Here is a 230,686-nt window from a genome sequence, read left to right as displayed (position 1 = left end):
GCATGACCATTCTCGTGACCCGTCCCGAGCCAGCAGCCAGTGAACTGGTCGCACGTTTGCGAACCCAGGGGAAACTGGCGTGGATCTTACCGCTGATTGAGTTCACACCGGGTCGCGATATTGTTCACTTGCCACAACAACTTGCCGCACTGCAACCCGGTGACCTGGTGTTCTTGTTGTCACAACAGGTGGTGACCTTTGCCCACCCGGCGTTGCAAAGTCAGGGCTTCGCCTGGCCCACGCATCTTGATTACTACGCCATTGGCCGCAGCACCGCGCTGGCGTTGCATACCGTCAGTAATCTGAAAGTAGACTATCCTCATGCGCGGGAAACCAGCGAAGAACTGGTGCGTCTCAACCGTTTACAACAGGTGAACGGCAAACGTGCCTTAATTCTGCGCGGCAGTCCCGGTCGTGAGTTGCTGGCAGATACCCTGACGGAACGCGGTGCCGATGTGCGTTACTGCGAATGCTACCAACGTTGTGAAAAAACCTATGACGGTGCCGTTGAGGGGCGTCGCTGGCGCGATCGCGGAATTACCACGCTGGTGGTGACCAGCGGTGAAATGTTACAACAACTGTTTGCGCTGTTTCCGCCAATCGATCGACGGGAATGGTTATTACACTGTCGGCTGGTGGTCGTCAGTGAACGTTTGGCTACCCTGGCAGCCACACTGGGCTGGCAGGATATTGATGTAGCCGATGGTGCCGATAACGATGCGCTGCTGCGTGCGTTACGCTGAACTTAACATTGGGATGAGCCGCAATGACGGAACAAAAAGCCTCCTCCGCCGTGGTTGACGAAACCACACCAGCGGGCGACAACGCTACTCCTCCAGCTAAAAAATCACCGCGCGACAACAAACGCGATGGCAAGGTGCTGGGTGCGGTGGCGATTGTGATTGCGCTGGCGATTGGCGCGGGCCTTTACCTGAATGGGAAACACCAGGCCGACTTACAGGCTCAGACTAACCAGAATCTGAGTGAGCAACTGAGCGCACTGCAACAGCAACTGGGCAGCGATAAACAACAGCTGACGCAGCAACTGGAAAGCGCCAACAGCGCCTTGCAGGAAGCACGTAACCAACAAGACGCCAGCGCCAAAGAGCTGGAAGCCTTACGGCAAAAAGTCGCCACTATTTCGGGTAACGATACCCGCACCTGGCTGCTGGCGCAGGCTGATTATCTGGTCAAACTGGCGGGGCGTAAGCTGTGGAGCGATCAGGATGTCACCACCGCAGCCGCGTTGCTGAAAAGCGCAGACACCAGCCTCGCGGAAATGAATGATCCGAGCGTAATGAATGTACGTCGCGCCCTGACTCAGGATATCAGCTCGCTTTCAGCCGTCAGCCAGGTCGATTACGACGGCATCATCCTCAAGCTGAATCAACTGTCGAACGGCGTGGATAACCTGCGACTGGCAGATAACGACAACGACGATTCGCCGATGGATGCCGACAGCGGCGAGCTTTCCAGCTCACTGCATGAATGGCGGCAGAATCTGGTGAAAAGCTGGCACAACTTTATGGACGGCTTTATCACCATCCGCCGCCGCGATAACACCGCGCAGCCGCTGCTGGCGCCTAACCAGGATGTCTATCTGCGAGAAAATATCCGTTCGCGTCTGCTGATCGCCGCCCAGGCCGTGCCACGCCATCAGGACGAAATCTACAAACAATCGATTGATGCCGTCTCCACCTGGGTACGTGCCTGGTATGATACCAATGATGCCGCGACCAAAGCCTTCCTTGATCAGCTGGACGAGCTGAGCCAGCAAAGTATCTCGATGGATGTCCCTGATTCGTTGGAAAGCCAGCAACTGCTGGATAAGTTGATGCAAACCCGCGTGCGTAATCTGTTGGCGCAGCCATCGGTTGCGGCTGACCAGCAGGGAGGCTAAGCATGCTAAAAGTATTGGTACTTTTTCTGCTGTTGATCGCCGGTGTGGTGCTCGGCCCAATGTTGGCCGGTCACCAGGGTTATGTGCTGATCCAGACCGACAATTGGAACATTGAAACCAGCGTTACCGGCCTGGCCATCATCCTGATCCTCAGCCTGCTGGTGATTCTGTTCGTTGAGTGGGTGCTGCGCCGTCTGTTCCGTACCGGCGCACGTACCCGTGGCTGGTTTACCGGTCGTAAGCGTCGTCGCGCGCAGCGTCATACTCAAACCGCGCTGATGAAGCTGGCAGAAGGCGATTACAAGCAAGTTGAGAAACTGCTGTCGAAAGATGCCGATCACGCCGACCAGCCAGTCGCTAACTATCTGCTGGCGGCAGAAGCAGCGCAGCAGCGTGGCGACGAGCTTCGCGCTAACCAGCATCTGGAACGTGCCGCCGAGCTGTCGCAAAACGACACCATTCCGGTGGAGATTACCCGAGTTCGTCTGCAACTGGCGCGCAATGAAGACCACGCCGCCCGTCATGGCATCGACCGTTTGCTGGAAGTGGCACCACGTCACCCTGAAGTGTTACGTTTGGCTGAGCAGGCCTATATCCGTACGGGTGCCTGGGGCGCGCTGCTGGATATCCTGCCCTCGATGCAAAAAGTGCAGATCAACGATGATACCCAGCGCGCAGCGCTCCAGCAGCAAGCATGGCTGGGCCTGATGAATCAGGCGATGGCCGACCAGGGCAACGATGGCCTGAAACGCTGGTGGCAAAATCAGAGCCGTAAAACCCGTCAGGAAACTGCGTTGCAGGTGGCAATGGCGGAGCATCTGATTGAGTGCGATGACCCGGATACCGCGCAAGCTATCGTGCTGGATGGGCTGAAGCGCCAGTACGACGATCGTCTGGTGCTGCTGATGCCGCGTATCAAAAGCGGCGATCCAGAGTCGCTGGAGAAAGCGCTGCGCAATCAAATTAAACAGCACGGCGCAACACCGCTGCTGCACAGCACGCTGGGTCAGATGCTGATGCGTCACGGCGAGTGGCAGCAGGCAGCAGAAGCCTTCCAGCAGGCGCTGGCGCAGCGTCCCGATGCGTTTGATTACGCATGGCTGGCAGATGTCTACGATCGCATGCACCGGCCGGAAGAAGCGGCGAAGATGCGTCGTGAAGGACTCCTGCTGACGTTGAAGAACAACCCCAGCGCCTGATTTCTCGATTGTTATTTTTGTGCACGCCGGGCTTGCCCGGCTTTTTTTGCGCTAAATTCTATCATCAGGCGAGATAAATCACGTCACTACAGAATGTATGTGATGGTAGCGGCACGATTTATCGCGCAGATTTTGCAGATAAAAAAACACCTGCCAGAGGCAGGTGTAAGATCAGGTCGGTAAGACAACTGATGGTATCCGACTCAACGTAATGTCCGGGTTTGCAGTAAGGCTTGCGCGATGCTGCCTGGCTGGACAACGGATACCGTAAGGGGCTCTGCATCATTCCCAGGTTTATGCAGCATCAGCAGACATAAGAGGTGGAATGAGCATCTACGAAGATATTATTGCACAAGCCGTGCCAGGTTTGCAGATGACAAATTAAATCTATATTTATCAGATGGTTATTTTTATCGATGTGCTAAAGCCAAACGATGATGTCGGGATACAGCGACAAATCGGCTCCAGATTGTCTCCGCTGAGCGACAGGCAATGCAAGGATATGTAAAACACATATAAATCAACAAGTTGCATGTCTCAGAACAGAGACAATGGCATGAAATCACTTTTCTACAGACGAAAAAAAACCTGCTCTTAGCAGGTTGTTTTTCATATTAAGATGGTCGGCGAGAGAGGATTCGAACCTCCGACCCACTGGTCCCAAACCAGTTGCGCTACCAAGCTGCGCTACTCGCCGATTTTTTTTATCTTAATATTTTGCCTGGTGCGAAGAGAGGGACTTGAACCCTCACGTCCGTTAAGACACTAACACCTGAAGCTAGCGCGTCTACCAATTCCGCCACCTTCGCATGTCCCAGCAAAATCTGGGGTGGCTAATGGGACTCGAACCCACGACAACTGGAATCACAATCCAGGGCTCTACCAACTGAGCTATAGCCACCATAAATCTTTTTACTGCCTAACGCGGTATTTAAAACCACCGAAGCTCTTGCGCACAAACTTAATGGCGCGCCCGACAGGATTCGAACCTGAGACCTCTGCCTCCGGAGGGCAGCGCTCTATCCAGCTGAGCTACGGGCGCGTAGCGCCGTTGCGGATGTGCATACTACGGACCTGATACCAGACTGTCCAGTGCTTTTTTCATAAAAAAACGCGTTTGGTTACGCTTTGTGCATTCCGTCGATAAATACTGCACTTTATGCCTGCCCCAACCAGAAATTGCTGCATTAATCAGCAATATCAGAGATCGCCGCGCCAGTGATAGCCTAAATATTTCAGCAACTTTATTTGGCGTCGCCAGCGCGAAGGCTGACGAATCAAGCGATACAGCCATTCCAGCCCAAGTTTTTGCCAGCTACGGGGCGCGCGCGCCACCCGCCCGGTAAACACATCATAGGTGCCACCTACCCCCATATACAGCGCGTCGGGCCAATGGGCGCGGCAATCACGCATCAGCAACTCCTGACGTGGCGATCCCAGCGCGACAGTCACAATCTGCGCTTTGCTGGCAGCAATACGCGTAAATAACGCCTCGCGCTCATCCGGGGTAAAATAGCCATCCTGGCTGCCGACAATGTTCACCTGCCACTGACGGCGTAGTTTTTCGCAGGTTTCCTGCAACACAGCGTCACGACCGCCAATCAAAAAGACCGGGATGCCACTGCGGCCAGCACGTTCCATCAATGCCTCCCACAAATCGGCTCCGGCAATTCTGTTTACCCGTAGCTGCGGATATTTCTTGCGTAACGAATGTACAATGCTGATGCCATCGGCATATTTAAATTCGGCTTGCTCAATCAACGCACGGACTTGTGCATCGCTTTCCAGCGTCAACATCTTTTCGGCATTGATCGCCACCAGCGTACCACTGCGCGGCTTCTCGTCAGGCAGAAGAAAGTCGAGAAAGGACGCCCCATCCTGAAAAGCGTAGAGATCGATACCGCGTAGCGAATAACGCCGCTCCTCTTTTTTTATCGTATTCAACGTCAAACGTTTTCCTGTTGTCCCCGGAGGTTAAAAAGGGCTGGGTAACACCGGCTCACCGCGTTGTCGGATCAATCCGGCACGGTCCAGCAGCCAGTAAAGCAACTTCGCCACCAATAAGCAGGCGGCAAAAATAACGCAGAAAAACACCACGCGTGACCCGAAGGCATCCAGCCCCTCACGCGCCAGCACGATCATGTTAAACACCGCACCAAAACAAAAACTTTGCAAAATGGCCCCGTTATAGCGATTAGTCTCATGACGACCACGCGCGTACAGCGTATCGAAGCCTTTCATTAACAGGCCCACCGCAACGGCACCCAGCGGAATAAACCACACGCCACCCATCACCAACAGCGACCCAAGTAACGTTGGCGAGATCGCCAGCCCGGAGTGGTTATTCAGCACTTCCCAGGTAAAGTAGTTAGCGCTGTTCAGCACCATCGACGGACGTCCCGGCCACAGCCAGCTCGGAATAAATACGTAAAAATCACGCCACATTGGGGCCAAGCCCTGAAACGAGATTTTGTCGTAGTGCTGCAACAACAACGCCAGATTCTCCCACGGAGAGAAGGTATCGCGCGTCAGATAAAGGAAGGTGTAAAACGCCTCATCCCCCATCACATTGAGGTTATAACGACGCAGCGCCAGCCAGAACATGCCACCAATCGCCAGCACCCCCGCAGCAGCCAGCATCCACAGCGTGATCCAGCCGCGGGTAATACCGATAAACAGGAACAGCGCAAAGGCGATGATGATGTTCGCGCGCGTGCCCCCCACCAACGCATAGGTCAGCAGGCCAAAAGCCACGGAAACCAGCAAAAACAGCAGCCACTGACGCAGCGTCGGGTTGAGGAAGTAACGAATCAACATCGCCGGGATGAAGAAGTAGAAGAAGCGTTTTAGCGCTACACCGGAGACTTCGCTGGAGAAGATCTGGTTATAGGCCGTCAGCCGGAACAGCAGCAAGCCATTATGCAGGAAAAACACCGTTACGGTGCCGATTGCCACCAGCGCCAACAGCAGACAGGTGAGATGGGTTTCCACCCGGTTCATCTGCAACCAGGGTTTGCGCGGCACGCGAGTGGCCGGACGCAAACGGACTTTGTAGCTCACGTAATAGATGGCATAGAAACTGGTGGCAGCCAGTAGCGCCTGCAACAGAAATTCTGCGGGCACCACCGCCATATTGAAGCGGAACACCAGAATGCTGGTCAGTGGAAAGCCAAAATAAAATGTCAGTAAAAACAGAATGGTAAAGAACAGGTGGAAGTTGAAACGCACCCGTTTAAATTCCCGCCAGGTCAGAGTCAGGATAAAACCCAGCGAGAACAAATACACCACCAGCAGACCGCTGAACTGCAAGAGGGTCATAAGTTCTCCGTTTCACTCAGAGTGAGTGCCTCGCGCCACCCTGCCAGATAGCCGGGGGCAAAGAATGCGATGGAGGCAGGACCGCACTGCATCAGCTGGCGCTGTGCCTCTGCGACCCGCGCGCTGTCCAGAGCATCGTCGCTGAACAACACCGGTAATCCCTGCTCACTAAGATCGCGCCAGAACGGGTTTTTGCGGCTGAGAACAAACGGAATGCCAGCCTGAATCAGCAGGCAGAGGGTACCAATCCCCTGCTGGCGTTCAAACATAAAATAACCCAGGTGGCAACGGCTGAGCAGCGCAAGATAGGCGTCAAAATCGATCTTATCGCGCAACAGCGTAACCTGCCCATTGGGGAAAAGTAACGCGGCTTCAGTAGCGACTTCGTTAATATATGTATCATTATTAGCGGGATAGCCAAGCGGTATCACCACCTTTATTTGGTCACCAAACTGTGACTTGATAGCCTGCAAACCCGCGATATGGCGATTGCTGCGATCGCCCGAATTACCCAACAACACGGTAAAATCATGCGGTTCTGTCGCAACAGGCACGGCACATTCCGGCATCCGTGTCGGGAAATAAAGCAAAGATGTCGGCACCCGCGGATGCCGTTGCTGATAATGGTGCAGGTCGCCGCGTGTCGCGAACACGCGCGCCATACGCCCTTGCGCGAGACGCCGCAGCAGATAGAACAGCTGATACTTCAGACCGCTGCCCTCTTCATATAAATCTGCGCCCCATACATGCCAGAACGCCTGGTTGCGCCGCAGTTTGCCACTCAACAACGCCAGCCAAAGCCCGGGATTAAATTGCCCGTGGAAAAAGAAGCGCTGCTGCCGGTCTGTCGCACGGTTGATCACCGCCCGTGCCAGCGCCCGCTTGTCGGGAAAGGTTTCAATTTGCAATGCCTGATAAGCCTGTAATGCGTCTGGCGTTGGTGTGACCACCATAAATCGACGAGGCGTATCCTGCGGCAGTTGCGCGCTAATCACATCATTAAAGAAGCGCAGCACGGTGTGATTATGATGGGGGATATCCGATCCCAGCACATGAGTTAACGTCATTTTCTTTGGCAATAAAGGGTAAAAGCGCCACAGCAGAGCGCAAAGTAGCAAATGTAGGTCGCCATGTAGGCTTGTGCGGCACCGACCGTCCCATGTAGCGGAATCAACCAGTGGGAAAACGCCATCAGTAAGATGAACTGGCTGACTTCCGTCAAAATATAGAAACGCAGCGACGCTTTAGCGATAACCAGGTAACCAAAGACATAGGCACCGACTTTGAACACGTCACCACACAGTTGCCAGACAAACAGATCGCGCATCGCGGCGAACTTTGTGGAGAAAAGCAGCCAGATGGCCACATCACGCAATAACCAGACGCAGAAGCTGGCAGCCGCCACCGCGGGCAAAACAAAGCGCAGCGCGCGCAAAATTTCCCGCGCAATCTGTGGCTTATGCTCCAGCCGGGCCAGGGTTGGCAACAGCCAGACGCTAAAGGTGGCGGTGATAAATTGCAGATACGCATCAGAAATGCTGGTGACACCTTGCCACAACCCGACCTGCGCCCAGCCTTGCTGTTGCGCCAGCAGGTTTCGCATCAACACCCAGGCCACCGGCAGCGTCACCGAGGTGATCAGCGCCATTAGGGTAAACTTCGCCAGATTGCGCGCCAGTTCCGGCTCCCAGACCGGTTTTAACCAACGTAGTGGCAACACCTGCTGATGACGTCGCAACATCATCAGCGCTGGGATCACCACCAGCGCAGGCACCAGCGCTAACCCAACCAATGCTCCGGCGTAACCGCCGATCCACCAGCACAGCGCATACGCCACCACGCCAATCAGGCTACCGGCAATCAGCGCCAACGCGTTACCGCGTGCATCACGAAAACCTTTCAACAATGCCAGCGTCAGATTCGCCCAAGCGATACCAAGCTGGAGAAATGCCACGATGCGTACCACGCCCTGATAATGATCGTGGCCGAATAACGCCCGGCTAATCGGTGCCGCAGCCAGCAAAAACACCACCGCCAGTAGCGTGGAGAAGCCAAGCACCAGCGCGGATGCCGTTCCGGTGACAGCCCGTAGCGACGCGGGTTGCTGCTGAAATTGCGCCACATAGGTGGTCACGCCGTTAAATATGCCGGCACCGGCCAGCACACCAAGCACGGTAATCAGCTGACGGAAGTTTCCGGCCTGGCCGATGCCTTCCGGGCCGAAACTGACGGCCAGCAATTTGACCACCAGCAACCCAGCAACAATTTTGACCAGCGTGGACGACGCGGTCCACACCGAGGCTTTAGCGAGTGACATCAGGCAAAGAAGCTCAACAGGGAATTGATCACCGTGCGCTGATTGTTGTCCGACAGATTGTAGAACAGTGGCAAACGCAGCAAACGTTCGCTCTCACGGGTGGTGACAACATCATCGCCGTGGAAGCGGCCAAAACGCGCGCCCGCCGGTGATGAATGCAGTGGGATGTAATGAAAAACGGTGAGAATTTCGGCTTCTTTCATCCAGTTGATCAGCGCCTGACGATCGCTGCTGTCACGCAGTTTGATGTAAAACATATGCGCGTTGTGGCGGCAGTCGCCTGGCACCACCGGCAAGGTAAGGCGTCCGGCAGCCGCCAGCGGCTGAAGCGCCGCATAATAGTTATTCCACAGGCGCAGGCGCTGCTGATTGATACGCTCGGCCACTTCGAGCTGCGCCCAGAGATACGCGGCCTGTAAATCCGCCATCAGATAGCTGGAGCCGATGTCGCGCCAGGTGTATTTATCCACCTGGCCACGAAAGAACTGGCTACGATTGGTGCCTTTTTCCCGGATTATCTCAGCACGCTCGACCATTTTTGCGTCATTAATCAGCGTAGCTCCGCCTTCACCACCTGCGGTGTAGTTTTTGGTTTCATGGAAGCTAAAACAACCAATATGACCGATGGTGCCAAGCGCACGCCCTTTGTAGTTTGACATCACCCCCTGCGCTGCATCTTCAATCACGTAAAGCTGATACTTTGCCGCCAGCGCCATAATGGTGTCCATTTCGCAGGCAACACCGGCGTAATGGACTGGCACGATAGCGCGGGTTTTCTCGGTGATCGCCGCTTCAATCAGGGTTTCGTCGATGTTCAATGTATCGGGGCGCACATCCACAAACACGATTGTGGCACCACGCAGCACAAAGGCATTGGCCGTGGATACAAAGGTGTAGCTCGGCATAATCACTTCATCGCCGGGCTGGATATCAATCAGCAACGCAGCCATCTCCAGCGAGGCCGTGCAGGAAGGCGTCAGCAGAACCTTTTTGCTGCCGAAATGCTGCTCCATCCATTGCTGGCAACGCCGGGTAAAGCCGCCATCGCCGCAGAGCTTGCCGCTGGCCATCGCCGATTGCATATATTCAATTTCGCTGCCCACGATCGGGGGCGCATTAAATGGGATCATGTGCGTTCCTGTAGAACCAGTAAGCCGTGCTTTCCAGCCGTGCACCGCTGCGTAAATAGAGACGCATCGCCGTCAGATTGCTGAGTTGGGTAGCAACACGTAGCCGATTAAGCTGGCGCACCCTCCCCCAGTCAGCGGCCGACAGCAGCAAGCGCTGGCCGATACCCTTACCCTGTGCTTCCGGCAACACCGCCAGCAGCCCAATGCGCGCATCACCGTCCTGCTCGCGTATCGAGACAAAACCCTGCAATTCGCCCTGTTCATCGCAGGCAATCAAGCACTGGTTATCAAACGTGCCGCGTACTGCGTTCTCAATCCACTGTGCGTAGAAACGGCTGCTGTCATCCGCCTTAAACCACGGGGTACGAAAGCGGCTCAGACGAAACGCCACTCCGGCGGCGGCACGCAATGCCGGGATCTGCGCTTCACGCGCGATGCGCACGCCAGTTTGCCGCTCGGTACGTTTGATATTGATGGCGAGATCGGCTTCCCCTTCCACCAACTGAAAACCGTGCTGGCTGATGGCATCGATCACATCGTTGCGTTCAGCCGCGACCTTGATTTGCCACAAGCCACAGGGCTGCTGCAATGCGTGCGCCAGCGGTGTGTCGCCATCGATATCGAGGCGCGCGGTATTCAGGCTAAAGAAGCCACTCTCCCACGGCAGTGGGTTAATGCTGACACGGATGGACATGGTTGTTGACCAGAAAGTGTTTCATCGCCAAACCCCTTTAGTATCGACAATCCACGCCTGCGTGACCTGCGCAGCATCAATGTCACGGAACGGCATGTGATCAACCAGCATCACCAAAATATCAGCCTGTTGAAGTGCCTCGTTGGTCGTTACCAGCGTAGCTTTACCCGCCAGGCGGTTAGGGATCGTGTTGATATGCGGTTCAACTACCCAGGTGGCGCCGCTGTGCCAATCGGCAATCAGTTCTGCCACGGTCATGGCCGGGCTTTCACGCAGGTCATCAATATTGGGTTTAAACGCCAGGCCAAAGCAGGCGATACTCACTTCGCTGGCGCGTTTGCCACTGGCGGTCAGGCATTCGGCTAACGCCTGCTTCACCTGATCCAAAACCCAGAACGGTTTGGCATCGTTAACTTCTCGCGCGGTGCGGATCAGACGCGCCTGCTGCGGGTTTTGCGCCACGATAAACCAGGGATCGACAGCAATGCAGTGACCGCCCACACCAGGGCCGGGTTGCAGAATGTTGACGCGTGGGTGGCGATTCGCCAGCGCAATCAGTTCCCAGACGTTAATTCCCTGTTCAGCGCAGATCAGTGACAGTTCATTGGCAAACGCGATATTAACGTCACGGAAGCTGTTTTCTGTCAGCTTGCACATCTCCGCCGTGCGCGCGTGGGTTTCTACACACTCGCCACGCAGGAAGATGCGGTACAGCTCGCTGGCACGCGCGGAGCAAGCGGGTGTCATGCCACCGATCACGCGATCGTTTTCAATCAACTCCACCATCACTTTGCCAGGCAACACGCGCTCCGGGCAGTAGGCAATGGCGATATCGGGTGCCTCACCATGCTGCGGAAAACGCAGGTCAGGACGCGCAGTCGCCAGCCAGGCGGCCAACTGTTCCGTCGTCCCAACCGGGGAAGTGGATTCGAGAATCACTAAATCGCCCGCTTTTAATACCGGAGCGATAGAAGACGCTGCCGCCTGGACATAGCTGAGATCCGGCTGGTGATCACCGATAAAAGGCGTGGGAACCGCAATCAGAAAGGCATCGGCTGCTTCCACCTGGGTCGTGGCGCGCAGAAAACCGCGCCGCACGGCCTCGTGGACCACCTTGTCGAGTTCCGGTTCAACAATGTGAATTTCACCACGATTGATGGTTTCGACTGCGTGGGCATTGATATCAACGCCCACCACTTTAATTTCCCGAGAGGCAAAAACGGCTGCGGTCGGCAGCCCAATGTAACCCAGTCCAATAACGGAAATGGTTTGAAAACTCATGGTTAAACTCTATGATTTTTAAGAACCTGCAAAATGCGCGCGCAGGCCTGGCCGTCGCCATAAGGATTGTGCGCATGGCTCATCGCCTGCCAGACTTCATCGTTGTCCAGCAACAGGCTGACTTCTGCCACAATTTTATCAATATCCGTACCCACCAACCTGACCGTGCCAGCAGCAACCGCCTCCGGGCGCTCGGTGGTGTCTCGCATTACCAACACCGGTTTGCCAAGTGACGGTGCCTCTTCCTGAATACCACCAGAATCCGTGAGGATCAGCCATGCGCGGTTCATCAACCAGACAAATGGCAGATACTCCTGCGGCTCGATCAGAACGATATTTTCGATCCCGCTCAGAATACGATTGACCGGCTCGCTGACATTCGGATTGAGGTGCACCGGGTAGACGATCTGCGCCTGCGGGTGCCGACGGGCAATCTGCGCCAGCGCGCTGCAAATGCGTTCAAAACCGTCGCCAAAACTCTCCCGTCGATGCCCGGTGACCAGAATCAGCTTTTTCTCCGAGTCGAGGAACGGATAATGCGCCGTCAGCCGGGCGTTCAGATCGGCGTCGTCCAGTACGCGATCACGCACCCACAACAAGGCATCAATCACCGTATTGCCGGTGACGAAAATCCGCTGTTCCGGCAGATTTTCGCGCAGCAAATTCTCTCGTGAGTTTTGTGTAGGCGTGAAGTGATAACTTGCCAGGTGCCCGGTCAGGGTACGGTTAGCCTCTTCCGGCCAGGGCGACATCAGATTCCCGGTTCGCAGACCGGCTTCCACATGCCCTACCGGGATTTGGTGATAAAACGCCGCCAGGCTGGCAGCCAGCGTCGTGGTGGTATCGCCATGTACCAGCACCACATCGGGACGGAAATCGGCCAATACGGTTTTCATGCCCTGCAAAATACGACAGGTGATTTCCGTCAGTCCCTGCTCCGGTCGCATGATATTGAGGTCATAGTCGGGTTGCAGATTGAACAAACGAAGCACCTGATCAAGCATTTCACGATGCTGGGCGGTGACGCACAGGCGCGATTCAAACGCCGAATCCTGGGCCAGCGCTTGCACCAGCGGTGCCATTTTGATCGCCTCAGGACGAGTACCAAATACGGTCAGAACTTTCACGCGGCTTCTCTCAATGACTCGTTGGTGACATCGGGCGCGGACGGCGCACCAATGCAACCCCCGCTCCCACCAGCGCGCCGATGACGCCCCACATGATCATCATAAACAGCCGACGTGGGCTATCACGCTTAACCGGTTCTTCTGGTGTACGCAGATAGCGGTAGGTCTGAAACTGTTTATCCACACGCGGCCCGGCCTGCAATGTACTCAACATCGCTCTGTTTTGATCATAGCTTAAATCGTACGCCGGACCGCTGGCCTGCAAGGTATCGAGCTGCGCCTGCAACATTTGCTGCCCCAGCAGGAAGCGGTCGCTGTCCGGTAGCGTTTCACCCGTCACCGGCGCGCGGTTTTCTTTGATACCTTGCTGGCTGGCGATTTTCAGCGCCTGCTCAATACGCTGACGCTGCCGGGCAAATACCGCCTGTGCCACATCTTCCTGACGCTTCAACTGCGCCTGCAACTGTTCGGCTCGCGCCTGCCAGGCACCTTTCAGCTCCGCATTCAAATGGCGCGCGGCCCGTTCGCTGGCGTAAGCAATGTACTGTCGCAGCAGGTTATTGGCATCACTGGCGCTTTCGGCCACCAGCCTGACGCTGTTCAACGTATTGTGAGCCGGATCGGCAGGTGTGAACTGAATATTGTTGATCTGATCATCAAGTAACGCCGCATCGTTGTGGGCGTTACCGCTTTTGCGGCTTTTATAGTAGTCGGTCTGCAACCAGAAATCCCGCCGAGTGTCCCATGAGGCCAGTTGCATGATGAATTCCTGGTAGACATCATCCATGACCGTTGGCCCAGGCGAGCTGAGATTTAGCGTGTTGTTACGCACATCAAGGTTTTTGAGCAGTTGCTGCTGGACGAAGTAATCCCCCAGCATGTTGACGGTGGGTCGATCGGTGATCGCCGTGGTGCTCCATGTCTGTTTCATCAGCATAGACACCAGCCATGCCAGCAACGCGAACAGCAACGCCAGACCAACGATCCAGCGTTTACCACGCCATAGCGTACAGCACAGGCCGCGAATATCCAGTTCGTTCTCCACAACTCCAGAGGTCATAACAAGGGATCCTTTTCTGGGTACTGATTTATTTCTTATCATCGCCAACGCTTTGCCAGCGACGTTTGATTCGGCGAACTTTGCGTGCCACACGCCAGGCGTGCTTCAGGCAATAGCCATAGAAGAAAAATGCCAACAAAAACAATACCAACATTACCCATTCCGGGATGAAGGCCAAATACTCACCGAGGACACCAATACCCGCCAGAATCGCCGCCGCCACGGTAATCAACAGGAACGCCTGTCGTGACGTAAAACCCGCACGCATGATCAGATGATGGATATGCTGGCGATCGGCAGAAAATGGGCTCATCCCTTTGCGCAGACGGCGATACATGATGGCAACCATATCCATCAGGGGAATGGCAATCAGCCACAGCGCGGTGACCGGGGTTATCGGATGACTTAATCCCTGGGTGGTTTCCAGCAGGATCCAGATGATGGTGAAACCAATCATGGTACTGCCTGCATCACCCATAAACACTTTATAACGCCGTCCGAGGAAACCAAGGTTAAGCAGGATATAGGGGATGGTGGCGGCAATCATGGCAAAGCACCACATTGACAGGCTGGTTTGCCCGTCAAAGTAAAGAATGATCCCCATCGCACCGAAGGTGACTGACGACAGCCCGCCCAGCAGGCCATCAATCCCATCCACCATATTGAAGGCGTTAATTGCCGCCCAAACGGCAAACAGCGTCAGTACATAGCCAAACGGCCCGACAATCAGTTCGACCGGGCCGATAATAAAACCGAGGCTAAGCAGATAGAGTTTGGCTCCGGCCATCATCACTATCGCGACTGTAGCCTGCACCGTAGCACGGATTTTCACGCTGATATCGAAGCGATCGTCCAGCGCGCCAACCAACACCAGCATCCCGGCGCAGCCGAGGTACAACAAGGAATGCGGGAGATAGTAATTCGAAATGAGAAACGCGAAGCAGATCCCCGCATAGACGGAAATCCCGCCGACGAGCGGAATCGCTCCATGATGGCGTTTTCTGGAGTTTGGCGTGTCAACCAGTCCGATTTTTTTAGCCACTTTGCGAGCAAAAAACAGGAACGCTAAGGAAAACAGAAAAACTAAACCAAGCTCAGTACTCATAGTGAGTAAATTCACATTAACGCTCTCAGCTAAAATCGTGGACAACAATAGGCGAACTTTTTGCCTTTGCCGTTCATCCTTAGTCCTAATTCTGCTCCAGAGGTGCGCGTTTGGTTAAAAAACCAGCACTTCCGCCACAGTCATTATCAATACTCCCGGCTCGCATAATCCTAATGCCCGAAAATAAAAAACGCCACGTTAAGACGTGGCGTTGGCGATAAATCCTGGCAATTTGTGCGAAAAGTCTGTCTGAGAGACTTTTCGCCACTGACACGTCAGGAACGCTTCATCATATCGAAGAATTCGTCGTTGGTTTTGGTCATTGCCAGTTTGTTGATGAGGAACTCCATCGCGTCGATTTCACCCATCGGATGGATGATTTTGCGCAGGATCCACATCTTCTGCAACTCTTCAGAGGTGGTAAGCAGTTCCTCTTTACGGGTACCGGAACGGTTGTAGTCGATCGCCGGGAACACACGTTTTTCCGCAATTTTACGGGAAAGGTGCAATTCCATGTTGCCGGTACCTTTAAATTCTTCGTAAATCACTTCGTCCATCTTCGAACCGGTATCAACCAACGCGGTAGCGATAATGGTCAGGCTGCCGCCCTCTTCCACGTTACGCGCCGCACCGAAGAAACGCTTCGGACGATGCAGGGCGTTGGCATCCACACCACCGGTCAGTACTTTACCTGAGGCCGGAACTACGGTGTTGTAGGCGCGAGCCAGACGGGTGATGGAGTCGAGCAGAATGATGACGTCTTTTTTGTGCTCGACCAGGCGTTTGGCCTTCTCGATCACCATTTCCGCAACCTGCACATGGCGGGAAGCCGGTTCGTCGAAGGTTGATGCGATAACTTCGCCTTTAACCAGACGCTGCATCTCGGTCACTTCTTCAGGACGTTCGTCAATCAGCAGCACCATCAGCACACAATCCGGGTGATTGTAGGCGATGCTCTGGGCGATGTTTTGCAGCAGCATGGTTTTACCGGCTTTCGGCGGTGCTACGATCAAGCCACGCTGACCACGACCAATCGGTGAAGCCAGATCCAGAACACGCGCTGTCAGGTCTTCAGTAGAACCATTACCACGCTCCATACGCAAACGGCTGTTAGCGTGCAGCGGCGTAAGGTTTTCGAACAGAATCTTACTACGCGCGTTTTCCGGCTTATCGTAGTTAACTTCATTCACCTTCAACAGGGCAAAGTAACGCTCACCTTCTTTCGGCGGGCGGATTTTACCGGAGATGGTGTCACCTGTGCGGAGGTTGAAGCGGCGAATTTGGCTGGGAGAAACGTAGATGTCGTCGGGACCGGCGAGGTAGGAGCTGTCTGCGGAACGGAGGAAACCAAATCCATCCTGCAATATCTCCAGCACACCATCACCGAAGATGTCTTCGCCACTCTTCGCGTGCTGCTTCAGAATGGCGAAAATAATATCCTGCTTGCGCATACGCGCCAGGTTTTCCAGCCCCATATTTTCGCCGAGAGTAATCAGCTCAGAAACCGGCGTATTCTTTAATTCGGTAAGATTCATAGTGATGGGTTCTTAAACTCGGGGTAATTCTCGAAATGTTTGTCGTGAATGGTATGGCGAATATTCCATGCCTGTTTAATGGCTCTTTTTCGACTCTGCTCGACGGATATCGTCAGGGATGGCGATAGAAAGCGAGGAGACGGTCGATAATGTTGCCAGGGGTACTAGCCGTCAGATTGCCAAACCACGAAAACGTTCAATGCGAATAGGGTCTGACAAGGGAAATCTTTTAGATGCAAACTACAAGGTAAGTGCGTAATGCAGTATTGACAACTTATCACGCTAAAAGGGAGACGTCCAGCAGTGGAGAAAAAATTCGCCACTGCGGACGAAACACCGCGCCGGGCTTAGCCCAGGTTAGCGTTCAGGAACTCTTTAAGCTGGCCTTTTGACAGCGCGCCAACTTTCGTTGCCGCCACCTCGCCGTTTTTGAACAGCAGCAGGGTTGGGATACCACGAATGCCGTACTTCGGCGCGGTGCCCGGGTTGTCGTCAATGTTCAGCTTGGCGATGGTGAGCTTACCGTCGTACTCTTCTGCGACTTCATCAAGAATCGGTGCGATCATTTTGCAAGGACCACACCATTCAGCCCAGAAATCTACCAGTGTCACACCGTCTGCTTTCAGCACATCGGTGTCGAAACTGTCATCGGTCAGGTGAACGATTTTATCGCTGCTCATGTTTTACTCCAAAGATTATGCCTGGCGAATTGGCGTAATATTTACCAACGTAGGTTGACTTTATTTCATCGGATACGCTTTCGTAAAGCGATAGTAAGCTGATATTCTACCACACTATGAGCAAAACACACTTAACAGAACAGAAGTTTTCCGACTTCGCCCTGCACCCAAAGGTAGTGGAAGCCCTTGAAAAGAAAGGCTTTCATAACTGCACGCCGATTCAGGCGCTCGCGTTGCCTCTTACGCTTTCAGGGCGTGACGTCGCGGGTCAGGCGCAAACCGGTACCGGCAAAACGATGGCGTTCCTGACGTCAACGTTTCATCATCTTCTTACACATCCTGAGGCTGAAGGCCGTCAGGTGAATCAGCCGCGCGCCTTGATCATGGCACCTACGCGCGAGCTGGCGGTACAGATCCATGCCGATGCAGAACCGCTGGCACAGGCCACCGGCCTGAAGCTGGGTTTGGCCTATGGCGGCGACGGTTACGATAAACAGCTGAAAGTGCTGGAACAAGGCGTGGATATTCTGGTGGGTACCACCGGTCGCCTGATCGATTACGCTAAACAGAACCATATCAATCTGGGTGCGATTCAGGTGGTGGTGCTGGACGAAGCTGACCGCATGTTCGATCTCGGCTTTATCAAAGACATCCGCTGGGTGTTCCGCCGTGTTCCTCCTGCGACGCAACGTCTGAGCATGTTGTTCTCCGCCACCCTTTCCTGGCGTGTGCGTGAACTGGCGTTCGAACATATGAACAACGCCGAATATGTGGAAGTGGAACCGGAGCAAAAAACCGGCCATCGCATCAAAGAAGAACTCTTCTATCCTTCAAACGAAGAGAAGATGCGTCTGCTGCAAACCCTGCTGGAAGAAGAGTGGCCAGACCGTGCCATCGTCTTCGCTAACACCAAGCACCGTTGTGAAGACATCTGGGGGCATCTCGCCGCCGATGGTCATCGCGTTGGCTTGTTGACCGGTGATGTGGCGCAGAAAAAACGTCTGCGTATTCTCGACGATTTCACCAAAGGTGATGTTGATATTCTGGTAGCAACCGATGTCGCTGCTCGTGGTCTGCACATCCCTGCGGTAACCCATGTATTTAACTACGACCTGCCCGACGATCGTGAAGATTACGTGCACCGTATTGGCCGTACCGGCCGCGCGGGTGCCAGCGGTCACTCCATCAGCCTCGCCTGTGAAGAGTACGCGCTGAATCTGCCAGCCATTGAAGAGTATATCGGCCACGGTATCCCGGTGAGCAAATACAATAGCGAAGCGCTGTTGAACGACCTGCCACCACCGAAACGTTTGACCCGTAACCGCTCAGGCAATGGCCCGCGTCGTGGTGGCAATAACACCAACCGTCGCAGTGGCGCACCGCGTAACAACAACCGTAAACGTTCGGGTTAAGCACACCATGCTAAGCGCATCGTCCCTTTATGCTGCGATTGATCTGGGTTCCAACAGTTTTCATATGTTGGTGGTGCGCGAAGTCTCTGGCAGCATTCAGACGGTCGCGCGCATAAAACGCAAGGTGCGCCTGGCTGCGGGTCTCGACAAAGAGAGCCAGCTCTCGGCAGAAGCAATGCAACGTGGCTGGCAGTGCCTGAAACTTTTTTCCGAACAACTCCAGGACATTCCTCCTGAGCAGATTCGCGTGGTTGCGACGGCCACGCTGCGCCTTGCTGCCAACGCGCAGGACTTCCTCACTACCGCAGAACAGATCCTTGGCTGCCCAGTTAACGTCATCAGTGGCGAAGAGGAAGCACGCCTGATTTATCAGGGTGTGGCGCATACCACCGGTGGCTCCGATCAGCGTCTGGTCGTCGATATCGGTGGCGGCAGTACCGAGCTGGTGACCGGTGAGGGTTCTCATGCGACAACGCTGTTTAGTCTGTCGATGGGCTGCGTCACCTGGCTGGAGCGTTACTTCAGCGATCGCCATCTGGCAAAGGAGAACTTTGCTCAGGCCGAGCAGGCAGCGCGTGAGATGATCCGCCCGGTAGCGACGGCACTGCGCGAAAAAGGCTGGCAGATTTGTGTGGGTGCCTCGGGCACCGTGCAGGCGCTACAGGAAATTATGGTGGCGCAGGGGATGGATGAACGTATTACCCTGAGCAAACTGCAACAGTTGAAACAGCGTGCCATTCAATGTGGCAAGCTCGAGGAACTGGAGATTGAAGGGCTGACCCTGGAGCGCGCGCTGGTGTTCCCCAGCGGCTTGTCGATCCTGATCGCCATCTTTCAGGAACTGAATATCGAAAGTATGACGCTGGCCGGTGGCGCACTGCGCGAAGGGCTGGTGTATGGCATGCTGCATCAACCCATTGATCGCGATATTCGCAGCCGTACCCTGCAAAACGTCCAGCGCCGTTTTACCATTGATGTGGATCAGGCCGAACGCGTGCGCCAGTTGGCTGAAAGCTTTTTCCGTCAGGTAAGCGCCGCATGGAAGCTGGATCATCGATGTCGCGATCTGCTGCTTAGCGCCTGTTCGATTCACGAAATTGGCCTGAGTGTTGATTTCCGCCAGGCTTCCCAGCACGCTGCTTACCTGATTCGCCATCTCGATCTTCCCGGCTTTACCCCCGCCCAGAAAAAACTGCTGGCCTGCCTGTTACAGAACCAGAGCGGCAGCATCGATCTGGCGCTACTGACGCAGCAGAATGCGGTGCCACCGCGTCTGGCGGAGCGTCTGTGCCGTTTATTGCGTCTGGCGATTATCTTCTCCAGCCGTCGTCGCGACGACACCTTACCGGCGGTACGTTTGCAGGCGGATGATGATGCGCTGCATCTGACGTTGCCTCCGGGCTGGTTGCAGGCGCATCCGTTAAGGGCGGAGCTGCTGGAACAGGAGAGTCATTTCCAGTCTTATGTGCACTGGTTATTAACCCTGTCCTGATGTACCCCGTAGCGGCGCGATTTATCGCGCTCTTTTAAAACCTGCGCGATAAATCGCGCCGCTACGCGCCTTTTTTTGCATTCTCCAGCATCGCACGTAAACCGGCGACGCGAGTCTGCCTCGTTTTCATTTGTTCCTCAGCGCTCACCACTTTCTTCTCGCGCTCCCATTCCATATCATCCTGCGGCAGTTCCAGCAGAAAGCGGCTTGGCTCCGGTCGCACCAACTCGCCATACTGACGGCGCTCGCGACACAACGTGAAGGTTAGCTCCTTCTGCGCACGGGTAATCCCGACGTACGCCAGACGGCGCTCCTCCTCGATGTTGTTTTCATCAATGCTGCTCTGGTGCGGCAGAAGCCCCTCTTCCATTCCCACCAGATAAACATACGGAAACTCCAACCCTTTTGAAGCATGCAACGTCATCAACTGAACCTGATCGACATCTTCGTCGCTCTCACCACGCTCCATCATATCGCGCAGCGTGAAACGGGTGACCACCTGCGCCAGCGTCATCGGCTCATCCAGCTCACTGCCTTCCAGCATTTCCGTCATCCACTGGAACAACATATTGACGTTTTTCATGCGCATTTCAGCGGCTTTCGGGCTGGGGGAGGTTTCGAACAGCCAGCTTTCGTAATCAATACCGCGAATCAGATCGCGTACCGCATTGATTGGCTCACGTTCAGCCAGTTGAATGATCTCATTCAGCCAGGCGGTAAAACGTTGCAGATGCTCCAGTCCACGCCCGGTCAGGGTCTGCCCCAACCCCATATCAAAACTGGCGTTGAACAAACTCTTGTTGCGCAGCGTGGCCCATTCACCCAATTTTTGCAGCGTGGCAGGGCCAATCTCACGCCGCGGCGTATTCACAATACGCAGAAACGCGCTGTCATCTTCCGGGTTGGTGAGCACACGCAGGTAGGCCAGCAAATCTTTAATCTCCGGGCGGGAGAAAAATGAAGTCCCCCCCGAGATACGATACGGAATACGGTTCTGCATCAGCAGCTTCTCAAACACGCGCGACTGATGGTTGCCGCGATAGAGAATGGCGTAGTCCTTGTACTGCGTCTTGTTGATAAAGTGATGCGCAATCAATTCGCCAGCCACGCGTTCCGCCTCGTGGTCCTCATTGTTTGCCATCAGCACCTTCAGCTCGCTACCGATCCCCAGCTCAGAAAACAGTCGCTTTTCAAATACATGCGGATTGTTGGCAATCAGGATGTTGGCAGCCTTCAGGATGCGCTGAGACGACCGATAGTTCTGTTCCAGCTTGACCACTTCCAGTGCCGGAAAATCCTCTTTCAGCAGCACCAGGTTTTGTGGCCGTGCGCCGCGCCAGGAATAAATCGACTGGTCATCATCGCCCACTACGGTAAAACGCGCCCGTGCGCCGACCAGCAGTTTCACCAGCTCGTACTGGCTGGTATTGGTGTCCTGATATTCATCCACCAACAGGTAGCGGATGCGCTGCTGCCAGCGTTCCCGGACTTCCTGATTGCGTTTCAGCAGCAGCGTCGGCAACAGAATCAAATCGTCAAAATCCAGCACATTGCAGGCTTTCAGGTGTTGATCGTACAACTGGTAGCAATGGGCAAAAATCTGGTCACGCTGAGATTTCGCCATCCCTGTCGCACCCTGGGGATCAACCAAATCGTTCTTCCAGTTGGAAATGGTCGAAATCAGCTGCTGCAACTGGGTCTTATCTTCTTCCAGCCACTGTTTGGTCAAATCCTTCAGCAACGCCAGCTGATCCTGATCGTCAAACAGGGAAAAGCTCGATTTCATCCCCAACGCGGCATATTCGCGTTTGATAATTTCCAGCCCCAGGGTATGGAAGGTCGAGATCATCAGACCGCGCGCCTCTTTGCGCCCCAGCGTTTGCGCTACACGCTCTTTCATCTCGCGCGAAGCTTTATTGGTGAAGGTCACGGCGGCGATATGACGCGCCTGATAGCCGCAGTCGCGGATCAGATGCGCAATTTTATTGGTGATCACACGGGTTTTACCCGAGCCAGCACCGGCCAGCACCAGACAGGGACCGGTGACAAATTCGACAGCACGTTGTTGGCCGGGGTTTAAACGCATAACGGAAATTCACTCAGTTAACATATTGCACATCTCCTTCTCCCGCTGGCGGGATAAGGTCGGGATGAGGGCATCACACAGCACCTTAACCGCGCGATAAATCGCGCCGCTTCCATTCGGTGCAGGCTATAATGCGCGACGATTATACACAACAGGACCGAATCATGGCGAAAACCGCGGCAGCTTTACACATCCTGGTGAAGGATGAAGCAAAAGCAAAAGCGTTACTGGCCCAGCTGGAAAAAGGTGCGAACTTCCAACAGCTGGCAAAGAAACACTCCACCTGCCCCTCCGGACGTAACGGCGGCGATTTAGGTGAGTTCCGAAAAGGCCAGATGGTCCCGGCCTTTGATAAAGCGGTCTTCAGCTGCCCATTGCTGCAACCCTATGGACCGGTGAAAACCGCCTTTGGCTACCACATCATCAAGGTGCTGTGGCGTAACTGATCATTTCTTCTGCTTCATCTGCTGCAACACGTTGCTGCATTGATTGCTGTCGGTATCGCTGGGTGAAACCAACGCCAGCAACGCGGCGGCCGGTGCCACCACCGCGCCTAATGCCAACGCTGCGGCACCGCGAGCAATCAACGGCCCAGCTTTCACCCCGGCATCCGGTTTTTTGAAGGTGCCGCGCACATACAACGGCGAGCGCAGCGTAATGATGCGGATACCTTTACTCTCGGGATCGATGGTCAAATCGAGGCGCTCATTAGCAAAGTTGACGCTGCCTGACACATTAATCACCGCGTTCTCGGTATCGAAGACAAACAGTTTGGGCGTCGCCAGCCCATTGCGAATGTTGAGATCGGTGGCCGCACAGTTGATACGCACCTCGTCATCGCCAAACAGTTTACCCACCACATAGTTACCGACATTTAGTCCGGCAATCTCCATCAGGCTGCGACTGATCAACCCATCGTTCATCAACAGCTTCAACTCGCCATCACTGGTGCCCAGCAAATCCGCCACTGAATTACCGGTGCCGCTTAAGGTGGCGTCACCGTTCAACTGACCAAGGCTTTTCTGCATCGCTTGCACATTGGGAAACAACTGCCGCAGCTGAAGTTTACGCACATGCACATCCGCCCGGCCACGCATGGGGCTGCGGTTCCCTTCCAGATGGATGGTGGAGTTAAGCGCTCCGCCCGCCATACCAAAGCGCAGCGGATCAAGGCGCAAATCACCGTTATTAAGCTGTAAATGGGTATAAAGATCGCTCAACGGCAGCGAATTGCTATGTTCGATGCGCTTACCGCTGAACTTCACATCGGCATCCATCACGTCCCAATTTTTGGTATCGAACTTGTCGTGCGGCAGAACACGATCGGCAGGCTGCGTCGAGGCTTCGCCACGCTGTGCTTTCGCCTGCTGCGTTTTCTCACTGCCCTTACCAGAATTAACCCCAATTAACGGCCCCAAATCGGCCATACGCAGTTGGTTCGACGAGAGATCGCCGGTCAGGCTCGGACGGGGTTTGCCCTGACGGTACACCAGCGAACCATGAATATCGCTGTCACCGATATGACCATTGAATTTTTTGTAGCGGAACACTGGGCCTTTGTCGTCATTAAAACGCGCAATCAGGTGACCATCGGTTTCATAGGGCGGCGTATCGGGTAACAGCACGCCAGTCAAACCGTACAGATTCGCCAGCGTATCGCCGGAGAAACGCAGCCGTACATCCAACCCACCCAGATTCAGGGGGTCCTGCAATGTCCCTTCGACGCGTACCCGCGTGGTGCCATTGCGTACATCAACCTGCAACGGGAACGGTGTGGTCTGGCTGCGCAGTGACAACATGCCGCCAATTTTGCCCTCGCCCTCTAAGCGCTGATTGTTATAGGTACCGCTCGCCTGCCAGCCAAAGACAAAGTCACCGGCACCCTGCTGTTTATCATCACCTCCCGCCACCTGCGCATAGGGCACCGGCTTGCCGAGGGGATTGAGGGTGACGCTGACATCCGCTTTGTTAATGGCGTCGCGATAGCGTACTTGCCCTTGATCGAACAGGATATTATCGAGACGGAACGTCCAGGCCGAAGGGGCCGCATTGGCCTCGCCGTTGTTATTGCTGGCAAGGTTGAAGGTCCAGTTGTTTTGTTTATCCGCAGTCTGTACCAGGCGTGCATCGGGTTGCTGGAGTTTGATCCACGGCAGATAAACCTGTTTATGCAGCAACGCCAGCGGCGCTAACGTCGCCTCCACGCGCTGTAAATGCACCATGGTGACATCAGGGATAGCGGGCGGATTACCCAGCATAATATCGTCGGCATGCACCTGCGGCCAGGGCACCCAGCTACGCCAGCCGGGTTCTTCACGATTGCGTACCCAGGCTACACCGAGATCGCCGCGAATGGCGAAAGGTCGATTCAATTCTGCCGAGACTTTCTGGTTGATGGTTGGTTTCAGGCGATTCCAGTCAAAGGTCGCAATCACGACCAACATCACCACAACCAGCAACAAAAAAATCCCGATGACCCAACTCAGGACTTTTCCTGTTCGTGACATGCTGCTTCCTCCTTGTCCTTCCACGTCTCATTTAAAGATAGTCGAGACGTTGAGGAACGTTATCAGGGAAGCGCCAGCGCCATGTTTTCCAGTTCGCTAAACGGAACCGGGCGGGAGAAGAAATAACCTTGTGCGGCCATTGCGGGCGAGCTACGCACCTGCTGCCACTCTTCCTCGGTTTCCACGCCTTCGACAATCACCCCGTTGCAATAACGGTTGATCAAGGCCAACAGCATGGAAAACAGGCTGCGACCTTCGTCGGTAGAGCGCAGCAGCATAAACAGCTCGCGTGACAACTTAATGTAGTCATAACGCAGCTCGGTCAGGGCGGAGAAGTTCGCCATACCGGAACCAAAATCATCCAGCCACAGCGGGCCAAGCTCCGGCATCTGCGCAATCATCTCTTCCTGCGGCAACACATGATGTTCTGTCAGTTCAAAGCGTACCCACGGCAGTTGGGTTATCAGGCTGCGGATTTGCGGATGTTGTTGGATTGCCAGCAGCGTAGGGCCATCGATATTGACCGAAGCCACCAGTTGGCGCTGATTAAAAAGGGCCGACCACTGCATCAGCAGTTCCAGCTGTTCCTGCACCACATCGAGACGCTGAGAAATCTCCAGCGCATCAAAATAGATTTCCGGCGAAAGCCTTTTTTCTGGTGCGGATGGATGTGTCACCGCAGTCAGTAATTCAATAGCCAGTAAGTGGCCCGAGACCTGGTAGATCGGCTGGAAAGTATAGAATCGTTGGCACTGCTGCCAGAAGAGACGCGTTTCCTGTTGTTGCTCCAGTTCAATTGAAGAAGGCAGTCGATGACTAAAATTCTTCATCACCATGGTTTTTTCCTGGTAGGTGGTGAGTGCCTGCAAATAGCATCATCATCCTGAGCAGCCACACGAGCTCTTGAGTGTAACAGTGCGTCTCACGCTTAATCGGTAAAACAAGCAACAATTTCGCGGCTAAATTACCCTTAAACCCCCTGTTTCACACCTTAAGTGGAATTAAAACGCCGTTTTGAAAAACATTGACGGCTGCCATACCAGACGCGAGACTAGGGGAAGAATTCACTACAGGCCGAAGACCATGACGCAGAAGAAAATCGCCATCCTTGGCGAATGCATGATTGAGCTGTCCGAAAAAGGTGAGAACATCAAACGCGGTTTTGGCGGCGATACGCTGAATACCGCGGTATATCTGGCGCGTCAGTCTGACATTGAGCAGCTGCGCGTTGATTACGTAACCGCCCTCGGCACCGACAGCTTCAGTGACCAGATGATTGCCGCCTGGCAGCAGGAGCAGGTACAAACGGGATTGATCCAGCGACTCGACAACAAAATGCCGGGTCTGTACTTCATCGAAACCGACGAACACGGCGAGCGGACCTTCTGGTACTGGCGTAGCGATGCCGCTGCGCGCTACTGGCTCGACAGCCCGCAATCTGAGGCCATTTGCCAACAACTGGCCCATTACGATTATCTCTATCTCAGCGGCATCAGCCTGGCGATTTTGCCTGCCGCCAGCCGCGAGAAGCTGATGAACCTGCTCAGCGCGTGCCGCCAGAACGGCGGCAAAGTGATTTTTGATAATAACTATCGCCCGCGCTTGTGGGCCGATAAAGCCAGTGCGCAGCAGGCGTATGCTGCGATGCTGCAGCATACCGATATCGCCTTTCTGACGCTGGATGATGAACATCTGTTATGGGGTGAACAGCCACTGGAAGCGGTGATTGCCCGCACCCGCAACGCGGGCGTGCAGGAGATTGTGATCAAACGTGGCGCTGAATCCTGTTTGGTGGCCGTTGGTGAGGCGCCGCTTTACGATGTGCCCGCCATCAAACTGGCAAAAGAGAAAGTGATCGACACTACTGCCGCCGGCGATTCCTTTAGCGCAGGCTATCTGGCGCTGCGTTTACAGGGTGCGGCACCGGATGCCGCCGCCGCCCGCGGTCATCTCACCGCCAGCACTGTGATTCAACATCGCGGCGCGATCATCCCTCTGGACGCAATGCCACAGTAATGCCTCTACGCCCTGCTCGTCAGGGCGTCTCAAACATCACGCTGGCTAACAAACAATTGCCATAAATTTACCTTAAATCAGCACTTCCTCCCGGCAGTTTCCCCTGACGCCTGCGGAGATCCATTTTCCTGCCAATCCATGCCTGACTACTTTAGCCGGGCTTAAGATCTAATTTTAAATTCAATACGTTATGGCAACAAAAAGGTGCGCCAGGCATAGTCCGATTCTGTCTGAATTACGGCTTTTCGGCTGGACGATCGCCATAAAAAAGACCATGTTTTAATCAATAACAGCAGGATGCTGTTGATCCGGCCGCGACCACAAAAACGACAACATGATTCGCTCAGGACCGATTTATGCACACAGAAATTATTAATATCTGGCCGCACGGTGATGCACCGGGCGCCAGCGACTCACGCGCACAGCCGCAGATTGTCGATCTCGCCAAAGAATATGAACCCTATGATCGTGCTGCCACCGGGGTACGCTGCCCGGAGATGGCTATCTGGCACCCCGAAAACTCCAACGGTATTACGCTATTGGTGGCCCCGGGTGGCGGTTATCAACGGGTGTTGATCGATCGCGAGGGCAGCGCACTGGCGACGTTCTTTACCTCAATGGGCTACACGCTGGCGGTCATGACCTACCGTTTACCTTACGACGGTCATCACGAAGGCCCGGATGCGCCGCTGGCCGATGCGCAGCGTGCCGTGCGGGTATTGCGCGATCGGGCGCAGCGTGCGATGAACGGCAAATATATCGTGATGATGGGTTTCTCCGCCGGTGGTCATGTTGCCGCCAGCCTCGGCACGCGGTTTTCTGAGAAAATCTACCCGGTGCAGGATCAGGCTGACAGCCTCTCGCCCCGACCTGACGCGATGGTGCTGATTTATCCGGTGATCAGCATGCGTGACGGGCTGGCCCATGAAAGTACCCGCACCCGGCTATTGGGTGCGTGGCCGGATCAAAAAACCATAGATGCCTATTCGCTGGAAACACGGGTGCATAGCCAGACGCCGCCGACGCTGCTGATCCACGCGGCTGACGATGAAACGGTATCAATCAATAACAGCATGGTGTTCTTCAGCGCGCTGCGCGAACACAGCGTACCGGCAGAAATCCACTTTTATCAGAAAGGCGGCCACGGATTTGGCATCCGTGGCGTGGCGGATTTGCCCTTAGCCAGTTGGCCGATGCTGGTGACCGAGTGGCTGCGGGCAAAAACCTGAGGCTTATGACGATGGCGGGGCCAGCTCACTGCTGCTGGCGTTGCCGTCGTTTTTGACATCATCCGGGCTGGCTGGGGTGGTCGGTGTCTCTGGTGGTGTCATCACCTTATCCCAGCTTTCCTGCAACATTTTCACATTGGTTTCCGCTTCACCTTCCGGCTGGATCAACACCATCGTCAGTTCCTGAGTCAATTGCTGACGCAGTTCCTGATTAAGCTGATCACGCGTTAACCCGCCCAGAAATGACTGGCGCAGTTTTTGATATTGCTCCGGAGCGATATCCACCACCGCATTTTGCTGTGAACGCAGACGCTGCCCCATCAAAATATCGGTGTCGGTACGTGCGTAGGTGGCGAACAACTTATTCAGCTCCAGCAGCTTTTGCGCCATCAGCGCGTCAAACTCATCCTGCGGCAACCCTTTATCACGCACCGCCGCCAGCTCTTTTGCTACCAGATTCATATTCTGGGGCAGTGAAGCGTTAGGGCTGTCCATATTGATGGCGCACTGGGCGCGTTGATACAGCACACGACAGTCGAAGCCCACCTGAACGCTCTGCGCTTTGCTGTCGGCCAGGGCACGCTGTACATGCCAGAACAAGGCTTCACGCGCCAGATCGCTCTGCCAGTAACGCTCCAGGTTCTGCGAATCACGAATCGGTTGCCACGGGCTGTCCCACACCAACGACAGACGATCCTGATTTATCGCCCCATTGACCAGGTTCACCGGTTGATGCGGCAACGGCGACAGCGTCGGCATTGCCGCTGGCGATGCCCGTTTACCTTGTAGCGGCGCAAAGGCTTTGTTGATCTGCTCCGCCAGACTGCGGCTGTCAACATTGCCGACCACATATAAGGTCATGGCATCTGGCGTGTACCACTGCTGATAAAAATTCTTCAGCTGCGCGATATCGACTGGCGCGCGTGGTTGTTCGCCAGGATCGTGCGCCAGCAGCGTTGAGCCTTTCAGGCGATAGCGCCACCAGACATCCTGGGTGTTGGGCGGCCAGGTGGCGATTGGATCGGACGCGCTCAGCGCGGTCGTCACCACCTGTTCATTCAGTGCCATCTTGCCTGCGGTCGCCGACAGCCAGTTCAGTGCTTCTTTCAGCAGCTCCGGACGGTTATTCGGCAGGCTCAGATTGTATTGGGTGAAATCATATGACGATATGGCAGGCGGCAGCGGACGATGCGGATCCATCGCCTGTTGCCATAAAGCGCGTTGCTGATTGGTATCGAGCGCGGTGTTATGCACCAACGCCAGACGCGGTAACAAATGGCTGAAGCCGGTTTGTTGTGCACTCTCCACCAGCGAACCGGTGTTAACGATCAGGCGCAGCTCTATGCGGTCACTGGGACGCTGCGGCGTTGTCAGCAATTGCCAGCTAAAACCATTGTCCAGTTTGCCTTCCTGCCAGGCGGGATCGGGCTGGAGTGTTTCGGCATGCACGCCAAAACCGGATGCTGCCAACAGCAATCCGCCAACCAAAAGCCGAATTCTGGTGCCCTGCATGTGAACCCCTATCAAACAGATCAACACTCGTTATCACGGCGCGTGCGGTCGCTCAGAGGCTGACCGATGCGGCAGTTTGCCGCCACGTTTATTCTTCAACTGACTCTTTGACCACAAGATGGCCGGGATGTCGCGCAACGAGGTGAAAAACCGGGAAAAAAATCAATGGGGTTTATTATGCAAATGCCCGCTGTGAGGGCAAGTCACAGCGGGCATTTCCCGGAAAATTAACGCAATTGTCGCTTTACAGCGAAGATTCCGGTGCGTTTTTCGCCTTTTTCGCTGAAGAAAGCGTCTCATTCAACTGGCGCTCGTCCAACTGACCGACCCACTTCGCCACCACCACGGTCGCCACACCATTACCGACCAGGTTAGTCAGGGCGCGCGCTTCGGACATAAAGCGGTCAATCCCCAGAATCAGCGCCAGTCCGGCCACCGGCAGATGTCCCACCGCCGACAAGGTTGCCGCCAGCACGATAAAGCCACTGCCGGTCACACCCGCCGCACCTTTCGACGACAGCAGCAGCACCACCAACAACGTAATCTGATGGATGACGTCCATATGCGCATTGGTTGCCTGCGCAATAAATACGGCGGCCATCGTCAGGTAAATGGAGGTACCGTCAAGGTTGAACGAGTAACCTGTCGGGATCACCAGACCTACTACCGATTTCTTACAGCCAAGCCGTTCCATCTTGTCCAGCATACGCGGCAACGCAGATTCCGAAGAGGACGTGCCCAGCACGATCAGCAGTTCTTCTTTGATATACGCCACGAATTTAAAGATGTTGAAACCTGCCACGCGGGCAATCAGGCCGAGCACCACCACCACGAACAGGATACAGGTGATATAGAAACAAATAATCAACTGACCGAGTTGTACCAGCGAACCGACACCGTATTTACCAATGGTGAACGCCATCGCACCAAATGCGCCAATCGGGGCCAGACGCATAATCATATTGATGATGCCAAAGATGACTTTCGAGAAGCTTTCAATCACGTTGAAAATCAACGTGCCTTTGTCACCCAAACGATGCAGGGCAAAACCAAACAGAATCGCGAACAGCAGCACCTGCAAGATGTTGCCGCTGGCAAAGGCACCAATCACGCTATTGGGGATCACATCCAGCAGGAAGGCAACCACGCCCTGCTGTTCCGCCTGCTGTGCATACATGGCAACCGCTTTCGCATCCAGCGTGGCGGGGTCAATGTTCATGCCCGCGCCAGGTTGAATCACGTTGACCACAATCAGGCCAATAATCAGCGCGATGGTGCTGACAATTTCGAAATAGAGCAGCGCCACTGCGCCAGTCCGCCCAACTGCTTTCATGCTCTCCATGCCGGCAATACCGGTCACCACCGTACAAAAAATCACGGGGGCGATGATCATCTTGATCAGCTTGACGAAGCCATCTCCGAGCGGCTTCATCTGCGCGCCTAACTCAGGATAAAAATGGCCTAACAGAACGCCGATGCCAATGGCAACCAGCACCTGAAAGTAGAGGCTTTTAAACAGCGAGGTTTTCATAACAGGTGTCCAGTGAAGACGGATTTATCCGTCATTTATTTAATTTAATGATGTCATGCCATGTAGCGGGTCCGGGAAAGGCCCTGCCGACGTTGAGGAAAATAACATCCGGTTAACGCGATTAATATAGGCTTACATTCCTTACAAAAGTTACAAAACTCTAACTATGAACTGAAACGCTTCAGCAAGCGAGGGTTATGTAAATTCACAAGGAAAATCAATAAATCAGGTGATTATTTGGTGGGTGATAGCTTGTCAAGCCAGCGTTGATTGAAGATGTTGAGCGGCAGTGCTTCAGCATACAGATAGCCCTGACCGATGGTAATACCGCGTGCCAACAGCCAGTCGCGCTGCTCGGCCGTTTCCACGCCTTCAGCAATAACATCCAGATGGATGATATCGGCGATGGCAGCCACGATACGCACCATAGTGTCATCATCCGGCAGCGCAGCAACAAAGCTGCGATCCATCTTTAACTTGTTGACCGGCAATGCTTTAAACTGATGCAGATAGTTCAGATTGGAGTAACCCATGCCGAAATCATCCAGTGCCACAGCGACACCCGTTTGCTGCAACATGCGCAGCAGCGCTATCGCCTGCTCGGCATCGCCAATCTTGGCGGTTTCGGTGATTTCCAGCACAAAGTTACCCGGCGTAATACGATGACGTTCCAGCAACCCCTGCAAATGCGTCACCACGCTGGCATCCCGTAGCTGAACCGCCGAGATATTCACGCTCAACGGGATGTTGATTCCCTGCTTCTGCCAGGCGGCGATAATGCGACACGCTTCTTCGAACACCCAGCGGCCAATCGAAGCAATCACGCCAATCTCTTCCGCGCTGGCAATAAACTCTTCCGACAATCCCCAACTACCATCCGGCTGACGCATGCGCAGCAAGGCTTCCGCTCCCGCCAGCTCGCCGGTGGCCATATTGATTTGTGGTTGCAGATAGAGCGCGAACTCCTCATCCTGCAACCCCTGCAAAATGTCGTGTTCCTGGGTTAAGCGCTTTTGCGCCCGCTCGGTCAGTGCCGGATCGAAAAACAGGATCTGATTTTTACCCTGATGACGTGCCGACATCATCGCTGAAGTCGCACGATCAAGCTGCTCGCTGGCGGAGATTGGGGTGTCGTCATGCAGCGCCAGCCCCATGCTGGCGTTGGGACGTAGCTGAAGTTGTTGCAGATTGACCGGCTGATTGATGCGCAACATCAGGTTGCGCGCCAGGCGCATCGCCCGGAACGGGTTGTGCGCACGCTTCAGCAGCAACGCAAAGTCACTCGGTCCGGTTTGCGCCAGCAGCGTATGATCGTCAATCGTGCTGCGAATTTTCTCCACCAACGTCAGCATCAGGGTATCGCGCTGATCGTCACTCAGTACCCCGTTGGCTTCCTGCAACGTATCAATGCGAATCACCATCACCCCCCAGGGATCAGGGCGATGCCGGTGATGGATATGTTGATCAAGCAGAGCCAGAAACAACGTACGATTTGGCAAATCAGTAACAGCAAAATGGGTGGTCAGTCGGCTCATCTCATCATGAATTGACTCCAGCACCTGCTGATTACGGTTATAGCTGCGGATCAACATGCCAATTTCATCATCGCGATGATTTTCCGGCAGCGTGAGTTTATGCGTCAGAATGGCCTGCGGTGGCAATTCCTGCAAATCACGCGAGATATTACGTAGCGGATGGACCACCAGCCGGTTAATACACCAGCTAATCGACACCGACAAAATCAGCGCCAGCAATAAATAGGTGGTAATCATGGTTGAAAGCGTACTCAGGATAAACTGATACACCCTTGATGAATCCGCCTGAAGGACCAGATAAGCAATCGGTTTTGGCAGCCCGGTACGCTCAACAGAATAAAGCGGTAAGGTAATCTGCACCGGTAGCTCAAATAAACGCGCCACCAGCACCGGCACCGGCTTCTCTACCTCAAAATCGGCATGCAATGCCTGGAATGCATTGGGTAACACCACATCCGCACGCGACAAAATACCGGCGGGTTTGAGGGTGTTAAGGATATGTTCTGCCTGAGGAATATCGGCTTTCAGGACCGCTTCAGACAGCGGCTGACGCACGGTATGCGCCACATTTTCCATTTGTTGGGCGTAGTCAATCCTGCGCTGCTGCACAAAATGAAATAACTGAATGACGATAAAAATACAGATGGTAACTAACGCCACGGTGGAGACTGTGGCCATCTGCTTTATCGTTAAGGAACGACTGACGCGCAACAAAATCTCTCCTGGCAACTCTAAGCCGTGTTATCAGACAGGAAAATGCGCAGCAAGTATATCCCAGATCACGGTTTTTTTTCGCCGGGAGAAAGTCGCAAAATCGGGGTTCGCGTGGTATCAAACGACGTTATTCGGATAAATACACATCCGTAGCGACGCGATTTATCGCGTGGGTTTTGCTTCACGCGACCAAAACATTGCGCGATAAATCGCGTCGCTACGGTGTCAGGCCATTATTTATTGCGGATACGCCACCCAATCACCGCCGTTCAGGCGAATCCACGGCTTGCCGTGATACATCATCACCACCGCGTTATCATTCTCCGACACCACTGGCGTTTGCGGCAGATTATCGGTCAACGCGGACATATTCACATTCGGCGCGTTGAACACCTGGCCATCCACCACGCGGGAAATGATCTCGGAAAGCGCCAGCATACTGGTCGGGGTATTAATTGTCAGTGGCTGGCCCTGATGCGGTGCCTTCATACCGATAAAGCTGATGCCCACCGGCACATGGGTAATCGACGGACTGGGGATATCGCGCAGACCTGACATCTGCATCTTATCGCCCTGCAATGCCGCACCATGCTCCGGCACCACCACCACCATCACGCGACGGCCCGATTTCTCCAGATTGGTCAGGAAAGTATCGAGCTGGTCAAACAGCATTTTAGCGCGCGGTTGCCAGGCGGCCGTGCGCGTACTGCCCAGTTCACGGACGCCATCATGCAACGGAATCAGGTTATAGAAAGTGGCGCTGCGTGCATCGTTACTTTTGCTGCGGTCATCCAGCCAGCGCTGCAATAGCTGACCATCGTTGTAGATGGGCGAGCTGTCAAACGAGGTCAGTTCTGGCGCGATACCCGCCTGCGACATTAACGGTGCCTGGATATTCCCGTCCTCGCGCATCTCTTTCAGATAGTTGCCGAAGACACCGTTGTGATCCATCACCAGCTCCTGCTTAAAGCCCAGCTTCGCAAGATTATCAAACAGATAGCATCGCTGATCGGCGGGTTTATACAGATCGCTGTGCGAGGTCTGCCCGCAGCTGGCACGCAACAGGCGAATCCCTGCCGGGCCACTGTAACCGGTGGCCGAATTGTAGTTATCCAGCATGATATCGAAGTGGTGCCACAACGGATGATTCCGCAGCTGCGCCACATCCAGATCCGACCAGGACAGCGAACAAATATTCAGCACCAGAATATCGAACGGCTGCGAATCGCCGGGCAGGCTATCCGGGAAATGGGTTACGCGCTGCCGCTCGCTGTCATAAAAACGGTTAAGCCACGCGGTGAGGTTGGCACTGGTGGGTGCGGCAGATTGATCGAGCGCATCGGGCGTTTTACCGGCCACAGCCGGTTGATCATTCAACACCACTTCCGGCGTCGCAGCTTTGCCCGGCAGCAAATTAAAGGATGGCCCGGCAATGGTAACGATGTTCAGCCAAATCAACAGCAGCGACACCAGCACCGTAATGCGAATCCATTGCGCGACAAACAGATACAGCACCAACAGCACAAAGGCGGCGCCGATCATCTCCCAGTTGATAAAGCGATCGAGCAGGTCCAACAGGTAAGCGGTCGAAAACCCCGCAACCTGATCGCCCTGACTGAGAATCGAGCTAAGACCAGGTAGCCAGGTGTCGTGCCAGAACAGACCAAAGCCAATCGGCAGTGACGCCCAGTTACGCAGCCGATGCCAGCGCTGCGAGGGTAGCGGGAACAGCAGCCAGGCAAGAAACACCAGATTGCTCAGGGCGTGAAAGTTCAGGTAGCCATACCACAGCAACCCAAACTTCAGCAGAAAATAGAAGTTCCAGCCGCCAAGGCCACGCCACCAGGAGCCGTGCAGCGACCAGCCGCTTGCCGAAGATTTTTTATCGCTCATTACGGTTTTCTATCCGTTTTCGTCGTATTCCGTTGCCAGACTCCCTCGGACTTCAGCGCACGAGCCGGAAGCAGGCGCATCAGCAGGCTGTTGCTACTACGCGGCAGCCAGCGCACCAACAGGGATTTGAGAAATAGCAGAATAAGTAGCAGCAGGATGATGACCTGCACCCAATCCATTAGTGTCATCAGGACTGCGCTCCATCAATATTCAGGGTAATCGGCTGAGGAAGCGGTGCCGCGCGTTCATGCGACACCGGGTCTGGCGCTGTTGCAGCCAGGGTCACCGGCTCCACCGGCAGATCCTGGTGCGTCACCGGTGTCAGCTGACTGATTTTATTCACTTCCGATACGATTTGGTTGTCTTCGAACCACACCATGCGATTGCTGAACAACTCGTCATGCGGCAGCGAGAAAATGGATTTCAACGCAATGTCCAAATCGTTAAAACGGCATGAGGAGAGGAACAGGTAGAGACGATCATCCAACTGCGTCACCAGGTCACCGAAACGGCGCGGTTTACACAACGTCAGCACCTGTTCCGGCTTCAGCTGCGGCACCGGGCGCAGCGCGACCATCAAACCTTTATCGTTTTCCGGTAACAGCGTGTTTTTCATCAGCTTCTGTACCGCGCCACAAAACGCATTCAATGGCAGAAAACCGCGCTGCTGCAACGGCTGTAAAGCCTGCATCAACGCAGGCAAGTCTGCGGGCACATGACGGGTAAACTGCTGCCCCTGAATCCCTTCCAGCGTGGTAAGGAAGCGCGACAAAGTTGCCGCCGTGGGCACAATTGCATTGATGCCGCAGGCCAGCAGCAGGCGCTCATCGCTGTATCGCAAGCTGGTATTCATCTCGCGTACGACAATCTTCAGCGCGTTACCACGCGAGCGTCGCAGGCTATGGACCATTTTTGCCAGGGCGTTGATATCATGGTTATTTGCCAGGCTAAAGATCACCGTCGCGGCGTTGGCCTGTTGCGCGCGCGAGTAAACCCCATCATTGTCGCTAAACAATTGCCACTGAGCGGAAAAAGGTGGAGCGCCTTCCAGCACGCCCTGCTCGGCAAGAAATTGATTCTCATCGTTCAGGCTGAGCGGAATATTTTGTTCCTCTTCGCTGGCAGCAATAAACTGATTTTCGATGTAATTCAGGCGAATCGCGCGATCCGCCAACAGTTGGTCAGCGGAATACCACCAGTTAATGCGATATTGCCAGCTATCCTGTTGATAATCTAAATGAGCGACACCATCAATCTGGCGAAAATAACGCTGGAGATAATTCCGCAGGTTAATTATTGATGTACCAGAAGTTATCATCAGCAGCGTCATGTTTTTTTCAATTAACTGACGACGCATGCGCTTCAGCCAAATCGCCAGTTCTTCCTGCGATAATTTAACCCAATGTGCGGCGTTGCTATAAAACAACACCAGACCGCTTCGCTTATTCATTACGCGCGCAAAATCCCCTTGCAACTGTTGCAAGGAAAGTTTATTGGCCGGCAACGAAAATAAAGGAATACGCACCGGGCCACCGGGCGGATCGGGCGTCAGCAATGCCTGCGGTTTTTCGTCTGAGCTGATCAGTGTGGCAGCCTGTTGCTGGCTTATCACCTGACGCAGAAACGATCGCGCATCCTCCTGCCGCTGGCAGGTGATCCAGTAAAGTCCGGGCGTTTGCAGTGTAATTAATTCCTGTTGAACCTGTTGCAGGCCGAGCGCATAGTGATTTTTCATATTAGATTCGCGATCTGTACAATCCAGGCTAGTTTATTATAGACGGCGACGATTGGAACTGCTGAAATAAAAAAACGTTGAACTAACTCAAAACGCATTGATCTGTGCGGGTGTTTATCGTTTTCGCCAACGTTAAACTTATATCAATAAATATAATCGTAACTCTTCGATTGTCGTTTTTAGCTGGCAAAAAAGTAATGAAAACAGAAAATGCCTTTTCGCTGGTATCGCGAACCCGTGAAGAACAGGATGACATTAATACCTTAAGTGAGGCCTTTTCATTGCAGGCGTTTCACTACATTGATATTGCCCGGGAAGAGCGCCTGAATACCCTTTTGTCGCACTGGCCGCTTTTGCAGGAATTATCCGCCACTCAGGAGTCTGAACACTAATGCCGGTGATTGCTCTTCAGGGACTGCGCGGCGGCTGTGGCGCCACTGCGCTCTGCGCGGCGCTTGGCTGGGCGCTGAACGCGCTACAGGAATCGGTGCTGGTGCTCGATCTTTCCCCTGCGAATCAACTGGCTACCCACTTCAACTTGCCAGTGAATCATGACGCCGGATGGATGCCCGCCCTGCTCAATCAGCAGCCCTGGCAACAGACTGCACAGCGCTACCGCCCGGGGTTAGATTTCTTACCTTTTGGCGCAACAACCCATCAGCAGGCATTAAGTATTCGCTGCTTCGACGAAAAATTTGCTGAACCGTTGCTTAATGCTTTCGCTACGCTCAAATCTCAGTACCGCTGGTTGTTGTTGGATTTACCGGCAGACGTGTCTCCCTGGCACCTGCCGTTCCTGCACAGCGCAGACCAGGTGCTTCAGATACTCACCCCTGATGCCAACTGTCAGCTGCGTCTGCATCACCCGCGTTTTCTGCCGCACACGTTGTTTTTGATCAACCAGTTCAATGCCAACAGCAAGCTACAGCAGGATTTGCATCAACTGTGGATTAGCTCACTGCGCAACCTGATTCCGCAGGTCATTCATCGCGATGAAGCGCTGGCGGAAGCGCTGATGATGAAACAACCACTGGCTGAATATCGCCCGCACGCGCTTGCCAGTGAAGAGGTCAACACCCTGGCAAACTGGCTGTTGCTCAATGTGGCCGGGGCAGGCAAATGAATCCGCTACGCTGGCTGCTCATCCCGCAGGCGTGGCAGGCGTTGCAACAACGCGCCCGCCAGGCGCGTCGCCATGGCACACCCTGGCCGACCATCATCCTGCATTTGATGTGGTGCATCCTTGCCTGGTCACTGCTGCGACTGGAGACGCCGGGTTGGCAGCGCATCCTGCAACAACGTCATCGCTACTTCCCGCAAATCTCCCTGCAACGCCCGCGTCCGCTCGATGTGCTGCGCTATGCACTGCAAAGCCTGTGGCTGTTGCTGGTCTTGCCGCTCGACGATAGCGAACGCAGCGAGCGTAAACGCTTCAATAACGCCTTTAAGCCGCTGTTCCGCTGGCGTCGACAACTCTATCAATGGTTGGGCGCGCTGCCATTGCAGTTGAAAAAACGTGGCGTCATCCGACGCAGCGAACAGCGTCTGCAACGATTGCCACCACGCGCACGCCAGTTGTTGTTTATCACCGCCGCCATTGCTGCCAGCCTGCTGGCGTTGCTGTGTATCTCACAACCCTTCGGCATCATGACGCAGTTTGTCTTCGTGCTACTGCTGTGGGGGCTGGCGATGCTGGTTCGCCGCGTACCGGGGCGGCTCTCTACCATCATGCTGATCGTGCTGTCGCTCACCGTCTCCTGCCGCTATTTGTGGTGGCGCTACACCGAAACCCTCAACTGGGACGATCCGATTAGCCTCGCCTTCGGCTTGCTGCTGATTGGCGCGGAAACCTATTCGTGGACGGTGCTGGTGCTGGGCTATTTCCAGACGTTGTGGCCGCTCAACCGCCATCCACTGTCGATGCCAGAGGAGATCACCGTCTGGCCGAGTGTGGATATTCTGGTGCCCACTTATAACGAACCGCTCAGCGTGGTGAAACCGACCATCTACGCCGCGATGGGTATCGACTGGCCGCGCGATAAGCTGAATATCTATATTCTCGATGACGGCACACGCGACGAATTCCGCGAGTTTGCCGCCAGTGTCGGGGTGCAGTATGTGGTGCGTCCCACGCATGAACACGCCAAAGCGGGCAATATCAACCATGCGCTGAAAACCCGTTGCCAGAGCGAATATGTGGCGATTTTCGACTGCGACCATGTGCCGACGCGTTCGTTTCTGCAAATGACGATGGGCTGGTTCCTGAAGGATAAACAGCTGGCGATGTTGCAGACGCCGCATCACTTCTTCTCGCCGGATCCCTTCGAGCGCAACCTCGGCCGCTTCCGCCAGACGCCAAATGAAGGCTCACTGTTTTACGGCCTGGTGCAGGATGGCAATGACACCTGGGATGCGGCGTTTTTCTGCGGCTCCTGTGCCGTTCTGCGCCGCGATGCGCTGGATGAGATTGGCGGCATTGCAGTCGAAACCGTGACGGAAGATGCGCACACCTCATTGCGTCTGCATCGTCGCGGCTATACCTCGGCCTATATCCGCATTCCACAGGCGGCCGGCCTGGCTACTGAAAGTCTGTCGGCGCATATCGGTCAGCGCATCCGCTGGGCGCGCGGCATGGTACAGATTTTCCGACTGGATAACCCGCTGTTTGGCAAAGGCTTAAAACTGGTGCAGCGCCTGTGTTATGCCAACGCCATGCTACATTTCCTCGCGGGGATTCCACGGCTGATTTTCCTGCTGGCACCGCTGGCATTCCTGCTGTGCCACGCCTACATCATCTATGCCCCGGCACTGGCGATCGCCATTTATGTGTTACCCCATATGCTGCACACCAGCCTGACCAACTCACGCATTCAGGGCCGCTGGCGTCACTCCTTCTGGAGTGAAGTGTATGAAACGGTGCTGGCCTGGTACATCGCCCGCCCGACCACGGTAGCGTTGTTCAATCCGCACAAAGGCAAATTCAACGTGACCGCTAAGGGTGGCCTGGTCGAGAAACGCCATCTCGACTGGGTGATCACCAAACCCTACATGTTCCTGGTGCTGCTGAATCTGGCGGGAATTGTGATGGCCTTCTGGCGTATGGCTTACGGCCCATCCAATGAAATCCTGACCATCTGGGTCAGTCTGATTTGGGTGATCTACAACATGGTCATCCTCGGTGGTGCCGTGGCGGTGTCGGTAGAGGCCCGGCAGATTCGCGAAGCGCACCGTGTCGAGATCGCCATGCCTGCCGCCATTGCACGCGAAGATGGTCATATGGTGCCCTGCACGCTGCGCGACTACTCGGACGGTGGCGTTGGTGTAGAGCTGCGCGAAGCAGATGCGTTGCAAGAGGATGAGCCGGTGTGGCTGCTGCTGCGCCGTGGTCAGCAGGAGTTCAGTTTCCCCTGCCAGGTACAACGCGTCTTTGGCCGCCGCGCCGGTATCCGCCTGCATCAGCTATCCACTGAACAACACATTGAATTTATTCAGTGTACCTTTGCCCGCGCCGATACCTGGGCGCTGTGGCAGGACGGTTTCCCGGAAGACAAACCGGTACAAAGCCTCGCCGACATTATGGTACTGGGCTTTAAAGGCTACCTGCGTCTGGCGGAGTACGGCCCAACGCCGCTGCGTCGTTTATTCAGCCTGCTCACCACGCTGGTGCACTGGCTGGCCTCACTGCTGCCACAACAACCTGGCCGCGTGAAAATAGAAAACACTCATTAAGTTGATGATATGACCATGACGAAAAAACTGAGTTGGTTCACCGCCCTGCTCCTGAGCACCGCCACACTGGCTCAGGCTGCCCCGCAACCAGCTGCTCCGATTGCGCCCCAGGCGGCGGCACAAAGCCCTCTGCCGGTGGTGAGCGACCAGACACTGCCTGGTGCACCGCTGCGCGACAGCCAACTGCTGTTCAACCTGGTTGCGCCGCCACCGGGTAGCATGACGTTGCGCGGCACCGGGCCGACCGGTCAGATTGAGTTTGGCGTGCGCAGTGATGAGGTGGTGACGCGTGCGCTGCTCACTCTCAACTATCGTCCGTCACCAGCGTTAATCCCGACGCTGTCGCAACTCAAGGTGTATCTCAACGATGAACTGGTCAGCCTGATCACCATCACCGCCGATCAGCTCGGCAAAGAGAATCAGACCCAACTGGCGATTGATCCGCGCTTTATCACTGACTTCAACCGCGTGCGGCTGGAGCTGGTTGGCCATTACGCCAACGTGTGTGAAAACCCGGCCAACAGCACCATCTGGCTGGATATCGGCAAGGAGAGCAAGCTCGACCTGACGCTGCAAAAACTGCCGCTGAAAAACGATCTGTCGCACTTCCCGGAGCCTTTCTTCGACAGCCGCGACAGCCGACCGCTGCAACTGCCGATGGTGTTCAGCGCCGCACCTGACCTGCAACAACAACGTGCCGCCGCGATTCTCGCCTCGTATTTTGGCAGCAAGGCGCAGTGGCGCGGTCAGACCTTCCCGGTGCTGTATAACCAACTGCCAAAAGAACAACACGCGGTGGTATTCGCCACTAACGATCAGCGTCCTGATTTCCTGAAGGAGATGCCGCCGGTGCAAAAGCCGACGGTAATGATGGTCAGCCAGCCGGAGAATCCGTATGAGAAGATGCTGCTGATTCTCGGTCGCGACGACAAAGATTTGCTGACCGCCGTCGAAGGCATTGCCCAGGGCGAGCTGCTGCTGCGCGGTGATACCTCAACGGTGGATGACGTCAAATTACTGGCTCCGCGTAAAGCCTATGACGCGCCGAACTGGGTACGCACCGACCGCCGCACCACCTTTGCCGAGCTGACGCAGTACCAAAACCAACTGCAATCCGACGGCCTGCAACCCAACCCGATCGCGCTGACGCTCAACCTGCCGCCGGATCTGTTCCTGGTACGTGCTCGCGGCATCGATATGGACCTGATTTATCGCTACACCTCGCCGATGCAGCAGGATGGATCGCGCCTGGCGGTACACCTGAATAACCAGTTTATGCAGGACTATCCGTTGATGCCGAAGGACACCGGCGGCAAGCAACTGCTGCATATCCCGCTGATTCAGGGCTTGCAGGACAGCAGCCGCCAGCTGACCATTCCGGCGCTGCGCCTCGGCGTGGTCAACCAACTGCGTTTTGACTTTGATTACGCCAACACCTTTATTGGCGGTACTGCCGATGGCCGTTGCGAAACCGTCACCGCCGTCGGCCATCATGTGGTGATTGACGATCACTCCAGCATCGATTTCTCCGGCTATCGCCACTACATCGAAATGCCATCGCTGGCCGCGTACGCCAACGCCGGTTTCCCTTATAGCCGCTACGCCGACATGGCGCAGTCGCTGGTACTGGTACAGCCAAAACCAGGCAGCAACGAAGTGACCACCTTGCTGAATGCGCTGGGCAGCATCGGTGCGCAAACTGGCTATCCGGCGTTGCGTGTGCAAATGAGCGACGATTGGAGCAAAGCCAAAAGCAGCGACGCCGATCTGCTGATGATCGGCAGCATCCCGGCCGATCTCCAGGATGACCGCAAGATCAATGCGCTGGTTGAGGCGGCCCGTAGCTGGATCAACATGCCAGCACGCCCCATCGCCGCACCTAACGTCCCGGTTTCTGCCAGCGATCGCGCTGTCGAAAGCCAGACCACCATCAGTTCACGCGGCCCGCTGGGCGTGATTGTCGGCTTCCAGTCGCCGTTCTTTGATCAACGTAGCGTGGTCGCCCTGCTGGCCGACAGCCCGCGTGGTTGGGATCTGCTCAACAACGCGATGCAGGATAGCGGCAAACGCGCGGCGATTTTCGGTTCGGCTTCGATCATCCGCGAGTCTGGTGTCTACAGCCTGCGGGTTGGCGATACCTATTTCGTCGGTCATCTGCCGTGGTGGGAGCGTCTGTGGAATATGCTGGCAACGCATCCGGTCTGGCTGGCGCTGTGCGCTGTGGTGGTAGTGCTGCTGTTTGCCCTGATGGCATGGCGTCTGATGCGTATGGTGAGCCGCCGTCGTCTGGCAGAAGAATACGACGATGAATAAAGCGCGCGCGCTGCGATTCGGGCTGCTGCTCAGCACCACGCTGGGGATGCTGGCGGGCGCGGTCGCCGCGCCCGTCGGTCCACAGGTTTCGCCGGTCGAATGGCTACTGATGCAGATCCGCACCGGCGAATCGACCAACAAGTATGATCTGGTGCAGCAATCGCTCTACCGGCTGGAAAAAATCGATCCTGACAACCCGCAGGTGCTGGCGGCGCAAATCCGCATGGCGCTGCGTCAGGGCGATCTGGCGAAGGCACAAACGTTACTGGATGAACTGAAACGTGTGGCACCGCAATCCGCCGCCGCCCATGAATCCGAAGCCGGTATGAAACTGATGTCAGCCGAAGGCCGTCAGCAGTTGCAACAAGCCCGACTGCTGGCGGCCGCGGGTCATATAGCGGAAGCGAAAGACGCGTGGGACGCGCTGTTTCACGGCGTGTTCCCGGATGTGAACACCGAACTGGAATACTGGCAACTGGTGGCGCGTCTGCCCGGTCAGCAGCAGACGGCCTATCGCCAATTACAGGCGCTGGAACAACGCTACCCCGGTAATATCGGCGTGGAGCTACAACTGGCGCGCATGGCCTTTGATAACAATCAGCCAGCCGCAGCGCTAACGCAACTGCGCAACCTCGCCAGGCGCGATGGTGGCCGCGATGCCGCTTCAGAACTCTGGCTACAGCAGATCCAGAATCAGCCAGTCAGCGACCAGAGTGTCGCCAGCCTGCAACAATATCTCACCGTATTTACCTCTGGCGATGCACAACAACGTGGACAGGAGGAGCTGGCGCGGCAGCAAAAACTGCTGGCCGATCCAGCCTGGCGTCAGCGCATGCGCGGGCTGGCGCTGGTTGATGCCGGAGGCGGCGCGGGGGCGATTGCCTCCCTCAGCGCGGCGCTAAAAGCCACGCCTGATGATGCCGAACTGATGGGGGCGATGGGCCAGGCCCAGGCGCGTGCCAACAACCGTGCTGCGGCCATTATGTGGTTAGAAAAAGCCATCAAACACGGTCAGGCCAGCACCCAGGTGGGGAAATGGCAGTCGTTGCTGCAAACCAACCGTTACTGGCTGGCCATCAACAACGGTGATAACGCGCTGAAAAAAGGCGATCTCAATGGGGCGGAACGTCAGTATCGCAACGCCCAGGTGATTGATAACAGCGACAGCTGGGCGCTGATCGGACTCGGCGATGTGGCGCAGGCGCGCCATAACGAAGCCCAGGCCGAACGCTACTGGCAACTGGCGCTGCGCATTGATCGTGGTAACACCACGGCGGTGCGCCGCCTGGCGGGTTTATACCAGCAACAATCCCCGGCGCGGGCGATGGCGTTTATCAACGCCCTGCCCGCCGCCCAGCAACGCGGATTAGCCGATACGCTGCGTACTCTGCGTAGCGATAGCCTGCGCGCCGAAGCTGATGCGTTAGCGGAACAGGGGCAGTGGCATCAGGCGGTGGTGAAATATCGTCAGGCGGCCCAGGATACTCCCAACGATATCTGGCTGTCGTACCGGCTGGCCGGGGCGCTACGCAACAGTGGCGAAGCCGCGCAGGGGCGCACGGTGATGGAAGCGATGGTGCTCCAGCACCCGCAGGATCCGAGTGCGTTGTATGCCTGGGCGCTGTGGCTGTCTTCCGGCGATGAGGATGACGCGGCGCTGGCGGCGCTCAATCGCCTGCCGCAGGCGCGCTGGGATGACAACATGCATGAACTGGCCGATCGGCTGAATCAGCAAAAAGTCTTTGCCCGCGCCAATGCGCTACGCGATGGCGGCAATGAAGCGGCAGCGATCGCGTTGTTAAAACAACAACCCACCTCTTCACGCCGTGATATCACGCTGGCCGACTGGGCGCTGGAGCGCGGCGATGCACGCACAGCGCTGGCGGGTTACCAGCAGGTGCTGCACCAGGATGCGCATAATAACGACGCCGCCCTCGGACGTATTGAAGCGTTGATTGCGCTGAAACGTCCACAGGAAGCGCGTCAGGCGTTACAAAGCTTGCCGGATAGCGTGGCAGAAGAAAGTATCAACAGCGGGCGTCGGGTGGCGCTTGCCTGGCAAAACAGCGGCGACAACCTGCGGGCGCAGCGGCTATTTAACACGTTAAAAACCCGCGCCGCCCAGGAAGCGCCCTCGCAAAGCAAAGCGTTGGTGTATCGCGATGCCGCTCGGCTGGAAACCCAGTTACGCCAGCCCGCACAGGCGCAGCAGGATTACCGGCTGGCGATGGCTGCCAGCGGCATCAGCGCAACCGTGCCAGAGGATAACGACAGCTACACCCGGCTGACCCGTAATCAACCGCAGGATGACTGGCTGAAGCGCGGTATTCGCAGCGATGCCGCCGATCTTTATCGCCAGCAGGACACCACCGTCACGCTGGAACAGGATTACTCGCGCGACAAGGGCACCGGTGGCCGCTCAGATTTTACTGCGCACACCACCATGTTGCAGGCGGAGACGCCGCTGGCCGATGGTCGTAGTTTTGTCCGCGTCGATCATGTGCTGGTGTCGGCAGGCACCTTTGCCACCGAAAACAACAGCCACAACGATCGCTTCGGTAGTTGTAATGATGCCAATTCCGGCGGCTGTAGCCGCGATTTCACCCAGCGCGATGAAGGTACGGCGATTGGCGTAGGCTGGCATAACGACCGCTGGTCCGGCGATATCGGTACCACGCCGCTCGGCTTTGAAGTCACCAACTGGGTAGGCGGTCTGAGCTGGAAAACCGATGTGGACGATATTGGCGTCACCCTGACGGCCTCCCGTCGCCCGATCTCCAGCTCGCTGCTGGCCTATGCGGGCGCACGCGATCCCGCCACTAACGGCGGCAAAACCTGGGGCGGCGTGGTCGCCACTGGCGGTTCGCTCGGGTTGAGTTATGACCAGGGCGGCGCACATGGCGTCTGGGCAGATCTCAGCGCGCATCAACTGACCGGGGAAAATGTCGCAGACAACACCCGCGAACGTATGATGGCGGGTTACTACTACAAGTTGATTAACGAGGACAACCGCCGCGCCACCGTTGGCCTGAACAGTATGCTGTGGCACTACCAGAAGGATTTAAGCGATTACACCTTCGGTCAGGGTGGCTACTACAGCCCGCAGCAATATCTGTCGTTCTCGGTGCCGGTGACATATCGCCAGCGTACCGAGAACTGGTCATTTGATCTCGGCGGCTCGGTATCCTGGTCGCATTCCAAAACCGATGCGCAGCAGCGTTATCCGGTCAATCCGGGGTTTGAACTGGCGTCGAATCCGTACTCAGACAGCAGTTCCGGCAGCGGCGTGGGTTATACCCTACAGGCGATTGTGGAGCGGCGCGTAACCCCGCATTGGTTTGTTGGGGTGGCGATGGATATTCAGCAGGCGAAAGATTACACCCCAAGCCACGGATTGCTGTATGTGCGTTATTCGATGGCGGGCTGGAACGGTGATATGGATATGCCGCCGCAACCGTTGATTCCGTATGCGGATTTTAAATGATGGGTTCACCAGGCAGTGGTCTGGATCTGAGAAGGTTCCGCCCGCCAGGCATTAAGTAGTTTCAGCCGCAACGTGCAGGCGGACGGGCAAAAGTCCGAAGGCGCGGACCTTTGCAATCCGCGCCCTGCGGCGTCCTCGCGCAGCGCATAGCGCTGTGCCCTCGCTTATCACTCAGGCCACACGGCACGCGCGGATTCGCCATCCCTGGCTCATTCCGCTCTCTCGCCGCATCCATGCGGCTCGGCCTGGCCTTCCCTCTGCGCTCAGCGCTGCGGATGCCGCCCACCCCATCGCCTGAAAGCCAGGTGCTCTCTTAATTGCGCGATAAATCGCGCCGCTACAAATGGCAGCACGTTACCCGTAGCGGCGCGATTTATCGCGCAGACAGCAATGATTAAATCACCAAAAAAAGCACAAGTCATGCAGCGGGGATGAGCCGCATAAATGCGGCGAAAGGCAGCGTTGAGTTGTAGCGGCGCGATTTATCGCGCAAAAAAAGAAGCTGGCGCAGGGCCGGGGAGTGCAGAGGGCGCGGCCAGGCGCCCTTTGCTCGGTCGCCGCATCGGCGAACTGAAACTACATCAGCCTGTGGCGAACGAAACCGCCCCCAAACTTCAGCGCATCAGCGCCTTTCCTGATATGCCATCCAGGTCAGCAACTGCAAACTGGCAGAAAAGTAGTTCTGATCCGGTGCCAGCCGGTCACTGAGATAACCCGTCTCGCTCAGCGTCAAATCCCTAATCGCCAGCAAGCCGCCGTCGAGGTTATAAGGCGCGGGCGTGTTCGCCAGCACATCAAACCACGCCGGGGTGGTTAAGCGCCCATAGGCCTGCCAGACACGCTGGTAGGGCACCAGACGCAGGCTTTGCGGATCGTACCACCAGATATTCAGTGGGATACGAATCGCGTCATAGCTAAAGCGGTTGGAATACCCGACCGCTGGCGCAACCGAGCCATCCGCATTCAGCGCCACCCAATCGAGCGGCAAACCGCTTTTGCCGAAATGCATATCGCCCAGCAGGTCCATGCCATCATCAATCAACTGATTCCAGACGCGCAAATGGCTGTGCTCAGCAAACTCACGCCATGCCGGGAACAGGAAATAGGACGGATTGAGTACGATAAAACTGGTTTTATTGAAACCCTGCACACCCGGCAGCATCACGGTATGCCCGGCATAGGTGATCACGTTGTGCTTCACAATCGCCCGCTGGATACGATCAGACGCCTGCTGGTAACTGGCAGAGGACCACTTCTGCGCCCCACGCTGCAACGCCCAGGCAATCAGGACATCACCATCCGATGCGTTATTTTTGTCAGCGACGGGATCGGTCGCACCCGGGGTATAACGCCAGTAGAACAGATCGTTTTGCGGATTGCGCAGATGGGTCTGCGTCCACTGCCACAACTTATCAAAGGTCGGGCGATCGTCATTGGCTACCGCCAGCAACATGCCGTAGCCCTGGCCTTCGGTGTGGCTGACGTTGTTATTGGCGGTATCACTGATACGACCATCGTTGCTCATAAAGCGACTTTTAAAGGTACTCCAGCCATCTGCGGCCGCCTGGGCACTAAAAAACATCACCATGAAACAGAGTATCCATTGACGCCAGAACGGCTTAACACTCATCTCAGCTTCCTATTGATATCGGTAGTGCAGCGTACTGCCATCAAGCTTTTCAAGGGTAAGAGGAACCTTGACGCTGCCGCCCTGGTCCTGAAGCCAGCGGGCGTACACCCCGGCCAGCACGGCGCTGAATGCCAACTGCCAGCGTTCGCTATTCACCCGGTTGTCTCCCGCCGGTAACGCATGGTGCTGAATCAGAATGGCGTTCTCCATCGGCTGTAATTGGGCAAAGCCCCAGCTAAAACGCGCCAGCTGCAAATTCATTTCACGCTCCAGATCCTGAACGGTGCGCGCCTCCGCCAAAGGATAGCGCGCCGCCAGCGATTCGCCCACCTGGTTGAGGAAACCTTCGGCTTCCTCTCCGGCATTATCCAGCATGCCTTCAATCATCACGCTGACCAGATCGAACCAGCCCGGCTGATGCGGGTGATTGACGCGGGCTGCCAATTGCTCACTCATTAGTTGTCTCCGAACATGTAGCGGAAGTACAGATTCGCGGTAGTCTCGTTGTAATCACCGAAGGTGTCATAGCCTAACTGACCACCCAGGGTGAGATCTTTGTTGATCTTATAGTCAGCCCCGGCATGCAGGTTATAACCAATGCCGTTTTTGCTATCGCCTTCGTAGTAGGCGCTCTTGACGTAACCCGCATCCGCCATTGCCTGCAACTGAGATTGCAATGAAGGATCATTCGGGAAGTAAGCGCTTCTGTCCTGGCTGTAGGACTGATAACCGATCGAGCCACCGATATTCACCTTCAGGTCATCAAAGGTACGCGAGAAATCGACAGGGAACGAGATCGATGCGTAGTTCTGCGGGCTGAAATAGCCGCCCTGACCATAGCTGAAGTAGCTGAGGTTTTTCGAGAAGTCCATCCACGACAGGCTCATACCCACCTTCAGTTCGCGGTCGTCGTAATGGAACGGACGCACATAAGCACCTGCGGTGGCCTGCACGCTGTTGTTGCTGGCGACGTTCTCGCCAATATAGCTGTAGGCGCCGCCACCAACATAGAAACCGGCGTCACCGTTGTCGTAGCTCAGCAGCGCGTTGCCGCCGTTTTTCGTCACCTGGCCCCATTTCTTGCCGCTGGCGGTATCTTCTGCGCCAACATACGAAAGCAGGCTGTCCGTTACCGCACGACGCTCACCGGTCAGGATCAGCGTCAGGAAGTCAGTCAGCTTCGGCGACCACTGGATGCCACCCACCATAGTGCTGAGATCCTGGCCGAGCGGCGTACTGCCAAGGTCGATTTTGTAGCTATCGCCACGCAGCGCCATATTCAACTCAACCCCGTTGCCTTTCTGCGAATTGGTCGAAGAAGAAGGCACATCGGTGACTTCAGCATCACCCGCCGCAACCACGCCGCCCTGAATCAGCGCGTTAGTACCGAAACGACGCCAGGCATCGCCCGCGGCACTGCCCGCCGACAGGGAAATCGGCGTCATGGTAAAGTCGAAGCGCGAATCACCAAACGGCACGGTGGAGAAGGTCAGCGGTGCTTTGGCTTCGGTCAACTTACTCAGCCCCGATTCGCCATCACGTCCACGTACCTGCAACTGGCCCTGAGTCCAGGTGCCGGTTTTCTCCTGCAAATCGTCCATCATATCGTCGATCTGCTTCAGTGTACGGCTCTGCTGCACCGCCGGGGTATTGCTCGCCAGCGTTACGCCACTGGCGCTGCTGGTGACATCCGGCGAGGATTGCCACGGCATCACCGTACCGTAGCTGGAAGGCGTGCGCCCTACCGGTGAGGTGCTGCGGTTGATAAACGGGTTATCCGCCAACGCCAGACCACCCACGGTCGGTACGCTGCCGGTTTGTGCACCCTGCAAGCCAATCAACTGGCCGCGGGCGGTGCGCAGATAACTCATCGCCTGGCTGTGCTCACCGTTGGCTTCCGCCACTCGCGCCAGCAACAGCAGACGGTCCGGCGTTTGCTCATTACGCAGGCCACGCGTCAGGGTATTGGCTTTCTGCACATCGTTCTGTGCCAGCGCCACATTGATCGCCCCTTCACGCGCATCCTGGGTCGGGGTGTCCTGGGTCATCAGGTAGTCATACACCACGCCCGCTTCTTTGTTCATCTTGCCGGATTGGTACAGACGCGCCATCGCGAACATCAGATCGCGGTTCTGCGGATCGTGTTGCAGCGCCCCCACCAGTTTGTCATAAGCGGCGGCGTATTGTTTCTGCTCACGCAGGCGATCCACTTCGTTGATAACGTAGCCGTTGCGAATACCGGCCAACTGCGTCGGCGTACTGCGTGCCTGCAATTCCGGGCTGCTGAGGAAGCTCTGCGCTTCGGTGGTCAAACCGGCCTGATTGAGGACCGCCACCTGCGCAGCGTAATCGCCGGCGTTGCCCTGCACGCCGCGCTGCATATTGCTACGCACCACGGACACCGCGGTGGTGAGGTCACCCGCTTTCGCCAGTTTCTGCGCCAGATTACCCGCGTCCACCGGATTCGCTGGCGGATTCGACGCCAGCGCGCGCAGCGTATTCGCTGCTGCGGCATTCGAACCCTGTGCCAGATACTGATCGGCGGTGTTCATTTGCAGGTTAAAGTTCACGCGTTGCGCCAGTTCACGCATGTCGCTGCTTTTGCTGCTGTTGGGAATGCGCGCCAGCAGCAGGCTGGCCTGTTGCCAGGCACCGCTTTCGCTGGCATTCAACGCACCGGCGTAGAGTTCATTGGTGCTGGCACCGGTACGCATGGTCGGCTGCATAATATTCGCCGCCATCATGCTATCGCCCTGACCACGATAGATGCGCGCCAGATCGAGACGCAGCCAGCCATCGTTAGGGTTACGCGCGATGCCCTGTTGCAGGGTGGCAATCGCCGCAGCATTGTTACCTGCCGCCAGCTCACGCTTCGCCTGCTGGCGGATTGGATCGGTGCTGCTGCCGCGCGGTGCCACGCTCTGACGCACGCTGTCCGGCAGCGAGGCCAACAACGTATTGGCTTCGGCGCTACGATTCTGCTGACGCAGCACGTAAAACAACCCTTCTTTCGCGTTACGGTTATCCGGCTCGCTTTGCAGGATCGAACGGTAAGTTTGCTCCGCCTGCGGTAACTGATTGGTACGACGCAGCACATCTGCGCGGAATAATTTGGCTGAAGTGCCTTTCTCGCCTTCAGCCTGAGTCAGTGGCTCGCTCAACGCCAGCGCCTGAGCGCTGTCGCCATTCTTCAGTGCCTGCTGGGCCGTTGCCAGTTGCGCATAGAAACGGGCATCAGCCGCCTGTTTCTGGCGCTGTTCGCTCTGATCCCCGCCCAACTGCGCAGCGCGCGTCAGGTAATCAGCCGCTTCAGAATAACGTCCGGCGCGCTGCGCCACGTAACCCATACCGGCCAGCGCATCGGCATCCTGCGGGTTGGCCTGCAACACTTTCTGGAAGTTGTTCTGGGCGCTGCTGACATCGCCGCTGTTCAGGGCCGTAAAGCCAGCCCCTTTCTCCGCGCCGCCGACATTTTTACGGTAATAATCCATCACCGTGTTGTCCTGCGGATGGCGTTGCTGCCAGGTCTGATACAACGACGCATCAGAAGCCTGCGGGCCAAGCCACAGCAGCGCCTGGCGCAGCGAACGGTCAGCATCTTTGTTGCCATCGGCCATCGTCGCCAGCAGATCGATACCTTCGCGACGTGTCGATTCCTGGTACGTCATTGCCTTACCCAGCGCCAGTTTGGCCCCGGTATCCTGCGGATGTTCGGCGGAGAATTGACGCAACGCTTCGACCGCCTGCGGTAGCATCGATCGGTCACCGGCCATTGTCAGATAATATTCGGCAGCGACACTCGGCGGCGGCTCATTGCCGCTAAAGGTATTGCGCCAGGTTTGCAAAGCTGCGGCGATGTTGCCACTGCGCGCCTGCTGACGCGCCAGTGACAACTGTGACTGCGGGATACTTTGCAGCTGGCGAGCGTTATCAAGCTCCGTCAGATGCGCATCGTTGGGCGACACCTGGTTCAGGCGGGCGCGCCATTGCGCGGCGCCCACGTTATCGCCACTTTGCTGGGCATATAACGCCAGCAGGTACAGCGCCTGGGTGTTATTGGGTTCCACCATCAGCACTTTTTGCAGCGAGGCCTGGGCTAAATCGTCATGCGCTTTCTGGTGCCAGTAAGCCGCCTGATCGAACAGCGCTTGTAACGCAGGGTTGGTGCTCTCCGCCGCCAGCAGCGGCTGAGAGAGAGTCAGTGCCCCACCCAGAATCAGGGCATGGCGAATACCGGCGCTTATCAGATGTTTTTTCATTATTTTTATCCTTACTTCTTGCCGGGCTTGCTATCACCTTGCGGGTTAAGACGTCGCCATGCATGACGTCTCAGCATCACCCAGGCACCACTGCCCACCAGCGCTGAAACCAGCAATGCGGCCAGCGCCATCAGCACGGAGTGCTGGTTGGCATACCACACCACCATCATGTACCAGGGCATTTCACCGCTCGGGAACTGCGGCCCGACGCGGAAGCTGCGGATACCGTTTTCATCGGTGATGATGGCGGTATCGCCACGAATACCGGCGTTGATACGCGCCGAGTTCAAATCGTTGTGCAGACGCAGTAACTGGTCATCGCTGGTCGCCACCGTCATCACCACCAGGCGATCGGGGTTCCACGGCGAGCGATAGCTGACAAAACCGCGCCACGCCTCGTTGGAGGAGAAGTAGCGATCGGCATCCAGTTGTTGACGATACCAGTCGCCCATCAACCAGCCGCGCAGCTTGTCCCAGGTGGTGGGGTCTTTCACGCCCAGCGTATTGCCGCTGGTTTCATACGGCGTTCCCGCCAGCATCGCCTGGTTAAAGGTGGTGTTTTGCGTGGTACTGACCGCCAGCAGGTCGCTCTGCTCCAGACGCGACAGGTTAGTGCCGCCATTCGGCATTCCGAATAACACCTGGTTCTGCGCCAGCGGCACGCCTGTGGCGTTACCGGCACGCGCTGCCATATCCAGTAGCGTGGAGATCTCGGCATCGCTTGGTTTTTCCGGCAGCAACAGCGCCGTCTGCGAGAAGTCAGCCAGACGTGTGAACGGGAAGGCAGCACCGACGAAGTACGACAGATTCGGCAGCATGGTGAAGTGGCGTGTATGGCTCAGGTCGATCGACGAGTCATCCTCAATGCGGCTCTTGATGTTGTTGTTCAGCAACACGCCGCAAGGGGCATCCGCTTTCGGCTTGATGTTGAAGTAAAGCGACAGTTGGTTGTCACCGTAAATCAGATAAGGATCGAGCTTGAGCGCATAGTTTTCCTGACGCGCATCGCCACCGAGACGATGCCAGGCACTCTCCAGCAGGCCGACTTTATTGACCGTCAGGTTGCGCAGGAAGGTGCCATTCAGCATCACGTTAAGGAACGAATTGTTCTCGTCAATCCAGCTTTCGGACGGGAAACGATAGTGCAGGTTGACCGGAATGGTGTCACCATCCCACATAAACAGATCCGGCGCGGCGCGGAAGTTCACGCTCAACGCATCGTGCCAGATACCGGTGGTGGTCAGGCTTTGATCTTTACGCAGCAGCTCGCTCAAACGTACCGGACGGCTGGTATTGATCCAGCGCGGGGCGTCATACGGCTTACGCAGCGCAATCGGCTGCGGCTGCACATTCAGGTTGCTGGCATCGGTGGTCAGCGGCTGGGTCGTCAGACGATTGGCCGCCTGACGCAGTTGCGTATCATCGGCACCGCTCACCAGCAGCAGTTTGTACACCGGGTTGAGCGGGTTATCGACCATCTGTAAGGTCGGGCCGTTGGCCGCCGGGAAAGTCAGGGGACCAATTTTATCGCCAGGATGGCCGAACAGAATGCCGTTGTGCTCCGGCAAATCACCGCGTACCACCGGGAAGCGGATGCCACGGTAATCCGACTGAATGCCCATCCAGGACGCTACCAGCGCAGCGGCGCTGACGGTATCCGGCGTCACGTTTGAGGCAAAGCCAATAGTGACGCTGGCAGGCGTCATGCGCAGCGGATCGATAAACGGACGCGGGAAGTTGCGCAGGCTGGTGCCGATGTTCAACTGCTGGCCTTCCATGCTCAGCGTGGTTTTCGGCAGGATGGTCACCTGATATTGCTGCGCGCTCTCTTTCTCGCACAACAACTTGTCAGCATCGTTGATTTTGAAACTCAGGTTGTTGCTGGACACTACCATCGCCGCCGGGATATCGAGCTGATAATCGCTGGTATCGCTGTCGGTGGAACCCAGTGGCAACGTACCCAATGGCTGGCCGTTCAACATCAGTTGCAGCGAAGTATTACGCGATGCCAGTGCAGCAGAAACACGCAGCGACAGGTTGAGGCGCGCATTGGTGATCACCTCATCACCCGGCAGGGTAAACACGATGCCGGACTGCAACTGACCACCGGTTAACACGATGCCCTGCTTCTGGCCCATCTGTGCCACCGAAATCACGGTGCTGACCGGCTGATTCAGCGGCGCGGCGACGACCGGCGCTGGCACTGGGGCCGCAGCAGGTGTCGGCAGAACCATCTCGGGTGCCGGAGCCGGAGACTCGCTGACGGCGGCGGGTGCATCATTTTCTACCGCAGGCGTATTCTCGGCCGGTGCGCTGACCGCTGGCGTGGTTTCCGCCGGGGTATAAGGCGTGCTACCTGCCGCCTCTTTCAGTTGTGCATCGGCATTGTTATCAAGGCCCTGCGGTGGCGGAATTTGCCCCAGTGCAGAGCTGTCCTGCGTTACCGTGGCTGGCGTTTCCGCCCAGGCGGGCACGAGCAGCAGCGCGGTTGCCAGCGAACTCGCCAGCAACGTTTGCGTCAAATTTTTCATGCGGCGCTGTCCTCTTTGACGGCAGGCTGAGCCTCCTGCTTGCCCTTATTACGACGATCTTTCCATGTCAGCCAGAACAGCTCGAAAACGGTACGCACAATGGTGCCGAGCGACAACAACGGATTGTCCTGCTTGTACTGCGGCTGAATCCACGCATCGGCACGCGCCAGCACCACACGCACCAGTTCGCGGCGACGCGACAGCGGCATGGCTTCGAAACGCAGACGAATGGTTTCGTCATCGCCGGAGATTTTGCTCACCGGAATGGTAATGGCACCTGATTTCAGCAGCAGATCGATCTCTTCGATTTCATCGTATTCATGACGATCATCGGGCGCGTCGAGTTGTGCGCCGCCCATCGACAGGTCGCTGGTCATGGTGCGCGACGAGATACCGCTGGCGTAGTGAATAATCGCCGGGATCTGTACTTCGATACGGATGGTTTTACGCACCTGCTTGGTTTCACGCGCTACGGCAATCGCCGCCATCAGGATAATCAGGCTGAACACCGCCCAGCCGACGTTAAGGGCAATCACGTAAGGATCCACCCCGAAGTAATCATGCATGGTGGCACGCACCACACCCGCCACAATCCCTATCGTCAGCAACGCCGCCACAATCACATGCGGACGCACGATGTGGAAATCGAAGAAGCCCTGATCCAGCACCCCGCCTTTATCGGTGACGTTGAACTTACCGTGTTTCGGCGAGAACATGGTCAAAATGGTCGGGATAACCAGGTGGAAACACATCACCGTTTCGTAAATCTCACCCCAGAAGGTGTAACGAAACCGGCCATTCATACGTGAGTTGACGTACAGCGACATCACCAGGTGCGGCAGCACGTAAGCGAAAATCAACGATGCCGACGAGTGAATGATGTTGAGGTTAAACAGCAGATACGCCAGCGGTGCCGTCAGGAACGCCACGCGCGGCAGACCAAACTGGAAGTGCAACATCGCGTTGAGGTAGCACAGGCGTTGCTGCCACTTCAGACCACGCCCGAACAGCGGGTTATCGACACGGAAAATCTGCGTCATGCCACGCGCCCAGCGGGTACGCTGAATGACGTGCAGACCCAGACGTTCGGTCGCCAGTCCAGCCGCCAGTGGAATCGACAGGAAGGCAGAACCCCAGCCAAGACGCTGCATTTTCAATGCGGTGTGGGCATCTTCGGTAACGGTTTCCACCGCAAACCCGCCAATCTCCTCCAGCGCGCTACGGCGAATCACCGCACAGGAACCGCAGAAGAAGGTCGCGTTCCAGTTATCGTTGCCTTGCTGCACCGGGCCGTAGAACAGCGAACCTTCGTTCGGGATGCTGCGCGCTGCGCGCAGGTTACGTTCGAACGGATCGGGTGAGTAGAAGTAGTGTGGCGTTTGCAACAGCGCCAGCTTCGGATCTTTCAGGAACGGTCCCACCGTCGCTTGCAGGAAAGTACGGGTGGCAACGTGGTCACAGTCAAATACGCAAATCAGCTCACCTTTCGTGATTTTCATCGCATGGTTGAGGTTACCGGCTTTCGCATGGCGGTTGTCGTCACGGGTGATATAACCGACCCCGACGTCTGCCGCAAACATGGCAAATTCACTACGTTTGCCGTCATCCAGCAAATAAATTTTCAGCTTGTCGCGCGGGTAATCAATACACTGTGCCGCCAGAACGGTATCACGTACCACATCGAGGCTTTCATTATAAGAAGGCACATACACATCGACCGTTGGCCACAGGCTGGTATCTTCCGGCAGCGGTTCAATGGTGCGTTTTAATGGCCAGGTGGTTTGCAGGAAACCCAGAATTAAGATCAGCCAGACGTACAATTCGGCAAGATATAAACCGATACCGAGAATGGCTTCAATCTCGGAATTAAAGTGCAACGTCTCCGTGGTGCGCCACCAGATATAGCGGGTCGACATCAGGGCGGAGAGGATGACCATCACCACGGTTATTTTACGGCTTTTGCTTAAGCCCATTAAAAACAGCATGCCAATGCTGATTAAGCCAAAGATATATTGTTTCTGGCTATCCATCGGCGTGATGATGATTACCGCTGCGACCGGTGCAAGCACCAGCAGCAGCAGGTAAAACGCGAGTTTACTCATGATTCACCTGCGGAGCTGTGTTGTTATTATTCGCCTGACAATGCCAGGCTATTAATAATGACTGCGAATGGGTGCCTGAACTTCACCGTTGCCCACGGAGATATTCAGAATATTGGAGACACGCTTGGCAACCAGCTCAATATCAAACGCTGCCGCAGATGCAGGGCTGAAATCAAAAACAGATTGCTGTGACGCATTGGCTTCCGCGACGCTTTCATCCCGGTGCACCACACCCAATAAATTGTCACCCAGACGATGCTGCATAAAAGCGGTGACATCACGGCTTATATTGCGGCGGTTATCGCTCTGGTTGAGCACAAAATAGTGTCCACGTTTATTATTTAGTGGCTGACCAATCATGCGGTCGTTTTCAATTTGCGGCAGTAAAGACACCGAAGCGGTGTCCGCCAGCATCACCACTAAATGCATATCGGCAAGTGCCGTCATCGCCTTCAACGCCGGACCTGGCCCTGGCGGAAAATCCGCGATGATGACCAGGCCGGGATAATTAAGTACCGTATCCAGGCCGCGTTTCAGGAAATGCGGATCTTTACTCAGGTTCTCTTCAAAACGTTCGCGCTGTTGTTCCGTGACCTCGCCATATGGCATGACAAAAATATTGCCGCCGGTGGTGAGAATCGACTGACTCCAGTCGGCTTGTTCTTCGGAACGCGCCACAAAACCGCGACCATCATGCAGCGGCACACCAAAATGCAGGCGCAACGCATTTTGTACGTCAAAATCAATTGCCAAAACTTTGCTGCCTGCGCGGGCCAGACTCCAGGCCAGGTTGGCTGCCATTGTGGTCTTCCCTACTCCCCCTTTAGGCGAGCACACACAAACTAACGGCATAGCGCAATCTTCTCCAGTAACGGTTTCAGTAATGTCTCTTTCGACAGGTTCACAGGCTCAGCTGGCCGCGAACGGAATAATGCGCCAAAGCGTGACGGTGCCGCAGCGGGTTGCGCCGGTGCGACTGGGGCAGCAAAAACGGGGGTCGGTGCAACGGCCACCGGTGCCGGAACCACTGCCGGCTCCGGCACCACAGCGGGTGCCACAGGCGCTTCAACCGGTTTGGGCGGTGGGGGCGGAAACAGCGACGTTGTTGCCTGCCGCTCAACATGAGTGGCTTTCGGTGCCACAGGTGTGGCTGAAGGCGAGGGTTTAGCCGGGGCTGGCGGGAACAATGATGACACCGCTGTCGGGGCCTCCCCCGCTGCTGGCGTCGCTGCCAGGCTATCCAGAATCGAGCCCCGTACGCTACTGGCGACCGGCGCGACCTGCGGTTGTTGTGGTGGTGCATCGAATTCGTTGCCGCGAATCGGCTGTGGCTGCGGCAGATCGATACGCTGGCCGCCGCCTAACGTTTCCTGATCTTCATCAGCAGCCAGCTGACGGATAATCGCCCACTGACTCTGGTCGGCTTCCTGCGTTTGCCCGGACATATCCTTAAAAGCGATATCCAGCGTCTGCGTTTTTTCCTTAAAACGCTGCAAATCGTCGTAGTTCTTCATGACCAGGGGCCTGTAAAAGGAGGGGGGGGAATTTTTCGCGAATATATCACATACATTAAAACACAGTGAGAGAAATCTGATTATTAAAACGCCGAATTCAATAAAAGAGTTTTATCTTTGTGATTGAAAAAAGGTAGCAAAATAACTCTCCTTCTGCTTATGACCTGAAATTAATTAATATCGGTTAACTGAAATAATCACGCAGTTCATCTTTTCGTAACTCACTGAAATATCTCTAAGCCTCTGCAAGTTACGGATTTTTCACCTGTGTGATTAATCTCACACAAATTTGACAAAATTCAGAATTTGTCTTAACGCTCGAAACAATTTTTAATGCCAGCGCATGACAGATGAAATGCGGTAATGGATTTTGTTAATGTTCAGTGAACAAGACAATTGGCGTTAATTTTTCTGAAGTATAGGCGGGAATTTGGATAGGAGTGAACAATCGGCCAGAAAGGCTGGCCGATTGATAATTAGAGTTGTTGCGTCTGTGCCTGAATCACGGTTTCACGTTTTACCCGACTGGCGCAGAATATCGCCAACAGCGAAATCACCACGGTAACCGCCAGATACCAGGCCACCGGAACCCAGTCCCCGTTATATTTTGCCAACAGGCCGGTCGCGATAAGCGGTGCGGTGCCACCCGCCAGCGCTGCGCCAAGCTGGTAGCCAAGGGTAATCCCGGTATAACGAACATTGGCGCTGAAAATTTCGGAACAGAGCGTACCAAGCACTGCCGTTACTGGCGCCCAAAGCACACCAAAGGCGATGACCGTCGCCAGCACGATACCCCAGGTCGTTTTGGTATCCAGCAGCATAAACCAGGGCACGATAAACAACCCGAGCATGAAAACGCTCACCGCATACATGCGCTGACGACCGATTTTGTCGGATAGCAGCCCCATTAATGGAATCATCAGAGTGGCGACCAGCGCACCCAATGTCACCGCTTCCAGCGCTTGCGATTTTTGGTAGCTCAATGTCGTTGTGGCATAGCTCACCACAAAGGTTGAGAAAATATAGAAAGGTGCGGTTTCCACCACTTTAAGCCCGGCGGCAATCAGCACTTCACGCCAGTGATGCTTCAACGTCTCGCGTAAAGGCGCTTTGGCAACCTGGCCTGCTTGTTTGACGCGTTTGAAGTCGGGCGTTTCGTCGATATCTTTCCTGATCCACAGCCCCAGGAATACCAGGATAGAACTTAATAAAAACGGAATGCGCCATCCCCAGGAGAGAAATGCGTCTTCACTGAAAAGCGTCATCAGTGAGACGATAAAGGTCGCCATCAACATCCCGATGGTGACACCGGCCTGGGGAATGCTGCCAAAAAAGCCTTTGCGTTTCGCCGGTGCATACTCATAGGCCAGCAGCAGCGCGCCACCCCATTCACCTCCAATGCCCATACCCTGAATGATGCGCATCAGAATAAGCAACACCGGTGCCCAAATGCCGATCATGTCATAGGTGGGCAACAATCCGATCATCACGGTCGCACCGCCCATCAGCGACAACGTTAACACCAGCGTTTTTTTCCGGCCGATACGATCGCCAATATGGGCGAACAACACACCGCCAATCGGACGGATAAAGAAGGTGAGGGAAAAGGAAAGATAAGAAAGGATTAAGCCAATAACCGGATCGACCATTGGAAAAAAAATCTTGTTAAACACCAGCGCCGCCGCCGTGCCGTAGAGGAAGTAATCGAACCACTCGATTGAACTGCCTGTCAGGCTGGCGATTAACACCTTCTTGTTTTTTCGTAAAACCGCCGTGCTGCTTTCATGTTGTGTCATAACCAGTAACCCCGCCAAATGGATGATTTGCACAGGTGTCACCTGGCGCGCTTCAGGTGCAACCCGCAGGACGAAAAAGGTTGTCAAAGTGTGAAGCAAATTAGGTTGTCTGGTTACATTTGACAAGCCAGCAGGCGTTTAAACTGGTCAGATCTCGGATAAGTTTACAGCATACACATCCTTTAAATTAATAATTTAAAGCCTAAAATTCTGCAAACAAATTTAACAATAGCGGGCTATGTAGGTGCAACCCGTTTGTTTTTGGTTGTTTCTGGTTATTTCAAAATAATGACAAAATCGGCGTCGTGAAGCGCAACCCGCACACAAGAAAAAGGCCCCGTCTGGGGCCTTTGTCACTCGCTGTCACAGGTTACGCGCCAGCGATGGGCTGGTTCTCATCTTGGTCTACGGCAAAGCAGGCAATTTGCTGCTCACCGTAAGTTTTCAACTTGGGCTGCAACTGTACACAGGTGCCAAAACGGCGACGACAGCGCGCGTTGAAGGCACAACCTGGCGGCGGGTTAAGCGGGCTGGGTAGCTCGCCGGTCAGTTTGATACGTTCACGACGTTCATCCGGATTGAGGCGTGGCGTGGCCGACAACAACGCCTGAGTGTAGGGATGGCGCGGGTTGCTGAAAATCGCCTCTTTGCTCCCCTTCTCTACGCAGCGGCCAAGGTACATCACCATCACTTCATCGGCGATGTGTTCCACCACCGACAAATCATGAGAGATGAACACATAGGAAAGACCGAGATCCTGTTGCAGGTCCATCATCAGGTTCAGTACCTGCGCACGCACCGAGACGTCGAGCGCCGATACCGGTTCATCGGCGATCAGCACATCCGGGTCCAGCATCAGGCCGCGGGCAATGGCGATACGCTGACGCTGACCGCCGGAAAACATATGCGGGTAGCGATCGTAATGTTCGGTTTTCAGACCAACCTTAGCCATCATCTCCAGCGTTTTTTCCCGACGTTCCGCTTTGGTCAACGTGGTGTTGATTACCAGCGGCTCTTCCAGAATCTGGCTGATTTTTTTGCGTGGATTCAGCGAACCATAGGGGTTCTGGAACACAATCTGGATTTTCTGGCGACGCAGTTTCTGCGCCTGCGGGTCATGCTTCAGCAAATCCTGACCATGCCAGTACAACTCGCCTTCGGTTGGGGTTTCAATCATGGTCAGCAGACGGCCCAGCGTGGATTTACCACAGCCCGACTCCCCGACCACCGCCAGCGTTTTGCCGCGTTCCAGATTGAACGATACGCCATCCAATGCTTTGACCAGACGCTCCTGGCCGAACAACCCTTTCTTCACCGGGTAGTGTTTTTTCAGGTCAATCGCCTGTAGCAGGTAATCCTGCTGTGTTTTCTCATGACTCATAAGTCGGTCTCCCGGCATCATCCAGTGGGAAGTGACATTTGGACTGACGGCCCGGAATGTCGCGCAGTTCAGGCTCTTCGCTACGGCAACGATCGGTCACGTAGGGGCAGCGCGGATTCAACAGGCAGCCGGTTGGGCGGTCGTATTTACCCGGCACCACGCCCGGCAGCGAGGCCAGACGCGCTTTATCCGCCGCGAATTCCGGCAACGCACGCAGCAGCGCCTGGGTATAAGGATGACGCGGGGCTTTGAAGATATCCGCCGCTTTGCCGCTTTCCACCACTTGTCCGGCATACATAACGATGATGTGCTGCGCCGCTTCCGCCACCAGCGCCAGGTCATGGGTGATCAGGATCAGCGCCATGTTCTCCTGCTTTTGCAGCTCCAGCAGCAGTTCAATGATCTGCGCCTGGATGGTCACATCGAGCGCGGTGGTGGGTTCATCGGCGATCAGCAGCTTAGGTTTGCAGGCGATCGCCATGGCGATCATCACACGCTGGCTCATCCCGCCCGACAGCTGATGCGGATACACATCCAGACGTGAAGCCGGATCGGGAATCCCCACCTGCTCCAGCAGATCAATCGCGCGCTGACGGCGGGTGCTACGGCTACCGCCCTGATGCACCTTCAGCGCTTCCATAATCTGGAAACCCACGGTGTAACACGGGTTAAGGCTGGTCATCGGGTCCTGGAAGATCATCGCCACTTCCGCACCCACCAGCTGGCGGCGCTCTTTTTCGGAGATGCGTTGCAGGTCGCGCTGGTTGAATTCCAGCTTCTCTGCCATCACCCGACCGGGATAATCAATCAGGCCCATAATCGCCAGCGAGCTAACCGATTTACCGGAACCAGACTCACCGACAATGCCGACCACCTGGCCCTGCTCAACCTGATAGCTGATACGGTCAACCGCACGGAACGGTGTTTTTTCGTCGCCGAAATGCACCGACAGTTTTTCTACATTTAATAACGCCATCTCGGTGCCTCTTTACTGCTTGAGTTTCGGGTCGAGTGCATCACGCAAACCATCGCCCATGAGGTTGAATGCCAGAACCGTGAGCAGGATGACCACTCCAGGGAAGGTCACGACCCACCAGGCACTTTGCGCATACTGCAACACGTCGGAGAGCATGGTGCCCCACTCCGGTGTCGGCGGCTGCGCCCCCATACCGAGAAAGCCCAACGCCGCCATATCGAGGATGGCGTTGGAGAAACCTAACGACGCCTGCACAATCAACGGTGCCAGGCAGTTAGGCAGAATATTGACGAACATCTGGCGCAGCGTACCCGCACCCGCCACGCTGGAAGCGGTGACGTAATCGCGGTTCACTTCCACCAGCACCGCAGCACGCGTCAGACGGATATAGTGCGGCAATGCCACAAAGGTCAGCGCCAGCCCGGCGTTCACAATCGACGGACCAAAAATCGCCACCAGCACCAACGCCAGCAGCAGACTCGGCAGCGCCAGCATAATATCGACCAGGCGCATGATGATGGCGTCAACCACACCACCGAGGTAACCGGCCATCAGACCGAAAACCACCCCGAGGATCAGCGACAGCACCACCACCAGGCAGCCCACCAGCAGCGACAGGCGTGCGCCATACATCAGGCGCGACAGAATATCGCGGCCAACATCATCGGTACCGAGGATAAACTTCCAGGTGCCGCCTTCCTGCCACACTGGCGGATGCAGCAACGCATCGCGGAACTGTTCCGCAGGGGCATGCGGCGCCAGGAATTCAGCAAAGATGGCGATCAGCAGCATCAGGATGATGAAGACCAGGCCAATAACCGCGCCTTTATTACGTTTGAAGTAGTGCCAGAATTCCTGAATCGGGGTCATCGGCTTGGGTGCAGCGCTTACGCTTGCGGGATCAACAGCAGACATGATGCCCCCTTATTTCTTATGACGGATACGTGGGTTAACCACGCCGTACAACAGATCAACCAACAGGTTGACCAGGATGATCAGAATCGCCACCAGCAGCACGCCGCCCTGCACCACCGGATAATCGCGGCGTTGCAGCGCTTCAATCAGCCAGCGCCCAAGGCCCGGCCAGGAGAAGATGGTTTCTGTCAGGATGGCCCCGGCCAGCAGCGTACCGACCTGTAAACCGATAACCGTCACCACCGGCAGCATGGCGTTACGCAGGGCGTGCACCACGATCACCCGCATACGCGTCAGCCCTTTGGCACGCGCGGTGCGGATGTAGTCTTCGCCCAGCACTTCCAGCATGGAGGAACGAGTCATACGCACAATCACCGCCAGCGGGATAGTCCCCAGCACGATGGCAGGCAGGATCATATGCATCACCGCATCTTTGAAGTCGCCCGGCTCGCCCCAGATCAGGGTATCGATCAGCATAAAGCCGGTAAGCGGATGGCTATCATCAAGGAAGATGGTGTCACTGACACGCCCGGAGACCGGCGTCAGGTTGAGCTGCACCGACACCAGCATGATCAGCATGATGCCCCACCAGAAAATCGGCATCGAGTAGCCAGTCAGGGAGATGCCCACGGCGGTGTGATCAAAGACGGAACCGCGTTTGACCGCCGCCAGTACGCCGACCGGAATGCCGACGGCAATGGCGAAGATCATTGCGCAGATGCCCAGCTCCAGCGTGGCTTTAAAGCGCGGTACGAATTCGTCCCACACCGGAATGCGGCTTTTCAGCGAGATACCTAAATCACCGTGCAACACGCCGTTGATGTAGGTGAGATATTGTTTCCACAGGGGTTGGTCAAGACCAAACATCGCCATCAACTGAGCATGACGCTCGGGCGAAATACCACGCTCACCCGCCATGATCAGTACCGGGTCGCCGGGGATCAGGTGAACAAACGCAAAGGTCAACAGGGTAATACCGATAAACGTTGGGATGACAAGGCCCAGACGTCGGAGTATGAACTGCAGCATAAGCCGTACTCTCAGTCATTTCCCGCAGCGTTGCCGCCGGGGACTACATTGCTCAAAACATGCATCCGGCACATAGCCGAACGCGACGCCAGAAGCGCTTCAATAAAAAGAAATTAGCCGGAAAAAAAGTGCGGAGTGCGGGCGGCGAAGAAGCCGCCCGAGGGCCGACGGCGTCGGCCCTGACCGCCATAATCCGAAAGGTTATTCCTGGATATCGACGTTTTCGAAGTGATGTTTACCTAACGGGTCAACCACATAGCCGGTCACTTTCTTGCTGACTGGCTCATACACAGTCGAGTGCGCAATGATCAGCGCCGGAGCCTGGTCATGCATAATCACCTGTGCCTGTTTGTAGTACTCAATACGTTTGTTGTGATCGGCTTCAGCACGGGCTGGCTGAATCTGATCTTCAAACGGCTTGTAGCACCAACGTGAGTAGTTAGAACCGTCTTTCGCCGCTGCACAGCTGAACAGGGTGGCGAAGAAGTTGTCCGGATCCCCGTTATCACCGGTCCAGCCCATCATCACGCTCTGATGTTCACCCGCTTTGGCACGCTTCAGGTACTCGCCCCACTCGTAGGTAACGATGTTGGCTTTGACACCGATTTTCGCCCAGTCAGCCTGAACCATTTCCGCCATACGACGGGCGTTCGGGTTGTACGGACGCTGTACCGGCATCGCCCACAGGTCGATGGTGAAGCCATCTGGCAGGCCCGCTTCTTTCAGCAGCGCTTTGGCTTTAGCCGGATCATACGGGTAATCCTGCACCGCGTCGTTGTAACCCCACATGGTTGGCGGGATCAGGTTTTTCGCGGCCTGGCCAGCACCCTGATAAACCGCATCAATGATGGCTTTCTTGTTCACCGCCATCGTCAGTGCCTGACGCACTTTCACGTTATCCAGCGGTTTTTTCTCGGTGTTGAACGACAGGTAGCCGACGTTCAGACCCGGTTGTTCCATCAGATTGATGTTTTTGTCTTTCTTCATGCTGGCGATATCAGCCGGGTTCGGGTACGGCATCACCTGGCACTCGCCTTTCTGCAACTTGGCGTAACGCACGGAAGCATCTGGCGTGATGGAGAAGACTAAGCGATCGATCTTCGGTTTGGTGCCCCAGTAATCCGGGTTCGCTTTGTAGAGGATGCGCGAGTCTTTTTGGTATTGCAGCAGCTGGAACGGACCGGTACCTACCGGGTTCAGGTCCACTTTTTCCGGCGTACCGGCTTTCAGCATGTTATCCGCGTACTCTTTCGACAGGATAGAGGCGAAGTCCATCCCGAGGTCGGCCAGGAACGGAGATTCCGGACGGGTCAGCACGAAGCGAACGGTGTGATCGTCCACTTTCTCGATTTTGCTGATCAAGTTCGGCATGTCCATGCCTTCGAAGTACTCGTAGCTGCCGCCAGAAACGCCGTGGTACTTGTTGTTTTTATCGAGCTGACGCTCGAAGGAGAAAATCACGTCATCAGCGTTGAAGTTACGCGTCGGTTTGAAGTCTTTGGTGGTTTGCCACTTCACGCCTTGGCGCAGATGGAAGGTATAGGTTTTGCCGTCAGCGCTCACATCCCACTTTTCAGCCAGGCCCGGTTCTACTTCTGTGGTGCCGATTTTGAATTCAACCAGACGGTTGTAGATCGGTACGGAGCTGGCATCGTAGGTGGTACCAGAGGTGAACAGCTGAGGGTTAAAGCCTTCCGGCGAACCTTCTGAACAGTAAACGAGGGTTTTCGCCTGGACACCCGCGGCAACGGTCATAGCAATCAGGCTCAGACCGACCTTCAGCATCCTGGATTTAGCCAGGGAGTTGATCATGTTTTGCTCCATTGTGATGTGATGTTGTGTGCGTTGCGCCTGACCTCTGATTTTTTTATGCGGTTCAGGCAAGTCACTTTTGTGACCAAAATGCGAATCGTTGTTTTTGTTGCGCTGGCACCGTGGAATCTGCCAGACGCGTCGGACTCTGCATCTATTGACGCATCAATTTGTCAACAGTTGCAAAGAACGTCAATACAAGGTGGGGTTATTTACAGAGAGTGTGAGTAACCGCAAGCAACGATAAAAAACACCCTTCAACCGGTAAGCCAATATTTAAAAAGGTGATAAAGCGCGCTATGCCGAGTGATTATCTGGTAAAACCACCAAATGACAGTGATTATCACCGCTAAAAAACATACAAATATTACCGGTAAATGTTGAATATATGAACGATTCCCCGTGCGTTATGACGTTCAGGCAGAGAAATATGCTGTACTAATGGCATAAGAAATCAGCAAAAAGCAAAAAGCGGTCATAAGAAGAATGTGTCGCGAATTAAGCGGCAGGCTGAGAAGTGGCAAGGGATTGATAGCCGTGAACAGGAATAATGACGACTAATGGACGATTGCCAGACGTAAGGGGTGAAAGATTAACTTTAAATCTTTAATCATCCTCCGCAGCAGGGCGTAACGGCGCGATTTATCGCGCAATTTTGTGTACGACGCCGGAAAAAACTGCGCGATAAATCGCGCCGCTACGGTTGATACAGACGAAAAAAAACCCGCTTTTACAAGCAGGTTTCTTAAATTTGGTCGGTGAGAGAGGATTCGAACCTCCGACCCCTTCGTCCCGAACGAAGTGCGCTACCAGGCTGCGCCACTCACCGATGGGGGCGCATCTTACTGCGCCACTCCGGGAGCGTCAATCCCTTTTTGTGCAATTCCATGCGATCGCCTGGAAAGCAGGCAGCGGAGAAAAAGCCCCCGCTGCTCAATAAGTTCAGGCAAAATTACAGCGGTTTGGCCTCAGAGGTAACCGCCGGTGCCTGACACCAGTTGTTCGCCGCTTTAATACCGCCGTCCGGTGAGGTATAGCCCAGACAGCCGAGAATGGTATCAAACAACTCGACGTGACGATGCGTCTTGCCAACACGCTGCTGCGCCTGTAAACGCTCAAAATTGCTGCGATTGTTGGGGTCGGCCAAATACTTATCCGAGGCCCAGACGATCATCGGTACCCGGAACTGCTCCGGTGGTGCCATCTCACGCGGTGTACCGTGCAGATGCATATTCTCGCTGATCGACTCACCGTGGTCGGCGGCATAAAACACAATCGCCTTCTTATCACGCAGCTGATCAAACACGCTATCGAGCATCGTATCGACGTATAAAATCGAGTTGTCATAAGCGTTAATCAACTGCGCTTTACTACAGGTTTCATCCACCCCCATACACTCCGGTTGGTAGCGGGCGAAGCTGCGCGGATAACGCTGCGAATACAGGTAATGTGAACCTTTGGTATGCAGCACCACCAGATGCTTACCTTGCGGATAACGTTCCAGCGATGCCTGCAATTCCGGCACCAGCAGCATATCATCCACCGGTTTTCCCTGATTACGCTTCTCAGAACCAATTTGTTCGCGGAAAGAGAAGTTATTCACATCGGCGTTATCGTAAAACCACACTTCACTTTGCATGGCGAACAACTCGGAGGTGAAACCCAGTTCTTTCAGTACCGCGAAGATGTTCTGCTCTTTCAGGGTACGACCGGGATTATCCATCGTGCCACCTTCGCGTACGAACATGCAGCGCAGCGACAGCTTAGTGGCGGTATCACAAGACTCGCCGCGGAACGCCACCAGGTTTTTCTCTTTCGAGAGCTTCGGCGTGGTATCGCGCTGATAGCCCAACAACCCCATATGGTCCCAGCGCGTGGTTTCACCAATCACAAACACCACGTAGGTATCATCAATTCCTGCCGGGGCCACGTAAGTAAACTTTTTCGCCGGGTCCAGCAGCTCCTGACTGTCCACCTCTTCATCCAGTTTGGTCCAGGCAAACAGCCCCAGCGCGGCAATCCAGTTTGAAGGCAGATAGGAGTGCGCCACCACACCGCCGTAGCTGGGCAGATCGATATTGGTGATCTCTTCGTTGGCTTTTTGCAGCTTGTCAAAATAGCGAATCGGCAGCCACACCAGCGCCACGCTCAGCAACAGAATCAGGGTTGGTTTGATGCGCTGGCCTGGGGTTTTCAGCTGCTCAATCAGCGTCTTACTCAGGTTATTGCGCCAAATCATCAGCAGCGGCAGGGCACTCACCAGCACCATCCACAGCACGAAATGCAGTCCGATAACTTCTTTTGACAGATCCACATCGGTGGTCATTACCGAGGCGACAATGCCATAGCCAATCACCACGTTAAAAAACGCCATGTAATAGGCGGCAGCAACCGAAATCACCACCAGCAGGCTGGCAAGCACGCGGTAAGCCCATTTACCGCCGAGCGACAAGAGTCGCATCAGGAAGAAGGTCAGCAGCACGGCGGCGACCACTTCAACCAGCGCCGAAGCCCAGTTTGTCAGTGAGGATTTCGTCAGAAAGCCGTCAAATCGGCGATAAAAAATCGGCAAATTCAACAGAATGCCGATATACAGCGCGAGCATCAATGACAGCTTCTGCTGCGTTAAGGTCTTAATATAATTCATGAATTTATTTATTCCCGGCTGGTGTCGGAGCGGTAACCCTAAAGTGGGACTATGTAAAGGCAATAGAGTTCGCTTTTACCGCAGAAAAGCGTGATGCAAGGAACTGTTCGGGAGGAATCTGAACCGAGGGCATAGCAATTTTGCGAAGTGGCTCAGTAAAACATGCGTTAAGAGGTGTGACCAGACAAATCTTGTTATCGGTCCAGGTTGAGCATTTTTTGCACACATCAAAAGTGACGTATCTCGTAGCGACGCGATTTACCGCGCTGTTTTTAAAAGCGCGCGATAAATCGCGCCGCTACGTATCAACACGTTCTGCCTTAGTTGATGATATTCAGCGTCACATCGATATTGCCACGGGTGGCATTAGAGTAAGGGCAGACGATATGCGCAGCATCGACCAGTTTCTGCGCTTCAGCGGCATCCATCCCCGGCAGATGAATATTCAGTTTGGCTTCAATACCAAAACCGTTGGGGATCGGGCCGATACCGACTTCACCTTCAATCCACGCATCTTTCGCAATGGCGAATTTATCGCGCGCCGCGACAAACTTCATCGCACCGAGGAAACAGGCAGAATAACCAGCAGCAAACAGTTGCTCCGGGTTAGTCACTTCACCGCCTGCACCACCCATCTCTTTTGGCACGCCCAGTTTCACATCCAGCACGCCATCAGAAGAGGTAGCGCGGCCATCACGACCACCGGTGGCTTTGGCTTTTGCGGTATAAACAACTTTTTCTAAAGACATGATAACCTCACTAATTCGCTATTTTATCGCGCACTACTTACATAGCGCAGCCTGATATGACACGGGTGCAGCGCACCCGCACTGAATTACTTCGCGCGATTCAGATTATCGCGCAGATCATCCAACTGGTTTTTCAGCGCCAGCAGCGTCTCATCATCACAAGCCGCAGCGCATTTGATCGCTTCCGGAATGGATTCCGCTTTCTGGCGTAATGCCCTTCCCTCGTCGGTCAGGGTCACGACAACCTGACGTTCATCCTGACGCGAACGCGCGCGGCGCAACAACCCGGCGCTTTCCAGCCGTTTCAACAACGGCGTCAACGTGGCGGAGTCGAGAAACAGCTGCTCGCCGATCTCCGATACCGTCACATCATCCTGCGTCCACAGCACCAGCATCACCAGATATTGCGGATAGGTGATTTCCAGCTGTCCCAGCAGCTGACGATAGACCTTGTGCATCGCCAGGTTCGCCGAATAGAGGGCGAAACAAAGATGCTGATCCAGCTTGAGTGGCGTCTGCGACACTTTTTTGTCATCTTGATTACTGTTCATGCGATTTAATATAGATAGCGCGCTAGACAATTGCAAGCTACTTTTTACGGAGCAGACCATGATGCGGGATTCACTGGAAGATCAGGCGCGTCACTATGCCACCCAGGCTCATGCCGAAGCCGGACAGCGGCGCAAATATACCGATGAACCCTATATCGTCCACCCGGCGGCGGTGGTCGAGCTGGTGCGTAGCGTGACCGATGACGAAGCAATGTTGTCAGCGGCCTGGCTGCACGACACGGTGGAAGACACCGCCAGCACTTTGGCAGACATCACCCGCCTCTTCGGCCCACGCGTAGCTGAACTGGTGGATATGCTCACCGACAGCGCGCAGCCACAGGCGAAAAACCGCGCGGCACGCAAGCTGGCCCACTTTCGCCATACCGCGCAGGCGTCACCCGAGGCGCAAACCATCAAACTGGCTGACATCATCGATAACACCCGTGCCATTGTGCAATTCGATGCCGACTTCGCCCGGGTTTATCTGGTGGAAAAACAGATACAAATTCAGCTGTTAAATGAAGGGGATAAACATCTCTGGCAGCAGGCGGATAACATTATTCGCCAGGGGCTGACCCAGTTGGCGCACCCGCCGCACAGCGTGCCGGAGAGTTGGTTTGTGAAGCAGGCGGCCAAATATGGTGTGATGCTGACCAACCCTGACACATAACGTAGCGGCGCGATTTATCGCGCGAATTTAAATATCAAAAACAGCGCGATAAATCGCGCCGCTACAATTGCCGGTGCTCATGACAAACAAAAAAAACCCGCCATCAAGGCGGGTCAGAACCGAATAGTCGGTGTTTACTCAAGTAGTTGTCGACCCAGATAGGGATTAGCCTGCAACAGCTTCATCAATTTACGCGCCGTAGCGGAAGGGCGCGTACGTTGCGCCTCCCAGCTTTTCACTGAAGAGACGCTCACCCCCATCACGCGGGCAAATTCATCAACCTGCATGCCGGTCATCTCTCGTAAACGCTGTGGCTCGGGAACTGACGCCTTTTGAAGGGCGATTTCAGATACAGAAGGCTGTGCATCACGTGTCAAAACAATCTGCTCAAGACTACTAAGTAACTCGACCATTGGATCTTTTATTTCCATAGAGAACTCCTTAAAACTCACTATGAATCACGTGAAAGTAGAGAGGTAAAGCGTCCGTAAACGCTGAAACCGACCGGTTCAGGCTGCATCCCGCAACGGTTTAAGAAGATTTATTATGAAACCGTTACGGGACACAGCCTGTTGCACACTGCGATAAAGATGCCAGAACAATGCAACAATTGGCCGGGTTTTAAGTATGGGTCAGATCCCCGGCTTTGCTGCTTTTTTAATGATGATTTATTGATCTAAATTATGCTCAGACCGGATCGATCACCATAAGTAACTGACCCGCCTGTACTTGCTGCCCGACCTGTCGTTGCAGGCTATGGATTTTTCCGCTAACTGGCGCGACGATCGGGATTTCCATCTTCATTGACTCGAGAATACCAACGGTAGCCCCCGCTTCAATGTCACTGCCTGGTGCCACCAGCCACTGCCAGACACTGCCTGCCACCTGACTCTCCACGCCACAACAATCGGCGGGAATACGGGTCTCTTCATCGGCCGACTCCGGCAACTGGCTATCAAAGGTAAACTGCCCTTCAGCGCGCCAGCGCACCAGCTCGCTGTCGAACGCCTGCTGACGCTGCTGCTGAAAGCGGTCAATGTCCATCGCCTGCTGTGCCAGCAACGCCTGATAATCGTCGAGGCGGAATTCTCCCTCCTCCATCCGCAGTGGATAATCCCCCCACGGAAAACGCTCACGAATCTCCAGCAGCTCGTCAGCGCTCACTGGATAGAAACGGATCTGGTCGAAGAAGCGGAGCAGCCAGGGTTGGCTAAACGCTGACGTTTGGCGGTCACGGTTCCACATCTGCAAGGTGCGCCCGACAAACTGATAACCCCCTGGTCCTTCCATGCCGTATACGCACAGATAGGCACCACCGATACCCACCGAGTTCTCCGCCGTCCAGGTGCGCGCCGGATTGTATTTGGTGGTCACTAAGCGATGACGCGGATCAAGCGGAGTCGCTACCGGTGCGCCGAGATACACATCGCCCAGCCCCATCACCAGATACGCGGCGCTGAACAGAATCTCTTTCACCGCCTCAACGCTCTCCAGACCGTTGATACGACGGATAAATTCGATGTTGCTCGGACACCAGGGCGCATTGGGTCGGACAGACTGGCTATAGCGTTGGATCGCGATACGGCAGGCTTCATCATCCCAGCTGAGCGGCAGCCACACGGTGCGCGAAGGCACGGCGGCATCAGCTAAGGTTCCCAGTACATTATCTGCGTGCAAGATGTGCGCCAGAAGCTCACTTCTTGAACAAAGCTGCGCGTCGTAATGAACCTGTAAGGAACGGATGCCTGGCGTCAATTCCAGCTGACCCGGCAGCGGATGGGCCTCCAGCCACTGCATCAACGCATGGACACGAAAACGCAGCGCGATATCTAACAGAAGATCGCCATACTCCACCAACAGAAAACGGTCACCGGCGGCGCGTACACAAAGCGATGGCAACGCACCGGTTGCTGCATGTTGGTGCAGCACTGGATCAATCAGGGGCAGCGCTGCGCTTACCGTTAACGGTTGAGGTTGCAGGCTGGCGATCTCCTCACGCTGCGCTTGCGCCAGTTGATCGGCGCTTGCCAGATCGATCGGCAGAAACTGCACCCGATCCCCGGCTTTCAACTGACCGAGCTTCCACAGATCGGCCTCAACCACCGTGGCCGGACACACAAACCCGCCGAGTGACGGGCCATCCGGGCCGAGGATCACCGGCATATCGCCGGTAAAATCGACGGTGCCAAAAGCATAAGCATTGTCGTGGATATTGGAGGGATGCATCCCCGCTTCGCCACCATCACTACGCGCCCAGGTGGGTTTCGGCCCGATAAGACGGATGCCGGTGCGGCTGGAGTTGTAGTGCACCTGCCACTCAGCGGCGAAAAATTCACGGATATCGTCGTCGGTAAAGAAAGTCGGTGCGCCATGCGGCCCATAAATCACCCGCAACTGCCAGTGGCCGCTCAGCTCAGGCAACAACGCCTGCGGCAGTTGCGCCTCGGGTAATTCAGCCGGTGCCGCCAGATGCAGTACATCCCCTGCCCGTAGCGCGCGCCCGGCATGACCACCAAATTTGCCCAGCGTAAAGGTGCTGCGGCTGCCCAGATAACGCGGTGTATCCAACCCACCGGCCAGCAGCAGATAACTGCGGCTACCGTCACGCACGTCGCCCAGCGTCAGAGTTTGTCCGGCCTGCGCGCAGATAATCTGGTTCATTGCCAGCGAGTGTTGATCGAGCTGCGCCGCCAGGGGGGCACCAGTCAGGACAAAACTACAGCGTTGGTTGAAACGTAAAGTTGGTCCACGCAGGGTGATTTCCAGCCCGGCAGCCTGGGGATCATTGCCCAACAAGCGGTTACCCAACTGAAAGGCACGGCTGTCAAACGGGCCGGAGGGCGGGACGCCAACATGCCAGTAGCCGACACGGCCCGGCGCATCCTGTACCGTGGTCAGAGTACCGCCGCTGATAATATCCAGCGTCGGCGGCTGCCACTGCACAGCGCCGAGGGTGGCAGTAATGATGCGTCCCTTCTGCACCTCCGCGAGAGTCAGCAGATGGCGCAGCCATAACAGGTTGGTTTCGATGCCATACAGTTCCGTCGCGTTCAGCGCCTGCGACAGTCCGGTCAGCGCCTGATCGCGATCTGCACCCTGCACAATCACCTTTGCCAGCATCGGATCGTAGAACGGTGAAACCTCCATGCCACCCTCAACGCTGCTGTCGACGCGCAATGTGACGTTTTCCACCTCAGTAGGAAACGCCACATGGCTCAGCAGACCGGCGCTGGGCTGGAACTGCTTCGCCGGGTCTTCGGCGTACAACCGCACCTGAATGGCGTGGCCGTTTGCCACTGGCTGCAAACTGGCGAGCGGCGCTAGCGTCTGCTGTGCCAACTCAACCATCCAGCGCACCAAATCCACGCCGTACACCATCTCTGTGACGCCATGTTCCACCTGTAAACGGGTGTTCACTTCCAGGAACCAGAACTGCTGGCTGCCCTCGTCATAAACATATTCCACCGTCCCGGCGCTGCGGTAGTTCACCGCACGTCCCAGCCGGACTGCGGTAGCCTGTAACTCCGCACGTACCGCGTCACTCAGGCCCGGTGCCGGGGTTTCTTCCATCACTTTCTGATTACGGCGTTGTGCCGAGCAATCACGCTCGCCCAGCGCAATCACCTCGCCTGCGCCGTCGCCAAAGATCTGCACTTCGATATGACGCGCACGGGCGATAAATTTCTCTAAAAATACGCCATCGTCGGCGAAATTGTTGCCTGCCAGACGTTTTACGCGGGTAAAGGCATCAGCCAGTTGCTGCGCATCATCGCAACGCTGCATACCAATGCCGCCACCACCCGCGGTGCTTTTCAGCATCACCGGATAGCCGATTTCCGTTGCGGCAGCCTGTGCCTGCTCCAGCGAAGTCAGCAGTCCACTGCCCGACAGCAACGGCACATTATTTTCTTGCGCCAGTGCGCGGGCGCGATGCTTCAGACCAAAGGCCGCCATCTGCTGCGCATTCGGTCCGAGAAAATGCAGGCCCGCGGCCTCGCAGCGGTTAACAAATTCGGGGTTTTCACTCAGGAAACCGTAACCAGGGTGCAGCGCCTGCGCGCCGCTCTCGGCGGCAATCGCCAGCAGCTTGTCCTGGTTCAGATAGGTATCGCGCACCTGGCCTGCGCCCAGCGACCAGGCTTCATCGGCCAGCCGCACATGGCGCGCATGACGATCGGCTTCGGCATACACCGCAATCGCCTTAATATTCATCGCTTGTAAGGTGCGGATAATGCGCACCGCAATCGCGCCACGGTTGGCAATCAATACACGCTCAATCATGACTTCTACTCTCTTTCCGGCAGGTCGTCCTGCGCTGGCATTGACGGCAGATAACGGGTCGTCCCGTTGCGTCAGATGATCACCACACGCTGACTAAAATCGGCGTGGGGTTGTAACCGTTGCAGGGGTTGTTGAGCTGCGGGCAGTTGGAGATCAGCACCAGGATATTCATCTGCGCCACCAACTCGACATATTTACCCGGCGCGGAGATACCGTCAGCAAAGGTCAGCCCACCTTCGTGCGTCACCGGCACGTTCATGAAAAAGTTGATGTTGTGGGTGATATCGCGGCGCGTCAGGCCGTACTCCGGGTGCTCCGCTACCGCCAGCATCCAACTGTCGCGGCAGGCGTGCATATGACGCTTTTCGAGGTCATAACGCACCGTGTTGCTTTCCGTGGCACAGGCACCGCCAAGGGTGTCGTGGCGGCCACAGGTATCGGCGACGATGGTCAACATCGGGCGATCGTCATTGGAACGCAGCACGCTGCCTGCGGTAAGGAACACGTTGTGCTGGCCGCGCAGCGTGTCGCTCATGCTGTAGCGCTCGGCAGTATCGTCGGCATTGAAAAACAGCGTATCCGCCGCCTGATTGCCTTCCAGATCGGTAATACGCAACGTCTGACCTTTCTCGATGCGATGCAGCCAGTAATCCCCGGCACCAATCTGCTGCTGAACATGCGCCTCAGCCAGATTAAGTAAACTTTCTTTGATCATCACAACTCTCCCTGCAATTGATAAAGGGCGTTATTGCGCAGACCGCGCTGGTTTTCCGCGCGTTGCAGGCAAATCTCCGGCAGCGGCGCGCGCTGCGCGTCAATCTGCAATCCCAGCGGCGCGCGCGGATAGTCACCGGCTGGCGTCAATGGATGCGGGCAGGTATGCAGCAGCACCAGCGTATCCATCGCGAAACGCAGCCGTACTTCGGCACCCTGCGCGCCCTGCTGCTCACGTTGCAACGTACCGTTGTCGTCGGCGCGTACCTGGGCGAAAAAGTTGATGCAGGCCGCCATATCCCGCTTGCCAAGACCATATTTCGCCAGCTCGACGAGAAAACTGTCGTAGCCGTTCTGATGACGTTGGTTACGCGCCTGCTGATAATCGCTGGAACCAAATAACGCGGCGGTCTGCTGCGCATTCAGCGTGCCGCACACGCTCTCGTGCCAGCCAAAGCTGTCGGCTTCAATGCCACAGAAGATGCGCCCCATGTCGGAGTAGAGGCAGTGCCCGGCGGTCAGGCGAAAGGTGTGCTGGCACTTGAGGGTATCCGGCGCGTTGTAGCGCTCCAGCAAGTTTTCCGGGTTGTAAAACAACATGCCAACATTGGCTCCGCCTGCCACATCGGTGAGGGTCAGCGCGCTGCCGCTGCGCATCACAAATGACCAGTGCGAGCCAGCCGGTAATTGGGTTTGATACGATGTCGTCATCATTCTCTCCTTCAGGCAACCTGCGATTCCGGCAGCGCTGCATCGGCAGGTCGCTGCCGATCGAGCGGCAGGTCGTAGGTAATGGTTGCGCCCCAGGCTTCCGGCGCGTGCGGATCGTGGCGCAGTTTGTCGAACACCAGCAGGCGCGAGGCGAGGCTGAAACCCTCTTTCAGATCGTGGGTGATCATAAAGATGGTCAGGCCATGCTGTTGCCACAGTTGAGTGATCAACTGATGCATCTCACTACGGATGCCCGGATCGAGCGCGCCAAAGGGTTCATCCAGCAGCAAAATACGCGGCTGCTTCATCAATGCCTGCGCCAGCGCCAGACGCTGCTGCATCCCGCCGGACAGTTGGTGCGGATACTTACTTTGCGCATGTTCAAGACCCACCTGCGCCAGCATCGCTTGCGCACGCTGACGGATCGCCTGGCGCTTACGTCCCCAGACGCGCCCCAGCCAACGGGCGGTGCTGAACTCTTCCGCCAGCATCACGTTGCCCAGCACCGTCAGATGTGGGAACACCGAATAGCGTTGAAACACCACGCCGCGATGGGCATCGGGTTCATCGGGGATCGGTTCGCCATCCAGCAGCAATTGGCCTTTAGTGGGGGCTTCGGTGCCGAGCAGCATATTAAGGAAGGTGGTTTTGCCGCAGCCGGACGCCCCGACAATCGCCACAAACTCCCCCTCTTCCACGCTGATGTTCAGACGTTCCAGCACCACTTGCTGACCATAGTGCTTCTCAAGATTTTTCAGTTGTAGTAAGGGCATGTTGCGCTCCTTATTTGGCGTAGTACCACGGCCAGCAGCGACGACTAATCAGCCGCAGCAACAGGTCGAGGGCAAAGGCCAGCAGGGTGATCCAGGCGACGTAAGGCAAAATCACGTCCATCGCCAGATAGCGACGCATCAGGAAGATGCGATAACCGAGTCCTTCGGTGGCAACAATCGCTTCTGCGGCGATCAGGAACAGCCACGCCGAACTGAGCGACAGACGCACCGCATCGAACAGGCGCGGCATCAGTTGTGGCAGGATCACCCGCCACAAAATCTGTGCGCTGTGGCCGCCCAGCGTCTGTGCTTTCACCAGTTGCTCGCGCGGGATTTTCTCCACCTGGAGTTGCAAATCGCGCGCAATCAGCGGGGTGATGCCAATCACAATCAGCACCACTTTCGACACTTCGCCAAGGCCAAAGCAGATAAACAGAATCGGTAGAATCGCCAGCGGTGGCACCAGCGCGAACAGCGTCACCAGCGGGGCCAGCACCGCGCGTACCACTGGCAGCGCGCCGGTGAACAGGCCAATCGCCAGCGCCAGCATCGCGCTGATCAGTACGCCACTCAGCAAACGCATCAGGCTGGCGGCGGTGTCGGTCCACAGCAGATATTCACCGGTGCGCGGGCTGGGCTGAAACGCCATCCGGTTGATGGCGTCGCCCATCGCGTTAAAACCCGGCAGCAGCTTATCCGCCGCATTCAGGCTTAAACGCGCATCCGACGCGAACAGATAGACCAGCAGCACCGCCAGCAGCGGCAGCACACCGAGCAACAGGCGGCCCATCGGCAGCGGTTGGTAGTTGATCAGTTTACGCATCGGATTTGCCTCCGCTTACAGCTGGCCTGCGGCCGCCAGTTTGGTGAACTCACCGGTGAAACGCAGTTTGATGTTACCTGCGTTGCCCCAGTTACCTGCCGGTGTCTCCACGCCAACCACATCTGCGCTCGGCGCCGCCTCACCCAACAAACCGTGTTTGAAGGAGAACTCGGCGACCAACTGCATCGTGGCTTTCAACTGGGGACTGTCGACGAAATCGAGGGTGGTTTTGGCATCGCTGAACAGATGCGTTGCCGCCAGTTGCTGGTCAAAACCCGCAAGATCGGTGCCTGACTCCTGCGCCATAAAGGTGCGAGCTTTTTTCGCCGTCGCCCCTTCACCTGCCATCGTTTGCAGGGTTTCATACCAGGCACCGGTCAGCGCTTTGCCCAGCTGAGGGTATTTCTTCAGGGTGTTGGTGTTGACCACCAGCAGGTCAAGAATTTCGCCCGGGATCTGCGCCGAGGAGAAAACCAGATGGCTGTTCGGCACCTTCTTCGCTTCCGCCAGCAGCGGGTTCCAGGTGACGATGGAGCTGACGTCCGGCGTGCCAAACGCCGCCACCAGATCGGCATCGGCGGTGTTCACTACCTTGACGTCTTTCTCGCTCATACCGGATTTCTCCAGTGCGCGAGCCAGCAGGTAATGTGATACCGACAATTGCACCAGGTTGATCGGTTTGCCCTTCAGCGCCGCCACGCTATCCGCGCCTTTCAGCAGGATACCGTCGTTACCGTTGGAGTAGTCGCCGACAATCAGCGCGGTGCTATCAACGCCGCCGGTGGCCGGAATGGTCAGGGCATCCATGTTGGTCATGGTGCAGCCATCAAAGCCGCCTGCGGTGTATTGGTTGACCGACTCGATATAGTCGTTGACCTGTACAAACTGGATGTCGATGCCGTATTTATCGGCCCATTTTTTCACGATGCCGTTCTGTTGGGCGTAATCCCACGGCATCCAGCCTGCATAGATGGACCAGCAAATCTTGAAGGAAGGTTTCGCGGCGGCCAGCGTGTTAACGCTGAACAGCGCGATGGTGCAAAGCAACAGCAAACGAAGGCAGGCTTTGATCATGGTGGTTCCTCTGACGTTAGCGGACGAATAAAGCAGGAGGCGGCGAGTAACGATCTCGCTTTCCTCCCGGGCTTTTATCCCGCCGTGTAACCGTCAGAGGACGGTCGGTCACTCTCGGACCAGCATCTCGCGATCGGAACCCTAGTGACCCATTGCAAATTGTCTGGCGACATCGGTTACCCGCTATCGCTCCTGCATCTGCTAATAGTCAGGCAAAAAAAGTGCCAATATTATATCAAATTGAAATATATGGGTTATTTATAAAAAACCGCGCCAGGACGGCCTAAAGATGCACAGCGATGCAGCAACCACGCACCAGGATGTTGCAGGCAAACAGGCTGGAAGTTGACGCCCTTCTCACTTTTCATCTGGCACGAAAAAACTTTTTCTTAACGATCATAGGGTTATTTATTCATTACCGAACCAATTAAAAATTGGTTCACTTCTTGCCTAAGCTGATAACAGCCCCCCTCCCGTAGCGGCGCGATTTATCGCGCAGGTCTAAGCAGCCGTGAAACAGCTTAAGCGCGCGATAAATCGCGCCGCTACGATCAGGGCAGCATGACGCGTTTAATCGCATCGCAACATCTTTGATGAATAACCAGGCGAACCAATTATGAATGACACGCCAAAACCTGCCATCAACTCCAGTTCCGCACTGGAGCAATTGCGCCAGCTGATTCAACAGCAGGAGCACACGCCCGATCGCGCACTGCCGACCGAACGTGAACTGGCCGAACGCTTTGGCGTGGGTCGTCGTGAAATCCGTCGCGCGCTGGATGTGCTGGAAGAAGAAGGCCGCATCTGGCGTAAGCAGGGCAAAGGCACCTTCGTTGGCCCGGCCGCACCGGTGCAGCCACTGGCGCTGCATGATTTGCCACAGCAGTCGAATCTGCTGGAAGTGATGGAAGCGCGGCTACAGCTGGAGCCAGGTTTGGCGCGTCTTGCTGCGCTGCGCGCCAGTAAAGAACAGATCGCCCTGATGAAGCGCCTGATTGAACGCATGCAGGGCATTGTCGCGCCGGAAGATGGCGACCAGCACGAGCTGTGGGACAGCGCCTTTCACCGCGCCATTGCCGAAGCCGCCGGTAACCGCCTGATGCTGGGACTGTTCGATGCCATCGATGCGGTGCGCCGCGATCCTGGCTGGCAGCATCTGCGGGTGCAGGCGCGTACCCCGGCGCGCCTTGATAACTACGACAACCACCATCAGCGCCTGCTGAACCATATCGCCAACCGCCAACCCCATGAGGCGGCCGCAGCGATGCGTGAACACCTGCTGGCGCTGCAACAGGCGCTGATGGAAACCCTGTACACCGGCCATGAGGAGACGCCATGAGCGCCCAACCTGTGTTATCGGTCAACAACCTGCGCGTGCAGTTTCGCGGCTCGCCGGTCACGGTGCTGGACGACATCTCCCTGACGCTGCATGCCGGGGAAACGCTGGCGCTGGTCGGCGAATCCGGCTGCGGCAAAAGCATCACTTCGCTGACACTCATGGGCCTGCAACCCGGCAGCGCACAAATTTTACAGGGTGAGATGCGATTTGATGGCCGCGACCTGCGCGCACTCAGCAGCAGCGACTACGCCAGCCTGCGCGGCAATCAGTTGGCGATGATTTTTCAGGAGCCGATGACCTCGCTGAACCCGGCCTTTACGCTGGGCGACCAACTGAGCGAAGCGGTGATACGCCACCGTAACGTTGATCGTCGTACCGCGATGGCGACCGCGTTATCGATTCTGCAAAAGGTGCAGATTCCGGCGGCAGAAATGCGTCTCAAGGCTTATCCACATCAGCTTTCCGGTGGGATGCGCCAGCGCGTAATGATTGCGATGGCATTGATCAACCAGCCGAAACTGCTGATCGCCGATGAACCGACCACCGCGCTCGACGTCACCATTCAGGCGCAAATCCTCGACCTGCTCAACACCCTGAAACAGGAAACCGGCACGGCGGTGCTGATGATCACCCACGACCTCGGCGTCGTGGCGGAAGTGGCGCAGCGCGTGGCGGTGATGTACGCCGGTCAGGTGGTGGAGAGCGGCACGGTGGAAGCGATTTTCAACGATCCGCAACATCCCTACACCATCGGGCTGATGGGATCGATCCCCAGCCTCAGCGCGCGCAGTGGCGCGCTGGCGACCATTCCCGGCGCCGTACCGCTACCGGAGAACATGCCCGCAGGCTGCCGTTTCGCTACCCGCTGTCCGTTTGCAGAACAGCGCTGCCATCACAACCGTCCGACGCTGCGCGCGCTGGCAACCGATCATCAGGTGGCCTGTTTTCGCGCCCCACTGGAACAGCACGTTACGCTGGGAGAGATCGCATGAAACCGATTTTAGAATGTCGCGACTTAAGCAAAACCTTCGCCGGACCGCATCGTCTGTTTAAACGCAATCACGGCGTCACCGCAGTGGATCGCGTGTCATTACAGGTGATGCCAGGCGAAACCCTGGCGATTGTCGGTGAGTCCGGCTCCGGTAAATCGACGCTGGGACGTCTGCTGCTGCGCCTGCTCGGTGCCAGTAGCGGCGAGGTGATGTACGAGGGCGAGAGCATCACCCACGCCAGCGGGGCGCGCCTTAACCAATTGCGTCGCGAATTACAGATTATCTTCCAGGACCCGTTCGCCTCGCTCAATCCCCGCATGACGGTACAAGAGATTGTCGGTGAGCCGTTATGGTTGCACGACAAACTGAACCGTGAGGCGCGCCATGCGCGCGTGGCGGAGCTGTTGCGCACCGTCGGTCTGCCCGCAGCCTGGGCGGAGCGTTATCCGCACGAGTTTTCCGGTGGTCAGCGCCAGCGCATCGGCATTGCGCGCGCCCTCGCCTCGCGGCCGAAATTATTACTGGGCGATGAGCCGGTATCGGCGCTGGATGTCTCAGTGCAGGCCCAGGTGGTGAACCTGCTGGAGAGCCTGAAGCAGCAATTTGGACTGACGATGATCATCGTGGCGCACGGTCTGGCGGTAATTCGTCATATGAGCGACCGCGTGGCGGTGATGTACCTCGGCCAGATTGTCGAGCTGGCAACCGTCGATGAAATTTTCGATGCGCCGCTCCATCCCTATACCCAGGCGTTAATCGCTTCTGCACCGCAGATGCAGCCCGGAGCCAGCCGTTCCATCCCGATGTTGCAGGGCGATCTGCCGAATCCGGCCAATCCCCCCACCGGATGCCGTTTCCATACCCGCTGCCCGTGGGCCACCGCCGAATGTCGCCAGTTTGAACCGATCAACCAGGTACTGAGTGGTGGGCGACAGATCGCCTGCCACCGCTGGCAGGAGATTAACCGTGACCGCAGCGCGATTGTGATTGCGCCACCCTCCGCCGCCTTTTTACGTCGCCGTGCGCTGTTCGAGCAGGCGGTCAATCAGCAAGCCTAACCCTCTGGAGATAAGCCGTGAAGAAAGCGTTATTAACTGCCCTTAGTGGTCTGATGTTGCTGGGTGCCAGTGCGCACAGCCATGCTGAAAGCGTGATTCGTATCGGGTTGGGTGCTGACCCGGACATGCTCGATCCGCATCTGGCACGTACCTACTATGGACGTTTTGTGTTTGCGGCCATGTGCGACCGTCTGGTCGATGTCGATGAGAACCTGAAAGTGATTCCGGGCCTCGCCACCGATTGGGCGTGGAGCGACGACGGCAAAACCCTGACCATGAACCTGCGCGACGGTGTGACCTTCCACGATGGTGAGAAATTCGATGCCAACGCGGTGAAATTCAACATCGAACGTGCGCTGACCCTGCCGGGTTCACTGCGTAAAAGCGAAATCTCCTCGATTCAGAGCGTCGAAGTGACCGGGCCGTTGCAGGTGAAATTCCACCTGAAAACCCCGGACGCCGCGCTGCTCAGCCAGTTGACCGACCGTGCCGGTGCAATGTTAGCGCCAGAAGCCGCGAAGAAACCCGACTTCGCCACCCATCCGGTCTGCTCCGGTCCGTACCAGTTTGAAAGCCGCGTGCAGCAGGACCGCATCGTGCTGAAACGCTTTGATCATTACTGGAACAAAGGCGCGTACCACTTCGATAAAGTGATTTTCCTGCCGATTCCTGATGCCTCCGTGCGCCTCGCCAACCTGCGCGCGGGCGATCTCGACCTGACCGAAGGCGTGGCGGCCAGCGACGTGAAAACTGTCGAAGGCGACAGCAAGCTGGCGCTGGCGAAAGTTACCGGTCTTGGCTATCAGGGCATCACCTTCAACATTAACAACGGCAAAGTCGATGCCAACAGCCCGCTGAAAGATCCGCGCGTGCGTGAAGCCTTCTCGCTGGCGATTGATCGCGATGCGCTGAATCAGGTGGCATTCGAAGGTTTGTACACCCCGGCTAATCAGGCGTTTTCCCCGGTCAGCCCGTATCACGTCAACCTTCCAACTCCAGCGCGTGATGTGGAGAAAGCCAAAGCGCTGCTGAAGGCGGCGGGCGTCACCACCCCACTGAATCTGACGTTGCTGGTCACCAACAACCCGACCGCGCAGCAAGTCGGTCAGGTGCTTCAGGCGATGGTGAGCGAAGCAGGTTTCAACCTCAATCTGCAAATGAGCGAGTTCGCGACCCTGCTGGATCGTCAGCAGCGCGGTGATTATCAGCTCAGCCTGTCCGGCTGGTCTGGCCGTCCTGATCCCGATGGCAGCATCTATTCGTTTATTAACAGCAAAGGCACCCTCAACGATGGTCGCTACAGCAACCCTCAGGTGGATGAATGGCTGAACGCGGCGCGTTTAACCAACGATCAGGCACAACGCCAGGCGCTTTACACCAAGGTAGTGAACCAACTGCAAACCGATATGCCGATTGCTTACCTCTACTTTGAGCCACGTATTTTTGGCATGACGAAAAAATTGCAGGGCTTTAAAGCCTGGCCGGACGGGCTGGTGCGCCTGGCAGGCGTGAGCATGGCGCAGTAAGCCGCTAAGGAGCGATGATGCTGGAACTGATTGTTAAACGGCTGCTGCTGGCCATCCCGACCCTGCTGTTGGTGAGCATGATGGTGTTCGCGCTGCAAAAGCTGCTGCCGGGCGACCCGGTGCTGGCGATGGCCGGTGAGGAGCGCGATCCGGCGGTCATCGCTCAGCTACGCGCCGAATACCATCTCGATGACCCGATTCCCACGCAATATTTCGCGTGGATCGGCAATGCGCTGAAGGGCGACCTCGGTATGTCACTGCGCACCAAAGAGCCGGTGACCGCATTGATTGCCAGCAAGCTGCCGGTGACGCTGGAGCTGTCGCTACTGGCGATGCTGATTGCGCTGCTGATCGGCATCAGCATGGGGATTTTCGCGGCGGTACGTAAAGACAGTTGGGTGGATCACACCACCAATTTTGTCGCGCTCTCGGGCATTTCGGTGCCGCACTTCTGGCTGGGGATTCTGCTGATCCTGTTGTTCTCGGTGCATCTGCAATGGCTGCCGGCGTCCGGTTTTGTGCCGGTGAGCGAAGACATGGCGCAGAACCTGAAAACCCTGCTGCTACCCGCGCTGGTGCTCGGCACCGGCCTTGCCGCCACCCTGATGCGCCATACCCGCGCCTCCATGATTGCGGTGCTGAAAGCCGACTATATCCGTACCGCGCGCGCCAAAGGCCTGCTGGCACCGAAAGTGGTGCTGAAGCACGCCTTTCGCAACGCGTTGATGCCGATCGTCACCCTCACCACCCTGCTGTTTGGCGAGTTGTTGGGTGGCGCGGTGCTGACCGAGCAGGTTTTTACCCTGCCCGGCTTCGGCAAGATGATTGTCGATGCGGTGTTTAACCGCGATTACGCCGTGGTGCAGGGCGTGGTGTTGGTGGTTGCCATCGGCTTTCTGCTGCTCAACCTGCTGGCCGATGTGCTGTATCTGTTAATTAACCCGAAAATGCGAGGCTAACCATGAGCGAGGTCTTAACCGCTGGCGCTGTGCCTGCCGTAGCAAAGCCGAATCGCCGGGTGCTGAAGAAGTTTCTGCGTAATAAAAGCGCGCTGATCGGCGCGGTGATTGTGGTGCTGTTTGTCGCGGTGGCGTTGCTGGCCCCCTGGCTGGCCCCTGCCGATCCGATCAAAGCCAACTTTCTCGCGGTGCGCAAAGCGCCCTCGGTGCTGCACTGGTTCGGCACCGACGAACTGGGACGCGATATTTTGTCGCGGCTGATTTGGGGCGCACGTACTTCGCTGCTGGCGGGCTGCATCTCGGTGCTGATCGCCATTCTGATTGGCGTCCCGCTTGGACTGATCGCCGGATACTGGCAGGGCTGGTGTGACGGCATTATCTCGCGCTTTATCGAAGCGCTGCTCGCCTGCCCGTTTCTGATTCTGGCGATTGCGCTCGGCGCGTTCCTCGGTCCGAGCCTGTCCAACGCGATGATCGCGATTGGCCTGTCGGCGATGCCGATTTTCGCCCGCCTGACGCGCGGCCAGGTGATTGCCATTCGCCATGAAGAGTATATCGACGGCGCACGCGCCATCGGCCTGCCGGATCGCTGGATCATCCTGCGCTACGTGCTGCCGAATGTGCTGTCGCCGATTCTGGTGCAGGCCACGCTGGCGATTGCTTCGGCAATTATCACCGAAGCCAGCCTGTCGTTTCTCGGTCTGGGCCAGCAACCGCCATCGCCCTCGTGGGGCGCGATGCTGAACACCGCCAAAGGCTATCTGGAACAGGCTCCGTGGATGTCGATCTTCCCCGGTCTGGCCATTTTTCTCACCGTGCAGGGCTTCAACTTGCTGGGTGACGGACTGCGCGACGCGCTCGATCCGCGCAATGACTCACATTAAGGAAAGGTTATGAGTGAACTGGATTTTAACGTTAGCTACGCCTCACACCGTGCTCCGATGATGGGACGCAATGCGGTCGCCACCTCGCAGCCGCTGGCGGCGCAGGCCGGTATCCGTATGTTGCAATTGGGCGGTAACGCCGTAGATGCCGCGGTTGCCACCGCTATGGCGCTGACGGTGCTGGAACCTACCGGCAACGGCATTGGCAGCGATGCCTTTGCCATTATCTGGGACGGCAAAGCGCTGCACGGCCTGAATGCCTCTGGTCGCGCCCCGGCGGCATGGAACCCGGAACGCTTCGCCGGGCAAAAAACTATGCCGGAAATTGGCTGGGAAGCCGTCACCGTTCCGGGCGCAGTCTCGGCCTGGGTCGCGCTGGCGGAACGCTTCGGCACCCTGCCACTCACCACCCTCGCTCAACCGGCGATTGAATACGCGCGCGATGGCTTTCCGGTTTCGCCGCTGATTGGTCAACTGTGGCAGCGCGGCTACAACAAACTGAAAGGTCAACCCGGCTTCAGCGCCTGCTTTGCGCCGGATGGCCGCCCGCCGCGTGCCGGAGAAGTGTTCCGCAATCCGGCACAGGCTGCCACCCTGCAAAAAATTGCTGAAACCCAGGGTGAAGCCTTCTATCGCGGGGAGCTGGCGCAGCAAATGGCCGCCTTCGCTGCCGAGCATGGCGCGGCGCTGACGCTGGAAGACCTCAACCAACATCGTGCAGATTGGGTGACGCTGCTGTCGCAGCCCTTCGCCGGGGGATCGGTGCAGGAACTGCCGCCCAACGGCCAGGGCATCGCCACGCTGATCGCCCTCGGCATTCTGGAGCATTGTGATATTGGTCGTTACACGCCGGACAGCGTGCCGTGGCTGCATCTGTCAATTGAAGCGATGAAGCTGGCGCTGGCTGACCTCGAACGTTACGTCGCCGATGAGGACCATCTGGAGTTCCCGGCGGAGTTGTTGCTGAGCGACGACTACCTGAAGCAGCGTGCCGCCTTGATTGACCTGGAGCGCGCCTCTGATTTTACCTACGGCTCACCACAGCAGAGCGGCACGGTGTATCTCTCCACCGCCGATGCCAGCGGCATGATGGTGTCCTTTATTCAGTCTAACTTTATGGGCTTCGGTTCTGGCGTTGTGGTCCCCGGCACCGGCATCAGCCTGCAAAACCGTGGCGCAGGCTTCTCGCTCGATCCAGATCACCCCAATGTGGTGGCCGGGGGCAAACGTCCGTTCCATACCATCATTCCGGCATTTGCGCTGGACGGTGACGGCCAGCCGCTGATGTCGTTTGGCGTGATGGGCGGTCCGATGCAGGCGCAGGGCCATTTGCAAATGGCGCTACGCATCATGCTGCATAAACAGAACCCGCAGGCGGCAATTGATGCCCCGCGTTGGCGCGTGGTACAGGGGCGCGAAGTGGTGGTTGAAGCCGGGATGGATCGTAATGCGATTGCGGCGCTACGTGGCATGGGTCATCAGATTGTGGTGGAGGACCCGCTTCAGGGCTACAACTTCGGCGGTGCCCAGGCGATTGTACGCGACCCGCAAGGGTTCTATATCGCTGCCACTGAAAGCCGCAAAGATGGACAAGCATTGGTGTATTGACGCCAGCCAGTGATTCCCCGCGCAATAAATTGCGCCGCGACGTGCACTGAAGCGTCGCGGCGCGATTTATCGCGCAGTTTTTACCTCACCCCGCCGTTGTGCGCACCAGGCCATTGTTCTATCCTTTAGGACCTTTCCCATCGAATTGAAATCTGCCATTAGGTGACTTACAGGAGTTGAATATGGCGTCAGGAATTTCCCGCATCTGGATGCGTAGCGGCATGCTGGTCGTCACGCTGCTCGCAGTGCTGCAACTTACCGCCTGTGGCGACAAAGAGGGCGATCAGCGTAAAGCCTTTACTGATTTTCTCCAGAACACGGTCATGCGCAGCGGCGAGCATCTGCCCAGCCTGAGCGAAAACCAGAAGCAAACGTTCGGCAACTACGCGAGTGATTACGCCATTCTTTATGGTTTCTCGCAGCAGGTGAATCAGGCGGTTGAACAGGGCATGCGTCCGGTGGTCGATGAGTTGGCGGCCATTCGCGTACCGCAGGATTACCTGACGCGTCGTGACACGCTGCGCCAGGCCAGCGGCAATCTGAGCGTGCTAACACAGCAAATTCAGAGCGCCAAAATGCAGGCCGACAGCAGCCATGCTGCGCTGAAACAGCCAGATGACCTGAAAAAAGTGTATGACAGCGTCTATACCAAAGTGGTCACCCAACCGGCCAGCACCCTGATCCCGTTGCTGCCACAGTTGCAGGCGCTGAGCCAGGCGGCGGTACAGACCGGTGATTACCTGCAATCGCAGGGTACACGCGTGACTTTCAATGATGGCGGCGTGCAATTCCCGACCCAGGATCAGGCCACCCAATACAACACGCTGATGAGCACCCTCTCCAGCAATGCCCAGGCTCTGACCCAGGCGCAGAATACTGTTCAAAGCGGTTTTCAGTAATTCTTCAGGCGGGTAATCATGGATTACCCGCTTTTCAGACTTTTGTCACTTCCTTACATTCCGCTTTTCTGATTCTTCCTGCTGCGGCAGAGTGTGATCTGGCGCATTTTCGACCAAATATTGTTTGTGATCCTCATCACATTTATGAAACAAACCCCATAAGTAAAAAAGTGATAAATGTCACATTTAGCCCGCTGATTTGTCTAAATATTCAGCATCGTACTTTTCTTACACGGCATTTTTGTGATCAATATCACCTAATAGCACCCTTCTCACCCCAACTTAGCGTGATCTATATCACACTTTACCCACGCTCTACGCAGCGTCATAAACTAGTGCTAGAGTCCGCCTGCATACAGTAATGCCACGGCCCCCGCCGTAACGTCTTAACAAAAACAAACGCGCTCTCTTATTGCAGCGCGTCTCAATAAGGGGTGGGTTTATGTCCTCATCAGTGAAGGTCAAAGTTCAGAGCTTTGGTCGCTTTCTGAGTAACATGGTGATGCCTAACATCGGTGCGTTTATCGCCTGGGGTATCATCACTGCACTGTTCATTCCAACCGGATGGATTCCAAACGCGACGCTGGCGAAACTCGTTGGCCCGATGATTACCTACCTGCTGCCGCTGTTGATCGGTTTCACCGGTGGTCGTCTGGTGGGTGGCGATCGTGGTGGCGTGGTCGGCGCAATCACCACTATGGGTGTGATTGTCGGTGCGGATATGCCGATGTTCCTCGGCTCCATGATTGCCGGTCCGCTGGGCGGCTGGGCGATCAAACACTTTGACCGTGCCGTTGATGGCAAGATCAAAAGCGGCTTCGAGATGCTGGTGAACAACTTCTCCGCCGGCATCATCGGTATGCTGCTGGCGCTGCTGGCGTTTATCGGTATCGGTCCGTTGGTGGAAGGTCTGTCCCATATTCTCGCCGCAGGCGTAAACCTGATGGTGCAGAATAACCTGCTGCCGTTGACCTCCATCTTTGTTGAACCGGCGAAAATCCTGTTCCTCAACAACGCCATCAACCACGGTATCTTCTCTCCGCTGGGTATCCAGCAGGCGAGCGAAGTGGGCAAATCGATCTTCTTCCTGATCGAAGCCAACCCAGGTCCGGGTATGGGCGTACTGGTGGCGTATATGATTTTTGGTCGCGGTAGCGCCAAACAATCAGCCGGTGGTGCTGCCATCATCCACTTCCTGGGTGGTATCCACGAAATTTATTTCCCGTACGTACTGATGGCACCGCGTCTGCTGCTGGCGGTAATCCTCGGTGGTATGACTGGCGTGTTCACCCTGACCGTACTGCACGGCGGCCTGGTTTCTCCGGCTTCTCCGGGTTCCATCCTGGCAGTGCTGGCGATGACGCCAAAAGGCACTTACTTTGCTAACGTGACCGCGATTATCGCTGCGTTCGCCGTCTCCTTTGTCATCTCTTCTATCCTGCTGAAAACCAGCAAAGTAAAAGATGAAGACGACATCGAAGCCGCCACCAAACGTATGCAGGACATGAAAGCCCAGTCTAAAGGCCAGAGCGTTGCAGGTGCGCCGGTTGCCGGTGATGCGATGAGCGTTGACCTGAACCACGTACGTAAAATCATCGTGGCTTGTGATGCCGGTATGGGTTCCAGTGCAATGGGTGCAGGCGTACTGCGTAAGAAAGTGCAGGATGCCGGTCTGAGCAACATTTCGGTGACCAACAGCGCCATTAACGCCCTGCCGGGTGACGTGGACCTGGTGATTACCCACCGCGATCTGACCGAGCGTGCGATGCGTCAGGCACCGCAGGCCCAGCATATTTCGCTGAACAACTTCCTCGACAGTGCCTTGTACACCAATTTGACCGAGCGTCTGGTGGCGGCCAATCGTAGCGAAGCCCATCGCGAAACCGTGCAGACCACGCTGGCTGACAGCTTCGATGCCGGTAACGCGCATCTGTTCAAACTGGGTGCAAACAACGTGTTCCTCGGCCTGAGCGCCAGCAACAAAGAGCAGGCGATTCGCTTTGCCGGTGAGCAACTGGTAAAAGGCGGCTACGTGCAGCCGGAATACGTGGATGCGATGCTGGAGCGTGAAAAGCTGACCCCGACTTACCTCGGTGAGTCGATTGCCGTACCGCACGGCACGGTGGAAGCTAAAGATCGCGTGTTGAAAACTGGCGTGGTGTTCTGCCAGTATCCGGCGGGCGTGCAGTTCGGTGAAGAGTCTGACGAAGTGGCTCGCCTGGTGATCGGTATTGCTGCGCGCAATAACGAACACATCCAGGTCATCACCAGCCTGACTAACGCGCTGGACGACGAAAGCGTGATTGAGAAGCTGGCGAACACCACCAACGTGCAAGACGTGCTGGATTTGCTGTCTGGTAGCAAAACCACCGCCTGAACAAATCGTTAAATCCCTGGGGCGGGTATGCCCGTCCCCACTTTCCGGGGCGGACATGCCCGCCCCATCGTCATTTGATATGGGTCAAATTATGAAAGCGTTACATTTTGGAGCAGGTAACATCGGCCGTGGTTTTATCGGTAAGCTGCTGGCTGATGCCGGTATCGAACTGGTATTTGCGGATGTGAATCAGGTGGTTCTTGATGCCCTTAACGCCCGTCATGAGTATCCGGTTCATGTGGTTGGCGAGCAGGCGAAAGTTGAGATTGTTAAAGGCGTCAGCGCGGTGAACAGCACCAGCGACGCTATCGTCACGCTGATTGCTGAGGTTGATATCGTTACCACGGCGGTTGGCCCGCAGATTCTGGAGCGCATCGCCGGTGGCGTTGCCAAAGGTCTGGCCAACCGCCGCGATAACGGTAATGTCCGTCCACTGAACATTATTGCCTGTGAAAACATGGTGCGTGGCACCAGCCAGCTCAAACAACACGTCCTGAAAGCACTGCCAGAGCAATATCACGCCTGGGTTGAAGCGCACGTCGGCTTTGTTGATTCCGCAGTGGACCGTATCGTGCCGCCGTCAGAAGCAGGCAGCAACGACCCGCTGGAAGTCACCGTTGAAACCTTTAGCGAGTGGATCGTCGATAAAACCCAGTTCAAAGGCGAGTTGCCGAACATCCCAGGCATGGAACTGACCGATAACCTGATGGCGTTTGTCGAGCGTAAGCTGTTTACCCTCAACACCGGCCACGCCATCACCGCCTATCTCGGCCAACTGGCCGGTCACGCCACCATTCGCGATGCCATTCTTGACCAGAAAATCCGTACCGTGGTGCAGGGTGCGATGGAAGAGAGCGGCGCAGTGCTGATCAAACGTTACGGTTTCGAGGCAGATAAACATGCCGCCTATATTCAGAAAATCCTCAGCCGTTTTGAGAACCCATATCTGAAAGATGACGTGGAGCGCGTGGGTCGTCAGCCGCTGCGTAAGCTGAGCGCGGGCGATCGCCTGATCAAACCGACGCTGGGCACGCTGGAATATCAGTTGCCACACGCCAACCTGGTGCAGGGCATTGCCGCCGCGATGCATTATCGCAGCGCGCAGGACCCGCAAGCGCAGGAGCTGGAAGCCCTGTTGGCGGAAAAAGGCCCACAGGCCACGCTGGCGCAGATCTCCGGGCTGGATGCCAACAGCGAAGTAGTCACCTCAGTGGTGAGCGCTTACAACGCTATGGCATAATGCGCGCCACTTAGACTCATCACGCCAGACGGCGGTAGCTGAACGATGCAGGCAATAATGGAAGAGAAGCAAGCTTTTGAAAACCGGGTGCTTGAGCGCCTGAACGCCGGTCGTTCGGTGAGAAGCTTCCTGATCGCCGCCGTTGAGCTGTTGACCGAAGCGGTTAACCTGCTGGTTTTGCAGGTTTTCCGTAAGGATGATTACGCCGTCAAATACGCCGTGGAGCCGTTGCTGCTGGGCAACGGCCCGCTCGGCGAGATGTCGGTTCGGCTGAAACTGATCTACGGTCTTGGCGTGATCAATCGCCATGAATATGAAGATTGTGAGCTGTTGCTGGCACTGCGTGAAGAGTTGAACCACGACACCTTTGAGTACCGGTTCACCGACGATGAGATTCTCGGCCCTTTTAGCGAGTTGCACTGCGTCGCCGCCTGGCCGCCAAAACCCGACTTTACCCGTGACGACGACGAACTGCGCGCCATGCAACAACAGCGTTATTTGCAGATGGTACGTTCGACGATGGTACTGTCGCTCACTGAACTGATTTCCCGCATTTCTCACAAGCAGGCATTTAAAAAGCCCGCCGTCTGAGCCAAAACCTTGCGCGATAAATCGCGCACAGTCAGCGCGGTGCACAGCCGTGCTGATTTGGTGTATCCTTTCCCTGTTTTCCTTAACGAGTTTCCCCGATGAAAGAACAAGAAAAAGCTGAGATCAAACGCCTGAGCGATCAGCTGGATGCCCTGAACCGTAAAGAACCCCAGCTGCTGGAAGCCGGTGATGCCGAAAAACTCGGCGTACTGCTGAAAGAGAAAGAGGCACTGGTGGTGGAGATTGAACGTCTGCGCAATGTGCGTGACGAGAAGCTGAGTAAAGAGGCGCAACAGCTGCAAAAGCTGCCGTTCAGCCGTGAGATCACCAAAAAAGAGCAGGCGAATATGGGTGCGCTGAAGAAAAGCGTGCGCGGCCTGGTGGTGGTACACCCAATGACCGCGCTGGGACGTGAAATGGGTCTGACGGTGATGACCGGCTACGCGAAGCAGCCGTTCTGATTCCTTACGCGGCGTGCGATACGTCGCGTACCTCTGTCACACCCGCCGCCTGTAACACCTGCTGCGCCAGATTATCCAGCAATTCATAACGACGGCGATACTCCGCACGCTTCTTGCTGGCAATCTCATCCAGTGATTTACGCGCCATCTGTAACGGCAACGTAAATACGCCATCCGCCCGCGCTTCTCCGCCTAATGACTGCCAGAATTCACTGTAGCTGGCAAAGAAGTGGTCGCCTTTGCTGTGTCGGTAGCGCAGACTGCGAAATACGTGGGTGGTATCTCCCACCGCGCTAATCGCCTGCACGCCGCATTGTTGCGCCAGAATAAATACCACTTCCATCAACAGACGTTTTGGAAATAAACCCTGGGCAGATTTAGTGGCATCACGAATTACATCATTAGAAATATGTTTTCGTGGCCCCTGCAACCCGCCAATTAATAAGCTTCTTTGTTGATTCTCATTAAAAATAGAGAAAGACAATGAGGCGATTAATTTCTCTTCATAGCGTAATTCCAGCGTAATCTCGCCTTCACGGTCAAAACGGCCCGGACAGCAGTGAATCACGAATGATTCGTCATTTTTACCTTTAAAGCTGGCCAGCAAATTATCACCCGGACTTTGCAGCAACTGACGCAGGGTGGTATTTTCCAGCGCAGCCATCAGGTGGTAATGGTCAAGAATTGCCTGGGCGCGCTGCGCCACGCTAAAACCAGCCCGCAGATAAGGGCGATGCAGTTTGGCAGGCAGCAAGCCTTGTACCGTCAACATTTGCGGCAGCTGTGGCAGCGCGGCCAGTTGATTCAGGTAACGGTGAGTCGTAACAGGATAAACAAGCGATCTTAAAGCAAATTTAAACCGGAAACTTTTGCTGTGCCACAATTTATTTGGCACAAACTTTCCAGTGACTAACTGAAAAAACAGCGATGTAGACGAATCATTATTCGCCGCAGAAGTGGTTATCATGGACATAATTATTATTTCGTCGAGAAAAACTGACGCGACTATATGCCCCAAATTATCAACGACAGGTTAATAAGTTAGCGGCTGAGGGTTTAGCTGGCGGGAATAGGTGGTTTGTTTAGAAATGGTTTAAAAAAACCGGCGGAACCTGTCCACCGGTTGATGTCATTCAGAATGGCGATGACTTACTTAGCAGAGGCGAAACGCGCAGCAGCTTCGTCCCAGTTCACGACGTTCCAGAATGCTTTGATGTAATCAGGACGTTTGTTCTGATACTTCAGGTAGTAAGCGTGTTCCCACACATCCAGACCAATGATCGGGAAGCCAGAAGCGCCAGAGATCGCTTCGCCCATCAGCGGGCTGTCCTGGTTAGCGGTAGAAACCACCGCCAGTTTGTCACCTTTTTTCACCAGCCACGCCCAGCCAGAACCAAAACGGGTGGTAGCGGCTTTCTCAAACTCTTCCTGGAATTTTTCAACGCTGCCGAAATCTTTCTCAATTGCAGCTTTCAGTTCACCCTGGAGGGTGGTGCCGATTTTCAGACCTTTCCAGAACAGGCTGTGGTTCGCGTGACCACCGGCGTTGTTACGCAGCGGGCCTTTTTTGTCTGCTGGCAGTTTGTCCAGTTTAGCGATCAGCTCTTCAACCGGAATACCGTCGAATTCTGTACCTTTCAGTGATTCCAGCGCCGCATTGGCGTTGTTCACGTAGGCCTGGTGGTGTTTAGAGTGATGGATTTCCATCGTCTGCTTGTCGAAATGCGGTTCCAGTGCGTCGTAATCGTAAGGCAGGGATGGCAGTGAATAACTCATGTTCTTCCTCTCCATTAGTGTTTGAGCAGCACGACCTCGCTGGCGTGCCGCGTAAGCAGTTGGATCATTATAGTTAAATTCATGATCCGGAAAAGGGTTATCAATGCCTTAGTAATGATAAGGATTTGAGGAATTTGGCGTAGCGGCGCGATCAATCGCACCGCTACAAAGGGGAACTGTTTACCGGCCCAACTCGGTCAGCGATTTATCCAGCGCACCGACCAGCCAGTCGATATCACTTTCCTGGAACGCCAACGGCGGACGCAATTTCAATACGTTACCGTACGGGCCAGCCACCGAGGTCAGCACATGGTGATCACGCAGCTTCTCGATTAAATCCAGTGCCAGCGCTTTATCCGGCGTTTTGCTGCTGCGATCGGAGACCAGTTCAAAACCAATAAACAGACCCGCACCACGCACATCGCCAATCGCCTCGTGCCTTGCCATCAGTTTCGCCAGCTCGGCCTGCAATTTCGCCCCCACCACGCGGCTGTGTTCCTGCAAGCCCTCTTCTTTGATCACCTTGAGCACCGCCTGCGCGGCCGCCATCGCTACCGGGTTGCCACCGAAGGTGTTGAAGTAAGGGATCTCGTCGCTGAACGCTGCCAGCACATCGCTTTTTGCCAGCAGGCCAGAGACCGGAATTCCGTTACCCATCGGCTTGCCGGTGGTGACCACATCCGGTACCACCCCATGACGGGCGAAGCCCCAGAAGGCATCCCCGGTACGAGCGAAGCCCGGCTGCACTTCGTCAGCAATAAAGATACCGCCGTTGGCATGCACCACATCCACCGCTTTTTGCAGGAAGCCCGGCGGGTTCGGCAGTACGCCATCAGAGGAGAAAATTGAGTCGGCGAGGAAACCGGCGAACTTGATACCGTGCGCCTTCATGTCATCGATCTGCTTCTGGATTTCATTGGCAAACCACTCGCCCAGATCCGGCGCATTAACGCGGTAATGATCCGGTGGCGGCACCAGACGCGTCGTCGGTGCCAGCGGCTGACCGGTGCCCAATGCCGGAGAAGCGCCGGACGTCAGGTCGCTGGTGCCGTGGTAAGCCTCCTGCGACACGATAATACCGGTACCGCCGCTAAAGGCGCGCGCCACGCGAATCGCCAGGTCATTGGCCTCAGAACCGGTACACATGTACATCGCACGGTCGATGGCATCCGGTGTGGTCGCCAGCAGTTCTTCGCTGTAATCCAGGATACGTTCGTGCAGATAACGGGTATGGGTGTTCAGCATCTTCATCTGCTGATTCACCGCCTCAATCACCGCCGGATGACAATGACCGATACTCGCCACGTTGTTGTACACGTCCAGATATTTGTTACCTGCGGCATCCCACAGATACTGCCCTTCACCGCGCACCAGATGCACCGGCTTACGGTAGAACAGGCGATACGACTCGCCCAGCACTTTGCTGCGTTTATCGGTCAGTTTGCGCGTATCGGCGTCCAGACCGTCGGCGTGCTCAGCACGAAAACTGTTGGTATCCATGATGGTGGAACGTGTAGCCATGATAACTCCCGTTGCGAGGTGAAAGGGGTGCATGCGTAATAACCGTCTGCTGATATCATGCCGGTTTTTACGACAAATGCAACCAAATACACAAATACAACCAAATACACATGACGGAATGATGAAGCTCAGGTAATCTTAGGCCCACGCTGAACTCGCTACAGGGAAATGTCATGTTGCAGGAAACCCGTTTACATCGCATTCGCGCGCTGCTGACGACACATCATCAGGTCAGTACCGAACGCGTCATCAAAGAGCTGGGCATTTCGCGGGAAACGGCGCGGCGAGATATTATCGAGCTGGAAGCGCAGGGCGTGGCACGGCGTGTCCACGGTGGTTTAGTCGCGGTCGACAGCCAGCCGGAAGCGCCGCTACGCGTACGTCGCAGCGCACAGGCGAAGGAGAAACGCGCCATTGCCGTGGCTGCGGCACAACATCTGCAACCCGGCCAGACGTTATTCCTCGATTCTGGTACCACCACCACCCTGCTGGCCGAAGAGCTGCGCACCATGTCCGGGCTGACTATCATCACCAACAGCCTGCAAGCCGCGCTGGCGCTCAGCGCATCGGAAGAACATGAGCCGCTGAATAATCAGGTGATTTTGCTGGGCGGCATGATGTCTGCCGGGGCACAACAGACGCGCGGGGAAATAACGGTGGGCGAGATTTATCGCTATCGGGCCGATGTGGCGCTGTTGTCACCGGTAGGCATTGAGGCCAAACACGGAGCCACCAGCTTTCACCCGCATGAAGCCGCGATTGCGCGCGCCATGGTGCAGCAGGCCAGCCGCACCATCCTGCTGGCGGATCACAGCAAACTGGGCGTGGTGAGCCGTAGCCAATACGCCCCGATTGCCGGGATTGATCTGCTGATTTGCGATGCGGGTCAGGCAAAACCCGGTGCGCTCAGCGCGCTGCAACAGGCGCTGGCGCAGGTTCAGGTGGTTTAGCGCAACCGCTGGGGGTGGGTATAGATGGTGGCGCGGCCCGGTTTACTGAAACCGACCAGCGTCAGGTTGCTGCGTTGCGCCACCTCCACCGCCAACTGCGTTGCCGCCGACACCGCGAACAGAATTTCAACGCCGCACATCGCCGACTTCTGCACCATCTCATAACTGGCGCGACTGGAAACCAGCACCGCGCCCTGCTGCCAGTCGGCCTTGCTGCGATAACCCAGCAGCTTATCCAGCGCCACATGACGCCCCACATCTTCACAGCCGCCGCGCAGCTCACCTTGCGGCGACATCCAGGCAGCAGCGTGAGTGCAGCCGGTCAATTCACCCACCGGCTGGAAGTCGCGCAGACGCGCTAATCCGGCATCGAGATGCTCAAGGGCAAAGGTTTGGGTAAAAGGCAGCGGTGTAATCGGTTTGCCTATCTGATCCAGCTGCTCCACACCACATACGCCACAGCCGGTACGGCCTGCCATCGCCCGGCGTTGTTCCTTCAGCGCCATAAAGCGACGGTTGGAGAGTTCGATTTGCACTTCAATGCCGTTGCAGCCGGGCACCACATCAAGACCAAAAATATCCTGTGGCGTGTCGATGATGCCTTCAGAGAGCGAAAAGCCAAGGGCAAACGCCTCCAGGTCATTGGGCGTCGCCATCATCACCACATGGGAAATGCCGTTGTAGACCAACGCCACCGGAACTTCCTGCGCCAGCCAGTCCGGCTCCGCGTGAGTGATATCACGCCGCTGCCACACCTGCGCCTGACGCGCGCCTGAGATCTCACTCACATTAGCCTGATCTTTCTGTGTCACTTTGTTCGCCTCGCACAACAACCTTACAAAAGCAGTGGTAATATTTAGCCGCTATACTCGCTTTTTTAGTTGGGTCATTTTGAACCCTTAGCCAGTGCACCGCAAAAATAATAAACGTGAGTAATGTCGAACCAAGGATTATCTCCCATGAACGTCAGCAGAAGAAAATTCTTCAAAATCTGCGCGGGCGGTATGGCGGGGACCACGGCAGCCCTTCTCGGTTTTACCCCCGAGGTGGCGCTGGCGGAAACGCGACAGTACAAGCTGTTGCGCGCCCGCGAAACCCGTAATACCTGCACCTACTGCTCCGTCGGCTGTGGCCTGTTGATGTACAGCCTCGGCGATGGCGCAAAAAACGCTAAAGAAACGATCTTCCACATTGAGGGCGATCCGGATCATCCGGTCAGCCGCGGGGCGTTGTGCCCGAAAGGCGCAGGTCTGCTGGATTTTGTTCACAGCGACAGTCGCCTGCACTACCCGGAATATCGCGCGCCAGGTTCGGATAAATGGCAGCGCATCAGCTGGGACGATGCTTTTGACCGTATCGCGAAGTTGATGAAAGCCGACCGTGATGCCCACTTTGTGGCGCAAAACGCCGCCGGTGTCACCGTCAACCGCTGGCTGACCACGGGCATGCTGTGTGCCTCGGCTTCCAGCAATGAAACCGGCTATCTCACCCAGAAAATGACCCGATCGCTCGGTATGCTGGCGGTCGACAACCAGGCACGCGTCTGACACGGACCAACGGTAGCAAGTCTTGCTCCAACATTTGGTCGCGGTGCGATGACCAATCACTGGGTCGACATCCGTAATGCCAACCTGATTGTGGTAATGGGCGGTAATGCGGCTGAAGCGCATCCGGTCGGTTTCCGCTGGGCGATGGAAGCCAAAATCTTCAACAAAGCCAAACTGATTGTCATCGATCCGCGCTTTACGCGCACTGCATCGGTGGCGGATTTCTATACGCCAATTCGCTCCGGCTCCGACATCGCTTTTCTGTCGGGCGTGCTGCGCTGGCTGATGGAAAACGACAAAATTCAGCATGAATATGTGCAGGCGTACACCAACGCCAGCCTGATTGTGCGCGAAGATTTTCACTTCGAGGATGGCCTGTTCAGCGGCTATGACGCTGACAACCGTAAATACGACAAAACCAGCTGGAACTACGAGTTGGGTGAGGACGGCTTCGCCAAACGCGACGACAGCCTGAGCCATCCGCGCTGCGTGTGGAACCTGCTGAAGCAGCATGTCAGCCGCTATACGCCGGAGATGGTCGAACGCATTTGCGGCACGCCAAAAGCGGATTTCCTGCACGTCTGCGAACTGATCGGCGAAACCAGCGCGCGCGATCGCACCACCTCGTTCCTGTATGCCCTTGGCTGGACCCAGCACTCCATCGGGGCACAGAACATCCGCACCATGGCGATGATTCAGCTACTGCTTGGCAACATGGGGATGGCAGGTGGCGGCGTTAATGCGCTGCGCGGTCACTCCAATATTCAGGGGCTGACCGATCTTGGCCTGCTGTCACAAAGCCTGCCGGGCTACATGACGCTGCCGTCGGAGAAGCAGACCGATCTGCAAACCTATCTCAACGCCAACACGCCAAAACCGGCGCTGCCCGGTCAGGTCAACTACTGGGGCAACTACCCGAAATTCTTCGTGAGCCAAATGAAAGCCTTCTTTGGCGACAAAGCGCAGGCGGAGAATAGCTGGGGCTTTGACTGGCTGCCGAAGTGGGACAAAGGCTACGACGTGTTGCAGTACTTCGAGATGATGTCGCAGGGCAAAGTGAACGGCTACCTGTGCCAGGGCTTCAACCCGGTGGCGTCGTTCCCCAACAAACGCAAAGTGATTGATTCGCTGTCGAAGCTGAAATTCCTCGTCACTATCGACCCGCTCAACACCGAAACCTCGACCTTCTGGCAGCATCACGGCGAGTTTAACGATGTTGATCCGGCACAGATTCAGACCGAGGTATTCCGCCTGCCCTCCACCTGTTTTGCCGAGGAGAATGGCTCAATCGTCAATTCCGGTCGCTGGTTGCAGTGGCACTGGAAAGGTCAGGATGGACCGGGTGAAGCGCGCAACGACGGTGAAATCCTCGCGGGCATCTACCTGCGGCTGCGCGAGATGTATGCGCGCGAAGGCGGTGCCGCGCCGGAACCGGTGCTGAACATGACCTGGAACTACCTGACGCCAGAAAACCCGGCGTCGGAAGAGGTGGCGATGGAGAGCAACGGCAAGGCGCTGGCGGATATCATGGATGACAAAGGCACCCTGCTGGTGAAAAAAGGCCAGCAGCTCAGTACCTTTGCGCATCTTAAAGATGACGGCAGCACCAGCAGCGGCTGCTGGATCTTTGCCGGGAGCTGGACGCCGGAAGGCAACCAGATGGCGCGACGCGATAACGCCGACCCATCCGGTCTTGGCAACACGCTGAACTGGAGCTGGGCGTGGCCGCTCAACCGTCGCATCCTCTACAACCGCGCCTCCGCCGATCCACAAGGCAACCCGTGGGATGCCAAACGTCAGTTGCTGAAATGGGATGGCAGCAAGTGGGCCGGGATGGATATCCCGGACTACAGCACCGCCGCCCCGGGCAGCAACGTCGGGCCGTTTATCATGCAGCCCGATGGCATGGGCCGCCTGTTCGCGCTCGACAAAATGGAGGAAGGCCCGTTCCCGGAACACTATGAACCGTTTGAGACGCCGATTGGCACCAATCCGCTGCACCCCAATGTGGTGTCGAATCCAGCGGCACGCGTGTTCAAGGACGATCTGGCGGCGATGGGCAACGCCGAACAGTTCCCGTACGTCGGCACCACCTATCGCCTCACCGAGCATTTCCACTTCTGGACCAAACACGCACGGCTCAACGCCATCGCGCAACCGGAACAGTTTGTTGAGATCGGTGAAGTACTGGCGAATAAGCTCGGCATCGCCCAGGGCGACACGGTGAAAGTCAGCTCGAATCGCGGCTATATCAAGGCCAAAGCGGTGGTCACCAAACGTCTGCGTCCGTTGCAGGTAGATGGCAAAACCGTGGATACCATCGGTATCCCGATTCACTGGGGTTATCAGGGCGTGGCGAAAAAAGGCTTTATCGCCAATACCCTGACGCCGTTTGTCGGTGACGCCAACACACAAACGCCGGAGTTTAAGGCGTTTCTGGTTAACGTCGAGAAGGTGTAAGGAGAACGAAGATGGCTTATCAATCGCAAGACATTATCCGCCGCTCCGCCACCAACGGCGTGACGCCGCCACCGCAGGCGCGCAACCATCAGCAGGAGGTGGCGAAGTTAATCGACGTCACCACCTGTATCGGTTGCAAAGCCTGTCAGGTCGCCTGTTCGGAATGGAACGACATCCGCGACGAGATCGGTCATAACGTCGGGGTGTATGACAACCCGGCGGATTTGACTGCCAAGTCCTGGACGGTGATGCGTTTTTCTGAGGTTGAAGAGAACGGCAAGCTGGAGTGGTTGATCCGCAAAGATGGCTGCATGCACTGCGCCGATCCTGGCTGTCTGAAGGCCTGTCCTTCAGAAGGGGCGATCATTCAGTACGCCAACGGCATTGTTGATTTTCAGTCTGAGCAATGTATCGGCTGCGGTTACTGCATCGCCGGTTGTCCGTTCGACGTGCCGCGCCTCAATAAAGAGGACAACCGCGTGTATAAATGCACGCTGTGCGTCGATCGTGTCACCGTCGGTCAGGAACCGGCCTGCGTGAAAACCTGCCCGACCGGGGCAATTCATTTTGGCAGCAAAGTGGATATGCAGACCCTGGCCGGAGAACGGGTGGAGGAGCTGAAAACACGCGGCTACGCCCATGCCGGGCTGTACGACCCGGCAGGCGTTGGCGGTACGCATGTGATGTATGTGCTGCACCACGCCAACAAACCGCAGCTTTACCACGGCCTGCCGGAAAACCCGAGCATCAGCTCCGCCGTCACCTTCTGGAAAGGCATCTGGAAACCGCTGGCGGCGGTGGGTTTTGCTGCCACCTTTGCGGCGGCGGTGTTCCACTACGTCGGCGTCGGGCCGAACCGGGTGGATGAGGACGAGGAGGAAAAATGATGAAAAAGCGCGATCGCCTGGTACGCTACAGCGCACCGGAACGCATCAATCACTGGATTGTGGCGTTGTGCTTTGTCTTCGCTGCGCTCAGCGGTTTAGGTTTCTTTTTTCCGTCGTTTAACTGGCTGATGCATGTTTTGGGTACGCCGCAGCTGGCGCGTATTCTGCATCCTTTTGTTGGTGTGGTGATGTTTGCTGCCTTTTTAATCATGTTCTTACGTTACTGGCGGCAGAATTTGATTAACCGTGAGGACATCATATGGGCGAAAAACATCCACAAAATCGTGCGCAATGAGGAGGTCGGTGATACTGGCAAATACAACTTCGGGCAGAAGTGTGTGTTCTGGGCTGCTATCATCAGCTTAGTCATGCTGCTGGTGAGTGGAATTGTGATTTGGCGGCCATACTTCGCCGGTGCCTTCTCCATTCCGCTAATTCGCGCCGCACTGGTGGTGCATTCGGTCTCAGCCGTGGCGCTGATTATCGTGATTATGGTGCATATCTACGCTGCCTTGTGGGTTAAGGGCACCATTACCGCGATGGTTGAAGGTTGGGTCCCTGCCGCGTGGGCGAAGAAACATCACCCACGCTGGTATCGCGAGCAGCGCCAACGCCAAACACAACAGGAAAAACGCCCCTGATGAGTATTCGCATTATCCCGCAGGACCAGCTGGAGAAAAGCGATAAGAAAACGGCGGATAACATTCCGCCGTTACTTTTCCCCCGGCTGAAAAACTTGTATAGCCGACGGGCCGCCCGTTTGCGCGAGCTGGCAGCGAAAAATCCGCTCGGTGATTATCTGCGCTTTGCCGCCGTGATCGCCCAGGCACAGGAAATCGTGCTGTATGACCATCCTCTCCAGCTCGATTTGCGTGCCCGCCTGGCGCAAAGTGCCGAACAGGGCATCCCGCCGCTGGATATTCACACTTACCCGCGCGATCCCCACTGGCAACGGCTACTGCATTCGCTGATCGCCGAACTGAAGCCAGAGATGAGCGGTCAGGCGCTGGCGGTGCTGGAGAATCTGGAGAAAGCCTCGGCGACTGAACTGGAGACGCTAGCGACTGCACTGCTCGAAGGTAACTTCGCCCAGGTCAGCAACGATAAATCACCGTTTATCTGGGCGGCATTATCGATCTACTGGGCGCAGATGGCGGCATTAATTCCGGGTAAAGCCCGTGCTGAATATGGCGAGCATCGTCAGTTCTGTCCGGTGTGCGCCAGCGTACCGGTTGCCAGCGTGGTACATATGGATGTCGGTCAGCAGGGATTGCGTTATCTGCATTGCAATCTGTGCGAAAGTGAATGGTATGTGGTACGCAGCAAATGTTCTAATTGCGAGCAGACGCGTGACCTGCATTACTGGTCGCTGGATAGCGAGATGGCGGCGATAAAAGCCGAAAGCTGTGGCGATTGCGGCACCTACCTGAAGATGCTGTACCAGGAGAAAGATCCGGCGGTGGAGCCAGTGGCAGACGACCTGGCTTCACTGGTGCTGGATGCGCGGATGGAGCAGGAAGGGTTTTCCCGTAGTAGCCTGAACCCGTTTTTGTTTCCAGGCGAAGGGTAATTCTGCGTTTTACATATTTCTGCGCATCGTAGCGGCGCGATTTATCGCGCAATATCGTGAACCATGCCCGAAAAAAACCGCGCGATTAATCGCGCCGCTACACCACGGAGGCGTTCGATGAAACTGATTGGCAGCTACACCAGCCCTTTTGTGCGTAAAATTTCAGTGATCATGCTGGAAAAGGGCATCGTCTTCGAGTTTGTTAACGAATCACCGTGGAACGCTGACAGCCATGTGCCGCATTACAATCCGCTGGGTAAAGTTCCGGCGCTGGTTGATGACAACAAGCTCACCTGGTTTGACTCGGCGATCATCGCCGAAGCCATCGAGCTACGAGGTGAAGCACCTCAGCTTTTGCCTGATGACCGCTGGCGCGCGTTGCAAATCCGCCAACTGGAAAAACTGGCCGACGGCATCAGCGATGCAGCCCTGCTGATTGTACGCGAACAAATGCGCCCCGGAGATCAGCAATCCGAAGAGGTTTTGTTGCGTAACCGGGAAAAAATCCTGCGCGGTCTGGATGCACTGGAAATCGCTGCCGCTCAGGGCGATCTGCTCAACAGCGACACCCTCAATCTGGCGGATATCGCCACCGGTTGCATGATTGGCTACATTAATTTCCGCCGCGTGGTGCCGAACTGGTGCGTCAATCGTCCGGCACTGATCAAACTGGCAGAGAAGCTATTTAAGCGGGAGAGCTTTGCCCGCACTGTCCCGGCCTCCAGTTAAAAGTTCTGCTTAATGAAAAATCTGTTTAGTCAGCTGCCTGCCATTGATAGCCTGCTGCGCGACCCCGCGTTGCAGCCATTAATTGATGATGCAGGCACCGCCTTTGCCACCCGACAGCTCCGCGCGATGCAGCAAGAAGCACGCGAGTATATCCAGCAACATCAGGGACTTCCCGCCTGGCACGCTAACTGGCCGGATGAAGCGCTGCGCCGCAGTGAGCAACAGCGCCAAAGCGCGTTGCGCCCGGTGTTTAATCTGACCGGCACGGTGCTGCACACCAATTTAGGCCGCGCCTGTTTAAGCGATGCGGCAATCGCGGCTGTCACCGCCAGTCTGCGCCAGCCGGTGACGCTGGAATATGCGCTGGATGATGCCGCGCGCGGTCATCGCGATCGCGCGGTTGCCGCCCTGCTGTGCGAACTGACCGGCGCGGAAGACGCCTGTATCGTCAACAACAACGCGGCGGCGGTTTTACTGATGCTGGCGACCCTGGCACCAGGGCGTGAAGTGGTGGTTTCCCGTGGTGAGCTGGTGGAGATTGGCGGTGCGTTCCGTATTCCTGACGTGATGCGCCAGGCCGGATGCCAGCTGGTGGAGGTCGGCACCACCAATCGCACCCATTTAAAAGATTATCGCGCCGCTATCACCGATGATAGCGGCTTGTTGATGAAAGTTCACACCAGCAACTATCAGATTCAGGGCTTCACACATGCGGTGTCCGAGGCTGAACTGGTGGCGCTGGGAGAAGAACATCAGTTGCCGGTCATCACCGATCTCGGCAGCGGTTCGCTCATCGACATGACCATATACGGTCTGCCTGCTGAACCTATGCCGCAGCAGTTGATAGCGGCGGGCGTCAGCCTGGTCAGCTTTTCCGGCGACAAACTGCTGGGTGGCCCGCAGGCGGGGATCATCATCGGCAAAAAAGCGTTGATCGCCCGACTGCAACAACATCCACTAAAACGTGCGCTGCGCGTCGATAAAATGACGCTGGCGGCGCTGGAAGCGACACTGCAACTCTACCGTCACCCGGAGAATCTTGCGGTTGCGCTACCCACGCTGCACCTGCTGACGCGTCCCGCAGCGGAAATCCGGCAACTGGCGGAACGCCTGCTGCCTGCTCTGGAGAATACGTTTGGCGAGGATTTTTCGCTGACGATCGCCCCTTGTTCGTCACAAATCGGCAGCGGATCGCTACCGGTAGAACGTCTCCCCAGCGTTGCTATTACCTTCAGCCCACGCGACGGTCAGGGCGGCACGCTACACGCCCTGGCACAACGTTGGCGCGCCCTGCCGCAGCCGGTCATTGGCCGTCTCCAGGAAGGCAAGCTGTGGCTCGATTTGCGCTGCCTGACAGATGAAACCGCCTTTCTGCGGAATCTGCTGCCATGATCATCGCCACCGCCGGACATGTTGATCATGGCAAAACCGCGCTGCTACAGGCGCTGACCGGCATCAATGCTGACCGTCTGCCAGAAGAACAACGACGAGGCATGACCATCGACCTCGGATATGCTTACTGGCCGCAACCCGATGGCCGGGTGATCGGTTTTATTGATGTGCCAGGCCATGAGAAGTTTCTCGCCAATATGCTGGCGGGCATCGGCGGCATCCACCATGCGTTGCTGGTGGTGGCCTGTGACGATGGTGTGATGCCGCAAACGCGTGAACATTTGCAGCTACTGAGCCTCGCCGGGCAACCGCCACTTAGCGTGGCGTTGACCAAAGCGGATCGGGTCGACGGCGCACGCATTGACGAAGTGCAGCAGCAGGTCGCGCAGCTCACGCAACAGCTGGGCTGGCCTGATGCCGCGCAATTTGTTACCAGCAGCACCACGTTGCAAGGTATTGATGCCCTGCGCCAGCATCTGATTGGGCTGACGGAACCCCCGTTTACTCCCCGCTACCGTTTTCGCCTCGCCATCGATCGTGCTTTTACCCTCAAGGGCACCGGGCTGGTGGTGACGGGTACGGCGCTGGCCGGAGAAGTCCACATCGGCGATACCCTGTGGCTGACCGGCGTCAACCAACCGGTGCGCGTGCGCGCCCTGCATGCGCAGAACCAGGCCGTGAGTCACGCACAGGCCGGGCAACGTATCGCCTTAAATATTGTTGGCGAGGTGGAAAAAGCGCAAATCACCCGAGGTGACTGGTTGCTGAGTCAGCAGCAGGACCAGGGCACCACGCGACTCACGGTGGCGCTTAACCTGCTGCACCCCCAGAAAAATGCGTCTCAACCGGTACATATCCATCACGCCGCCAGCCATGTCACTGGCCGTTTAACCTTACTCAGCGAACAGCTGGGAGAACTGGTTCTCAGCACCCCACTGTGGCTGGCGGATAATGATCATCTGATCATTCGCGACAGCAACGCGCAGCACACGCTGGCGGGTGGACGGGTGATTCTGCTGAACAGCAAAAAACGCGGTAAACGCCAGCCCGATTACCTGACCTGGCTTGAGCAGCTGGCGCTGTCTGATGATGATGAAACCAACCTGCGCGCCCATCTCAGGCATCAACCGGCTGACGACAGTGAACTGGCCTGGGCGCGACAGCTGACCCCGACCTCGATGGATGCCCTGCTCGCCCGTATTGCCCCGGTGCGTTTACATCATGCGTTGATGGACCCGGCCCAGGCCAGCCGCTGGCAGCAGCAATTGTGTGACGCGCTGGCGCATTTTCACCAGCAGCACCAGGAACAACCGGGTATTGGTCACGATCGCCTACGGCGCATTGCGCTGCCACAGGCCCCGGCCGGGCTGGTGTTGGCGTTAATCGAGCAGATGCTGGCGCAAGGGGTGATTCAGCAACGCCACGGCTGGTTGCACCTCCCCAACTTCGAACCGCGCTTTAACCCGCAGGAAGAGATGTTATGGCAGCAGGCTGGGCCGCTGTTTGCCGACCAGCCACTTTGGGTGCGGGATATTGCCTCCGCACTCCAGCAGGATGAACTGACGGTTCGCGCCCTGCTGCTGACTGCGGCACGGCTCGGTCATATCACGGCGATCGTGCGTGATCGCTACTACCGCAGCGACCAGATCCAGATCTTCGCCGATCTGATTCGCCAACGCGCTGCGCTGGGCGGCAGCACCACCGCCGCCGATTTCCGCAACCAGCTTGGCACCGGGCGTAAAGTGGCGGTGCAGATTCTGGAATTCTTTGACCGCAGCGGTTTTACCCGCCGTCGCGGCAATGAGCACCTGCTGCGCGATGCGCGGTTGTTTAACGCCTGTTCCTCCGAACACGCAATTTCGTAGCGGCGCGATTTATCGCGCAATTAATGCACAGAACAAAAAATCGCGCGATAAATCGCGCCGCTACGGAAAAACAAAAGGGACGATTTCTCGTCCCTTTTAGTAACAACCTGGCTCGCGTTACTGCAACAGCGAAATATCCGCCACTTGCAGGAACAGCTCGCGCAGTTGGGCCAGCAGCGTCAGACGGTTAATACGTACCGCCTGGTCATCCGCGTTGACCATCACTTTGTCGAAGAAGTTATCGACCGATTCACGCAGTTGCGCCAGTTCAATCAACGCATCCTGATAGCGGCCTTCTGCGAAGTACGGTTGCAGTTTGCTGCTCAGGGCCGTCACGAAGGTTGCCAGTTGGATCTCTTCGTTCTCTTTCAGCAACGAAGCCTGCACGCTGTCGTTCAGGGTTTCGGTCGATTTCGCCAGAATGTTGGAAACACGCTTGTTGGCTGCTGCCAGCGTGGTTGCCGCTTCCAGCGTACGGAAGTGCGAAACCGCCTTCATGCGGGCATCGAAATCTGCCGGACGGGTCGGACGACGTGCCAGCACCGCCTGAATGGTGTCCACGCTGTGGCCTTCTTCCTGATACCAGGTACGGAAACGACCCAGCATAAAGTCGATCACATCATCCACAACCTTCGCATTGCTCAGCTTGCTGCCGTACAGACGCACGGCTTCCTCGGTGAGGGTTTGCAGATCGAGCGGCAGATTCTTCTCCACGATAATACGCAGCACACCCAGCGCAGCACGGCGCAGCGCGAACGGGTCTTTATCGCCTTTCGGGTGCTGACCAATCCCGAAGATGCCCGCCAGGGTATCCATTTTGTCGGCAATCGCTACGGCACAGGCAACCGGGTTGGACGGCAGTGCATCACCGGCAAAGCGCGGTTGATACTGTTCATTCAGCGCCACCGCCACATCTTCCGCTTCGCCATCATGACGCGCGTAATGCATGCCCATCACACCCTGGGTGTCGGTGAACTCGAACACCATGTTGGTCATCAGGTCGCATTTGGACAGCAGGCCAGCACGGGTCGCGTGATTCACATCAGCACCGATTTGCGCGGCAATCCAGCCAGCCAACGCCTGAATACGGTCGGTTTTATCACGCAGCGTACCCAGCTCTTTCTGGAACAGCACGGTTTCCAGACGCGGCAGATGATCTTCCAGACGCTTTTTGCGGTCGGTATTGAAGAAGAACTCAGCATCGGCCAGACGCGGGCGCACCACCTTCTCGTTACCGGAGATAATCTGCTGCGGATCGCTGGATTCAATGTTGGCAACGAAGATGAAGTTCGGCAGCAATTTGCCGTCGTTGGCGTAAACCGGGAAGTATTTCTGGTCACCTTTCATGGTGTACACCAGTGCTTCTGCCGGTACGGCGAGGAACTTCTCTTCGAACGTGGCGGTCAGTACCACTGGCCACTCCACCAGCGAAGTCACTTCTTCCAGCAGGCTGTCGCTCAGGTCAGCATTGCCGCCCAGCTTCAGCGCCGCTTGCTCGGCATCGGCTTTGATCTGTGCTTTACGGGCCGCGTAATCCGCCACGACCTTGCCGCGTTCCAGCAGCAGTTGCGGGTACTGATCGGCATGGTCGAGGGTAATTTCTGGCTCGCCCATAAAACGGTGACCACGGATCACGCGATCGGACTGAATTCCGAGAATGGTAGCCGGGATCAGCTCATCACCCAGCAGCAGCGTAACGGTGTGCACCGGACGCACAAACTGCACGTCACTGGCACCCCAGCGCATCAGTTTCGGGATCGGCAGCTTACTGAGCGCGGTCGCGATCATCGCAGGCAGCAGCGTCTGGGCGCTTTCGCCCTGCACCTGCGCACGATATACCAGCCATTCGCCTTTATCGGTGCTCAGACGCTCAGCCTGATCAACGGTGATGCCGTTACCACGCGCCCAGCCTTCAGCGGCTTTGGTGGCATTGCCATCAGCATCAAACGCAGCGGCGATAGCCGGGCCACGTTTTTCAACTTCGCGATCCGGCTGTGCAGCCGCCAGGCTTGCCACTTTCAGCGCCAGACGACGCGGAGCAGCGAACCAGCTCACCTCACCATGCGCCAGTCCGGCGGCATCCAGTTCAGCGGTAACGTGCGCAGCAAAGGCTTCCGCCAGGCTGCGTAGCGCTTTCGGAGGCAACTCTTCGGTGCCAATTTCCACCAGGAAAGTTTTATCGGTCATGGCTGCCTCTTACTTGTTGTTATTGCACATCGGGAAGCCCAGCGCCTCACGGGAGGCGTAGTAGGCTTCTGCCACGGCTTTGGTCAGGGTGCGAATGCGCAGAATGTAGCGCTGACGCTCGGTGACCGAGATCGCCTTACGCGCGTCCAGCAGGTTAAAGCTGTGCGCGGCTTTCAGGATGCGCTCATACGCCGGCAACGGCAGTGGTTTTTCCAGCGCCAGCAGGTGCTGCGCTTCTTTCTCGTACTGCTCGAAGCAGGTGAAGAGGAAGTCCACATCAGCGTATTCGAAGTTGTAAGTTGACTGCTCCACTTCGTTCTGGTGGAACACATCACCGTAGGTGGTTTTGCCCAGCGCGCCGTCGCTCCAGGTGAGATCGTAGACGCTGTCCACGCCCTGGATATACATCGCCAGACGCTCCAGACCGTAGGTGATCTCGCCAGTCACCGGCTTACACTCCAGACCGCCGACCTGCTGGAAGTAGGTGAACTGCGTCACTTCCATGCCGTTGAGCCACACTTCCCAGCCAAGACCCCAGGCACCCAGCGTCGGGTTTTCCCAGTTGTCTTCCACGAAGCGAATGTCGTGTACGGTCGGATCGATACCCAGCTCTTTCAGCGACCCAAGGTACAGCTCCTGAATGTTGTCCGGTGAAGGTTTGATGATCACCTGGAACTGGTAGTAGTGCTGTAAACGGTTCGGGTTTTCACCGTAGCGTCCATCGGTCGGACGACGTGACGGCTGCACATAAGCAGCAGCAATTGGCTCTGGCCCTAATGCGCGCAGGCAAGTCATCGGGTGAGAGGTGCCAGCGCCCACTTCCATGTCCAGCGGTTGGACGATGGTGCAGCCCTGACGCGCCCAGTAATCCTGCAAGGTCAGGATCAGGCCCTGAAAGGTCTTGGTATCAAACTTTTGCATGTTGAATTCGCACGCGATACGGGTGGATTAAAAAAGAGTGCGACAGTATACCCTTTGGTCGCGCAATGTGCAGCCGGAAATCCTGACGGTGGCATCGCGGGTAAAAACCGTTAAAACGCAACAATAAGAAAATCGTATACGATTACAGACACGCCATTACATCCCGCCCAAAAACTAATTTTAATGATTTAAAATCATACAGATAAATACATACCACATCTGCACCACTTCGTGATGCACATCACCTTTTTTACCTCATGGTCAAAAATCGCACATTGACACTTGTATAATCGTATACGAAATTGCGGTGAAACGAATTTGATGAGAATTTGACCATGAAAACCGCGATTGCCTATCCCGGCATGAATGCCAACGACCGCCCGATGGGGCCAGCACCGCTCTCTGCCGCCGTATTGCATGAGCCGATGCTGTTTATCTCCGGCCAGGTCGCGATTGATCCCTATAGCGGCCAGATCATCGGTAACGATATCGCCAGCCAGACCCGTCAGGTGTTGAAGAATGTTGGCGACCTGTTAAGCGCCGCACAGATGACTTTCGACAACGTGGTGCGCGTGACCATTTTTCTCACCGACCTCAGCACCTTTGCCGCCATGAACGAGGCGTACAGCGAATTTTTCTCGTTCCCGTTCCCGGCGCGCGCCACCGTCGGCATTCAACTCAACCATCCTGACCTGCTGGTCGAGATGGAAGTCACCGCGATGCGTTAAGGAGCGGCGATGCATATCCATATTGAAAACGATGCCAACGGCCCGGATGCACTGCAACTCCCCGTTGAACTGCTGCGTCAGCGGCTGGAGACACACCCGCAACTGTGGAGCCACTTCACGCTGACCGAAAACAGCGACGCCACGCACAGCGCCACCTTCCTCGCGAATGCCGACATTCTGTGGGCCGGGCGCAAGCTGGCGCTCGACCAGTTCGCAGCCCCTCGCCTCAGTTGGGTACAGGTGATGTCAGCGGGTGTCGAGCAGTGGCTGCCTCATTTGCCACAAGGCGTGACGCTGACCAACGCCTCGGGGGTACATGGCGACAAAGGCGCGGAATTTATTTTGATGGCGGCGCTGATGTTTAACTTCGGCATCCCTGGATTTCTTCAGGATCAGGCCCAGCGGTTATGGCGTCCGAGCTTCGGTGGCTGTGCGCGGGGCAAAACCGTGCTGCTGCTGGGTGTGGGCGGCATCGGCTCCGCAGCGGCCCGGTTGCTGACGGCGCAGGGTTATCGCGTGGTTGGCGTCACGCGCAGCGGCGAATGTAGCGCTCCGGTGGAACGCTGCATCAGCATCGATGCCATCGATGAAGTGCTGCCGCAGGTGGATGTGTTGGTATCAACGCTGCCACTGACGGCGCAAACCCGCCGGTTATTGGATCGTCGCCGTCTCGACCTGCTGCCGAAGCGGGCGGGGATTGTGATTGTTGGTCGCGCCGATGTGTTTGATTACAACGCGATGCGCGAGAAGTTAAACGCAGGCGAACTGGCAGGCGCGGTACTGGATGTCTATCCGCAGGAACCGCTCCCCACTGACGACCCGCTGTGGCACACCCCCGGTGTGGTGATGACGCCGCACTGTAGCCTCGACGATCACGCCGCTTACCTTGAGGGTTGCCTTGAGGTGTTTATCGATAACCTGGTGCGCTTCCGCAGTGGTCGGGCGCTGCGCAATCAGGTGGATATCGCACGCGGATATTAAAACCTGCGGAATTCCATCCGTAGCGGCGCGATTTATCGCGCGAATTTAAAACAGCACCAAAAAGTTCATAAATCAGAAGGTCATCGCTTAACCATTCACCATGCACCAGGGGAACCTTATTATGAAATTTGCACGCCTCGCTTTGTTATCTGGCCTGACCGGCACTTTGCTGGCTGGCCTGTCCAGCGCCCATGCGGCCACTGATCCGATCAAACCCAGCGCCAGCGACTTCGCCGCCATGACGCAGTGCAAAACGCTGCAAACCAAATATCCGTCACTGAAAGGCAAAGATCTGGTGGTTGGCCTTGGTGGCTACACCAAAGGGTTTGAAGCGCCGTCAGAGAAAGATCCCAGCATCATTGAAGGTCTTGATCCTTCGCTGTTCGAACGTATCAGCAGTTGTCTCGGCGCAAAACACAGCTACCAGAACGGTTCGTTCAACGTGCTGCTGACCTCCATCGCCAGTGGCCGGGCTGATATCGGCCCGATGCTGTACGTCACCGATGAGCGCCTGAAGCAAATCGCCTTCGTTGCGTCGGTACAGGTGCAGGATGGTTCCGTGGTCGCCAAAGGTAACCCGAAGAAAATCAACAGCGTTGATGATCTGTGTGGCAAAACCGTCGCCGCTGCCGCAGGCACCTATGAAGCCAACAAACTGGTACCAGAGCAGAGCGCCAAATGCACCGCCGCCGGGAAACCGGAAGTCAGCATGCTGATGGTGCAGAACACCGACAACAGCATCCAGGCAGTGAAAAGCGGTCGTGCCGACGTTTACCTGACCGAAGCCGGTTCAGCCCGCGCCATCGCCAAAGCTGATGGCACGCTGGACAGTGCCTTCACCGTGGATCTGCCGATTATGGTTGGCTTCCCGATTGCCAAAGATAACGCCACGCTGCGCAGCGCGGTGCTGGATGCCATGAAGGTGATTCAGGAAAGCGGCGCACAGAAAAAACTGCTCGATTACTGGGGCCAGGGCAGCAGCGCCGAACGCCCGGTGGTTGCCCGCGGTTAATTACGTTCCTGAAAGCCTGCCGGAGATAGTGTGGTGGATGATTTCTTAAAATATTTAACCCTGCCTTATCTCTGGCAGGGCGCCGTGATCGCAGTTGAACTGCTGGTCGGCGCGTTAGCGGGCGGCATTGTGATTGGTTTTTTCCTGGCGCTGGCCAGCACCTCTAAGTATCTGTTTATTCGCTTACCGGTGAAGATTTATATCTATACACTGCGCGGCACCCCGGTGCTGCTGCAACTGATCCTGCTGTACAACGTGCTGCCGGAATTTGGCTTGCGCTTCAGTCCGTTCACCAGCGCGTTGCTGGCATTGATGATTAACGAAACCGCCTTCTGCGCCGAAATCATTCGTGGCGGCATTATGGCAACCGATCGCGACCAAAGCATGGCGGCGCAGGCGTTTGGTTACTCGCGTACTAAAGAGATGATCCATGTGGTGATCCCGCAGGCATTGCGCGCCATCCTGCCGACGATGGGCAACGAAACCGTTGGCCTGCTGAAATCCACCTCGCTGGCCTCGGTGGTGGGCGTCAATGAACTGACCATGCGCGGCCAGGCAATTGTGTCGCAAAACTTCCTGTTTATCCCGGTGCTGGTCGCTTCCGGCGGTATCTATCTGATCCTCTCCACGCTGCTGGCCGGTGGTCAGTGGTGGATGGAGAAATTCTATAACCTCGACGAGCGCGCCCGTCGCGCCCGCGCCCGACTGGCATCGCTGCCGCAGGAAGCCGACATCACGCCGATGCACCTGCCGAAACGCCGTTGGGATACGCAAACCGCCGCGCCGGTACTGGAAATCGATAATCTGTGCGTCGAATACGCCGGGAAAACCGTTCTGAACGACCTGTCGCTCACCGTGCGTCGTGGCGAAGTGGTGGTACTGCTGGGCCGTTCTGGTTCCGGTAAAAGTACGCTGCTGAAATCGATTCTGGCGCTGACGCCGCGCCTGAAGGGCACCATTCAGACCGAAGGGCATTTTATGGGCACCGATGCCAACGGTAAGCCGCTGGCGCAGCGTCACCTGCCCGTTAACCGCGCCAAATCAGGCATCGGCATTGTGTTTCAGCACTTCGCCTTGTTCGATCACCTCACCGCGCTGGAAAACGTGATGAGCATTTTGCTGCGCGTCCAGGGTGCGCAGCCGGAAGTGGCACGCGCCAAAGCAATGCGCGCACTGAAAATGGTCGGCCTTGGTGATTTTGCGGCTTCGCTACCGCATGAATTGTCCGGCGGGCAGAAGCAACGTGTCGGCATTGCCCGCGCCCTCGCCGCCGAACCACAAATCCTGCTGTTTGATGAACCGACCTCGGCGCTCGACCCCGAACTGGTGCGAGAAGTGAACCAGACCATGCGCAGCCTGGCGCAAACCGGTATCACCATGATCATCAGCACCCACGATATTGCTTTTGCCGCTGGCGTCGCTGATCGCGTGGTGTTTCTGCAAAACGGCGCGCTGATTGAAGAAGGGCCACCAGCGATCCTGAAAAACCCGACCACGCCAGCCTTTGCCACTTTCCTTGAACACGAAAACGCCACGGAGGCGCAGCATGCTAACGCCTGAATTACCGTTTGAACGCGCGGCGCGCGAGCGCCTCGGTGAACCGTTGTTTCGCTATATGCAGGGGCTACCGGCGGATGCCTTTGGCGACGAAAATGATGCCAACCATCTGGCGTTGCGCCGTTTTCGCCTGCTGCCGCGCGTGTTGCAGGGCAACGAAAGCATCGACACGCACATCACCCTGTTGAACCAGACATGGGCGGCCCCCATTGGGGTTGGAGCCTTTGCCGGGGACCGTATTTTCCATGAAGAGGGTTTGCTGCCAATTGCCCGCGCCTGCAAACGTCTGCAACTGCCGCTGGTGATCTCCGAAGAGACGGTGACGCCGCTGGCGCAGATTGGTGCGGAGTATGACCGCTGCTGGCTGCAACTGCGCGCGGCAGGTGAGGTCGCGCGGATTAAAGCGTTGATTGATCAAGCGGCAGAAAGCCACTTTAAAGCGATCGTGCTGACGGTGCTGGCACCGGTCCATCCGGTCGCTGGCCTACAGCCGGGTGGGTTCTCGGTCGGCGATGCATTGAAACAACGCGGCTGGCACACCATCGGCGGCACGCAACCCGGAGTGGAACCGCTGCCGGCGTTTCCGGTATGGCGTTGGCAACAGATTGATGAAGTGGCAACGCACTGCGCCGATCGCGGTCTGCCGCTGCTGCTGAAAGGCGTGTTGCATCATGATGATGCCGCCCCGGCAGCGGCGCATGGCGTGAGTGGCCTGATCGCCTCCAACATCGGCCTGCGCCAGAGCGCGCGCTGGGTGACACCGGTCGATCAGTTACCCGATTTGCAGGCGGTGACGCGCCTGCCACTGCTGCTGGATGGCGGTATCCGCAGCGGCAGCGATGCCGTGGTCGCACGCTGCCTCGGTGCAACCTTATCACTGAGCGTACGCCCGGTTATCACCGCGCTGGTCACTGGCGGAGAGACAGCGGTGTTTGACCTGCTTTCCGGCTGGATCAACGCCATCAGCGCCATCAGCCACTGGTGCGGGGTCAGCGACATGAGCGCGCTCAACGGCAGTTTTGTCACGGAGGCGCGTGACTGATGCATCACTTAATTTTCAATCAGGGCGATGCCAGCGAATCACGGATTTATTACTGCGCCCACTATCTGGCAGAAAGTCTCGGCCTGTATGCCGCGCAGCGGCTGAAAGTCTCCTTCACCACCAGCGAATCCGGTGGACATACCATTCAGGGCGGCCAGGTGCCTGCGGTGCTGAGTCGTGAGGCTGATTTAACCCTCGGCGGCCCGATGGTGGTGATGAAGCATTACCAGCAGCACGGTGCCGAGTTGCAGTGCTTCTGCGCCTCGGTCGCCGCCAACCCGTGGTTTCTCGCGGCGGCCCGACCCCAGCCCGATTTTCAACTGCGCGATTTATGTGGCAAGCGGGTGCTGGATGTGGGTAACGTCGGCACCGCCAGCCTGACCTTTCGCTGGCTGCTGGCCCAACATGGCCTGCTGGAGGATGTCAGCATCCTGCCCGGCAGCGGCAATGCCGAAGATGACTTTGCGACCGTGGCAACGGGCGAGGTGGATTACGCGTTGCACGCCATGCATGCGCTCGCGCCTGCCATCACCCGTGGACAACTGGCGAGCGTGACCAGCCTGGCGGGCCTGTGCGGCAGGGTGCCGTGGAGCGCCTATATCGCCCGCAGCGATGTACTGCACGAGAAAGCAGAAGCCTTTGCCGCCTTTGCTACGGCAACACAACAGGCGCTGGCGTGGATCGCGCAGCATGACGCCACTCGCCTCGCTGAGCGGGTGAAACCCTGGTATCCCGATTATCGGTTTGCTGCGCTGGTCAGCGGGCTGGCGGCCTATCAGCAGGCGCAGGTGTTTGCGCCGGATAGCCGCATCCCGCGCGCCGAATTTGACCACTTCAGTCAGTTACTCGGCGCTATCGGCTGGCTCGATCCTTCTCAGCCCGTACCTTATGACGCGCTGGTGACCCAGGCAGGAGCAGAATCATGAAACAGTTAATTATCAACGGCCTGGTGGTGACAGAAAGCGGTGCCGCACCGGCAGACCTGTTAATCGAGGCGGGAAAAATCAGTGGTATTCTGACGCCAGGTGCTTACGACGGCACGGTGGATAACCTGATTGATGCCAGCGGTCTGATCGTGCTGCCGGGGGCGATTGACGTACACACCCACTTCACTGGCTCGCATGATTTCCCCGAACAGGAGCTGCGCGAAGGCACACGCGGCGCGGCGGCGCATGGCGTGACCACTATCGTCGAAATGCCCCACTCGTTACCGCCCGCCACGTCGCTCGCCAGCTTTACCGCCAAACGCAGTTGGCTGGCTGAGAATTGCTCGGTGGATTACGCCATGTGGGCCGGGCTGGATGGTCGCAACGTCCACGAACTGGCCGCGCTGGATCAGGCGGGCGCACTGGCATTCAAAGCCTTTCTCTGTAGCGGCGCGCCGAATGGTGATGCCACGGATGCGAAAGGGTTACCGCGCCTTGACGATGACGGCCTGCTGCGCGCCATGCGTGAACTGGCGACCTTCGACGGTTTGATCGGCGTTCATGCCGAGAACCACGACATTCTGATTGGCGCAGGTAGCGAACTACGCCGCGCCGGGCGTAAAGATATCCGCGCCCATGCGCTGGCCGGGCCAGAAATTGCCGAGATTGAAGCGGTAGGACGCGTGCTGGCGATTGCCGCAGAAACCGGCGCGCGCTGCCATATCGTCCATGTCAGCTCGGCACGCGCCGCCGAAACCATCATCGCCGCCAAAGAGACCGTGCGCGCCAGCTTCGAAACCTGCCCGCACTACCTGATTCTTGATGAGGAAGATCTGGTGCGCATCGGTCCCAATGCCCGCTGCGGCCCGCCGATTCGTCCACGCCCGGTCGTCGATGCGCTGTGGCAGGTGCTGCTGCGGGGCGATATCGACATGATCGCTTCCGACCATTGCCCCTACACGCCGGAGCAGAAGCTGGCCGGTGAATTCAGCATCTGGGATGCCGGTATGGGCCTGACCGGGGTGGAAACCCTCAGCCCGATGTTCTTCAGCGCGGCGCATATCGACCGTGGCCTGCCGCTGACCGAGTTTGCCCGCATGACCGCCAGCGGTCCGGCCAAAGCCTTCCGACTGTGGGGCAAAAAAGGGGCCATCGCGCCGGGCTTTGATGCCGATCTGGTGTTTTACGACGCCAGCCAGAGCTGGACGGTGAGCGGGGAAAATTTCCAGGGCCTGGGCAAATGGAGCGCATTTGAAGGCATGCGCTGTCAGGGTAAAGTGGTGCGCACGCTCATTCGTGGCGTCACCGTTTACCAGGATTCCCAGATACAGGTTGAACCTGGCTTTGGTCAGTTCGTGACCCGTCAGGCATAAACAGGATGATTACCATGGCAGGAAAGTCGACCCGAAATAAGAACAGCGCCCCACTGGCACTGGAAGAACAGACCGAAAACAGCTGGAACGCGGCGCGCCCGCGTACCCTGGTCGATCATGCAGTAGATGCCATTCTTAGCGCCGCCTCACGCGGCCTGATTCTGCCCGGCGACCGCATTGCCGAGCCGGACCTGGTGGCGAAACTTGGCATGAGCCGCGTCCCTATCCGCGAGGCGCTGCGCATTCTCGAAAGTCAGGGCATCGTGACCAGCGAACCGTACAAAGGTATTCGCCTGATGGAGATCTCCCATCAACGGCTGGAGCAGATTATCGATGTGCGAATTCCACTGGAAACGCTGGCCTGCCGCCGGGCGATTGAAGCCGGACGCAACAGCGCCGCGCAGCTCACCCAGTTGTACCAGGGCGTCGCCGCTATGCAGATGATGATGCAACGCGAGGATGTGTATGGCTTTGCCTCAGCGGATACCGATTTCCATCGCACGCTGTGCAGCTTTGCCCAGAACCCGGTGTTGAGCAATTTGTGGGAGTCGATTGCGCGCCAGCTTACGGTGATTTTCGGCCTCTCCACCATGGGCAAATCGATGAGCGACATTATCGAAGAGCATCAGCGGCTGATTAACGTGTTCGCGGAAGGCGATATCGCCAAAATGACCGACGAGATTGAAAACCATATCCGCATTCAGGCTCTGGATGTGGACTACGAAACCATTATTTCGCAGCGCCGACAGCAACGTTCCAGCGCCGGTTGACGCCTTTTTTGCTTTTACACCAGGATAACCACGATGAAGATTACCAACGTCGAGGCGTTTTACCTGCGCCTCCCGGTCATTGAACAGCGCACCGACAGTTCACAGGATGCGTTGTTGATTAAAATCACCACCGATGCCGGGATTACCGGCTGGGGCGAGGTGGATGGCAGCCCCTATGTCACCAAAGCCATCATCGAAGCCCCCTATTCCCACACCATGGTCACCGGCCTGAAATCGCTGCTGATCGGTGAAAACCCGCTGGAAACCGGACGGTTGTGGAAAAAAATGCATCGCGCCACTATCTACTATGGCCGCAGCGGTGCCGTGTTGCAGGCGATGGCGGGCATTGATATCGCGCTGTGGGATATCAAAGGCAAAGCGTTGGGTAAACCGATTGTCGAGCTGCTGGGCGGCGCGCTGCGCGACAAAATGCGCGTCTACTCCTCGAATATGTTCCAGTTCAGCGTGGCCGACACCGTGGCGCGAGCGAAGCACGCTATCGATACCGGCCATACCGGGGTGAAATTTGGCTGGGAGCCGTTTGGCACCGATGAAGCGCTGGATTTACGCTATCTGGAAGCGCTGCGCCGCGAGATGGGCGACAGCGTGGATCTGATGCTGGACGTCGGCCATGTGTGGGATGCCAAAACCACCATCCGTCGTGGTCAGCGTTATGAGCATCTGAACCTGTTCTGGATTGAAGAACCGCTGCACCCGGACAACTACGCCGGTTACGGCCAGGTCTCGACAGCCTGCCAGCAGCACATTGCGGCAGGCGAACAGGAGTGCTCAGTGGTGGGCTTCCAGCGCCTGATCGACGAAGGCGGTATCGATATTGTGCAGATTGACCTGACGCGTACCGGCTTCACCCAGGCGATGGAAATTGCCAGCTATGCGCACAGTCGCGGTCGTAAGGTGTGCAATCACAACTTCACCACCGATATCAACACCGCCGCCTCGCTGCATTTCCTGTGCGCGATTGAGAATGCGCTGGTGATGGAATATTGCGTCGAACCGGGTGAGATCAGCCGTTCGCTGGCGAAAAATCCGGTGCGCATCGCTGATGGCTACGCCTGGTTGCCTTCCGAACCCGGCCTGGGCGTGGAGCCGAACGAAGCGGTGATCGAAAAATTCCTCGTGCGTGATTAACCGTCAACGCGCCAGCAGCCAGATGGCTCTGAATTTCAGGCCCAAAGGTTGTTGGCGCGCCGGTCGCTGACTACCCTTCTCCACCAGGACGCTCTGCGCACGGGGAAGCTATGTCGCAAAAAATTTACTGGATCGACAACTTACGCGCCATCGCCTGCCTGATGGTGATCGTCATTCATACCACCACCTGGTACATCACCGGGCCGCTGGCGGTAACCGGCATCAGTTGGGACGTCGCCAACCTGCTCAATTCCGCTTCGCGCGTCTGCGTGCCGCTGTTCTTTATGATCTCAGGCTATCTGTTCTTTGGTGAGCGCAGCGCACAAGGCCGGCATTTGCTGCGCATCGTGTTGTGCCTGCTGTTCTACAGCGCGGTGGCGCTGGCGTATATCACCTGGCTGACGCCGATCAGCGAAGGGCGGTCGCTGCTGAAATTGTTGCAGAAACCGGTGTTTTATCACCTGTGGTTTTTCTTTGCGATTATCGGTATTTACCTGCTGTCACCGTTGATTCAGGTAAAAAATGTGCCACCACGCTATGTCGCGCTACTGGTGGTGGTACTGGTGGTGCTCGCCAATCCCAATACCATCAACCAGTCGGTTGGCTCGTTCCATTGGTTGCCGGTCAATTTGTATGTCAGCGGCGACAGTATTTATTACCTGTTATACGCGCTGTTGGGACGGGCGATTGGCTGTATGGACACCGAAAAACGCGGCATAACCGGGCTGGCGGCGCTGGCGTTTATTGCCTGTGTGGCGGGGATTGCGCTCGGCACCAAACAGATGCTGCGCATAAACGGAGCCTTCAATGATACCTGGTATCTCTACTGCGGGCCGCTGGTGTTTATTGCCGCCATCAGCGTGCTGATCTTGAGCAAAAATGTCCTCAATCGTCGTAGTTTGCCAATTTTAGCCACCATAGCGCGTTATTCCCTGCCCATTTACGGCTTTCACGCGCTGTTTATCCATTTCCTGCGCACCAATCATTACGACGATATGGCACAACCGTGGATTGATCTTCCCTGGGTGTTTGGCGTAACGCTAATCGGCAGCTTGTTACTGGCGGTGTTGCTTAAACGGGTAGATAAACATCATCTGGTGAGTTGATCGTCCCAGCGCTCCCTGGCACGACGCAACTGTCGTGCAGAAGAGAAACCGGCCGCCAGCGCGGCTTTTTCCGCAGCTTCGCCCTGTTGCTGGCGTTGCCGGGCAATCACCAGCCGCAGTTGCTCGTGATATTCGCGCACGCTGATGCCGAGATGCTGGCGGAACAGACGCGTCAGATGCCGCTCGCTGACGTGGGCGCGCTCGGCCAGTGCCGGTAATGACCAGTCATGTTCAGGATGGGCAATCATCACATCCTGCGCGCGATGAATCGCCGGGTGCAGGTGATTACGGTAGCGCAGCCACGGCGAGAGTTGCGGATCATCACCGGAACGGCGGAACCACACCACCATCTCGCGTGCCACCGCCAGCGCCTGACGCGCTCCGCATAGCCGGTTAATCAGATGCAGCGCGAGATCAATACCCGCGGTGATCCCGGCGCTGGTCCAGATGCCGCCATCTTCAATAAATACGCGATTCTCTTTTACCCGCGCCGCCGGGGCCGCCGCCTGCAAACGCGGCAGCACTTCATGATGGGTGGTGCACAGCACACCATCCAGCAATCCCGCCTGTGCCGCCAGCAATGAACCGGAGCAGACACAGACCAGGGTGATGCGCTGGGCTTCAATATCCGCCCGTTGCTGCCGCAGCCAGTCACGCGCCAGCGTCGCCGCCGGGGTGTCATAGCAGGTACGCGAATCATGCACACCGGGCACCACCAACAGGCTGTTAGCCGGTAACCGTTCGGGCAGTGGCGCGATATTGCTGATGGTCATGTGGGTGGAGCCGAGCACGCTGGCTTCCGGGCCGATGTAATGCAGCGAGAAGTGACCGCCAGCCAACTGGAAGGTTTCGGCCGGGCCGGTGAGATCAAGCACCATAACGCCGGGTAACGTCAGGAAAAATACGGGTTGCGGCATGGGTATACTCCGGTTGGTTCCGTTTACGTCCCGCATTAAACCCGTAGCGGCGCGATTTATCGCGCGTGTTTTCGAGCCGGGATACCCGCTGCCAAAAACTTGCGCGATAAATCGCGCCGCTACGTCAGTGCTCATCTTACCTGACTTTATGGCCAGACCCATGCCAATTCCGGCCATCATGCTGACGTATCAGGACATCAACGGCTTCAGTTGCTGATAGAGCCGGGCGAATACCTCACGTTGTGGTTGATAAGCCTGATGGCGAGCCGTATCCGGCTGATGGCGTTGCGCCAGTTCCGGTGTGGGCAGTTCGCTGTTGGCATCGACGGCCAACTGCGCCAGGCGTGCCGCCCCCAGTGCCGGGCCGACTTCACCACCATGACAATAATCCAGCGTCAACCCGCTGATATCCGATAACATTTGTCGCCAGTAAGCGCTACGTGCGCCACCGCCAATCAACATCACCGTCTTTGGCTGGACGCCACATTCGTGTACCGCATCCATGCCCTCCGCCAGGGCAAATCCCACCCCTTCCAACACCGCTCGCGCCAGTTCCGGCCGGCCATGCTGATGCGTCAGGCCAAAAAATGCCCCCTGCGCCTGTGGATTGTTGTGCGGTGTGCGCTCACCCGAGAGATAAGGCAAAAACCAGACCGGTGAGACATCGCTGCTCGCCCGTTCAGCTTCAGCCAAAAGCTGTGGTACATCTTCGCAGCCGGTGAGTTTGGCCGCCCAGTCCAGACAGGAGGCCGCACTGAGGATCACCGACATCAGATGCCAGCGCTGTGGCAACGCATGGCAAAAACTGTGTACCGCGCGCTGTGGGTTGCTGAGATAACCATCACTCACGAGGAAGTAGACGCCGGAGGTACCGAGCGACAGCATCCCCTGTCCCGGCTCGACCATGCCAACACCCACCGCCCCGGCGGCATTATCACCACCGCCAGCCACCAGTGGCACTGGCTGCATCCCCCAACGGCTGGCGATGTCGGGTCGGAGCGTACCGGTTACCTGATTGCCCTCGAACAGCGTTGGCATCTGGCTACGATGCAGGCCACAGGCATGAAGCAATTTATCGCTCCAGTCACGCTGGGCCACATCCAGCCACATCGTCCCCGCCGCATCCGACATATCCGTGGCGAAGTCGCCGCTTAAGCGCCAACGCAGATAATCCTTTGGTAGCAAAACCTTAGCGACGCGGGTGAAAATTTCCGGCTCGTGCTGCTGCACCCATAACAGCTTGGGTGCCGTGAAGCCGGGCATCATCAGGTTACCGGTGATGGTGCGTGAATCCGGCACCTGCTGCTCCAGTTGGCGGCACTGCTCACTGCTGCGTCCGTCGTTCCACAGGATCGCCGGACGTAGCACCTGCTGCTGCGCATCTAACAGCGTCGCACCGTGCATCTGGCCGCTCAGACCCATCGCCTGCACATGACCAAGGTCATGTCGCTGCGCCAGCGCCTGCATTGCCTTATCAGTTGCCAGCCACCAGCTTTCGGGATCCTGCTCGCTCCATAAAGGATGCGGGCGCGACACCTGCAACGGCGCGCTTTCCACGGCAAGCACCTGCCCTTGCGTATCCAGCAACGCGACCTTAACGCCCGAGGTGCCCAAATCGATCCCGATAACCATGCTGTTCTCCTGAAAGGTTAAAAATCAAAAAGGTAATGATTGACCAGGTTTTCCAGTTGTTCCTGACGTCCACTGCGGTGTTGCGGATTAAATTGCTGTTGCTGGGCATGCTGAGCAAGGGACGCCAGGGAGAACTCCCCTTTCAGGATCTGCTGACCAAACTCACCGTTCCAGCCGCTGTAGCGCTGCGCCACGCGTTTATCCAACTCGCCATCAGCCACCATCCGCGCCGCGACTTTCAGGGCCAGCGCCATAGTATCCATCGCGCCAATGTGACCGTAAAACAGGTCATATTTATCGGTGCTCTGACGCCGCACTTTGGCATCAAAGTTTAAGCCGCCGGTGGTGAATCCGCCCGCTTTGATGATCTCGTAGAGTACCAGCGCATTTTCTTCGACGCTGTTCGGGAACTGGTCGGTATCCCAGCCACACTGGATATCGCCACGGTTGGCATCCACCGAACCAAAAATCCCCAAGGCAATCGCGGTGGCAATTTCATGGTGGAACGAGTGACCGGCCAGCGTGGCGTGGTTGGCTTCCACGTTGACTTTGATCTCTTTCTCCAGGCCAAACTGTTTCAGGAAGCCATATACCGTTGCCACATCATAATCATATTGATGTTTGGTCGGCTCCTGCGGTTTTGGCTCAATCAGCAGCATGCCCTGGAAGCCGATTTTGTGTTTATGCTCGACCACCATCTGCATAAAGCGGCCAATTTGCTCACGCTCCTGGCGCAGGTCGGTATTCAGCAGGGTTTCATAACCTTCACGGCCTCCCCACAACACGTAGTTTTCACCGCCGAGCGTTTGTGTTGCCTGCATGGCACTGCACACCTGGCTGGCGGCCCAGGCAAAAATTTCCGGATCAGGACTGGTGGCGGCACCCGCGCCATAGCGGGGATGGGTAAAACAGTTGGCGGTGCCCCACAGCAGTTTCACCCCAGTTTCCTGCTGTTTTGCCAGCAGTTTATCGGTCATTACCGCAAAGTTATCACGGTAGGTCTTCAGCGAGTCGCCTTCCGGGGAAACATCAACATCGTGGAAGCAGTAGTAAGGTACGTTCAACTTATGGAAGAACTCAAAAGCCACATCCGCCTTCAGCAACGCCCGCTCAAGCGCATCACCATTCTTCTGCCAGGGGCGATCAAAAGCGCCGACACCAAACATATCCGCACCGTTCCAGCAGAAGGTATGCCAGTAGCAGGCGGCAAAACGCAGATGCTCAGCCATAGTTTTACCGAGAATCACTTCATCAGGATTGTAGTGACGGAACGCCAGAGGATTATGGGTGTTGGTCCCTTCATAACGAACGCGATCAAGCTGGTCGAAATAGGCGTGCATGTTTTGCTCCTTAGCATGAGGACCCGAATGGTCAGCTGTGAGCCATTATTGTGGTGATGCGTTCTGCCGCTTCTCAATTACGATATTTCACACTTAACTTAAGATAATTATTATTTGTGCGTTAGCTCGCAAAACAATGTCGTTATTTCATTGCACTCCAACCCGCAATCCCGCTGCAATTCATTTTTCCGAAAACCGCCAAATATCGATCGCGCTCAAAAAATCACAAATAAACCAAAAAACGTAATGGCCGGATAAAAATCAGTAATTGATGTTGCCGGAAACTCAGGTCAACAATTCAACCGCCCTGTTCATAGCCTTATACCCTAAACAACGACAATAGCCTCCACCTACAGGATGAACACCATGAACATGAAGAAAACGCTGTTAGCCGTCTGCGCGGCCCTGGCACTTGTCAGCCACGCTGGAGCGGCAAAAGAAGTGAAAATCGGTTTGTCGATGGATGATTTACGCCTGGAGCGCTGGCAGAAAGACCGTGATATCTTTGTAAAACAAGCGGAATCCCAGGGTGCCCAGGTGTTTGTACAATCCGCCAACGGCAACGAAGAAACGCAAATGTCGCAAATTGAAAATATGATTAACCGCGGCGTGGATGTATTGGTGATCATCCCCTATAACGGCCAGGTATTAAGTAACGTGGTGGCCGAAGCGAAGCGTGAAGGCATTAAAGTTCTGGCCTATGACCGTATGATTAATAACGCCGACATTGATTTTTATATCTCTTTTGATAATGAAAAAGTGGGTGAACTTCAGGCCGAAAGTATTGTGCAGCAGGTACCAAAAGGAAATTATTTCCTGATGGGTGGCTCGCCGGTGGATAATAACGCACGTCTGTTCCGCGCCGGTCAAATGAAAGTCTTAAAACCTTACATTGATAATGGCAGCATCAAAGTCGTGGGCGATCAGTGGGTTGATGCCTGGTTACCGGAAAATGCGCTGAAAATTATGGAAAACGCCTTAACCGCGAACGGCAACCATATTGATGCCGTGGTGGCTTCCAATGATGCCACCGCCGGTGGGGCGATTCAGGCGCTGAGCGCGCAGGGGCTGGCGGGCAAAGTGGCGATTTCCGGCCAGGATGCCGATCTTGCCGCCATCAAACGCATCGAAAATGGCACGCAGACCATGACGGTGTACAAACCCATCACGCAACTGGCGACCGAAGCGGCAAAAATCGCCGTGGAACTCGGTGACGGTCAGACACCTGCCAGCAACGGCAAACTTAACAATGGCTTAAAAGATGTGCCGTCCCGTCTGCTGACACCAATCCAGGTTAATAAAGGCAATATCGAAAGCACCGTGATTAAAGACGGCTTCCACAAGCAGAGCGAACTCTAAGCGCAGACCGCGAAGGAGAGATGTCGATGTTGCTGGAAATGAACCATATCACTAAGCGCTTCGGCGCGGTGAAAGCGGTGGATGACGTCAGCCTGCGGCTGGATGCAGGCGAAGTCATGTCGCTGTGCGGCGAAAACGGTTCGGGAAAATCGACACTGATGAAGATCCTGTGCGGGTTATACCCGCACGGTGACTTCGACGGCAGTATCCATTTTGCCGGTGACGAAATTCAGGCGCAGACCATCCGCGATACCGAGCGCAAAGGGATTGTGATTATCCATCAGGAGCTGGCGCTGGTACGGCAACTGACGGTGATGGAGAACATTTTCCTCGGTGCCGAACTGGGGCGCTACGGCATGGTGGATGACGAAACCATGACGCTACGTTGCCAACAATTACTGGAACGGGTCAAACTCAATGTGTCGCCAGACACGCGAGTGGGCGATCTCGGCCTCGGTCAGCAGCAACTGGTAGAAATCGCGCGCGCATTGAATAAACAGGTACGTCTGCTGATTCTGGATGAACCCACTTCGTCGCTGACCGAGCAGGAAACCGAGGTGCTACTCAGCATTATCAAAAACCTGCGCGAACACGGCATCGCCTGCATCTACATCTCGCACAAACTCAACGAGGTGAAAGCGATTTCCGACACCATCTGCGTGATCCGCGACGGCCAGCACATCGCCACGCGCGATGCTGCCGGGCTGAGCGAGGATGACATCATCACCATGATGGTGGGCCGCGAGCTCACCGCGCTCTATCCACATACGCCACATGAAATCGGCGAGACGATATTGCAAGTCGATAACCTCACCGCCTGGCATCCCGTTAACCGCCATATCCGCCGCGTCAACAATGTTTCCTTCAGCCTGAAACGCGGCGAGATTCTTGGCATCGCAGGTCTGGTGGGTGCTGGCCGAACCGAAACGGTGCAATGCCTGTTTGGTGTCTGGCCGGGGCGCTGGCAGGGCGACATTACGATCAACGGCAGTAAGGTGCAGATTCACGACTGCCGCGACGCCATTGGGCATGGCATTGCAATGGTGCCGGAAGATCGCAAAAAAGATGGCATCGTGCCGCTGATGGGGGTGGGCAAAAACATCACCCTGGCGGCGCTGGATCAGTTCAGTCAGCGCCTCTCCACGCTGGATGAGGCACGAGAACAGCATGCGATTAACGACGCCATTGCCCGGTTGCGGGTCAAAACGTCCTCGTCAGAACTCCCTATTGGTCGCCTGAGCGGTGGCAATCAGCAGAAGGCGATCCTCGCCAAATGCCTGCTGCTTAACCCACAAATTTTAATTCTCGATGAGCCAACGCGCGGCATCGATGTCGGCGCGCGTCAGGAGATCTATCTGCTGATCAATGCGCTGGTACAGCAAGGGATTGCGGTGATTGTCATTTCGTCCGAGCTGCCCGAAGTACTGGGCCTGAGCGATCGGGTTTTGGTGATGCATGAAGGGCAAATCAAAGCCGATCTGATTAACGATAACCTGACTCAGGAGCAGGTGATGGAAGCCGCCCTGCGGAGTGAACACTATGCTTAAGACCGAAAGTACACAACGCGGCCTGACGACGCCGGGTAAAGCGGGCGCGGGTAAATTTCCGCTCCCCAATTTGCAGGTATTGGTGATGCTCGGGGCAATTGTGTTGATTGCCCTGTTCTTCACCTGGACCACCGACGGGGCCTGGCTTAGCCCGCGTAACGTTTCCAACCTGCTGCGCCAGACCGCCATCACCGGCATCCTCGCGGTTGGCATGGTGTTTGTCATTATTTCGGCAGAGATCGATCTCTCCGTCGGCTCCATGATGGGCCTGCTCGGTGGTGCGGCGGCGATTTTCGACGTCTGGCTCGGCTGGCCGCTGCCCTTAACCATTGTGGTCACGCTGGTAATGGGATTGCTGCTCGGCACCTGGAATGGGTGGTGGGTAGCCTACCGCAAAGTGCCCTCGTTTATCGTCACGCTGGCGGGCATGCTGGCCTTTCGCGGCATTCTGGTCGGTATCACCGATGGCACCACCGTCGCACCAACCACCCCGGCGATGTCGCAGATTGGCCAAAGCTATCTGCCTGGCGGGGTCGGGTTTGGTTTCGGTTTTGCCGGTCTGGCGCTGTTTATTGTCTGGCAATGGCGCTTACGCCTGCGTCGTCAGCTGCTTGGTTTATCGCAACCCGCAGCGGGTGGTGCGGTCGCGCGTCAGGCCATCACCGCCATTCTGGTGTTGGGTGCCATCTGGCTGTTGAACGACTATCGTGGCGTGCCAACGCCGGTACTGCTGCTGGCGCTGCTGTTGTTGGGCGGGATGTTTATGGCAACGCGTACCGCCTTTGGTCGCCGTATCTACGCGATTGGCGGCAACCTGGATGCAGCACGGCTCTCCGGCATCAACGTCGCACGCACCAAGCTGGCGGTGTTTGCCATCAATGGTGTGATGGTGGCGATTGCGGGTTTAATCCTCAGCTCACGATTGGGTGCGGGTTCACCTTCGGCGGGTAACATTGCTGAACTGGATGCCATTGCCGCTTGCGTTATCGGCGGCACCAGCCTGGCAGGCGGTGTCGGTTCTGTCGCTGGCGCGGTGATGGGCGCGTTTATTATGGCTTCGCTGGATAACGGCATGAGCATGATGGATGTTCCCACCTTCTGGCAGTACATCGTCAAAGGGGCGATTCTGCTGCTGGCGGTGTGGATGGATACCGCCACCCGGCGTCGGGTGTAATCGCGTGGGCGATCACAATGTGGCGCAAATTCTTTCTGCTCCTCAGCCAGCCGTGCTATGCAATGCGCTGGGGGTTTAAGGGAGCGCGCCACTATGCATGAGAAACGATTTCGCATTACGTTACTTTTCAACGCCAATAAGGTGTATGACCGCCAGGTGGTCGAAGGCGTTGGCGAATATTTACAGGCGTCGCAAACTGACTGGGATATCTTCATCGAGGAGGATTTCCGTTGTCGTATCGACAATATTCGCGAATGGCTGGGTGATGGCGTGATCGCCGATTACGACGACAGTTCAATCGAAAAATTACTGGCGAATGTGCCGGTACCCATTGTTGGGGTGGGCGGTTCCTACCACCAACAACAGGACTACCCGCCGGTGCATTACATCGCCACCGATAACGCCGCGCTGGTTGAGAGCGCCTTTTTACATCTGAAAGAGAAAGGGATAAACCGCTTCGCCTTCTATGGCCTGCCGGCTTCCAGCGGCAAACGCTGGGCGCAGGAGCGGGAGCATGCCTTCCGCCAGTTGGTGGCACGCGAGCGCTATCAGGGGGTGGTTTATCAGGGCATGGAAACCGCGCCGGAAAACTGGCAGCACGCGCAAAACCGTCTGGCTGACTGGCTGCAAACGCTGCCGCAGCAAACCGGCATCATTGCCGTCACCGATGCCCGCGCTCGCCATCTGTTGCAGGCTTGCGAGTATTTGAAAATCCCGGTGCCGGAAAAACTCACCGTTATTGGCATCGACAACGAAGAATTGACGCGTTATCTGTCTCGCGTGGCGCTCTCGTCAGTGGCCCAGGGGACGCGTCAGATGGGATATCAGGCTGCCAAGCTGCTGCATCGGTTACTGGATAAACAGTCCCTGCCGCTGCAACGTATTCTGGTACCCCCGGTAAAAGTGATCGCCCGCCGCTCCACAGATTTCCGCTCACTGCGTGACCCGGCGGTGATTCAGGCGATGCATTACATCCGCTTTAACGCCTGCAAAGGCATCAAGGTCGAACAGGTACTGGACGCCATCGGCATCTCCCGTTCCAATCTGGAAAAACGCTTCCGCGATGAAACCGGCGATACCATTCATGCGATGATCCATCGCGAAAAACTGGAGAAAGCGCGTGAATTGCTGGCCAGTTCTTCGTTAAGTATCAATGAGATCTCTCAGATGTGCGGCTACCCTTCATTGCAATATTTCTATTCGGTCTTTAAGAAGAGTTACGCCACCACCCCGAAGGAGTATCGGCAACATTACGGCGAAAACGTGCTGTGACGCACGAGTGAGATCAACAACTTCACACCGTTTGCCGCTATAATTCTGCGGCTGCGGTAAAGGAAGATCGTCGTCTCCGGTGAGGCGGTCGGATTTCAAATCCGATTGGGGCCGCCAGCGGTCCCGGGCAGGTTCGACTCCTGTGATCTTCCGCCACCTTGTTCACGCCTGACCTTCAGGAAAACCCATGTTAATCCACCCATCCGATAACATCCCTTTTGCGGGTGACCCACGCAGAGACGAGTTGCGTCAACGGCTACTGGAACCGAATGCGCCGAAGGTGATTGCCGTATCGTTGTCCAAAGAGTTGGATCGGGAGAGCCACACACATCGTCATGCTGCCGGACAACTTTATTGCCTGAAACAGGGGTTGATGACGGTTAACACGCCATCCGGTATCTTTGCCAATCCACCACGTTTAGTCGGTTGGATCCCACCGCACTTCGAACACGCGATCGTTGGACCTGGGCAGGTGTTGGGGTGGACCGTATTGATTGACGAAGATCTCGCCGCGCCATTGCCTGATCATCCGGTATTGTTATCCTGCCCGGCAGTGCTGGAACCTCTCGCCGAACGGCTGGCGACCTTAACGCCAGAATTTTGGGGCAGTGAACGCTACAACCGGTTGGGGGAAGTTTTCCTCGATGAACTCTATGAAGCCACCGTCCAGCCTCTCACTCTGCCTTTACCTGAAGATCCGCGTCTGCTCCAGATAGCGCGTTTGCTAATCGACAACCCATCTGACATACGTACCGGACCGGAGTTGGCACGCTGGGCCGGGCTTAGCCCCAGAAGTCTGAGCCGCCACTGGGCCAGTGCCACTGGCATGAGCCTGGCAAAATATCGCCAGACCTCACGCCTGTTGAAATCGCTGGAGGGACTCGCCGCGGGCAACAGCGTGCAGCAAGTTGCCTGGCAGGTTGGATTCGAGAATGTCAGCAGCTACATCAGTGCGTTTCGTCATGCCTTCGGCTCGACACCGGGCAAATATTTTACCGCGCCGGATGACCATGCGAACGCAACATCAGCAGGCTAGCCGGGCCATCAATATGCGGCAGGCTGTGCTGATATTTGCGACGAAATGCCCCTGGCGGTAGGTTGAACATACGGCGAAAGGTGCGGCAGTAAGTCTGCTGTGAGTCAAAGCCAAACTGCAACGCAATATGCATCAGAGGGGTATTGTCGGTTAACAACGCAATCACCGACGCCGTGAGCTTCCTCTCGCGAATGTAGGTTCCCAGTGCAATACCGGTATAACTGCGGAACAAGCGTTGCAGATGCCACTGCGAATAACCCGCCCGTTGTGCAACGGTTTCCAGAATCAGTTTTTGTTCGATATTAGCCTCAATCCACAGCAGCAACTGATGTATGAAGGCCACGTTAATATCCATCATTCCTCCTGATGCGGTCAGTCAGGAGGATTATAAAAAGTCGGCAACTGGCTATGTTGATGCTTAAGGCCAATCAATATCGATAACTCGCCAAATTGTGCACACGAGTGCCAGCTCAGGGTTGCTTCACCAGACTCGCCTGCCAGTCACTAAACAGCGTCGGCCAGTTTTTTGCCGGGATATTCTGTTTTTTCACGATGCCGAAACCATGCCCGCCCTGCTGGAAAAGATGCAGTTCAACTGCCACCTTATTTTTACGCAATGCCTCAAACATACGCAGTGCGTTTTGCGGCGAGGCCGTGCCGTCATTCAGCGCCTGAACAAGAAAAGTGGGTGGCGTATGGGCAGTCACGCGGTCCTCCTGCGAGAAGCGCTGTTTGATGTCGTTGCTGATGTCTTTGCCAAACATCGCCGCACGCGTACCGTTATGAGTCACACCATCCTGTAGTGACAGCACCGGGTAGATCAACGCCGCAAAATCGGGGCGGGCGGAAACCTGATCGACATCATCCCGTGGTGGGTAATTGGTGGCATCAGGATCATTGCTGACGTTCGCCGCCAGGTATGCGCCAGCGGAAAAACCCATCACTCCAATTTGGTCTGGCGCAATACGATATTGAGCAGCACCGGCGCGAATCAGGCGCATAGCACGCTGAACATCAGCAAAAGCATTATTTCGATTAACGTCAGATCCGCCACGCGGCATACGGTAAAGCAGCACAAAAGAAGAATAGCCTTTTTTACTCAGAACCTTCGCGACATCTAACCCTTCAAGATCTTGCATAATATACGAAAATCCCCCACCCGGAATGATTAGCACAGCCGAATGATTATTTTTACCGGCAGGAGGAACATAAATTATTTCTGGAGAATCGACTTTTGTGACAGCACGATTATTATCTGCCGGGTTTTTACTAAAATTAATAAATGTATTATTTCCTGACACTTCATTTGGCCAGATCGGAATTTCCTTATTGGCAAAAGCGCAGGGAAGATAAAACAGGAAAATCAATGCAGATAAAAAAGGTGACTTCATCTCTCTGGCTCCAAATCCTGAATAAAAACAATGATAAACATTCATTCTGAGTGCCATGACGACACAACATTCTGAATCAGAATCCTGTCCCAGAAGAAAAAACTAACATTATAATAAGTCCAATTGAATCTGTAGGGAAAGATAGCAAATAATGACCGCCTTTTTCACTCAATATAATACCGGACCAGAAAAAATTAGACTTTTCTCATGTTTACGTTAACAACACCCTATGTTATAAGTAAATTTTAAACTATAAGAATCTGTGACCATGGGAATTTACTGGATCATAAGCCTGAGTTTGACTTTTATTGCAATCGTTGAAGTCATGCTGAGTAAAGATGAAAACACAGCGCGAATCCGATCATATATTTATTTTGTTGCCGTGGTCGTGCTTTTTACCTTTGGCGGGATTCGTGGTCTGGGCACGGGCCTGGATGATTTTCAGTATCGCCAGTTCTTTTCTCAGTTCATCGATCAGATTATTATCGAAGGGTTCTGGAATGCCGTTGTCAATTTCCGCTATGAACCGGCCATTTATGCCATTGCAGGCTTCACCAGAATATTTACCGCTAACCCGGATATTTTTATCTATGTCTTTACCATGATAGCGGTTTGCGTCAACGCACATTATTTCCGTAAGCTGACACCATTACCGTTAGTTGCCCTGGCTGTTTATTCTGCGCACCTGTTTATCAATAAAGACATGAACCAGATCCGCTTTGGTTTGTGTTCCGCGTTTCTGATGGGCTTTGTCTATCATTTCGCGCGCAGAAGTAGACCAGGGATGATCACCACCTTCATTCTGTCGTTTATCAGCCATGCTACGGGTATTGTGGCACTGCTGATCCCAATGGCATTAATTGTCAGAAAAAACAAATATATTCCGATACTTATCGTCGTCGCCAGTCTACCGCTGGCCTTTATGGGAAGTTCGGCGTTAATTTCTCTTATTTCCAGCCATATCGGTTCTCTGGGCGACAGGGCAATGGGCTATGCCAACCAGGATTCTGCGCAGGAACAAGGCATCATTACGCTTTCTAACCTGAAAAATATTGGCTTCGTCTTCATTTTTAGCTTTCTGCTGCTAAGTGACAAAATAAAGAATTTCGACGAAGAAAAGTTTCGCCTCTACTACATTCTGGTCATTACGTTTGCCATTGGTAGTGGTTTAAGGATGGCATTGCAGGATTATGCCTCTGGTGGCCGTTTGGCAAACTATCTGTTGCAGGTTGAGCCGGTACTTATTTCTCTGTGTATCTGGGAAACCAGGAAAGCAATGAAGGTTCTGGCCGTGGGTATTACGGTACTCATGGTTCTTTACTATCTATATTACAATACCATTTCAAGTAAGCAGTCGATTACTGGCTACGAAGTTTCACGTACCTTCCAGTTATTCCGCTAATTTCTAATGCGCTGGCATCCAATGCCAGCGCATCTTCCTCTATTTAAGAATACCCCGATGGACACATAAGGAAAATCCGAATATCTTCCCTCATCAGGGCTTCACTTGATTTTTGAACCTTTTAAAACTCTAATAGTAGTACATCTGCGTCAGCAGTGATCGGAATATTCCTAACAACTCATGTAAAATCTAATAACGATTTTACTGGCGCAACGTCACTCAATGAAAGAATGCAGATATGAACGAAAAAAATAACTTCGACATCGTCCGACTATCGCTCGCCTTTATCGTGTTACTGGTGCATTCGGCAGAAGTGACGAGAAATGCTGACATTCGTTTCCTCTCGCACTTCCTGAATAGTGATTTTGCCGTAAGAGGATTTTTCGCAATAAGTGGTTTTCTTATTGCAAAAAGTTACTTGAGAAGTAAATCGCTGACCTCCTATTTTATTAAACGTGCACAACGCATTCTCCCCGCCTATATATTCGTGGTGATTATGTGTTTCGTGATTGGGATGTGCGTCACCACGCTGCCTCTGGTCGATTTTCTGAAGAACAAAGAATCGATTAAGTATCTCATTGCGAACTTTTCGTTCCTCAACTTCATCCAGCCTTCGCTGCCCGGAGTGTTTACCAATAACCCCAACCAGCCGATGGATGGATCGCTGTGGACGATTAAGGCCGAGCTGACGCTTTACGTACTGCTGCCCTTTGTGCTGCCGCTGATGAAGAAGAGCCCGTTGAAAGTCTGGACGGCGATTTTCATCATCTCCAGCCTGTGGTTCTTCTTTTTCTCGATGGTGTATACCGGTCCGAAAGCCGATACCCTGGCGAAACAGTTTATTTCGCTCGCCTCTTTCTTCTTCTTTGGCAGTCTGCTGGCAACGCATCAACCCACTTTTGACCGCCTGAAAGAGATCACCATTGTTTCGCTGGTGCTGTTTTTGTTGTTCAAAAACACCGACTACTCCTTCCTTATTGAACCCATCGCGTTCTCTTCCGTGGTGATTCTGTTCTGCACCAACCTGTGTAGCGAGATTAAAATCAGCCAGTATGGCGACCTGTCTTACGGCATGTACCTCTACCACTGGCCGATCATTCAGGTGTTGCAACACTTTGGGGTTTTCACCGCCAACGCTTACCTGGGCTTGCTGATGACGATAGTTATCACCCTGGCGCTGGCCTACACCTCATGGAATTTGCTGGAAAGCCGCTTCCTGAAACGCGCGCACCACACGCCACCCTCCATCGCCGGCAGCACCGCACGCGATTAAAGCGATTTATCGCGCAAATGAAAACAGCGCGATAAATCGCGCTGTTACGGAGTGTGGGTATTGTGATTCAGATGGTGGCACCCATCGATAAACGATAGTGCAGGTTGACCTGTTCGATGGTCGGCAGATGGTTAATCTTTTTGATGACAATCTCTGTCGCCACTTTACCCATTTCAAAACGTGGCGTGATGACACTCGCCAGGCGGGGCGTGGTGACCTGACCAATTTCCAGCCCGTGGAAACCGGCGATTGCCATCGATTGAGGCACCGCAATGCCAGCGGCATGGCACTCCTGCAACACCCCCACCGCCAGATCATCATTGGTACACAGAATCGCGTCCATATCCGGGTAGAGCTGGCGCGCCAGCGTCATCATGCCGGTACCAATCGACACTGAGGAGACTTTGTTCGGCACAATGCGCCCTTCCGGCAACCCCGCCGCTGACACCGCATCACAATAACCGGCGTAGCGTTGTTCATCACGACGGTCCGACATAGAGCCAAAGTAGATTACGCGTTTTTTGCCGCTTGCCAGCAGCATTGCCGTCATGTCGTAACCAGCACGATAGTTGTCAAAACCCACATTGATACGATCGCGCGCCTCGGTCAGCCCCATCACCTCCGCCACCGGGATACTGGCCGCTTTGAGGTATTTTTCTGCGCGTACGGTGTGCACCGATTCTGTGAGGATCAGCCCTTTAATATTCAACGCCAGTACCGTGGCGATTTGTTCCTCTTCCCGTTGCGGGTTGTAGTCGTAATTGACCACCAACGTTTGATACCCCTGAGCGCTGGTCACCGATTCGATACCCGCCAGCAGGTCGGCAAAGATTTGATTATTAAAGGAAGGAATAAGCACACCAATGCGCGGCGGGCTGGAACTGGTCTGAGCAAGGTTGTCAGGATCGGGCGTATAACCAATCTCGGCAATCACGCTGGCAATTTTGTCGGCCGTTTCCGTTTTAACTTTTTCCGGCGTACGTAAATATCGGCTCACCGTCATCTTGGTGACCCCCGCCAGGGTGGCAATATCATCCAGAGTGATGCGCTGCGTTTTCATCGCGATATCCGCAAAGACGGCCTTTCAATCAATGTATTATGCCTGCTGCCCGGAAAAAAATGAAACCACGGAGTGCCGCTGCTACAGCCCCTTTTCAACGCGTCTTTTCAGAATGAAAATTCCAGTAAAAAGCAAGCCGTGCAACCTCCCCCTTCGGCAAAAATGACAAAAAACCTATCATTTCATCTGGATAAACATTAGTCGATTTAACTCAAACCATAATTTTCGCAACACGCCTCACACATTTCGGAAAAAATGATCCAAAAATATCCATTTAGAAAATATATTTCAATATTGAGTACCCTGCGTGAAGAAACGGAACATCGACAACCTACAACATTCCTCTTTCTGGACAAGCAACGTTCAGGCCGTAGAGACAAGGGGCTATAACAATGAATACCAGGCAAAAACGCTACAACATGAAGTATGTCATCCTCTGCTGTACCGTCGCCGCATTTGGCGGACTGCTGATGGGGTATGACTCTTCCATCATCTCCGGTGCCATCGAACCATTAAGTGAATACTTCCAACTGACGCCAGCAGAAACCGGCTGGGCAGTGTCTAACATCCTGCTTGGCAGTCTGGTCGGCTGCTTTATCGCGCCACGTTTGAGCGATGTGCTGGGACGTAAAAAGTCTCTCGCCATCACCGCGTTACTGTTTACCGTTTCGGTCATTGGCACCGCCATTGCGCATAATTTCACGGTGTTCGTCATTTTCCGCATGATTGGTGGCCTGGCAATCGGCCTCGCTTCGGTGATCTCTCCCATATATCTGGCCGAGCTGTCACCCTCCAAATTTCGTGGCCGCACCACGGCGCTTTATGCGGTGTGTTGTGTCGGTGGACAATCGGTGGTGCTGCTGACCAACTACTTCATCACCAAATCGATGCTGCCTGACGCGATGATCGCCCTGGGCTGGCGCTACATTCTGGCGACGGCGCTGGTGCCGTGCGCGCTGTTTATCTTCTTTATCGCCTTTATCCCGGAATCACCACGCTGGAACGTGCTGAAAGGCAAGTACGATGCCGCGCTGGATACGCTGACCAAAATCTCCAATCGCGAACATGCGGAGAGCGTCTTTAGCGAGATCAAACACTCGTTCTCCGCTGAGACGGCAAGCCAGCATAAAGCGCGCTTCCGTCTGGATAAAACCACCGTGCCTTTGCTGGTGATCGGCATCGGTCTGGCGGTAGGCAACCAAATCAGTGGCATTAACGTGATTCAGTATTTCGGTCCGACGCTGCTGAAGAATGTCTCGGGGAGTGTCGATTCGGCGTTGTTACAAACCTTCTGGCTGTCGGTCTGTCAGTTCATCGGCGTGCTGGCCGGGATGACGCTGATTGATAAAGTCGGACGTCGCAAGCTGCTGCTGCTTGGCGCAATCACCTCCTGCATCTTCCTCGCTTACTCGTTTATTGCCTTCTACTATCATCTGCCTGGCCTGCTGCCGGTGATCGGCCTGTTCGCGTATATGATTTTCTTCGGCATGACCTGGGGACAGATTGTCTGGACGGTGCTGGGTGAAATCTTCCCGACGGAAATTCGCTCCATCTGCGTCGGGATCTCGATTTGTGCGATGTCGATGGCAAACTTTGTCATCAGCACCACCTTCCCGATCATGAACAGCAATCCGCTGCTGATCGACATGTTCCACGGTGGTTTCCCGCTGCTGCTGTTCGCAATCTTCTCACTCGGTATGTACTTCTTCACTTTCCGTTATTTACCGGAAACCGCTGGGGTATCGCTGGAGAAAATTCACGGTCTGGTGCTGGAGAAGTTTAATGTTGAGGCCGAAGTGCCGGCCAGTACCGGCAGCACGAAAACCAGTGAATCGCTGAATATTCCGCGTCATTAACACATATAGCGGCGCGCGATAAATCGCGCCGCTACGCATCGGAAGGGAGGTTAATCCATCCGCTGCTCATACTGTTCAATCACTGCCAGCGCCAAACCGTTGGCAGGATCAATACGCTGCGGCAGAAAATGCAGCGCGGTATGGGTGAAGGTAAACGCCAACGTACTCACCTCCGCCGCCTGCTGTACGGCTCTGGTAAAGGCCGGGCAGGCATTCCACGCGGCATCAATCATTATGCTGGCCGGATTAAGCAGTAGCATCACCTGGCTCAACGCACTGCCGAGCTGCGCCCCTGCCTCACTCAATACCGCATCCACAATCGCCGGTTCACTGTCACGATTTTGCCAGCGCAAACCCGGCTTGCGGCGCAACAGTTGCTGTTGAATGGCTGGCTGACTGACCAGCGCTTCCAGGCAACCCAGGCGGCCACAGCTACAGCGTGGACCGTCAGGCTGTACGGTGAGATGCCCAACTTCACCCGCGGTCCAGCTGCTGCCGGTAAACACTTCGCCGTGCTGCACCAACGCCCCGCCAATCCCTTCGGCAATACGGAGATAGAAATGGCTTTGGCTTTTGTCCAGCGCCAGTTGCTGCACCGACAGCAAAGCCGCTGCCTTGACGTTATTCATGATGCGCAGTGGCAGGTCAATCCCGCGCCGTAGCGGCGTCAGCAGATCAACATCCTGCCAGCCAAGATGGGAAGAAAAATGCATCCAACCGCGTTGCGGATCGACGATGCCAGGAAAACCGATCGCGATGCCAATCAGTTCCGGGTGCGCTGCACGCAGGGCCTGGCAGCACTCCACCAGCTCCTGGAGCAGTAACGCCGGGTCGCTGGTTTCCGAACGCCAGGTTTGCTCGGCAATCACCTGCGAGAAATAGTCGCAAACTCGCCAGTGTATCGCCTGCCGTTCGACCATAATGCCCGCACTTTTGAGTTTCTCCGGGCGGAGCGATATCTCGATTTTCGGTCGCCCGGCAGCCGCGACACTCACCGGCCCCAGTTCGTTGATTAACCCCTGCGCCAGCAGATCATCCACAATCAGCGAAACGGTATTTTTGCTGAGGGTTAATGCCTGGGCTAAATCCTGGCGGGAGGTCACTCGGGTTTGCCGCAGCTGCGTCATCACCCGCTTCAGGTTATTCAGTCTTAGTAACGCTGGCCCTTTGCCCATCGTTTTCATGACAACCTCAACCGGCAGAATGGTAGAGGTTCAGTGTAGCAGTGTACGGGTGCGCTTTATCTCAGACTTTGTTGTCATTTTTGACGTAGCGCACCAGATAAAATGAGGTTGGATAATTAATACTCATCGCCGCGCACGCGGCTGCGGTAACTTTCCCAATCGAAGCGTACCCACAAGCTGTTGCCCAGGCGCATACGGTCCATTACGCGCTCGCCCAATAGCGCGTTCATACCGGCAGGGTCGAGGTTTGACAACATGCCCGTCGGGCGTTTCGACGAGGAGCGGCGATCAACAATCTGGTTGATGATCACTTTTTCATAGCGTGATTCGCTCTGCATACCGATCTCATCGATCACCAGCAGATCGACGGTGCTGAGATCCTGCAACAGGCGTTCTTCGGTGATATCGCTGCCACCGCTGAAGGTGCCTTTCATGCTCGACATCAAATCTGCCACGGTGACAATCAGCACGCTTTTACCGCGAATAATCAGATCATTGCCGATAGCCGCCGCCAGATGGTTTTTACCGGTGCCAGGGCGGCCGGAAAACACAAAGCTGGAGATACTGTTATCAAAACCCGCAGCGTATTCCCTCGCCAGACTCAACGCTTTGCGCTGCCCTTCGTTTTCCACCCGATAGTTGTCGAACGAGCAATTCATATGCAACTCACGGATACCGGAACGGCCCATGATGCGCTGCATTTTCATTGCGCGGTTTTCACGCACAATCGCCTCAGAACGCAGACGACCCTGCTCCTGATTCCAGGCCAGCAGCTCCTCGCCACTGGTGAATTTTGGCTTTACCTCTGTCGGCATCAGTTTTTTCAGGCGGTTGAATAGATCGTTCGGCGTTTTCATCATTCACCTCGAAAACCATCGGGAATATCATAATCAGTATTGCTGATCTGCGTGATATCGCGCTTCGGCTGACCGCCATTGGCGGCCCGGTTCATCTGCACGCTGCGCGCCAGTTTCTGTTGCCACTGCACATGATGAAACAGACGACCTTCAGCCTGCCAGTAAGCCACAAAGGTCGCCAGCTCAGCCGCCGTCACCGGTTCACTCAGCGCCACACCCCAGATTGCCGCCTGACGTTGAAAATCGGCATCGGGCTGCCAGCCCGCATACATGGCAAATTTACCGACCGGCGTCGCTATCGGGGCAAGCGGAGTGTCAAACAAGCTGTCATCCAGGGTGACATCGTTGGGTTGCTGCGCGGCGGCTTCCAGCGCCAGCAATTGCGCCAGCCGTTGTGGCGTCAGCGCATAAAACGCCGGCGCGTTATGCTGCAACACCGCCAGCGTGCCGTTTTCTGCCTGTTGCAGCACCGCGATCGGGTCATGGCAAAAGCCATCTAACCCGACCAACGTAGAAGTTAAGATTTTGACTGACATGAAGAAACCTGACGTTGACAAACCCAGTGCGTCGAACGAATTTCCTCGTCCGACGCTATGGTTGCAGTGTACCTGTTTTAGCGCGCAGGATCGCCAAAAAAGGTTAGCGGGTAGCGATCTGAGGCTGGGCGTGATTCATATTGGAACTCGCTTTGGCAGCAGCCGGGGCGTTAGCGAGCTGTGGACGGGTTTGCCACAAATAACGCACCGAGGCGATGAGGCAAAGACTGTAACCCAGCAGCTCACTGCCTTCCTCAGCCATATTTTTCACCACGCGGTTGTAGCCATCCAACATCAGATGCTCCCATAGCTGGTGCATACCAAACAGGCGAGAGAACACCAGCACAGCCAGCAAGCCACTCGCCATCATTTGCCAACTCCGGTGCTGAACCAGTTCGACCAGGCCCGGTAAAATCTGTTTAGGCTGACGCAAGGCCATTGCCAGTGAGGCTGCGGTGACTGCCAGAGCAAACCATACCCAGCAGCCATGCTTGATGATGTCGAACAGAAAATCCAGCTCGCGGATCAGCATGCAGGTAAAGAATCCACCCACCAGAATCAAAGCGGGTCGTTGACGTGAGGCGATAAAAAACAGTCCGGCGTTAATTGCCAGCATGATTTCTTGCGTCACTTCGGTGAATGAAGTCTCCTTCATCGCATCGTTCATCCAGTTGACGTCGATGTAGACCATCGCCATCGCAAAAACTAAAACCAGCCCACTGATGAAAAAAGCCGATAATTCACGGCCAAGTATAAATAAATTGTCGCGCATGTTGTTACCAATGATAATGATTAGCATCCTTATTATATTTTTATCATCCTTATTTACTTCTCATTTTATGCCGATTAAAAACTGGCGCTGACACCGAGGCTATAAATGAACTGCTCACCGCTGCTCATGGCACCGTTTTGCGAGAATGAGGCAAAAGCCGACAGATGTTGCCCCAGCGGCATATTGGCGCCGACGCTGACATCCATCCAGTTGTTCTCCCGTGCGATCCCTTCATCACTGCGCGGGGTGAAATTCATCTCCCCCAATTGGTGGCTGTAGCTAATCTGTGCGTAAGGGGCTATCCAGCCAAGGCTGGAATCAACGCGCCACCCCAATGATGCAATGTGATCATCTTTATCAGGTTCAACGAATGCGCACTGCGGGCAGCTCAGCGGTGACGAGTCGACAGCGTATTGCGCCACCGGCCCGGTCGTGAGCGTCTCATTGACAGGTAACTGCCAGCCTGCCGACATGCGATGAGTAAAAGGGTTAGCACCGACGCTGGCCGCTTCGGTATGGACGCTGACCACGGCCTCACCCGGTGCATTCAGCGCGGCATCCATCAGATTATTGGTGCTATTTTCTGTCAACATCAGGTGATTTTGGGAAATTTTTTCGGCAAGTATGGCGTTGTAATCCGGCGAAGCTACCGGCTGATCCTGGCTGTTCTCATCCCAGGCCAATACCGGGCAGGACACGGCAAATAGCCATGCACACCCCATCACCAGCGCAAGATTGTGCTGGCCTGACCGCTGACTTTTCTGCAACATGAAAGACTCCTGACGAGCCAGATAGGAACCGGGCGTTTAGGTATTGGATATAACAGTTATCGGCGCCCTTTGATTAACTATTAACCGATTATTGAATACGTCAAGGGAAACGAAGTATTTTCCTCTGCTTAAGGAGTGATGCAATGCAACGATGTGGCTGGGTAACACAGGATCCGCTCTATCTGACGTACCACGATACTGAGTGGGGTGTACCGCAAACCGATAAGCGCGCCTTATTTGAAATGTTATGTCTTGAAGGGCAGCAGGCGGGGTTGTCATGGATTACCGTGTTAAAAAAACGCGCCAACTATCAGCGAGCATTTCATCAGTTTGATCCGCAGGCCATCGCGTCAATGGATGAACAAGATCTCGATCGCCTGATGCAGGACAGCGGGTTAATTCGTCAACGCGCCAAGCTGGCGGCGATCATTACCAATGCCCGCGCTTATCTGGCGATGGAAGCCAACGGAGAGGACTTTTCCCGCTTTATCTGGGAATTTGTCAATAACACGCCAATTTTACACAATTATGCCAACTACAAACTGGCCCCCACCACCTCCGATCCTGCTATAGCACTGTCAAAAGCGCTGAAGAAGCGTGGTTTCAAATTCATCGGCCCCACGATTTGTCACTCGTATATGCAGGCTTGTGGCTTGATTAACGATCATCAAACCGATTGTTTTTGCCATCCCGCTAACCGTTAAGGCATTTCTTTACAATTTAAGACTTATTCTCACGTTTTTTCCCATGATTTGACGGCATAATCAGCACCGTTTTGGGGGTTTTTCCCCCACTTAAATCTAAGGGACTTTTAATGAATAAGAACATTGTTGCACTTGCCTTGTTACTGAGTGGCAGCCTGGCTCTGTCCGGCTGTACGACTAACCCCTATACCGGCGAATCGCAGGCGGGTAAATCCGGCATTGGCGCTGGTCTTGGCGCAGTGCTGGGCGCGGGTGTCGGCATGATGTCGTCATCGAAAAAAGATCGCGGTAAAGGCGCACTGATCGGCGCGGCGTCTGGCGCAGCATTAGGCGGCGGTATCGGTTATTACATGGATGTGCAGGAAGCGAAACTGCGCGACAAAATGCGTGGTACCGGCGTCAGCGTGACGCGTCAGGGCGATAACATCGTGCTGAATATGCCGAATAACGTCACCTTTGATTCCAGCAGCAGCAACCTGAAACCGGCGGGTGCCAACACCCTGACCGGCGTGGCGATGGTGCTGAAAGAGTATCCAAAAACGGCGGTCAACGTGACCGGATATACCGACAGCACCGGCACGCGCGCACTGAATATGCGTCTGTCGCAACAACGTGCTGAAAGCGTGGCCAGCGCGCTGATTGTGCAGGGCGTCGAAGCCAGTCGTCTGCGCACCCAGGGCCTGGGGCCGGATAACCCGGTTGCCAGCAACAGCACCGAGGCAGGTAAAGCACAAAACCGTCGCGTTGAAATCACCCTCACCCCACTGGGGTAATAATAAATGGGCCTGCATTGACAGGCCCATTTTGTCTTTTTTTACGCCACTTTTGGCACTTGCTGCTACCCATTACTGTCAAATATTATCAACCGATAGAGCCGCCGATTTCTTTATGTTAGCTTGATCAAAAATTGATCAATGGAAGCCCATCATGTCGCTGAAAGCCATCGCCTCCGTTCTCGGACTTTCCGTTACCACCGTGAGTCGTGCACTGAATGGCTATGATGATGTGGCAGAAGTTACACGCAAACGTATCGAAGAAGAAGCCAGCCGCCGCGGCTATCGCCCCAACGCCGCAGCCCGCCGTCTGAAGACCGGCCGCGCCAACACCGTCGGACTGGTGTTTCCCGACAGCTCCCTGCCCCTGAGCGACAGCCATTTTATTGAATTGCTGCAAACACTCGACCAACGCCTTGCCCGCGATGAAATCGACCTGCTAATGCTGGCCGATAAACCGCAGGACCAGCAACGCACCTTGCGTATGCTGCGCAGTGGTGCCATTGATGCGTTGATCGTCACCCATGCCATGCCGCAGGACATTCGCCTGCAACGGCTACAACAAAAGGGGTTTCGCTTTCTGTCACTCGGTCGCAGCCAACTGGCGCAACCTTATGCCTGGTTTGATTACGATAATTACGCCGGGGTAAAGCTGGCAACCGATCACTGCCTGGCCGCGGGATTAACCCGCCTGGCGTGGCTGGGAGGTAATGAACCCAGCAGCTTTGTGCGCGATCGCCGCCGGGGTTTCCTTGATACCGTCACTCAACATCAACCGCTGCCTGTTCCGTTGATGGCTACCGTACCGCCCTCACGCCGCGCCGGATATCAGCAAACCGCGACCTGGCTGGCTGAGGGACAGCAGCCACAGGCGATCATCACCGATTGCAGCCCGCTGGGAGAAGGGGCCGCGATTGCGCTGCAACAGGCCGGACGGCTCAGCGGCCCACAGGCGATCCGATTGTTTGTCTACGACGGGCTGCCGCATGATTCCATCATCGACCACCCGGTCAACGCCATCCTGCAATGCTCACAACAGCATGTGGGTGAAAAACTGGCGGAGATGGTGCTGCAACTGCTGGAGGGGACACCGGTCAATCAGCTACAAACCTTGTGGCAACCGCGTCTGCACCTCACTTCTGACTAGCCGATTCTTGCAGAGCGGCGTTCCTGTGGTAGTCTTCGCCTGTTTCTTTTGAACCAGGTGTATGCAATGAAGACCAGGCCGCCCCGCGCGACTATCAGCGATGTTGCCCGCACGGCAAAAACCGGTAAAACCAGCATTTCACGCTACCTCAATGGCGAACAAAATCTGCTGTCGCCCGATCTCAAAGCGCGTATCGAACGCGCCATCGCCGAACTCGACTATCGCCCAAGCCAGATGGCACGCGGGCTGAAGCGTGGCCGTACCCGCCTGATTGGCCTGATCATTGCCGACATCACCAATCCCTATTCTGTAGATGTGCTGAGCGGCATCGAAGCCGCCTGCCGCGCCCACGGTTTTACCTTGCTGATGTGCAACACCAACAATGAAGTGGATCTTGAGCAGCATTATCTGCAACTGCTCAGCAGCTACCAGGTGGAAGGCATTGTGGTAAACGCCGTCGGTATGCACGAAGACATCCTCAAACGCCTGCAACAGTCGATGCTGCCGATGGTGCTGATTGACCGTAAAATCCCTGATTTCGCCTGTGATGTGGTGGGCCTGAATAACCCGGAAGCGGCACAACTGGCGACAAAACATCTGCTGGCTAATGGCTACGAAGCGCTGTTGTTCCTCAGCGAACCACTTGGCAGCGTCAATACCCGCCGTGAGCGTCTGGCGTCGTTCTTCAGCACCGTGGCAACCCAACCTGCGGTACAGGCGGAAAACGCCGAAGTTGCGCTGCACCAACCTGAGCAGATGGATGCCACCCTGCGCGATTTCCACCAGCGCCATGCTGGAAAGCGCTGTGCGGTGATGGCGGCTAACGGCGCACTAACGCTGCAAGTAGCGCGCGCGTTGCAACGGCTGAACCTGAGCTGGGGCGAGTCCATCGGTCTGCTCGGTTTCGATGAACTGGAGTGGGCCGCGCTGGCAGGCGTCGGCATCACCACCCTCAAACAACCCACCTGGCAAATCGGTTATGCTGCGCTGGAAAAAGTCATTGCGCGTATTGAAGGCGATGACCATCCCGTCACAGAACAAGTGTTTTCCGGCGAGCTGATCGTGCGTGGCTCCAGCCAGCGGCTGGGTTGATCGAAGCTGCGCGATTTATCGCGCAATTTTGAGCCATCCCGGGTAAAACCCGCGCGATAAATCGCGCCGCTACGAATCGTGCCTTCCTCATACTAACGGCTCACTTCGTGAGCAGGATCATACTTCCGACGTCTGCATCTTCCTTTTGGAACCGGTTCCATCTAACGTTTTTATAACGTTTGGGAGGCCGTGGGTGCCCGGAGAGATGAGATGAAACCAGAAATCATTGTTGTGACCGCTGCTTACGGCAGCAGCAAAGTGGCAGAACTTGGTGGTCAGTCGGCCCTGCTGCCGTTGATTAAACAAGCGGGAGCGGATGGCGTGGAGATTCGCCGCGAGCTGTTCAGCGCGGAGGATTTATCGCAGCTTCCCGCTCTGGGTCAAGCCATTACCCGCCAGGGATTAAGCGCCTGTTATTCAGTGCCGGAAACGCTGTATCTGGCCGATGGCGCGCTGAACCCGCATCTGGCGCAGTTCCTGTCCGAAGCACAACAGATTGGCGCGCAGCAGCTGAAACTGTCGCTCGGTCACTTTATCGATCTCCATACCACCGCCTTAGCCGCCGTGCTGACCGCTTCTCCCGTCAAACTGGTGGTGGAGAACGACCAAACGACCGACTGCAAACTGGCTCCGATGCAGCGCTTTTTCCATCAGGTGCGCGATGCGGCGCTGCCGCTGGAGATGACGTTTGATATGGCGAACTGGCGCTGGACCGGCGAAGACGCACGTCTGGCCGCGCAGCAATTGAGCCATTACGTTGGCTACGTGCATGTCAAAACTGCGGTACCGCATCGCGACAGCTTCCGTGCTATCGCACTGGATGACAGCCCTGAAGACTGGCGCGCCCTGCTGCACGCTCTGCCTGCGGATGCGCCACGCGGCATTGAATTCCCGCTGGAAGGCGCCGATCTGCTGGCGGTAACACGCCATTACGTTGACCTGCTGCGCGCCCGTTAAGGAGTTGCTGATGACCACCCAACTTGATGTCGTGACCATTGGCGAGGCGATGGCGATGTTTATCGCGCAGCAGACCGGCGATCTGGCCGCTGCTGACCACTTTATCAAACGGATCGCCGGTGCCGAGCTGAACGTGGCGATTGGTCTGGCGCGCCTCGGCTTACAGGTCGGCTGGGTCAGCCGCGTCGGTGATGACAGCTTTGGCCGTTTTACCCGGCAACAGCTGGAAAAAGAGGGCGTGGATCACCGCTGCGTCACCACGGATGCCCGCTACCGCACCGGTTTCCAGCTTAAATCGCGCGTCGAAGATGGCTCCGATCCCGAAGTGGAGTATTTCCGCAGCGGTTCCGCAGCCAGCCATCTGTCACCGGATGATTTCAACGCCGATTACTTCGGCAACGCACGCCACCTGCATCTGAGTGGCGTTGCGGCCGCGATTTCCGACAGTTCGCTGGCGCTCTGCAAACATGCCGCCAAAGAGATGCGCGCGCACGGCAAAACCATCTCGTTCGATCCAAACCTGCGTCCGGTGCTGTGGCGCAGCGAAGAGGAGATGCGCAAGCAGCTGAACCTGTTGGCGGAATATGCCGACTGGGTGCTACCGGGCGAGAAAGAGGGACTGATTTTGACCGGCTACCGTCAACCGGAAGCCATCGCTGATTTCTACCTCGATAAGGGGGTCAGAGCGGTGGTGATCAAAACCGGCAGCGATGGTGCCTGGTTCAAAACCGCCGCAGGCGACAAAGGTCTGGTGGCGCCGATTCGCGTCGACAAGGTGGTCGATACCGTGGGTGCCGGTGACGGTTTTGCCGTCGGCCTGATCAGCGCCCTGCTGGAAGGAAAAACGCTGCCGCAGGCAATGCTGCGTGGCAACAAAATTGGTTCGCTGGCCATTCAGGTGGCGGGCGACAGCGAAGGACTGCCAACGCGCGCCACGCTGGGCGATTACTAATTCCGTCGCGGTAACCTCCCTCTCCCTTAAGGGAGAGGGTCGGGGTGAGGGTCATCAACCGCAGAGGACCACGCGATACATCGCGCCGCTACACTTGAGGATAATCCTATGAAAACGCAGACAATCGCACCAAAACGCTGGTGGTTTATCATGCCCATCGTGTTTATCACCTACAGTCTGGCGTATCTGGACCGGGCGAACTTTAGCTTCGCCTCCGCCGCAGGCATTAACGACGATCTGGGTATCACCAAAGGCATGTCATCGCTGCTCGGTGCGCTGTTCTTCCTCGGCTACTTCTTCTTTCAGATCCCCGGCGCGGTGTATGCCGAGCGCCGCAGCGTGAAGAAGCTGATTTTTTGCTGCCTGGTGCTGTGGGGACTGTGTGCTTCGCTGACCGGGGTGGTCAGCAACATCCCGATGCTGGCCGCCATCCGTTTTGTGCTCGGCGTAGTGGAAGCGGCGGTGATGCCCGCAATGCTGATCTACATCAGCAACTGGTTCACCAAATCGGAACGCTCACGCGCCAACACCTTTCTGATCCTCGGTAATCCGGTGACGGTGCTGTGGATGTCAGTGGTATCCGGCTATCTGATCGATTCCTTTGGCTGGCGCGAAATGTTTATCATCGAAGGGATTCCGGCGGTGATTTGGGCCGTTGCCTGGTGGTTTTTGGTGCAGGATAAACCGTCGCAGGCGAAATGGATGAGCGAGGCGGAGAAAGCGGCGTTGCAGGCGCAATTGCAGAAAGAGCAGCAAGGGATCAAAGCGGTACGTAACTACGGGGAAGCCTTCCGTAACCGCAACGTTGTTCTGCTGTGCCTGCAATATTTTGCCTGGAGCATCGGCGTGTATGGTTTCGTGCTGTGGCTGCCTTCGATCCTGCGTAACGGCACGCAGATGGGGATGGTGGAAGCAGGCTGGCTGTCAGCGGTGCCCTATCTGGTCGCCACCATTGCGATGATCATCGTCTCCTGGGCATCGGATAAGATGCAGAATCGCAAACTGTTTGTCTGGCCGCTGCTGCTGATTGGTGCGCTGGCGTTCCTCGGTTCTTATCTGGTCGGTTCCAGCAATTTCTGGCTGTCCTATGCGCTGCTGGTGATTGCCGGTGGTGCGATGTATGCCCCATACGGCCCGTTCTTCGCTATCATCCCGGAAATGCTGCCGCGTAATGTGGCCGGTGGCGCGATGGCGCTGATTAATAGCATGGGCGCACTCGGATCCTTCGTCGGATCATGGATAGTAGGCTATCTTAATGGCGCAACCGGCAGCCCGTCGGCTTCTTACATTTTTATGGGCGCAGCGTTGCTGGCATCGGTGTGGCTGACGTTGATAGTCAAACCCGCCGAAAACAAAGCGCCGCCGCTGCACGGGGCAAAACACGCCTGAAAGCGTAAGCGAAAATGACTTTTCCGGGCGACGTTGTCGCCCGTCACTCGTTCTACAGGGAGCAAAAGATGAAACCTGCTGTGATTCTTTACAAGAGCCTGCCGGATGACCTGCGTGCCAAACTGGACGCGCATTTCACCGTGACCGAAGTCAGCGATATTTCGCCAGAAAGCGTCAAACAGCACGCGGCGCAGTTTCAACAGGCGCAGGGCCTGCTGGGTTCCGGCGGTAAAGTGAATGGCGATTTGCTGGCACAGATGCCGGCGCTGCGTGCCTGCTCTACCGTCTCGGTTGGTTATGATAATTTCGATGTCGCGGCACTCAGCCAGCGCGGCGTGGTGCTGATGCATACGCCAACGGTGCTGACTGAAACCGTAGCCGATACCCTGATGGCGCTGGTGCTGAGCAGCGCGCGCCGCGTCACCGAGCTGGATGCCTGGGTGAAGGCCGGACAGTGGCAGGCCAGCATCGGTCCGCAACATTACGGCGTGGATGTCCATCATAAAACCCTCGGTATTCTGGGCATGGGACGTATCGGCATGGCTGCGGCGCAACGCGCGCATTTCGGCTTTGGCATGAACATCCTCTATAACGCCCGCCGCCAGCATAGCGAAGCCGAAACGCGTTTCGGCGCACGCGCCTGTGATTTAGAGACTTTGCTGAAAGAGAGTGATTTTGTCTGCGTTATCCTGCCGATGACCGAACAGACGCACCATATGATCGGCGCGGCACAGTTAAAACTGATGAAGCCGAGCGCCATTTTGATCAACGTTGGCCGTGGCCCGGTGGTGGACGAGCAGGCGTTGATTAGCGCGTTGCAAGACGGCACCATCCACGCCGCCGGTCTGGATGTGTTTGAGCAGGAGCCGGTGCCTGCCGATTCCGCGCTGCTGAAGCTGCCCAATGTGGTGACATTACCCCATATCGGTTCCGCCACTCATGAAACCCGCTACGGCATGATGAGCGATGCTGTCGATAACCTGATCGCGGCATTGACCGGCAAAATCGAGAAGAATTGTGTCAATCCCGAGGTTGTGAAATAAGGCTTTGCACCTTTTCCCCGCCTGACCATTGCGCCCGCCTGTTACGGGCGCTATGGTTGTCCCCAATCAGTCATCACAATGTTTTAACCTGCTATGTCTTTTTCTCAGTTCGGCGACAAATTTACGCAACATTCCGGCATCTCACGTCTGATGGAAGATATGGGGGAAGGATTGCGTACCCCCGGCACCATCATGCTCGGCGGCGGTAATCCGGCACAAATCCCGGAAATGAATGACTATTTCCACCAGCTTTTGCAGCAGATGCATCAGGAAGGCAAACTGAGCGAAGCGCTGTGCAACTACGACGGCCCACGCGGCAAAGCGTTGCTGCTTGATGCGCTGGCGAAGATGTTACGCGACGAATTTGGCTGGCCGCTGACGGCGCAAAATATCGCCCTGACCAACGGCAGCCAGAGCGCATTTTTCTATCTGTTTAATCTGTTCGCCGGACACCGCGCCGACGGCAGCAAAAAACGCGTACTGTTCCCGCTGGCACCGGAGTATCTCGGTTACGCCGACGCCGGGCTGGAGGAAGGGCTGTTTGTTTCTGCCAAGCCGAACATTGAATTGCTGCCGGAAGGCCAGTTCAAATATCACGTTGATTTTGACCACCTGCCGCTGAATGATGATATCGGTCTGATTTGCGTTTCGCGTCCGACCAACCCCACCGGCAATGTCATCACCGATGACGAGCTGTTACAACTGGATGCGCTGGCGCAGCAACATGAAGTTCCGCTGTTGATCGATAACGCCTACGGCGTGCCCTTCCCCGGCATTATCTTCAGCGAAGCGCGCCCACTGTGGAATCCCAACATTATTCTGTGCATGAGCCTGTCGAAACTCGGCCTGCCGGGGGCGCGTTGCGGCATTATCGTTGCCGATGAAAACACCATCAGCGCGATCGGCAATATGAACGGCATCATCAGCCTGGCACCGGGGAGCATCGGCCCGGCGATGGCGAACGAAATGATTGCGCGCGGCGATTTATTACGCCTGTCAGAACAGGTGATCAAGCCGTTTTATCAGCATAAGGTTAGCGAGACGATCGCCATCCTGCGCCGCTATTTGCCGGAAGATCGCTGCCTGATCCACAAACCAGAAGGGGCGATTTTCCTCTGGCTGTGGTTCCGTGACCTGCCGATCAGCACCGAAGCGCTATATCAACGGCTGAAGGCGCGCGGCGTACTGATGGTGCCGGGGCATTTCTTCTTCCCGGGCCTGGAACAGGAGTGGCCGCATACCCATCAATGTATGCGCATGAATTATGTGCCGGACGCAGCAAGCATTGAACACGCGGTGCAGATTCTGGCGCAAGAGATCGAAGACGCCTGGCGCGCCTAATCCTGCCTCGCTTCCAGCAATGACAGCTGGCACCACTGTGCCAGTTGTCGAATTGCCTGCTCCACTTCCTCATTCCAGCCAAATCCGGCGTTCAGTCGGAAGCAGTGATCATAGCGGTGGTCGGTGGCAAAAATATGCCCCGGCGCAATGCCAATCCCGGCATTGCGTGCTTTGAGAAACAGCGCACGCACGTTTAACGCCTGCATCGGCATCTCCACCCACAGTACGTAGCCGCCTTCGGGATCAGACACGCGCGTTCCCGCCGGGAAATAACGCAGCACCGCCTGACGCATATGGTGAATCTGATTCGCCAGTTCACGCCGCAGCTTACGCAGATGGGCATCGTAGCCGCCATTACGCAGCAGCTCAGCAATCGCCGCCTGCGACAGCACCGAAGTCCCCATCGTCGAGGTGTATTTCAGCGAGGCGATTTTGCGCATGTAATTGACGCTGTGCACCCAGCCAATACGGATACCTGGCGCCACCGTTTTCGAGAAGCCGCTGCACAGAATGACGTTCGGGCTGAAGGCGCGCATCGGGAACGGACGGCGTTCACCAAAGGCGGTATCACCGAAGATATCATCCTCAATGATCACCACATCGTTTTCGTCGGCCTGACGTGCAATGTAGGCCTTTTGTTCGTTGGGGATGCTTTTACCAAGCGGGTTATTGATGTTGTTGAGGCTGAGATACGCCTGCACCGCTTTGCGCTGGAACAACGTCGTCAGTTTCTCAACGTTGACGTAGCCTTCCGCGCCCGCCTCCACTTCAATCACCCGTAGATTGAGGTTGTGCAGCATCTGCAACAACACAAAATAACAGGGTGATTCCACCGCCACGATATCACCGGGACGGGTGGTGGCGCGCAGCGACAGCGAGATCGCCTCAATACAACCGTTGGTGATCAGGATGTCATCGGCGTTGATGTTGCAGCCATAATCCACCGCACGGCGGGCAATTTCCGCCTTCAACGGTGCATAGCCAGTACCCTTAACGGTATTCCCGAGCAGCGCCGGTTTGCTGTACCCCATCTGACGCATCAGCAGACCAATTTTCTTAACCGGATACAGCGAGATATCGCCGTTTGCCAGGTCCAGCCTCACGCGACAATCCGAACCCACCATCGCCAGATGCAGTTCGGTCTGCTCATCCAACGGCGCGATTTCACGCGGTTGTTCATGGCTGACCAACGGCAACTTTTTGTCGGCCTTGCGTGGTGCCACAAAAAAGCCGGACTTGGGACGTGCCACCGCATAGTGTTCATCCTCAAGTGTGCGTAATGTTTTGAGCGCGGTGGTCATGCTGACATGGTACTGCGTAGCCAGCGTGCGCACCGAGGGTAAGCGACTGTCTGGCGGCAGCGATCCGCTGAGAATCGCCTGTTTGATCTGTTCTGCTATCTGACGGTAACGACTGCTCTGACTCTCCTGTTCTTCCGTCTCACCCGCCATCTGTTCCACCCCATATCGTGCTGATCTGTGCGTATCCATCAGATTACATTCAAAGTAGTTTAGGCTGCATCTGTTAAATCAATCACCTTGCGTATCGGTGGCTGGCACCCAGCCGCGCAGCATGAAGACTGAGACATTCATTCCCAAGCACCTTCGTGGCCCTTTACCCGCAATGTTGCCGTGTTCAAGGCAATAGCGATTTTATTAGCCAAAGGAAAAAGTGAAAAATGAATAATCTGTCCACCATGATGAGAGAAATTGAAGGATATCTATCCCCCGCCATTCTCGCATCTGCCCAGGCTTGTTCCCGCCGTTTGCTCGCCGCGCTACCCGATACGCACCACCCCGAAAACAATCGCGTGCTGCTCGCCTATGGCGGCGGCAAAGACAGCAGCTATATGGTGGCGTATGTCCGCTACATCCAGGGGCTGATCTGGCAACAGCGGGGGAGCACCTTTCAGCTCCGTATCAGCACCAACCGCCACGCGGCAATGAACGACAGCGTGATGGAGAACATCGATCGCGTTTATCGCGCGCTGCATATCCACCATGACGACTTTACCGAATGCCTGGTGACCGACGGATTACAGATTCGCCCTTTTTCCCGTTATTTGCCGATGCCGGAAGCGGTACGCCAGCAGAATCGCAGCGATGTGCTGATGAACGGCCACCGCTTCCGCGCCGATGCACGTTCCACCTTTTGCAACGCCTGCAACCTCAGCATGGTGAACTCCTTTGGCCTCGCGGCGCACTACGATGGCGGGGTGGATATGATCATCACCGGCGATTCGCCACAGGAACAAACCGCTTACCTCGCCTGGGCGCGCCACCTCTCCCGGCTGTTTAACGCACCGGTGGCGGATAAATCACGCGGCTTTAGCGGCTTTCTGCAAACCCTGGATGGCGTGGCGCAACGCTACTTTAGCGATGTCTACGGTGTCGATCAGGTTACCCCCGCGCACCGCATCACCTGGCAGCTTGAGCGCGATCCGCTGTTCTTCAATATCTATCAGGACACCGCGTATGAAGCGGGGGCGCACTGGACGCTGCTCACTGAGTTTATGCAGTTCCGCTTCGATGAACTGATGTTCAGCTTCTCGGAATCAGACTGCGGCAACCCGACATTAATGGCCCATATTCGCGGCCTGCGCGCAGAAACCCTGTTGCAGCGTAGCTACGCCGAAGGCGTGCGCGAATATGCACGCTTTGCGCTGGGGTTGATGCAGCAAAAAGATTTTCCACCACAGCTGATCAGCGAAATGGCGGCACGTTATCAGGACGATGCCGCGATTGCGCGTGCGCGGCAGCGGGCAACGCAGTTTGCCGAACAGGCATTTGGTCTCGATGAAACCCAGTTGGTGTGCATGATTTATTCGCCGTTTATCGCCGGTGGCCGCCAACTGAAAGCCTGGCTGCAACAGTTGCCGGACGCGCCGGAAGAAGCGGCGGTGCGTGCCTTGCTGGAAGGCAACAGCAGCCATCTGCTGTTGGCACAACAACTGGAGCAACTTTCCGGCCTGACCATCGCGCAGATGCGTCACTGCTGGCAAAGCGCGCAGGTGAGTTCATTGCTGGATAACCAGCAGCAGGATGCCCTGTCGCGCGTGCTGCGCTTCGACCCGCACAAAGCGGTGATTCAGGTTAACAATGGTGTCCTGCAGGACATCGTCACAGAAGTGATTTCCGGGCGTTAACCCGGTAAGGCCAACCGATGAGAAAGATTTTCCTGCAGATTGGCGCCACCCGCGACGGGCAAAATCCGTACTGCGCGGTGGCAAAGCGCGAAGGTTATTTCACTGTTCTGGCGGAGATGGGGGATTTTGTCGATTACCAGTCCCTCAGCCAGACCTTGCCGTTCGATCTGATCGTGCGGCTGGATCGACCGGAAAACCCCTGGGATGTGCTACAGGCGTGCCTGCATGCCGGGCTGCTGGAACATCCACAGGTGGTGCTGGCGGGCTTTGAAGCCTATAACGCCAGCGCCGGTCGGGTGCGTGAGATGCTGGCTGGCCCGGATGCCGGCCCCTGCTTTATCCCGCCGGACAAATACGCGCAACGCATGGCGCTGCGTAAGGCCTGGCCGCGTTTCCCCCAACCAGAGTTTCGCTTTTTTGCCTCGCCGCTCAGTATCCGCGACGCGCGGGAAGCGCTGCTCTACCCCTGCGTGATCAAGCCGGTCGATGGCGGCGGCGGCCTCGGTGTCTGGATGGTCGAGGAAGCCAGCCAACTGGATACCGTGATTAACAAACTGGTCGATACCATGAATTACGGTGGACGTGGGTTCTCGGGCTATATCGTCGAGAGCTGGCTGTGCGGCGACGAATATTCATTACAGGGTGTGGTAGATAATGGCCACGCGGTAGCCCTGACCTGTTGCCAGAAGGTGATTGAGCATCATAGCGACGCCGATGGCAGCATCAGCTTTTACGAATCCGGCCATGTGGCGATGGCCGCACAGCAACTGCCTGCGGCCTTTGCCAGCCTGATGAGTTTCTGTTGTGAAACTTTTGGCTACCGTCAGGGCGCTTTCCATATCGATTTCATCGTGGTCAATGGCGAACCGCATTTTCTCGAAATGGGTTTCCGCCTGTCGGGCATGGGTGTGGTGAACCTGGTTGAGGAAGTGACTGGCATCAACTGGGCCGACGTGGCATTTCAGATCGAAGCAGGACAGGGTATGCCTGAGCTGCATTTCAATCAACAGGCGTCGGCGGTAGGTCGTCTGCGTTTGCGCCAGCCGCTGCAATATCACCAGGCAGAAAGCTGGATCGCGCAACAGCAGCGCGGCCAGCTACTGCCACCGCTCAATCTGCCCGCGCTGGAGGTATCACCGCGATCCTCATTGTATGCCGATTTGACCCGCCATGCGGGCATCCTCGCCACCTTCCGTCTGCCGGGTAACAGCCGCGACGACATTCTGGCGACCTTCCATCAGATTCTTGCGGTTCCGTCTTTTGCCACTCGGGGGGATTTGCTATGTGCAGAATGATTCTGGCGCACGGTCAGTTTGATGCCGCTGCGGTACTGGAGGCGGCGCGCGCCATGAGTTGTGGTGAAACCGCGACCCATGATGGCCCAATCAAGCAGCACCCAAACGGCTGGGGAATGCTGTGGATCGAGCAGGGAAAAATTCGCACGCTACACGGCACCGGCATGTTTGCCGATGCGCTACCGGGTATTGATGTCGATCGCCTGCGAGGCCGTTTTCTGGCGGTGCATGTGCGCCATGCCACCTTGAGCAAAAACCACGGTATCGAATTTTCGCATCCGCTGTGGCGCACCAGTGGCCAGACGCAGTGGTACATGATGCACAACGGCTTTTTACCAACGGTTTACCAGCAGCTCGGCATGGCGGAGTCACGCTTCGATTCGGCGGAATACCTTGAATACATCGTTGACCGCGCGACCCCGTCTGATTTCACCCGCGATTATCTGCGCGACAAAATGGCACAGGTAGCACCTGGCGGCAGTGCGGCCAACGCGATTTTTGTCACCCGCGAGAAAGCCTGGGCATGGCAATGGCATCCCACAGATACCCCTTATCCCGATTATTTCACCCTGCATCACTACAAACAGCACGACCGCACCTTTATCTCTTCTGAACCCATTGCAGCACTGGGCACGGCGTCGGAATGGCGTCGTATGAGCAACCATGAACTTCATGAAATTCCTTTGTCGGAGTGAACAGCATGGCCATTTTCAATCAGATACGCGTGATTAACCCCAAAATGTTTGTGGAAAGTACCTGGCTGGATGACATTGTGACTGCGCGCGTACCGCTGCTGGTACTGCGTAATTTCCTGACCCCGGAAGTCCGTGAAGCGGCAGTGGATGACCTGCAACTTTGCCGCGAGAAGGTGCGGGTGTCGCACTATCCCAATGGTGCGCTCACCACCCTTGGCCCCTATCTGGCGAAGCACACCGCTGCGCCGGAAAACTATTTCACTGAATTACGCGACATTCAGCCCGCTTTGCCGCCCTCGCTGCACTGCCTGCGTGATCAGGTTTACAACTGGGTGAAACACGCCTTACGGCTGGAGAGCCTGAAAACCGCCACCGACCCCCGGCATGGTGACTATGCGGGTTCGATCGTGCGTTTCCATGCCAACGGCGTCGCCAACCCATTGCACAACGACAACATCGTGCGCGATGCGGCAGGCAGTGGCCTGGCGGTCACCGACATTTTGCATCAACTGAGTTGCGTGGTGTGCCTGCAAGAGTGCAACGCCGGTGGAGAACTACGCATCTTTAATAAGAAATGGCAGCCGGTGGATGAGCGTTTCAAAACACCTGGCGAACTGGGCTACCAGAGTGGCGTTGTTGAACATTGCGAGACTTGTGAGTTTTCACCACGCAGCGGCGATATCTATCTGTTTAACCCTGCTTTTTATCATGAAATTGATCGGGTGGAAGGCGATACGCGCATCACCATGGGCTTCTTCTTTGGTCTGACCGACAAAAAGATGAAGCACGCGATTGCCTGGAGTTAACCCGTGGCCCGTCATACGAGGAGATGAAGATGACAACCTATGAAAAATTGATCGCGCAGTTGGAGCAACATCAGGCGAATTTCCGTGTGGTCGAGCATGAGGCCATCGGTCAGACCGATGTCATCAGTGAGATCCGCGGCAATGAGCTGAATCAGGCCGCGAAGGCGATGGTGCTGGAGGTGACCATGCCAGAAGGGGCGGAGTCCCGTTATCTGCTGGCGATTGTCCCCGGTGATTGCAAAATCAACTTCAAAAGCGCGGCGCGTGCCATTGGTGGCAAGAAATCGAGCTTCGCCGCACCGGAAAAAGCCCAGGAACTGACGCAGTGCGTGATGGGAGCAGTGCCCCCCTTTAGTTTTGATGACCGGCTGGCGTTGCGCGTCGATACGCGTCTGCGCGATGTCGGTACCCTGTGGTTCAACGCAGGTGAACTGGAGCGCTCGGTAGCGCTGAATGTGGATGATTATTTTCGTGTAGTCGGCGATGAATGTTGTGCAGAAATCGCCACCCCCGTGACGGCGACCGCCTGATCGCGGCAGAAGGAATTGTTATGTCAGTTAAAGATCTATTATTAGCCCTGTGTGTCGTGCTGGCCTGGGGTGTCAATTTTGTGGTGATTAAGTTGGGGCTGCATGGCATGCCCCCGTTTTTACTGGCGGGACTGCGTTTTACTCTGGTGGCATTCCCGGCGATCTTCTTTGTTAAACGACCAAACATCCCGCTACGCTGGCTGGTGGTGTACGGCATGACCATCAGCTTTGGTCAGTTTGCATTTCTGTTTCTTGCCATCAAACTTGGCATGCCCGCCGGGCTGGCGTCGCTGGTGGTGCAAGCTCAGGCATTTTTTACCCTGTTGCTCGGCGCGCTATTGCTGGCTGAGAAGCTGCGCTGGAACCATATCGCCGGGATCGTAGTCGCCACCCTCGGTATGTTTATGCTTGCCACTGCCGGTATGGAGGGGCAAACCACCGCAGGGATTACGCTGACCACGATGATGCTAACGCTGGCCGCAGCGCTGTCGTGGGGGTTAGGCAATATCACCAACAAGATTATCCTGCGTAACAGCAAAGTCCCGGTCATGTCGCTGGTGGTGTGGAGTGCGCTGGTGCCTATGCTGCCGTTCTTCGCCTGCTCATGGTGGTTCGAGGGCGAGGCGGCGATAGTCAGCAGTCTGGTGCATATTTCACTGCAAACCGTGCTGGCACTGATCTACCTGGCGTTTGTCGCCACCATTGTCGGTTATGCCATTTGGGGCAATTTGCTCAGCCGCTATGAAACCTGGCGCGTCGCTCCGCTCTCGTTACTGGTGCCGGTGGTGGGGATTCTCAGCGCAGCATTGATTTTGGGAGAAACCCTGTCGATGCAGCAAATGTTAGGCGCTACGGTGATTATTCTCGGTCTGCTGATTAATGTATTTGGCGGAATGGTGAGTCAGCGATTTCTGGTGAGGACATAAACGAACGTATTCGGTAGCGGCGCGATTTATCGCGCGGATTTTTAAAGAGCGCGATAAATCGCGCCGCTACCCCCCCCACTTTCATGTGGCCGTTGCAACCCACCTTCAGAAAAACCTCATCATAACTTCCTGAATTCTTATCAGGTCTGATTTTTTCAGCATTTCACAATTACAAAAAAAGATGAAATCACAAAAAAATACAACACAACCAATTGTTTTGTATGGTTTTCATATGATCATGATCAAATCATGAAAATGACGGTCATTAATCATTCCCAGGCTGAAAGAAATCCAGAATAGTCGTCGTACAAGTTTGAAATTCATTTAATGACCATGAAACTCCGTTGCCGAGTAATCTATCCCTCAGGGTCATAAATATTTGATGTGTTTTGCACCCTGGAAATTCTACTCATGGAACGATTAGTTAATTGCAATAAGAAACTCTCGCTACTGGCAGCAGCCATTGCTTTTTCCTGTTCTTCCACTATGGCAGAAACGCTAAACTTTAATGCCAACGTTATTGAATCGTTAGGACTTAGTAATGAACAGGCAAAAAGTGCGATTGAACAAGCAATTAAGCCACAAGGTAAAATGCAAACCGGTGTTTATTTAAATGGTAAATACACAGGCGTTAAAGAAATTGAATTTGATAGCAATGGCAATGCATGTCTGAATAGTGCTTTATTGCAGGAGTTTGGCTTAAAACCTAATGCCTTTGTGGTGACACCAAACTCTGATTGCCTTGATACAACTAAAGTCTCACAGTTGAGAATGAATTATGAGCGCAATAAAAATGCATTAAATATCAATATCCCTGACTTCTATCTGGAAAAAAACTCAGCGTTCTCGAATACACAGTCAGGTGGGTTTGGTACGTTCCTCAATTACAACCTCAGTGGCAATCGCAGCAACAACCGATTTTCGCATACCGATACCCTGACTGCACTGATGAGTTGGGGGGCGAATATCAAGAATGTCTTGTTGCGTACCCACTTTTCTTACCGCAGCTCCCAGTCGTCCAGCGGACTTACCTACAGCAATTACGACCTGAGTAGTGCCTATCTGGAAACAGATATGGCGGATATTTATCGCGTACGTGCCGGTTACATGGGGGTGGGTAACTCGTTGTTTGGTGCCGGTCAGATCACCGGTTTTACACTCAATAACAACGCAGGTCTGAAAGACGGTGATACCACCGTTACCGTCAGTGGCATTGCATCTGGCTATGCTCAGGTAGAGGTTTACCAACAGGGACGCGTGATCTTCAGTCGCCCGGTTCCTGCCGGTCCCTTCTTGTTTGAAGCAGTGCCACTGTATACCGCTTTTGCCGACGCGGAATTGGTGGTTCGGGAAAATAACGGCGGCGAACAGCGTGTCACCATCCCGAAAGCCGCATTTAATGTCAGCCAACAGATGGCAAGTCGCTTTTCATTATTTGCCGGACAAACCGATCCCTCACGCGGTATGGGAAATGTCCCGGTATTGGGTGGTGAGTATCGACTGCCGTTTTATCACTACTTGCAACCTTTTGCCGGGATGATGATTGCCACCCGCTACACGGGGATTGGGGCGGGTGTGGGGGCTAACTGGATTCCCTTCAATACTACCGGGGATATGAACGTCAGTCTGGCCAGAAGCGGCAAGAACGGAGATATCGGCGAGAAAGTTAGCGCGAAGGTTGCTTCGCAGCTGGCTAATGCCTCTCCCTGGCTCTCTTTGAGCTGGCAGAGCAACTATTATCGTGACCTGGGTGAAAGTCAGCAAACCTTTGAGAAAGACTATTCATATCAGAACTTCAATACTCGTTATGCCATCTCTGCGGGTGTGAGCAAGCCTTTTGGCTCAATTGGCAGCGGTTTATCCCTGTCGCGTTATTCTTTTTATAATTCACCGGACCGGAATACCCTGAGCGTCTTCGGTTCCTATAATGCTCGTTATTATACTCTCAGCACGAATATGGCTTATGGCTGGGTACACGGAAACAGCAAAGATAATAACTGGTCAACAACACTAAACCTGCGGATACCGTTCAACGCCTTTAGTAAAAAAGGGGCATTCTCCTCTTATGTGAACCATTATCAGCGCAATACCATTTTTGGTTCGCGTGTAGATCAGAACATCACCGACGATCTGAATATTGGTGCGGGTATTGATCGCTATACAGGTGTAAGCAATAGCACTAATCATAATGTTAACGCATTCTGGCGTACGCCTTATGCCAACACCAGCGCTTACTACTCTGGATCAAATAACGGCAGTAGAAATTACTCCACCAACGTATCTGGTGCACTGGTTAGCACGGGTGACAACTTTATTTTTTCATCCGCTCATATTCAGGATAGCTTTGCAATCATTGATACCGGTGTAAAAGGATATACCAGTATCACCACTCCTACCTCAAGTATTATTACCAATTATGATGGCTTGGCTGTGGTCCCTCAATTGCATGAAGGAAAAATCAATTCAATAGATATTGTCACCAAAACGCTACCAGATGGTGCTTATGTAAAAAATCCGCACCAGGAAATCACCATCAAACGCGGCGCAGTTGGCAAGATTGATTATAAGTCAGACCAGGAGAGATTTTATCTTGTCAGATTAATAGCGGGAGAAAAAAACATTCCTTACGGGGCAAAAGTGTTAGATGACCATGCCGAATCGCTCGGTTATACCATTGACGAAAACGTACTGATGCTAAGTCATAAACAAGCGGAAAGATTGGCAAACCGTGCAGCAAAAATAAGCAACATCGGTGACATGGTTTGTCATATTGAAAAAGACAGTTTCAAACCCGTATTAACTAATGAAATTATTGATGTACCGGTTACTTGTGGAGAAAAAAATGACACGTATTAATAAAAGGATGCCAACATTTGCTTTGGCAGGTATTTTCATGGCAATGACCGGTGCTGAAGCAATGGCCTCAGCAGTGCTCCCCACGACATCGGTGCTAATTATTGAAGAAGCTGATCGTGAGGGAACCATTGGTATCAAAAACACTAATAAAGAACCCGTATTGCTGTACAGCAGAGTCCAACGTCTGGAGGATGAAGATCTTGATGCTGTGCTTATACCCAGTCCACAAGCCGTGGTGGTTCAGCCAGGCGAGACACAGACAGTACGTCTGCTGTATCGCAGCAAGAATAAACTGGACAAGGAACATCTGGCACGAATTCAATTTATGGGCATTCCGCCCGAAAAACAGCAATCCGGAGCAAGTGTTGGTTTTATGGTTGGTCAGGACTTACCTGTCGTCATTCGTCCTAAAGGATATAAGCCAGTTGAAAACAAATGGAAGTTCCTCAAATGGAGCATACAGAATACGCAGTTATGTGTGGCTAATGAGACAAAAACTGTGATTCGATTTGTCAATGATGTCACGTTACTGCCAGGGAAAGAAGCAATAAAGATGCCTAAAGCTTATGCACTACCTGGTTCAAAAAATTGTGCAGAATTACCTGCAAATTATAAATACAACCTGGCAAGCAAAGTGAGATTCTCGGCGGTAACCGATTATAACTATATGATTGACGATCGTCAGGCGGAAATAACAATAGCACCACCATCCTTACCTGTTAAAAAACAGTAATTATTTATATTTAACACTATTAACAAAGCGTGAGTTATTCATAAGACAATCTCGGCCTAATAAAAACCCATACAAATATATTTGGCAGTTATGTGACTGCCAAACATATCCGGAAAAATTCACCTACGTGAAATACCGGAACACTAAAGCAGCACGCTTGCTGTATCTATGACTATACCTTCTCACAAGAGAATATTTAACAAGGACTTAATTTTATGCGTTATTCAAAATATTTAATTCTCGGTGCAATGATGGCTGCCGGAACTGCCCAGGCAGCAAACACCGCCATTAATGTTCAGGGTAAAATCACACCTCCGGCATGTAATGCTGAGATGTCTGTCGGTGCTGATTTAAACTGGGGGGATATTCCGCACAGTACTTTGAATGCCAACGACATGACCGTGCTTGATGCCAAGACGGCTACTCTGAAAGTAACATGTGAACCTGAGACGAAGACCAGTATCGCCTTTTGGGTAACTGACGCAAATAGCGCAAGCGCACTGACAGGGAAAAAAATTGGCAGTGGCGGAAATAATGGTAATGATGCTAACCGTATTTTTGGTATTGGTTTCGATCCTATTACCACCAAGAAATTGGGTAACTTTACCTTAATCGGTAAGACGTCATCTTTTGACGGAACCGAAAACAGCACCAGCTTCGGTTATGTTGATAATGGCAGCGCTCATAACGCAACAAATTTCGCGGTAATGCCGTTTAGTCAAGGTTGGGGCATCGGTATTCCTCAGGAGTGGACTGTATTGGATACTACCAATAAACCCGCTTCAGCCAGCGATTTTACCTTCACTTTCGACGTAGTTCCGCAGCTGAATAAGAAGTCAGAAATCACCAACGCGCAGGAAGTGCCGTTCGCCGGTACTGCCCAGTTCTTTGTACGCTATTTCTGATTGAGGATCTAAGACACGCGATTGATCGCGTAATAACAAAAAACGCCGCATCTTTGCGGCGTTTTTCCTTATAGCAACGCTATTATTTCAGAATTTCAATCCGACGCGGTTTCGCCTCTTCGGGGACGATACGTTCCAGATCGATGCTTAACAAACCATTCTCCAGACGCGCATCGCGCACCACGATATGGTCAGCCAGCTGGAATTTACGCTCAAAGTTACGCTCGGCGATGCCCTGGTACAGGTATTTACGTTCCTGCTGCTCCTCGGGATGCGCACCGCGCACAACCAGCATGTTGTCATGAGAGGTGATATCTAACTCGCTCTGGGCAAAGCCCGCCACGGCAATGGTGATGCGGTAGTGGTTTTCATCCACCAGCTCAACGTTATACGGAGGGTAGCCACCATTGGCCTGGTTCTGATTTGATTCCAGCAGATTGAACAGACGATCGAAACCAATTGCAGAACGATAAAGCGGAGAGAGATCAAAATTACGCATATTAGGACTCCTGAAAATCAGCAAGTTTTGGCAACCTTCCACCATGGACAGGTTGTGCAGCCCGTTGCTCTCCCTGTCGGCGAAAGCAGCGTGACCGTTCCTTAAAAGTGGGCGCTATTTTTTCACTTTCAAGGTTTCTCGAGGAATTTCTTGCAGCAATTTTGATGAAATAGCATACACTCAGGTCATTATTCGCCTGGACAGAAAGACATCAACTCAGAGTGATGCTTAATCAGGTGACACACTCCAGCCAGGGCCATGCCATGACTGAAGGGATGAAAGAAGATGATGAAAATGATGAAACGCTTTTTGCTGCCCGGTCTGTTGATCTGTGGCGCAGGTATGACTTCCGGTTGCTCCAGTCTTATGTCTCACACTGGCGCGAGCCAGGGTTATTATCCCGGTACCCGCGCCAGCGCGGAGATGCTAACTGATGACCAAACCAGTTGGGCAATGAAGCCATTACTCGCTATCGATCTGCCTTTCTCTGCGGTGATGGACACCCTCCTGCTGCCGTGGGATTACTTCCGCCACGACGATGACAAATCGATCGATTCACCACGCGAGCGCGTGCTACAAAGCGAAAAACTGGCCGGGACTCAGGCCAGTCTGGCAACCGCCGCTTCTATGCCTGCGGAGTCGCACTGACGCAGAACAGCTGCCGCCAGCCGTTGATTTCTCGCATATAGGCGATCTTTCCTCCATCCGGCGACCAGACCACCGCATCACCTGACGGCGGCTGGTCACTGCGCTGCGTCAATCGCGTGCATTTGCCGCTCTCCAGCTCGCAGCGCATCACGCTGTTGTCACAGACAAAGCTGATGGCCTTACCGGAAGGATGCCAGCTAAAGGCTGACTGGATGCGACTGGCCAGCTGCGTCACCTGACGTGGTATCCCCCCGTTGGGCGACACCGTCCACAGCTGCACCACGCCGTTTTTATCCGCCATGAGAAAAGCGATGGCGCTGCCATCCGGTGCGGCACGTAACCAGTGACGTGGCTGTAACGCCAGCCCCTGCGTATGGGTAACGCGTTGTTGCTGTACCCCGGACGGCGGCGCTGGCAATGTGTCGGGCGTCCCCTGTAGGGGAGAAGAACCTGACTTCGCGTAATCCGCCAGCGCAGTTGGCAGATCGACCACAAACACTTCCGGTACTTTTTCGCCACTCACTGAGCGGGTATCACCAATAAACGCGATGGCCCAACGTTGCCAGCTGCCATCCGGCTTTTGATAGCCGCGATCGCCTATCCAGCACTCCTCGTAGGCACGATCGATTTGATCACTGCCCGGCAGGGGATCACGTTGCGTCTGGCTGACCAGCACACAATAATGGCTTCCCTCATATTCACGCGGATGATGTTTTGACGGGCATACCGGATGCAGCGGCACAGCAACACCGACGTTACGCAGATCTTCGGCCACATCTTTTTCATGCATCACATGATCGTTGTAGGTAAAACTCAGACGCGAACCGTCCGGGCTGAAGACATGAACATGCGAACCACCGCGCAATGCGCCAGGCGTAAAGGGAGCAGTGATATCGCAGGCATCAAGATTCTCCGCGATCCCCTGCTGCACAATCACGCCACGCCGATGGTGGAAATCGTAATGCCAGTGCGCATCGGGATGTTCCGGGCCGTGGATACAGACATAGCGTGGCGGGAGATCCGGGCTGACGGTCACCACGCCAACGTGCGCGCCGTCGCGTGCCTGGTACAACACCTCAACTGCCCCACTTGCCACGTTGACGCGTTCAATGGTCAGGCTGGTAAAGGAAGCACCGGAAGGTCGGACATCAAACGCCAGCCATTGGCTGTCGGCGGTCCAGACATTGATATTGGTCAGCTGATGATGACGTTCTGCAAAGGTGAGTTGTTTTTCTGACATGGGGTAGCCTTAGATCCCGTAGCGGCGCGATTTCGTGCGCGATGTAGGAAAAACTCGCGCGATAAATCGCGCCGCTACAGGATTTGCATAGATCAAAGGAGAATTACAGCACCAACTCTTCGATCGCGTACGCCACGCCATCTTCCGCGTTGGTTTTGGTGATGAACTGCGCAATACTTTTTACCGAATCAATCGCATTGCCCATTGCCACCCCGGTTCCGGCATACTCAATCATCGCCAGGTCGTTTTCCTGATCGCCAATCGTCATGACTTCTGCGGCTTGCAGGCCGAGTTTTTCCGCCAGCATTTTCACGCCATAACCTTTGTTGACGCGCGGATCGAGGATTTCGAGATAGTAAGGTGCGCTCTTCAAAATAGTGTAGCTGTCGCGGGCGCGGGCCGGCAGCGCAGCCACCGCCTTATCCAACAACGCAGGTTTGTCGATCATCATCAGTTTCGGGAAGCGCGTCGCCGGGTCCATCTCTTCCACGGCACGATAACGCACCGGGATGCCGGTCAGGCTGGCTTCGTGGATGGTGTACTCACTGATATCTTTGTTCGGCGTATACAACGAGGAGTGGTCAAACGCATGGAAATGGACGCCAAGTTCGCGCGCCAGTTGCTCGACGTAGAGAAAATCATCAAAACTCAGCGTCACTTCCGCCACGCTTGCGCCGGTATCGGCGCGTTGGACCAACGCGCCATTGTTGCTGATGCAATATTGCCCCGGTTGCTGTAAATCCAGTTCTTGCAGGTAGCGCTCGACACCGACAAAGGGGCGACCTGTGGCCAGCACAATGGCAACACCTTTATCGCGTGCACGGGCAATCGCGGATTTTACTGCCGGGGTGATCTGGTGGTACGGGTTAAGCAAGGTGCCGTCCATATCGATCGCAATCAGTTTTATCGCCATAACATCCTCGTTAATTCAGAGTTTGCATCCATGCTAGCGCGATTCAGCTCACATTGACCAGTTTATCGACGCCAGACGGCACCCTGAGTATCATTTCGCCTGGAGTGGCTTGCGCACAAACAGGCCGTAGCTCAGCGCACCAATCATCAGCAATCCCGCGCCCAGCAGGAACACGTTGGTGAACTTGCCGGTGGTATCAAGGATGATGCCAGTGACGATCGGGGCCATTGCTGCCCCCAGGAAGCCACCGAAGTTCTGGATCGCCCCCAGCGATGCAACCTGTGATTTTGGCGCGATGTCACTCGCCAACGTCCAGAGCGCCCCCTGCGGCATCTGCGAACAGAAATAGCCGAGCGCCAGCAGACCAATCGCCAGCGGTGTGCTATCGACAAAAGGAATCGGCGCGACAAAACAAGCCGCCAGCGCTGCACCGGTGACGATAGGGATTTTACGCGCGGTGATGGCACGCACGCCGTTACGCACCAGGCGATCGGACAGCATACCGCCTACCAGCACACCCAGAATGCCGCACAGGAACGGAATCGAGGCGATCCATCCGGTTGCTTTCAGGCTGAAGCCGAGGGATTTTTCCAGATAGCCCGGCAGCCAGGTGAGGTACACCCAGATGGTGAACATGATGGAGAAGTTACCGATCACCATAAACCAGGTGGTGCTGTGACGGAACAATGCGCCCCAGCTCGCTTGCGCGCGTTCTTCCGGGGCAGCGACGCTGCGCTGTCCGGCATGCAGCAGCGCATCTTCACGCGCATCCGGGTCGCGATAGAATTTCCACCACGCCAGCAGCAGCGGAATCCCCATCAGACCAATGGCAACGAACATCCCACGCCAGCCAAAAGTCAGCAGCAGCACGGTAAGAATCGGTGGCGCAATGGCGTTAGCGATTTGCGAACCGGTATTGATGATCGCCGTCGGCAGGCCTCGTTCATTATCACCAAACCAGCGATGGGTGATTTTGATGCCGGAGGTAAAGAACGGCGACTCAGAGACGCCCAGCAGCATACGCAGGCCATAGAAGAAGCTGTAGCTGTTTACGAAAGCCGCCAGCACGGTAAAGCTGGACCATAACCCCAGCGCCCAGGAGAACATTCTCTTCGGACCAAACTTATCCACCAGCCAACCCGCCGGCAGGTTTGCCAGCGCATAGGGCCAGAGAAACGCCGACAACAGCAGGCCCATCTCGGTCTGCGAGAAACCAAATTCTGCCGCGATGGTGGTGTTGGCGATACTCAGGTTGGCACGATCGAGGTAGTTCACCACCGCTGCCAGCAGCAGGATGGTAATGATTCCCCAGCGTAATTTGCCCACAAGCGTGGGCTGCGCCACTGCGGCGCCGGACAAGGTATTCACCGAGGTTTTCATTGTGTTGCCCCCACCGCGTTAAACAGGCTGAGGTTAATTTTGATCACCGCTTTACGGATCGGCTGCGCATCAGGCGCGGCACAGCAGGGACGATGCACGTCATGCGGGAAAAACAGCGCGAACATGCCCGGCGTCAGAGTGATCATCGATTCATCAATTGTGTCCTGATAAAACACCACGTCACGCTCAGCGCGCAGATCTTCAATGATGACATGCTGCGGATGCGCCCGCGCCACGCCAATGTTCTCGCGTCCGGCCAACAGGTACTGAATATCAACGTAGTTAAAATGCGACTCGGCACGGCGATCGCTGGCCGGTTCGGTGTCCATTTCCTGCACCAGGCAGAACATCTGGTTATCCGGCAGCAAGTCATACTTGCCGGTGGCCAGTTGGCTGAAATCGGTGTCGGCTATCCAACGTAACGCCTGGTCGACGATGGGGTGGAAGGCATGGCGCTCACGCGCCCAATCCTGGCTATCACATACAATCATGGTGTTTTCCCTGTCGTTATCATTAATGGGTTCAGGTACAGCCGTAGCGGCGCGATAAATCGCACCGCTACGTATTTTTCTCAGAGGTTTTCGATACGTTGCTGCCAAATCTGGCTGCCATCGCGGATCTGGTCGAGCAATACGCCCAGTCCCCAGAATTTCTCCAGCACGTTGTCTTTATTAACGCGGCAATGCTCGCTGGCGAAGGTGCCCAGGCGTTGATGGTAGATTTTGGCGTTTTTCGGGTAGCCGAGGGTTTCCGTCACCGCGCTGAGCGACAGGAACAGCGAAAGCTCGTGGGCTTTCTCCGCCTGCTGCGCGCCCTGGTGGTACAGCCAGTGATACAGCCCCGGATGGAAGTTGGTGAAGACGCCGCTGAAACCTTTGGAACCGGCCTGCATGGCTGGCCAGGCGATGGCAGCGTTGGCGTTGATCACCGCCAGCGGCGTACCTTCCGCCAACTGCACTCGACGCTGTACCGTCGGCAGGTCGCAGCTCACATCTTTCAGCACCACGAAACGGCCGCTGTTGGCGCAGAAGCTGAACTCTTCATCGCTCAACAGACGACGGTACGGAGCCGGGCATTCATACAGGCCCAGCGGCATGGTGTCAGGCAGCGCCTCCAGCAAATGATTGAGGTGTGCGTAGAAGGTTGCGCTGCCCTCATTTTTCGGGTCGAGATGGTTAGTCACCAGCACCAGCGCATCGATGCCGGTGTTCGCCATCGCCTGCAACTCGGCGGTTTGTTGCGCCAGATCGTCGCTGATATGACCAGACGCAATCACCGGCACGCGACCCTGTACTTTTTCCACCACAAATTTCGCCAGCGCCACGCGTTCTTCGAGGCTTAAGAACTGCATTTCGCTCGACTGACATACCGCGAACAATGCATCGACACCTTCCGTCAGATACCAGTTAATCAGGCGCTCCAGCCCCGGATAATCAACCTGGTTGTCTGCCGTAAAGGGGGTAAGCATAACCGGCACAATGCCTTCGATTTTTTTCATGTTCTCTCCTGCCAGCGGTTCCACCGCTGTGATTTGTTATCGTTGATGAAGTCGGGCCATAACCTGCTGTCGATCCGGCATATTGCTGGCACCTTCGCGCTCTACCGCCAGCGCGGCAAAGGCCGATGCCCAGGTGGCGGCCTGCAACAGGCTTTGCCCCTGCGCCAACGCGGCGGCCAGCGCACCGTTGAAGGCGTCGCCTGCCCCGGTGGTATCGACGCTCAGCGCCGGGAAGGCCGGAATATGATGAAATTGTTGGTTATCAAGCAGTAACGCACCGCGTGATCCCATAGTGATGATGACGCGTCGCGCGCCCAGTTCGACGATGGCCAGTGCGGCGGCGCGCGCGCTGGCTAAATCGACGATTTCGATGCCAGACAGCAACGAGGCTTCGGTTTCATTGGGGGTTAGCACGTCAATCATCGCCAGACAGCTCAACACCTCGGCGGAAAACGGTGCGGGGTTCATAATCACCCACACCCCGAGCGTATGAGCGAGACGAATCGCGCTGAGCGTGGCCTCAAAGTTGTTTTCCAGTTGCAGCAGCAGCACGCTGGCATCCGACAACTCGTGGGTCATCTCGGCGATTTCGTCGTCGGTGAAGGTTTTGTTCGCGCCGGAATAGATGGCGATCATGTTCTCGCCATTCTCCTGCGAGACGTAAATGATGGCGCTTCCGGTCGGCTCACTATCCGTCTGGTACAGACGGAACGAGTGGATGCCTGAGGCCGACAGATGGTCAAACGCAAACTTGCTGAACTGATCGGTGCCAACTTTGGCGACAAAATGCACCCGCGTACCGGCACAACTGGCCGCCATCGCCTGGTTGGCCCCTTTGCCGCCCGGACCGAGGGTGCTGCCGAGCGCCAGCAGTGATTCGCCGCCGCGAGGAAAACGTGCAACTTTTGCCACGATATCGACGTTAAAGGCACCAAGAATGCATACTTTGCCGTTTTTTACCGCAGATGTTGCGCTCGGACGCCGCGCCTGCAAACGCTCCAGCAACACTTCAAAATTTCCGCCACTTTCGCTGATCAATTTTTCCTGGAGGTTGCGGCGCAGGGCAATCGCCCCGCCATAGCAGCGTTGTACCAATCCCTGACGCGCCAGTGCGCCGAGATCGGTACGAATGGTTTCGCGTGTAACGCCGAGCTGGCTTGCCAGCCCGTTAACCGTTACGCGATCCTGTTCATCCAGCCATTTAAGTATTTGATTACGTCGCTCTTCCAGAAACATGCGTCATCCCCTCCGCTTCGCCCAAAGCGTAAGGGAGTGGACAACAGATGTAAGTGACACGGATCGCAGCGCACGGGAAAAAACGGAAGCAAACAAAAGCTAACGCAGATGTTTTTTAAGCAGAAAAGGAAATGTCAGGCGGGTAACAAACAAAAAACCCTTCCCGATTGGGAAGGGTTTTGGCACATCAGATATCGATGTTGGCGGCTTTCAGCGCGTTCTCTTCGATGAAGGCGCGGCGTGGTTCTACCGCATCGCCCATCAGCGTGGTGAACAACTGGTCGGCGGCGATGGCGTCTTTGATGGTGACGCGCAACATGCGGCGGCTGTCCGGGTCCATAGTGGTTTCCCACAACTGCTCCGGGTTCATCTCGCCCAATCCTTTGTAGCGCTGAACTGACAGGCCACGGCGGGATTCTTTCACCAGCCAGTCAATCGCTTGTTCGAAGCTGGTTACTGGCTGACGACGTTCGCCACGCTCAATAAACGCATCTTCCTCAATCAGGCCGCGCAACTGCTCACCAAGGTCGCAGATTTTGCGGTATTCAGGACCAGCGATAAATTCGCTGTCCAGCGGATAATCGGTATCCACCCCGTGAGTTCGTACACGCAGTACCGGCTCAAACAGGTTCTGCTCACGGTTAGCGCGCACCTGAGCAACGTAGGTGCTGCCATGCGCTTCGCGCTCGGTCAGATAGGCCACCAGTCCATCCAGCCAACCTTTCACCGCGGCTTCATCGCTGAGGTCGCTCAGGGTCGGATGGTAAATCAGCCCACGCAGCAGCGCGAGCGGATAGCGGCGCTCCATACGTTTGATCATGCGCTGGGTGCTGTTGAAGCTCGCCACCAGATTTTCCAGCGGTTCGCCCCCCAGTGCCGGGGCGCTGGCGTTGGTGTGCAGGGTTGCGCCATCAAGGGCGATCGCGATTTGATATTGATCCATCGCTTCGTCGTCTTTGATGTACTGCTCCTGCTTGCCTTTCTTCACTTTGTACAACGGCGGCTGCGCGATGTAGACGTGACCACGTTCCACGATTTCCGGCATCTGACGATAGAAGAAGGTCAACAGCAGCGTACGGATGTGCGAACCATCGACGTCGGCATCGGTCATGATAATGATGCTGTGATAACGCAGTTTGTCCGGGTTGTATTCGTCACGGCCAATGCCGCAACCCAACGCGGTGATCAGCGTCGCCACTTCCTGCGAAGAAAGCATCTTGTCGAAACGCGCTTTCTCTACGTTGAGGATTTTACCTTTCAGCGGCAGAATCGCCTGGTTCTTACGGTTACGTCCCTGCTTGGCCGAACCGCCTGCGGAGTCACCCTCCACCAGGTAGATTTCGGACAGCGCCGGGTCGCGCTCCTGGCAATCCGCCAGTTTGCCCGGCAGACCTGCGAGGTCCAGCGCGCCTTTACGACGCGTCATCTCACGAGCACGACGTGCCGCTTCACGCGCACGCGCCGCATCGATAATTTTGCCAACGACGATTTTCGCGTCAGATGGATTTTCCAGCAGATACTCCGCCAGCAGTTCGTTCATCTGCTGTTCAACCGCCGATTTCACTTCTGAGGAAACCAGCTTGTCTTTGGTCTGCGAGGAGAATTTCGGGTCCGGTACTTTTACCGATACCACGGCGATCAGACCTTCACGCGCGTCATCACCGGTGGCGCTGACTTTGGCTTTTTTGCTGTAGCCTTCTTTGTCCATGTAGGCATTCAGGGTACGCGTCATCGCCGCACGGAAGCCCGCAAGGTGTGTACCGCCATCGCGCTGTGGAATGTTGTTCGTGAAGCAGTAGATGTTTTCCTGGAAACCATCGTTCCACTGCAATGCCACTTCCACACCAATGCCGTCCTTCTCGGTAGAGAAGTAGAACACGTTCGGGTGAATCGGGTTTTTGTTGCGGTTGAGATACTCAACAAACGCCTTGATCCCCCCTTCGTAGTGATAATGATCCTTCTTGTCATCGCGCTTATCTTCAAGGCGAATTGACACACCGGAGTTGAGGAACGACAGTTCACGCAGGCGTTTTGCCAGGATGTCGTACTCAAATTCAGTCACGTTGGTGAAGGTTTCATGGCTCGGCCAGAAACGCACGCGCGTACCGGTAGCATCGGTATCACCCACCACCGCCAGCGGGGCCTGCGGCACGCCGTGGACGTAGGTTTGCTGATGCACTTTGCCATCACGACGAATGGTCAGTTCCAGTTTCTGCGACAGGGCGTTAACCACGGAAACACCCACGCCGTGCAGACCACCGGATACTTTATACGAGTTGTCGTCGAACTTACCGCCCGCGTGCAGGACCGTCATGATCACTTCGGCCGCCGACACGCCCTCTTCCGGGTGGATACCCGTCGGGATGCCACGACCATCATCCTGTACCGATACGGAATTATCGGCATGAATGGTGACCACGATGTCACTACAGTAACCGGCGAGCGCTTCGTCGATGGCGTTATCCACGACCTCGAATACCATGTGATGCAGACCGGTGCCGTCATCCGTATCGCCGATATACATGCCAGGGCGTTTGCGTACCGCATCAAGCCCTTTCAGAACTTTGATACTTGAGGAGTCATAAGAATTCGACATCAACGTTTCTCGCTCATTTAATCTTCAGGTTGAACTGCTATTTTACCCTGTTCCACGCGGAACATCTTGCCCTTTTCGTCACTCATGTCGATTACATGCTCGACACCAATGGCACTGACAAACACCTGCGCCTGCGTGGCTTTCAATCGCTCCGCTAACAGGCGGCGACGCACGTCATCCAGCTCTGAAGCAAAGTCATCAATCAGGTAGAGGCAACGGCGTCCACTGCTGCGCGTGAGATATTCCCCCTGCGCCAGGCGCAGCGCGCACATCAGCAGTTTTAACTGGCCGCGTGAGAGTAAATCTTCCACCGGCGTACCCTCGGCACGAATGCGGAAATCCGCTTTGTGCGGGCCGCTGGCGGTGTAGGTTAGCGCGCGATCGCGCTCGAAATTGCGTTCCAGCAGTTCGCCGTAGTCGCTCTCCTTGTCCCAGCCGCGCTGGAAGGAGAATGCCAGCTCAAACTCAGGCAAGAACTGGGCACAAGTCGCGGTGATTTCGCTGCAAATGGCTTCGCTGTATTCCGCACGCCAGGCGCTGATTTGTTCGGCCAGCGGCACCAGTTCCTGATCCCACGGACGAATCTGACTGTAACGCGTCACCTGGCGCAGTGCGGCATTGCGTTGCTTCAGCAAACGACGCAGGTTGCTCCAGGCGTTGAAAAAACCGGGGGCGGCATGAAAACAGCCCCAGTCGATATAGGCTCTACGGTATTTGGGGCCGCCGTTGAGTAAAGTAAACCCCTCGGGGGTGATTAACTGCATCGGCAACAACTGCGCCAGTTCGGCGACTTTATGACCGTCGCTACCGTCGATACGTACCTTGCTTTCACCGGCGCGATTTTTGGTCAGCCCGACCGCCAACTCGCGCTCGCCACCTTCGATGCGACCATGCAGCACGAAGGCTTGTTGATCATGACGAATGACCCGTCCGGCCTGCAAACTGCGAAAGGCACGGCCATGCCCCAGGGTGTATATCGCCTCCAGTACGCTGGTTTTGCCGCTGCCGTTGGCACCCACGAGGAAGTTAAACCCCGGCGCTAATGTCAGATCGGCCTGTTCGATGTTACGAAAATCTTTAATCAGGAGGCGGGTTAAAGCCATCAATCAATCCAGCTTTGGAGGACAAGAAGAGGGTGTTTACCAAACTTCAATAAACCAGGCCTGGCTTGCTTGCCAGGCCGATATTTTCTACAACCGCATTGGCATGACAACGTAGGCGGCTGCCGGGCTGGCAACATCCTCGATTTGCACACTCGATACGGAGTCAGTCAGTAGCAAACGCACATTTTCGCACTTCAGCGCGTTCAGCACATCCAGCACGTAACTCACGTTGAAACCAATCTCCAGCTCGCTGCCGTTGTAGCTGACATCCAGCATCTCTTCCGCTTCTTCCTGTTCCGGGTTGTTGGCGGTGATTTTGAGCTGATTTTCGGTGATATAGATGCGAACACCGCGGAATTTCTCATTCGACAAAATCGCCGCACGCGCAAACGCCTGCTTCAGCAGATCGCAACCGGCTTCCAGCGCTTTGTCGGGATTTTTCGGCAATACGCGGCGATAATCCGGGAAACGACCATCAACCAGCTTCGATGTAAAAATAAAATCGCCGACGTGGGCGCGGATATTGCTGCTGCCGATTTGTACCTGTAACGGGGTTTCGCCGCCGTCAAGCAGACGTACCAGCTCAATCACCCCTTTACGCGGCACGATCACCGAATGGTTAGGTAACGCCTGACCGATAGGCATCGAGCAGACCGCCAGACGGTGACCATCGGTTGCGACAGTGCGCAACTCTTCCCCTTCGGTTTCAAACAGCATGCCGTTGAGGTAGTAACGCACGTCCTGATGCGCCATCGAAAACTGCGTAGCTTCAATCAGACGCTTCAGCGTGGCCTGCGGCAGGGTGAATTCCACCTCGCTTTGCCAGTCATCCAGATTGGGAAAATCACTGGCGGGCAGCGTGGAGAGTGAAAAACGGCTGCGGCCAGAGCGCACCAGCATTCTGTCGCCTTCCAGCGTCAGGGTGATCTCTGCGCCATCCGGCAGACCGCGACAAATGTCGAGGAATTTACGCGCCGGAACCGTGGTCGCACCAGGTTCATGCGGCTGCGTTAACGCCACGCGCGCCACCATCTCCATTTCCAGATCGGTGCCGGTCAGCAGCAGGGTGCCTTCATTAACCTGCAGCAGCAAATTTCCGAGGATCGGCAGCGTAGGACGCCCACCAAGCGGGCCGCTGACTTGTTGCAGCGGTTTCAGCAACTGCTCACGTTCAACAATAAATTTCATAGCGTCAGGAAGATAAAGTTCGAATGAGGTTAGAGAAATCTTCTTTGATGTCGTGGCTCTCTTCACGCAGCTGCTCGATTTTACGGCAGGCGTGAAGCACGGTGGTATGGTCGCGGCCACCAAACGCATCACCAATTTCCGGCAGGCTATGGTTGGTCAGCTCTTTCGCCATCGCCATCGCCATCTGGCGTGGACGTGCTACCGAGCGCGAACGGCGCTTGGAGAGCAGATCAGCCACTTTAATTTTGTAATACTCCGCCACCGTCTTTTGAATGTTGTCGATGGTGACCAGCTTTTCCTGCAACGCCAGCAGATCGCGCAGCGCTTCACGCACGAAATCGATGGTAATGGCGCGGCCGGTAAAGTTGGCGTTGGCGATAACGCGATTCAGTGCGCCTTCCAGCTCACGGACGTTAGAACGCAGACGCTTGGCAATAAAGAACGCCACTTCACCCGGCAGGCGAATGTCGTTTTCATCGGCTTTCTTCATCAGGATCGCAACACGCGTCTCAAGCTCCGGCGGCTCAATCGCTACGGTCAATCCCCAGCCAAAGCGCGACTTCAGACGATCTTCCACACCGTTGATCTCTTTGGGGTAACGATCCGAGGTCAGGATGATCTGTTGATTGCCTTCCAGCAGCGCATTGAAGGTGTGGAAAAACTCCTCCTGCGATCGCTCTTTATTGGCAAAGAACTGGATGTCATCGATTAACAATGCATCGACGGAGCGATAGTAACGTTTGAACTCTTCAATGGCGTTGTTTTGTAGCGCTTTCACCATGTCCTGCACAAAACGTTCGGAGTGCATGTACACCACTTTGGCATTGGGCTTGCGCGCCATGATGCCGTTGCCGACCGCATGTAACAGGTGAGTTTTGCCCAGACCCGTGCCGCCATAAAGGAACAGCGGGTTATAAGCACCACCCGGATTATCCGCCACCTGACGTGCCGCCGCGCGCGCCAGTTGGTTAGATTTACCTTCAACGAAGTTGTCAAAGTTATGGCGGTTATTCACATTGGAGCGGTAAGTTACATCCGCTGGCGCGGGGACAGAGTCCCAGCTTGGGCGCAGCGTTTGCGCCGGAGCCGGACGGCTTTGCGCCGGAGCCGGCGCGCTAACGCTGGCCATCGCAGGCTGGCTGGCCGCAACTTGCGCCACCGGGCGCGTGCCCACCTCAAAACGCAGCAACGGCACATCCGCACCGCAGAATTCATTCAGCAGCCCATTGATACTGTTGAGATATTTATCCCGAACCCAGTCGAGTACAAACCGATTTGGTGCATATAAGGCCAGCGTATTGTCGTTCAATTCAGCTTGCAGCGGACGAATCCACATGCTGAATTCGGTGGCAGGAAGCTCATCCTGCAAACGGGCAAGACACTGTTGCCAAAGCGTAAGTGACACGGCGGACTCCACTCGTACAAAATCGATAAGAATTTTAGGCGCTAATAAAAGAAACGTTCGTTTTTTGACACAGGCGATCAGAAAGCGCCTGCGACCGCTATCCGCGGTAGCCTCCCTGCGATCTCAGAGTGGATCGTCAGCGGAAGGGCGGATCATAGCGCAAAGCGGCACAGAGATCTCCCCTTTCTACACAGTTTTGATCCAATTTATCCACAGGGTGCGGAAGCGCTAAAGAGTTTACGCCTTCTGGCGAAAAAGCGAGCGGGGATCAGGATGAAAGCTGTAAATTTTCTGGCCGTGTCTCGTTTTCCGCAAAAAAAATCCGCCGATCGATCGCAAGAAGATCCTGCTCGATCCTTGCGCTTTAACGTATAGCCCGTATAATTCTCCACCCCGGCGTTGTCGCGTTCAGCCCAATGCCCGGAATCAGCGGGCTGTATCCGGGTTTTCCTGGTACCGCGACCAGCGAAGTAAATTGACTCTGGACTGTACAATTATTACAATCCCGCCTCTTTATTAAAGACACATTGAGGCGTCGGTCGATTTACTGGCCCGAAAACGCGTCACCCAGTGAAAATTTTCAAGTTTAGGTAGAAATCGCCATGAAACGCACTTTTCAACCGTCCGTACTGAAGCGCAACCGTTCTCACGGCTTCCGTGCACGTATGGCTACTAAAAATGGTCGTCAGGTTCTGGCACGTCGTCGTGCTAAAGGCCGTTCTCGTCTGACCGTTTCTAAGTAATAAAAGCTAACCCTCGTGGTTAAGCTCGCATTTCCCAGGGAGTTACGTTTGTTAACTCCCACTCATTTCACTTTCGTCTTCCAGCAGCCACAAAGGGCTGGCACGCCGCAAATCACCATCCTCGGCCGCCTTAACTCGCTGGGGCATCCCCGCATCGGTCTCACCGTCGCCAAAAAACATGTTAAACGCGCCCATGAACGCAACCGGATCAAGCGATTGACCCGCGAAAGCTTTCGTCTGCGCCAACATGAACTGCCCGCGATGGATTTTGTGGTCGTGGCTAAAAAAGGGGTTGCTGACCTGGATAACCGTGCGCTGGCGGAAGCGTTGGAGAAATTATGGCGTCGTCACTGTCGCCTGGCTCGCGGCTCCTGATCGGCCTGATACGCGTGTATCAACGCGCCATCAGCCCACTGCTGGGACCTCATTGCCGGTTCCATCCCTCCTGTTCGCAGTATGGAATTGAGGCCTTACGTCGCTTTGGCGTAATAAAAGGCAGTTGGTTGACGATTAAACGCGTATTAAAATGCCACCCTTTGAACCCGGGTGGCGACGATCCTGTGCCGCCAAAAAAACTTTGAAACCAGAGAACATTAACGATGGATTCGCAACGCAATCTCTTTCTCATCGCTTTTCTGTTCGTGTCTTTTATGATCTGGCAAGCCTGGCAGACGGACCATGCTCCGCAGCCGCAGCAAACCCAGACCACGCAGACCACTAACAGCACAGCGGGTGATGCCGCCACTTCCGGCGTTCCCGGCAGCGGCCAGGGCAAAACGATCACCGTTAAGACTGATGTCCTGTCTTTAAACATCAACACCCGTGGCGGCGATATCGAGCAAGCCTCACTGCTGACGTACCCGGATAAACTGGGTTCGGATGCACCGTTCCAGCTGCTTGAAACTACCCCGGCGTTCATCTATCAGGCGCAGAGCGGCTTAACTGGTCGCAACGGTCCGGATAACCCGAACAATGGCGCGCGTCCGCTTTTCACCACCACTCAGGACCACTTTGAGATGGCGGAAGGTCAGACTGAGCTGCGCGTACCGCTCACCTGGACCGGCGAAAACGGTGTGGTCTACACCAAAACCTTCGTGTTCAAACGCGGCGAATTCGCTGTAAATGTTGACTACAACATCAATAACGCCAGCCAGCAGCCGCTGGAAGTCGCGATGTTTGGTCAGCTGAAGCAGACTATTGAAGTCCCGAAACACCGCGATACCGGCAGCAACAACTTTGCTCTGCACACCTTCCGTGGCGCAGCGTACTCGACCAGCGATGCGAAATACGAAAAATATAAATTCGATACCATCAATGATAACGAGAACCTGAACACCACCACCAGCAACGGCTGGGTGGCGATGTTGCAGCAATACTTTGCTACCGCGTGGGTTCCACGTACTGAAGGCACCAACACCCTGTACACCAGCAACCTGGGTAACGGCGTGGCAGCCATCGGTTATAAATCTGCACCGGTAACTATCGCCCCTGGCGCACAGCAGAATCTTGGCGCGACCCTGTGGGTTGGCCCGGAAATTCAGGACAAAATGGCGGCCATTGCGCCTCACCTGGATCTGACCGTAGATTACGGCTGGTTGTGGTTCATCTCTCAGCCGCTGTTTAAGCTGCTGAAATTTATCCACAGCTTCATCGGTAACTGGGGCTTCTCCATCATCGTTATCACCTTCATCGTTCGTGGCATCATGTACCCGCTGACCAAAGCGCAGTACACCTCGATGGCGAAGATGCGCATGCTACAGCCGAAGATTCAGGCGATGCGTGAGCGTCTGGGCGACGATAAGCAGAAGATGAGCCAGGAGATGATGGCGCTGTACAAAGCGGAGAAGGTCAACCCGCTCGGTGGCTGTCTGCCGCTGGTGATTCAGATGCCAATCTTCCTTGCCCTGTACTACATGCTGTCAGGCTCGGTTGAACTGCGTCATGCGCCGTTTATTCTGTGGATTCATGACTTGTCTGCGCAGGACCCGTACTACATCCTGCCGGTTATCATGGGTATCACCATGTTCTTCATTCAGAAGATGTCACCGACTACCGTGACCGATCCGATGCAGCAGAAGATCATGACTTACATGCCGGTTATCTTTACCGTCTTCTTCCTGTGGTTCCCGTCAGGTCTGGTGCTGTACTACATCGTCAGCAACCTGGTTACCATCCTCCAGCAGCAGCTGATTTATCGCGGCCTGGAAAAACGTGGTCTGCATAGCCGCGACAAGAAGAAAGCGTAACGTCCAGCTCCCACGAGCCACGACGTATACTCAAGGGGCGGCATTTATGCCGCCCTGTTTTTTTGCAAAAAAAGGTGATTTATGAGCCACAGCGATACCATCGTCGCCCAGGCGACGCCCCCCGGACGTGGCGGCGTCGGCATCCTGCGTATCTCCGGTGCCAAAGCCGCTGACATCGCGCAAGCCGTGCTGGGCAAACTGCCGAAACCGCGCTATGCCGACTATCTGCCGTTTACCGATAGCGATGGCCGCGTGCTGGATCAGGGCATTGCGCTGTGGTTCCCCGGACCAAACTCCTTCACCGGTGAAGATGTGCTGGAGTTGCAGGGCCACGGTGGCCCGGTGATCCTCGACCTGCTGCTGAAGCGTATTGTGGCGCTGCCCGGCGTTCGCATCGCACAACCAGGTGAGTTTTCTGAACGCGCCTTCCTGAATGACAAGCTCGACCTGGCTCAGGCAGAAGCCATTGCTGACCTGATTGATGCCAGCTCAGAGCAAGCGGCACGTTCGGCGGTGAACTCGTTGCAGGGGGCATTCTCTATCCGCATTAACGCGCTTGTGGAAGCACTTACTTACCTGCGCATCTATGTGGAAGCCGCTATCGACTTTCCTGATGAAGAGATCGACTTCCTTTCCGACGGGAAAATTGAAGCGCAGCTGAATGCGGTGATCGGTGACCTGAATGGCGTGCGTGCTGAAGCACGCCAGGGTAGCCTGCTGCGCGAGGGGATGAAAGTGGTGATCGCCGGACGTCCTAACGCTGGAAAATCCAGTCTTCTCAATGCATTAGCTGGAAGAGAAGCCGCAATTGTCACCGATATTGCCGGAACGACGCGTGATGTACTGCGCGAACACATTCATATCGACGGAATGCCATTGCATATCATCGATACTGCCGGTTTACGCGATGCCAGCGACGAAGTAGAACGCATCGGTATTGAGCGTGCCTGGCAGGAGATTGAGCAGGCTGACCGTGTGTTGTTTATGGTGGATGGCACCACCACTGACGCCACGGAAGCGGCGGCCATCTGGCCCGATTTTGTTTCGCGTTTGCCAGCCGAACTGCCGATCACCGTGGTACGAAACAAAGCCGATATGACAGGCGAGTCCCTTGGTCTGTCTGAAGTAAATGGTCACTCACTTATTCGCCTCTCCGCCCGTACCGGCGAAGGTGTGGATACCCTGCGCGATCACCTGAAACAAACCATGGGCTTCAGCGGCAATATGGAAGGTGGCTTCCTTGCTCGCCGTCGCCATTTGCAGGCGCTGGAACTGGCGGCAACCCATTTGCAACAAGGCAAAGATCAGCTGCTGGGAGCCTGGGCGGGCGAGCTGCTGGCCGAGGAGCTGCGTCTGGCACAACAGGCGTTGAGCGAAATTACCGGTGAGTTCACCTCTGATGACTTGCTGGGGCGGATTTTCTCCAGTTTTTGTATTGGTAAGTAATGAGGATTGAGGAACGCATTATTGTTGCCCGGAAGAATGCGCTCCTTTTCTTTAAAGCAGACCTAATCTGATATTCTGACTGGTATTCGAATGCCACTGCTGTGTGTAATTTTTTGCGAGTTTGGGATAAAGATTTATCGACTTAAGCAAACTTTCTAAAGATACCATCTGCTCCAGCCAGCCAATTTTATGTGCTACCCGCATCGCGGCTTTATCAGGGCTGGCAAGGAGCCAGCAAGCCTGCCCAGCTTTGCTGGCATAAATCAGCAAGTCTTGCTCACCAGGGTCGAGCCCCATAATATCGGGATGAGAAAAGGTACAACGTATTCTGTCTGGCTCAGTAACTGTATAAATGTGAGCCATTGACTGGGATAACTGGCCGAAGTCAATTTGCTGAGGACTGGTTCGATTTTGAAAACCGGTTTGCGTTTCTTCCATAACCGTGGCTACGGTATGGAACTGATATTGCTGACTTAAAGCTGGCCAGCAGGATACTCGATGAGCTTCAATAATAACATTAGTATCAATTAAGACTATATCGCCAGCTTTTATCGTCATGCTAAGTCCATTTAGAGATCAAAGGGAACGGGCTTGTTATAATCCAGCATTAGTTGCTTAAGCTCCTCAATAGTTAAACCTGTCACTGTCGCCATTTTCCTGACAGAGATTAAGCCACTGTCTAACGCTTTCGCAACGTACTCAACAAACTGCTGATTATAAAGGCGAGGTGTCGTTATATCCCTTGAGTGACCATTGTTTACCATAAGACTATCATCAAATACTTTGGCATCATTTTCAGATATTTTCTTTAAACTGACCAGACGCCACTTTAATGCTTGCGAGGACACCTGGAATTTATCAGCAAGTGCATTAAGAGTCAGTTCATTCAGTGGCTCATCAAGCATTGCAAGATATTTATCTACACTTTTCCCCGGCATAAGAAGGGCGCTGGCAAACGCATCAGCTAACCTTTCCTCATGTGGTTTTTTTGTTTTCGAATATGCGTATTCAATATGCCGTGGTGGTAAAGCATCCCAGGTTAGACAATGAAAGACTTCATGGGCAATATCAAAATTACGCCGCCCCGAGACTTCACTCCTGTTAACTAATACAACACTCACATCCTTATGTCTGATTGCTGCACCTGAAACATCTTTAGGGGCATCAATATAGAGCATGAGAATGTTGAATCGCTTAAGTAAACGAGACTCCAGGTTTTCAGCAGGAAACTCCCCTAATGCCAGTTCATCTACGAGATGCTCTGCACAACGCTGCGCCTCTTCCAGAGTACTATCTTTATCTAAAGTGAGCCGGGGAAAAATGACGCTCGGCGCTTCTGTAGAGAAATGTTGGCGTAAGTCTCGATAGAGAGCTACGAGGCGATTAGTCTTCTTTTCAAACTCTACCAGAATGACATCGGTTGCATCGCTTTGCCGCCATGAGTATTCAACTTCGCCAACCAAAGAATAGGGGTCGGCAAACTCCTCAAAACTGATATCAAGATAAGCGAGAGCGAGCATAAGCTCTTCCGGTTGGAGATTTCTGGCACCTTTTTCAATCGCAGAGAGGGTTTGCCTGTCTTTAAAACCCATCACTTCGGAAAGAACTTCCTGATTAATTTTTTTTGCTTCCCGCCAGGCAGCCAGTCTGCGACTAAGGAATTGATTATTATGCATAAAGCACCCCACTAGAAAACTCAAAAATCACAGATTCGTCTTTACTGAAGAAGACGATCTTATTCTTGCATTCTTATTTTTGCAAGATGTAGAGGTGAAAAAATAAGCCAGGGTAAATTGAAAGATAGTGTCGCTTTGTGATTTGGTTACCCGCTGCGTTTGCAGTATAACGATCTCTGGCAGTGCCAAAAGTGCACCGACTGATCCAGGCCATTCCTCTATTCATGCTAAACATTGGGCTCAATTTGATGCCTGAAAAGGAGAGAAACATGAGTACACCGCTCGACAGCCTCGCTCTGAATACCCTATTCAATGAGGCTCGCACCCACAGCTACTGGCAGGAAAAACCCATTTCAGAAGAACTGCTTAAACAGCTCTATCAGTTGACGGCGCTGGGTCCGACTTCTGCTAACTGCTCACCGGGTCGCTTTGTATTTGTTACTTCCCAGGAAGGGAAAGAGAAGTTAAAGCCAGCACTCTCCTCCGGTAACCTGGAAAAAACCATGAAGGCACCGGCTACGGTGATCGTCGCCTCAGATCCCGAGTTCTATGAAAATCTGCCGAAACTGTTTCCGCACGGTGATGCGCGTAGCTGGTTCACCAGCAACCCGGAATTGGTCAAAGAGACAGCGTTTCGTAATAGCAGCCTGCAAGCAGGTTACCTGATCATGGCCGCGCGCTCGCTCGGTCTGGACGCTGGCCCAATGTCTGGTTTTGATCCAGCCAAAGTCAACGCCGCCTTCTTCAGCGACAGCAAATGGCAGGTTAATTTGCTGATCAACCTCGGCTATGGCGAGGCCAGCAAGCTGCATGCGCGTCTGCCACGCCTCGGCTTCGATGACGTGTGCAAGTTTGCCTGAACAACGCTTGAATGAATGCGTAACAGCGCGATTTTTCGCGCTGTTTTTCAGAATTGCAGAGGCGGCCTGATTAGCGCGATAAATCGCGCCGCTACAGACCCAGCGAATGAAAACTACTGTTGAAGTAGACCATAGGCTCGGCAGCTTCCCCGGCCAGATTGATACCGACAATCCGTGCCAGCAGCACGCTGTGGGTATGCCATTCCACCACTTTTTCCAACTGACAATCAAAACTCACCAGGGCATCGGCCAGCACTGGCGCGCCTGTGGTGATCGTCTGCCAGTTGCCGGTCTGGAAACGTTCCTCACGGCGTGATGACTGACTGAACTGAGCACACAAATCCGCATGTTGCTCACGCAGTACGTTGACGGCGAAATGGCCCGCCTGCAAAAAATAGGCGTGGCTGGTGGCACTTTGATTGACACATACCAGCAAGCTCGGCGGTTCCGCTGCCAGTGAACTGACTGAGGAGGCAATCAGGCCATATTTTTCACCCGCGTGTTGCGTGGTAACCAGCGAGACACCTGAAGCCAGACGGCGCATACCATGACGAAAGTCATCCAGAGAAATTGATTCCTGGTGTGATGAAGTAACTGACATAAAAAACTCCGACGTGCGTTATTCTGCGATGAAGCGCGGCTGAAATTTAGCGATCATAATTTTCTCATCAGCCTGCTTTTTTTTACCGCCCAAATCCTACACCACATCAGGCTATTCAGCATCCATTCAGGCATTTATCAGCAAACTACTACCATGAAATAGCGGCTGATGCGGCGTCAGCGCATTGTCATGATCTTCGGCGTTATCTGAAATTCAGGTATTCCATGTAATGCCGGATGCAAAGCCATGAGAAAATTCTTACAATAGACCTGATGATTATCCGACCATTTTCACGGAGCGACAGATGGCTAGTCATTTTGTTCGTTGGACGGGTAACCCGCCCCTCTCCTCTGAGACAATGCGGGTCCCACAGGATGTGATCAATAGCGCACAGCGCCTGCCCGACAAGCGTCGGGGACGCTTTCTCGCCGCGCGTGGGCTGTTGGCGCAGCTAATGTTACGCGTCTATGGTATCAATGAATTACCACCGCTTGTGACCACCAGCAGTGGACGCCCTTGTTTTGCCGATTCTGCCCTGCCTGATTTCAGCATTGCCTACGCCGGGAATATGGTGGGTGTGCTGCTGGCCGAAGAAGGCGGGCGTGCCGGGCTGGATATGGAAATTGTACGCGCCCATAGCCGCCAGACTCAGGATACATTAACGCAGGATCTCTCTTCCGGAGAGAAAGCCTGGATTAATGCGCAGCAGGATTTTATGGAAGCGGTAACGCAAATCTGGACCCTGCGCCAAAGCATCCTCAAACTCACCGGAGAAGCCGAAAGCGGTATCGATTCGCTGCGACTGCATCCAGCCGCGGGACGCCTGCGCTCCAGCGTATTTCCTGATATCCAGGCGGTGTGCGATGCCGAACCGACGCTGGTCTGGTCCTGTGCGCTCTCCCCCGGCACCGAACGTCTCCGGCTGTGGGAAATTGATGCCAACCATCAATGGATGCCATTGCGCGACGTGGAGATAAGTAAACCGAATATCGGACCACGCACGCTGCGCCTGACCAGCCTGCCAAGTGAACGCACCACACCACAGGAAATGGGGCATCTGTAACAAAACAGGCCGCTTATGCGGCCTGTAACCTGTTAGTGAGCATCAATAAAGGCGATTTTCAGCACAAACAGCAGCGCGACCACCACTACGCACGGACTGATTTCCCGCCAACGGCCAGTCCCCAGTTTCATCACGCAATAAGCAATAAAGCCCAGCGCAATTCCTTCCGTGATGGAGAAACTGAACGGCATCATTACCGCAGTGACAAACGCCGGAACCGCTTCAGTGAGATCATCCCAACGCACCCGTGACAGCGATGCCGTCATCAATACACCGACGTAGATTAACGCCCCCGCTGCCGCGTAGGACGGCACCATCGCCGCCAGCGGCGACAGGAACATCACCAGCAGGAACAGAATGCCGGTGATCACCGCCATCAACCCGGTGCGCCCGCCAATCGCTACGCCAGAAGAACTTTCGATATAAGCAGTGACGGAAGAGGTGCCGATCAGCGAACCCGCCACCGAGCTGACGCTATCGACAAACAGCGCCTGCTGCATACGCGGGAAGGCGCCTTTTTCATTGGTCAGTCCCGCTTTGTCGGTCACACCGATCAGCGTGCCGGAGGAATCGAACAGGTTGACCAGCATAAAGGAGAAAATCACCCCGGCCATACCGATATTAAGCGCACCTTTGAGATCAACTTGCCCAACGACAGCGCCCACGGATGGTGGTGTCGCGAAAATACCGGTGAACTTCACATCGCCAAGCAGCAAGCCGATCGCCGTGGTCACCACAATCGATACCAGTACCGCCGCATGAATGTTGCGAGAGGCGAGAATAGCGATAATAAAGAAGCCAAGTGCCCCCAGAAGTACGCTATGTGAGGTCAGGTTGCCCACCGTCACCAGGGTGTCGGCATTTGACACGATAATGCCGGCATTTTTCAGTCCCATCATGGCGATAAAAAGCCCGATGCCCGCGGTGATGCCAACACGCAGACTCAGCGGGATATTGGCGATCATCCAGTAACGCACGCGCAGCAGCGTGAGGATCAACAATCCCAGCGCCCCCCAGAAGATCGCGCCCATCCCGATCTGCCACGAATACCCCATTGCACCTACGACCACAAAAGCAAAGAAGGCATTCAGTCCCATTGCGGGTGCCAGCGCCACCGGCAGATTCGCCACCAGCCCCATCAGGATGCTGCCGAATGCCGCAATCAGGCAGGTGGTGACAAACACCGCCTGGGTGTCCATGCCAGCGGCACCCAGAATCTGCGGGTTGACGAAAACGATGTAAACCATCGTCAGAAAGGTGGTGAAACCGGCGATCACTTCTGTACGCACGGTGGTGCCGTGTTCCTGCAACTTAAAGACGCGTTGCAACAGACCCTGCTTGTTCATAGCTTATTCCGCTGAAAAATTTAACGCGCGTATCCTATAGATTTTGACTGACCAGCACACTGATTTTTCGCAAGCGTTTGCTCGGTGCGCACAGTGCGTTAGAGTGACAGCTTCTTATTTAGCAAAAGGATGATGTCTGATGTCAGTTGAATGTGTTTTTTTTGATTGTGATGGCACGCTGGTCGACAGTGAGGTGATCTGTACACAATCCTACGTCAACACCTTTGCCCGCTACGGTATTGAACTCTCACTACAGGAGATGTTTGAAAAATACAAAGGGGTAAAACTCTACGACATCATCCGTGATGTTTCTGCGGAACATCAGACTGAATTGCCAATGGATGAGGTGGAAACGGCGTACCGCGCCGAGGTAGCACGCTTATTCGATTTGGAACTGAAGCCCATCGCCGGAGCGAAAGCGCTGGTGGAACAAGTCAAAGTCCCGATGTGCGTCGTCTCAAATGGTACGGTGAAAAAGATGCAACATTCATTGGGGCTGACCGGCATGTTGCCGTACTTTGCGGCACATCTTTACAGCGGTTATGACATCAACCACTGGAAGCCGGACCCGGAGCTGATGTATCACGCCGCAGAACAAATGCAGGTACCGATTGAGAAGTGCATTCTGGTGGATGACTCCGAGGCCGGTGCCCGCGCGGGGATCGCCGCGGGCATTCCGGTGTTTTATTACTGCGCCGATGCGCATAACCCGGAACTGGATCACCCGCTGGTGACCCGATTTGATGATATGGCGCAGCTCCCGGATTTATGGCACGCGCGCGGTTGGGCGTTGGTGTAACTGCCCACAGGGTCCCGTAGCGGTGCGATTCATCGCGCGGGGTTTTCCCGCAGCACGCAAGATCTTGCGCGATAAATCGCGCCGCTACGCTTAGCCTATCGCGCCGAGTGAATCCTCATTGCCCTGCTTCTTCGGCAATAAAAACAGCGTCGCGACGATATCCAGCAGATAAATCAGCGCCAGCAGGGTAATCGCTGCCGCGAAGGAAATTTTCGTTGCCAGTAAGCCAATAACCAGCGGGCCAAAACCCCCTACACCACGTCCGAGGTTAAACAATACGTTCTGCGCCGTGGCACGCGCCTGGGTTGGAAAGGTGTCGGAAATCAGCGCGCCATAACCGCCAATCATGCCATTCACAAACATCCCCATCAGCGCCCCGGTAAACAGCATCACGGTGGGATCACGTAGCTGAGCGTAAATGACCACCATCACGACCGCACCGAATTGATATAGCAGAAAAATTTTCCAACGCGCGAAGCGATCCGCCAGTACACCGAACAACCAGATGCCAAAAGTCATGCCCACGACGGTGACGGCGGTCCACAGGCCGGATTTGGTCAGGCTGAAACCAAAGCTGGAGGAGAGATAACTCGGCATCCAGATCATCAGGCCGTAGTAACCAAAGTTCTGCACTGAGCAAAGAATGAAAATCCCCAGACTGGCTTTGCTGGTGGCGCGATCGCTAAACAACAATCGCATACGCGCTGCAAACGACAATTGCGGCGTTTTGGTCACATGTCGGGTAAAGCCCTCTGGCTCGCCCATGCTGCGCCGAATCACAAACGAAACCAACGCAGGCAGCAGGCCCACCAGGAACATTCCACGCCAGCCAATCACGCTCAGCAGTGGCGGCGTGATAAAAGCCGCCAGCAACACCCCCAGTTGCCAGCCGATACCGACCCACGCTGAAGCACGGTTACGCTTCTCCTGCGGCCAGGCTTCGGCAATCAGCGCCATGCCGATACCGAATTCTCCCCCCAGCCCCATTCCGGCAAAGGTACGATACGCCAGCAGATCCCAATATCCCTGCGCCACCGCACACAATCCGGTGAATATTGAGAACATGAGAATGGTGACGGTGAGAATGCGGATACGGCCAAAGCGGTCGCTCAGATGACCAAAAACAATTCCGCCGACCACGGCACCAATCAGCGTCCAGGTGACCAGCGAACCGGCCTGAGAAGGATCGAGCGCCAGCGAGACGCTGATTGCCGGTAACATAAAGCCGAGGATCAGCAGATCGAAGCCATCCATCGCATAGCCACTGACGGCGGCCAACATCGCTTTTGCCGGGGTTACGCTCTGTTTCTTGTGTGGGGAGAGGGACATGCAGCAGCACCTTGCAGTAAAAAGTGCGCCAAGTATAAAGAGCGGAAAGACTTGAGACCAATCAGAAATGGAGATGGCTGCCAGTAAAACCAGCAGCCACGGGGTTATCAGGAAGGTTTGTTGCTGCCATCGTCGCCGGACAACAACTCATCCAGCTTGTCGCCGCCAACATGACGGAAATCCTGGCCCTTCACAAAATAGAAGATGATCTCACAGATGTTCTGGCAGCGGTCACCGATACGCTCAATGGCACGGGCACAGAACAGCGCAGTCAGTACGCTGGGGATAGTACGCGGGTCTTCCATCATGTAGGTCATTAACTGACGCACAATACCCTCGTACTCTTTATCCACCTTCTTGTCTTCGCGGTAGATATCGATCGCCGCGTTGAGATCCATGCGCGCAAAAGCATCCAGCACGTCATGCAGCATCTGTACGGTATGGTGACCGAGTGATTCCAGGCTCACCAGCAGCGGCAGATGTTGCTGGCTAAATTTCTCCAGCGCGGTGCGGCTGATTTTTTCCGCCACGTCCCCAATACGTTCCAGCTCAGAGATGGTCTTGATGATCGCCATCACCAGACGTAAATCGCTGGCGGTAGGCTGCCGTTTGGCGATGATGCGCACGCAGGCTTCATCAATCTCCACTTCCATCATGTTGACCTTCTGGTCGCCGTCGATGACTCGCTGCGCCAGATCGCCATCCTGGTTATGCATCGCGGTAATGGCGTCGGTAAGCTGCTGCTCCACCATGCCACCCATGATCATCACCTGAGTGCGAATGTGTTCCAGCTCAGCGTTGAACTGACCGGAGATATGTTTGTTCAGATTTAAATTATCCATGTGCGTCTCCGTCAAATCAGCCGTAACGACCGGTAATGTAGTCTTCTGTCTGCTTTTGCGCTGGCTTGGTAAACAGCGTATCGGTATCGCTGAATTCAATCAGCTCACCCAGATACATAAAGGCGGTATGATCGGAACAGCGCGCCGCCTGTTGCATGTTGTGGGTCACAATCACTACGGTGTAATCCTGCTTCAGCTCGGTGATCAACTCTTCGATACGGCCCGTGGAGATGGGATCCAGCGCCGAGCATGGCTCATCCAGCAGCAACACTTCCGGGCGAATCGCAATGCCGCGAGCGATGCACAAACGCTGCTGCTGACCGCCGGAGAGACTGTAACCACTCTGATGGAGCTTGTCTTTGGTTTCATTCCACAGCGCTGCTTTCGTCAGCGCCCACTGCACGCGCTCATCCATATCTGCACGCGACAGCTTTTCAAACAGACGGACACCAAACGCGATGTTGTCGTAAATCGACATCGGGAACGGCGTAGGTTTCTGGAACACCATGCCCACACGGGCGCGCAGCAGGGCAATATCCTGGCTTGACGCCAGAATATTGTCCCCATCCAACAGAATCTCACCTTCTGCACGCTGCTCAGGGTAGAGCGAATACATTTTATTGAAGGTGCGCAGCAGGGTCGATTTACCACAGCCGGATGGCCCGATAAACGCGGTGACCTGGTTCTTTGCGATGTCCAGATTGATATTTTTCAGCGCATGGAATTTCCCGTAATGGAAGTTCAGATTGCGCACCTGAATTTTGCCGGCAGAAGAAGTTGCCATACTCATTGCTCGTCTCTCATGTACCGCGCTGCCATAGCCGCGCCGGGAAATTAGTGTTTGCTCTTAGCGAAAATCACGCGTGCCAGGATGTTCAGCAGCAATACGCACAGGGTGATGATCAGCACACCCGCCCACGCCAGGCTTTGCCATTCCGCGAAGGGACTCATGGCAAATTTAAAGATGGTGACTGGCAGGTTGGCGATCGGCTGCATCATGTCGGTGCTCCAGAACTGGTTCGACAGCGCAGTAAACAGCAACGGTGCGGTTTCACCGGCAATACGCGCAATCGCCAGCAGCACACCGGTGATAATGCCGGAGACTGAGGCCTTGAGGGTGATAGCTGAAATCATCTTCCATTTCGGCGTCCCCAGCGCATAAGCGGCTTCACGCATGCTATCAGGCACCAGACGCAGCATATTCTCAGTGGTACGGATCACGATGGGAATCTGCAACAACGCCAGTGCCACCACGCCTGCCCAACCGGAGAAGTGTTGCATCTGCGCCACCACGATGGTGTAAACGAACAACCCCACCACAATTGACGGTGCAGACAGCAGGATATCGTTAATAAAACGAATCACCTCTGCCAGCCAGTGCTTGCGACCATATTCGGCAAGGTAGATCCCCGCCATGATACCCAGCGGTGTGCCAAAGAAGGTTGACCAGAAAATCAGTAAACCACTGCCTGCGAGGGCGTTCGCCAGGCCACCGCCAGCGGTATTGGGTGGCGGGGTAGATTCAGTAAACAGCGACCAGGAAAGGCCATCAATACCACGGGAAATGGTGGTAAACAGGATCCAGATCAGCCAGAACAGACCAAATGCCATCGTCAGCAGCGACAGGGTCAGCGCGATTTTATTTTTGGTGCTGCGCCATGCCTGCATTTTGCGACGCGAGGCTTCCAGTTCAGCGCGGGCCTGCAATTCAATGGTTGTCATGACCGGGCTCCTTCACTTTTCGCCAAACGCAAAATCATCAGTTTGGAGATCGCCAGCACGATAAAGGTGATGACAAACAGGATCAGCCCCAGCTCCATCAATGCCGCCACATGGACACCGGATTCTGCCTCAGCAAATTCATTCGCCAGTGCCGAGGTGATGCTGTTGCCCGGCATAAACAGCGATGCGCTGTCGAGCTGGTAGGTGTTACCGATGATAAAGGTCACCGCCATCGTCTCACCCAATGCACGGCCCAGACCGAGCATCACACCACCAATCACACCGTTTTTGGTGAAGGGCAACACGATGCGCCAAATTACTTCCCAGGTGGTGCAGCCAATACCGTAGGCCGACTCTTTCATCATCACCGGGGTCTGTTCGAACACATCACGCATCACCGAAGCAATGTACGGGATGATCATGATGGCGAGGATAACGCCTGCCGCCAGGATACCGATCCCAAAAGCCGGGCCGGAGAACAGCGCACCTACAATCGGGATATTCGACATGATGTCGCCAACCGGCGTCTGGAAGTACTCGGCAAAGAGTGGCGCAAAAATAAACAGGCCCCACATGCCATAGACGATGCTGGGGATAGCCGCCAGCAGCTCGATTGCGGTGCCGAGTGGACGACGCAGCCAGCCTGGCGCCAGTTCCGTCAGAAACAGGGCGATACCGAAGCTCACCGGAACGGCGATGATCAGCGCAATCAGCGAGGTTACGACGGTACCGTAAATCGGCACCAGCGCACCAAATTGTTCGTTAGGCGCATCCCAGGTCTTGGTCCACAGGAATGAGAAACCAAATTTCTGGATACTGGGCCAGGAGGAGAAAATCAGGGAGACGATGATGCCACCCAGCAGCAATAACACAATCAGCGCAGCCAGTTTCACCAGCGCGCCGAAGATCATGTCACCTTGTTTGCCAGGGGCTTTAAACGTCGGCTTAGTGGCAGCCATAGAAGTCTCTGTTCTCAGGGGAAGTCAGGGTGGCCAGCCTGTCGGCTGGCCAGGTCATTCACTTACTTGTACAGCGCTTTGCCGGAAGAATCTTTGATGTTGGCTTTCCAGGCATCACGAATCTGCGTGGTCACGCTTTCTGGCAGAGCTGCGTAATCCAGGCTGGTCGCCGTTTTTCCACCATTTTTGTAAGCCCAGTCGAAGAACTTCAGCACTTCGCTACCTTTCTCTGCATTTGCCTGATCTTTATAAACCAGGATGAAGGTGGTGGAAGTGATCGGCCATGCATCGTTGCCTTTCTGGAAAGTCAGGTCCTGGGCAAAAGATTCGCTCCAGTTCGCGCCTTTGGCCGCGTTAGCAAAGCTGGTTTCGCTCGGTGCCACAGCTTTGCCGTCAGCATCGTGCAACTTAGTGTAAGTCAGGTTGTTCTGCTTGGCATACGCGTACTCGACGTAGCCGATTGAACCCGGCAGACGCTGGACGAATGCCGCCACGCCGTCGTTACCTTTACCGCCCAGACCGGTCGGCCAGTTTACGGTGTTGCCTTTACCAATTTTGCTGTTCCACTCTTCGTTCACTTTGGACAGGTAGCTGGTGAAGACGAAAGAGGTACCGGAACCGTCAGCGCGGCGTACCACGTTGATGTTGGTATCTGGCAGTTTCACGCCCGGGTTCAGTTTGGTGATCGCCGGATCGTTCCACTTTTTGATATTGCCCAGGTAAATGTCACCAACGGTTTTACCGTCGAGGGTCAGCTGACCAGACTTCACGCCAGGGATGTTAACCGCCAGAACCACACCACCGATCACGGTCGGGAACTGGAACAGGCCATTTTTTTGCAGATCTTCATCTTTCATCGGCGCATCTGACGCACCGAAATCGACGGTTTTGGCGATGATTTGCTTCACGCCGCCCGAAGAACCAATACCCTGATAGTTTACTTTGCTACCGGTGGCTTGCTGGTATTCTGCTGCCCACTTGGCATAAACCGGTGCCGGGAACGTCCCGCCTGCGCCAGTCAGATCGGTTGCTGCAAAAGCAGAGACCGCGCTTACTGCGAAGGTGGCGGCGAGGATTCGGGCTACGGTGCTACGCATCAGTGTCATGTTCCCTCCAGGGGAGTTAAAAAAATCAGGCTCTATGCCATTTTAGTAAGAGTCATTGATTGCTGCTGGAGGGAAAATAGGACAGTTTGATGACAGTCAAATGTACGAAATATGACAGTTTTATGACAAAGGTACCGACTGCGGTATAGGACGACGAGACGTTGTATAACAGGCTGTTAAGATTGTTTTTCTGTGGCGGAGCTAATGTGTCGAGTCGGCACACATCAGCCCCGTTTGCTTCACATTAGCCTAACCACTCAGACCATCATAAGGGATCTGCATCAGGATATGTGTTCTTTCATTATCCATTTTGGCGGTGCAATCATTGATAGCATCAAGGTATGGATTTTTGGATTTATCGGCACCAAAAGCCTCCATCTCACACTGATACTTTCTTAAGTCCAGCCAGCTACGCTGCGCTTTGACAAAAATGTCCAGATAAGCCTCGGTGTCAGAAGGTGAGTCACGTAGCCCCTGCTTTATACGATCTTTTGCTTTAGCGTACTCAGCATTAAGAACTTTTTCCGCATTGTCTTTCTTATTTTCCAGACATTGATGAACTTCAGTATCATTTGCGGCGTTATCACAATCGTCGGCCCAGGCCATGTTGCTGGAGAAAATACCGCAGACTATCGATAAAAAAGCGAGATGTTTTATATGAATCAATTCCTGTTTCTCCGTAAATAATTTGCACGCTGGCGACCTCTTTCGTATCTCCGAGTACGATGATCGGTTTCAATAAAATGGATCAGTGAATCGAAGTCATTTGCCATGCAAGGTTCAAGAACCGTGCGATATCCCAGTCCCTGATAAACAAGATCCACAATAATCTCACGGATGGCTTTATGTAAACTCGGCCATGGCGTCGCGTGTTGAACCACCGCAGCATAAGACTCATAGATTTTGCGCGCGCGTGAAGCATAGGATGGGTAAATAAGTTCGAACAGGCGAGCCTGAGATTCACGCGAAATAATGCCACAGGCATGGCGATAGCTTTTGACAAAAGCATCAGCGGCATTACCCTTCTTTCCATATGCAGAGGCAATGAATTCCCCCTGTTGCCTGTCAATCCCCGCCCTGATGAAATCACTGATGATCGATTGATACGATCTATCGCCCATATCATAGCCACGACCAATCGTCACACCCGATACACCACCAGGCCAGTGAATATGACGGCTAAAGTACAGACTTGCCGGTTGGTCATTTCCTTCTGCGTCGAAGGTGACCTGACCTTCGCTCACCGTTAAGCGACCGAAGAAATCGCTTCTGTTCCATTCAGGATGACTGTTGGCTGGGGGGTGGGGGATGTTCCTTTCCGGTGATTGTGTCATCCGCCTTAAAGTCAGCCCACCAATATCAATGCGGCCATCAGGATGAGTCATAAACCTGGACTGAAAAATCTTTATGGCTTTGATGGTATTGATACCGACTAATCCATCAACTTTTAGCCAGGAATAACCGATGCTTTTTAAATACTGCTGCACCGCTCTGACATCAGAAGCAGCATTGCTTCCTTTAATACCTACCGATGAAGATAAGTGCATACCATGTCCTTTGATATGAAATATCGCAAATTATCCCAATAAAAATCATTTGTTGTCAATAAACACACAATAACCATCCATTGATAAATAATTTTATGCAGAAACTAATTTTTATATAAAGAATGAATAGATTTTACAATGGAAGCAGTGCATCAATGATGAGAACAAAATTATTCCGCCCTCATGTCACAAACAAAAAAGGTTATGCATTTGAAAATGCATAACCCTTAAATAATCTGGATCAGATTAGCTAATAGCAGCCCTATTCAACAGTCACTGATTTCGCCAGGTTACGCGGTTGATCGACATCGGTGCCTTTAATCAACGCGACATGGTAGGAAAGAAGTTGCAGCGGCACGGTGTAGAAGATTGGCGCAATCACCTCTTCCACATGCGGCAGAGAGATAATCTTCATGCCATCGCTGTCGCTAAAACCTGCATCCTGATCGGCAAATACATACAGCAGACCGCCGCGTGCACGCACCTCTTCGATGTTGGACTTCAGCTTCTCCAGCAGTTCGTTATTCGGTGCTACCACGATTACTGGCATATCGGCGTCAATCAGCGCCAGCGGGCCATGTTTCAACTCCCCGGCCGCGTAGGCTTCAGCGTGGATATAGGAGATCTCTTTCAGCTTCAACGCGCCTTCCATGGCGATCGGATACTGATCGCCACGGCCAAGGAACAACGCATGATGCTTGTCAGAGAAACCTTCTGCCAGGTTTTCGATCACCTTATCCTGCGCCAGCATCTGCTCAATGCGGCTCGGCAGCGCCTGTAACCCATGGACAATCTCGTGTTCGGTATCAGCAGACATGCCATGCAGGCGGCCCAGTTTCGCTACCAGCATCAACAACACGGTGAGCTGCGTGGTAAAGGCTTTGGTGGAGGCTACCCCGATCTCGGTACCCGCTTTGGTCATCAGTGACAAATCGGATTCACGTACCAGCGACGACCCCGCCACGTTACAGATGGCCAGCGAACCCAGATAGCCCAGCTCTTTCGACAGACGCAGCGCGGCCAGCGTATCGGCAGTTTCACCGGACTGTGACAGGGTGATCAGCAGGCTGTTTTTACGCACCGCCGATTTGCGATAGCGGAATTCAGAGGCAATTTCGACATCGCAGGGAATGTTTGCCAGTGATTCGAACCAGTAACGCGAAACCATACCGGAGTTGTATGAGGTGCCGCAGGCGATAATCTGGATATGCTCAACTTTGCTCAACAGAGCTTCCGCTTGTGGGCCAAGCTCGCTGAGATCGACTTCACCGTGGCTGAAACGACCGGTTAAGGTGTTTTTGATCGCCATCGGCTGTTCATAAATCTCTTTCTGCATGTAGTGACGGTAAATCCCTTTGTCACCGGCATCATACTGGACGTTAGATTCGATCTCGGCGCGAGTCACCGGCGTGCCATTGCGATCGACAATAGTCACTTCGCGGCGGGTAATCTCAGCGATATCGCCCTCTTCCAGATAGATGAAGCGGCGTGTCACCGGCAGCAGTGCCAGCTGATCGGAAGCGATAAAGTTTTCGCCGACGCCACGGCCTACCACCAGCGGGCTACCGGAACGCGCGGCCACCAGCACGGAGGGATCGCGGCTGTCCATAATCACCATGCCATAGGCGCCGCGCAGTTGCGGAATCACCCGCAGCACCACTTCACGCAGCGAACCGCCTTGCTTCTGTTCCCAGTGCACCAGATGTGCCACCACTTCGGTGTCAGTTTCTGACGCGAATGAGTAACCGCGCTCAATCAGCTGCGCACGCAACGGTTCATGGTTCTCAATGATGCCGTTATGCACAATGATGATGTGCTCAGAGATATGCGGATGCGCATTGGCTTCTGAGGGTTCACCGTGGGTAGCCCAACGGGTATGAGCAATACCGGTGCCGCCAATTAACGGCTGCTGTTCCGCCGCTTCTGCCAACTTTTGCACTTTGCCCAAGCGACGCAGACGCGTCACATGGCCTTGACGATCAACGACGGCCAAACCCGCCGAATCGTAACCGCGATACTCAAGACGACGCAGACCTTCCAGCAGAATTTCTGCGATGTCGCGCTGTGCTACTGCACCAACAATTCCACACATAATAGTTTCCTGACTTCATGGCTTTCGGCCATTGCGTTGTCATCTGACCTGATATCCGGCATCGCCGGTTCCCCGAGCCTTGTAGAGAGTGGGGATGTAGTTATATTTACTGCTAACAGGCCGATCTTTGTCGGCCATTAAAAATTACTTTTTCTTTTCCGGGCGCTTCCAGCCCGCTTTCTGGTTCTGTTCTTTGCGGTTGTAAACCAGAACGGCGGCGGGTACGTCTTTCATCACCGTGGTGCCCGCCGCAATTGTCGCGCCACTGGCGACAGTCACCGGAGCCACCAGCTGGGTATCGGAACCCACAAACACGTTGTCGCCAATGATGGTTTTAGATTTATTCGCGCCATCGTAATTACAGGTGATGGTGCCAGCGCCGATATTCACATCGTCGCCAATCTCCGCGTCGCCAAGATAGGAGAGGTGACCGGCTTTGGAACCTTTTCCAAGGGTGGCTTTCTTCATTTCAACGAAGTTGCCAACGTGAGCCTTCTCTCCAAGCTCGCTTCCGGGGCGCAAACGAGCAAACGGACCAACGGTACAAGCCGCGGCCAGATTGGCATCCTCGATCACCGAATACGCGCTGATTTCACAATCATCAGCAATCACGCTGTTTTTGATGATACAACCCGCCGCAATTTTCACCCGATCGCCGAGGGTGACGTCGCCTTCGATAATCACATTGGTATCGATTTCAACATCGCGTCCGTGTTTTAACGTGCCACGCAGATCGAAACGAGCCGGGTCACGCAGCATCACACCTGCCAACAACAGTTTCTCGGCCTGTTCAGCCTGGTAAGCACGTTCCAACGCTGCCAGTTGCAGGCGATTATTTACACCGTCGGTTTCGCTGATGCGCGCCGGATGGACAGCCTGCACCAGACGCCCTTCCTGATGTGCCATCGCAATAATGTCGGTGATATAGAACTCGCCTTGCGCGTTGTTGTTATTCAACTGCGACAGCCAGCGTTTGAGATCACCACCGTTAGCAATCAGGATGCCGGTGTTAATCTCCTGAATCTTCAGTTGTTCGGGCGAAGCATCTTTTTGTTCCACGATCCCGGTAATGGTGTCGTTTTCACGCACGATGCGGCCATAGCCGGTGGGATTGTCGAGCACCACGGTGAGCAGACCGATGCCACCCGCAGGTTTAGCGCTACGCAGGCGCTGCAATGTTTCCAGGGAGATCAACGGCACGTCGCCGTACAGCATCACAATGTCTTCATCATCTGCGAACCAGGGGGCTGCCTGCTGCATCGCATGCCCGGTGCCAAGCTGTTGCGCCTGTAACACCCAATTCAGAGTGTTACCAGAAAGCTGAGCTTTAAGTTGATCGCCGCCGTGTCCGTAAACCAGATGGATTTGCTGTGCGCCCAACCCGGTTGCAGCATCAATCACATGCTGGACCATGGGTTTTCCTGCCAGGGTATGCAGAACTTTGGGGAGATCGGAATACATACGGGTGCCCTTGCCAGCGGCAAGAATCACCACACTCATCGCACTTGTAGACATAACTATCCTGACTCTGTTTTAGCTTTCGAAAGTTTAAGGTTTACCTCTGAGATTACTACATTTTTCTCGGATCGAAATTAGAGGATGTAGCGGCGCGATTTATCGCGCGTCTTTCCGGCATTGCGCACGGAATTGCGCGATAAATCGCGCCGCTACGAAAATTCGCAGGGATCAACGTGCAGGCAAAAAAAATGCCAGCCCAATGGGCTGGCACTTCGTGACGCATAAAGCCTGATTACATCGCTTTTTTGGTCAGCTCGATAACACGCAGCTTCGCGATAGCTTTCGCCAGTTCGGCAGAGGCCTGAGCATAGTCCACGTCGCCGTGGCTGCTGCTCATGTGTTCTTCTGCTTTACGTTTCGCTTCCAGCGCGCGCGCTTCGTCGAGGTCTTCACCACGAATCGCGGTGTCGGCCAGAACGGTGGTGCTGCCCGGCTGAACTTCCAGCACGCCGCCAGAGAGGTAGATATACTCCTCTTCGCCGTGCTGTTTAACGATGCGAATCATACCAGGCTTGATGGCAGTCAGGAGCGGGGCGTGACCAGGGTAAATCCCCAGCTCACCTTCGCTACCTGACACCTGGATTTTCTGCACCAGACCGGAGAACATTTGTTGCTCCGCGCTGACAACATCCAGGTGATAAGTCATAGCCATATCATTCCTCCCGGGAAACCGTTATTACAGTTTCTTCGCTTTTTCCACGGCTTCGTCGATCGCGCCAACCATGTAGAAAGCCTGCTCTGGCAGATGGTCGAATTCGCCTTCCATGATGCCTTTGAAGCCACGGATGGTGTCTTTCAGCGTTACGTACTTACCTGGAGAACCGGTGAAGACTTCAGCAACGAAGAACGGCTGAGACAGGAAGCGCTGAATCTTACGTGCGCGTGCCACCAGCAGTTTGTCGTCTTCAGACAGCTCGTCCATACCGAGGATGGCGATGATGTCTTTCAGTTCCTGGTAACGCTGCAGCAGAGACTGCACGCCACGCGCAACATCGTAGTGCTCCTGACCAACGATCAGCGGATCCAGCTGACGGCTGGTAGAATCCAGCGGGTCAACGGCCGGGTAGATACCCAGAGATGCGATCTGACGGCTCAGCGTTACGGTTGAGTCTAAGTGGGCGAAGGTGGTCGCCGGAGACGGGTCAGTCAAGTCATCCGCAGGGACGTAAACGGCCTGTACGGAGGTGATTGAACCCGTCTTAGTGGAGGTAATACGCTCCTGCAACACACCCATCTCTTCAGCCAGCGTCGGCTGATAACCTACCGCTGAAGGCATACGACCCAGCAGTGCAGATACTTCTGTACCGGCCAGGGTGTAACGATAGATGTTGTCGATGAACAGCAGAACGTCACGGCCTTCATCACGGAATTTCTCCGCCATGGTCAGACCGGTCAGTGCTACGCGCAGACGGTTACCCGGCGGCTCGTTCATCTGGCCATACACCAGCGCTACTTTGTCGATAACGTTGGAGTCAGTCATTTCGTGGTAGAAGTCGTTACCCTCACGAGTACGCTCACCCACCCCAGCAAATACCGAGTAACCTGAGTGCTCAGCCGCGATGTTACGGATCAGCTCCATCATGTTTACGGTTTTACCAACACCCGCACCACCGAACAGACCGACTTTACCGCCCTTAGCGAACGGACACATCAGGTCGATAACCTTGATGCCGGTTTCCAGCAGTTCCTGCGAGTTAGACTGATCTTCATAAGAAGGCGCGGCGCGGTGAATAGAGGAAACCTCTACTGCGCTGCCGTCTTCTTCAACCAGGTCGCCTTTCATGTCGATCGGCTCACCCAGCACGTTCATGATACGGCCGAGGGTTGCTTTACCAACCGGAACCTGGATCGGTTTTTTCAGGTCGGCTACTTCCAGACCGCGCTTCAGGCCGTCAGAAGAACCCATGGCGATGGTACGAACCACGCCACCACCCAGCTGCTGCTGAACTTCCAGCACCAGACGAGCATCACCATTCTTAACCTCAAGAGCGCTGTACACTTGCGGTACGGCATCCTGAGGGAATTCGACGTCAACTACGGCGCCGATAATCTGGACAATCTTTCCAGCTGCCATCTTGAATCCTCTACCTAATTCCAAACCTGGTTAAACCGCGGAGGCTCCCGAGACGATCTCGGTAAGTTCCTGGGTGATGCTGGCCTGACGAGCTTTGTTGTAAACCAACTGCAGCTCTTTGATCAGATTTCCGCCGTTATCGGTTGCGGCTTTCATCGCCACCATACGTGCGGCCTGCTCACTGGCCAGGTTTTCCACCACACCCTGATAAACCTGCGATTCGACATAACGACGCAGCAGAGTATCCAGCAGCGCCTTCGGATCGGGTTCGTACAGGTAATCCCAGGTCTTCGCCTTCATCTCTTCTTCACCTTCCGCTGGCGGTAACGGCAGCAGTTGGGTAATGGTCGGAGTCTGAGACATGGTGTTATTAAATTTGTTGCTGACGATATACAGCTTGTCGATACGGCCTTCATCATAAGCCTGCAACATCACTTTTACCGGGCCGATCAGTTCAGACAGTGAAGGTTTATCACCCATGCCTGTGACCTGCGCCACAATGTTGCCACCAACAGAACCGAAGAAACCAAGCCCTTTTGAGCCGATAATCGCCAGATCGCTCTGTACGCCTTTATCAGTCCAGGCTTTCATTTCTGCCAGCACTTTTTTGAACAGGTTAATGTTCAAACCACCACAAAGCCCGCGGTCAGTCGAAACGACCAGGTAGCCGACGCGCTTAACGTCGCGCTCATCCAGGTAAGGGTGCTTGTATTCCAGATTGCCTAACGCAAGGTGACCAATCACTTTGCGCATGGTATCTGCATACGGACGGCTGGCCGCCATGCGTTCCTGCGTTTTACGCATCTTGGAGGCGGCGACCATTTCCATCGCTTTGGTGATCTTCTGCGTGTTTTTCACGCTTCCGATCTTGGTACGTATCTCTTTTGCGCCGGCCATTAGCTTCTCCTCAAAGCCTTGCGGCCTGCCTTTTCAGACAAGCCGCCAGACATTACCAGGACTGGGTTGCTTTAAACGTTTCGAGGAGGCCTTTCAGCTTCTCTTCGATTTCGTTGTTGTAGTTACCCGCCTGATTGATTTCAGCCATCAGCTCAGCGTGGTCGCGGTCAGCAAACGCCAGCAGCGCTGCTTCGAAGCTACCAATTTTTGCCAGCTCAACGTCGTTCAGGAAGCCACGCTCTGCAGCAAACAGCACCAGACCCTGCTGCGCAACGGACATCGGCGCATACTGTTTCTGTTTCAGCAGCTCGGTCACTTTCTGACCGTGGCTCAGCTGTTTACGAGTCGCATCATCCAGATCGGAAGCGAACTGAGAGAACGCAGCCAGTTCACGATACTGTGCCAGTGCGGTACGGATACCACCAGACAGTTTCTTGATGATCTTGGTCTGAGCAGCGCCACCAACACGGGATACTGAGATACCCGGGTTAACTGCCGGACGAATACCGGAGTTGAACAGGTTAGATTCCAGGAAGATCTGACCATCGGTGATTGAAATCACGTTGGTCGGAACGAACGCAGAAACGTCACCCGCCTGAGTTTCGATAATCGGCAGTGCAGTCAGTGAGCCGGTCTTACCTTTCACTTCACCATTGGTGAAACGCTCAACGTAATCAGCGGTTACGCGTGATGCACGCTCCAGCAGACGAGAGTGGAGGTAGAACACGTCGCCAGGGAATGCTTCACGACCCGGCGGACGACGCAGCAGCAGAGAAATCTGACGGTAAGCAACGGCCTGCTTGGACAGGTCATCGTACACGATCAGCGCATCTTCACCGCGGTCACGGAAGTATTCGCCCATTGCGCAACCCGCATACGGTGCCAGGTATTGCAGAGCAGCAGATTCAGAAGCAGAAGCGACAACGACGATGGTGTTAGCCAGTGCGCCATGCTCTTCCAGCTTACGTACCACGTTAGAGATGGTAGAGGCTTTCTGACCAATCGCAACGTACACGCATTTGATGCCTGAATCGCGCTGGTTGATGATGGCATCGATCGCCATCGCGGTTTTACCGGTCTGACGGTCACCGATGATCAGCTCACGCTGGCCACGGCCGATTGGAATCATCGCATCGACAGATTTGTAACCAGTCTGAACCGGCTCATCAACGGACTGACGGTCGATAACGCCCGGTGCAATCACTTCAACCGGCGAGAAGCCGTCGTTGTCGATTGCGCCTTTACCGTCGATCGGAGCACCCAGGGTGTTCACTACGCGGCCCAGCAGGCCACGGCCAACCGGCACTTCCAGAATACGGCCAGTACACTTAACCTTCATGCCTTCGGCGAGGTCAGCGTACGGACCCATCACCACCGCACCTACAGAGTCACGCTCGAGGTTCAGGGCGATAGCGTAACGGTTACCCGGCAGGGCAATCATTTCACCCTGCATGACATCGGCCAGGCCGTGTACGCGGATGATACCGTCACTTACAGAAACAATAGTACCTTCATTGTGAGCTTCGCTCACGACATTGAACTGAGCAATGCGCTGCTTGATCAGTTCGCTGATTTCGGTGGAATTCAGTTGCATATGCTCCAGTCCCCTTAAGACTGCAAGACGTCTGCCAGACGCTCAAGACGGCCGCGCACGCTGCCATCAATCACCAGATCACCCGCACGGATGACCACGCCTGCCATTACAGACTTATCAATTTTGCAATTCAGCTTAACTTTGCGTGACAGACGTTTTTCCATCGCGGCGCTGATTTTGGTCAGCTGGCTGTCACTCAGCGTACTGGCAGAAATCACATCAACTTCGGCTGTCGCTTCGTGAGCGTCACGCAGTTGAATGAACTGTTCCAGTACAGCCGGAAGCGCTGTCAAACGTCCGTTTTCCGCCATCACCTTAATCAGGTTCTGGGCGTATTCATCCAGTTGATCACCACAGACTGCGATGAAAGAAGCAGATAAAGCTTCTGGTGCTAAGGCACCAGCAAGGAGATCTGCCATCTGTTCGTTGCCAGCCACTTCTGCGGCAAACGCCAGCATATTTTGCCAGCGTTCAATACTTTGATGCTCAACAGCAAAGTCAAAAGCTGCTTTGGCGTAGGGGCGAGCTACAGTAATCAGTTCAGACATCAGCCCCTCCCTCCTTACAGTTCAGCGACCAGTTTATCAACGATGTCGCTGTTAGCAGCTTCATCCACGGAACGTTCGATGATCTTCTCGGCGCCAGCTAATGCCAGCAACGCGACTTGCTTACGCAGCTCTTCACGGGCACGCGAACGCTCGGCTTCGATTTCTGCCTGCGCCTGCGCCACGATGCGGTTACGTTCAGTTTCGGCTTCAGTTTTCGCTTCGTCCAGAATCTGCGCACGGCGTTTGTTCGCCTGCTCGATAATGACCTGGGCTTCTTCTTTGGCTTTTTTCAGCTGGTCGGTCGCATTGGCCTGCGCGAGATCCAAATCTTTCTTCGCGCGTTCAGCAGAAGCAAGGCCGTCAGCAATTTCTTTCTGACGCTTTTCGATGGCAGCCATAATCGGCGGCCATACGTACTTCATGCAAAACGCGACAAACAGGATGAACGCGATGGCCTGGCCGAGGATTGTTGCATTAATGTTCACAGCACAATGCCTCTTATTAAGTTAACTTGCTCTGCCGTTATCAATGATAAGCGGCAGAATCCGTTTCTCACCACACCGGGTGCCGTGAGAAACAAGGCTACAGGCTTTAGGCGACAGCAAACATCACGTAGAGACCCAGACCAACAGCGATCATCGGGATAGCATCCACCAGACCCATTACAACAAAGAACTGCGTGCGCAGCAGAGGAATCAGATCCGGCTGACGCGCTGCGCCTTCCAGGAATTTACCTCCGAGGATGCCGATACCGATCGCAGCACCGATTGCCGCCAGGCCCATCATCACAGCGGCAGCCATGTACAGCAGATCCATATTCAGGTTTTCCATGACAGTCTCCAGTTTGTTTCAGTTAAAAGCTAAGTAGTTGAGATAAAAAATCAATGTTCTTCAGATGCCATCGACAGATAGACGATCGTGAGGACCATGAAAATGAAAGCCTGCAGCGAAATAATCAGGATGTGGAAAATGGCCCACGGCACATTTAACACCCACTGCGACCACCACGGCAGCAGACCGGCAATCAGGATAAAGATCAGCTCACCCGCATACATGTTGCCGAACAGTCGCAGACCGAGTGAAACCGGTTTGGACAGCAGGCTAACACCTTCAAGAATCAGGTTGATGGGGATGAAGATCGGGTGATTAAAAGGCTGCAGCGTCAGCTCTTTGGCGAAGCCACCTACACCTTTCATTTTGATGCTGTAGAACAGAATCAAAATAAATACGCCCAACGCCATAGACAGCGTGATGTTCACGTCTGCAGACGGCACGACACGCAGCGCCGGCAGGCCTAAATAGTGCTCGCCGATAAACGGCAGCAAGTCGATAGGCAACAGATCCATGAAGTTCATCAGGAAGACCCAGACGAAAATCGTCAGAGCCAGCGGGGCGATAAGTTTGCTTTTACCGTGGTACATGTCGCGCACGTTGTTATCAACGAAACCGACAACCAGTTCGATAGCCGCTTGTAATTTCCCTGGCACACCGCTGGTGGCGCTTTTTGCCACTTTACGGAACAACACCAGGAAGATAAGTCCCAGCACCAGAGAGAAAAACATGGAATCGATATTTAATACCCAGAACGTCGCGGGAGCGTCGTGCGGATTCACTAACTCGAAAGTACGCAGGTCCAGCTGAAGGTTATTCAGGTGGTGACCTATGTATTCTTGCGGAGTAGAGATTTCTCCTGCAGCCATGATGCCTCTTACCCTTTGTTGTTAATTACAGCCGGTGCGACGATCTGCACCACCAGCACCGATAACCAGGTGATTGCGAGAGGCCAGAAGACCGCTCCAAACACACCCAACGCCACAATGAGAAAAATAATGGTGGCGAACACCTTTAACACTTCACCGAAGGCGAAGCTCCAGGCTACGCGCCCTTTGGCCGGTGTTTGCCCCTGCAGGCGCCAGGCTAAAAACATAAACAACACATTCGGCAGCCAGGCTGCCACTCCACCGGCGATGGCGGAGGCACCCCAGATGACATCTTTCAGGGTAAACAACGCACCGATTACGACAAAAGTCACCAGCTGAATAAGCAGCACGGTTCGGGCCAATTTCACACTGTAAAGAGACACTGACATGGTGCTGAACTCTCCTGCCCCAAACGGGGTATGTCGCGTGTCGTATAAGACTGCCTTTACTCATTTGAGTCAAGCAGCAAAAGCCGTGCAAATTATACGGGCCGCACCTGCGATTTCAATCGCTAAGTAGCGAAAAGGTGAACAATTATTTAAATTTCTTTCCGGAGGGCTATTTCTCAAAAGATTCACATCCAGGATAGAGGGATTCAGCAGGTGAAATTGCGCCTGCTGCTTGCTTTTAAAGCGTGCTTCAGATCACATTATAAGCATGTGGGCAAGATGTGATTTTGTTTTGAACAAAGAAATATCGATTTCAAAGCAGGTGCAACTTCATATTTTTCAGAAAGATAAAATTATATTCATGCCACATCGACTGGATTAACGATAAAAACACTCTATTGACATCTCCCGGCGCAATAAAAACGTAAAACTGATATTACGTACGCCGATTTATTGCAGAGTTATATTTTCCGGCGTGACTATTGTTTTCCGTAAATACACCCAGAGAAGTGATCTAACTGATAATAAAATGTGAATTAAACGTTAAATGTAACAGAGCTTTTCGGATAATTTCTAACGGGAATGTTAACTCGCTTCCCCTGCCCTGCTGAATAAATCTCTTTATCGTCCAGCGTTCGATTGCTGTTTTTTTATCCACCCGGTGGAGTAACTCAAATGGTATGGATTGGTATTAATCCATACCATTTTAGGGGCTATTGCCGGGCAATGACCACCAAATGACGCTCACCGTCCAGTTCCGGCACCTGCAACGGATAAATCTGCTGCACCACAAAACCCGCCGGTAAGGTTGTAATTTCATCACCCGGGCGGACGCCTTTCAGGGCGTAGAAGTGACCTTGCGCCGAAGGCAGATGATGACACCAGTTCACCATATCCTCAAGTGAAGCAAAAGCACGGCTGATCACGCCATCAAAAGGCGGCTCCGCCGGAAACTCTTCCACACGGCTCTGCACCGGGGTAACGTTAGTAAGTCCTAACTCATGTTGAACCTGACGCAGGAAACGTACGCGCTTACCCAAACTATCGAGTAAGGTAAAATGCGCTTGTGGACGCACAATCGCCAGCGGAATACCCGGTAATCCAGGTCCGGTTCCCACATCAATAAAGCGCTCCCCCTGTAAATGCGGCTCAACCACAATACTGTCGAGAATATGGCGTACCAGCATTTGCTGTGGATCGCGCACCGATGTCAGGTTGTAGGCCTTATTCCATTTATGCAGCAACTCAACATAACCAACCAGTTGTTGTTTTTGTTGATCGGAGAGGGAAATGTTTGCCGCTTTCAGCAGCGCGGAGAGTTTGTTAATCACGACGAGAATTCCATTAACGGGGGCGAGCCGGCCCGCCCCGTGGTAAATCATGCGCTTTTACGCAGCAGACCCTGTTTTTTCAGGTAAATCAGCAAAATGGAGATCGCAGCGGGCGTAATGCCTGAAATGCGAGATGCCTGACCGATCGAACTGGGTTTGTGGTCGTTGAGTTTTGCGATCACTTCATTCGACAAACCACTCACCTGACGGTAATCAAGATCGGTGGGCAGTAACGTGTTTTCATTGCGCTGCTGGCGATCAATTTCTTCCTGCTGGCGGGCAATGTAACCTTCGTATTTCACTTGGATCTCAACCTGCTCAGCGGCCTGTTCATCCGCCAGCGCCGGACCATAGCTGTTAAGTGACGTCAGCAGTGCGTAAGTCATTTCCGGGCGACGCAGTAAATCTTCACCGCTGGCTTCTTTCGTTAGCGGTGCGCTGAGAATACTGTTCACTTCCGCCACGTTTTCTGATTTCGGATGCACCCACTGATCGCGCAGACGCTGGCGTTCCAGCTCAATCGCTTCCAGTTTCTGGTTGTAACGCGCCCAACGCGCATCATCCACCAGACCCATTTCGCGACCGGCTTCGGTCAGACGCAGATCGGCGTTGTCTTCACGCAGCATCAGACGATATTCAGCACGGGAGGTAAACATACGGTAGGGTTCTTTCGTCCCCAGCGTACACAGATCGTCAACCAACACTCCCATGTAAGCCTGATCGCGACGCGGTGCCCAACCATCTTTGTCCGCAGACTGACGGGCGGCGTTCAGACCAGCCAGCAACCCCTGGGCTGCCGCTTCTTCATAACCGGTGGTGCCGTTGATCTGGCCAGCAAAGAACAGACCCTGGATATATTTACTTTCCAGCGTCGGTTTCAAATCGCGTGGGTCGAAGAAATCATACTCGATGGCATAACCCGGACGGACAATCTTCGCGTTTTCCAGACCTTTCATTGAACGGACGATTTGCATCTGCACATCAAATGGCAGGCTGGTCGAGATACCGTTCGGGTAAATTTCGTTGCTGGTCAGCCCTTCCGGCTCCAGGAAGATCTGATGTGCGTTACGATCGGCAAAGCGCATGACTTTGTCTTCGATCGACGGGCAATAACGCGGCCCGATCCCTTCGATCACCCCGGCATACATCGGGCTGCGATCGAGGTTGTTGCGGATCACATCATGCGTTTGTTCGTTGGTATAGGTGATCCAGCACGGTACCTGCTGCGGATGCTGCGACACATTGCCCATGAACGAGAACACCGGCATCGGGTTGTCGCCATGCTGCGGAGCCAACTGGCTAAAGTCGATGGTGCGAGCATCAATGCGCGGCGGGGTACCGGTTTTCAAACGGCCTACGCGCAGAGGCAGGGCTCGCAGACGTTTTGATAGTGGGATAGATGGCGGATCACCCGCACGGCCACCGCTGTAGTTGTCCATACCGATATGAATTTTGCCGTCAAGGAAGGTTCCAACGGTCAGCACCACGGTTTTGGCACGAAACTTCAGACCCATTTGGGTCACAGCACCGACCACGCGATCGTTTTCCACAATCAGATCATCAACCGCCTGCTGGAAGATCATCAGGTTAGGCTGATTCTCCAGCGCGGTACGGACTGCCTGACGATAAAGCACACGATCTGCCTGAGCACGGGTCGCGCGAACCGCCGGGCCTTTGCTGGCGTTTAGTATCCTAAACTGGATGCCTGCTTTGTCGATTGCCGTTGCCATCAAACCGCCGAGGGCATCCACTTCCTTCACCAGGTGTCCTTTGCCGATGCCACCGATCGCCGGGTTACAGGACATTTGTCCAAGCTTATCAATGTCATGGGTGAGTAACAGGGTTTGCTGACCCATTCGGGCAGCGGCCATCGCGGCTTCTGTGCCCGCATGACCACCACCAATTACGATGACGTCAAAAGGATCTGGATAAAACATGAAGTGGTACCTCGTTAATATTCGGACAGGGATCATTGCCCTGGGCGGTGGATTCTACTGAAATTCTGTCTGCGGTGAAAGCCGTGGGATCCTGGGGTTTAAAAGAAAGGATCTTTATTCTTTGAATGATCTTCCTGTTAGATCTCTTATTAGGATCGCCGCTCTCTGTTGATAACCCGGAAAAACAGTTATTCAACAGCAGGTTGCTCAGGATCGTTTGCTGTGAATGATCGGTGATCCAGATCCGTATAAGCTGAGATCAAAAGCGGGACTTACCCACAGCTCAGAAAAGCATCATTGGTTGTTCTTGGGATAACTACCGGTTATACGCATGAATTAAGCTATGTTATCCACAGGTCATGGGGAAATAAAAAGCATAAAACAGCGGAATACTCTGGGGATCGCCCTGATTTCACGATCCCCAACCGGTCTGGATCGTCTTATAACTGCGTTTTCCAGCTCGCGACCCACACTTCAGCCGGATCTTCCGGAATTTCATGTTCCAGTACGTCGATCTCCAGACGATCACCAATCCGTTTGGCACCGAGCTGGTTCAGTTGATCTTCCAGCAGCTTGATCGCGCCACAGAACAGATCGTATTCATGGTTACCAATGCCCACTGCACCATAACGCACGCCTGAGAGATCCGGTTGCGTCTCTTTTAAGGCTTCATAGAAAGGCAGCAGGTTATCTGGCAGCTCACCGGCACCGTGCGTGGAAGTCACAATCAGCCAGATACCTTCCTGAGGCACCTCATCTAACTCCGGTCCATGCAGCATCTCGGTTGAGAAGCCTGCTTCCTGAAGTTTTTCTTCCAGATGTTCGGCGACATATTCGGCGCTGCCAAGGGTACTGCCACTGATTAAGGTAATATCGGCCATGATGCTCTCCGGAACTCAAAGGCGAGCATTGTACGCTGTGATCAAGCCGTGATCCACCTGTGGAAAACAGGGTTAATAACAGAAAGCATTGGCTGGCAAGCGGCAACCCAGGCGAGATCCGCCTGGGATAAGTTTGTGCACAATAAAAGAAGGTGATCAGGGTTTGATGGTGCGCATGATCGGATTTTGCAGAGAAATCAGGGTCTCGGTGGACTGGATTTCGTCGATGGTCTGGATCTTGTTGATCAGTACCTGTTGCAAGGCATCGATGGAACGACACATTACTTTAATAAAGATGCTGTAGTGGCCGGTGGTGTACCAGGCTTCGACCACTTCATCCAGCGCTTCCAGCTTACTCAGCGCGGCGGGGTAGTCACGGGCGCTTTTCAGGATAATACCAATGAAGCAGCAGACATCGAAGCCAAGCTGGCGTGGATCTATCTCGACCCGCGTACCGAGGATGATCCCTGCCTGGCGCATCTTCTCGACGCGAACGTGGATGGTACCCGGGCTGACATTGAACTGTTTCGCCAGCTCGGCGTAGGCTGTGCGCGCATTCTCCAGCAGCGCATTTAAGATGCCGCGATCGAGATTATCCAGCTGCACATGTTCCGCCATATCCTTCCCTCTTCAATTGGTCTTCAGTGAACTGAGGAGAATGTGCAGCAAAATAACCGAGCAGGCAAGGTGTAGACAGCGGGGCTGCCGCTGTCTGCACGCTTTTAACGCTTACGCCACAGCGTGACCTGCGCCAGCGTATGCTGGAACTTGCGTGACGTTTCACGGATGACGAAAGGCACATCCTGGGGCGCGGCGATCTCGTCGAACGCATCACACAGCAGGCGTTGCAGCGTCTGCCTGGTTGTCAGCGCTTCACCGTTTTCACGCACGCCACCCAACCAGTTCTCCTTCGGTGTAAATTCCTCCAGCCAGGTGTAGGGCGATGACAGCACCAGCACGCCACCTGAGCGGATCATCGGAGTGATATCTTGCAGGAAGCGTTTCGGTTGACGCAGGCGATCAAGCAGATTCGACGCCAGCACCAGATCGTAACGATCCGGCTGTGGCTTGAGATTACAGGCATCGCCCTGCACAAAATGAATGCGTTGTGCCTGCTCATCACCCAGATCGAACTCTTTCAGACGTACCTGGCGATACTCCACCAGCTCACCCTCTTCGGGCACCACATAACGGAAATCCTCGCCGGAGGTCAGCTGCAAGGCCACATCAATAAAGCGCGCCGAGTAATCCATACCAACCACCTGCGCAAAATGGCGCGCCAGTTCAAAGCTGGCACGGCCGGTGGCACAACCGATATCCAGTGCCTGACCACGGTTGGTGCAGTGCGGCAACAGTAGCGATACCAGGTTTTCAGCATAATTTGGTACGCCGAAGTAGCGCGGTCCGTACTGAAAATCGAGATACTGCGACACCATGCTGTCAGTTTCATACGGGTTCAGCGTCATGGTTTCCTGATGTGAAGAAACCACATAGCGGAAACCCGCATGCTGGAAGAAGTGGCGGCGGAAAGCGTAGCGCGATGATTTCAGCGCCTCGTTGCCGGTCGATATCCAACTGCCACCTTTGATCAGGGCATGTTTGCCATCAAAGGTGGGTGTGGAGAAATCGTCATACAGCGGATGGACCTTAAAGCCTTCGAAACCGTTGGTTGGCGTGGTGGTCCACTGCCAGACGTTGCCGACAATATCGAAAAACTCGCCCTGCGCGAAGTGATCCACCGGGCAGGAGGACGCCCAGTATGCCAGGTTGATGTTGCCCGGCGCATCAATCCAGTCTGGCTGATCGCCACTGACGAACTCACGCAGTTGCATCCACTCCGCTTCGCACGGTAGCTGGATCGCTTTGCCGGTCTCTTCTGTCAGCCAGCGACAAAATGCCGCCGCTTCCAGTTGGTTAACCTCAGCGGGCCAGTCCCACGGCATCGCCACTTCTTCGGTCATCAGACGCAGTTTTAGCTGATCGGGTTGCTGAATATCACCGACCCAGAAAGTGGGCATGTCTGCTTCTGCGAATGCACGCCAGCCCCAACCCTCGTCATCCCACCAGCGTCGTTCCTGATAGCCGCCCGCTGCGACAAAGTTGAAATATTCCGCATTGCTGACCAGCATTTTGCTGGCTTTAAACGGTTTGAGTTCGGTCAGTTGACTGCCGTATTCGTTATCCCAGCCATAGGTATCGTCGGTTTTACCCTGCTGCACACGGCCACCGGGCATCGCAATCAAAGCATTAGCGGGAACGTTGAGGCGATCATGTCTGGCCTGTGGACATATCGGCCAGTGCGCCTGTGGCTGCAACCACTCAATCGGCAACTGGCGCATCAATACGCTGGAGGTTTCGAGATGGATACGTTCATGTTCGATACCCATCAGGATCACCCACGCCGGGCTATCCCAGTCGATGGGAAGTTCCAGCGGCATGGTCTGGATAAATTCACTGACCAGGGTTTTGACTTTGCCACGATAATCACGCACTTCCGCCACCGTCGGCCAGGCGTAGTGGCTGTCGTCGAGATCATCCCAGCTCATTTCATCCACACCGATCGCCATCATCGCTTCGATACGATCGTCAACGCGGTGATCAAGATAGCGACCCGCCATCAGCTTATTGATATAGAAAGTGGCGGTGTGGCCAAAATAGAAGATCAGCGGATGGCGCAGCGAAATTGCTTTATTAAACCAGGCGCGTTCATCAGCGAGGCAGTCGAACAGGCTTTCGTACAGCGTCCAGGTTTGCAGAAAGTAATCCAGCAGTTCGGCGCGTTTTTGTTCTGTATTCTGGCCGGAAAGTCGCAGCGTGCGGGTTGGTGTTGGCAAGGCGGTGGTCACGATATGCTCCAGTTTGCTCAGCGAAGTAACTTATCACTATAGCAAATAAGCATTTCCGTCAGATGAATTAGCGTTTCCAGCGGCGCAGCAGGCGGCTTTTCAGTCCGGTATCGAAGCGCCAGATATGATCGAAGATGCGCAGAATCCCCGGTTTGCCATGAACTGACATCGCCACTGCATGGAAACGCTGTTGATGATAGCGCTGGCGTTGTTTAACGGCGTTGACGATCTCCTCCGGCAAGCGTTGGGCGATAAAATCGGAGACGATCACCGCATCGGCTTCCTGCCACAGGCTACCTTCCATGCGTGCCACAACGGCGGCCAGACAGGCGGCCAAATCGGTACCGCCACGAAAGCGCTGACTGAGGAAGCGCACCGCCTGCTCAATACCGTTATCCGCCGTCAGCTCATAACCGATCACCTCATGGGCAAACAGCATGATGTAGCAGCGACGTTTATCCGCTAGCGCCACTTTCAGCAGCGCCAGACAAAAGGCTTTGGCGCAACGTTCATTGAAGCCGCCCATCGAACCGGAGGTATCAACGCAGACGATAAACGGGCCACGCGGCTGTTCTTCATGGTGTTGATGACTGACCGGCCGCAGGGAAACTTTTTCATGCCAGGCGTCGCCTTGCAGGCGATAGGTCAACAGGCGTTTTTCCACCAGGCGGCGATAAAATTCCAGCTCCAGCTCGCTGATACTAAGCGTTGCCAGCTCAGGCGGGAGTAGGCGCAGCACATCATCGCTCTGATGGATACCGCTAACCTCTTCCGGCACGTTATCCGGCTCACGCACCAGTTGGTGAAATTCTTCCAGTGGCGCATCCTGAGACGGCACCGCTTTCGCTTCGCGACTCCGTCCCAGTTGTTGTGCCAGTTTCATCAGTTCGGGCTGCTGAGCGAGAAAATCACCGTACTGCACGATCAATTCATAGTCGCCATGCTGGAGTGGCGCTTTGCTCATATCCCACAAGCGTCCGGCGGCCGCTTCATCGTCATCGGTGAGAATGGGGGCCAGTTGCCCGCTTAGCGCCATGCGTTGTTGCAGTTCGGCCATCAAACGTTCGCGCTGCTGCTCCAGCAATTGCTGATTAAGCGTCAGGGTCTGTAACGTCAGGCTGAGACGCCAACGTTGCAGGAACAAGGTATGTTGCGCGTTGCTGAATTGCTCGCTGTCGGTATGCAACAGCAATTTGCTGGCTTCTTCGATAAACGGTGATGGCAGGTTTTTCAGTTGGCTGATGATGGCGGGTAATTGCTGGTTGAATTCATGCTGGCTAAGCAACTGCGCCTGTTGAAAGAGCTGAAACTCCTGCGCCAGGGCTTCCGGCACCGCCGTGGTTTTCATCTCTTCGACGATTTCGGAGCGCCAGCGCGGCAGATCGCGCATCATGGCCTGCTTAAGGCGTGGGAATTTCTCAAAGAACATCGCCAGCTGTGGCGACGCCAGCAGCGCCAAAATTAACTCTTCGATCAGTTCTGTCTCACCGATCGACAGCAGCGTGCTCAGCGTCTCCAGCGAAATCATTTACGCGCCTGTTTCATCTGTTCCGCCACATCTTGCAGGCTGGTTTCAATGCGCGCCAGCCAGTCATCGCTGATGAACAGGCAGCGCTGATGTTGGCTGAACAGCGTACGCTGGGCGCGCAGTTGATTATCCAGGGCGTCAAATTCATCAACGATTTCCTGCGGCAGCTCGTTGCTGGCGCTGACGCCGGGTAACGTCAGACGCGTTGCCTGAAGGCTGACATCACGTAATGTCAGGCAATGATGTGCGTCCACCAGCAGGTCGAGCGTTTGCGCAAAGCCAATGCCGTTGAGCTTGCCACGCACCTCGCCGCCTTTCACTAGCCATTGATTCAGCGCTTCACGACTGATCAGCACATGGCTGACCTGCATATCATGCAGCATCAACGGTTGTTGCAGCATGAGCGTCAACTGCTCGTCATTTAGCGTGGCAGGCAATTCATAGTGGGGCTTGCGGCTGAACATGCCGCTGTGCTTCTCCAGCGTTAGCGCCTGTGCCACGCTTTGCTGCTGTTGTAGCGCCAGACGGCGCGCTTTGATCTGCTGGAGTTTCATCAGCATCGGTTGTTGTTGCCAGGCGTGTTGCGTCATTAATGCATCGATTTCGCGATCCAGCAGCTTCATCGAGGTGACATCATGCCACAGGCAATCTTTCAGCAGAATCAAATCCAGCGGGGCAATCGCGGCACGGCCACTGTAGAACGCACTGGCCTGCAACAAATGAATGGCTTTTTTCCAGCGACGGTCGGAGATATAAGGCGCATCGGGGAGATTTTCCAGTTGCTGACGCAACTGATAGATCAGCTCAAACACATGGTCCGGCAGGCTCACCTGACTGATGCCTTGCTGCCACTGGTGGTACTCTTCATCGCTGATACACAGCGATTCGGCCACCGGATTGACGCTTTCATCCTGCTGGTGGGTCAGCATGCTGCGGAAGTTCTGCTTTTCGTGCACGTTATCCAGCCACAGCCGAATCAGCATGCGGTCATACAAGGCTTCCAACCCACTGTCGGCTTCCGGCAATTCGTTGGAGGCGGTGACCAGCAGGCGCATTGGAATCTTGTCTTCGCTGTCGCCATTGCGGAAACGCCGTTCGTTGATTGCGGTAAGCAGGGTATTCAGAATCGCCGGGCCGGCTTTCCAGATCTCATCGAGGAAGACGATTTCGGCATCCGGCAGATAGCCTTTGGTCAGACGTTGATAGCGACCTTCATCTTTTAATGCCTGGATAGAAAGGGGGCCAAATACTTCTTCGGGAGTGGAGAAACGCGTCATCAGGTATTCAAACGCGCGGGCATGCTGGAAAGCGTACTTCAGGCGGCGGGCAATCAGGCTTTTGGCAATGCCAGGTGGCCCGAGCAAAAAGACGCTTTCGCCACTCAGCGCGGCCAGCAGGCAGAGGCGAATCGCATGATGCCGTTCATACAACCCTTTTTCCAGGGCGTTGCTCAGGCGAGAAATTCTTTCTGCCAAAAGATGGGGTTGAGCCATAATCACATCATTGTCCTTCTGATCCTGGTGCCATCGCATTCTGGCGAGCGCATTACTCTACTGATTATCATGCGTGAAAGCGTTGATAGCCGTCAGCTTTTTTGTTTCAGAAGGTTGAAGCGAGGCTACCCGCCTGTTCCGGCGCATTTTTGCCGGATTTTGCAGCGAAAAACCGCGTCGCTCGCGCCATGTTGTATGTTTGTAAGGGTAGGTTTTTTTGGGAATATGTGCATACTGTGCGCTTTTTGATGGCCAGAGCGGTCGGCAACCGCCTGATCGACTCCAACAAAAGATAACTCTATGAGCTCGGAAAACAAGCAGTCCCTTGGTGCTGTCACGCTGGCCGCAATCGGCGTGGTCTATGGCGATATTGGTACCAGTCCACTTTATACCTTGCGCGAATGTCTCTCCGGCCAGTTTGGTTTTGGCGTGGAACGTGAAGCGGTCTTTGGCTTCCTTTCCCTTATTTTCTGGCTACTGATCCTGGTGGTGTCGCTGAAATACATCAGCTACGTGATGCGCGCCGATAACGCCGGTGAGGGCGGGATCCTGACGCTGATGTCGCTGGCCGGGCGTAATACCGGTGCCCGAGCCACCGCGATTCTGGTGATCATGGGATTGATTGGCGGTAGCTTCTTCTATGGCGAGGTGGTGATCACCCCGGCGATTTCGGTGATGTCAGCAATTGAAGGTCTGGAGATTGCTGCGCCTTCGCTCGACCCCTGGATTGTCCCTTTGTCGATCACGGTGCTGACGCTGCTGTTTATGATCCAGAAGCACGGCACAGGGATTGTCGGTAAGTTGTTTGCCCCGGTGATGCTGCTGTGGTTTATCGTACTGGCGGTGCTCGGTGCCAACAGCATAATCAAAAACCCGGAAGTGTTGCAGGCGCTCAACCCGTCACATGCGGTGAACTTCTTCCTGCATTATAAAACCATCTCTTTCTTTGCTCTCGGCGCGGTGGTGTTATCAATTACCGGGGTGGAAGCGCTGTATGCCGATATGGGGCACTTCGGCAAGCTGCCGATTCGCCTGGCATGGGTCGCTGTGGTTCTGCCGTCGCTGGTGCTGAACTATTTTGGTCAGGGCGCGTTGCTGCTGGCGCATCCGGAAACCATTAAAAACCCGTTCTTCCTGCTGGCCCCCGATTGGGCACTGATTCCGTTGTTGATCCTCGCCACGCTGGCGACGGTGATTGCCTCGCAAGCGGTGATTTCCGGCGTGTTCTCGTTAACGCGTCAGGCGGTGCGTCTCGGCTATCTGCCGCCGATGCGTATTATTCACACCTCTGAGATGGAGTCCGGCCAAATCTATGTGCCGGTCATCAACTGGCTGCTTTATTTCGCGGTGTTGATTGTTATCGTCAGCTTTGAACACTCCAGCAACCTCGCGGCGGCATACGGTATCGCGGTGACCGGTACTATGGTGCTGACCACCATTCTTTCCTGCACCGTGGCGATCAAAAACTGGCACTGGAATAAAATTGCCGTCAGTTTCATTCTGGTGGCAATGCTGTGTATCGATGTCTCGCTGTTCTCTGCCAACCTGGTGAAAATCTTCTCCGGCGGTTGGTTGCCGCTGTGTCTGGCGCTGGTGATGTTTATCGTCATGACCACCTGGAAAAGCGAGCGTTTCCGTCTGCTGCGCCGTATGCATGAACACGGCAATTCGCTTGAGGCGATGATTGCCTCGCTGGAGAAATCGCCGCCGGTGCGAGTTCCTGGTACCGCAGTGTATATGTCGCGTGCATTGAACGTGATTCCGTTTGCGATGCTGCACAATCTCAAACATAACAAGGTGTTGCATGAACGCGTGGTGCTGCTGACCTTGCGTACCGAAGATGCGCCTTATGTACATAACGTACGACGTGTGACGATTGAACAGCTGTCGCCCACGTTCTGGCGCGTGGTAGCCAGCTACGGCTGGCGTGAAACGCCTAATGTGGAAGAGATTTTCCATCGTTGCGGGCTGGAAGGGCTGAACTGCCGCATGATGGAAACCTCGTTCTTTATGTCACATGAATCGCTGATAATTGGCGACCGTCCGTGGTATCTGCGTCTGCGCGGTAAGTTGTTCCTCGCCCTGCAACGCAATGCGCTGCGCGCACCGGATCAGTTTGAAATCCCCCCTAATCGGGTGATTGAGCTGGGAACCCAGGTCGAGATTTAATTGTTGTGCGCGTCCGTTACCAGCTTAGCGTGACGCGCAACCCCCCTGCTTCTCTCTGACTGAATGCTACGCGGATAGCGTGCAGTTGCGCGATATTCTTCACAATCGACAGCCCCAGACCACTGCCGGTTTGCGTTTGTCCCGGAGGACGCCAGAAACGTTCGCCCAGGCGTGTTAATGCCTCATCACTTACCCCTGGGCCATTATCATCGATAGTCAGGGTTCGAGCGGTCAGGTTCACCGTTACCTGCCCTCCATCAGGGGTATAACGCAGCGCGTTATCCAGCAGATTGCGCAGCATTAACGCCAGCAGGAGCTGATGACCGTTCATCACCGGTTGGAATGTCGTGTGTAACTGCAAATCGATATGTTTCTGTTCAGCCTGGGGAAAATGCTCGGCTAACACGCTTTGCAGCAGCGGGGCCAGGGCGGTTGGCTGGAATTCACTGCGCAGATCATCCGCCTCCACTCTGGAGAGCGTCAGCAGTTGATCCACCAGCCGGGTGGCACGCAGGATCCCGGTATCCAGTTGTTGTAGCGCCCGTTTGCGTACGATCTCATCGTCATCTGCCAGTTGGATCACTTCACTCTGCACCCGCAGCGCCGCCAGCGGGCTGCGCAACTCGTGAGCTGCATCGGAGGTGAAGCGGCGTTCACGCTGCACCAGGTCCGCCATGCGGCTGAACAAACCATTCAATGCCAGTACCAGCGGTTGGACTTCTTTCGGCAGGCGCGCCAGGGGTAACGGTGTGTCATCATCGGCTGCGCGCTGGTGGAGTGAGGCGGTGAGGCGTTTTAACGGGCGCAGTTCAAACCACACCAGCGCCAGCAGCAGTGCCAGCATAAAAGGCAGTGCAATCAGCCACGGCACAATGCTGCTTTGTGCCAAATCGCTGGTCATATCGTCGCGGTAATCCCACTCCTGTCCCACCACCACGCGATAGCGTTGATCGGGTGACGTCAGCCACAGCAGACGCCAACTGTCATCATCACCGCGCAGGTGTCCATTGCGAAAACCATCGCGTCCATCCTCAAACTGCAAATCACGACCCTTTTCGCCATCATTGAGCAGCAACTTGCCATCACCACTAAAAATGGCGAAAGCCAGCGCGTCATCATCCTGTTTACCGCGATGATGGTTCAGTAACGCCTTGTTTTTCGGCAGAGTGACGTTTTGCAGCGTGGCCGGTTCGAGCGCCAGCAGGCGCTTGGCAAACAGCATTTGCTGGGTATCAAACAGTTCATTGACGGTTTCGCGTGTCTGATGCCAGGCGCTCAGGCTGGCGCTGCCCCAGCACAGCATGATCAACAAGATAAAACCGATGGCGAGGCGCAGGAACAGACTCATTCTGCCGCTCCCAACGTATAACCGACGCCATGCACGGTACGGATAAACTGGCTGCCGAGCTTTTTACGCAGATGATGGATATGCACCTCGACAGCATTGCTGGAGACATCGTCATCCCAGCTATAGAGTTTTTCCTCCAGCTGGCTGCGTGTCAGGACCCGGCCGGGATTACGCAGGAACAGTTCCAGCAATGCCAGTTCACGGCTTTTCAGGGGGAGCGGTTCGCCAGCAACCATCACGCTGTGGCTGGCAGGAGACATTACCACCTTGCCATGACGCAGCTCCGGCTGTAACTGACCATGACGTCGACGAATCAGTGCCTCCAGGCGTGCAGCCACTTCGGCCAGGGCAAAAGGTTTGCCAAGATAGTCATCCGCGCCCAGTTGCAAACCCTGAACCCGCTGATCGAGCGCATCGCGTGCCGTGAGGATCAATACCGGTACATCCTGACCTTGCTGACGCCATTGGCGCAGAATATCGAGTCCATCTCGTTCCGGCAGTGACAAATCCAGAATCACTGCATCCCAGGGAGCGGAGTTCAACGCCTGAAATCCAGCTTCGCCTGAAACCAGCCAGTCCACGCTGAAACCGAGTTTGGTCAGGCCGACTTTGAGGCCGTCGCCAATCAAGGTGTCGTCTTCAATCAATAAAATCCGCATATATGCTCCTCCCTTTAGCCTGGAGTTATACGAAGCAGAAGCGTTCATGTACAGGAGAAATCACGACATTTGACCTGATTTTCACGAACTTTAATAAATTGATCGGCCTTAAGATCCTGTTAAGAACCTTATGTTGAAATAGCCCCCGTATTCCGCACATTCATGGAGAAGAGGTGAAAATATGAAAAAGCATGCAGCACTTTTCGCAATCGTTGCACTGGCTTCCATGCCGGTTCTGGCGGCACAGCAGGGTGGATTTGTTGACCCGAATGCACCGGCGGTACAAAGTCACTCCGGTGGCTTTCAGGCTGGTAACACCAGTGTCGTGACGGTTAAGCAGGCTGAGGAGATGAAGGACGATAGCTGGATCACCGTGCGTGGTTATCTGGATAAGCAAATCGGCAAAGAGGATTATCTGTTCCGCGATGATACCGGCACCATGAAGGTCGAAATCGATCACAAACGCTGGGACGGGCAAACCATTTCGCCAAAAGATCGCGTTGAGTTAACCGGTGAGTTGGATAAGGATTTCAACGCCATTGAACTGGACGTGAAACAGGTCAGAAAACTCCCCTGATAATCTGGCGGGGCTGCTCCGGCAGCCCGCTTATAATTCCAGCCAGACGGAATGTTCTCCTGGCGTATTCCCCTGCGTCCAGTACGCCGCTTTCCAGGCTTTTCCCTGCCAGCTGACTTTATCTTTGCGGGAATAAGACATTGATTTGTTCCATTCCCGCAACTGCTCCGGATCTGCAAACTTCCAGCCTGCGCCATTAGCGGGTGTAGATTGTGTCCATTTTGTCGCGATGTACTTAATCCCGGCGAAGGTGACCTTATCTCCCGCCATATAAGTGTTTTCTTCACCCCAGTCGGGAAATTCAGTGGGTTTAGCCAGATTTTCCTCAACGGATGAATACAACGGGGAAATGGCGGTCATGGTGACTTGCCGGGTATCGATGTTGCCATCTTTGTCCGTTACGCTGACTTCATAAACTGCAATGCCGGTATGGTTTGCCGGGACCAGCGCTGTTGCTTTCGCCTGATTAACCTCGGTTCTCCATCCTCCCCCCGGTTTTTCCTGCAACCAGAAGACACCCTTTCCTTCTGCTACTCGCCAACGGAAAGAGACCGCATTCTGACTTGCGGAAGCATCCAGTTCATACAGGACGGATTCTTCTGCTGAACTTGTAACACTAAAATCGGCAGAAGCGATGGCGACAGGGCCTGTCGTGGCGTAATTGGGTGTTATGTCCCCCTCATTGGCATAAGCGGCGGCCACCAGTGAAACGGTAATCAAGCTGGTGAGCGCTTTTAATTTAAAATCCATTAGCTTCGATCCTTCGATTCCTGCGTTGTTATCCATGACAAATACACATTTCGTTACCTCTGAAAAAACTTAACACAAGGATGAGAAGGGAATTTCTTCTGACTGCGTGGGGTATTTCTCTTCTTCATTGTGAAAATTCTTATGCTGTTGTCAGCGGAGGTTGATTTGATCCGCGCCTAACTCAAATATTTTCTGGCACAAGCGAAACGTTTCGATGGCGATCACATTTCCGTGATGCCGCCATTGAGTTGCTATGCATTTTTTATACACTCCGGTCAGCGAAACGTTTCGCTGTGGAGTGGAAGAAATGAAAAAAGGTCGCTTGTTAAACGCTGAAATCTCTCATGTGATTGCCCGTCTGGGACACACGGATACGCTGACGATTGCCGATGCGGGTTTACCCATTCCTGTGGGGCCGCAACGTATTGATCTGGCGCTGACGCCGGGTACGCCCGAGTTTTTACAGGTTGTTGAGGTGGTCACTCAGGAGATGCAGGTTGAGAGCGCCCTGATGGCGGAAGAGATCAAGCAGTTCAACCCGCAGCTCCATAGCGCACTGCTCGCCGTGCTCGATGCCTTGCAACGACACCAGGGAAATACCATCGCTATTCGTTACACCAGTCATGAACAGTTCAAACAACAGACTCAGCGTAGTCAGGCGGTCATTCGCAGCGGAGAGTGTTCTCCGTATGCGAATGTCATCCTGAGCGCGGGCGTTACCTTCTGAGGCCGCTATGCAACCGTTATTGCAACTCAAAGGGATTGAAAAGTCATTTCCCGGTGTGAAAGCGCTGAAAGGGGCTTCACTGGCCGTCTGGCCTGGTCGGGTGATGGCGCTGGTGGGAGAAAATGGTGCCGGTAAATCCACCATGATGAAAGTGCTGACCGGTATTTACAGCATGGATGCCGGATCGCTGCATTGGCTGGGTAAAGAAACCACGTTCTCCGGGCCAAAAGCGTCTCAGGAAGCGGGCATTGGCATCATTCATCAGGAACTTAACCTGATCCCGCAATTGACGGTGGCGGAGAACATCTTCCTTGGCCGCGAATTTGTGAACCGTTTTGGCCGCATCGAGTGGAAAAAGATGTATGCCGAGGCGGATGCGCTGTTAGCGCGTCTGAACCTGCGTTTTAACAGCCATAAGCTGGTGGGTGATTTGTCGATTGGCGACCAGCAGATGGTGGAGATCGCCAAGGTTCTCAGCTTTCAGTCGCGCGTCATCATCATGGATGAGCCGACGGATGCGCTGACCGATACCGAAACCCTGTCATTGTTCCGCGTGATCAATGAGTTGAAAGCGCAGGGTTGCGGCATTGTCTACATTTCCCACCGCATGAAAGAGATCTTTGAGATTTGCGATGACGTCACGGTGTTCCGTGACGGTCAGTTTATTGCCGAACGTCCAGTCAGCGAGCTGAGTGAAGAGAGCCTGATTGAGATGATGGTCGGACGCAAGCTGGAAGAACAATACCCGCATCTTGATCAGGCTCCGGGTGCCGTGCGTTTGCAGGTGGAAAACCTGAGCGGACCGGGAGTGCATGACGTTAGCTTTAACCTGCGTAAAGGCGAAATTCTGGGCGTTTCCGGCCTGATGGGCGCGGGGCGTACCGAACTGATGAAGCTGTTATATGGCGCACTGCCACGTAGCGGCGGAAAAGTCACGCTGGATGGTCGTGATGTGGTGACGCATGAGCCACAGGATGGTCTGGCAAATGGCATCGTCTATATCTCCGAAGACCGCAAACGCGACGGTCTGGTGCTGGGCATGTCGGTAAAAGAAAACATGTCCCTGACCGCGCTGCGCTACTTCAGTCGGGGTAATGGCAGCCTGAAACACGCGGAAGAACAGTTGGCGGTGGGCGATTTTATCCGCTTGTTCAATGTGAAAACCCCGTCAATGGAGCAGCCGATCGGCCTGCTTTCTGGCGGTAATCAGCAAAAAGTGGCGATTGCCCGTGGGCTGATGACGCGACCGAATGTCTTGATCCTTGATGAACCGACGCGCGGTGTGGACGTTGGGGCAAAAAAAGAAATTTATCAGTTAATTAACCAGTTTAAAGCCGATGGGCTGAGCATCATCCTGGTGTCGTCCGAAATGCCGGAAGTTCTGGGCATGAGCGATCGCATTCTGGTGATGCATGAAGGCCATCTGAGTGGCGAATTTACCCGTGAGCAGGCTACCCAGGAATCCCTGATGGCAGCGGCAGTCGGTAAGCAACACAGCGAGGAGTTAGTTGTATGAGTACCCAAACCTTACCCGCCAGCCGTCGCTGGTTCAGCAAAGCCTGGTTGCTGGAGCAAAAATCGCTGATTGCGCTGATTGTGCTGATCGCCGTGGTCGCCAGCCTCAGCCCGAATTTCTTCACCGTCGCCAACTTGTTCAACATCCTGCAACAGACCTCGGTCAACGCCATTATGGCGGTGGGAATGACGCTGGTGATCCTGACCTCTGGCATCGATCTGTCCGTTGGCTCGCTGCTGGCGTTGACCGGCGCGGTGGCCGCCTCGATTGTGGGGCACGAAGTTAATGCGCTGGTGGCGGTAGCGGCTGCGCTGGCATTGGGTGCCTTGATTGGCGGCATCACCGGCACCATTGTGGCACGCGGCAAAGTGCAGGCGTTTATCGCCACCCTGGTGATGATGCTGCTGCTGCGTGGCGTCACTATGGTTTACACCGACGGCAGCCCAATTAATACCGGCTTTAGCGACAACGCCGACCTGTTTGGCTGGTTCGGTATTGGTCGCCCTCTGGGCATCCCGACCCCGGTATGGTTGATGGCGGTGGTGTTCGCGCTGGCCTGGTACATGCTGCATCACACGCGTCTGGGGCGTTATATCTACGCGCTGGGTGGCAATGAAGCGGCCACGCGTTTGTCTGGTATCAACGTTAACCGCGTCAAAATTATCGTCTATTCACTGTGCGGCATGTTGGCGGCGCTGGCGGGCACCATTGAGGTAGCGCGTCTTTCATCAGCGCAGCCGACAGCGGGCACGGGTTATGAACTGGATGCGATAGCCGCTGTGGTGTTGGGCGGTACCAGCCTGGCGGGTGGTAAAGGTCGCATCATGGGGACGCTGATCGGGGCATTGATTCTCGGCTTCCTGAACAACGGCCTCAATCTGTTAGGTGTCTCCTCTTACTATCAAATGATTGTAAAAGCAGTGGTAATTCTGCTGGCAGTGCTGGTGGATAACAAAAGCAGTAAATAACTCTGACCTTCACACAGGATGAATTCATGAAAAAGTTAACCGCATTGGCCGTCATTCTTGGCGCCACTCTGAGTGCCAGCGCGATGGCGAAGGATACTATCGCTCTGGTGGTTTCTACCCTGAACAACCCGTTCTTTGTGGCGCTGAAAGATGGCGCACAGAAAGAAGCCGACAAGCTGGGTTATAACCTGGTGGTGCTGGACTCGCAGAACAACCCGGCGAAAGAGCTGGCGAACGTGCAGGACCTCACCGTGCGTGGCACCAAGCTGATGCTGATTAACCCAACCGACTCTGATGCCGTAGGCAACGCCGTGAAGATGGCGAACCAGGCGAATATTCCGGTGATCACTCTCGATCGCGTAGCGTCACAGGGTAAGGTGGTGAGTCATGTGGCATCTGACAACCGCTTTGGCGGCAAAATGGCGGGTGACTTCATTGCGAAGAAACTGGGTGATGGCGCGAAAATCATCGAGTTGCAGGGTATTGCCGGTACGTCAGCGGCGCGTGAGCGCGGTGATGGCTTCAAACAGGCTGCCGATGCACATAAATTCAATATCCTCGCCAGCCAGCCAGCGGATTTTGACCGTACCAAAGGTCTGAACGTGATGCAGAACCTGTTGCAGGCGCATCCGGATGTGCAGGCCGTATTCGCACAGAACGATGAAATGGCGCTGGGTGCACTGCGCGCACTGCAAACCGCCGGTAAAACCGATGTGGTGGTGGTGGGCTTTGACGGCACCGCTGACGGTGTAAAAGCGGTAGAAGCCGGTAAACTGACAGCGACCGTTGCGCAGATGCCTGACAAGATTGGTATCATCGGCGTAGAGACTGCGGATAAAGTATTGAAAGGTGAAAAAGTGCAGGCGATCAACCCGGTCGATCTGAAACTGGTTACCAAATAACACGCGAAGAAAAGCAGGGCAACGCGCCACCATTGAGGTGGCGCAACTTTGATGGATCACTCCCTATGAGCAAAAGCGCAAAACTGGCCGTACTTGGCAGCATCAATGCCGATCACATCCTTAACCTCGCCCACTTTCCACGTCCGGGCGAAACGGTGATCGGGAAACAGTATCAGATTGCCTTTGGCGGCAAAGGGGCTAATCAGGCGGTAGCAGCCGGGCGCGCAGGTGCCGATATCGCCTTTATTGCCTGTGTGGGCGCTGATGATATTGGCGAGCGTATTCGCCAGCAGCTGCAACAGGACCGAATTGATATCGCGCCGGTGGAAACCGTAGCGGATGAAGCCACTGGTGTGGCGATGATCTTCGTGAATGGCGAAGGTGAAAACAATATCGGCATCTATTCCGGTGCCAATGCGGCGTTAACGCCTGCCTGCGTTGATCGCCATCAACAGGTGATCGCGGATGCAGATGCGTTGTTGATGCAACTGGAATCGCCGCTGGAAAGCGTGCTGGCGGCGGCGAAAATCGCCAAAGCGCAGCAGACGCAGGTGATTCTTAATCCGGCTCCTGCCACGCATCTTTCCGATGAATTGCTGTCGCTGATTGATGTCATCACGCCGAACGAAACCGAAGCGGAAATTCTTACCGGCATCGCAGTGAAAAGCGATGAAGATGCGGCGCGTGCAGCGGCGGCATTGCACAGCAAAGGTATTCAGACGGTGTTGATTACGCTGGGCCGTCGCGGTGTCTGGTTGAGCGAGAAAGGCGAGGGTGTGCGCATTCCTGGCTTTAGTGTACAGGCTGTCGACACCATCGCGGCTGGCGATACCTTCAATGGCGCGTTTATTACCGCCCGTCTGGAAGGTGTCTTGATGCATGATGCGGTACGTTTCGCGCATGCGGCGGCGGCTATTGCCGTTACGCGCCCAGGCGCTCAGCCCTCGGTGCCGTGGCGTACCGAGATTGATGCCTTCCTGCAACAACAGGGCTAAGCGTTTGGCTACCATGAAAGATGTCGCCCGTCTCGCGGGCGTCTCCACCTCCACCGTTTCACACGTCATTAATAACAATCGCTTTGTTAGCGAGCAGGTGCGTGAAAAGGTGGAGCAGGCCATCCGTTCCCTGAATTACGCCCCATCTGCCCTCGCACGTAGCCTGAAAATCAATCAGACACGCACCATTGGTATGCTCCTGACGGCCAGCAATAACCCCTTCTATTCCGAAGTGGTGCGCGGCGTTGAGAACAGTTGTTATGAGCGTGGCTACAGTTTGATTCTGTGTAACACCGAAGGTGATGAGGAGCGCATGAATCGCAGCCTGGAAACGCTGTTGCAAAAGCGCGTTGATGGCCTGCTGATCATGTGTACGGAAACCCACCTGCCCTCGGCGGATATTCTGAATCGCTATCCGTCGATTCCGATGGTGATGATGGATTGGGCACCGTTTGAAGGGCGTGGCGACATTATTCAGGATAACGCGCTGCTGGGCGGAGAGATGGCCACCCAGCATCTGATCGATCGTGGCTATCGTCGTATTGCCTGCATTGCCGGGCCGCTGGATAAAACCCCGGCGCGACTGCGTCTGGATGGCTTCCAGAAAGCAATGTCCAACAGTGGATTGCCGGTGCTGCCGGGCTACGTCGTTGATGGTGACTTTGAGTTTCAGGGTGGTTTTAACGCCATGAATCAGTTGCTGTCGCTGAATCCTCTGCCGGAAGCGGTCTTTACCAGCAATGATGCGATGGCTGTGGGTGTCTACCATGCGCTGTTTCAGGCTGGTCTGCGCGTACCGCAGGATATTGCGGTGATGGGATACGACAACATTGAATTGGCGCGTTATCTCACGCCGCCGTTAAGCACCGTCCATCAGCCAAAGGATGAGTTGGGAGAGCTGGCGATAGATACCCTGATTCATCGCATGAGCGATCCCGACGCCAGTCAGCAAACGCTGGTTCTGACGCCGGAGCTGGTGGAGCGCGGTTCGGTTTAAGCGCTTTTCTTCTTTTTATCGCGGTTAGTGATCAAATGGCGGCCATCGCCATTGCGCAGCAACATAAAGGTAAACGCGGCCAGTACCGTGATCACCCCCATCGTCAGGAAGGTGGCGTGGAAATGTTGCACCGTGGTGCCGTCAAATTCCTGATAAAAGCGCAACACGGCGGCACTCACCGCCACCCCAAAGCTGATGGACAGTTGTTGCGTTACCGCCAGCACGCTATTGCCACCGCTGGCGTTCTCATCATTCAGATCCGCCAGGGTGATGGTGTTCATCGCCGTGAACTGTGTCGACATTGCCATTCCCAGCACAAACAACGCCAGCAGCAGCAATAACACACTTCCTCCTGGCGTTTGCAGCGAGAAGGAGGCAATCAGGATGCCGATAATGACCGAAATACCGACCAGCGTGTGGCGATAACCAAAGCGTCGCAAGACCTGGGTAACAGTGGATTTCGCCAGTAACGAACCGATGGCGGTCGGCCCCATCATGCAACCGGCGATAATCGCGGGATAACCAAAGCCAACCTGCAACATCAACGGCATCAGAAAGGGAATACAACCAGTTCCAAGACGTGAGGCGATATTGCCAATGATGCCGATGGAAAAGGTGCGGGTTTTAAACATCGGCAAACTGATCAACGGTGCCGGATGGCGGCGCGCATGTACTATATAAAGAAGCAACAACAATACACCGGTAAACAGAACGACGGTTGCCTGCCAGGGCGACACAATACGTTCGCCGAACAGTTCGATACCAATCGAGATCAACACTAAACCTACGCCAAATAACACAAAGCCGCCAAAGTCGAAGCGGCGTTTGGGTGTCGTGAAATCCGGCATGTACTTGCGCGCATAAAAGATACCAAGCAGGCCGATGGGAATGTTAATCAGGAAAATCCAGTGCCAGCTGGCATAGGTGACCAGCAAGCCGCCGAGCATGGGGCCGAGTATCGGCCCAACCAGACCGGGCATGGTGACAAAGTTGAGAACCGGCAGTAATTCACTGCGTGGATAGGCTCGCAGCAACGCCAGTCGCGCAACGGGCATCATCATGGCTCCGCCAATCCCCTGTACCACGCGCGAGATTACCAGCAGGCTCAGGCTGCCAGACAAGGCGCAGGCCAGTGAACCGAGGGTAAATAGGGTTACTGCAAGGATAAAGATTTTGCGTGTACCGAAGCGATCGGCCAGCCAGCCGCTGACAGGAATTAGCATCGCTACGGTCAGTGTGTAGCTGATAACGGCGGATTGCATGGCAAGGGGAGAGCGTTGGAGGCTGGTCGCAATGGCAGGGAGCGCGGTGTTGAGGATAGTGGCATCAAGCGATTGCATGAAAAATGCCATAGCGGCGATCCAGGGCAAACCGGCCATACTGCGCGCGGAGCGAATCATTTAAAGTCCTTCTTTAATAAAATTCTGTCTGCAGCAGGGGAAAAACTGCGATTGGACCAACAGGATAGCACTTACATTTGAGACCATTACGATGATTTGTGCCGAGAGGGCGGCGCTTTTGGCTGTTTCTTCATCGCAAAATGCTTGTTTTTAAATCTTTCGTATAAAAAAGTAGCGCTCGGTCAATTTTTTGCAATAAACGCTTGTCAGTCAGAATTATCTCCCTATAATGCGCCTCCACTGACACGGCAAAGCGGCAACGCAGACGGTCAGCGAGGGACGAAGTGATTCATCCCGCCAGAGAAAAATCTCGAAAAAGAGATTGACTCTGAAGGAG

At 55.1% G+C, this 230,686-nt stretch carries 194 protein-coding genes, 6 tRNA genes, 1 pseudogene and 1 riboswitch (1 of these 202 cut by a window edge); of the genes and pseudogenes, 89 read left to right on the top strand and 112 right to left on the bottom strand.

Features of this window, described 5'->3' with window-relative positions; translation table 11 throughout:
• The 4 genes in view from hemC to hemY are tightly spaced (at most 23 nt apart) and all read left to right on the top strand, a layout consistent with a single transcriptional unit that may run on beyond the window.
• Window positions 1-6 carry the 3' portion of a hydroxymethylbilane synthase gene (hemC, locus tag L579_RS08240; protein WP_021183790.1) on the top strand. It extends 936 nt beyond the left edge of the window, so only the last 6 of its 942 coding nucleotides appear in the window; the start codon falls outside the window, past its left edge; its stop codon occupies window positions 4-6.
• On the top strand, window positions 3-743 hold the full coding sequence (gene hemD, locus L579_RS08235) for a uroporphyrinogen-III synthase (protein WP_021183789.1): 741 nt from the start codon (window positions 3-5) through the stop codon (window positions 741-743). Before hemC ends, hemD begins: the two co-directional genes overlap by 4 nt.
• 23 nt (window positions 744-766) lie before the next feature.
• Window positions 767-1,900, top strand: coding sequence for a uroporphyrinogen-III C-methyltransferase (gene hemX / locus L579_RS08230; RefSeq protein ID WP_021183788.1), 1,134 nt, complete (start codon window positions 767-769; stop codon window positions 1,898-1,900).
• A 2-nt stretch (window positions 1,901-1,902) separates the two neighbouring features.
• Window positions 1,903-3,099 carry a protoheme IX biogenesis protein HemY gene (gene hemY / locus L579_RS08225; RefSeq protein ID WP_021183787.1) on the top strand — a complete coding sequence of 399 codons (1,197 nt, stop codon included), beginning with the start codon at window positions 1,903-1,905 and terminating at the stop codon, window positions 3,097-3,099.
• Between the two features lie 620 nt (window positions 3,100-3,719).
• Here the strand turns inward: hemY and L579_RS08220 are convergent.
• The 16 genes from L579_RS08220 to trxA form a co-directional block, all read right to left on the bottom strand.
• A tRNA-Pro gene (locus L579_RS08220) sits at window positions 3,720-3,796 on the bottom strand.
• A gap of 25 nt (window positions 3,797-3,821) precedes the next feature.
• Window positions 3,822-3,908: transfer RNA gene (locus tag L579_RS08215), tRNA-Leu, on the bottom strand.
• Between the two features lie 16 nt (window positions 3,909-3,924).
• Window positions 3,925-4,000, bottom strand: a tRNA-His gene (locus L579_RS08210).
• 64 nt (window positions 4,001-4,064) lie between these two features.
• Window positions 4,065-4,141 (bottom strand) — tRNA-Arg (locus tag L579_RS08205).
• Between the two features lie 158 nt (window positions 4,142-4,299).
• Window positions 4,300-5,049 carry a lipopolysaccharide N-acetylmannosaminouronosyltransferase gene (gene wecG / locus L579_RS08200; protein WP_021183786.1) on the bottom strand — a complete coding sequence of 250 codons (750 nt, stop codon included), beginning with the start codon at window positions 5,047-5,049 and terminating at the stop codon, window positions 4,300-4,302.
• A gap of 24 nt (window positions 5,050-5,073) precedes the next feature.
• Window positions 5,074-6,417 carry an ECA oligosaccharide polymerase gene (gene wzyE, locus L579_RS08195; RefSeq protein WP_021183785.1) on the bottom strand — a complete coding sequence of 448 codons (1,344 nt, stop codon included), beginning with the start codon at window positions 6,415-6,417 and terminating at the stop codon, window positions 5,074-5,076.
• On the bottom strand, window positions 6,414-7,484 hold the full coding sequence (locus L579_RS08190; protein ID WP_021183784.1) for a TDP-N-acetylfucosamine:lipid II N-acetylfucosaminyltransferase: 1,071 nt from the start codon (window positions 7,482-7,484) through the stop codon (window positions 6,414-6,416). Before L579_RS08190 ends, wzyE begins: the two co-directional genes overlap by 4 nt.
• On the bottom strand, window positions 7,481-8,734 hold the full coding sequence (gene wzxE / locus L579_RS08185; protein ID WP_021183783.1) for a lipid III flippase WzxE: 1,254 nt from the start codon (window positions 8,732-8,734) through the stop codon (window positions 7,481-7,483). The genes L579_RS08190 and wzxE overlap by 4 nt, the downstream gene beginning before the upstream one ends.
• A complete protein-coding gene (gene rffA, locus L579_RS08180; RefSeq protein WP_021183782.1) occupies window positions 8,734-9,864 on the bottom strand; it encodes a dTDP-4-amino-4,6-dideoxygalactose transaminase in 1,131 nt (376 codons plus the stop codon). Before rffA ends, wzxE begins: the two co-directional genes overlap by 1 nt.
• Complete coding sequence (gene rffC, locus L579_RS08175) at window positions 9,851-10,558, bottom strand: dTDP-4-amino-4,6-dideoxy-D-galactose acyltransferase (protein WP_021183781.1); 708 nt, start codon at window positions 10,556-10,558, stop codon at window positions 9,851-9,853. The genes rffA and rffC overlap by 14 nt, the downstream gene beginning before the upstream one ends.
• Window positions 10,559-10,579: 21 nt before the next feature.
• Window positions 10,580-11,839: a UDP-N-acetyl-D-mannosamine dehydrogenase gene (gene wecC, locus L579_RS08170; RefSeq protein ID WP_021183780.1), complete on the bottom strand. Its 1,260-nt coding sequence runs from the start codon at window positions 11,837-11,839 to the stop codon at window positions 10,580-10,582.
• Window positions 11,840-11,841: 2 nt separating this feature from the next.
• On the bottom strand, window positions 11,842-12,966 hold the full coding sequence (gene wecB / locus L579_RS08165) for a non-hydrolyzing UDP-N-acetylglucosamine 2-epimerase (RefSeq protein WP_021183779.1): 1,125 nt from the start codon (window positions 12,964-12,966) through the stop codon (window positions 11,842-11,844).
• Between the two features lie 10 nt (window positions 12,967-12,976).
• Window positions 12,977-14,026, bottom strand: coding sequence for an ECA polysaccharide chain length modulation protein (gene wzzE / locus L579_RS08160; protein WP_021183778.1), 1,050 nt, complete (start codon window positions 14,024-14,026; stop codon window positions 12,977-12,979).
• A gap of 28 nt (window positions 14,027-14,054) precedes the next feature.
• Window positions 14,055-15,131 carry a UDP-N-acetylglucosamine--undecaprenyl-phosphate N-acetylglucosaminephosphotransferase gene (gene wecA / locus L579_RS08155; protein ID WP_021183777.1) on the bottom strand — a complete coding sequence of 359 codons (1,077 nt, stop codon included), beginning with the start codon at window positions 15,129-15,131 and terminating at the stop codon, window positions 14,055-14,057.
• Window positions 15,132-15,406: 275 nt separating this feature from the next.
• Window positions 15,407-16,666, bottom strand: a complete 1,260-nt coding sequence (rho, locus tag L579_RS08150) for a transcription termination factor Rho (RefSeq protein ID WP_021183776.1) — start codon at window positions 16,664-16,666, stop codon at window positions 15,407-15,409.
• 347 nt (window positions 16,667-17,013) lie between these two features.
• Complete coding sequence (gene trxA, locus L579_RS08145) at window positions 17,014-17,346, bottom strand: thioredoxin TrxA (RefSeq protein ID WP_021183775.1); 333 nt, start codon at window positions 17,344-17,346, stop codon at window positions 17,014-17,016.
• Window positions 17,347-17,462: 116 nt separating this feature from the next.
• Between trxA and rhlB the strand changes: the two genes are divergently transcribed.
• Both rhlB and ppx read left to right on the top strand, forming a co-directional pair.
• Window positions 17,463-18,758: an ATP-dependent RNA helicase RhlB gene (gene rhlB / locus L579_RS08140; protein WP_021183774.1), complete on the top strand. Its 1,296-nt coding sequence runs from the start codon at window positions 17,463-17,465 to the stop codon at window positions 18,756-18,758.
• Window positions 18,759-18,765: 7 nt separating this feature from the next.
• Window positions 18,766-20,250 carry an exopolyphosphatase gene (ppx, locus tag L579_RS08135; RefSeq protein ID WP_021183773.1) on the top strand — a complete coding sequence of 495 codons (1,485 nt, stop codon included), beginning with the start codon at window positions 18,766-18,768 and terminating at the stop codon, window positions 20,248-20,250.
• 61 nt (window positions 20,251-20,311) lie between these two features.
• On the opposite strand, the gene rep is transcribed toward ppx, so the two are convergent.
• A complete protein-coding gene (rep, locus tag L579_RS08130; RefSeq protein ID WP_021183772.1) occupies window positions 20,312-22,336 on the bottom strand; it encodes a DNA helicase Rep in 2,025 nt (674 codons plus the stop codon).
• Between the two features lie 164 nt (window positions 22,337-22,500).
• Between rep and ppiC the strand changes: the two genes are divergently transcribed.
• Window positions 22,501-22,782 carry a peptidylprolyl isomerase PpiC gene (gene ppiC / locus L579_RS08125; protein ID WP_013507331.1) on the top strand — a complete coding sequence of 94 codons (282 nt, stop codon included), beginning with the start codon at window positions 22,501-22,503 and terminating at the stop codon, window positions 22,780-22,782.
• Here ppiC and L579_RS08120 read toward each other — a convergent pair whose 3' ends face one another.
• Window positions 22,783-24,843: an AsmA family protein gene (locus L579_RS08120; protein ID WP_021183771.1), complete on the bottom strand. Its 2,061-nt coding sequence runs from the start codon at window positions 24,841-24,843 to the stop codon at window positions 22,783-22,785. It lies immediately after the preceding gene.
• 62 nt (window positions 24,844-24,905) lie between these two features.
• Complete coding sequence (gene pdeH, locus L579_RS08115; protein WP_036625915.1) at window positions 24,906-25,679, bottom strand: cyclic-guanylate-specific phosphodiesterase; 774 nt, start codon at window positions 25,677-25,679, stop codon at window positions 24,906-24,908.
• A 247-nt stretch (window positions 25,680-25,926) separates the two neighbouring features.
• Between pdeH and L579_RS08110 the strand changes: the two genes are divergently transcribed.
• Both L579_RS08110 and L579_RS08105 read left to right on the top strand, forming a co-directional pair.
• The gene (locus tag L579_RS08110) at window positions 25,927-26,859 is read left to right on the top strand and encodes a sugar kinase (RefSeq protein ID WP_021183769.1); all 933 of its coding nucleotides are present in this window, start codon (window positions 25,927-25,929) and stop codon (window positions 26,857-26,859) included.
• 356 nt (window positions 26,860-27,215) lie between these two features.
• Window positions 27,216-28,088: an alpha/beta hydrolase gene (locus tag L579_RS08105; RefSeq protein WP_021183768.1), complete on the top strand. Its 873-nt coding sequence runs from the start codon at window positions 27,216-27,218 to the stop codon at window positions 28,086-28,088.
• A gap of 3 nt (window positions 28,089-28,091) precedes the next feature.
• Here the strand turns inward: L579_RS08105 and L579_RS08100 are convergent, their stop codons facing one another.
• From L579_RS08100 to bcsE, 6 genes are all read right to left on the bottom strand, one after another.
• Window positions 28,092-29,600: a M16 family metallopeptidase gene (locus L579_RS08100; RefSeq protein WP_021183767.1), complete on the bottom strand. Its 1,509-nt coding sequence runs from the start codon at window positions 29,598-29,600 to the stop codon at window positions 28,092-28,094.
• A 244-nt stretch (window positions 29,601-29,844) separates the two neighbouring features.
• Complete coding sequence (locus L579_RS08095) at window positions 29,845-31,131, bottom strand: dicarboxylate/amino acid:cation symporter (protein WP_021183766.1); 1,287 nt, start codon at window positions 31,129-31,131, stop codon at window positions 29,845-29,847.
• Between the two features lie 233 nt (window positions 31,132-31,364).
• Entirely contained in the window at window positions 31,365-33,377 is a 2,013-nt protein-coding gene (gene hmsP / locus L579_RS08090) for a biofilm formation regulator HmsP (RefSeq protein WP_200864661.1), read from the bottom strand.
• 240 nt (window positions 33,378-33,617) lie between these two features.
• Window positions 33,618-35,273 carry a cellulose biosynthesis protein BcsG gene (gene bcsG, locus L579_RS08085; RefSeq protein WP_021183764.1) on the bottom strand — a complete coding sequence of 552 codons (1,656 nt, stop codon included), beginning with the start codon at window positions 35,271-35,273 and terminating at the stop codon, window positions 33,618-33,620.
• Window positions 35,273-35,461, bottom strand: coding sequence for a cellulose biosynthesis protein BcsF (bcsF, locus tag L579_RS08080; protein ID WP_021183763.1), 189 nt, complete (start codon window positions 35,459-35,461; stop codon window positions 35,273-35,275). The genes bcsG and bcsF overlap by 1 nt, the downstream gene beginning before the upstream one ends.
• Complete coding sequence (bcsE, locus tag L579_RS08075) at window positions 35,461-37,008, bottom strand: cellulose biosynthesis protein BcsE (protein ID WP_021183762.1); 1,548 nt, start codon at window positions 37,006-37,008, stop codon at window positions 35,461-35,463. Before bcsE ends, bcsF begins: the two co-directional genes overlap by 1 nt.
• Before the next feature lie 197 nt (window positions 37,009-37,205).
• On the opposite strand from bcsE, the gene bcsR reads away from it, so the two are divergent.
• Genes bcsR through bcsC form a run of 5 tightly spaced genes read left to right on the top strand, consistent with a single transcriptional unit; the run spans window position 37,206 to window position 46,534 of the window.
• The gene (gene bcsR / locus L579_RS08070) at window positions 37,206-37,400 is read left to right on the top strand and encodes a cellulose biosynthesis protein BcsR (RefSeq protein WP_021183761.1); all 195 of its coding nucleotides are present in this window, start codon (window positions 37,206-37,208) and stop codon (window positions 37,398-37,400) included.
• Window positions 37,400-38,131: a cellulose biosynthesis protein BcsQ gene (gene bcsQ / locus L579_RS08065; RefSeq protein ID WP_021183760.1), complete on the top strand. Its 732-nt coding sequence runs from the start codon at window positions 37,400-37,402 to the stop codon at window positions 38,129-38,131. Before bcsR ends, bcsQ (L579_RS08065) begins: the two co-directional genes overlap by 1 nt.
• Window positions 38,128-40,737, top strand: a complete 2,610-nt coding sequence (gene bcsA, locus L579_RS08060) for a UDP-forming cellulose synthase catalytic subunit (protein ID WP_021183759.1) — start codon at window positions 38,128-38,130, stop codon at window positions 40,735-40,737. Before bcsQ (L579_RS08065) ends, bcsA (L579_RS08060) begins: the two co-directional genes overlap by 4 nt.
• A 15-nt stretch (window positions 40,738-40,752) precedes the next feature.
• A complete protein-coding gene (gene bcsB, locus L579_RS08055; RefSeq protein WP_036625822.1) occupies window positions 40,753-43,050 on the top strand; it encodes a cellulose biosynthesis cyclic di-GMP-binding regulatory protein BcsB in 2,298 nt (765 codons plus the stop codon).
• A complete protein-coding gene (gene bcsC, locus L579_RS08050; RefSeq protein WP_021183757.1) occupies window positions 43,043-46,534 on the top strand; it encodes a cellulose synthase complex outer membrane protein BcsC in 3,492 nt (1,163 codons plus the stop codon). Before bcsB (L579_RS08055) ends, bcsC begins: the two co-directional genes overlap by 8 nt.
• Before the next feature lie 622 nt (window positions 46,535-47,156).
• Here bcsC and L579_RS08045 read toward each other — a convergent pair.
• The 17 genes from L579_RS08045 to L579_RS07965 all read right to left on the bottom strand — a co-directional run bounded on the left by L579_RS08045 (window position 47,157) and on the right by L579_RS07965 (window position 70,426).
• Window positions 47,157-48,164 (bottom strand): glycosyl hydrolase family 8, encoded by a 1,008-nt coding sequence (locus L579_RS08045; RefSeq protein WP_036625810.1) that lies wholly within the window; start codon window positions 48,162-48,164, stop codon window positions 47,157-47,159.
• Between the two features lie 9 nt (window positions 48,165-48,173).
• The gene (bcsD, locus tag L579_RS08040; RefSeq protein WP_021183755.1) at window positions 48,174-48,620 is read right to left on the bottom strand and encodes a cellulose biosynthesis protein BcsD; all 447 of its coding nucleotides are present in this window, start codon (window positions 48,618-48,620) and stop codon (window positions 48,174-48,176) included.
• Entirely contained in the window at window positions 48,620-52,423 is a 3,804-nt protein-coding gene (locus L579_RS08035) for a cellulose biosynthesis protein BcsC (RefSeq protein WP_021183754.1), read from the bottom strand. The genes bcsD and L579_RS08035 overlap by 1 nt, the downstream gene beginning before the upstream one ends.
• Before the next feature lie 11 nt (window positions 52,424-52,434).
• Window positions 52,435-54,954, bottom strand: a complete 2,520-nt coding sequence (gene bcsB, locus L579_RS08030) for a cellulose biosynthesis cyclic di-GMP-binding regulatory protein BcsB (protein ID WP_021183753.1) — start codon at window positions 54,952-54,954, stop codon at window positions 52,435-52,437.
• Window positions 54,951-57,056: a UDP-forming cellulose synthase catalytic subunit gene (gene bcsA / locus L579_RS08025; protein ID WP_021183752.1), complete on the bottom strand. Its 2,106-nt coding sequence runs from the start codon at window positions 57,054-57,056 to the stop codon at window positions 54,951-54,953. Before bcsA (L579_RS08025) ends, bcsB (L579_RS08030) begins: the two co-directional genes overlap by 4 nt.
• 51 nt (window positions 57,057-57,107) lie before the next feature.
• Window positions 57,108-57,908 (bottom strand): cellulose biosynthesis protein BcsQ, encoded by an 801-nt coding sequence (gene bcsQ / locus L579_RS08020; protein WP_036625806.1) that lies wholly within the window; start codon window positions 57,906-57,908, stop codon window positions 57,108-57,110.
• On the bottom strand, window positions 57,899-58,570 hold the full coding sequence (gene bcsO, locus L579_RS08015) for a cellulose biosynthesis protein BcsO (RefSeq protein ID WP_021183750.1): 672 nt from the start codon (window positions 58,568-58,570) through the stop codon (window positions 57,899-57,901). The genes bcsQ (L579_RS08020) and bcsO overlap by 10 nt, the downstream gene beginning before the upstream one ends.
• Before the next feature lie 476 nt (window positions 58,571-59,046).
• Entirely contained in the window at window positions 59,047-60,366 is a 1,320-nt protein-coding gene (locus tag L579_RS08010) for an MFS transporter (RefSeq protein ID WP_036625913.1), read from the bottom strand.
• A gap of 370 nt (window positions 60,367-60,736) precedes the next feature.
• Window positions 60,737-61,747 carry a dipeptide ABC transporter ATP-binding subunit DppF gene (dppF, locus tag L579_RS08005; RefSeq protein ID WP_021183748.1) on the bottom strand — a complete coding sequence of 337 codons (1,011 nt, stop codon included), beginning with the start codon at window positions 61,745-61,747 and terminating at the stop codon, window positions 60,737-60,739.
• On the bottom strand, window positions 61,737-62,723 hold the full coding sequence (dppD, locus tag L579_RS08000; protein WP_021183747.1) for a dipeptide ABC transporter ATP-binding protein: 987 nt from the start codon (window positions 62,721-62,723) through the stop codon (window positions 61,737-61,739). Before dppD ends, dppF begins: the two co-directional genes overlap by 11 nt.
• Before the next feature lie 12 nt (window positions 62,724-62,735).
• The gene (gene dppC, locus L579_RS07995; RefSeq protein WP_036625803.1) at window positions 62,736-63,638 is read right to left on the bottom strand and encodes a dipeptide ABC transporter permease DppC; all 903 of its coding nucleotides are present in this window, start codon (window positions 63,636-63,638) and stop codon (window positions 62,736-62,738) included.
• A 9-nt stretch (window positions 63,639-63,647) separates the two neighbouring features.
• Window positions 63,648-64,667, bottom strand: coding sequence for a dipeptide ABC transporter permease DppB (dppB, locus tag L579_RS07990; RefSeq protein WP_021183745.1), 1,020 nt, complete (start codon window positions 64,665-64,667; stop codon window positions 63,648-63,650).
• A 201-nt stretch (window positions 64,668-64,868) separates the two neighbouring features.
• A complete protein-coding gene (dppA, locus tag L579_RS07985; protein WP_021183744.1) occupies window positions 64,869-66,479 on the bottom strand; it encodes a dipeptide ABC transporter periplasmic-binding protein DppA in 1,611 nt (536 codons plus the stop codon).
• Between the two features lie 752 nt (window positions 66,480-67,231).
• A tRNA-Pro gene (locus L579_RS07980) sits at window positions 67,232-67,308 on the bottom strand.
• A gap of 123 nt (window positions 67,309-67,431) precedes the next feature.
• Window positions 67,432-69,126 (bottom strand): kdo(2)-lipid A phosphoethanolamine 7''-transferase, encoded by a 1,695-nt coding sequence (eptB, locus tag L579_RS07975; RefSeq protein ID WP_021183743.1) that lies wholly within the window; start codon window positions 69,124-69,126, stop codon window positions 67,432-67,434.
• 320 nt (window positions 69,127-69,446) lie between these two features.
• Complete coding sequence (locus L579_RS07970) at window positions 69,447-69,875, bottom strand: organic hydroperoxide resistance protein (protein ID WP_013507301.1); 429 nt, start codon at window positions 69,873-69,875, stop codon at window positions 69,447-69,449.
• Window positions 69,876-69,961: 86 nt separating this feature from the next.
• Window positions 69,962-70,426 carry a MarR family winged helix-turn-helix transcriptional regulator gene (locus tag L579_RS07965; RefSeq protein ID WP_013507300.1) on the bottom strand — a complete coding sequence of 155 codons (465 nt, stop codon included), beginning with the start codon at window positions 70,424-70,426 and terminating at the stop codon, window positions 69,962-69,964.
• Window positions 70,427-70,487: 61 nt separating this feature from the next.
• Here L579_RS07965 and L579_RS07960 point away from each other — a divergent pair, with 61 nt between their 5' ends.
• Window positions 70,488-71,096: an HD domain-containing protein gene (locus L579_RS07960; RefSeq protein ID WP_036625911.1), complete on the top strand. Its 609-nt coding sequence runs from the start codon at window positions 70,488-70,490 to the stop codon at window positions 71,094-71,096.
• A 134-nt stretch (window positions 71,097-71,230) separates the two neighbouring features.
• On the opposite strand, the gene L579_RS07955 is transcribed toward L579_RS07960, so the two are convergent.
• From L579_RS07955 to L579_RS07925, 7 genes are all read right to left on the bottom strand, one after another.
• Window positions 71,231-71,527 (bottom strand): HTH-type transcriptional regulator, encoded by a 297-nt coding sequence (locus tag L579_RS07955; protein WP_021183741.1) that lies wholly within the window; start codon window positions 71,525-71,527, stop codon window positions 71,231-71,233.
• A 256-nt stretch (window positions 71,528-71,783) separates the two neighbouring features.
• Window positions 71,784-75,377, bottom strand: coding sequence for an urea carboxylase (gene uca, locus L579_RS07950; RefSeq protein ID WP_021183740.1), 3,594 nt, complete (start codon window positions 75,375-75,377; stop codon window positions 71,784-71,786).
• Window positions 75,378-75,456: 79 nt separating this feature from the next.
• Entirely contained in the window at window positions 75,457-76,092 is a 636-nt protein-coding gene (locus L579_RS07945; RefSeq protein ID WP_021183739.1) for an urea amidolyase associated protein UAAP2, read from the bottom strand.
• Entirely contained in the window at window positions 76,092-76,802 is a 711-nt protein-coding gene (locus L579_RS07940; RefSeq protein WP_021183738.1) for an urea amidolyase associated protein UAAP1, read from the bottom strand. The genes L579_RS07945 and L579_RS07940 overlap by 1 nt, the downstream gene beginning before the upstream one ends.
• An 11-nt stretch (window positions 76,803-76,813) precedes the next feature.
• On the bottom strand, window positions 76,814-77,575 hold the full coding sequence (locus L579_RS07935) for an ABC transporter ATP-binding protein (RefSeq protein WP_021183737.1): 762 nt from the start codon (window positions 77,573-77,575) through the stop codon (window positions 76,814-76,816).
• Between the two features lie 10 nt (window positions 77,576-77,585).
• A complete protein-coding gene (locus tag L579_RS07930; protein ID WP_021183736.1) occupies window positions 77,586-78,398 on the bottom strand; it encodes an ABC transporter permease in 813 nt (270 codons plus the stop codon).
• Between the two features lie 15 nt (window positions 78,399-78,413).
• Entirely contained in the window at window positions 78,414-79,472 is a 1,059-nt protein-coding gene (locus L579_RS07925; RefSeq protein WP_021183735.1) for a putative urea ABC transporter substrate-binding protein, read from the bottom strand.
• Window positions 79,473-79,533: 61 nt separating this feature from the next.
• Window positions 79,534-79,628, bottom strand: a riboswitch (guanidine-I (ykkC/yxkD leader).
• A gap of 460 nt (window positions 79,629-80,088) precedes the next feature.
• On the opposite strand from L579_RS07925, the gene L579_RS07920 reads away from it, so the two are divergent.
• The 12 genes from L579_RS07920 to L579_RS07865 all read left to right on the top strand — a co-directional run bounded on the left by L579_RS07920 (window position 80,089) and on the right by L579_RS07865 (window position 93,406).
• Complete coding sequence (locus L579_RS07920; RefSeq protein ID WP_021183733.1) at window positions 80,089-80,811, top strand: FadR/GntR family transcriptional regulator; 723 nt, start codon at window positions 80,089-80,091, stop codon at window positions 80,809-80,811.
• A complete protein-coding gene (locus L579_RS07915) occupies window positions 80,808-81,803 on the top strand; it encodes an ABC transporter ATP-binding protein (protein ID WP_021183732.1) in 996 nt (331 codons plus the stop codon). Before L579_RS07920 ends, L579_RS07915 begins: the two co-directional genes overlap by 4 nt.
• Window positions 81,800-82,861 (top strand): ABC transporter ATP-binding protein, encoded by a 1,062-nt coding sequence (locus L579_RS07910; protein WP_021183731.1) that lies wholly within the window; start codon window positions 81,800-81,802, stop codon window positions 82,859-82,861. Before L579_RS07915 ends, L579_RS07910 begins: the two co-directional genes overlap by 4 nt.
• Before the next feature lie 53 nt (window positions 82,862-82,914).
• On the top strand, window positions 82,915-84,387 hold the full coding sequence (locus tag L579_RS07905) for an ABC transporter substrate-binding protein (protein ID WP_036625909.1): 1,473 nt from the start codon (window positions 82,915-82,917) through the stop codon (window positions 84,385-84,387).
• 17 nt (window positions 84,388-84,404) lie between these two features.
• A complete protein-coding gene (locus L579_RS07900; protein ID WP_021183729.1) occupies window positions 84,405-85,346 on the top strand; it encodes an ABC transporter permease in 942 nt (313 codons plus the stop codon).
• A 2-nt stretch (window positions 85,347-85,348) separates the two neighbouring features.
• Window positions 85,349-86,230, top strand: a complete 882-nt coding sequence (locus L579_RS07895) for an ABC transporter permease (RefSeq protein ID WP_021183728.1) — start codon at window positions 85,349-85,351, stop codon at window positions 86,228-86,230.
• A gap of 9 nt (window positions 86,231-86,239) precedes the next feature.
• On the top strand, window positions 86,240-87,838 hold the full coding sequence (locus tag L579_RS07890) for a gamma-glutamyltransferase family protein (protein ID WP_021183727.1): 1,599 nt from the start codon (window positions 86,240-86,242) through the stop codon (window positions 87,836-87,838).
• A gap of 182 nt (window positions 87,839-88,020) precedes the next feature.
• A complete protein-coding gene (locus L579_RS07885) occupies window positions 88,021-88,737 on the top strand; it encodes a DUF3053 domain-containing protein (protein WP_021183726.1) in 717 nt (238 codons plus the stop codon).
• A gap of 442 nt (window positions 88,738-89,179) precedes the next feature.
• The gene (locus L579_RS07880) at window positions 89,180-91,114 is read left to right on the top strand and encodes a PTS mannitol transporter subunit IICBA (protein WP_021183725.1); all 1,935 of its coding nucleotides are present in this window, start codon (window positions 89,180-89,182) and stop codon (window positions 91,112-91,114) included.
• Window positions 91,115-91,205: 91 nt separating this feature from the next.
• Window positions 91,206-92,354 (top strand): mannitol-1-phosphate 5-dehydrogenase, encoded by a 1,149-nt coding sequence (gene mtlD, locus L579_RS07875; RefSeq protein ID WP_021183724.1) that lies wholly within the window; start codon window positions 91,206-91,208, stop codon window positions 92,352-92,354.
• Window positions 92,355-92,399: 45 nt separating this feature from the next.
• Complete coding sequence (gene mtlR, locus L579_RS07870) at window positions 92,400-92,945, top strand: mannitol operon repressor MtlR (protein ID WP_021183723.1); 546 nt, start codon at window positions 92,400-92,402, stop codon at window positions 92,943-92,945.
• A 98-nt stretch (window positions 92,946-93,043) separates the two neighbouring features.
• Window positions 93,044-93,406, top strand: a complete 363-nt coding sequence (locus tag L579_RS07865) for a YibL family ribosome-associated protein (RefSeq protein WP_021183722.1) — start codon at window positions 93,044-93,046, stop codon at window positions 93,404-93,406.
• Window positions 93,407-93,410: 4 nt separating this feature from the next.
• Here the strand turns inward: L579_RS07865 and L579_RS07860 are convergent, their stop codons facing one another.
• The 3 genes from L579_RS07860 to L579_RS07850 all read right to left on the bottom strand — a co-directional run bounded on the left by L579_RS07860 (window position 93,411) and on the right by L579_RS07850 (window position 96,703).
• The gene (locus tag L579_RS07860; RefSeq protein WP_021183721.1) at window positions 93,411-94,379 is read right to left on the bottom strand and encodes a VirK/YbjX family protein; all 969 of its coding nucleotides are present in this window, start codon (window positions 94,377-94,379) and stop codon (window positions 93,411-93,413) included.
• Between the two features lie 176 nt (window positions 94,380-94,555).
• Complete coding sequence (gene sodA / locus L579_RS07855) at window positions 94,556-95,182, bottom strand: superoxide dismutase [Mn] (protein WP_021183720.1); 627 nt, start codon at window positions 95,180-95,182, stop codon at window positions 94,556-94,558.
• 180 nt (window positions 95,183-95,362) lie between these two features.
• On the bottom strand, window positions 95,363-96,703 hold the full coding sequence (locus L579_RS07850; protein ID WP_021183719.1) for an aspartate aminotransferase family protein: 1,341 nt from the start codon (window positions 96,701-96,703) through the stop codon (window positions 95,363-95,365).
• Window positions 96,704-96,876: 173 nt separating this feature from the next.
• On the opposite strand from L579_RS07850, the gene L579_RS07845 reads away from it, so the two are divergent.
• Entirely contained in the window at window positions 96,877-97,653 is a 777-nt protein-coding gene (locus L579_RS07845; RefSeq protein WP_021183718.1) for a DeoR/GlpR family DNA-binding transcription regulator, read from the top strand.
• On the opposite strand, the gene fdhD is transcribed toward L579_RS07845, so the two are convergent.
• Window positions 97,650-98,465, bottom strand: a complete 816-nt coding sequence (fdhD, locus tag L579_RS07840) for a formate dehydrogenase accessory sulfurtransferase FdhD (RefSeq protein WP_021183717.1) — start codon at window positions 98,463-98,465, stop codon at window positions 97,650-97,652. The two genes, L579_RS07845 and fdhD, sit on opposite strands and share 4 nt — an antisense overlap.
• 147 nt (window positions 98,466-98,612) lie before the next feature.
• On the opposite strand from fdhD, the gene fdnG reads away from it, so the two are divergent.
• From fdnG to selB, 7 genes are all read left to right on the top strand, one after another.
• Window positions 98,613-101,660 (top strand): formate dehydrogenase-N subunit alpha, encoded by a 3,048-nt coding sequence (gene fdnG / locus L579_RS07830; protein ID WP_081692768.1) that lies wholly within the window; start codon window positions 98,613-98,615, stop codon window positions 101,658-101,660.
• An 11-nt stretch (window positions 101,661-101,671) separates the two neighbouring features.
• A complete protein-coding gene (gene fdxH, locus L579_RS07825) occupies window positions 101,672-102,547 on the top strand; it encodes a formate dehydrogenase subunit beta (RefSeq protein ID WP_021183716.1) in 876 nt (291 codons plus the stop codon).
• Window positions 102,547-103,188 carry a formate dehydrogenase cytochrome b556 subunit gene (fdoI, locus tag L579_RS07820; protein WP_036625907.1) on the top strand — a complete coding sequence of 214 codons (642 nt, stop codon included), beginning with the start codon at window positions 102,547-102,549 and terminating at the stop codon, window positions 103,186-103,188. Before fdxH ends, fdoI begins: the two co-directional genes overlap by 1 nt.
• Window positions 103,188-104,117, top strand: a complete 930-nt coding sequence (gene fdhE / locus L579_RS07815; protein WP_021183714.1) for a formate dehydrogenase accessory protein FdhE — start codon at window positions 103,188-103,190, stop codon at window positions 104,115-104,117. The genes fdoI and fdhE overlap by 1 nt, the downstream gene beginning before the upstream one ends.
• A gap of 117 nt (window positions 104,118-104,234) precedes the next feature.
• Entirely contained in the window at window positions 104,235-104,846 is a 612-nt protein-coding gene (locus L579_RS07810) for a glutathione S-transferase (protein ID WP_021183713.1), read from the top strand.
• A 12-nt stretch (window positions 104,847-104,858) separates the two neighbouring features.
• Complete coding sequence (selA, locus tag L579_RS07805; protein WP_021183712.1) at window positions 104,859-106,238, top strand: L-seryl-tRNA(Sec) selenium transferase; 1,380 nt, start codon at window positions 104,859-104,861, stop codon at window positions 106,236-106,238.
• Window positions 106,235-108,103 (top strand): selenocysteine-specific translation elongation factor, encoded by a 1,869-nt coding sequence (gene selB, locus L579_RS07800; protein WP_021183711.1) that lies wholly within the window; start codon window positions 106,235-106,237, stop codon window positions 108,101-108,103. The genes selA and selB overlap by 4 nt, the downstream gene beginning before the upstream one ends.
• Before the next feature lie 117 nt (window positions 108,104-108,220).
• Here the strand turns inward: selB and glyS are convergent, their stop codons facing one another.
• Entirely contained in the window at window positions 108,221-110,290 is a 2,070-nt protein-coding gene (gene glyS, locus L579_RS07795; protein WP_021183709.1) for a glycine--tRNA ligase subunit beta, read from the bottom strand.
• A gap of 9 nt (window positions 110,291-110,299) precedes the next feature.
• Complete coding sequence (gene glyQ / locus L579_RS07790) at window positions 110,300-111,211, bottom strand: glycine--tRNA ligase subunit alpha (protein WP_021183708.1); 912 nt, start codon at window positions 111,209-111,211, stop codon at window positions 110,300-110,302.
• 335 nt (window positions 111,212-111,546) lie between these two features.
• Between glyQ and L579_RS07785 the strand changes: the two genes are divergently transcribed.
• From L579_RS07785 to L579_RS07740, 10 genes are all read left to right on the top strand, one after another.
• Complete coding sequence (locus L579_RS07785; RefSeq protein WP_021183707.1) at window positions 111,547-111,939, top strand: RidA family protein; 393 nt, start codon at window positions 111,547-111,549, stop codon at window positions 111,937-111,939.
• Between the two features lie 9 nt (window positions 111,940-111,948).
• A complete protein-coding gene (locus tag L579_RS07780; RefSeq protein ID WP_021183706.1) occupies window positions 111,949-112,920 on the top strand; it encodes a D-2-hydroxyacid dehydrogenase in 972 nt (323 codons plus the stop codon).
• A 121-nt stretch (window positions 112,921-113,041) separates the two neighbouring features.
• Entirely contained in the window at window positions 113,042-113,932 is an 891-nt protein-coding gene (locus tag L579_RS07775; RefSeq protein ID WP_021183705.1) for a transporter substrate-binding domain-containing protein, read from the top strand.
• A 33-nt stretch (window positions 113,933-113,965) separates the two neighbouring features.
• The gene (locus tag L579_RS07770) at window positions 113,966-115,492 is read left to right on the top strand and encodes an amino acid ABC transporter permease/ATP-binding protein (RefSeq protein WP_036625904.1); all 1,527 of its coding nucleotides are present in this window, start codon (window positions 113,966-113,968) and stop codon (window positions 115,490-115,492) included.
• The gene (locus tag L579_RS07765) at window positions 115,479-116,531 is read left to right on the top strand and encodes an alpha-hydroxy acid oxidase (protein WP_021183703.1); all 1,053 of its coding nucleotides are present in this window, start codon (window positions 115,479-115,481) and stop codon (window positions 116,529-116,531) included. The genes L579_RS07770 and L579_RS07765 overlap by 14 nt, the downstream gene beginning before the upstream one ends.
• Window positions 116,531-117,457 carry an ABC transporter substrate-binding protein gene (locus L579_RS07760; protein ID WP_021183702.1) on the top strand — a complete coding sequence of 309 codons (927 nt, stop codon included), beginning with the start codon at window positions 116,531-116,533 and terminating at the stop codon, window positions 117,455-117,457. Before L579_RS07765 ends, L579_RS07760 begins: the two co-directional genes overlap by 1 nt.
• On the top strand, window positions 117,454-118,830 hold the full coding sequence (allB, locus tag L579_RS07755; protein ID WP_021183701.1) for an allantoinase AllB: 1,377 nt from the start codon (window positions 117,454-117,456) through the stop codon (window positions 118,828-118,830). Before L579_RS07760 ends, allB begins: the two co-directional genes overlap by 4 nt.
• 14 nt (window positions 118,831-118,844) lie before the next feature.
• Window positions 118,845-119,600 (top strand): GntR family transcriptional regulator, encoded by a 756-nt coding sequence (locus tag L579_RS07750; RefSeq protein ID WP_021183700.1) that lies wholly within the window; start codon window positions 118,845-118,847, stop codon window positions 119,598-119,600.
• 33 nt (window positions 119,601-119,633) lie between these two features.
• The gene (locus tag L579_RS07745; protein ID WP_021183699.1) at window positions 119,634-120,749 is read left to right on the top strand and encodes a mandelate racemase/muconate lactonizing enzyme family protein; all 1,116 of its coding nucleotides are present in this window, start codon (window positions 119,634-119,636) and stop codon (window positions 120,747-120,749) included.
• 110 nt (window positions 120,750-120,859) lie between these two features.
• On the top strand, window positions 120,860-121,855 hold the full coding sequence (locus tag L579_RS07740) for an acyltransferase (RefSeq protein ID WP_021183698.1): 996 nt from the start codon (window positions 120,860-120,862) through the stop codon (window positions 121,853-121,855).
• On the opposite strand, the gene L579_RS07735 is transcribed toward L579_RS07740, so the two are convergent.
• The 3 genes from L579_RS07735 to xylA all read right to left on the bottom strand — a co-directional run bounded on the left by L579_RS07735 (window position 121,840) and on the right by xylA (window position 125,744).
• A complete protein-coding gene (locus L579_RS07735) occupies window positions 121,840-122,772 on the bottom strand; it encodes a GlxA family transcriptional regulator (RefSeq protein ID WP_021183697.1) in 933 nt (310 codons plus the stop codon). The two genes, L579_RS07740 and L579_RS07735, sit on opposite strands and share 16 nt — an antisense overlap.
• A gap of 189 nt (window positions 122,773-122,961) precedes the next feature.
• The gene (gene xylB, locus L579_RS07730; protein WP_021183696.1) at window positions 122,962-124,404 is read right to left on the bottom strand and encodes a xylulokinase; all 1,443 of its coding nucleotides are present in this window, start codon (window positions 124,402-124,404) and stop codon (window positions 122,962-122,964) included.
• A 17-nt stretch (window positions 124,405-124,421) separates the two neighbouring features.
• A complete protein-coding gene (gene xylA / locus L579_RS07725; RefSeq protein WP_021183695.1) occupies window positions 124,422-125,744 on the bottom strand; it encodes a xylose isomerase in 1,323 nt (440 codons plus the stop codon).
• A gap of 366 nt (window positions 125,745-126,110) precedes the next feature.
• Between xylA and xylF the strand changes: the two genes are divergently transcribed.
• From xylF to L579_RS07695, 6 genes are all read left to right on the top strand, one after another.
• Entirely contained in the window at window positions 126,111-127,103 is a 993-nt protein-coding gene (gene xylF / locus L579_RS07720; protein ID WP_021183694.1) for a D-xylose ABC transporter substrate-binding protein, read from the top strand.
• 20 nt (window positions 127,104-127,123) lie between these two features.
• Window positions 127,124-128,650, top strand: coding sequence for a xylose ABC transporter ATP-binding protein (locus tag L579_RS07715; protein ID WP_036625761.1), 1,527 nt, complete (start codon window positions 127,124-127,126; stop codon window positions 128,648-128,650).
• Entirely contained in the window at window positions 128,643-129,824 is a 1,182-nt protein-coding gene (gene xylH, locus L579_RS07710; RefSeq protein WP_021183692.1) for a xylose ABC transporter permease XylH, read from the top strand. Before L579_RS07715 ends, xylH begins: the two co-directional genes overlap by 8 nt.
• A gap of 93 nt (window positions 129,825-129,917) precedes the next feature.
• Window positions 129,918-131,096 (top strand): D-xylose utilization transcriptional activator XylR, encoded by a 1,179-nt coding sequence (gene xylR / locus L579_RS07705; protein WP_021183691.1) that lies wholly within the window; start codon window positions 129,918-129,920, stop codon window positions 131,094-131,096.
• Window positions 131,097-131,157: 61 nt separating this feature from the next.
• A tRNA-Sec gene (locus L579_RS07700) sits at window positions 131,158-131,252 on the top strand.
• Between the two features lie 31 nt (window positions 131,253-131,283).
• On the top strand, window positions 131,284-132,132 hold the full coding sequence (locus tag L579_RS07695) for a helix-turn-helix domain-containing protein (protein WP_021183690.1): 849 nt from the start codon (window positions 131,284-131,286) through the stop codon (window positions 132,130-132,132).
• On the opposite strand, the gene L579_RS07690 is transcribed toward L579_RS07695, so the two are convergent.
• Both L579_RS07690 and L579_RS07685 read right to left on the bottom strand, forming a co-directional pair.
• Window positions 132,089-132,487 carry a helix-turn-helix domain-containing protein gene (locus tag L579_RS07690; protein WP_021183689.1) on the bottom strand — a complete coding sequence of 133 codons (399 nt, stop codon included), beginning with the start codon at window positions 132,485-132,487 and terminating at the stop codon, window positions 132,089-132,091. The genes L579_RS07695 and L579_RS07690 overlap by 44 nt on opposite strands.
• Window positions 132,488-132,602: 115 nt before the next feature.
• Window positions 132,603-133,568, bottom strand: a complete 966-nt coding sequence (locus L579_RS07685) for an alpha/beta hydrolase (RefSeq protein ID WP_235056573.1) — start codon at window positions 133,566-133,568, stop codon at window positions 132,603-132,605.
• A 223-nt stretch (window positions 133,569-133,791) separates the two neighbouring features.
• On the opposite strand from L579_RS07685, the gene L579_RS07680 reads away from it, so the two are divergent.
• Both L579_RS07680 and L579_RS07675 read left to right on the top strand, forming a co-directional pair.
• Window positions 133,792-134,925 carry an EpsG family protein gene (locus tag L579_RS07680; protein ID WP_021183687.1) on the top strand — a complete coding sequence of 378 codons (1,134 nt, stop codon included), beginning with the start codon at window positions 133,792-133,794 and terminating at the stop codon, window positions 134,923-134,925.
• A 238-nt stretch (window positions 134,926-135,163) separates the two neighbouring features.
• Window positions 135,164-136,198: an acyltransferase family protein gene (locus L579_RS07675; protein WP_036625758.1), complete on the top strand. Its 1,035-nt coding sequence runs from the start codon at window positions 135,164-135,166 to the stop codon at window positions 136,196-136,198.
• A 67-nt stretch (window positions 136,199-136,265) separates the two neighbouring features.
• On the opposite strand, the gene L579_RS07670 is transcribed toward L579_RS07675, so the two are convergent.
• Entirely contained in the window at window positions 136,266-137,258 is a 993-nt protein-coding gene (locus L579_RS07670) for a LacI family DNA-binding transcriptional regulator (protein WP_013507234.1), read from the bottom strand.
• A gap of 392 nt (window positions 137,259-137,650) precedes the next feature.
• Between L579_RS07670 and L579_RS07665 the strand changes: the two genes are divergently transcribed.
• Window positions 137,651-139,114, top strand: a complete 1,464-nt coding sequence (locus tag L579_RS07665; protein ID WP_021183684.1) for a sugar porter family MFS transporter — start codon at window positions 137,651-137,653, stop codon at window positions 139,112-139,114.
• 50 nt (window positions 139,115-139,164) lie between these two features.
• Here L579_RS07665 and L579_RS07660 read toward each other — a convergent pair whose 3' ends face one another.
• The 5 genes from L579_RS07660 to L579_RS07640 form a co-directional block, all read right to left on the bottom strand.
• The gene (locus L579_RS07660) at window positions 139,165-140,298 is read right to left on the bottom strand and encodes an ROK family protein (RefSeq protein ID WP_036625756.1); all 1,134 of its coding nucleotides are present in this window, start codon (window positions 140,296-140,298) and stop codon (window positions 139,165-139,167) included.
• Between the two features lie 116 nt (window positions 140,299-140,414).
• Window positions 140,415-141,155 carry a DNA replication protein DnaC gene (gene dnaC / locus L579_RS07655; protein ID WP_021183682.1) on the bottom strand — a complete coding sequence of 247 codons (741 nt, stop codon included), beginning with the start codon at window positions 141,153-141,155 and terminating at the stop codon, window positions 140,415-140,417.
• Complete coding sequence (dnaT, locus tag L579_RS07650) at window positions 141,155-141,691, bottom strand: primosomal protein DnaT (RefSeq protein WP_021183681.1); 537 nt, start codon at window positions 141,689-141,691, stop codon at window positions 141,155-141,157. The genes dnaC and dnaT overlap by 1 nt, the downstream gene beginning before the upstream one ends.
• A gap of 103 nt (window positions 141,692-141,794) precedes the next feature.
• Window positions 141,795-142,463 (bottom strand): hypothetical protein, encoded by a 669-nt coding sequence (locus L579_RS07645; protein WP_036625895.1) that lies wholly within the window; start codon window positions 142,461-142,463, stop codon window positions 141,795-141,797.
• 74 nt (window positions 142,464-142,537) lie between these two features.
• Complete coding sequence (locus tag L579_RS07640) at window positions 142,538-143,233, bottom strand: outer membrane autotransporter barrel domain protein (RefSeq protein WP_021183679.1); 696 nt, start codon at window positions 143,231-143,233, stop codon at window positions 142,538-142,540.
• A gap of 143 nt (window positions 143,234-143,376) precedes the next feature.
• Here L579_RS07640 and L579_RS07635 point away from each other — a divergent pair, with 143 nt between their 5' ends.
• The 9 genes from L579_RS07635 to L579_RS07595 all read left to right on the top strand — a co-directional run bounded on the left by L579_RS07635 (window position 143,377) and on the right by L579_RS07595 (window position 152,631).
• Window positions 143,377-143,937, top strand: coding sequence for a DNA-3-methyladenine glycosylase I (locus tag L579_RS07635; protein WP_021183678.1), 561 nt, complete (start codon window positions 143,377-143,379; stop codon window positions 143,935-143,937).
• Between the two features lie 110 nt (window positions 143,938-144,047).
• The gene (locus tag L579_RS07630) at window positions 144,048-144,710 is read left to right on the top strand and encodes an OmpA family lipoprotein (RefSeq protein ID WP_021183677.1); all 663 of its coding nucleotides are present in this window, start codon (window positions 144,048-144,050) and stop codon (window positions 144,708-144,710) included.
• A gap of 154 nt (window positions 144,711-144,864) precedes the next feature.
• Window positions 144,865-145,857, top strand: coding sequence for a LacI family DNA-binding transcriptional regulator (locus tag L579_RS07625; protein WP_021183676.1), 993 nt, complete (start codon window positions 144,865-144,867; stop codon window positions 145,855-145,857).
• Between the two features lie 66 nt (window positions 145,858-145,923).
• Complete coding sequence (locus tag L579_RS07620) at window positions 145,924-146,949, top strand: LacI family DNA-binding transcriptional regulator (protein ID WP_021183675.1); 1,026 nt, start codon at window positions 145,924-145,926, stop codon at window positions 146,947-146,949.
• 210 nt (window positions 146,950-147,159) lie between these two features.
• On the top strand, window positions 147,160-147,906 hold the full coding sequence (locus tag L579_RS07615) for a sugar phosphate isomerase/epimerase family protein (RefSeq protein ID WP_021183674.1): 747 nt from the start codon (window positions 147,160-147,162) through the stop codon (window positions 147,904-147,906).
• Window positions 147,907-147,916: 10 nt separating this feature from the next.
• A complete protein-coding gene (locus tag L579_RS07610) occupies window positions 147,917-148,858 on the top strand; it encodes a sugar kinase (protein ID WP_021183673.1) in 942 nt (313 codons plus the stop codon).
• A gap of 108 nt (window positions 148,859-148,966) precedes the next feature.
• Complete coding sequence (locus L579_RS07605; RefSeq protein WP_021183672.1) at window positions 148,967-150,247, top strand: MFS transporter; 1,281 nt, start codon at window positions 148,967-148,969, stop codon at window positions 150,245-150,247.
• 68 nt (window positions 150,248-150,315) lie between these two features.
• Entirely contained in the window at window positions 150,316-151,290 is a 975-nt protein-coding gene (gene ghrB, locus L579_RS07600) for a glyoxylate/hydroxypyruvate reductase GhrB (protein ID WP_021183671.1), read from the top strand.
• Between the two features lie 93 nt (window positions 151,291-151,383).
• Window positions 151,384-152,631 (top strand): valine--pyruvate transaminase, encoded by a 1,248-nt coding sequence (locus L579_RS07595; protein ID WP_021183670.1) that lies wholly within the window; start codon window positions 151,384-151,386, stop codon window positions 152,629-152,631.
• Here the strand turns inward: L579_RS07595 and L579_RS07590 are convergent.
• Entirely contained in the window at window positions 152,628-154,082 is a 1,455-nt protein-coding gene (locus L579_RS07590) for an aminotransferase-like domain-containing protein (protein ID WP_021183669.1), read from the bottom strand. The two genes, L579_RS07595 and L579_RS07590, sit on opposite strands and share 4 nt — an antisense overlap.
• A 227-nt stretch (window positions 154,083-154,309) precedes the next feature.
• On the opposite strand from L579_RS07590, the gene L579_RS07585 reads away from it, so the two are divergent.
• From L579_RS07585 to L579_RS07545, 9 genes are all read left to right on the top strand, one after another.
• Complete coding sequence (locus tag L579_RS07585; protein WP_021183668.1) at window positions 154,310-155,776, top strand: hypothetical protein; 1,467 nt, start codon at window positions 154,310-154,312, stop codon at window positions 155,774-155,776.
• A 17-nt stretch (window positions 155,777-155,793) separates the two neighbouring features.
• Window positions 155,794-157,071: an ATP-grasp domain-containing protein gene (locus L579_RS07580; protein ID WP_021183667.1), complete on the top strand. Its 1,278-nt coding sequence runs from the start codon at window positions 155,794-155,796 to the stop codon at window positions 157,069-157,071.
• Window positions 157,059-157,766 (top strand): class II glutamine amidotransferase, encoded by a 708-nt coding sequence (locus L579_RS07575; RefSeq protein ID WP_036625722.1) that lies wholly within the window; start codon window positions 157,059-157,061, stop codon window positions 157,764-157,766. Before L579_RS07580 ends, L579_RS07575 begins: the two co-directional genes overlap by 13 nt.
• Before the next feature lie 5 nt (window positions 157,767-157,771).
• Entirely contained in the window at window positions 157,772-158,572 is an 801-nt protein-coding gene (locus tag L579_RS07570; protein WP_021183665.1) for a 2OG-Fe(II)-dependent halogenase WelO5 family protein, read from the top strand.
• 29 nt (window positions 158,573-158,601) lie between these two features.
• Window positions 158,602-159,102: a YbaK/EbsC family protein gene (locus L579_RS07565; protein ID WP_021183664.1), complete on the top strand. Its 501-nt coding sequence runs from the start codon at window positions 158,602-158,604 to the stop codon at window positions 159,100-159,102.
• 20 nt (window positions 159,103-159,122) lie between these two features.
• A complete protein-coding gene (locus L579_RS07560) occupies window positions 159,123-160,028 on the top strand; it encodes an EamA family transporter (RefSeq protein ID WP_021183663.1) in 906 nt (301 codons plus the stop codon).
• A gap of 411 nt (window positions 160,029-160,439) precedes the next feature.
• Window positions 160,440-162,884, top strand: a complete 2,445-nt coding sequence (locus L579_RS07555; protein WP_021183662.1) for a fimbria/pilus outer membrane usher protein — start codon at window positions 160,440-160,442, stop codon at window positions 162,882-162,884.
• A complete protein-coding gene (locus L579_RS07550; protein WP_051337948.1) occupies window positions 162,871-163,617 on the top strand; it encodes a fimbria/pilus chaperone family protein in 747 nt (248 codons plus the stop codon). Before L579_RS07555 ends, L579_RS07550 begins: the two co-directional genes overlap by 14 nt.
• A gap of 215 nt (window positions 163,618-163,832) precedes the next feature.
• Window positions 163,833-164,522 carry a DUF1120 domain-containing protein gene (locus tag L579_RS07545; RefSeq protein ID WP_021183660.1) on the top strand — a complete coding sequence of 230 codons (690 nt, stop codon included), beginning with the start codon at window positions 163,833-163,835 and terminating at the stop codon, window positions 164,520-164,522.
• A gap of 82 nt (window positions 164,523-164,604) precedes the next feature.
• Here L579_RS07545 and ibpA read toward each other — a convergent pair whose 3' ends face one another.
• Window positions 164,605-165,021 carry a small heat shock chaperone IbpA gene (gene ibpA / locus L579_RS07540; protein ID WP_013507211.1) on the bottom strand — a complete coding sequence of 139 codons (417 nt, stop codon included), beginning with the start codon at window positions 165,019-165,021 and terminating at the stop codon, window positions 164,605-164,607.
• 288 nt (window positions 165,022-165,309) lie between these two features.
• On the opposite strand from ibpA, the gene L579_RS07535 reads away from it, so the two are divergent.
• Window positions 165,310-165,669 (top strand): YceK/YidQ family lipoprotein, encoded by a 360-nt coding sequence (locus L579_RS07535; RefSeq protein ID WP_036625886.1) that lies wholly within the window; start codon window positions 165,310-165,312, stop codon window positions 165,667-165,669.
• Here the strand turns inward: L579_RS07535 and L579_RS07530 are convergent.
• The 10 genes from L579_RS07530 to dnaA form a co-directional block, all read right to left on the bottom strand.
• On the bottom strand, window positions 165,647-166,909 hold the full coding sequence (locus L579_RS07530) for a DUF3748 domain-containing protein (RefSeq protein WP_021183658.1): 1,263 nt from the start codon (window positions 166,907-166,909) through the stop codon (window positions 165,647-165,649). The genes L579_RS07535 and L579_RS07530 overlap by 23 nt on opposite strands.
• 103 nt (window positions 166,910-167,012) lie before the next feature.
• A complete protein-coding gene (yidA, locus tag L579_RS07525) occupies window positions 167,013-167,822 on the bottom strand; it encodes a sugar-phosphatase (protein WP_021183657.1) in 810 nt (269 codons plus the stop codon).
• Between the two features lie 90 nt (window positions 167,823-167,912).
• A complete protein-coding gene (locus L579_RS07520; RefSeq protein WP_021183656.1) occupies window positions 167,913-169,202 on the bottom strand; it encodes an MFS transporter in 1,290 nt (429 codons plus the stop codon).
• Window positions 169,199-169,693, bottom strand: a complete 495-nt coding sequence (locus L579_RS07515) for a YhcH/YjgK/YiaL family protein (protein WP_021183655.1) — start codon at window positions 169,691-169,693, stop codon at window positions 169,199-169,201. The genes L579_RS07520 and L579_RS07515 overlap by 4 nt, the downstream gene beginning before the upstream one ends.
• Before the next feature lie 80 nt (window positions 169,694-169,773).
• Window positions 169,774-170,700 (bottom strand): dihydrodipicolinate synthase family protein, encoded by a 927-nt coding sequence (locus L579_RS07510; protein WP_021183654.1) that lies wholly within the window; start codon window positions 170,698-170,700, stop codon window positions 169,774-169,776.
• 36 nt (window positions 170,701-170,736) lie between these two features.
• Window positions 170,737-171,936 (bottom strand): PfkB family carbohydrate kinase, encoded by a 1,200-nt coding sequence (locus tag L579_RS07505; protein ID WP_021183653.1) that lies wholly within the window; start codon window positions 171,934-171,936, stop codon window positions 170,737-170,739.
• Between the two features lie 187 nt (window positions 171,937-172,123).
• A complete protein-coding gene (gene gyrB / locus L579_RS07500) occupies window positions 172,124-174,532 on the bottom strand; it encodes a DNA topoisomerase (ATP-hydrolyzing) subunit B (RefSeq protein WP_036625717.1) in 2,409 nt (802 codons plus the stop codon).
• Window positions 174,533-174,549: 17 nt separating this feature from the next.
• Window positions 174,550-175,635, bottom strand: a complete 1,086-nt coding sequence (recF, locus tag L579_RS07495; protein ID WP_021183651.1) for a DNA replication/repair protein RecF — start codon at window positions 175,633-175,635, stop codon at window positions 174,550-174,552.
• Window positions 175,636-175,722: 87 nt separating this feature from the next.
• Window positions 175,723-176,823, bottom strand: a complete 1,101-nt coding sequence (gene dnaN / locus L579_RS07490; RefSeq protein ID WP_013507201.1) for a DNA polymerase III subunit beta — start codon at window positions 176,821-176,823, stop codon at window positions 175,723-175,725.
• Window positions 176,824-176,827: 4 nt separating this feature from the next.
• Entirely contained in the window at window positions 176,828-178,228 is a 1,401-nt protein-coding gene (dnaA, locus tag L579_RS07485; protein ID WP_021183650.1) for a chromosomal replication initiator protein DnaA, read from the bottom strand.
• A gap of 602 nt (window positions 178,229-178,830) precedes the next feature.
• Between dnaA and rpmH the strand changes: the two genes are divergently transcribed.
• The 5 genes and pseudogenes from rpmH to mnmE all read left to right on the top strand — a co-directional run bounded on the left by rpmH (window position 178,831) and on the right by mnmE (window position 182,663).
• Window positions 178,831-178,971 carry a 50S ribosomal protein L34 gene (gene rpmH / locus L579_RS23235; protein WP_003849659.1) on the top strand — a complete coding sequence of 47 codons (141 nt, stop codon included), beginning with the start codon at window positions 178,831-178,833 and terminating at the stop codon, window positions 178,969-178,971.
• A gap of 15 nt (window positions 178,972-178,986) precedes the next feature.
• Window positions 178,987-179,346: a ribonuclease P protein component gene (gene rnpA, locus L579_RS07480; protein ID WP_036625704.1), complete on the top strand. Its 360-nt coding sequence runs from the start codon at window positions 178,987-178,989 to the stop codon at window positions 179,344-179,346.
• Window positions 179,310-179,568, top strand: a pseudogene (gene yidD / locus L579_RS23230) (membrane protein insertion efficiency factor YidD). Before rnpA ends, yidD begins: the two are co-directional and overlap by 37 nt.
• A 2-nt stretch (window positions 179,569-179,570) precedes the next feature.
• Window positions 179,571-181,217, top strand: a complete 1,647-nt coding sequence (gene yidC, locus L579_RS07475; protein ID WP_013511118.1) for a membrane protein insertase YidC — start codon at window positions 179,571-179,573, stop codon at window positions 181,215-181,217.
• Window positions 181,218-181,298: 81 nt separating this feature from the next.
• Window positions 181,299-182,663, top strand: coding sequence for a tRNA uridine-5-carboxymethylaminomethyl(34) synthesis GTPase MnmE (mnmE, locus tag L579_RS07470; RefSeq protein ID WP_021183647.1), 1,365 nt, complete (start codon window positions 181,299-181,301; stop codon window positions 182,661-182,663).
• A 51-nt stretch (window positions 182,664-182,714) separates the two neighbouring features.
• On the opposite strand, the gene L579_RS07465 is transcribed toward mnmE, so the two are convergent.
• On the bottom strand, window positions 182,715-183,221 hold the full coding sequence (locus L579_RS07465) for a hypothetical protein (RefSeq protein WP_051337947.1): 507 nt from the start codon (window positions 183,219-183,221) through the stop codon (window positions 182,715-182,717).
• Between the two features lie 11 nt (window positions 183,222-183,232).
• A complete protein-coding gene (locus L579_RS07460; RefSeq protein ID WP_021183645.1) occupies window positions 183,233-184,339 on the bottom strand; it encodes an XRE family transcriptional regulator in 1,107 nt (368 codons plus the stop codon).
• Between the two features lie 269 nt (window positions 184,340-184,608).
• Here L579_RS07460 and L579_RS07455 point away from each other — a divergent pair, with 269 nt between their 5' ends.
• Entirely contained in the window at window positions 184,609-185,199 is a 591-nt protein-coding gene (locus L579_RS07455; protein ID WP_021183644.1) for a malonic semialdehyde reductase, read from the top strand.
• 91 nt (window positions 185,200-185,290) lie between these two features.
• Here the strand turns inward: L579_RS07455 and L579_RS07450 are convergent, their stop codons facing one another.
• Window positions 185,291-185,800, bottom strand: coding sequence for a flavin reductase family protein (locus L579_RS07450; protein WP_021183643.1), 510 nt, complete (start codon window positions 185,798-185,800; stop codon window positions 185,291-185,293).
• A 304-nt stretch (window positions 185,801-186,104) separates the two neighbouring features.
• Between L579_RS07450 and L579_RS07445 the strand changes: the two genes are divergently transcribed.
• Window positions 186,105-186,863, top strand: coding sequence for a 4'-phosphopantetheinyl transferase family protein (locus L579_RS07445; RefSeq protein WP_036625700.1), 759 nt, complete (start codon window positions 186,105-186,107; stop codon window positions 186,861-186,863).
• 32 nt (window positions 186,864-186,895) lie between these two features.
• Here the strand turns inward: L579_RS07445 and L579_RS07440 are convergent, their stop codons facing one another.
• A complete protein-coding gene (locus L579_RS07440; protein WP_036625697.1) occupies window positions 186,896-188,209 on the bottom strand; it encodes an NCS2 family permease in 1,314 nt (437 codons plus the stop codon).
• Window positions 188,210-188,348: 139 nt separating this feature from the next.
• Between L579_RS07440 and yieH the strand changes: the two genes are divergently transcribed.
• Window positions 188,349-189,008 carry a 6-phosphogluconate phosphatase gene (gene yieH, locus L579_RS07435; protein ID WP_021183641.1) on the top strand — a complete coding sequence of 220 codons (660 nt, stop codon included), beginning with the start codon at window positions 188,349-188,351 and terminating at the stop codon, window positions 189,006-189,008.
• A gap of 90 nt (window positions 189,009-189,098) precedes the next feature.
• Here the strand turns inward: yieH and L579_RS07430 are convergent, their stop codons facing one another.
• The 26 genes from L579_RS07430 to ravA all read right to left on the bottom strand — a co-directional run bounded on the left by L579_RS07430 (window position 189,099) and on the right by ravA (window position 217,341).
• Entirely contained in the window at window positions 189,099-190,337 is a 1,239-nt protein-coding gene (locus L579_RS07430) for an MFS transporter (protein WP_021183640.1), read from the bottom strand.
• Between the two features lie 107 nt (window positions 190,338-190,444).
• Window positions 190,445-191,179 (bottom strand): phosphate signaling complex protein PhoU, encoded by a 735-nt coding sequence (phoU, locus tag L579_RS07425; RefSeq protein ID WP_021183639.1) that lies wholly within the window; start codon window positions 191,177-191,179, stop codon window positions 190,445-190,447.
• 16 nt (window positions 191,180-191,195) lie between these two features.
• Entirely contained in the window at window positions 191,196-191,969 is a 774-nt protein-coding gene (gene pstB / locus L579_RS07420) for a phosphate ABC transporter ATP-binding protein PstB (protein ID WP_021183638.1), read from the bottom strand.
• A gap of 44 nt (window positions 191,970-192,013) precedes the next feature.
• Window positions 192,014-192,901, bottom strand: coding sequence for a phosphate ABC transporter permease PstA (gene pstA, locus L579_RS07415; protein WP_021183637.1), 888 nt, complete (start codon window positions 192,899-192,901; stop codon window positions 192,014-192,016).
• Window positions 192,898-193,860 carry a phosphate ABC transporter permease PstC gene (gene pstC / locus L579_RS07410; protein WP_013511107.1) on the bottom strand — a complete coding sequence of 321 codons (963 nt, stop codon included), beginning with the start codon at window positions 193,858-193,860 and terminating at the stop codon, window positions 192,898-192,900. Before pstC ends, pstA begins: the two co-directional genes overlap by 4 nt.
• Before the next feature lie 62 nt (window positions 193,861-193,922).
• Entirely contained in the window at window positions 193,923-194,966 is a 1,044-nt protein-coding gene (pstS, locus tag L579_RS07405) for a phosphate ABC transporter substrate-binding protein PstS (RefSeq protein WP_036625694.1), read from the bottom strand.
• Between the two features lie 249 nt (window positions 194,967-195,215).
• On the bottom strand, window positions 195,216-195,632 hold the full coding sequence (locus L579_RS07400) for a lysozyme inhibitor LprI family protein (protein WP_051337946.1): 417 nt from the start codon (window positions 195,630-195,632) through the stop codon (window positions 195,216-195,218).
• Entirely contained in the window at window positions 195,629-196,513 is an 885-nt protein-coding gene (locus tag L579_RS07395) for a peptidoglycan-binding protein (RefSeq protein ID WP_021183634.1), read from the bottom strand. Before L579_RS07395 ends, L579_RS07400 begins: the two co-directional genes overlap by 4 nt.
• 262 nt (window positions 196,514-196,775) lie before the next feature.
• Window positions 196,776-198,605 carry a glutamine--fructose-6-phosphate transaminase (isomerizing) gene (glmS, locus tag L579_RS07390; RefSeq protein ID WP_021183633.1) on the bottom strand — a complete coding sequence of 610 codons (1,830 nt, stop codon included), beginning with the start codon at window positions 198,603-198,605 and terminating at the stop codon, window positions 196,776-196,778.
• Between the two features lie 144 nt (window positions 198,606-198,749).
• The gene (glmU, locus tag L579_RS07385; RefSeq protein WP_021183632.1) at window positions 198,750-200,120 is read right to left on the bottom strand and encodes a bifunctional UDP-N-acetylglucosamine diphosphorylase/glucosamine-1-phosphate N-acetyltransferase GlmU; all 1,371 of its coding nucleotides are present in this window, start codon (window positions 200,118-200,120) and stop codon (window positions 198,750-198,752) included.
• A gap of 235 nt (window positions 200,121-200,355) precedes the next feature.
• Window positions 200,356-200,775, bottom strand: a complete 420-nt coding sequence (locus L579_RS07380) for a F0F1 ATP synthase subunit epsilon (RefSeq protein WP_013511103.1) — start codon at window positions 200,773-200,775, stop codon at window positions 200,356-200,358.
• 24 nt (window positions 200,776-200,799) lie between these two features.
• Entirely contained in the window at window positions 200,800-202,197 is a 1,398-nt protein-coding gene (atpD, locus tag L579_RS07375; protein WP_021183631.1) for a F0F1 ATP synthase subunit beta, read from the bottom strand.
• A 30-nt stretch (window positions 202,198-202,227) separates the two neighbouring features.
• On the bottom strand, window positions 202,228-203,094 hold the full coding sequence (gene atpG, locus L579_RS07370; RefSeq protein ID WP_021183630.1) for a F0F1 ATP synthase subunit gamma: 867 nt from the start codon (window positions 203,092-203,094) through the stop codon (window positions 202,228-202,230).
• A 52-nt stretch (window positions 203,095-203,146) separates the two neighbouring features.
• Window positions 203,147-204,688: a F0F1 ATP synthase subunit alpha gene (gene atpA / locus L579_RS07365; RefSeq protein ID WP_013511100.1), complete on the bottom strand. Its 1,542-nt coding sequence runs from the start codon at window positions 204,686-204,688 to the stop codon at window positions 203,147-203,149.
• Window positions 204,689-204,702: 14 nt separating this feature from the next.
• Window positions 204,703-205,236 (bottom strand): F0F1 ATP synthase subunit delta, encoded by a 534-nt coding sequence (gene atpH, locus L579_RS07360; protein ID WP_013511099.1) that lies wholly within the window; start codon window positions 205,234-205,236, stop codon window positions 204,703-204,705.
• Between the two features lie 14 nt (window positions 205,237-205,250).
• Window positions 205,251-205,721 (bottom strand): F0F1 ATP synthase subunit B, encoded by a 471-nt coding sequence (atpF, locus tag L579_RS07355; RefSeq protein ID WP_013511098.1) that lies wholly within the window; start codon window positions 205,719-205,721, stop codon window positions 205,251-205,253.
• Window positions 205,722-205,827: 106 nt separating this feature from the next.
• Window positions 205,828-206,067 (bottom strand): F0F1 ATP synthase subunit C, encoded by a 240-nt coding sequence (gene atpE, locus L579_RS07350; RefSeq protein WP_003849523.1) that lies wholly within the window; start codon window positions 206,065-206,067, stop codon window positions 205,828-205,830.
• Between the two features lie 50 nt (window positions 206,068-206,117).
• Window positions 206,118-206,936 (bottom strand): F0F1 ATP synthase subunit A, encoded by an 819-nt coding sequence (gene atpB, locus L579_RS07345; RefSeq protein ID WP_013511097.1) that lies wholly within the window; start codon window positions 206,934-206,936, stop codon window positions 206,118-206,120.
• 8 nt (window positions 206,937-206,944) lie between these two features.
• A complete protein-coding gene (gene atpI, locus L579_RS07340; RefSeq protein ID WP_021183628.1) occupies window positions 206,945-207,325 on the bottom strand; it encodes a F0F1 ATP synthase subunit I in 381 nt (126 codons plus the stop codon).
• Between the two features lie 713 nt (window positions 207,326-208,038).
• A complete protein-coding gene (gene rsmG, locus L579_RS07335; RefSeq protein WP_021183627.1) occupies window positions 208,039-208,656 on the bottom strand; it encodes a 16S rRNA (guanine(527)-N(7))-methyltransferase RsmG in 618 nt (205 codons plus the stop codon).
• A 47-nt stretch (window positions 208,657-208,703) separates the two neighbouring features.
• Window positions 208,704-210,593 carry a tRNA uridine-5-carboxymethylaminomethyl(34) synthesis enzyme MnmG gene (gene mnmG / locus L579_RS07330; protein WP_021183626.1) on the bottom strand — a complete coding sequence of 630 codons (1,890 nt, stop codon included), beginning with the start codon at window positions 210,591-210,593 and terminating at the stop codon, window positions 208,704-208,706.
• Between the two features lie 440 nt (window positions 210,594-211,033).
• A complete protein-coding gene (gene mioC, locus L579_RS07325) occupies window positions 211,034-211,474 on the bottom strand; it encodes an FMN-binding protein MioC (protein WP_021183625.1) in 441 nt (146 codons plus the stop codon).
• Window positions 211,475-211,630: 156 nt separating this feature from the next.
• Complete coding sequence (asnC, locus tag L579_RS07320; protein WP_013511092.1) at window positions 211,631-212,092, bottom strand: transcriptional regulator AsnC; 462 nt, start codon at window positions 212,090-212,092, stop codon at window positions 211,631-211,633.
• A 104-nt stretch (window positions 212,093-212,196) separates the two neighbouring features.
• The gene (gene ovoA, locus L579_RS07315) at window positions 212,197-214,341 is read right to left on the bottom strand and encodes a 5-histidylcysteine sulfoxide synthase (protein WP_200864660.1); all 2,145 of its coding nucleotides are present in this window, start codon (window positions 214,339-214,341) and stop codon (window positions 212,197-212,199) included.
• Between the two features lie 46 nt (window positions 214,342-214,387).
• Window positions 214,388-215,848 carry an ATPase RavA stimulator ViaA gene (gene viaA, locus L579_RS07310; protein WP_021183622.1) on the bottom strand — a complete coding sequence of 487 codons (1,461 nt, stop codon included), beginning with the start codon at window positions 215,846-215,848 and terminating at the stop codon, window positions 214,388-214,390.
• A complete protein-coding gene (gene ravA / locus L579_RS07305) occupies window positions 215,845-217,341 on the bottom strand; it encodes an ATPase RavA (protein WP_036625875.1) in 1,497 nt (498 codons plus the stop codon). The genes viaA and ravA overlap by 4 nt, the downstream gene beginning before the upstream one ends.
• 300 nt (window positions 217,342-217,641) lie before the next feature.
• Here ravA and kup point away from each other — a divergent pair, with 300 nt between their 5' ends.
• On the top strand, window positions 217,642-219,510 hold the full coding sequence (kup, locus tag L579_RS07300) for a low affinity potassium transporter Kup (RefSeq protein ID WP_021183621.1): 1,869 nt from the start codon (window positions 217,642-217,644) through the stop codon (window positions 219,508-219,510).
• Window positions 219,511-219,526: 16 nt separating this feature from the next.
• On the opposite strand, the gene qseC is transcribed toward kup, so the two are convergent.
• Entirely contained in the window at window positions 219,527-220,858 is a 1,332-nt protein-coding gene (gene qseC, locus L579_RS07295) for a quorum sensing histidine kinase QseC (RefSeq protein WP_021183620.1), read from the bottom strand.
• On the bottom strand, window positions 220,855-221,517 hold the full coding sequence (gene qseB, locus L579_RS07290) for a quorum sensing response regulator transcription factor QseB (RefSeq protein WP_021183619.1): 663 nt from the start codon (window positions 221,515-221,517) through the stop codon (window positions 220,855-220,857). The genes qseC and qseB overlap by 4 nt, the downstream gene beginning before the upstream one ends.
• Before the next feature lie 181 nt (window positions 221,518-221,698).
• Between qseB and L579_RS07285 the strand changes: the two genes are divergently transcribed.
• Entirely contained in the window at window positions 221,699-222,094 is a 396-nt protein-coding gene (locus L579_RS07285; protein WP_021183618.1) for a YgiW/YdeI family stress tolerance OB fold protein, read from the top strand.
• Between the two features lie 30 nt (window positions 222,095-222,124).
• Here L579_RS07285 and L579_RS07280 read toward each other — a convergent pair whose 3' ends face one another.
• Window positions 222,125-222,880 (bottom strand): carbohydrate-binding protein, encoded by a 756-nt coding sequence (locus tag L579_RS07280; protein WP_081692766.1) that lies wholly within the window; start codon window positions 222,878-222,880, stop codon window positions 222,125-222,127.
• A gap of 271 nt (window positions 222,881-223,151) precedes the next feature.
• Between L579_RS07280 and rbsD the strand changes: the two genes are divergently transcribed.
• The 6 genes from rbsD to rbsR all read left to right on the top strand — a co-directional run bounded on the left by rbsD (window position 223,152) and on the right by rbsR (window position 228,949).
• Entirely contained in the window at window positions 223,152-223,571 is a 420-nt protein-coding gene (gene rbsD, locus L579_RS07275; RefSeq protein ID WP_013511083.1) for a D-ribose pyranase, read from the top strand.
• Window positions 223,572-223,578: 7 nt separating this feature from the next.
• Window positions 223,579-225,087 carry a ribose ABC transporter ATP-binding protein RbsA gene (gene rbsA, locus L579_RS07270; RefSeq protein ID WP_021183616.1) on the top strand — a complete coding sequence of 503 codons (1,509 nt, stop codon included), beginning with the start codon at window positions 223,579-223,581 and terminating at the stop codon, window positions 225,085-225,087.
• Window positions 225,084-226,055 (top strand): ribose ABC transporter permease, encoded by a 972-nt coding sequence (gene rbsC, locus L579_RS07265; RefSeq protein WP_021183615.1) that lies wholly within the window; start codon window positions 225,084-225,086, stop codon window positions 226,053-226,055. The genes rbsA and rbsC overlap by 4 nt, the downstream gene beginning before the upstream one ends.
• 26 nt (window positions 226,056-226,081) lie before the next feature.
• Complete coding sequence (rbsB, locus tag L579_RS07260) at window positions 226,082-226,957, top strand: ribose ABC transporter substrate-binding protein RbsB (RefSeq protein ID WP_021183614.1); 876 nt, start codon at window positions 226,082-226,084, stop codon at window positions 226,955-226,957.
• Window positions 226,958-227,022: 65 nt separating this feature from the next.
• Window positions 227,023-227,952: a ribokinase gene (rbsK, locus tag L579_RS07255; RefSeq protein ID WP_021183613.1), complete on the top strand. Its 930-nt coding sequence runs from the start codon at window positions 227,023-227,025 to the stop codon at window positions 227,950-227,952.
• Between the two features lie 13 nt (window positions 227,953-227,965).
• Complete coding sequence (rbsR, locus tag L579_RS07250; protein ID WP_021183612.1) at window positions 227,966-228,949, top strand: ribose operon transcriptional repressor RbsR; 984 nt, start codon at window positions 227,966-227,968, stop codon at window positions 228,947-228,949.
• Here the strand turns inward: rbsR and mdtD are convergent.
• The gene (gene mdtD, locus L579_RS07245; protein WP_021183611.1) at window positions 228,946-230,349 is read right to left on the bottom strand and encodes a multidrug transporter subunit MdtD; all 1,404 of its coding nucleotides are present in this window, start codon (window positions 230,347-230,349) and stop codon (window positions 228,946-228,948) included. The genes rbsR and mdtD overlap by 4 nt on opposite strands.
• Window positions 230,350-230,686 lie beyond the last annotated feature (337 nt).

Origin of the sequence: Pantoea sp. AS-PWVM4, assembly GCF_000468095.1 — a bacterium.
GTDB classification, from domain to species: domain Bacteria; phylum Pseudomonadota; class Gammaproteobacteria; order Enterobacterales; family Enterobacteriaceae; genus Pantoea; species Pantoea phytobeneficialis.
Note: the sequence above shows the minus strand (reverse complement) of the source record. Positions and strands in the feature narration are given on the sequence as shown.

Coding starts and splice junctions, on each gene's coding strand:
- hemD (WP_021183789.1), top strand. CDS start 3: ATGACCATTCTCGTGACCCGTCCCGAGCCAGCAGCCAGTGAACTGGTC.
- hemX (WP_021183788.1), top strand. CDS start 767: ATGACGGAACAAAAAGCCTCCTCCGCCGTGGTTGACGAAACCACACCA.
- hemY (WP_021183787.1), top strand. CDS start 1,903: ATGCTAAAAGTATTGGTACTTTTTCTGCTGTTGATCGCCGGTGTGGTG.
- wzyE (WP_021183785.1), bottom strand. CDS start 6,417: ATGACCCTCTTGCAGTTCAGCGGTCTGCTGGTGGTGTATTTGTTCTCG.
- L579_RS08190 (WP_021183784.1), bottom strand. CDS start 7,484: ATGACGTTAACTCATGTGCTGGGATCGGATATCCCCCATCATAATCAC.
- wzxE (WP_021183783.1), bottom strand. CDS start 8,734: ATGTCACTCGCTAAAGCCTCGGTGTGGACCGCGTCGTCCACGCTGGTC.
- rffA (WP_021183782.1), bottom strand. CDS start 9,864: ATGATCCCATTTAATGCGCCCCCGATCGTGGGCAGCGAAATTGAATAT.
- rffC (WP_021183781.1), bottom strand. CDS start 10,558: ATGTCCATCCGTGTCAGCATTAACCCACTGCCGTGGGAGAGTGGCTTC.
- wecC (WP_021183780.1), bottom strand. CDS start 11,839: ATGAGTTTTCAAACCATTTCCGTTATTGGACTGGGTTACATTGGGCTG.
- wzzE (WP_021183778.1), bottom strand. CDS start 14,026: ATGACCTCTGGAGTTGTGGAGAACGAACTGGATATTCGCGGCCTGTGC.
- wecA (WP_021183777.1), bottom strand. CDS start 15,131: ATGAGTACTGAGCTTGGTTTAGTTTTTCTGTTTTCCTTAGCGTTCCTG.
- rho (WP_021183776.1), bottom strand. CDS start 16,666: ATGAATCTTACCGAATTAAAGAATACGCCGGTTTCTGAGCTGATTACT.
- trxA (WP_021183775.1), bottom strand. CDS start 17,346: ATGAGCAGCGATAAAATCGTTCACCTGACCGATGACAGTTTCGACACC.
- rhlB (WP_021183774.1), top strand. CDS start 17,463: ATGAGCAAAACACACTTAACAGAACAGAAGTTTTCCGACTTCGCCCTG.
- ppx (WP_021183773.1), top strand. CDS start 18,766: ATGCTAAGCGCATCGTCCCTTTATGCTGCGATTGATCTGGGTTCCAAC.
- rep (WP_021183772.1), bottom strand. CDS start 22,336: ATGCGTTTAAACCCCGGCCAACAACGTGCTGTCGAATTTGTCACCGGT.
- ppiC (WP_013507331.1), top strand. CDS start 22,501: ATGGCGAAAACCGCGGCAGCTTTACACATCCTGGTGAAGGATGAAGCA.
- L579_RS08120 (WP_021183771.1), bottom strand. CDS start 24,843: ATGTCACGAACAGGAAAAGTCCTGAGTTGGGTCATCGGGATTTTTTTG.
- pdeH (WP_036625915.1), bottom strand. CDS start 25,679: ATGGTGATGAAGAATTTTAGTCATCGACTGCCTTCTTCAATTGAACTG.
- L579_RS08110 (WP_021183769.1), top strand. CDS start 25,927: ATGACGCAGAAGAAAATCGCCATCCTTGGCGAATGCATGATTGAGCTG.
- L579_RS08105 (WP_021183768.1), top strand. CDS start 27,216: ATGCACACAGAAATTATTAATATCTGGCCGCACGGTGATGCACCGGGC.
- L579_RS08100 (WP_021183767.1), bottom strand. CDS start 29,600: ATGCAGGGCACCAGAATTCGGCTTTTGGTTGGCGGATTGCTGTTGGCA.
- L579_RS08095 (WP_021183766.1), bottom strand. CDS start 31,131: ATGAAAACCTCGCTGTTTAAAAGCCTCTACTTTCAGGTGCTGGTTGCC.
- bcsG (WP_021183764.1), bottom strand. CDS start 35,273: ATGAGCGATAAAAAATCTTCGGCAAGCGGCTGGTCGCTGCACGGCTCC.
- bcsF (WP_021183763.1), bottom strand. CDS start 35,461: ATGACACTAATGGATTGGGTGCAGGTCATCATCCTGCTGCTACTTATT.
- bcsE (WP_021183762.1), bottom strand. CDS start 37,008: ATGAAAAATCACTATGCGCTCGGCCTGCAACAGGTTCAACAGGAATTA.
- bcsR (WP_021183761.1), top strand. CDS start 37,206: ATGAAAACAGAAAATGCCTTTTCGCTGGTATCGCGAACCCGTGAAGAA.
- bcsQ (WP_021183760.1), top strand. CDS start 37,400: ATGCCGGTGATTGCTCTTCAGGGACTGCGCGGCGGCTGTGGCGCCACT.
- bcsA (WP_021183759.1), top strand. CDS start 38,128: ATGAATCCGCTACGCTGGCTGCTCATCCCGCAGGCGTGGCAGGCGTTG.
- bcsB (WP_036625822.1), top strand. CDS start 40,753: ATGACGAAAAAACTGAGTTGGTTCACCGCCCTGCTCCTGAGCACCGCC.
- bcsC (WP_021183757.1), top strand. CDS start 43,043: ATGAATAAAGCGCGCGCGCTGCGATTCGGGCTGCTGCTCAGCACCACG.
- L579_RS08045 (WP_036625810.1), bottom strand. CDS start 48,164: ATGAGTGTTAAGCCGTTCTGGCGTCAATGGATACTCTGTTTCATGGTG.
- bcsD (WP_021183755.1), bottom strand. CDS start 48,620: ATGAGTGAGCAATTGGCAGCCCGCGTCAATCACCCGCATCAGCCGGGC.
- L579_RS08035 (WP_021183754.1), bottom strand. CDS start 52,423: ATGAAAAAACATCTGATAAGCGCCGGTATTCGCCATGCCCTGATTCTG.
- bcsB (WP_021183753.1), bottom strand. CDS start 54,954: ATGAAAAATTTGACGCAAACGTTGCTGGCGAGTTCGCTGGCAACCGCG.
- bcsA (WP_021183752.1), bottom strand. CDS start 57,056: ATGAGTAAACTCGCGTTTTACCTGCTGCTGCTGGTGCTTGCACCGGTC.
- bcsQ (WP_036625806.1), bottom strand. CDS start 57,908: ATGCCGTTAGTTTGTGTGTGCTCGCCTAAAGGGGGAGTAGGGAAGACC.
- bcsO (WP_021183750.1), bottom strand. CDS start 58,570: ATGAAGAACTACGACGATTTGCAGCGTTTTAAGGAAAAAACGCAGACG.
- L579_RS08010 (WP_036625913.1), bottom strand. CDS start 60,366: ATGACACAACATGAAAGCAGCACGGCGGTTTTACGAAAAAACAAGAAG.
- dppF (WP_021183748.1), bottom strand. CDS start 61,747: ATGAGTCATGAGAAAACACAGCAGGATTACCTGCTACAGGCGATTGAC.
- dppD (WP_021183747.1), bottom strand. CDS start 62,723: ATGGCGTTATTAAATGTAGAAAAACTGTCGGTGCATTTCGGCGACGAA.
- dppC (WP_036625803.1), bottom strand. CDS start 63,638: ATGTCTGCTGTTGATCCCGCAAGCGTAAGCGCTGCACCCAAGCCGATG.
- dppB (WP_021183745.1), bottom strand. CDS start 64,667: ATGCTGCAGTTCATACTCCGACGTCTGGGCCTTGTCATCCCAACGTTT.
- dppA (WP_021183744.1), bottom strand. CDS start 66,479: ATGATCAACTCCCTGGCTAAATCCAGGATGCTGAAGGTCGGTCTGAGC.
- eptB (WP_021183743.1), bottom strand. CDS start 69,126: ATGAATTATATTAAGACCTTAACGCAGCAGAAGCTGTCATTGATGCTC.
- L579_RS07970 (WP_013507301.1), bottom strand. CDS start 69,875: ATGTCTTTAGAAAAAGTTGTTTATACCGCAAAAGCCAAAGCCACCGGT.
- L579_RS07965 (WP_013507300.1), bottom strand. CDS start 70,426: ATGAACAGTAATCAAGATGACAAAAAAGTGTCGCAGACGCCACTCAAG.
- L579_RS07960 (WP_036625911.1), top strand. CDS start 70,488: ATGCGGGATTCACTGGAAGATCAGGCGCGTCACTATGCCACCCAGGCT.
- L579_RS07955 (WP_021183741.1), bottom strand. CDS start 71,527: ATGGAAATAAAAGATCCAATGGTCGAGTTACTTAGTAGTCTTGAGCAG.
- uca (WP_021183740.1), bottom strand. CDS start 75,377: ATGATTGAGCGTGTATTGATTGCCAACCGTGGCGCGATTGCGGTGCGC.
- L579_RS07945 (WP_021183739.1), bottom strand. CDS start 76,092: ATGATCAAAGAAAGTTTACTTAATCTGGCTGAGGCGCATGTTCAGCAG.
- L579_RS07940 (WP_021183738.1), bottom strand. CDS start 76,802: ATGACGACATCGTATCAAACCCAATTACCGGCTGGCTCGCACTGGTCA.
- L579_RS07935 (WP_021183737.1), bottom strand. CDS start 77,575: ATGCCCTTACTACAACTGAAAAATCTTGAGAAGCACTATGGTCAGCAA.
- L579_RS07930 (WP_021183736.1), bottom strand. CDS start 78,398: ATGCGTAAACTGATCAACTACCAACCGCTGCCGATGGGCCGCCTGTTG.
- L579_RS07925 (WP_021183735.1), bottom strand. CDS start 79,472: ATGATCAAAGCCTGCCTTCGTTTGCTGTTGCTTTGCACCATCGCGCTG.
- L579_RS07920 (WP_021183733.1), top strand. CDS start 80,089: ATGAATGACACGCCAAAACCTGCCATCAACTCCAGTTCCGCACTGGAG.
- L579_RS07915 (WP_021183732.1), top strand. CDS start 80,808: ATGAGCGCCCAACCTGTGTTATCGGTCAACAACCTGCGCGTGCAGTTT.
- L579_RS07910 (WP_021183731.1), top strand. CDS start 81,800: ATGAAACCGATTTTAGAATGTCGCGACTTAAGCAAAACCTTCGCCGGA.
- L579_RS07905 (WP_036625909.1), top strand. CDS start 82,915: ATGTTGCTGGGTGCCAGTGCGCACAGCCATGCTGAAAGCGTGATTCGT.
- L579_RS07900 (WP_021183729.1), top strand. CDS start 84,405: ATGCTGGAACTGATTGTTAAACGGCTGCTGCTGGCCATCCCGACCCTG.
- L579_RS07895 (WP_021183728.1), top strand. CDS start 85,349: ATGAGCGAGGTCTTAACCGCTGGCGCTGTGCCTGCCGTAGCAAAGCCG.
- L579_RS07890 (WP_021183727.1), top strand. CDS start 86,240: ATGAGTGAACTGGATTTTAACGTTAGCTACGCCTCACACCGTGCTCCG.
- L579_RS07885 (WP_021183726.1), top strand. CDS start 88,021: ATGGCGTCAGGAATTTCCCGCATCTGGATGCGTAGCGGCATGCTGGTC.
- L579_RS07880 (WP_021183725.1), top strand. CDS start 89,180: ATGTCCTCATCAGTGAAGGTCAAAGTTCAGAGCTTTGGTCGCTTTCTG.
- mtlD (WP_021183724.1), top strand. CDS start 91,206: ATGAAAGCGTTACATTTTGGAGCAGGTAACATCGGCCGTGGTTTTATC.
- mtlR (WP_021183723.1), top strand. CDS start 92,400: ATGCAGGCAATAATGGAAGAGAAGCAAGCTTTTGAAAACCGGGTGCTT.
- L579_RS07865 (WP_021183722.1), top strand. CDS start 93,044: ATGAAAGAACAAGAAAAAGCTGAGATCAAACGCCTGAGCGATCAGCTG.
- L579_RS07860 (WP_021183721.1), bottom strand. CDS start 94,379: ATGTCCATGATAACCACTTCTGCGGCGAATAATGATTCGTCTACATCG.
- sodA (WP_021183720.1), bottom strand. CDS start 95,182: ATGAGTTATTCACTGCCATCCCTGCCTTACGATTACGACGCACTGGAA.
- L579_RS07850 (WP_021183719.1), bottom strand. CDS start 96,703: ATGGCTACACGTTCCACCATCATGGATACCAACAGTTTTCGTGCTGAG.
- L579_RS07845 (WP_021183718.1), top strand. CDS start 96,877: ATGTTGCAGGAAACCCGTTTACATCGCATTCGCGCGCTGCTGACGACA.
- fdxH (WP_021183716.1), top strand. CDS start 101,672: ATGGCTTATCAATCGCAAGACATTATCCGCCGCTCCGCCACCAACGGC.
- fdoI (WP_036625907.1), top strand. CDS start 102,547: ATGAAAAAGCGCGATCGCCTGGTACGCTACAGCGCACCGGAACGCATC.
- fdhE (WP_021183714.1), top strand. CDS start 103,188: ATGAGTATTCGCATTATCCCGCAGGACCAGCTGGAGAAAAGCGATAAG.
- L579_RS07810 (WP_021183713.1), top strand. CDS start 104,235: ATGAAACTGATTGGCAGCTACACCAGCCCTTTTGTGCGTAAAATTTCA.
- selA (WP_021183712.1), top strand. CDS start 104,859: ATGAAAAATCTGTTTAGTCAGCTGCCTGCCATTGATAGCCTGCTGCGC.
- selB (WP_021183711.1), top strand. CDS start 106,235: ATGATCATCGCCACCGCCGGACATGTTGATCATGGCAAAACCGCGCTG.
- glyS (WP_021183709.1), bottom strand. CDS start 110,290: ATGACCGATAAAACTTTCCTGGTGGAAATTGGCACCGAAGAGTTGCCT.
- glyQ (WP_021183708.1), bottom strand. CDS start 111,211: ATGCAAAAGTTTGATACCAAGACCTTTCAGGGCCTGATCCTGACCTTG.
- L579_RS07785 (WP_021183707.1), top strand. CDS start 111,547: ATGAAAACCGCGATTGCCTATCCCGGCATGAATGCCAACGACCGCCCG.
- L579_RS07780 (WP_021183706.1), top strand. CDS start 111,949: ATGCATATCCATATTGAAAACGATGCCAACGGCCCGGATGCACTGCAA.
- L579_RS07775 (WP_021183705.1), top strand. CDS start 113,042: ATGAAATTTGCACGCCTCGCTTTGTTATCTGGCCTGACCGGCACTTTG.
- L579_RS07765 (WP_021183703.1), top strand. CDS start 115,479: ATGCTAACGCCTGAATTACCGTTTGAACGCGCGGCGCGCGAGCGCCTC.
- L579_RS07760 (WP_021183702.1), top strand. CDS start 116,531: ATGCATCACTTAATTTTCAATCAGGGCGATGCCAGCGAATCACGGATT.
- allB (WP_021183701.1), top strand. CDS start 117,454: ATGAAACAGTTAATTATCAACGGCCTGGTGGTGACAGAAAGCGGTGCC.
- L579_RS07750 (WP_021183700.1), top strand. CDS start 118,845: ATGGCAGGAAAGTCGACCCGAAATAAGAACAGCGCCCCACTGGCACTG.
- L579_RS07745 (WP_021183699.1), top strand. CDS start 119,634: ATGAAGATTACCAACGTCGAGGCGTTTTACCTGCGCCTCCCGGTCATT.
- L579_RS07740 (WP_021183698.1), top strand. CDS start 120,860: ATGTCGCAAAAAATTTACTGGATCGACAACTTACGCGCCATCGCCTGC.
- L579_RS07735 (WP_021183697.1), bottom strand. CDS start 122,772: ATGCCGCAACCCGTATTTTTCCTGACGTTACCCGGCGTTATGGTGCTT.
- xylB (WP_021183696.1), bottom strand. CDS start 124,404: ATGGTTATCGGGATCGATTTGGGCACCTCGGGCGTTAAGGTCGCGTTG.
- xylA (WP_021183695.1), bottom strand. CDS start 125,744: ATGCACGCCTATTTCGACCAGCTTGATCGCGTTCGTTATGAAGGGACC.
- xylF (WP_021183694.1), top strand. CDS start 126,111: ATGAACATGAAGAAAACGCTGTTAGCCGTCTGCGCGGCCCTGGCACTT.
- L579_RS07715 (WP_036625761.1), top strand. CDS start 127,124: ATGTCGATGTTGCTGGAAATGAACCATATCACTAAGCGCTTCGGCGCG.
- xylH (WP_021183692.1), top strand. CDS start 128,643: ATGCTTAAGACCGAAAGTACACAACGCGGCCTGACGACGCCGGGTAAA.
- xylR (WP_021183691.1), top strand. CDS start 129,918: ATGCATGAGAAACGATTTCGCATTACGTTACTTTTCAACGCCAATAAG.
- L579_RS07695 (WP_021183690.1), top strand. CDS start 131,284: ATGTTAATCCACCCATCCGATAACATCCCTTTTGCGGGTGACCCACGC.
- L579_RS07690 (WP_021183689.1), bottom strand. CDS start 132,487: ATGGATATTAACGTGGCCTTCATACATCAGTTGCTGCTGTGGATTGAG.
- L579_RS07685 (WP_235056573.1), bottom strand. CDS start 133,568: ATGAATGTTTATCATTGTTTTTATTCAGGATTTGGAGCCAGAGAGATG.
- L579_RS07680 (WP_021183687.1), top strand. CDS start 133,792: ATGGGAATTTACTGGATCATAAGCCTGAGTTTGACTTTTATTGCAATC.
- L579_RS07675 (WP_036625758.1), top strand. CDS start 135,164: ATGAACGAAAAAAATAACTTCGACATCGTCCGACTATCGCTCGCCTTT.
- L579_RS07670 (WP_013507234.1), bottom strand. CDS start 137,258: ATGAAAACGCAGCGCATCACTCTGGATGATATTGCCACCCTGGCGGGG.
- L579_RS07665 (WP_021183684.1), top strand. CDS start 137,651: ATGAATACCAGGCAAAAACGCTACAACATGAAGTATGTCATCCTCTGC.
- L579_RS07660 (WP_036625756.1), bottom strand. CDS start 140,298: ATGAAAACGATGGGCAAAGGGCCAGCGTTACTAAGACTGAATAACCTG.
- dnaC (WP_021183682.1), bottom strand. CDS start 141,155: ATGAAAACGCCGAACGATCTATTCAACCGCCTGAAAAAACTGATGCCG.
- dnaT (WP_021183681.1), bottom strand. CDS start 141,691: ATGTCAGTCAAAATCTTAACTTCTACGTTGGTCGGGTTAGATGGCTTT.
- L579_RS07645 (WP_036625895.1), bottom strand. CDS start 142,463: ATGCGCGACAATTTATTTATACTTGGCCGTGAATTATCGGCTTTTTTC.
- L579_RS07640 (WP_021183679.1), bottom strand. CDS start 143,233: ATGTTGCAGAAAAGTCAGCGGTCAGGCCAGCACAATCTTGCGCTGGTG.
- L579_RS07635 (WP_021183678.1), top strand. CDS start 143,377: ATGCAACGATGTGGCTGGGTAACACAGGATCCGCTCTATCTGACGTAC.
- L579_RS07630 (WP_021183677.1), top strand. CDS start 144,048: ATGAATAAGAACATTGTTGCACTTGCCTTGTTACTGAGTGGCAGCCTG.
- L579_RS07625 (WP_021183676.1), top strand. CDS start 144,865: ATGTCGCTGAAAGCCATCGCCTCCGTTCTCGGACTTTCCGTTACCACC.
- L579_RS07620 (WP_021183675.1), top strand. CDS start 145,924: ATGAAGACCAGGCCGCCCCGCGCGACTATCAGCGATGTTGCCCGCACG.
- L579_RS07615 (WP_021183674.1), top strand. CDS start 147,160: ATGAAACCAGAAATCATTGTTGTGACCGCTGCTTACGGCAGCAGCAAA.
- L579_RS07610 (WP_021183673.1), top strand. CDS start 147,917: ATGACCACCCAACTTGATGTCGTGACCATTGGCGAGGCGATGGCGATG.
- L579_RS07605 (WP_021183672.1), top strand. CDS start 148,967: ATGAAAACGCAGACAATCGCACCAAAACGCTGGTGGTTTATCATGCCC.
- ghrB (WP_021183671.1), top strand. CDS start 150,316: ATGAAACCTGCTGTGATTCTTTACAAGAGCCTGCCGGATGACCTGCGT.
- L579_RS07595 (WP_021183670.1), top strand. CDS start 151,384: ATGTCTTTTTCTCAGTTCGGCGACAAATTTACGCAACATTCCGGCATC.
- L579_RS07590 (WP_021183669.1), bottom strand. CDS start 154,082: ATGGCGGGTGAGACGGAAGAACAGGAGAGTCAGAGCAGTCGTTACCGT.
- L579_RS07585 (WP_021183668.1), top strand. CDS start 154,310: ATGAATAATCTGTCCACCATGATGAGAGAAATTGAAGGATATCTATCC.
- L579_RS07580 (WP_021183667.1), top strand. CDS start 155,794: ATGAGAAAGATTTTCCTGCAGATTGGCGCCACCCGCGACGGGCAAAAT.
- L579_RS07575 (WP_036625722.1), top strand. CDS start 157,059: ATGTGCAGAATGATTCTGGCGCACGGTCAGTTTGATGCCGCTGCGGTA.
- L579_RS07570 (WP_021183665.1), top strand. CDS start 157,772: ATGGCCATTTTCAATCAGATACGCGTGATTAACCCCAAAATGTTTGTG.
- L579_RS07565 (WP_021183664.1), top strand. CDS start 158,602: ATGACAACCTATGAAAAATTGATCGCGCAGTTGGAGCAACATCAGGCG.
- L579_RS07560 (WP_021183663.1), top strand. CDS start 159,123: ATGTCAGTTAAAGATCTATTATTAGCCCTGTGTGTCGTGCTGGCCTGG.
- L579_RS07555 (WP_021183662.1), top strand. CDS start 160,440: ATGGAACGATTAGTTAATTGCAATAAGAAACTCTCGCTACTGGCAGCA.
- L579_RS07550 (WP_051337948.1), top strand. CDS start 162,871: ATGACACGTATTAATAAAAGGATGCCAACATTTGCTTTGGCAGGTATT.
- L579_RS07545 (WP_021183660.1), top strand. CDS start 163,833: ATGCGTTATTCAAAATATTTAATTCTCGGTGCAATGATGGCTGCCGGA.
- ibpA (WP_013507211.1), bottom strand. CDS start 165,021: ATGCGTAATTTTGATCTCTCTCCGCTTTATCGTTCTGCAATTGGTTTC.
- L579_RS07535 (WP_036625886.1), top strand. CDS start 165,310: ATGAAAATGATGAAACGCTTTTTGCTGCCCGGTCTGTTGATCTGTGGC.
- L579_RS07530 (WP_021183658.1), bottom strand. CDS start 166,909: ATGTCAGAAAAACAACTCACCTTTGCAGAACGTCATCATCAGCTGACC.
- yidA (WP_021183657.1), bottom strand. CDS start 167,822: ATGGCGATAAAACTGATTGCGATCGATATGGACGGCACCTTGCTTAAC.
- L579_RS07520 (WP_021183656.1), bottom strand. CDS start 169,202: ATGAAAACCTCGGTGAATACCTTGTCCGGCGCCGCAGTGGCGCAGCCC.
- L579_RS07515 (WP_021183655.1), bottom strand. CDS start 169,693: ATGATTGTATGTGATAGCCAGGATTGGGCGCGTGAGCGCCATGCCTTC.
- L579_RS07510 (WP_021183654.1), bottom strand. CDS start 170,700: ATGAAAAAAATCGAAGGCATTGTGCCGGTTATGCTTACCCCCTTTACG.
- L579_RS07505 (WP_021183653.1), bottom strand. CDS start 171,936: ATGTTTCTGGAAGAGCGACGTAATCAAATACTTAAATGGCTGGATGAA.
- gyrB (WP_036625717.1), bottom strand. CDS start 174,532: ATGTCGAATTCTTATGACTCCTCAAGTATCAAAGTTCTGAAAGGGCTT.
- recF (WP_021183651.1), bottom strand. CDS start 175,635: ATGGCTTTAACCCGCCTCCTGATTAAAGATTTTCGTAACATCGAACAG.
- dnaN (WP_013507201.1), bottom strand. CDS start 176,823: ATGAAATTTATTGTTGAACGTGAGCAGTTGCTGAAACCGCTGCAACAA.
- rpmH (WP_003849659.1), top strand. CDS start 178,831: ATGAAACGCACTTTTCAACCGTCCGTACTGAAGCGCAACCGTTCTCAC.
- yidC (WP_013511118.1), top strand. CDS start 179,571: ATGGATTCGCAACGCAATCTCTTTCTCATCGCTTTTCTGTTCGTGTCT.
- mnmE (WP_021183647.1), top strand. CDS start 181,299: ATGAGCCACAGCGATACCATCGTCGCCCAGGCGACGCCCCCCGGACGT.
- L579_RS07465 (WP_051337947.1), bottom strand. CDS start 183,221: ATGACGATAAAAGCTGGCGATATAGTCTTAATTGATACTAATGTTATT.
- L579_RS07460 (WP_021183645.1), bottom strand. CDS start 184,339: ATGCATAATAATCAATTCCTTAGTCGCAGACTGGCTGCCTGGCGGGAA.
- L579_RS07455 (WP_021183644.1), top strand. CDS start 184,609: ATGAGTACACCGCTCGACAGCCTCGCTCTGAATACCCTATTCAATGAG.
- L579_RS07450 (WP_021183643.1), bottom strand. CDS start 185,800: ATGTCAGTTACTTCATCACACCAGGAATCAATTTCTCTGGATGACTTT.
- L579_RS07445 (WP_036625700.1), top strand. CDS start 186,105: ATGGCTAGTCATTTTGTTCGTTGGACGGGTAACCCGCCCCTCTCCTCT.
- L579_RS07440 (WP_036625697.1), bottom strand. CDS start 188,209: ATGAACAAGCAGGGTCTGTTGCAACGCGTCTTTAAGTTGCAGGAACAC.
- yieH (WP_021183641.1), top strand. CDS start 188,349: ATGTCAGTTGAATGTGTTTTTTTTGATTGTGATGGCACGCTGGTCGAC.
- L579_RS07430 (WP_021183640.1), bottom strand. CDS start 190,337: ATGTCCCTCTCCCCACACAAGAAACAGAGCGTAACCCCGGCAAAAGCG.
- phoU (WP_021183639.1), bottom strand. CDS start 191,179: ATGGATAATTTAAATCTGAACAAACATATCTCCGGTCAGTTCAACGCT.
- pstB (WP_021183638.1), bottom strand. CDS start 191,969: ATGAGTATGGCAACTTCTTCTGCCGGCAAAATTCAGGTGCGCAATCTG.
- pstA (WP_021183637.1), bottom strand. CDS start 192,901: ATGACAACCATTGAATTGCAGGCCCGCGCTGAACTGGAAGCCTCGCGT.
- pstC (WP_013511107.1), bottom strand. CDS start 193,860: ATGGCTGCCACTAAGCCGACGTTTAAAGCCCCTGGCAAACAAGGTGAC.
- pstS (WP_036625694.1), bottom strand. CDS start 194,966: ATGACACTGATGCGTAGCACCGTAGCCCGAATCCTCGCCGCCACCTTC.
- L579_RS07395 (WP_021183634.1), bottom strand. CDS start 196,513: ATGCACTTATCTTCATCGGTAGGTATTAAAGGAAGCAATGCTGCTTCT.
- glmS (WP_021183633.1), bottom strand. CDS start 198,605: ATGTGTGGAATTGTTGGTGCAGTAGCACAGCGCGACATCGCAGAAATT.
- glmU (WP_021183632.1), bottom strand. CDS start 200,120: ATGTCTACAAGTGCGATGAGTGTGGTGATTCTTGCCGCTGGCAAGGGC.
- L579_RS07380 (WP_013511103.1), bottom strand. CDS start 200,775: ATGGCTATGACTTATCACCTGGATGTTGTCAGCGCGGAGCAACAAATG.
- atpD (WP_021183631.1), bottom strand. CDS start 202,197: ATGGCAGCTGGAAAGATTGTCCAGATTATCGGCGCCGTAGTTGACGTC.
- atpG (WP_021183630.1), bottom strand. CDS start 203,094: ATGGCCGGCGCAAAAGAGATACGTACCAAGATCGGAAGCGTGAAAAAC.
- atpA (WP_013511100.1), bottom strand. CDS start 204,688: ATGCAACTGAATTCCACCGAAATCAGCGAACTGATCAAGCAGCGCATT.
- atpH (WP_013511099.1), bottom strand. CDS start 205,236: ATGTCTGAACTGATTACTGTAGCTCGCCCCTACGCCAAAGCAGCTTTT.
- atpE (WP_003849523.1), bottom strand. CDS start 206,067: ATGGAAAACCTGAATATGGATCTGCTGTACATGGCTGCCGCTGTGATG.
- atpB (WP_013511097.1), bottom strand. CDS start 206,936: ATGGCTGCAGGAGAAATCTCTACTCCGCAAGAATACATAGGTCACCAC.
- atpI (WP_021183628.1), bottom strand. CDS start 207,325: ATGTCAGTGTCTCTTTACAGTGTGAAATTGGCCCGAACCGTGCTGCTT.
- mnmG (WP_021183626.1), bottom strand. CDS start 210,593: ATGTTTTATCCAGATCCTTTTGACGTCATCGTAATTGGTGGTGGTCAT.
- mioC (WP_021183625.1), bottom strand. CDS start 211,474: ATGGCCGATATTACCTTAATCAGTGGCAGTACCCTTGGCAGCGCCGAA.
- asnC (WP_013511092.1), bottom strand. CDS start 212,092: ATGGCGGAACATGTGCAGCTGGATAATCTCGATCGCGGCATCTTAAAT.
- viaA (WP_021183622.1), bottom strand. CDS start 215,848: ATGATTTCGCTGGAGACGCTGAGCACGCTGCTGTCGATCGGTGAGACA.
- ravA (WP_036625875.1), bottom strand. CDS start 217,341: ATGGCTCAACCCCATCTTTTGGCAGAAAGAATTTCTCGCCTGAGCAAC.
- kup (WP_021183621.1), top strand. CDS start 217,642: ATGAGCTCGGAAAACAAGCAGTCCCTTGGTGCTGTCACGCTGGCCGCA.
- qseC (WP_021183620.1), bottom strand. CDS start 220,858: ATGAGTCTGTTCCTGCGCCTCGCCATCGGTTTTATCTTGTTGATCATG.
- qseB (WP_021183619.1), bottom strand. CDS start 221,517: ATGCGGATTTTATTGATTGAAGACGACACCTTGATTGGCGACGGCCTC.
- L579_RS07285 (WP_021183618.1), top strand. CDS start 221,699: ATGAAAAAGCATGCAGCACTTTTCGCAATCGTTGCACTGGCTTCCATG.
- L579_RS07280 (WP_081692766.1), bottom strand. CDS start 222,880: ATGGATAACAACGCAGGAATCGAAGGATCGAAGCTAATGGATTTTAAA.
- rbsD (WP_013511083.1), top strand. CDS start 223,152: ATGAAAAAAGGTCGCTTGTTAAACGCTGAAATCTCTCATGTGATTGCC.
- rbsA (WP_021183616.1), top strand. CDS start 223,579: ATGCAACCGTTATTGCAACTCAAAGGGATTGAAAAGTCATTTCCCGGT.
- rbsC (WP_021183615.1), top strand. CDS start 225,084: ATGAGTACCCAAACCTTACCCGCCAGCCGTCGCTGGTTCAGCAAAGCC.
- rbsB (WP_021183614.1), top strand. CDS start 226,082: ATGAAAAAGTTAACCGCATTGGCCGTCATTCTTGGCGCCACTCTGAGT.
- rbsK (WP_021183613.1), top strand. CDS start 227,023: ATGAGCAAAAGCGCAAAACTGGCCGTACTTGGCAGCATCAATGCCGAT.
- rbsR (WP_021183612.1), top strand. CDS start 227,966: ATGAAAGATGTCGCCCGTCTCGCGGGCGTCTCCACCTCCACCGTTTCA.
- mdtD (WP_021183611.1), bottom strand. CDS start 230,349: ATGATTCGCTCCGCGCGCAGTATGGCCGGTTTGCCCTGGATCGCCGCT.